The sequence below is a fragment of the Ruegeria atlantica genome (assembly GCF_013032455.1).
GTDB classification, from domain to species: domain Bacteria; phylum Pseudomonadota; class Alphaproteobacteria; order Rhodobacterales; family Rhodobacteraceae; genus Ruegeria; species Ruegeria atlantica_B.
On record NZ_WQCF01000001.1, the window covers coordinates 1 to 226434 of the forward strand.

Below are 226434 nucleotides of genomic sequence, written 5' to 3' on the forward strand. Positions count from 1 at the left end.
CCAAAATCTCGACAACCGTCAAACTAGCCAAAACATCGACTTCTTCAACACTATCTCCGCTAAGCAGCCCTCCGCGCGGGCCGCAGTAAACGGCTCATTCCTTCGTTTCCGGGCGTTTGTGAGGGGAGCAGCGAATCTCAGCTGAGACCGCCTACGACCAATTGACTCGAATCAATTGGTCTTAAAGATGGGGAGTTAAAAAATTAATGTTATAAAACGATATGATATATTGTTTTTGAGCGGCTTGTCACAATTAAACTTGCCAAGAAAGTTTTGGTAAAATTTTGGCAATATGCCACTCAACATCTAGAAGAATCGAAGACCTGAAATGAAAAGTCTTTGTAGTAATTAAAGAATTTTGGCTCCGGCGGTAGGGATCGAACCTACGACCAATTGATTAACAGTCAACTGCTCTACCGCTGAGCTACGCCGGAACTGAGGGGCGTATAACAATCCCGAATTTCGCCGTCCAGTGGGGAATGTGACGATTTCGCAAAAAAGTTTCCGGGACGTTGTGTTACCTCAGGAAACGGGCATCTTTTGACAGTTTACCCTCTGGCGTGATCTGTGATTTTCCCACCAGATCAATGAGATGGGCGAAGACGTTTCTTTCAGCGGCCGGTAAAAGGGCCGCTGGTGTGTCCACGTAAATGCGTTTGGCCAAGTCCCGGGCCGTTCCGGGGCGATCTTCCAGAGCCGACAGAATCTGTGCTTCGCGTGTTTGTCGGTGTTTGATCAACCAATCCAACCGTGCGGCGGGGTCTTTTATCGCCGCCCCGTGGCCCGCGTGAAACACCGACCAGTCGCGTGTGCGCAACCGGTGGCAGGCCGCCATGAAATCCGTCAAATCTCCGTCCGGTGGCGATACGAGTGAACTGGCCCAGCCCATGACGTGATCGCCAGTGAAACAGACGTCTCCCCAGGCCAAAGCAATATGATTGCCAAGATGGCCGGGTGTGTGGACCACCTCAAGCTGCCAGTTGTCTCCTGTGATCTGCGCGCCATCCGGAAGTTCGATATCGGGAACAAAGGTCGTGTCGATACCTTCACCGCCTCCTGCAAGGCCATCCAATGCCAACCGGGTCATGACTGTGCTGCGCCCGGCCTCTGGCCCGCCAAAGGCCAGTATTGGTGCGCCAGTGCGCTCGGCCAGTAGTCGTGCCAGAGGCGAGTGATCAAGGTGGGTGTGCGTGACAACGATATGACTGATCCGTTGGCCGGGCTGCACAGCGTCCAGAATCGCGTGCAGATGAGATTCGCTAAGGGGGCCCGGGTCGATCACAGCCAGCTCACCTGTACCAAGAAGATAGGTGTTAGTTCCCCTGAAGGTCATGGGCGAAGGATTCGGAGCCAGAATGCGCCGCAAACCCAGCTGCAGTTCAATGGCGGTGCCTGCCGGAGGGTTGAAATCGTCAGGAGCCTGCATTCTGTGCTCTTTCTCTTGTCGGTTCAGCCCGTTAGGTTTAGCGCATGTCCACGCCATGGCTCAAACCCTATATGCCGCGCAGCCTTTATGTCCGAGCAGCGCTGATCCTGGTTCTGCCAGTGGTCGTATTGTTGTTGGTGGTGGGTGTCGCATTCCTACAAAAGCATCTTGAGGACGTTACCCAGCAGATGACGCGAGCTGCCTCGCGTGAGGTGATGCTGGTGCTGGATGTAATGGGAGACGCTGAAACTCAGCAACAGGCACTTGCCGCCGTTCGCCCCGATCTACAAGCGCTGGAAATGAATGCTCGCTTTTTGGGTTTCAATGAAGAGCCGTCACTTGGCGGTCGCCGCTGGTACGATTTCATAGCTCCGCAGGTCGAGGCGGATTTGCAAGCTATGCTACCGAATCTTGTGGCTGTTGCGCTGCCAAGTGGGCAAGAAGTGAGGCTTTACATCCAAACAAACCTTGGTGTGTTGGAACTGATCTTTGATCGCCGCCGTTTGTCGCCATCGGCTCCGCATCAGTTGATCGTAACGATGGTTTTTTTTGCCGTCATCATGACGTCGATATCCTTTCTGTATATGCGCAATCAACTGCGCCCGATAACGAGGTTGGCTGAGGCTGCGCAGGCGTTTGGCCGCGGCAGAGTGGTGCCTTATGCGCCCGGCGGGGCCGTTGAAGTGCGCGCGGCTGGCAGCGCGTTTCTGGATATGCGAGCCCGCATCGAACGCCAGATGGAACAACGTACAATGATGCTGTCCGGTGTCAGCCACGACCTGCGTACTCCGCTCACCCGATTGAAGTTGGGCCTTTCTATGCTTCCCGAAGATGAGGCAGCACCGCTGAAGCAAGATGTTGATGAAATGCAGTTGCTGTTGGACGCGTTCCTTGAATTTTCACGAGGCGCGTCGGAAGGAATACCTGAAACCGTCGAACCAACGGCCCTGTTGGAGCAGATTGTGAAAGATGCACGTCGTGCAGGGCTTAAGGCCGAACTTATTTCGGTCGAAGGCGAAGGCACGGTCATGCTGCGCCCTACAGCTATTCGGCGAGCCGTGGAGAACTTGATCGGAAACGCGGTTCGATACGGAAACCGCGCCGATGTCAGTTTGTCCATCTCGCCAAAATCTTTTCGTATCCGGGTTGAAGATGATGGGCCGGGTATTCCACTGGGCCAACGCACCGAAGCGATTAAACCATTTTCCCGTCTTGATCCGGCGCGCAATCAGAATCAGGGCAGCGGTGTTGGGCTGGGTTTGGCCATTGTCTCTGACATTGCACGCGCGCACGGTGGCGTTTTGCGTTTGAGCGAAAGTGAGAGGTTAGGGGGCCTTTGCGCGGATATCATCATTGGTCGCTGATATTCTGCCGATACCACCGAGGTCAGTGCCGCGGTAGTGCAGGTTTGAAAATTGCTCGGTTTAATAGCGCCAAACACCGATTTCGGTTCCGCTATGATCTTCGTGACCAGTCTATTGGACAATTCGGTCGGTGCCTTTTGGGCGGCTTGGGCACTGGTTATTGTTGATAAAAGAGAGCATTTATGAAATCCGCGATCCACCAATCCTATGAGCGCTACATGGTGAAGATTGAGGCAGAACTTGCGGACTGCACAGACGATGAGCACCGCGCCGTGCTAGACGCGATCTGGCAATAGAGCAGGTTCTGTTAGCGCGAATGAGCCAATCATATAGAGAGGCCATCTTCACCGGGCAAACAGCATCCGAGCCAGAATAAACAGGCCAATACCGGCAATCAGCGCAAGTGTAGGGTTTGCTTCGAAAAAGCCCACCAAGGAAGAAAGATCGGTCCCACCGTAACTTGAACCACCATAACTAGCGGCACTGCCGGTAGTGACCCCATACTCAACCAACATAATAACCACCCAGAAAACAGACAGGGGAAGTTAGTATGCCATAATTTGGCCCAAAAGCCAAAAATGACGGTGTTTGCCGGTCTGGCCTGACTGCTTCATACCAAGGGCATGACGACTTGGCCTCACCGAATCCCGTTTGACCTCCACAAAGAACTCGAAGCCCATACGATTGATGGTTGGCAGGGCGCGCTACGTGCCTGGGCGAAGACGCTCGGTCTCAAGCTCAAAATCCAGAGCTGGCGACAGCTTGAGATAACTATCGCTGATCCGCATTCCCGTAGGTACATGGCCAAGCCGAAGGGTCATTGGGCCGCCATCAAAGAATGGCTGGAGCGTCACGAAGTACCGGCACCGGATAAACTGCCGGGATGGCCAGAAGTGGATTCGGTCACCAATTACTGAATTTCGTGGGACACTCGCCTTGTAACCCATTGAAATCATATGGGCCACTTAGGGCAATTCGTGGGACACCCTGCCATTGATTTTAAAAGAAAAAATGCGGATATTGGTAGGCCCGGCAGGACTTGAACCCGCAACCAAAGCGTTATGAGCGCTCTGCTCTAACCAATTGAGCTACAGGCCCGCCATGCAGCTTTGAGTACCACGGTGAACGCCCGCGTCAAGCCTGACCGTTGCAACATGTCTCACAATCGACTAACCCGCGCGGGAACCATTCATAAGGGGCTGGCCATGACGACGGGCAAGAACGGAATCACCTATGCCGATGCAGGCGTTGATATTGATGCGGGGAACGCTCTAGTCGATCGAATCAAACCTGCTGCCAAGCGGACCAACCGCTCGGGCGTAATGAGCGGGCTGGGCGGATTTGGTGCTCTGTTCGATCTAAAAGATGCCGGGTATCAGGATCCGATTCTGGTTGGCGCGACCGATGGCGTGGGCACCAAGCTGCGGATTGCCATTGATACCGGTGTGGTTGACGGTGTTGGCATTGACTTGGTGGCGATGTGCGTCAATGACCTGATCTGTCAGGGGGCTGAGCCGCTGTTCTTCTTGGACTATTTTGCCACTGGCAAACTGGACACAGACACTGCAGCGCGGATCATCGAAGGCATTGCCGAAGGCTGTGTGCAATCCGGCTGTGCCCTGATCGGTGGTGAGACAGCCGAGATGCCGGGCATGTATCCAGATGGGGATTTTGATCTGGCCGGGTTCTCGGTTGGTGCGATGGAGCGGGGCGCGCATCTGCCAGCGGATGTGCAAAAGGGCGATGTACTGCTGGGGCTGGCCTCGAACGGGGTGCATTCCAACGGCTATTCGCTGGTGCGCAAACTGGTTGAGATCTCGGGGCTGGGATGGGATGCGGCATCGCCCTTTGGTGAGGGAACGCTGGGTGAAGCCTTGCTGACACCCACGCGTCTGTACGTAAAGCCAGCGCTGCAGGCGATCCGGGCAGGGGGCGTGCACGCTCTGGCTCATATCACCGGAGGTGGGTTGACCGAAAACCTGCCGCGCGTTCTGCCCGAGGGGCTGGGTGCCCAGATCGACCTGAACACCTGGGAGCTGCCGCCGATCTTCCGCTGGATGGCTGAAACTGGTGGTATCGTCGAAGCCGAGATGCTGAAAACCTTCAACTGCGGCATCGGCATGATCATTGTCTGCGCCGAAGATCGCGCAGACGAATTGACCGCACTACTGGTCGAGGCTGGTGAGACGGTTTCGCGCCTCGGCACCGTCACCGATACGCCTAGTATGGCCTATTCGGGCAAGCTGCTGTGAGTCACAAACGCGTTGCCATCCTGATTTCGGGGGGTGGGTCCAACATGGTGTCGCTGGTCGACAGCATGGTCGGAGACCACCCGGCGCGCCCCTGTCTGGTGCTGTCAAATGACGCCGAGGCGGGCGGGCTGAAAAAGGCGGCTGCGCGTGGCATTCCAACTGCGTCTGTTGATCACCGCCCGTTCAAAGGCGATCGCGCCGCGTTTGAGGTTGAGCTTTTGAAGCCTCTGGAGCAGGCACAGCCCGATATTGTCTGTCTTGCCGGGTTCATGCGGGTTCTGACCGGCGACTTCGTCTCACGGTTTCAGGGGCGGATGCTGAATATCCATCCATCTTTGCTGCCGAAATATAAGGGTCTTAACACCCATGCCCGCGCCATCGAGGCCGGCGATGCCGAGCATGGATGTTCTGTCCACGAGGTGACTGCGGCTCTGGATGACGGCCCAATCCTCGGGCAGGCGCGCGTGAACATCGAGGCCGGTGATACGCCTGAGAGTCTGGCGTCTCGTGTGCTTGTTTGGGAACACAAGCTGTACCCAGCAGTGTTGCGCCGTTACGCCAGAGGAGAGCGGACTCCGGTGAGGCTGCCCTGAACACTTCAGGGTGATTTACACGCCTGTCATATTCGGCCTATTGTCTGCACAACGGCTGGGTACGGCAATAGACTGACGGGCAGCCACCAAGAACAAGAGCAAGAACAGCACCGGCATGAAAACCCTGACAACGACGCAAGAGCTGGCCGAATTTTGCAAGGCCGCGGCTGAATACGACTATGTCACCGTAGATACCGAATTTCTGCGCGAACGGACTTACTATTCAAAACTCTGTCTGGTTCAGTTGGCAGTTCCCTCTGATGGTGACGACAGTGCGGTCCTTGTTGACCCGCTTGCCGAGGGGTTGTCGCTGGAGCCGCTGTATGAGCTGTTCCGAAATGAGAATGTGGTCAAGGTATTCCACGCCGCCCGTCAGGACCTTGAGATTTTCTGGGTCGAGGCAGGCGTATTCCCCAAGCCTCTGTTCGATACACAAGTCGCGGCAATGGTTTGCGGCTTTGGCGAGCAGGTTGGCTACGAAACGCTCGTGCGCAAAATCTGCAAACAGGGGGTCGACAAGACCTCTCGGTTCACTGACTGGTCGCGGCGGCCCTTGTCCGAGGCACAAAAGACCTATGCACTGGCCGACGTGACCCATCTGCGCCAGATTTATGAATACCTTGCGACGCAATTGAAGAAATCGCAGCGCAGCCATTGGGTGGCTGAGGAATTGCGCACTCTTACCCTGCCGACAACTTACGACATTCGTCCCGAAGAGGCGTGGAAGCGCGTTAAAACACGGACAAATTCGTCCAAGTTTCTGGCCGTAGTGCGCGAGCTGGCACAGTTCCGCGAGGCTTATGCGCAGGAAAACAACGTCCCGCGCAGCCGGGTGTTCAAGGATGACGCTCTGATTGAATTGGCTTCGACCAAACCCAAAACCCCGTCTGATTTGGGCGGCTCACGCTTGTTGCTGCGCGAAGCACGCAAAGGTGCGATTGCCGAGGGTATTTTGACTGCGGTCAAAAAAGGGGTGAATTGCCCTGCCGATCAATTGCCAACCGTCGACAATAGCCGCGACAAGCTGAAGGTGAACCCGGCGCTTGCGGATTTGTTGCGTGTTCTTTTGAAATCCAAAACCGAAAGCTCGGGCGTGGCCGCCAAACTGATCGCAACCAGTTCTGAGTTGGATCAGATCGCTGCGGGCGAACGTGGATTACCCGCGATGTCAGGTTGGCGGTTCGAGGTGTTTGGTGAAGATGCTTTGAAGTTGTGCGAGGGCAAGATCGCGCTTGCCGCCAAAGGCCAGAGTGTCAAGGTCGTGTCACTGTAACACTGCTTACCGACGACGGGATTCCAGTGCGTTCTGCTGCCCCACGACGCGGACCAGACGAGTGGATTGCAGGTCATTCTTGTTGATATTAATGGCGTCTGTAACCTTGCGTGATCGCTCGGTTCCCTGATTGGTCGCATTTTCCGGATAATTTACTCGAAAGGTGAATTCCAGAACGCCGTTTTTCTGATTCTCTTCGCTGTCCACGCGCACCAATTTTGCATTGTAAGCACCTTGTCGCGCTGCTGTACCGGTGGCGAAGACAATCGCGCCGTTTGGTGTCGGATCAATCCGCAGCTCATCAATCTTGGCGATCGGGACGCTGGTATCTTCAGGCGCTGATCTGGAAAACAGGCCGCCGCCTTCTTTCTGGGCGGGTACAAGAGCGTTTGCATCATTGCTGTCTGTTTCAGTCGGCGCAGCTGGCTGACTGGATCCAAACCAGTTGGAAGGGTTTACCCGCGAGTCGCTCCAACTGTTGCAGGCAGACAGGGCCAGAGTTGCGACCAGAAGAACAGTAAACGATTTTTTCATGGTGCAGGCGTCCAGAGCAGTAATTCCTGCAATGAGTTATCGCAATTTCCGCTGTTTGAAAAGCCACGCAGGGGGGTGGACAGGCCTAGATCAGAGGCATAGTTCACAATTGTGATTGCAATGAAAGGACCGTCGCAACATGGCAACGCCTGCCTTTGAAGAAATCGTTGAAGATTTCGAGTTTCTGGAGGACTGGGAAGACCGGTATCGTTACGTCATCGACCAGGGCAAGGCGATGGAGGCGCTGGACGACGCGCTGAAAGTACCTGCAACCAAGGTGAACGGTTGTGCCAGTCAGGTCTGGCTGCATCCGATCATCGAAAGCGGAGCGTTCCGGTTTGACGGTGACAGCGATGCATTGATCGTGCGCGGCCTGATCGCGGTGCTACGGTCGCTGTATAATGGCCTGCCGGTCAGCGAGGTGCCCAAGGTCGACGCAGGTGGGGAACTGGCGCGACTGGGGCTGAACGATCACCTGTCGGCGCAGCGGTCAAACGGGCTGCGGGCGATGATTGAACGTATCCGCGAGGTCGCGCAGGAAAACGCCTGACGCCTTTCAGCCTTTCGGCTTGCGGCTTGCCCAGTCAGCCAGCGTGGTTTCCAGATCGCCGTAGCCAGTAAAGCGGCGCTCGAACTCTAAACCCATCTTGTCGGCGCACTCGCGGGCGCGGGCTGTCAGGTCCGGATCGTCGATCTGTGCCTGATAGACCAACTTGGTATAGTTGCCGAAGTACATATCGCGCAGTTCAGGGTGGCGATCCAGGCCCAGCGGCTTCCAGACAAAAGCGTCGAATTGTCGAGCGAGGAAATCGGTGAGGTAAAAAGCAGTGGTTTCATCGTCGCCGCGGGCTGCAAACTCCTGATTTCCTTCGAAGAAGGAATAACAATGGGGGCCCTTTACCATCTCGACCCCCAATTCCGCGCAAGCTTTCTCCAGCAGACCACCGGTGCCGCAATCGGCGTACACAACAAAGATTTGATCATAGTCGTCGCGGTGCTTCGACACAGCGTCCTGAACAGCCTGAGTAATCTTTTCGGGGTGGATATGCAGGATTGCGGGCAGACAGGTCAGCGCCATGTGGTCCCAGCCATTGCGGCGTTTAAGCTCCAGAATCTCTCGGGCAAGCGCACCACAGGCCAATAGCAAAATCTGCCCCTGTCCCTCAGAGTCGTAGCCTTTGGTTGTTAGGCTGGCGTCGTCAGGCATTTTCTCCTGCTGCATTGGGTGCCCCTCGGAAAACATACGACGGTCATTATAACAAAAAGGGCCGCCCGGAAACCGGACGGCCCTTGAACAATCTACATGTCCGATCAACCGGCCAGTTGGTTGTGCTTGCGCGAGACGAAGTCTTTGGCGGTTTCGACTGCGACGGCCGCGTCCCGGCAATAGGCGTCTGCGCCGATGGCTTTGCCGAATTCTTCGTTCAGGGGCGCGCCGCCAACCAGAACGATGTAATCTTCGCGCAGGCCTTGCTCGACAAGGGTGTCGATCACGACTTTCATGTAAGGCATGGTCGTGGTCAGCAGGGCAGACATGCCCAGAATATCAGGCTTTTCGGCTTCCAGTGCTTCCAGGTAGTTCTCGACCGGGTTGTTGATGCCCAGGTCGACAACCTCGAACCCAGCACCTTCCATCATCATCGAGACAAGGTTCTTGCCGATGTCATGGATGTCGCCTTTCACGGTGCCGATCACCATTTTACCCACGCGTGGAGCGCCGGTTTCAGCCAGAAGCGGCTTGAGGATGAACATGCCACCCTTCATTGCGTTTGCGGCCAAAAGAACCTCGGGGACGAAAAGGATGCCGTCGCGGAAGTCGTGACCAACGATGGTCATGCCACCGACGAGTGCCTTGGTCAGAATGTCGTAAGGCGTCCATCCGCGTTCTAGCAGGATGTTCACACCTTCTTCGATTTCTTCTTTCAGGCCGTCATAAAGATCGTCGAACATCTGTTCGACAAGTTCGTCGTCATTCAGTTCGGACAGGACGATGTCTTCTTCATCGGACATGGGGTATTTCCCTGAGCTGTGCGGGCCGTGGGCCCGTGGTGGCATTTTTTCCCGTTTTGGCCAAAACGTCGCAGTTTGACTGTGACGATTGCGACCTCAGTGGTTTCGGGACCGACCTATACGTCAGAATTTCACGTTACTCGACAGAATTTTCTGCAAGATGATCCTGCATGCGGCTCATTTTTGTCCAAGCTCGTTGCTGGACCCAAGTCGCTGGAATCTACGCAGAACTAATTGGCAAGCTTGCTGGGGCATTAGATTAGCGATATAGCTGAAAGAGAACAAAGAAAGAACACGTATGATTACATCGAACATTCGAGGTCGTGGAGCCACCACAAACGCCGCAGGACGGTTCGAACAATTTGATACTGTTCCTTATGATGATGGCTGGGATCTTGAAGAAGACCTCCCTCCGTTGCGAACTGATGTAAGGGATGAATTCGCACGTAGCCTAATCACCTATAACCGCTCACCCGACCTGCCTTTTGACCGCTCGATCAATCCGTATCGCGGGTGCGAACATGGTTGTGTGTACTGTTTTGCCCGCCCGACCCATGCCTATCTGGGCCTTTCCCCGGGTCTGGACTTTGAAACTCGACTGATTGCGCGACCGAACGCGGCCGATACATTGCGCAAGGAATTGTCGGCCAAAGGCTACAAGGTGGCTCCCATTGCCTTGGGCACGAATACGGACCCGTATCAGCCGATTGAGAAGACCCGATTGATTACAAGGGATTGTCTGGCGGTTCTGCAAGAGTTCAATCATCCCATTGGTATCGTTACCAAGGGTACGCTGATCGAGAGGGATCTGGACATACTGGCGCCCATGGCGCGGAAGGGGTTGGTTCGGGTTGGGATTTCCCTGACCACCCTTGATGCCGACCTGTCCAGGCGGATGGAGCCGCGCGCTCCTTCCCCTCAGCGGCGTTTGGCCATCATTCGTCGCCTGACCCAAGCGGGCGTGCCCGTGCGGGTGATGACTTCTCCGGTCGTGCCAGGATTGACGGATCACGAATTAGAACAGCTGCTTGAGGCGGGCAAGGAGGCCGGGGCAGATGCAGCCAGTTGGATTATGCTGCGCTTACCGCGTGAGGTATCGGCGCTGTGGCAGGATTGGCTGCAAGAGCACGCACCGGAACGGACCGAAAAGATTATGTCCAAGCTGCGCGAGATGCACGGGGGTAGGGACTATGACCCGCGCTGGGGTCATCGGATGCGGGGCGAAGGGGAATATGCCGAACTGATTGGCAAGAGGTTCAAGTTAGCCGTCAAACGGCTGGGCCTTGAGACGAAAACATCAAAGCTACGTTGCGACTTGTTTGAGCGGCCAACCCAGGTCGGTGACCAACTGAGCCTTCTGTAAAAAAAGCCCCAGACCTTGGTCCGGGGCTTTCTTGTTAAATCGCAGCGATCAGCGCTTTTCGATGTCGACATAGTCGCGCGTTGTCTCGCCCAAATACAGCTGACGTGGGCGGCCGATCTTGTTCTGAGGATCGGCAATCATCTCTTTCCACTGGCTTACCCAGCCAACGGTGCGCGACAGTGCGAAGATCGGGGTAAACATGGAGGTCGGGAAGCCCATCGCCTCAAGAATGATGCCCGAGTAGAAATCGACGTTCGGGAACAGCTTCTTATCGGCGAAATACGGATCTTCCAGCGCCTGTTTCTCCAGCGCCTTGGCGACCTTCAGCTTCGGATTGTTTTCGATGTCCAACAGGTCCAGAACTTCGTCGGCCGACTGCTTCATCACCTTGGCGCGCGGGTCAAAGTTCTTGTATACGCGGTGGCCAAAGCCCATCAGGCGGAACGGATCGTCCTTGTCCTTGGCGCGTGCGATGTATTCAGGGATACGATCAACCGAGCCGATCTCTTCCAGCATCTCCAGACATGCCTGGTTCGCGCCGCCGTGGGCCGGACCCCAAAGGCAGGCAATCCCGGCGGCGATACATGCAAACGGGTTCGAACCTGAAGACGACGCCAGACGTACGGTCGAGGTCGACGCATTCTGTTCATGATCCGCGTGCAGCGTCAGGATACGGTCCATCGCGCGGCTGAGGATCGGGTTGACCTCATAATCCTCGGCTGGAACGCTAAAGCACATGCGCAGGAAGTTCGACGCGTAATCCAGATCATTGCGAGGATACACGAAGGGCTGGCCTGTGTGATACTTGTAAGCCCAAGCTGCAATGGTCGGCATTTTAGCGATCAGGCGGTGCGAGGCGATCTCGCGTTGGTTCGGGTCCGAGACGTCGGTCGAGTCGTGATAGAAGGCCGACATCGCACCAACAACGCCCACCATGATCGCCATCGGATGCGCGTCACGGCGGAAGCCACGATAGAAATACTGCATCTGCTCATGCAGCATGGTGTGGCGAGTGATGGTGGTTTCGAACGTTTCCAGATCCTTGGCGGCAGGCAGCTCTCCGTACAGCAGCAGATAGCAGACTTCGAGGAAATGAGATTTCTCGGCCAACTGGTCGATCGGATAACCTCGGTGCAACAACTCACCTTTTTCACCGTCGATATAGGTGATGGTGCTGTCGCAGCTGGCCGTAGACGTGAAGCCCGGATCATAGGTGAACACACCAGCGTCGCTGTAAAGTCTACGAATGTCGATCACATCCGGACCTGCGGTTGGCGAGTGAACCGGCAACTCGTAGTTTTCGCCATTTACGGTGAGAGTGGCTGTCTTGTTGTTGTCGGTCATCGTTGTCCCTTCTTCGTTCATGCGCGCACCAAGCGAGTGGTCGGTAACGCTGTCTACGGTCACGCACCAATGTGCTGACCGGTCGTAGCTGAGCAGCGTTACCTGAATATGAAGTCAGGACTAATTTGCTGCGTCGGAAAGCCGCGCCAAGGTTTCATCGCGCCCCAGCACAAGCATCATGTCAAATACCGAAGGAGTCACAGCACGACCTGCCAGCGCCGCCCTCAGCGGGCCAGCGAGCTTGCCGAACTTAACGCCCTGCGCCTCGGCAAAGGTATTGAGGGCTTCCTCCAGCTCTTTCCGCGTCCAGCTAGCATTTTGCACGTGCGGCGTCAATTCTTTCAGTATACCGTCGGATACAGATTGTAGCGCCTTTGTCGCTTTCTCATCCGGCTCTATCGGTCGAGTAGCTAAAATAAAGTGAGCTTTTTCAAGTAATTCAGGGAATGTTCTGGCGCGATCCTTCAGGCAAAACATCGCACGTTCCAAATCACTTGATTGTGTCGAGTTGAGAGCGGGACGCTCTGCCGCAGCCAGATAGGCCTCGATTTCATGCCGCAGCGCAGCATCATCTGCAATTGCAATGTGCTGCCCACACAGATTCTCAAGTTTTTTGAGGTCGAAGCGAGCGGGGCTTTTGCCGATTCCATCCAGATCGAACCATTCCTTAGCCTGCTCATCAGTGAAAAACTCGTCATCGCCGTGGCTCCAACCGAGGCGCGTAAGGTAATTGCGCATTCCCGCAGCCAGGTAGCCCATCGCCTGGTATTCCTGTGCGCCCAGGGCACCGTGGCGTTTGGACAATTTCTTACCGTCCGGACCATGAATCAGCGGGATATGAGCCCAGACCGGAACGTCCCAGCCCATCGCTTCGTAGATCATCATCTGGCGCGCGGCATTGTTCAGGTGGTCGTCGCCTCGGATTACATGGGTCACTCCCATATCGTGGTCGTCCACCACCACGGCCAGCATGTAGACCGGGGTTCCGTCCGAGCGCAGCAGGACCATATCGTCCAGCTGATCGTTGCGGATGGTAACATCTCCCTGCACTTGATCGCGGATCACGGTCGCGCCGTCCTGCGGGGCTTTGATGCGGATAACATACGGCGCATCCGGATGTGACGCAGGGTCGGCGTCACGCCAAGGGCTGCGGAATAGGGTCGATTTACCCTCGGCGCGGGCCTGTTCACGGAATGCAGCGATTTCATCCTGGGTCGAGAAACACTTATACGCTTTCCCCTCAGACAGCAGTTGATGTGCAACCTCTGCGTGGCGCGCCGCACCCTCGAACTGACTGATTACGTCACCGTCATGGTCCAGCCCCAGCCATTCCATGCCCTGCAAGATCGCCGCCGTTGCCTCGGGTGTCGACCGTTCGCGGTCCGTATCCTCAATCCGCAAAAGAAACTTACCACCGCGGCCCCGGGCATAAAGCCAGTTGAACAGTGCTGTACGCGCACCACCGATGTGCAGAAAACCGGTGGGCGATGGGGCGAAACGGGTGACGACCTGATCGGACATTGTGTGGATTAACCTTTTGGTAACCGTGTCTGGCATAGTTTGGCGTCTGTCTAACGAGCCCGAAGGACGGGGGCAACCATGCGTGTTCTGGCACGGGCCGAAGCCGCATTATTGAACCAGACCGGATATTTGTTTCAGTGGTCTCCGGTGTGTCTGGCGGTCGGCATTGGCCTGTATTTCAGCCTCAGGTTTGAACCCGGCTGGCAGGTTTATGCATACGTGATGGGTCTGATTGCAGCGCTCATAGGGATCGGCTGTTTGGGTCGCACCGGGTGGTCTGCGTTGGCAATTGGGGGTGCGCTAATTGCGGCTGGGTTCATTCTGGCAGGTGCGCGGGCTCACTCGGTTGCAGAGCCGGTTTTGTCATGGCGTTACTACGGCCCCATCGAGGGGAGGGTCGTTGCCTTGGATCGCTCTGCGTCGGACGCGTTGCGGGTAACGCTGGATCGGGTGCGAATTGGGGATGTGCCCGAAGATCGCCGCCCGCATCGCGTCCGGCTTTCACTGCATGGTGGTTCGGCGGCGCTAATGGCTGGCCAGAGGATCATGACCACTGGTCATCTGTCTTCGCCGCAAGGCCCGGTCGAGCCTGGCGGTTTTGATTTCCGGCGTCATGCCTGGTTTCAACGTTTAGGCGCGGTCGGCTACACACGCGCCCCAGTGATGACCGTAGCGCCTGCAGAAAGTGCGCAGGAGGGGGTCCGCATCACAGCCTGGCGAATGGAGATTTCAGAACAAGTGCGTTCCATCCTGCCCGGGGAAATCGGCGGATTCGCTGCAGCCGTCACAACTGGCGATCGCAGCGGTATGGGACAAGATACACTGAAGTCTTTACGGGCTTCCAACTTGGCGCACCTGCTGGCCATATCCGGGCTGCACATGGGATTGCTAACCGGGTTCGTGTTTTTGGTATGCCGGCTGGGTTTGTCAGCAATCCCTGCAGTTGCTCTGAGGGTGCCTGTTCGCAAACTGGCTGCAGTCGGTGCACTAATCTCGGCAGTTACCTATTTGATGTTGTCCGGCGGTAACGTCGCAACAGAGCGTGCATTTGTCATGGCGAGTGTCATGCTCGGCGCCATCCTCATCGACCGCCGCGCCATTTCATTACGCGCAGTGGCAGTGGCAGCGTTGATCGTATTGGTGCTGCGCCCCGAAACTCTGCCCAGCCCCGGGTTTCAGATGTCTTTTGCCGCGACGACAGCACTTGTTGCCGTATTTGGTTGGTTGCGTGACTTGGGTCAGTTGCCGGGACCGAAATGGTTGCGGCCAGTGGTCGGGTTACTGCTGTCTTCGGCCATTGCCGGATTGGCAACCGCGCCGATCGGGGCAGCTCACTTCAATACAATGTCCTACTATGGGCTGCTCGCAAACATGCTGTCGGTTCCAGTAATGGGGTTGATCGTCGTACCTGCAGCCTTTGTTGCCGCGCTTTTGGCACCACTTGGGCTGGAAGTAATGGCGCTAAAGGTCATGGGGCTGGGGCTGGAGTGGATTCTGGTCGTTGCGGAGCGGGTGTCTGCGTTGGACGGAGCCCAAGGATTTGTCGCAAGCCCGCCATCTTATGTATTGCCCATGTTTGCACTTGGCGCCTTGTGGTTGGCGCTGTGGCGCGGTCACGCCAGATGGGTGGGGGGGGCAGTGCTTGCCGCCGCTTTTTTGCTGTGGGGGCAGGGACATCGCCCTGATATTCTCGTTGCTGATTCAGGTGGGCTCGTGGGCGTCATGACCAAGGCCGGTCGAGCGCTGAGCAAAGAGAATGGAAGCGGATTTATCGCATCGGTCTGGTTGGAAAATGACGGAGACGGTGTGGATCAGATCAAAGCAGCCAGCCGATGGCCTAACGGTGCGGATTTAGTTCCACGCTATGTTTGGCAAGGAAAAGAGCTGGTCCACATTACCGGAAAGCGCGCGGCACAAGGGTTCGATGAGTGTCGGGAAAATCAGATCGTTGTGTCCGCTGTCGATCTCGACTTGAAAGGAGAGTGCGGTTTGTTCGACCCAAGCCGACTGAAAAAGACCGGCAGCCTTGCCCTGTTAGATGGTCGCACTACGACCAGCCGAGAGATGATTGGCCACCGCTTGTGGTCCCCGGGCCCGGCCAAGGACCATAAGCGCTTGCGGGATCAGTAGCTGCGGATAAGCCCGACCAGCCGTCCTTGAACTTTGACTTTTTCCTCAGGCAGGACGCGGGTTTCATAGGCTGGGTTCGCTGCTTCAAGCGCGATGGCATTTCCCCGGCGGAAGAACCGTTTCAATGTCGCCTCCTGATCCTCGACCAACGCCACGACGATGTCACCGTTATCAGCTGTCTTGGTTTCGCGGATTACAACGACGTCGCCGTCATTGATGCCAGCATCAATCATCGAGTCGCCCCGCACTTCCAATGCGTAGTGATCGCCTCTGCCCGAGACCATGCTGCCAGGTACGGCAACGCGGTGCGATTCATGGCTGATCGCTTCGATCGGGACACCGGCGGCGATGCGACCCATCACCGGTAATTCCAAAGCATCGACGGTGACGGGTTCGAAATTCGCCGGGCGCGCACCTTCTGGTTTGTCACCTTCGATGACGCGTGGCTTAAAGGCGGCTGTCGGCTCACCGCCCAAACTCTCCGGCAGTTTCACAATTTCAATCGCGCGGGCGCGGTGGGCAAGGCGGCGGATAAAACCACGTTCTTCCAGCGCGGTGATCAGTCGGTGGATGCCGGATTTTGATCGCAGATCCAATGCAGCCTTCATTTCGTCAAAGCTGGGCGGAACACCGTCCGCTTGAACGCGTTTGTGGATGAATTCCAACAAATCCAACTGTTTCTTGGTCAGCATTGCTCACACCTCGTCGGTTATGCGTTTTCTTTTGTTCTACGCATGTTCACGTTTTGTGTCAACGAATTTGAATGGCGCCTAGATGGGCAAATACAGCACTTTATCCCCGGCAGGGCGTGCGGGATCATTCGGTTCGCGTACCAAAAGAGCGTTGGCCCTGGCCAGAACACTGAGCAGCGAGCTGTCCTGATCGGCGCAGGCGCGAATGCCATCTTCGCTTAGAACGGCGCGCATGTAATGTTCGCGTGGACCGTTTTTACCAATTGGTTCTGTTAAACGCGCATGTTGGAAAGGCGCCAAAACCTGCTCGATACCCAGCATTCGACGAAGCATCGGCAGCAGGAAGAGATAACCGCAAACCATTGCACTTACAGGATTACCTGGCAATCCGACCATCGCCGAACCGTTTAGGCGTCCAGCCATCAAAGGTTTGCCTGGACGCATACGAATTTTGTAGAAAGACCGCTCCATCCCAAGGTTTTGAGACACATCTGCGACCAGATCGTATTCGCCAACCGAGGCGCCGCCGATGGTAACGACCAGATCAGCGCCTGCGGCCAGCCCAAAAGCTGTCTCAAGGGAGGCAACGGTATCGCGTGCGATCGGAAGGATACGCACCTGTGCACCCTCGTTTTCCAGCAGGGCTTTTAAGCCGAAAGTGTTGGACGCGATGATCTGGTCAGGGCCGGGGATCTCACCTGGCATCACCAGTTCGTCCCCAGTCGAGATCAGCGCAACGACGGGTTTACGAGCGACAGGCACTGTGGGGATGTTCATTGCCGCCATCAGGGCCACGTCTTCGGGGCGCAGTATACGCGGTGCGGTGATTTTGTTGCCTGCCTTAAAGTCAATTCCCGCGGGTCGGATATTTGTTTTGGTGCCGGGTTCGTCACTGATTGTGATCAGGTCTCCGCGCCGCTCCGTATCTTCTTGAATGATAACGAAATCAGCGCCTTCCGGCACGGGCGCGCCGGTAAAAATGCGTACGGCCTGCCCAGGCCCAACAGTCCCATTAAACCGACGCCCGGCCGCCGATTCACCGATGACCTTGAACATGGCGTGCAGCTCGACTTCGGTCGATTTCAACGCGTAACCGTCCATCGAGGACGCTGGAAACGGAGGTTGATCTCGGGTGGCGCTGACATCCTGTGCCAGTACTCGTCCCGCTGCCTTGTGAAGGGAAACGGATTCTGTCTCTAGCGGTGATACTAGATCAAACAACAGCGATCGGGCGTCTTCGACGGTAATCATTTCGCCTCGTAACGACCTGATTTACCGCCATCTTTCAAAAGAACGCGGAGACCACCGATTTCCATGGCCTTGTCGACCGCCTTGGTCATGTCATACACGGTCAACGCCGCTGTCGAGGCGGCTGTCAGTGCCTCCATTTCAACTCCGGTCTGGCCCGAGGTCTTCACAGTTGCTTCGATCTGGACGCCGGGTAAATCGGGATCCAGCTTTAATTCGACTGCAACTTTGGTGACAGGCAGAGGATGACACAGTGGGATCAGGTCGGGTGTCTTCTTGGCCCCCATGATTCCTGCCAATCGTGCTACTCCTAAAACATCCCCCTTCTTAGCACGGCCTTCTGAAATTAAATCAAAGGTTTCCGGCGCCATCTTGATGTGGGCGGCTGCCACGGCTACTCGATCGGTCACGGCCTTGTCCGAGACATCAACCATATGGGCCTGGCCTTGCGCATCAAAATGGGTAAGTGGCATCACATTACTCCGGGGATCAGAGGGTTCGCCAGCAGATGCCGGGTGGCTGCCGTGACATCGTCCTGACGCATCAGGCTTTCGCCAATCAGGAAGCAGCGCGCGCCATAACGGGCGATATCGGCCAGATCTTCAGGCGTGCTCAGGCCACTTTCGCAGACGATGGTCCGGTCGCCAGGCACAAGTTTGGACAAACGACGTGTTGTATCAAGAGTGGTCTCGAACGTCTTGAGGTTACGATTATTTATTCCGATCAAGGGGCTTTTCAATTGGGTCGCGCGTTCCAATTCATCTTCGTCGTGAACTTCGATCAAAACGTCCATGCCCCAGTCAAACGCAGTCTGTTCCAGCTCGGCCGCCTGACCATCCTCGACCGAAGCCATGATGATCAGGATGCAATCCGCACCCAAGGCGCGAGCTTCGACCACTTGATAAGGGTCGTACATGAAATCCTTGCGTAGAGCAGGCAGAGACGTAGCTGCACGGGCCGCTATCAGATACTCTTTGGCCCCCTGAAAACTTGGCGTGTCTGTCAACACGGACAAGCAGGCTGCGCCGCCATCTTCATAGGCTTTGGCCAGAGCAGGTGGTTCAAAATCGGGGCGGATCAAACCTTTGGATGGGCTTGCTTTCTTAACTTCGGCGATCAGGCCATATCCCCGGCGGGTCGCCTTTTGCAGTGCTTCGGCAAAGCCGCGAACCTCGGGTGCAAATCTAGCTTCAGAATCCAGCGTATCTAGGGACTTCTCAGCCTTGTCTGCAGCAACTTCTTCAAGTTTATAGGCTTTGATCTTGTCTAGTACCGTCTCGGTCATGCGGCCTCCTGAGTCATACGGGCCAGCGCCGCGATCTTTTCTTTTGCTTTTCCACTGTCGATGCTCTCGGCAGCTTTGGCGACGCCATCGCGCAGGTCTGTGGCGGCGTCTGCTACCACCAGCGCTGCGGCTGAGTTCAGCAGAACTGCGTCGCGGTAGGCCGAAGGCTCTCCGTCCAGCAGCGCACGGAAGGCGACGGCGTTTTCTTCGGGCGAGCCGCCGAGGATGTCCTCAAACGGGTGCACTGGCAGACCCGCGTCTTCGGGGTGGAGTTCAACGTCTTTGACGACTCCGTCCTCCAGAGCCGCGACCCAGCTTATCCCTGTGATTGTCAGCTCATCTGTGCCATCTGATCCGTGTACCAGCCATGCGCGGTCTGATCCGAGCAGACCCAGCGTTTCGGCCATGGGGCGGATCAATTCGCGGCTGAAGGCACCGGTGAGCTGACGCTTGACGCCAGCAGGGTTGGTGAGTGGCCCGAGGATGTTGAAAATCGTACGGGTTCCAAGCTCTTGTCGGGACGGCATCACGTGGGCGATGGCCGGGTGGTGCATGGGGGCCATCATGAAGCCTATGCCGACTTCTTTCAAAGCATTTTCAACAACGTCCGATCCAACCATAACGTTGATCCCAAGCTGCCCCAAAGCGTCCGCAGCCCCAGACTTTGAGCTGAGATTGCGGTTGCCGTGCTTGGCTACGATGACACCGGCACCCGCGACGACAAACGCCGTAGCGGTCGAGATGTTCAGAGTACCTTTGCCGTCGCCCCCGGTGCCGACAATGTCCATTGCACCTGCGGGCGCGTTGACTACGTTACATTTCGCGCGCATGACAGCCGCGGCTGCGGCGTATTCTTCAACCGTTTCTCCACGGGTGCGCATGGCCATCAATAACCCGCCGATCTGGCTGGGTGTGGCTTCGCCATCAAACAGGATGCCAAAGGCCTGCTCGGCCTCGGCGCGGGTCAGAGACCGGTCGGCGGCGGCTCCGATCAGCGGTTTCAAAGCATCGCTCATGCGGGTTCTTTCATCTCAGACAGGAAATTCTTAAGCAGGGCGTGGCCGTGCTCGGAGGCGATAGATTCCGGGTGGAATTGAACGCCATGTATCGGCAGCTGTTTGTGCTGAAGACCCATGATAGTGCCGTCTTCAAGTTTGGCCGTAACCTCAAGGCAGTCGGGCAGGGTGTTCGGATCGACCACCAGTGAGTGATAGCGCGTGGCCTCAAACGGTGAAGGTAGCCCAGCGAATACGCCCTTACCGGTGTGGTGCATTGTGCCCATCTTGCCGTGCACAATTTCATGACACCGGATTACATCGCCACCAAAGGCCTGTCCTATGGTCTGGTGACCCAGACAAACACCCATCAAAGGTGTCTTAGTTTCAGCCGCAGCTTCGGTCAGGGCCAGGCAAATTCCGGCTTGATCCGGGTCACAGGGGCCGGGGCTAAGAAGGATTCCGGTTGGGTTCATGGCCATGGCTTCCTGAACATCCAGGGCATCATTCCGCCGAATGACCATTTCGGCGCCAAGTTCACCTAAATAATGTACCAAATTGTAGGTAAACGAGTCGTAGTTGTCGATCAGCAGCAGCATTTGGGCACTTGTCTCGGCTAGGGCATTTCGGGCTGGCGATGCAGGCCCGGGCCACGGTATAATGTCGGGACATACATGCTCAGGCTTGCGCGGCAGCGTCAAGGGGACATCCCGTTCTTGGCGCTGCGGTAAGTAAATGCCGCAGTAGACGGCGGAGATGTGATCGAAGCAGGGCCAGAATGAGAGGCGAAAAGGTATGGGCGGATTTGTCAGCGGAATGATCGTGGGAACGATCGTTGTCCTGGTGTTGGGGGCAGTAATGTCTCTGAACGCACCTCTGACGAAAAAACCGGATGTGGTCACCTCGGCCCCGGAACCCGAAGTTGTGCAAGTTCCAAACTTGGCGTCCGAGTCCACCGAAGCCATCGGTGACAGCGATGTGCTTGATTTGCCGCCAGCAGCGCCTGATTCTAGTTCAAAGCAGGCGGATACATTGGCCGAGTTGTCGGATGTCGAGGTTGAGCCAGACGCGCAGCCGCTTGTGCCGGATACTTCAGTAAATTTTGACACACCCGATGCAGCAAGCTCATCTCCAGTAAACGTGCGAACAGAAGCGCCTGTTGCGCCTCAGTCTCCTCCGCTGCTGCAAGTTTCGCCGAACACTGAATCACTGCCGGATGTTTCTGTCGAAGTACCTGCCGTTCAGACCCAACCGGAAAACGCCGAGACCGAACCGAAAGCAGAGCCTGAAACGTCTGAAGTCGTGGCACAGGAACCCGAACAAAATCCGTTTGAGGACAGTCCGATTGCCGTTGAGGGGGATGAAGACACAGCACCACGCAAACTACCTCGTATCGCTTCCGTTCCACGGATTGGTGGAGGCGGCGAGGGCTCCACGTCGCCGACTATTGGACAGCGCGTGGTTCCGTTGACCGATCGCGATGCAGGTGAAGCCACTGTCGATGCGGCCGTTCCAGGAAAACCTATCGAAACCTATGCTGCGGACTTCGAAAACCCCGACTCAAAACCACTGATGTCGATCATTCTCATCGATGATGAGGGTGCCTATGGCGCTGAGGCATTAGGTGAATTTCCGTATCCTCTGACCTTTGCGGTCAGCCCGGAAGATCCCGAGGCCGCTGAAAAGATGGCGCGTCACCGTGAGGCCGGGTTCGAGGTGCTTGCACTGGCCGATCTGCCCAAAGCCGCCAGCGCGCGAGATGCTGAGGTTTCTCTGGCCGTCTGGTTGGATACCTTACCGGAAACCGTGGGCATTCTTGAGGGCGTGGAAACCGGTATTCAGGGCAACCGAAAACTGGCCGATCAGGTAGCCGAGATTGCTGCTGGCACCGGTCGCGGGCTGATCACGCAGGATAACGGATTGAACACCGTACAAAAATTGGCGGCTCGGAATGGGGTGCCGTCCGGCGTGATCTTCCGCGACATTGACGGTGCACGTCAGGATCCAAAGGTCATGCGCCGTTTCCTCGACCAGGCCGCATTCCGCGCGGGTCAGGAAGGTTCTGTTGTCATGCTTGGCAGGCTGCGTCCGGATACAATCTCGGCCCTGTTGCTGTGGGGACTCGAGGATCGGGGAAACCGTGTTGCGATGGCCCCGATTTCTGCGGTGATGATAAAGGAAGTTCAGTAAGACCTGAACAAACAAGCGGCTGCCCCCTATATGGCAGCCGTATTGTTTAGCTGTTGCCTGAGCCCGTAAATCGCGCTGCATCGGCAGCCGCACGCCGGATAGCGTTCGATTTGTGTACGGTCTCCATATACTCGGCTTCGGGATCGCTGTCGTAGACGACGCCGCCACCGGCCTGAATGTGCAGCTTGTGATCTTTCACAATGGCCGTGCGCAAGGCGATACACATATCCATGTCACCACCGGCACTGAAGTAACCGACGCCACCGCCATATACGCCGCGCTTTTCAGGCTCTAATTCGTCGATGATTTCCATCGCGCGCACTTTCGGGGCACCCGAGACGGTGCCGGCGGGCATCCCGGCAAAGAATGCATCAAGCGCGTCCTTATCCTTGGCCAGCTCTCCCACAACGTTCGACACGATATGCATCACGTGGCTATAGCGTTCGATGATAAACTCTTCGGTTGGGCGCACAGTACCGATCTTGGCCACGCGGCCTGTATCGTTGCGGCCCAGGTCCAGCAGCATCAGGTGCTCGGCCAGCTCTTTCTTGTCGGCCAGCAGGTCAACCTCGTTAGCCTTGTCCTCTTCGGGAGTGGCACCACGGGGGCGAGTGCCCGCGATGGGACGGATCGTGACCTCATCGCCGAAGACACGCACCAGAATCTCGGGGCTGGCGCCCACGACCTGAAAGCCGCCGAAGTTGAAATAGAACATGAAGGGCGACGGGTTGGTGCGCCGTAGCGAGCGATAAAGCGCAAAGGGCGGCAACGGGAAATCCTGCGTCCAGCGCTGTGCCGGGACGACCTGAAAGATGTCGCCTGCGCGGATGTATTCCTTGGCCTTCTCAACCGCTTCCATATAACCGGATTTGGTGAAATTCGACACTGGTGGTGCGACCTCGGACGCATCGCCAAGATCGCGGCTTTCTGCAGGCATAGCGCGTTCCAGATCACGTACGGCGTCCATCACGCGCTCAGCCGCTTGTGCATAGGCGGCCTTGGCAGATTGCCCTTCGCTAACCCAAGCCGGGGAAACCACGGTGACTTCGCCCTTCACGCCGTCCAGAACCGCAATAACCGACGGGCGTAGCATAATCGCATCGGGCAGGCCCAGCGGATCAGGGTTCACGTCCGGCAGATATTCGACCAGCCGCACCATGTCATAGCCCAGATAGCCAAACAGTCCCGCTGCTGCCTGTGGCAGGTCGTCGGGCAACTCGATCCGGCTTTCGGCGAGTAAAGCACGCAGGTTGTCCATCGGGTTCCCGTCCTGGGCCGAGAACGCCTCGGCATCGAACCGGGCCTCGCGATTCAGTTCAGACGTTTCACCCCGACAGCGCCAGATCAGGTCTGGTTTCATTCCGATGATGGAATACCGACCGCGCACTTCGCCACCGGTGACGGATTCCAGCATAAACGCGTCTTTCTGTGCCCCAGTCAGCTTGAGCATCAAAGAAACGGGCGTATCCAGATCAGCCGCGAGACGGGTGTAAACGACCTGATTCTCGCCGGCCTCATAGGCGCGGGCAAAGCTGTCAAACTCGGGGGTTAGGGCCATCTTCGGTCTCTTTTAGTAACTTGACTGCACGGCGTTCAACGCACGCTGATCAATGACAGGTCGTGCGCGGGTCTGTGCGTCGCGCACGTAAACGTCGAAAATGTTCTGGGCCAAAGCCTGGTTCAGCTGTGCTTCAAGCGCTGCCTTAGCCTGACGCAACTCATCGGTTTCGGCAGGTGGCAACAGCTCGTCCACTCGGACGATAAAGGCGGAACCGGAACCGGGGATAACACGCAGTTCGCCGGTGTCCATCTCAAACACCTGAGCCATGAAATCTGCGGGAACATCGTCAAGGAACGCCGTGCGGGTCAGTGCGTTTTCAATGCGGAACGGCAGGCTGGTGGCCATGAAGTCACCATCTGTTTCAAGCTGTCCCAGAACTGAATTGGCGTGTTCCTCCAGCGCTTTGTTGGTTTCCTCCAACGTCCATGCCGCAGCAACACGATCTCGCGCACTTTCGAGCGGCTCAGGGCGTTGCGGCAATACTTCGTTCAGACGCAGGGCAAAGATTGAGCCGTCCTCGAGGAAGCCAACCTCGGGGAAGTCGCCTTCGCTTACCGCTTCGGCGGCCGTGCGGAAGCCATCATAAGCCGCGACACCGTCGTCACTCTGACGTGTCCAGTCGATTTGGCCCAATTCCATCTCGGTCTCGCCTGCCAGTTCTTCCAGCGTCGCGCCACCGGCCAGCAGATCGTCGATATCCTCGGCTTGGGCTTCAATCTGACGGCGGGCGCGGTCGGCGGCCAGTTCCTCGCGCAGCGCAGGGGCGGCGTCTTCGAACGGCGTGTTGTTTTCTGCCAATGACCCGTTGATGCGGAACAAGGCGGGGCCGAAGGTCGAAGGCAAAGGCCCAACGACTGTGTCCAGATCAGCTGCAAAAACAGCGTCGGCAGCCTCGCCAAGGTCCTCACGTGTCACATCGCCCAGATCGATATCGCTGAGTTCAAGTTGGCGATCCCGCACCAGTTGTTCAAAAGACGTGCCGCCTGCTTCCAGCTGGGCTTTGGCAGTTTCGGCTGCTTCCTGGTTTGGATATGTCAGGCGTTCTACCAAACGGCGCTCGGGTTGATAGAACTCCGACGCGCGTTGATCGTAAAGGCGACGTACCGATTCCTCATCAACGTCGACACTGTCCAGCAACATGTCGGGTGACAGGATCGCATAAGTCAGTTGTTTGGTACGGGGCAGGGTGAACTGATCTTGGTTGTCCTCATAGTAAGCCTGAACCTGCTCATCCGTTGGCGCAGGCACGGTCTCGGGCAAGGCGTCTGTGTTTACGGTCGCAACCGTAAAGCTGCGGCGCGCACCGACATAGTCAGTCAAGACCTGTGTCAGGGTCGAGGGCATCTCAACCCCGCTGACAACGGCATTTTGTACAATCGTGCGAGAGGATTCTTTGCGCAGGTCAGTTTCGAAATCGGTATCCGTCATGCCGACCTGATCCAACTGGAACTGATAGGCGTCGCGGTCAAAAGTGCCGTCGACACCCTGAAAGGCTGGGATGGCGACGATTTCCTTTTGCAGGTTCGCGTCGCCGATTGAAATTCCCAGCTCACCGACTTCGTTGTCTAGGGCCGCCAGTGCCGTCAGGCGCGCCAGCGCCAATTGGTCCAGACCGAATTCATGCGCTTGCGACATTTGCAGCGGTTGTCCAGTTTGCTGTTCCACGGCACGAATTTCGCGCTGCAACTCACGAACATACTTGTTGACCGAGATATCTTCGTTCCCCACCTGTGCGACGGTGCGCACAGTGCCGGTCAGGCTGGTTGCGCCAAAACCCGCGAGGCCCAAAAACAAAAGGCCCATCAGTATCCAGACAAAGGTTTTCGATAGGTTTTTCACGCCTGCGGCCATGGTGCCCTCTTATTTTTTGGCAAGGATCTGCCCTGTCGGTTGCGGCCCTGAATACGACGCGTGTCGCCGGGGGGCAAGCTTAGAAGGACAGGGTCTGAAGCCGTTCGAATAATTGCTTGATGCCAGCCCTGTCCAGATTGGCAAAAGCTATTCGAACCTGTCGTTTTCCAGAGGGGGCTCCCTCGGGCATGAACATCGTACCGGGCAGCAGCAGAATTCCCGCCTCGGACACCAGTCGGCGGGCCAACTCGTCCGAAGGGATGTCGAACGGATGTTCGAAATAGGCGAAATACGCCCCCAGCCCGAGCAAACGCCATCCCTTGTCGGCCAGCGGTGGCAACAGATCTTCAATCGCTGCGCGGCGGTCGAGAATTTCGGCGCGTTCGCCAGCGACCCACTGTGACAGGTTTTGCATACCCCAAAGAGCCGAGAATTGACCAATCTGGCTGGGACAAATCGCGACCGTGTCCAGAAATTTTTCCACATCGCTCAGCAGATCGGCACCAGTTGCAATCGCGCCGACACGGTGGCCAGTCAGGCGGTAGGCTTTCGAGAAGGAATACAGGTGCACCAGCGTGTTTTCCCAATCCGGTTGCCCAAACAGGTCATGCGGCGGGTCGCTGCGGCTGTCGAAATCCCGATAAGTCTCATCAACCAGCAAACGCAGGCCATTTTCACGAGCCAGTTCATAGAATGCGCGGACCAGTGCAAAAGGGTATTCCACACCGCCGGGATTGTTCGGGGTCACCAAAACGATGGCGCGGGTCTTGTCAGTGATGAGGGCGCGGGCCGCGTCCACATCAGGCAAGAGGTCATCCCCGGTTTGCAAGTCAACGGCTTGAACTCCTGCCATGTCCAGCCACATTTTATGATTGAAATACCAGGGGGTTGGCAGGATGATTTCATCACCCTCATCCGTAATGGCCGAAATCGTGGCGGCAAATGCCTGATTGCAACCTGAGGTGATGGCGACCTGTTCCGTAGTGATCATGGCGCCGTAGTGATGGCCGATCTGTTCCGCCAATTCGGCGCGCAACTCAGGGTTTCCAAGAACCGGTCCATAAAGATGTGCGCGGTCTTCGTTTACCGCGAACTCGGCCATTGCTTGCCGCAGCGCCAAAGGCGGCGGGTCAACTGGTGCAGCTTGACTGACATTAATCAGGGGCTGGTCTTCAGGGAAAACCACGTCCTCCAGCCAGCGCCGCGCCTCCATCACCGGAGGGGCGAAGGTGGCGGCGGTGCGTGTGCGGTTCATACGTGGTCCCAAACTTCAGCAGCGATCAGTCGGTTCCGCGATAGGGCTCGACATATTGCAGGGCCATATCCCATGGGAAGAAAATCCACGTATCCTGGCTGACCTCGGTGATGAACGTATCCACCATTGGGCGACCCTTGGGCTTGGCGTATACAGTGGCGAAATGCGCCTTGGGATACATTGCGCGCACCAACTCCAGCGTTTTGCCGCTGTCGACTAGATCATCCACAATCAGAATGCCCTCACCATCGCCCATCAGAGCAGCATCAGGGGCCTTGAGCACTTCGGCCTCACCCTGTTCCTGATGGTGGTATGAGCGGACGCTGATTGTATCGACGGTACGAATGTCCAACTCGCGGCTGACAATCATTGCCGGAGCCATTCCGCCACGGGTGATTGCGACAACGGCGCGCCAGGCGCCGTCATCTGGTCCTTGACCGTCCAGACGCCACGCCAAGGCGCGCGAGTCGCGATGAATCTGGTCCCAACTGATGTGAAAGCCTTTTTCGTGGGGCAGGCGGTCTTTGGCGCTCATGAGTTAACCCTTTTCCATGTCCGGCGCGTCGACGGCCTTCATGCCGACGATGTGATAGCCCGAATCGACGTGCAGGTTCTCGCCGGTGACACCACTGCTGAGATCGGACAACAGGTACAGTGCGGACTTGCCTACATCGTCGATGGTCACATTGCGGCGCAGTGGCGAGTTATATTCGTTCCACTTCATGATATAGCGGAAGTCGCCAATACCGCTGGCGGCCAGCGTCTTGATCGGGCCGGCAGAGATCGAGTTCACGCGGATACCGTCCTTGCCCAGATCCTCGGCCAGATATTTGACCGATGCTTCCAGCGCGGCTTTGGCCACACCCATCACGTTATAGTGCGGCATTACCTGTTCGGCGCCGTAATAGGTCAGGGTCACGGCGCTGCCGCCGTCGGACATCAGCTTTTCTGCGCGCTTAACGACAGCGGTGAAAGAGAATACCGAAATATCCATGGTCAACTTGAAGTTGGCGCGGCTGGTATCCAGGTAACGCCCCCTCAGTTCGTTCTTGTCAGAGAAGCCGATGGCGTGAACGATAAAGTCCAGCTTTCCCCATTTCTCTTCCAGTTCTGCAAACAAAGCGTCGATTGAGTCTTCGTCTCCAACGTCGCATGGCAGCACGATGTCGCTGCCGAGTTGTGCCGCCAGCGGATCAACGCGCTTTTTCAGCGCTTCACCCTGATAGGAAAAGGCCAATTCGGCCCCAGCTTCGGACAAGGCTTTCGAGATGCCCCATGCGATTGATTTGTCGTTTGCCAGTCCCATGATGAGGCCGCGTTTGCCAGCCATCAACTGATTAGACATGTGTGGTTCTCCGCCTGTCGTCGCAATGTGTTGCGTTGGTTTATGCCATTGGTAGCGCTGCATCAAGGCCGTGCGCTCTTGCCCGCGGCGGGTTCTCGCCCTAGGGTGGATATTAAAAGTTTCCGGGGGATGGAAATGACCGAACGTGACGGCATCTTTGCCGGCGACGATCCGTTTGAAATAGCGGGCCGGTGGCTGGCCGAGGCCAATGACAGCGAGCCGAATGACCCCAATGCAATTGCGTTGGCGACGGTAGACCCGGATGGGCTGCCAAATGTACGTATGGTGCTGTTGAAAGAAATCGAACCCGCCGCGTTCGTGTTCTACACCAATTACGAAAGTGCCAAGGCGACCGAGCTTGAGTCCGCTGGAAAAGCGGCTTTTGTAATGCATTGGAAATCATTGAGGCGACAAATCCGAGTTCGTGGTACAATAACACGGGAAAGCGGGCCGCAGGCGGATGAATATTATGCCTCGCGCTCGTTAAAAAGCCGTCTGGGAGCGTGGGCTTCAAAGCAGTCTCGTCCCTTGAGTAGCCGAACTGCCCTAATGGCAGAGGTTGCGAAGGTTACTGCGAAGCTGGGACCAAACCCTCCGAGGCCGCCATTTTGGGGTGGATACAGGCTGGTGCCGTCCGAGATTGAGTTTTGGGCCGATGGTGCGTTTAGGCTGCACGATAGGTTCCAATGGCGCCGGGATCAGGTGGGCTCGGCGTGGGAAGTTCAGAGGTTGAATCCGTGATGTTCGCGTATCGTGAAATGCAACTAATAGGAAATAAAGAGTTTTTTCAGCTTGAAATTGCGAGCCAATCTCATACACATCGGACCCTTAACGAACTGTTAAAATTTGCGATGGGAAAACCGTGCCAGAAGACCTGAACAATATGTACCGCGTCCGTGGACACGTAAAATGGTTCGACCCCGCCAAGGGGTACGGATTTGTCGTGTCGGACGAGGGGGGTCCGGATATTCTGTTGCATGTGAACGTGTTGCGTAATTTTGGCCAAAGCTCGGTCGCGGATGGTGCCGGGATTGAGATCATGACGCACCGGACTGACCGTGGTGTTCAGGCGGTAGAGATTCTCAGTGTTGATCCGCCTGCGCGCACCGACTCAATGATGCTGGCAGACTTTGCCGAGTTGGACCCGGTGGTCATTGCGGAAGCACCGCTAGAGGCCGCGCGGGTGAAATGGTTCGACAAAGGTAAGGGTTTTGGCTTTGCCAATGTCTTTGGTCGGGACGAGGACGTTTTCCTGCATATTGAGGTTCTGCGTCGATCCGGGCTTGCCGATCTGCAACCGGGTGAAGCGCTGGCTATGCGCGTCATTGACGGCAAGCGTGGTCGCATGGCGGCTCAGGTACTGGCCTGGGAAGCGGCACTGGACGACTGATTCAACATGAAAAGATTCCTCGCGGTTCTTGCTGGTTTAACAATGCTATGGACCGGAGAGGTTTTGGCAGAATGTTACGCTGACCGCGTCAATCTGCGTAACGACAAGACACAAATCACCTTTAATGTAGAGTTGGCGATTAGTCGGGAAGACAGGGCGCGCGGATTGATGTTCCGTGAGTCGATACCGAAACGTTCCGGTATGTTGTTTGTGTTTGATCCGCCGCAGCGGACTGCATTCTGGATGAAAAACACCCTGATTCCTTTGGATATCATTTTTCTGGATCGCACCGGTACAGTGGTGCACGTTCATGAAAACGCGATTCCCGGAGATGAAACACTTATCGAAGGTGGGGATTCGATCTTTGCAGTGCTTGAAATCAAAGCAGGATTGGCTTCGCGGTACCTGATCACGCCAGGAACACAGATGCAGCACGAAATTTTTTCGCAAGGTCCTGCAATTTGGCCCTGTTAGGGCTTTTCAAATCAGATTGTCATCGTTAGGAACAGCGCACGGTCCGGGGCGTGGCGCAGTCTGGTAGCGCACCTGTTTTGGGTACAGGGGGTCGTAGGTTCGAATCCTGCCGCCCCGACCACTTCTTTCTCTTATGTCGATGAACCACCCATCGCTTGGAAAAGCGCGCCAAGCGCTTTGTCCAATGCTTTGCTTTCTACTGGAACTTGGGCTGAAGGGCCGTTTTTGCGTGGCACGTTGAAGAACAGTTCAGCCTCCACGCGATAACCTGATGCGTTCTTGGTCGAGGTCATACGCATCACGCTTTTAGGCAGGTCCTGCGGATATCCGCCGTAGTTGAGAATCAGATAGGCCGTAGTTTCGGGTGGCAGCAGTTCGGTGCATTCGAAAACCTGATTGCCGGTCTTTGTGAACTCTTCTCCCGGTCCGTTGCACTCGATCTCGAACGCGTCGAAGAGTTGTTCAGGATAGCTGTCAAACTGTGCGCTGCGCGTCGAAGGGGGCACATCTTGTGGTGTGCATGCCGTCATCAGGCTAAGCATTAGAGACCAGAAAAAGGCATTTCTCACGGTTGGGGCCCAGTTTTTGTCTATTTTCTGCATGCGGCCCCTTGGGTCTTTGCCCGATCGACTGTGACTTGATTCTCTTTGAGCCTAGCCATCTTACGTTGGGTTTATCAAATGCTGCTAACTCTGCTGAGAAAAACGGTTAATCCTGTTGGCGGTTCAAGGGGCTGATGGGAATGCCTGGTGGATGAACCTGTGGAGGAATCGGAATCTCCGGTGCTGGACGGCCAGAAAACAATCGGGTCAACAAAAAAGATTTCAAAAATGACAGAAAAATGGCGTTGACGATCTATGGGTGAATACGCCAGATTGTATGGGCCGAATGTGGTGCCACTAAATCTGGTAGTAAAAGCAGAATAGGGCATAGGGCGAGGGTCGGAAAGCACATTAATTAAACGTGCAACCGTATTGGCGGTTTTGCGCTGTTAGAGACAGCGCCTGATCGTTTGCGCCTTGAATTTCGGGCACGGCGGATGGGTCGCAAGAGCACCTTTGATGCCAAGGGACAAGTTGATTGAATCTAGGGCTGCGGACATGAAGATTGACAGGAAATTCACCAAATCGGGGCAAGACGCGTACGCAGAGTTGGACTTTGTTTCTGCAACGTCTGAGATTCGGAACCCGGACGGTACCATTGTCTTTCGCCTCGAAGAAATCGAAGTTCCAGCGAAATGGAGCCAAGTTGCAAGCGATGTCATCGCACAAAAGTATTTCCGTAAAGCCGGGGTTCCGTCCGCTCTGAAAAAGGTGAAAGAGAAGGACGTTCCCGAATTTCTGTGGCGTTCGGTCCCGGCAGAAGGCGCTGAATTTGGTGGGGAAACCTCGTCGAAGCAGGTCTTCGACCGGCTGGCTGGTGCATGGGCGTACTGGGGTTGGAAAGGCGGTTATTTCTCGAGCGAGGAAGACGCGCGCGCTTACTTTGACGAGATGCGCTATATGCTGGCCACCCAGCGCGCCGCGCCGAACTCGCCGCAGTGGTTCAACACCGGTCTTCACTGGGCCTACGGAATCGACGGCCCCGCTCAGGGACACCACTATGTCGATTATAAAACCGGCAAGTTGACCAAATCGAAATCCGCATACGAACATCCGCAGCCGCACGCGTGCTTCATCCAGTCTGTCGGCGATGATCTGGTCAACGAAGGCGGCATCATGGACCTGTGGGTGCGTGAAGCGCGCCTGTTCAAATACGGCTCGGGGACCGGGACCAACTTCAGCCATTTGCGTGCAGATGGCGAAGCGCTGTCGGGTGGCGGCAAGTCTTCGGGCCTCATGGGCTTTCTCAAGATCGGCGACCGCGCCGCTGGCGCGATCAAATCAGGCGGGACAACCCGTCGAGCAGCAAAGATGGTAATCGTCGATGCAGATCACCCGGACATCGAGCAATTCATCGAATGGAAGGTGATCGAAGAGCAGAAGGTGGCCTCGATCGTTGCCGGATCGAAGATGCACGAGAAGATGCTGAACGGCATTTTCGAGGCCATCCGCAGCTGGGACGGCGCGCAGGAAGACGCGTATGACCCCAACAAGAATGACAGCCTGAAGAAAGCGGTTCGCGAAGCCAAAAAGGTGGCGATCCCAGAGACTTACATCAAGCGCGTGCTGGACTACGCCAAGCAAGGCCACGACAGCATCGAATTCCCGACCTACGACACGGACTGGGATTCAGAAGCCTATAGCTCGGTCTCTGGGCAGAACTCGAACAACTCGATCCGCGTGACCAATGCGTTCCTGACCGCGGTTGAAAAAGATGCCGATTGGGAGCTGATCAATCGGACCGACGGCAAGGTTGCCAAAACCGTCAAGGCGCGGGATCTGTGGGAAAAAGTAGGCCACGCCGCTTGGGCCTGCGCCGATCCCGGCATCCAGTTCCACGACACGGTCAACGAGTGGCACACATGCCCCGAAGACGGTGAGATCCGTGGCTCGAACCCGTGCTCGGAATACATGTTCCTTGATGACACGGCCTGTAACCTAGCGTCGATGAACCTGCTGACCTTCCTGAAGGATGGTGAGTTTCAGGCCGCGGATTACATGCACGCCTCGCGTCTGTGGACCCTGACGCTGGAAATCTCAGTGACGATGGCGCAGTTCCCGTCGAAGGAAATCGCGCAGCTGTCTTATGACTTCCGTACCCTGGGTCTGGGCTACGCCAATATCGGCGGTCTGCTGATGAACATGGGCTACAGCTACGACTCGGATGAAGGGCGGGCGATCTGTGGTGCGCTGACGGCGATCATGACCGGTGTGGCCTATGCAACCTCGGCTGAGATCGCCGGAGAGCTTGGCTCGTTCAAGGGCTACGAACGGAACGCCGATCACATGCTGCGCGTCATCCGCAACCACCGCCGTGCATCGCAGGGCGTGACCGAAGGTTATGAGAAACTGGCGGTGAAGCCTGTGCCTCTGGACCACGGCAACTGCCCAGACAAGCGTCTGGTCGATCTGGCCATGTCGGCTTGGGATGAGGCGCTGAGCCTCGGTGAGAAAAACGGCTACCGCAACGCACAGGCCACCGTGATCGCGCCAACCGGCACCATCGGACTGGTGATGGATTGCGACACCACCGGGATCGAGCCGGACTTTGCGCTGGTCAAGTTCAAGAAGCTGGCCGGTGGCGGTTACTTTAAGATCATCAACCGCTCGGTGCCGTCGGCGCTGGAAAAGCTGGGATATTCCTCGGCTCAGATCGAGGAGATCGTGGGCTATGCGGTCGGCCACGGCACCATCGGCAACGCACCGGGGATCAATCACACCTCACTGACTGGCCATGGTTTTGGCCCGAACGAACTGGCTAAAGTGGACGCCGCGCTGGAGAGCGCCTTCGACATCCGGTTTGTCTTCAACCAGTGGACACTGGGCGAGGATTTCTGCACCGGCGTTCTGGGCATCCCGGCGACCAAGCTGAACGATCCAACTTTCGATCTGCTGCGCCATCTGGGGTTCACCCGCGCGGATATCGACGCGGCCAACGACCATGTCTGCGGAACCATGACTCTGGAAGGGGCTCCGCACCTTAAAGAGGAACACTACGCGATTTTCGACTGCGCAAATCCGTGCGGTAAAAAAGGCAAGCGTTTCCTTGGGGTTGATAGTCACATCACCATGATGGCGGCGGCACAGAGCTTCATTTCGGGCGCGATCTCAAAAACGATCAATATGCCCAACGACGCGACCATCGAGGACTGCCAGAAAGCATATGAACTCAGCTGGTCGCTGGGGGTGAAGGCCAACGCGCTCTATCGTGACGGCTCGAAACTGTCGCAGCCTCTGGCGGCGGCGCTGGTCGAGGATGATGATGAGGCAGCGGAAGTGCTGGAAAGCGGCTCGGCGCAGGAGAAGGCTGTAGTTCTGGCCGAGAAGGTGATCGAGAAGGTTGTGGTCAAGGAAATGATCCGCAGCCATCGCGAGAAGCTGCCGCATCGCCGCAAGGGTTATACCCAGAAAGCGATTGTTGGCGGCCACAAGGTCTATCTGCGGACCGGTGAGTTCGAAGACGGCAAGCTTGGCGAGATTTTCATCGACATGCACAAGGAAGGCGCTGGCTTCCGGGCGATGATGAACAACTTTGCCATCGCCGTGTCGGTTGGCCTGCAATACGGCGTGCCGCTGGAGGAGTTCGTCGACGCCTTCACCTTTACCAAGTTCGAACCGGCGGGGATGGTACAGGGCAACGACTCGATCAAGAACGCGACGTCGATCCTTGATTACATCTTCCGCGAACTGGCCGTGTCCTATCTGGACCGCACCGATCTGGCCCATGTGAAGCCCGAAGGCGCAACCTTCGATGATCTGGGCAGAGGCGAAGAAGACGGTTTGTCTAATGTCTCGGAAATTAGTGAAAGTGCGGCGTCCAAGTCATTGGAAGTGCTTAAGCAAATCAGTTCCACAGGTTATCTGCGTAAGCGGTTGCCGCAGGATCTGGCCGTGTTCAATGCAGGCCAGGCTGACCTGAACGGCATGGCTGAAACAGCGGCTGCATTTGAGGCTCCGGCAACGGAAACCGCCGTCGCCACAAGCATGGATGCTCGCACTAAGGCCAAAATGCAGGGCTACGAGGGTGATCCTTGTGGCGAATGCGGAAACTACACGCTGGTGCGCAACGGCACCTGCATGAAATGCAACACCTGCGGCGCGACCAGCGGGTGTAGCTAAGGCAAGCGCCCCGGCAACCCGGGGTGTAGGGACCAGGATTTCCCCCCGGACTTCCGGTCCCGACGAATACGGGGCAAGGCAAAGCCTGAGACTTACCTCTGGGCGCCTTGCTTCACTCGGCCGACATGCCCGTGTTGGCCGGGAACAGGGTGGGGCGGAATATTTGCTCCCTCCCACTCTTTCACGGGGCGGGTGCGCTCGTCCCATGCGCAGTCCAGGCCGCAGGCAAAAAAATACCGGGCGGTCAACGAAATGAGCCTGGAAGGCGAAACTGACAGGGGGCTTCGGCCCCCTTCTTCTTTTTGCCCAAAATTGGATCTCTGAGCAGAGGATTGCCTGAACAACCATGTTTCGTCGGGCAAGTGTTGCCGGCAAGGGCAGGATGAATTTTTCCAAGCGGCTCGCCGCGAACGCGACTCTGTCAAACACGCGGAGATTGGCTCGAAAGCGGCTTGAACACGCAATGCGGGTGACAGGGTATGGGTTTACATTCTTTTTGATGCTTGTCCGGACGACCAAACGAACAAATTGAATCAGGAGGCATCAAAATGAAACCGCAAACTCTGGCAACTCTGACCGCCCTTGCAATTGGATTGCCCGCGCTGGCCATCGCACAATCTGCAGCTGACGAAAATGGCGATGGTGTTTTGACCATCGAAGAGGTTCAGGCTGTATTGCCCGAAATGAATACAGACACATTTTCGGCGATGGACACAAATGGTGATGGCGCGTTGGATGAAGCAGAAATCGCTGTTGCTCAGGAAGCCGGGCTTTTGCCTGCGAGTGATGGTTGATCACTAAAGGAACGCGGCCAGATTTTTTCTGGCCGCGTTTACATTGTCTTATGAGGGTAGATGAATGTTAAATTTTTCCCGAATCTCGGCGTCCAAAAGCGGGTCGAACCGGGCCGGAGATGCTGTAGACAAAATCTCCTCCTTCCGTTTGATTGCCTTTTCGATCAGATCGGGTTTGCCTAGTTCCGCCCATTCCTTTGGTGAGGTGCGATCCCCGAAGTTGGGATAGACATAATCCGCCTGCATCCGGCCGAGTGTTGCATCGGTGCCCAGATAGTGACCCGGCCCGCCTATGCAGACCTCGGCAATCTGATCCAGTGCCAAAGTTTCATCAGTGACCTCGATGCCGCGCACGCAGCGTTGCGCCTGGCCGATCAAGTCATCGCTGAGTATCAGGCTTTCGTGGCAAAAACCCAGCAGTGAGGCGTGCATGCCTGCAGCTTCGTACACCATATTCAGCCCCGATAGGCCCGCCATGACGTTTGAGCACATTTGCTCCCAGCCGGCTTGCATGTCGGGCAATTTTGAATCTGACGCACCGGCAGCAGCTCCGCCCGGCAGATCGTAGAAACGGTGCATCTGGGCGCATCCTGCGGTTAACAGGGCCTGCTCGCCAGATCCGATGGACATCGCGCCCGTGCGCAGGTCTAGACCAAAAGGCCAAGTGCCAAAAATAGCCGGCGCACCGGGGCTTACGGCGTTTACATAAACCAAACCGGCAAGGCATTCCGCAGTGGCCTGAGTAATTGCGCCCGCGATTGTTGAGGGCGCGGTGGCCCCAGCCATCCCGGCGGACAACAGCAGAACCGGCATTCCGGCCTTGATGCACTCCTCCATCACTTCGCAGCTTTCGGTTGCGAATTTCATCGGAGGCACGACAAAGCAGTTGGAGTTTGAAACGAATGGCCGCTCTCGATACTTGTTTTCGCCACCTGCGATCATGTGGATCATCTCCATCGCGGGGGCCACATGGCTGGGTTCGGTAAACGATGTTCCGATATGTTTGAACGTGCCTGAGCAGGCGGCGTAGATCGTGTTCAGGTCCATCTCAAGGTTGTCTGGGATATCGCGACAAACCATAGGGCGCTGGACAAAGTGAATATTTTCCAACTGTTCGCAAATGCGGGCGGCATCATGCAGATCCTGAACGGTCGAGTCACGGTATTCCTGCCCATGAACGTCGACCATGCTTACTGCTGCACCGGCTGTACCGTAGTGAACCTTTGTGCCGGACAGTTCGAGGTCGGTTTTACCGTCCCGACTGTAGAGAGTGATTGTCCGATTGGCCTTGGCGATCGTGTCTTCAACCAGCGCGCGGGGGAACCGGATGCGGCCATCATCGCCAAGAATACACCCGGCGGCGACCAGATAGTCGATGCCGCTTTGGGGAGCATCCGCCAGACCAATTGTTTCAAGCGCTGTCAGAGCGGCTTGGTGGATGCGTTCGATCTGTGCTGGGGTCAGAACATTGAGAACACCACCCTCCATGCCGGGGCGGACGGGGCGCAGATGCTCGGGCAGGGCAGTGGCACGGGCAGCACGCCGCGCGGCGCGTCCACCGCTGCGGGATGTGGTGCGGGATTGATCGTTCATGGTTTGGATTCCGGAATTTGAGTGGGGACAGGGTGGCTTGGTTTACGCCCCCAATGGCCGCCCACGCGCAGCACGCCCACGATCCGCGCCGATAGTGCGGCTGACCAGTCGAATTTTCCAAACTTCGTTTTGCATAAAGCTCCTCACCTTATGAGCCGAAGTATTCCGCTGCGCACCGGTATATTCTGTTCTGTTTGCGACTAGGGTGCCCAAAAGCGAAGTGTAAATGGGAATGTCACACTGTTTTATATATCTGCATATTTTTTCCCAGATGAGGTAAAAAATTTGTTATAGTTTATTCACTTATTTTAAATTGGTTCCGGATCTAAATTGAATCTTAAGGATTTTGAGCCAGATTTCTAAGTTAACTTGACTTTAAAGACTGAAGCTGCGGCAATTGGTTTTTAGGAGAGATTAATGAAAGCCCTTAAGGCCCTCAGTTTAATAGCGTTTGTGTCGCTCGCGACGCCGCTGCTGGCTGAGGATTGGTCGGGGGCTTATGCTGGTTTCAGCTTTGGATATGCAGATGCGGATGGGCCAAAAGGCTCGGGCGACGACGACCTTAGTTTTGGTCTTCATGCCGGATTCGATCGTGATTTCGGAAATTTTGTTCTGGGTGGTGAACTGGAATATAATCGCCTGTCTCTGGATCTGGGTGAGGGTGAGGGAAGCCTGGACAGTGTATCAAGCCTGAAAATTCGCGGTGGATATGATTTTGGTGCGGCGTTGGGCTACGTGGTGGTTGGTGCCGCTAGGGCCGACTCCACAGTTGATAACGACACGGCCGCCGTTTACGGAATTGGCGTCGCTTATCCTGTAAATGATCGGTTGATCATCAGCGGTGAAGCGTTGAGGCAGGAATTCGATGATGTCACCCGTTCGAACGGCACTTTGGACACCAGCATCTTTAACCTGCGGACATCGTTCCGCTTTTGAAGCCTGTCAAACCCTGGCAACGGTATTTTGGGCTAACTCTTTCGCCAATTCACATATTTTATTCAGGGCAGATTCGAACCTCTCGTCGTCGATTGTCATGGCCACCCGAATATGACCAGCGGCTGCGGCCCCGAAGCTTTCACCCGGCATCACTGCAATGGATTGAGTATCCAGTAGCGTATTGGCAAATTCTTCGCCGCTAAGGCCGGTGGCGCGGATGTCCAACATAACGTACATCGCGCCTTGCGCCGGAACCAACCCGACAGTGTTCTGATTGCTTAGGATGCTAACTGCGAGGGCACGCCGCCTGCGGAATGGCTCGGAGATTTTATCCTCCAACGAAGTTCCAGCATTCAAAGCAAAGCTTGCGGCGTCCTGAATAAATCCGGGAACCCCATAGGTCGTATGTGTAGCGAGGTTGATCAGATGAGATATCACCTCTTCCGGGCCAACGATCCATCCACAGCGAGAGCCAGTCATGGCATGGGATTTGGACATCGAACCAACAACCAGTGTACGCTCTTTCATATCAGGTAAAATGCGTGGTGAGATATGTTCACCGTCCCAGACCTGCGTATCGTAGACCTCATCCGAAATCAGCCACAGGTCGCGTTTCTGACAGATTTCGGCAACTCCCTCCAATGTCGGGCGCGAGTAGACCGCTCCGGTCGGATTATTAGGCGTGTTGATCAACAAAGACACTGCGCCACCTGCGGCGGCCTCAATCTGTTCTGGCCGCGGTTGGAAGGCATCTTCGGCCGTGGTCTGGATCACCCGAGCAGTTGCGCCACTGGCTCGGATCGTACCGGGATAGGTGGCGTAGTAAGGATCAAGGTACAGGCCCACATTGCCCGGACCGCAAACGGCAACATGGGCGGCAAACAGAGCTGATTGGCCGCCGGGCGTGATCAGCACATTGTTGCGTGTGGTGGGGACACCGGTGCGAGCCTGCAGACGAGCGGCCACCGTATCTCGTAGCAGGTCGGTTCCGGGAACCATGGCATATCCGGTGTGACCCTGCCGCGCCGAAAGGTCCATCGCCTCAAGAATCGACGGATCGGTGCGGATGTCGTGTTCTCCAATGGTCAACTCGGTCACGGCGTAGCCATCGCTGATCATCTGACGGGCACGATAGAACACATCCCAACCATCACTGCCACCTCCGGTCAGATGCGTGATGCAATGCGACAGCTTCATGGTCCACCTCCCGTTGGTCTTGTGCGCAGACAGGGCCAGAGGAGTTGAGTAATGTCAATCAAAGTCGCTTGGATATACCTCAGCACTTGGCTCAGTGCGATCTGCGTGTTACTGGGTGATTATGAACCCGATGACCTGCACCATTATTTGCTGCATTACCTGCTGATAGTTCAAGCGGGCCGGTTTCTTTCGTTTTCATCCCTGAGACAAGTTGCTAAGCCCGCGTCAAAGCGAGAAGTTACGCTGTTCTTAGGAGCCAACCGATGACGACGATCAAACTGCACAACACAAGGACGCGGACGAAAGAGGATTTCGTGCCGATTAACGCCGATAATGTGCGGATGTATGTCTGCGGACCCACTGTTTATGATCGCGCTCATTTGGGTAACGCACGGCCCGTAGTGGTGTTCGATGTGCTTTACCGTTTGCTGCGGCATGTTTATGGCGCTGATCACGTGACCTATGTGCGGAACTTTACCGACGTCGATGACAAGATCAACGCAACCGCTCTGGCGCGTCAGAAGGCCGGTGCCGAGGGGACGTTGGAGCAGTTGGTCCAGGAACGTTCCGACGAGACCATCGGTTGGTACCTGCATGACATGGGCGCCTTGGGGGCGATGGAGCCCAATGAGATGCCACGCGCGACACAGTATATCGACCAGATGATCGCGATGATCGAAGGGCTGATCGAAAAGGGCCATGCCTACGCGGCTGAAGGCCATGTTTTGTTTGCTGTAGACAGCTGGAAAGAGCACTACGGAGCTTTGTCCGGACGTTCGGTGGACGACATGATCGCGGGCGCGCGGGTCGAGGTTGCTCCTTATAAGAAAAACCCGATGGATTTCGTGCTGTGGAAACCCTCGACTGACGAACTGCCGGGGTGGGACAGCCCTTGGGGCCGGGGGCGTCCGGGTTGGCATATTGAGTGCTCGGCCATGGCCTATGAGTTGTTGGGCGAGAGCTTTGACATTCACGGCGGTGGTAACGACCTGATGTTCCCGCATCATGAGAATGAGATCGCGCAAAGCTGCTGCGCCCATCCGGAGGGCGAGTTTGCGCGCGTCTGGTTGCACAATGAAATGCTGCAGGTCGAAGGCAAGAAGATGTCCAAGTCGCTGGGCAATTTCTTTACCGTGCATGATCTGCTGGAACAGGGCGTACCGGGTGAGGTGATCCGCTTTGTCTTCCTGCAGACCCATTATCGCAAGCCGATGGACTGGACCGAGAAGAAAGCGCGCGAGGCCGAGTCGACGCTGCGCAAGTGGCGGGCGCTGACTGCGGGCATCGAGCCTGCCGCCAACGCAGCGCCCGCGGTCATTGCCGCGCTGAGTGACGATCTGAACACAGCGGGCGCTTTGGCTGAACTTTACCGTTTGGCTGGAGATAGCGATGCGGCGGGGTTGCTAGCGAGTGCGCAACTGTTGGGTCTGTTGTCTGACGAGATGGGCGCGTGGGCGGATACAGGTCCGGTGGACCTGTCTGCGCATGCGGATCGGCTGGCGGATGCGCGGGCCGTTGCGATGCAGAGCAAGGATTTCTCGGAAGTGGATCGACTGAAAGCCGCTTATCTGGCAGCCGGTCTGGAAGTTCGCATGAGCAAGGACGGTGTCGAACTGGTTCCGGGCGCCGGGTTTGACGCAGCCAAGCTGGAGGAGGTGTGATGCCCAAGGAACGCCTCTACCTCTACGACACGACCCTACGCGACGGGCAGCAGACGCAAGGGGTCCAGTTCTCGACCACTGAGAAGGTGCAGATTGCGCAGGCTCTGGATGACCTGGGCGTGGATTATATCGAAGGCGGCTGGCCCGGGGCGAACCCGACCGACAGCGCGTTTTTCGAAGTCGCGCCCAAGACCTCCGCACGTCTCACCGCGTTCGGCATGACCAAACGGTCGGGCCGCTCGGCTGAGAATGATGATGTGCTGGCCGCAGTGATGAATGCGGGGACGCAAGCGGTGTGTCTGGTCGGCAAATCGCATGATTACCACGTCACCCATGCGCTGGGGATTACGCTGGAAGAGAATATCGAGAACGTGCGCGCCTCGGTCGCGCATATCGTGGGACAGGGGCGCGAAGCCCTGTTCGATGCCGAACACTTCTTTGATGGCTACAAGGACAACCCCGGTTACGCGGTCGAGGTCTGCCGGGCCGCGCTGGATGCCGGTGCGCGTTGGATTGTGCTGTGTGATACCAATGGCGGCGCGTTGCCGGCTGAGGTAGCAAAGATCGTCTCTGATGTCATCGCCGCAGGCTTGCCGGGGGATCGGCTGGGCATTCACACCCACAACGATACAGAGAATGCGGTGGCCTGTTCTCTGGCCGCCGTCGACGCGGGCGCGCGTCAGGTTCAGGGCACATTAAACGGGCTAGGTGAGCGTTGTGGCAACGCGAACCTGACCGCTTTGATTCCCACCTTGTTGCTGAAAGAGCCTTATGCGTCGTCGCTTGACATCGGCGTCAGTGCAGATGCTTTAGCGGGTTTGACCCGCATAAGCCGAATGTTGGACGATATACTGAACCGGGTGCCGAGTAAGCAGTCCGCCTATGTCGGCGCGTCAGCTTTTGCCCATAAGGCGGGGCTGCACGCCAGCGCCATTCTCAAGGATCCGTCGACCTATGAGCATGTGGACCCAGCCTCGGTCGGGAATGCGCGGATCATTCCGATGTCGAACCAGGCGGGACAGTCGAATCTGCGCAAACGCCTGACCGAGGCTGGGTTGGCCGTGGAAAAAGGCGACCCGGCGCTGGAACGCATTCTGGACCGGATCAAGCAGCGAGAGGCTGAGGGGTATTCCTATGACACTGCCCAAGCCAGTTTCGAATTGCTGGCACGCGATGAACTGGGACAACTGCCCGAGTTTTTCGAGGTAAAGCGGTACAAGGTTACCGTTGAACGGCGCAAGAACAAGTACAACCAGATGATCAGCCTGTCCGAGGCGGTGGTTGTCGTGAAGGTCGATGGTGAAAAGAAACTTTCGGTCAGTGAGTCCATGGACGAAAACGGCAATGATCGGGGGCCGGTGAACGCGCTGGCCAAGGCACTTTCAAAGGATCTGGGGCAATATTCCGAAATTCTGTCCGATATGCGGCTGGTCGACTTTAAAGTCCGCATAACGCAGGGCGGCACCGAGGCGGTTACGCGTGTCATCATCGACAGCGAAGACGGGCAGGGTCGCCGCTGGTCGACCGTGGGCGTCAGCGCGAACATAGTTGATGCCTCGTTTGAGGCGCTGCTGGATGCGATTCAATGGAAACTGGTACGCGATTGCGGGTCGCATGCGGCGGTGGCTGAGTGACCGTGGAGTTCGACGACGACGTCAAAGCGTGCGCGTCACTGGTGCACCGTGCTGATCCGGATCGGTTTATGGCGGTAATGGCAGCGCCGGTGGCGGTGCGACCTTTGCTATTCCCACTCTATGCGTTGAATGTCGAGGTCGCACGCGCTCCTTGGGTCACGCAAGAGCCGATGATAGCCGAAATGCGCCTGCAATGGTGGCGCGACGCGCTGCAAGAGATCGCCGAGGGCCAGGCTGTACGCAGGCATGAGGTCGTGACGCCCCTGTCACAGGTCTTGTCACCACACTTGGCTGCCATGCTTGATGAATATGTGGCCGTAAGGCGCTGGGATATCTACCGAGATCCGTTTGAGGATGAGGCGCACTTCGACTCTTACATCAACCATAGTGCCGGATCTCTTATGGTCGCGGCGGCGCAAGTGCTAGGGACAGCGGACGAGGATGTGTTGCACGATGTCGGTTACGCTGTTGGAGTGGCAAATTGGCTCCGAGCCATTCCGGAGCTAGAGGCACGAGGCCGGATTCCGTTGTTAGATGGAACGCCCGAGGGGGTTCGCGCTTTGGCAGGACAGGCCCTTGACCGGCTCAAGCGTGCACGGTCCAACGCATCAGGGATTTCGGCGAAAGCACGCCCAGCACTCTATGCCGGGTGGCAGGCAGATTGGATTCTGCGGCGGGCTGTTGCCAGACCGGAACGTGTGGCGGCTGGTGATCTAGCACAGGGTGAAATACGGCGCCGCTTTTCCTTGATGAGGACTGTGGCCAGCGCGCGTTGGTAGGAGTCAGACTGTTTCCTGTTCGGATGGTTTCAGAACCAGCCATAGCAGAGCGCCGCCAGCCAATGTCAGCAGAGGAATCATGGCAAGGTTTACGGCCGTCCAGCCTTCGACCGGAGACCCGCCTGAACAGTTCATCAACCCGCCTGATGCTAGCGATGCAAGGGTGACGCCGCCGAACACCAGCAGATCATTGAGGCCTTGCATCCGACCGCGTTCGCTGACGTCATGGGACTCGGCCAGCATTGTGGTGGCGCCGATAAACCCGAAATTCCAGCCAACCCCCAGCAGAATCAGCGCGACGAAAAAATTGCCCAACTCGATACCTTGCAGGGCAACAACGCCCGCGCCAGCAAGAATGGCAAGGCCGAGGGCGACGATTTTCTCGACCCCAAATCGTGTGATGAGTTGGCCGGTGAAAAAGCTGGGCACATACATCGCAAGCACATGGCTGGTAACAACATCCGCAGCGTCATTTGCAGTAAACCCGCAACCCACCACAGCCAAGGGGGTCGATGTCATCACAAGGTTCATCAGCGCGTATGACACCATCGCACAGATGATTGCCACGGCAATGCGCGGGGTTTTGAGCATCTGAAGCCGGGTTCGGCCATTGGGGGCATCTTCTTTGGGGGCCGCAGGGGTCGGGATGTCGAGAAAAAAGAACAGTGCCGAGCCAAAGATATTAACCGCGATCACGGCCAGATAGGTACCGAGAAATGGAATAACATAGGCTGTTGATGTTAACTTGACGATCTGCGGACCAATGATGGCTGCAGCCAGCCCGCCCGCCATAACATATGAAATTGCCTTGGGACGAAATTCGTCGGACGCAGTGTCAGCTGCGGCAAACCGGTAGAAACCGTGCGCGCTCATATAGATGCCGGTTAGCAGACTGCCCAGAAGAAAGACGGGGAACGAGCCCAAGAATAAGCCATACGCACCAACAACACCTCCGCAGGCACCGGCTGTCGCGCCAACCAAGAACCCCGCGCGGCGGCCCCACCGTTGCATGATCGCCGAGATTGGTGTGGCTGCCAGCATCGAGCCTAGAACGATCAGTGAAATGGGCAGGGTGGCCAGACAAGGGTTTGAGGCCAAAGACTGCCCCGCCAAACCGCCCACGATGAAGATCATCGGCATTTGCGCGCCCAGCACAGCCTGAGCCGCCACCAAAACGACAACGTTTCGTTTGGCCTGACTGTTGTCGGGTGGGGTGGCGGCGGCAAGTGTCATGCGCTCATGGGTATCTTTGAAAGACGGGTCATACAAGCGGGTTGCATCTGCGACAAAGCACCCTAACGTGAGCCCATCGCCAACGGCCCGGAGCCTCCATGTCTGTCGGACGCATCATCGAAACACCCGACTGTGTTGCCGAAGGGGCTGCTTGGCTGGCCGAGACCTGTCCGCGCATGGCGTGGGCGATGGAACAAACCGGCCCCTTACCTTTGCGCCGACGCCCGGATGGGTTCGCGCAACTGCTCAGTGCGATTGTCAGTCAACAGGTTAGCGTAGCTTCGGCCAATGCTATCTGGAAACGCCTGCAGGATGCGAAACTGACCGGGCCGCGCAAGATTATGTGGGCCACTGATGATGATCTGAGGGCCGTCGGATTGAGTCGTCAAAAGATACGCTATGCCCGTGCGTTGGCTGAGGCGAGGATTGATTACAAAAGGTTACGCGACGCTTCTAATGCGGATGTTGTTGCCAATTTGACCGAAGTGCCGGGCATTGGAGTATGGACCGCAGAGATCTACGCCATGTTCTCGCTGGGTCGCGCCGATGTGATCGCTCCGGGTGACCTGGCGTTGCAAGAAGCGGCGCGCATCCTCTATGAGCTGCCCAAACGCCCCACCGATAAGGAACTGCGACAGATGGCCGAGGCCTGGTCGCCCTGGAGGTCGGTTGCGGCCCGTGTTTTGTGGGCCTATTACCGGGTGGCAAAAGAACGAGAAGGGATCAGATGACACGGGTTTTGAATGCGCTCCGAAAAGAGCCGGTTTCGGGCGATACACGCTCGGTCGTGGTGTTCGTGCACGGCTATGGGGCCAATGGTGCCGATTTGCTGGGGCTGGCTGATCCTCTGGGTGAGCACCTTCCAGACACGCTGTTCGTTTCCCCAGATGCGCCCGAGCAGATCCCCGGTATGCCCAACGGCTTCCAATGGTTTCCGATCCCTTGGATTGACGGTTCGTCCGAGGAAGAGGCGCGGCGAGGCATGGAGATGGCGGTCGAAGACTTCAACGCTTTCCTCGATGCTTTGATGGTAGACGAAGACGTGCTGCCCGAGCAGGTCGTTCTGTTCGGTTTCTCGCAAGGTACGATGATGAGCCTGCACGTCGCCCCGCGCCGCGAAGACCCGGTTGCCGGCATCGTTGCATTCTCGGGCCGGTTACTTGAGCCCGATTTGTTGCCCGATGAAACAGTCAGCCGGATGCCGGTTTTGCTGGTGCACGGAGATGCCGATGATGTTGTGCCACCGCAATCACTACCTGAGGCAGCGGAAGCCCTACAAGCGGCTGATTTCAAAGAAATCTACGCGCATGTGATGAAGGGTACCGGCCACGGAATCGCTCCGGACGGTCTGAGCGTTGCGCTGGCCTTCATGCGGGACAAGCTGAGTCTGTAGGGTATTTGTGGTCCGCCGGATGCTGCCCGAGGATGTGGTATCGGCGTGCCGCTGCGCAATGGCATCCCGGTCGGCAGGACTTCAAAGAGGTTTGAGCTGCGGGACTGCAACGGTGCGGTGGTCGGTCAGGCCCACAGATGCCCTTCGGCAAACTCGATCGAATTTCCCGCCGGATCGCGGACATAGAGTGAGCGCGCGCCGCCAGGCCAGTCAAACTCGGCATCTACTGGGATATTCCAATCCAGTAGATGTTTGCGCATCACGTCAATCTCGGCGCGTGTCAGAATGAGGCAGACATGACCAGGACCACGCGCGCCATGGGGCGGGACGGGCAAATCCGGATTTCCCGGTGGTTTTTTCGTTTCGTCCGCGTTGAACAGTAGCAGGACCGAGTTTCCAATCCGGTAGAACACGTGCCGGTCGGCTACGCGCTGAATTTTGCTCAGCGCCAGGATTTCTCCGTAGAATTGCTCGGCCGCGTCCAGGTCATCAACATAAAGTGCGGCTTCGAGAATGCCGCTAGGAACTGGTATGTGCGGGGTGACCTTCATACTGTAAGTATATCACAACATGCGGTTTTTGTCACCGGCGTGGGCGTCGGTCCCTTTTACGGCCCGGCGCAGTGCTTACAGCAGGTGCGGGCAGGCTATCCCACTGGCCCGGCGCCAGCCCATCCAAGTTCCAATCCCCGATCCGTGCCCGGATCAGGCGCAAGGTCGGGTGACCCACTGCCGCTGTCATCCGGCGCACCTGACGGTTTCGTCCTTCGCGCAGGGTAAGTTCAATCCAGCAATCCGGCACCGTCTGACGTACCCGGATCGGAGGATTTCGTGGCCACAATCCGGCAGGTTCATCTATCAAGCGCGCTTTGGCGGGGCGGGTCAGGCCGTCCTTTAACTCAACACCGTTGCGCAGGGCTTGCAGTGCTGATGCGTCGGGCAGCCCTTCGACCTGAACCCAATAGGTTTTCGACATCTTGTGCTTGGGATCAGCGATTTGCGCCTGCAGTCGCCCGTTGTCGGTCAGCAGCATCAATCCCTCGCTGTCACGATCCAGCCGACCGGCGGGATAGACACCGGGCAGGTCGATATAATCCGACAGGGTGCTGCGCGGCGAATCCGCATTAGCGCGGTCGGTGAATTGCGGCAGCACGTCGAAAGGTTTGTTGAATCGGATGAACCAGCTCATGCTCAACGCCATAGCCTGAGGGGCATTGCCGACGCAACCTGTGGATAACTGTCATGTCTCTGTTACGGATCTGGCTTACTCAGAACCCGACATATTGTGTATACTCAGGGCTTGTCAGAGTTTTAACACGATATATAGTTAAAGTAAGGCCGGGGCGGGTGTTCCCCGCTCTGATGTCAAAAACGGGCAGAGCAGAGCGAGGAGCGATTCTGAGATGGATGGAGACTTCAGGACCGAATTTGTCAGGGAACCCGGTGCGCTTAAGCATCATCCGGCATTGGTTTTGAACGCCGATTATCGCCCCTTGTCCTATTACCCACTGTCCCTGTGGCCGTGGCAAGAGGCGATTAAGGCGGCCTGGCTGGACAGGGTGGACATTGTGGCGGAATACGACGAGGTCGTCCGAAGCCCGAGTACCGAGATACGAATACCCTCGGTTGTTGTCCTCAAAGATTATGTAAAACCTAGAAAGCGCGTGGCCTTCACGCGCTTTAATTTATTTCTAAGGGACGAATTCCGCTGTCAGTACTGCGGCAGCAAGGGTGATCTTACATTTGACCACGTGGTTCCCCGCGCTGCAGGTGGTGTTACAAGCTGGCAGAACGTGGTGGCGGCCTGTAGCCCGTGCAACCTGCGCAAGGGCTCAAAATCACTGCGGCAGGCTCGGATGACCTTGCGCAAACCGCCGCGCCAACCCGATGCCGAGGCGTTGCGGAACATTGGTCGTAAGTTTCCGCCTAACCACCTGCATGACAGTTGGATCGACTTTCTGTACTGGGATGCAGAGTTGGACGAGCTTTAACGGCCCGCCCGCCACGCGGCGAGCCAGACCAGCATCAGACCGCCCGAAATTACGGCGTTCCATCCGGCCATGGACAAGCCAAACATCTCCCACGGGATTTCATCGCAGCGCACAAGCGGGGCAGACATAATCTGGTCCATCAATTCCTGCGTCGACAGGCCGCCAATATCTCCCGAGGTGCAGCTGGTAGGGCCTTCCCACCATTTCAGTTCAACCCCAGCGTGGAATACACCGATGACTGCCGTTGTCAGCGCGGCTAGCGCACCAAGCAATGGCAATAGGTTCACGCGCGGCAAAACCAGCGCTAAGGCTCCAATCACAACGGCGGCACCGTGCGGATAACGCTGCCAGATGCACATTTTGCAAGGAGCCATTCCACCAAGGTGCTGGAAACCCCACGCGCCAAGTAGCATTGCCGCAGAACCACCAGCAGCAATCAAGACCAGAGTGTTTTTTCGTATCATAGGTATTTCACCACTAGAAAACCGCCAAACAGCAGGATGATGAACAAGGTGAACATCAGGCCCAACCGTTTTTCGATGAAGTCACGGATAGGCTCACCAAACTTCCAAAGCAGGCCAGCCACAAGGAAAAACCGAAGGGCGCGTGCCAGAATAGAAGTGGCGATAAACGTACCCAACGGCATTCCGGTCCAGCCGGACATGATGGTTATGACCTTGTAGGGGAAGGGGGTTACGCCAGCGCCCAGTACGGCCCAGAAGCCGAAGTCGTTGAAGCGGGTGTTGAACTCCTCCATCGCATGCGCCTTGCCCATGGACTCCAGAATCGGCTGCCCAATGCTTTCATAGAAAAACGCACCGATGGCATAACCCAACAGGCCACCAAGCACGGAAGCGACCAGAGCAACTGTTGCAATAAGCCAGGCGCGTGACGGGCGGGCAAGGATCATCGGAATCATCAGGACATCAGGTGGAATCGGGAAGAACGAGCTTTCAACAAAGGCCACAACAGCCAGCGCCCACAGGGCATGCGGGTGTTCAGCCAGACGGATGGTCCAGTCATAGAGCGATCGCAACATTCGGTGCTAAAATCCTGATTTGCCGTAGGGCCAGCCAAACCATGCACCCAGAAGGGCGTCAAGCACTGCTGTGAAAACAAAGTGGATTTGGGTTGGTTTTTGCCTCTGGACCTTCCCGATGATGGGCGCTAATTCAGTGTTCGTGGCCCAAGTGGCGGAATGGTAGACGCAGGGGATTCAAAATCCCCCGCCTTCACGGGCGTGAGAGTTCGAGTCTCTCCTTGGGCACCACCTCAGACAATGACGTGAAAACGTGGCATGGTTACGGGTCACGCCGCAAGCTCAGCCAAATCAGGAAACCGATATAGGCGAATACGCTGAGGTTCAGCATTGTATCGATGAATTGTCCGCTCATGTCCGGTCCTCCCGTGACAGGCTTTTGATAAGGCAAACCACAAGGACAGGTACGATAAAGACGAAGGCCATGGCGGACAGTGCGATGATCGATCTGACCAATGAGATATCGCCGACCAGAATCATCGCCAGGCCCAAAGCGCCCAGTATGACGCCCCAGATTGTTCGGACACGCGGCGAAGGGTTGTCGTCTCCTCCGCTGCCGATCATTGCAAGGGTGAAACCGGCGCTGACGACGCTGGTCACCACGAACAGGAACGCGGCCAGTATGGTTGCGGTTTGCGTGATACCACCCAGTGGGAATTTTTTGAGCAAGGCAAAGGTTGTTGCGTCCAAGTTTTCTGCGTTGACGGCGGACAGAGTACCCTCCTGTCGCAGCACATCGAAAAATCCTAGACCTCCGAAAATTCCGAACCATAGGATCGAGAACAGAGTGGGGGCGACGATGACGCCGAACAGAAACTCTCGGATTGTCCGCCCGCGCGAAATCCGTGCGATGAAAATTCCTACGAAGGGCGACCATGCCAACCACCAAATCATGTAGTTCAGCGTCCAGCCGTGAAACCAGTCGATCAGAAGTTCATCAAAGAACTCGGCAGTTGAAAACCCTGCAGGCAACACACCGAACAGGTAGCGTCCAAAACCTGAAACGATACCGTCCATCAGGAACGAGGTGGGGCCAAGGATCAGAAGATAAACCATCATTCCAACAGCAATCAGCATGGCTATGTTTGACAGCCGCGACATCCCTTCGCCAAGGTCGCGCCGCAAGGGGATGATGTAGGCAATACATAGCAGTGCAAAAACGGGCAGGGTCAGAACACCCGGCGAGTCGACGCCGATCAGCCCGGCCAAACCGGTTTGAATCTGGAATACGCCCATCGCCATGGACCCAGCCAACCCCACGGCAATGGCAACAATGGAAAGCAGGTCGAAAATCCAGCCCAATACTTTGGTCCAGCGCGCTTCGCCCAGGGTATCGGTCAAAGGAGCGCTCAGTAGTAATGTACGCTGGCGACGATAGGCAAAATAAGCGATGACCAGCCCAACGATTGCGTAAATGGCCCAGGCGTGGAAGCCCCAGTTCAAGTAGGTCACAAACAGGGCATGACTGGCAGCCACTGGATCAGAACTGTATTGGCGAAGCACTTCGAAATGGGTCAGGGGTTCTGCTGCGCCGTAAAACAACAATCCAACCCCCATCCCTGCTGCAAACAACATTGCAATCCAGGCCGGGGTTGAAAATTCTGGTTTGGCGCCGTCGGGTCCAAGGCGAATGTCACCGTAACGGGACAGCGCCAGATATAGAGAGACGAACAACAAACCGCTGACTTCGAGCATAATGAACCAGCCACGGCTGTTGAATTGCGTGGCCACTGCCGATGAGGCTAGGCGCCCTAGGCCCTGCGGGTCGGCAATGCCCCAGGCCGCAATTGCGGCGCTGATAGCCAAGGCGATAAGAAGCAAAGGGCTTGGAGAAGCAGGTTTCATCAATGATCACCTATATTGGATCGCAAAATAATTCTTTTGCAGTTCGGCACTTACCTGAGACATTCACATTTTGAGATAACATTAGTTAGCGTCGGGCATAGTTTCAAAAGCTTTGTTTGGATAGCCAGAGGGTCGATTTTGCAGAATTCAGGGGGAAATTTCCCAAATACCCCTCAGATTTGCGGCTCTGGAAGGTTCTGCCATGTCCGGGGGTTGACAAGTAGAGTGTCTGAATGAAACGTCGAATATGTTGGGAGACTTTTAAAATTCAGATGCTTGACCTGTAAAGCGGGTCCGTTTGCCGTACCGGCAATGCCCCTTGGGTGGGGCAGCTGATCGGTTTCCCATCCACAATAAGAGTTGGGAGTTCTCAAAAATGAAAAACAGCAGCAAGCTTAGCCTCGGCGCGGTCGTCACCGCGGCCCTTATGGCTCCGGCAGCGTATGCGGAAGAATTCATCACCATCGGCACAGGCGGTGTGACCGGTGTTTATTATCCGACTGGCGGCGCAATCTGCCGTCTGGTCAATAAAGGCCGTAAAGAGCACGGCGTGCGCTGCTCGGTCGAATCAACCGGCGGTTCTGTCTACAACATCAACACCATCCGCGAAGGTGAGCTGGAATTCGGTGTGGCGCAGTCAGACTGGCAGTACCACGCGTATAACGGCAGCTCGAAATTCGAAGAGGCCGGCCCCTTCGAAGGCCTGCGCGCCGTGTTCTCTGTACACCCTGAGCCGTTCACCGTAGTGGCCCGTGCTGATTCCGGCATCGCGAACTTCGAAGACCTGAAAGGCAAGCGCGTCAACATCGGCAACCCCGGTTCCGGTCAGCGCGGCACCATGGAGGTGCTGTTGGGCGAAATGGGGTGGACCACCGATGATTTCGAACTGGCGACCGAGCTGAAGGCGGCTGAACAGTCGGCTGCGCTGTGCGACAACCAGATCGACGCGATGGTTTACACAGTGGGTCACCCGTCGGGTTCGATTCAAGAAGCGACCACTGCTTGTGACTCGGTTCTGGTAAACGTCAGCGGCGACGCGGTTGACAAGCTGGTGGGCGACAACTCGTTCTATCGCACCGCGACCATCCCAGGTGGTATGTATCGCGGTTCGGACGGTGACACCGCAACCTTTGGCGTGGGCGCAACCTTTGTGACCTCGGCAGATGTATCGGAAGATGCGGTTTATGCGGTTGTCAGCTCGGTCTTCGAAAACTTCGACGACTTCAAAAAGCTGCACCCTGCTTTTGCCAACCTCAAGCCCGAAGAGATGATCGCGGACGGCCTGTCGGCTCCGCTGCATCCGGGTGCCGAAAAGTACTATAAGGAAAAAGGCTGGATTCAATAAACCAGACCTGATGCAGGGTGCCCAGGCGGGCACTCTGCGACCAAAACCCATGCAAAACGGGTGAATCAGAAGGCCGGAAAAGGCCGCGACGGGGAGACGTTTTATGAGTTCCGACACACAATCCAATCGTCCGCTATCCGAAGAAGAGCTGCAGGAGCTTGTGGCCTCGTCCGATGCGGGCGGGCGCAATCCGGTCGGTAATGTCGGGGTTTTTCTGGCCGTTGTGGCGGCGATCTGGTCGATTTTCCAGGTTGTTCTAGCCTCACCGCTGGCCAACTATGTGCTGCCCGGTAGCGTTGTAAACAATTCGCGCCAGTTCCATCTGGCCTTTGCGATGTTTCTGGCCTTCGCTGCCTACCCGGCGCTGAAATCCAGCCCGCGTAATTACATCCCTGTTCAAGACTGGATCATGGGTCTTTTGGGCGCGTTTGTCGCGCTTTACGGGTATTTCTTCTACAACAAGATCGTCGATGCAGGCGGTCTGGCGGACGATATGGACAAGTGGGTCGCCCTTGGCGGCCTGATCCTGCTTTTCGAAGCCGCCCGTCGCGCGCTTGGCCCGGCGATGGCGATTATTGCGACAATCTTTCTGGCTTATGTATTCTTCGGCTCATCCGAGTGGGTGCCCGAGGTTATCCGCTGGAAGGGTGCCAGCCTGAAAAAAGCCATGAGCCATATGTGGATCACGTCCGAGGGCGTGTTCGGCATCGCTTTAGGTGTGTCCACGAAATTCGTCTTCTTGTTCGTTCTGTTCGGTGCTTTGCTGGATAAGGCCGGGGCAGGGAACTATTTTATCAAGATGGCCTTTGGTGCCCTCGGCCACTTGCGCGGCGGTCCTGCCAAGGCGGCGGTTGTAGGATCGGCGGCGACCGGTCTGATCTCGGGCTCGTCCATCGCCAACGTTGTGACAACAGGTACTTTCACAATTCCACTGATGAAGCGAGTAGGATTTTCCAGCGAACAGGCGGGCTCGGTCGAGGTCGCGTCATCCGTGAACGGGCAGATCATGCCGCCGGTGATGGGGGCTGCGGCCTTCCTGATGGTGGAATATGTGGGCATTTCTTATGTTGAGGTGATCACCCACGCCTTTCTGCCTGCTGCGATATCCTATATCGCGCTGGTCTATATCGTGCACCTAGAGGCGGTGAAGCGGAATATGCCCACGTTGGGTGATCGCGACGTGCATCTGGCGCGGACAGTTGTGGGGATGCTGTCTTTCTTCATCGTTTTCGCGGGGCTTTGCTATGGCTCGCAATTCCCGGTTGATGCGGTGTCCAACTGGGCACCGTCGTCAGCGGGGCTTATCCTTAGTCTGATTGTCTGTGCGGTCTATGTGGGCCTTCTGTATCTGGCTGCTCAGGTGCCCGATCTTGAACCGGACGATCCGAATGCCAAAGAGGTCACGCTGCCCGTCATCGCGGACATCTACAAAGCCGGGTTGCATTACCTGCTGCCGATCATCGTTCTGGTGTATTTCTTGATGATCGAACAGAAATCCCCGGGTCTTTCAGCCTTTTGGGCGACTGCGCTTCTGTTCGTGATCCTGTTGACTCAAAAACCGCTCAAGGCTTTGTTCCGTGGGCAGAGTAATCTGCACAACAGCTTCATCGACGGGGTGGCGGATCTGTGGCAAGGCATGATCGACGGTGCGCGCAACATGATCGGGATCGCGCTGGCCACGGCCACGGCGGGCGTTATCGTGGGCACTGTTACGCTGACCGGTGTAGGGCAGGTGATGGCTGATCTGGTCGAGTTCCTGTCCCGCGGTAATCTTATCTTGATGCTGATCATGGTTGGCATCCTGAGCCTGATATTGGGCATGGGTCTGCCAACCACGGCGAACTATATCGTGGTAAGCTCTCTTATGGCCGGTGTGGTGGTCGAGCTGGGTGCTCAGAGCGGTTTGATCGTGCCGCTGATCGCTGTGCACCTGTTCGTGTTCTATTTCGGTATTATGGCGGACGTGACGCCTCCGGTTGGATTGGCAAGTTTTGCAGCGGCCGCGGTATCGGGCGGTGATGCGATCAAGACCGGTTTTACCGCGTTCTTCTATAGCTTGCGTACGGTGGCACTTCCGTTTGTGTTCATCTTCAACACCGATCTGCTGCTGATCGACGTGACATGGATCGAGGGGATAACCGTCGCGATATTCGCCACGATAGCCATTCTCGTCTTTACGGCGGGCACTATGGGGTACTTCCTGACCCACAGTCGCATCTACGAAAGTGTTGCGCTGATCTTCGTAGCCTTTGCGCTGTTCCGACCGGATTTCTTCATGGATCGCGTTGCGCCGCCTTACGCCTCGGTTGAGCCGTCCGCATTTGTGGAAACGGTCGGGCAAACACCGCCGGGATCCGAAGTGCGACTGGTCATCAGCGGCCCGGATTTCGATACGCTTGAGATGACGGACACCACAGTTGTCGTGGCCGTCGGAAATGAAGACGGCGGCGAAGCGCGCGTCGACGCAATGGGCTTAATGCTGTTTGAAGAAGACGGGCTGGTCAAACTTGAAGAACCTCTGTTTGGCACGCCAGTCGCCGATGAGCTTGATATCTTCGACTATTACGGGGATGAGGCCGTGCGTCTGACCTCGGTCAGCCTGCCGACCAGCCAGCCGCCCAAGCAGCTAATTTATATCCCCGCGATGATCCTGCTGGGTCTGATCGCCTTTCTGCAACGCGGCCGTGCCGCCAGACAAGAGGTGCCCGCATGACAAACTCTGTTCTTTGTGCTTTAGATATCAGCAACGGCGATCTGGATGTGAATGTGTTGAAAACGGCGGCCGCTTTGGCGGATCAGGACGACGCACAGTTGGACGTGGTAACCGTACTACCAGATTTCGGTGAAAGTTGGGTGTCCGGCTTTTTCGAGCCGGACTTCCACGAAAAAGCGTTAGAAGAGGCCCAGTCTAAACTGACTGAGCTTTGCAACACGACTTTGGGCGCCGAACGGAACGAAAAAATTCGTCACGTCGTTGCCACTGGTACTGCGTATCAGGAAATTCTGAAAACGGCTGAAAGCGCCAACAGCGATCTTATCGTGATTGGTGCTCATAAGCCGGACCTCAAGGATTACCTGCTTGGCCCGAATGCCGCACGGGTTGTCCGGCATTCCACTGTGTCCGTCTACGTCGTGCGTTAGGATCAGTAGCCCGTCATCTCAAGGTATCCGCGGCCCGTGTGGCTGCCGGATACCTTCACGGGACCTTCCCAATATTCAAACCTTGTGGCCATCCACGCGTCAGGTGTGATGGCTGATACCTCAATATCCAAATTCTTGTCTGGCAGAGACACGCGCCATTGCACAGGCACATCTCGCCCGGCTACTTCCGCCGTGTACAAAGGCGAAAAGCTAGTCGAACCGTCCGGTAGTGGCGTTGCGGTTCCATCCGCGCTGATCCATGTGGCGGCCGTGAAATCTCTGCGTTCTCCGCGCAGGCGAAAGGCCATCAGCTTGTCCCCGCTGTCAAAGCTGAGTGAGAACCAGTCCCATCCGCTTTGATCGGCTGCCAAAGGTTGCGAAGACCACTCGCGGTCCAGCCAGCCTTGACCGGTGACTGCGACGTCGCCATCGGGCAATTGCAACACACCGTCGATCTCGTAGAAAGGTTGGGAATAGTAATAGCTGGCCTGCCCATCAGCGGATTTGACCGAGTATCCGTCGTCTCCGTGAAAAACAAACGGACCTTGTGCGTTTAAAGTTAGGTCATAGGCGAACTCGGCACCGCTGGCGGAGAGAGACAAGGCGCTGAGGTCTGGCCCGCGCATATACCACTCGTCAATCCAGGCCTCAAAAGGTTCAGCTTTCGCACCAGCTTGTCCGATTCCCCCGCGCGACAGGCGCTCGGCAAAGTAGTGCGTTTCCGGTGTGGTTATGGCCGCATGTCCCATCCACAGCTGCGGGCTTTGCCAACCTTCGACCTCGGTTGGTTTCAGGGCTGATCGGAACAGCGTCCACTGGATGCCATAATCACGTTCATCCTCGCCGGTCAGATTGGCGGTCAGATACCACCACTCGATCCGAAAGGCGGGATGCGGCCCGTGATCCCGTGGAAATTCGAACTTATGGCCGGGTTGAGGGATTTCAAACCCTTCAGCAGAACCGCCCAGATTTGCATAGCCTTGTGCGTGCATGGGGGTGGGCAAAAGCATGAGAAGAGTAAAAAGCCAGGATTTAACGTTCATTGGCAAACACCCTTAACAAATCAGCAGGTGGAAGGCGCAATAGCCGTAGCGCCGGCAAGGCTGCGGCAACCAAAGCGGCGAGCAGGGTCAGGAGAAACAGATAGGCCCAGTCCATCGGGAAAAGGAACATCGGTAAACGCCAGCCAAAGGCCTGTACGTTGATCACCGCCAACAAAGCCCAAGCCAGAACCAGCCCCAAAGGCAAGGCCAGAACAGCGGTCAGCGCTGCCAACAAAACGCTACGAAGCATTTCCAGCCGTGCAAGCTGAGCCCGTGTCAGGCCAAGCGCCCAAACCGGCGCGATCTGTGGCAGGCGCTGGGTCCACAACGTCAACAGGCTGGTCAGAATGGCAAAGCCAGCGACCCCCAATGTCAGGACGTTCAGCGCCGAAGTGACCACAAAGGTCTTGTCAAAGATCGTGAGCGACTGTGCTTTCATGGCCGCCTGTTGCACAACAGCCTGACGGGGCAGGCCAAACCGGTCGCGCAATGCCTGGGCCATTTCGGTGGCAGCCGCCGGTGACAGGCGTATGCCAAACCGGCGCGTGTCGGCCCCGGGCGCGATCCGGTCCAATTGCGGCATCGAGACGATCGCCTGACCGGTCGGGTTGCCATAGTCTGAATAGACGCCCGATATAGTCAACGTATCACCTTCTCTTAAGGTTACCTCATCCCCTGGCCACAGGTTTCCGCGACGGGCGAGCTGTTCGTTAACCAATATCGCTTCACCCGCCAACACCCGATCCCAAACGCCTTCCGACGAGGCGATCAGCGGCCAGTGGTCGCGGTATGCTTGATGATCAACAACCCCATAAAGGAACAGCGGCCCGGTTTCGTGCGTCAGTTCAACGCTGCGGATTGGCAAGACCGCATCGACTTGCGGGTCCAGCCACTCTGCGATCTGCTGGCCCTGCTGGTTGTCTGTTGCGGTCACATACAACTCGGACGTCAAGCGTTGATCCAGCCATCCAACAAAGGTCAGACGAAAGCTCGACACCATGGTGCCAACGCCAATATTCGCAGCCAGCGCCAGTAAAAGCGCCATCAGGGCCAGAGACAAGCCCGGCAGTTGCGCTTGCATATCGGCCCAGATCCATTGAGCCAAAGGCCCCTTGGCCCGATGTTGAAATGTCGAAAGGGCAAAGGACAACAAGTAAGGCAAGATCAATGCCGAACCGGTCAGAACGCCGCCGACCATGGCAAATCCGGCGACGAGGCTGTCGATGGTATGGCCAATGGCAAAGCCGCCTACGATCAAGCCAATTCCGATCAGGCCTGTGGTCAGGTGGCTAGAGCCCGACACGCGCCAAGCTTGTAAGCCTGCTCCGGTCAGCAATGGCATACGAGACAAACGATACAGGGCCTGTCCACTGGCCAGCAAAGTGCCGGCCAAGGCCATCGCCAGTCCGGCCAATGCCCATTGTGGCTGTAAATTTATCTGCCCATCGACCGGAGCGCCGTACAGCCCTCGCAAAGTTGCGGCGACATCGGGTAGAAGTGCTCCGGCCAGAAAGAAGCCAAGGATCAGCCCAAGTGTTCCACCGATGAGCGCCAGCAGGGCAAGTTCGGCAGTGATGGTCCAAACCAGACGGCGCATCGAAACGCCCAGCGCGCGCATGGTACGGATCATTGCGCGCCGTTGGGCCATCGCCAGACCGACGGTTCCGTGAACGATGAACAGACCCACCGCAAAGGACAGCAGGCCAAAGGCCGTCAGGTTCAGGTGAAAACTGTCCGTCAACCGTTCAGCGTTTAGTTGGGTTGATGCCTCGATCCGCTGCAGTTCTGGCGTGATCTCAGAGAGCGGAGGCACATCACGCGGTTGGTCCGGTAAAACGATCAGTCGCGAGATTTGTCCGGGCTTGTCCAGAAGGATCTCGGCGACACCGATGTCAGTCAGGATCAGGTCGGGCGGGACTGCGTCCGATTCCAAGATCGGAGGCAGATTGGGGTGCGCGTACAGTAACGCAGCCAAATCAGGTTTGGCCTGCAGGCGCCCGGGGGCTGTCAGCACATCGGCCGGATCAGGGGGCGTGTCGCTTTGCTCCATCTGCGTCATGGCGGGCAGAGCGGGATAGGCGACCATATCGACGCCCATCACCTGCACAGTTCGCCCGGAGATCCGCAAAGGCCCCTCCAGCACTGCTGCGACTTGCCACCCAGCGCGGCGCAGAACAACATAACGGTCAAGCGAGATCGGGCCAGTAGGATCGCGCAGTTCATCAAACAAACCCAACGCTAGCTGATCGCTAGCCCGTTGATAGCTGGCCCGCGCCTCGGTGTTGATGGCCTGCACCGCCGACCACAAACCCGTCGCCAGCGCGATGCCAATCAACAGGGTCGCCAGTTGCAGCCAGTGACGCCGCCAATGCGATACCAACGCCTGTATGACCGTTCGGGTCATGTGATGTGACCACCAGAGAGATGCGCGTGCCGGTCGAGCCGAGCCGCGATGTCATGCGAATGGGTGACAAGCAATAGTGCAGCCCCAGTCTCGGCAACCAGCGAAAGCATCAGATCCAGCACATTGGTGCTGGCGGTTTCATCCAGATTTCCGGTCGGCTCATCCGCAAGCAGCAGTTTGGGCCGAGGGGCCATTGCGCGACCGATGGCAACGCGCTGCTGTTGGCCTCCGGATAAGCTCTCGGGGTAGCGAGATAGCAAATCGGACAGGCCGAGCCGCTCGGCCAGCCGAGCGGTCCAATCGACATCCTCTCGGTCTGCCAGTCGAGCGTGGAATGACAGGTTCTGTCCAACGGTAAGCGATGGGATCAGATTGAACTGCTGAAACACCAAAGACACGCTGCGTCGACGCATAGCTGCCCGGCCGGCGTCATCCAGTGGTGACAGGGCGGTTCCATCCAGCGTGATCTCACCCCCGTCAAAGCTGTCCAGCGCGGCGGTGAGGTTTAACAGTGTGCTTTTGCCGCTGCCGCTTTCCCCGGTCAAGGCCAGAGTCTGCCCGTGATCCAGTGTCAACGACACATCCCGAAGAACCGGGCGTCCACCGGGATAGGATTTCTGGACCTTGTCGATGTTCAGCAACATACAGTTTTCCTTGGACAGTGCCTGCCACAATGTGCAACGCCACCCGCCAGAGTCCAGCACCAACGCGCATTCTTTTCCATTCGTCGCAGCCTTGTCCTTTGCCTGCTAAGCGGCCATTGTTGCGGGACTTCTCCGAACAGGGATATGAATTCTATGACTTTGGCAAACCAGATCATTTGGGGCAGTATTTATCTGGGCATCTGCTTTCTGTTCGAGATTATCCTGCTGACGTGGTGCACACAGCTGGTGCGGGAACTGACCCTGCGACTGGAAAACGCCAAAAGGTTCTTTACGATTGCTGCGCCGATCTGTCTGGCGCTTGGCTTTATCGTGGCCATTCACACGTTCCAAGTCTGGCTATGGGCTATTGTCTGGGTGTTTGGTGATGTTCTGACCGACTGGAATACGGCGCTGTATTTCTCGTTGGTGACCTTCACGACACTGGGTTACGGCGATATCGTTCTGGGCGAGGATCTACGAATTTTCGGGGCCTTCGCCTCGGTCACCGGCTTATTGGCGTTTGGATTGTCTACGGCGTTCATGGTTGCGCTGATGACGCAAGTCTTCAAGGAAGAGCTGATCTCTTAGAGGATCGGTGCAAACAGCCTCGCCAGAGGTGAGCCAAAGCGGATGTAGGGTGGTTGTTCGGACAGGTTTCGAGTCAGCTCATAGCTGCAATCAAAATCTGCGTTCAGCATTTTTTCCAAGGCTTCAGCCGCGCGTGGGTCGAAAAACAGCGCCATCGCTTCGAAATTCAGCCGGAATGAACGGTTGTCCAGATTAGTAGTGCCCACGGCAGCCAGGGTGTCATCGACCACAAACGCTTTTTGATGCATAAAGCCATTGGTATAGCGAAATATCCGTGCGCCGCAGTCCCGGATTTCATCGAAATAGGCATAGGCGGCCAGCCAGGGCAGCCGGTGATCGATCACGTCCGGTACAAGAATACGCACATCGACACCACGTAAGGCCGCGTGCTGTAAGGCGGTCATGACATCGATATCCGGCACGAAATATGGCGATGCGATCCAAATTCGCTTCCTAGCTGCAGTGATTGCCGAGAAGAACATCATCGCGCCGGTTTCGGTATCATCCCCGGGCCCGGTCGCAACCAACAGCGCGTTCATGTCCTGTTCGGATTCCGACCCGGCCCAGCTCAATTGGTCGATCAGATCTTCTTCATGCGCCCAGTGCCAGTCTTCTACAAAGATCAACTGTAATTGCCGGACGATATGCCCGGTCATTTTTAAATGAGTGTCGCGCCAGTGGCCGAAATGGCTGCTCTGACCCAGATATTCGACACCTACATTGTGGCCACCGATAAATCCGGTCTCACCATCAATGATCACAGTCTTGCGGTGATTGCGGTAATTGAGCTGAAAGCGGTGCTGAGGACCGCGCCGGTCGCGTGGGTTGGCAATCACGACGCCAGCGCCGCGCAAGGATTCAAGATATGCCGTCGGGAGGCCGTAACTGCCTACAGCATCGGTCATGAAGCGGACAGAAACACCGCGTTTCGCGGCTTCTATCAGCCTGGATTTCAACTCCTTGCCCAGAGAGTCATCACGGACAATGTAGAATTGGATCAGGATATAGCTTTGTGCGGTGTCTATTGCCTCGAATATTGAGTCGAAAGTTGCCTCGCCGTCGATCAGCAGTTCGGCCCCGTTGCCGCGTGACACAGGCAGATGCGCAAGGGCTTCAAAGGGGCGGGGGTTGATCGACATCTTCTCAAGATCGGGCTTTGAGAAATCCGCGAAACTCTTGATGCCCTCCACGACCCGCTCGCTGTGCTTGCGGGCGATGCGATAACCCCGAAATCGATGGTGCCCGAGAAACAGATACAACGGTACTCCGAACATCGGCACCGAGATCAGAAACACCACCCATCCAACCGCGCCCTGTGGTGTGCGCGCGGTCTGCGCGGCCCGGATCGCAAAGACCAATGCCGTCGCGTAGAGAAAAAAGACGGCCGCGGAAACAAGTAATGTCCACATGGGGTTATCAGTCTCTGAGTGATTTATTCACCCCCAGTGTAGATGCGATCCCAGTCTTGCGCCATATCTACGATGATCCAGCCCAGATCCGGGCCTTTGTCCAACCCGTCGACCAATTTTCCAATGTGGCTTTCGCGGTCATAGGCCCATTCGCGTTCGGCATCGGTGTGGTGGATCAAAACACCAAGACGCGGCCCATGCCCGGCAGTTGTCCATTCGAGCATGGCAAAGTCACCATCCGAGTTTCCCACTGCCAGAATCGGCCGTCTTCCAATTGTACGTTCGATATTGATTGGTTTGCCTTCTTTGTCGTCTATGAAGGCGATGCCGGGTGCCTTGATGATGGCTGGCGCACCATCGGAGGTTTCGTAGGTTGCCGCCGCGTATGTGCCCAAAACCTGCTCAGGCGGGATGCCATAGGCGTCTTCTGCGAAAACGCGCATAAAGTGCAGACCACCGCCTGACACGATATAGGTTTTGAACCCCTCGTCCCTGAGATAACGCAGCAACTCGACCATCGGCTGATAAGTCATCTGATCATAAGGTAGATCAGTAGCCGGATGGCGGGCTGTGTTCAGCCAACCGGCGGCTATTGTTTTGAATTCTTCCACGCTGATGCCGGAATGAGTGGCGTCCAATACCTCGATCAGGGCGTCGTGCCCACCCTCGACCAAGGCATTTAAATCTCCATTTGCAGCGGCCTCTAATGTCGGAGTAGTCAAGATCGACGGGTCGGCCTTGGCCAGTTCCGCGAGGCGCTCCATCGCGAAGGTCAGCTGAAAATACACAGGCTGTTCAGCCCAGAGGGTTCCATCGTTGTCAAAGACGGCGACACGCGCCGCCGGAGTGACGTAATCCACGCTTTCCGGGTCCGTCACCATCTCAACAAACGCAATGATGCGGTCGCGGTTTTCGGTGTCTTTCCAGCTTGGCAATGGATCGGCTACGGCCAGCAACGGGGCTGCCAAAAAGAACAGGGCGATAATGATGCGCAGCATGTCCAAATATCCTGATTTGAAATGGCAGAGGCCGCAGGGAACAGCGGCCTCTGGTCTTATCAGTTAGTGGGCGGAGGGCGTGGACAGTTTCTGCATGACCTGGTCCAGGCTGAAACTGGCCGCCTTCTGGCGTGGTGGAAATTCCTGGAAGGTGGTCAGGAAATTCCCAACATATTGCTGAGCGGGCACCAAGAAATATGCACGATCAAGTATCCAGTCGTAATAGGTATTTGACGTGCGGTAGCCACGTTCGTATGGGTCACGGCGTAAATTCACGATGATTGGTACACGCAGCTCGGTGAAAGGCTCCATCCAGGCGCGGAAGGTCGACCAAGCTTTCTGCTCAAGGAAGATCAGTTTCCAATCATCAAAGCGCAGCGCAGACAGGTCGCCGTCATCGGTGAAATAAAAGATCTCGCGACGTGGGCTTTCTGTAGTTTCACCCGTCAGCAATGGCAGAATGTTGTAGCCATCCAGGTGAACCTTGTAGTCGCGGCCCATCGCAGGCGAGGAATATCCTGCCATCAATTTGTCTTTGATCTCAGGATCACCGGCAACGGCCAGATAGGTCGGCAGCCAATCCATGTGGTGAACGATTTCATTCATGACTGAACCGGCCTCGATCTTGCCCGGCCAGCGCACCATCGAGGGCACCCGCCAGCCACCTTCCCAGTTGGTATTCTTTTCGCCCCAAAACGGGGTCGAGGCGGCGTCGGGCCAGGTGTTGTAATGGGGGCCGTTGTCGGTTGAGTAATGGACAATTGTATTGTCAGCGATGCCCAGTTCATCCAGCAGATCAAGAAGTTCACCTACCTGTATGTCATGTTCGATCATGCCAGCAGTGTATTCATCGGCAGGACCACCGATGATCTCATTGGCCTGTGCGCGCATCTCATCTTTGACATGGGTGCGGAAATGCATCCGGGTGCCGTTCCACCAGACATAGAAGGGTGTACCATTCTGGTTGGCCTCGCGGATAAATTCAATCGCGGCCTCAAGCGTTTCCTGATCCACTGTTTCCATGCGTTTGCGGGTCAGGGGGCCGGTGTCCTCGATCGGGCCGCCCGCGGTTGAATGAATGACTCCGCGTGGGCCGTAGGCGTCGCGGAAGGTACGCCCATCCGGCAGAATAGCATCGCCCGGGTAATCTTCATGCTCAGGCTCTTCTTCGGCGTTCAAGTGATACAGATTTCCGAAAAACTCATCAAACCCGTGGTTTGTCGGAAGATGCTCATCCCGGTCACCAAGATGGTTTTTGCCAAATTGACCGGTGACGTAGCCGTGGTCTTTCAGCAGCCCCGCGATTGTGGGGTCTTCGATCTGCATGCCTTCTTTTGCACCGGGCAGGCCCACTTTGGACAAACCGGTTCGGAATACAGACTGTCCCATGATGTATGAGGACCGCCCCGCAGTGCAGGATTGCTCGCCGTAATAGTCCGTAAAGATCATGCCTTCATTGGCTACTCGGTCGATATTTGGGGTCCTGTAGCCCATAAGGCCCATCGTATAGGCCGAGATGTTGGACTGACCGATATCATCGCCCCAAATGACAAGGATATTGGGTTTTTGATCCTGCGCCCATGCGGGGATTGCAATACAGGCGGCGAAAGTGACCGCCGCAAGTTTAGATATCCATTTTGGTATGCTAGAGTCAGGTGGTAACATAGAAAGCTCCTAAAAATACAGGCCATTAGAGGCCGCTTTCAAAGCAGGAACGGTGAATTTTCACCGTCGTAAACCGCTGATCCCCAAATAGTTATTCGCGTTATACGGGAACCTCAAATAAAAATAACCGAAAGTTCGATGGCGAAGCTCATAACATATATAAAAATATAAATATACAGTGCGGACTGAACTCTTCACCTTTTGCGCAGATCTTTAATCTGGGCCCTGATCGTCCCCCAGTCGACCATCCAGCGACATCAGGATCGCGATGGGGCGAAGGGCTGGGATGTGGCTGAATACGATCAGGATGCAAACGGTCAATGGGACGCTCAGAAAAGCTCCGATAAGGCCCCAGATCGTCGTCCAGAACATCAGGGCAAGAATGACCAAGAAAGTCGACATATTCAGAGATCGGCCCAAAAAAGCAGGGTCCAGGAAGTTGCCAATCAGGAATTGGATGGTCCCGCAGCCAAGGATGATGACGAGGAACGGCCCAATACTTTCAAATTGAACAAGTGCAATCATCGATGGGAAAATCACCGCGATTATCGAGCCGATGGATGGTATGAAATTCAGGGCAAAGGTCAGAACCGCCCAGGTCTCAGCAAACTCCAAACCCAGCACTTTGAAGACCGAGTAACTGATACCCGCGGTTATCAAACTGATCAGCGTCTTTACGCCAACATATCGTTGCAGGCTGAACGAGATGGCATCCAGAATGGCCGCGAATTCAATACCAGCTTTGGGATCACCTGCGGCCAACTGTATTTTTTTGCGAAAGGCCAGCCGCTCGGCCATGAGGAAGGCGACATAGAGGCTGATCAGAAAGAACTGGTTCAGCAAGGACGTAGCACTGCCAAGCAGAACACGCGCAACGTAAGACATGTCGATATTGATCAGGTTGTCACGAATAAATTTGGTTACATCATTACCCACTAAACCAGTGACTCGGTTCACCGTGTCGTCGAACTGGTCTTCGTAGGTGCCGATCGTTCTGGCAAACTGGGTCGCCTGGCTTCCCAAAATATACATGATGACAAAAAGTCCGGCTAAAACGACCGTTACACCTGCGATATTGGCCAACCAAACAGGCGCGCGGGTCAGAGCAATGATCCTGTCACTCAGCGCGATAATCAGGACATTGATTAGCAGAGCCATCGTCAGCGGGATCAGAAACGCGGAGCCAGCATACAGCCCCAGTACGACAAGTGTCGCGACAATCGAAATGTCCCGCACAACTGAAAGCCTAAGCTTTAAGGGTTCTGCGATGGTGTCATTATCCAGTTTCATTGGTTGGCCTGTGTCAGGAACTGCGCGTCGCGCGTATAGTTGATCCTGCACAGCAAGTGCGGATTATGCAATGCGCCCAATTGTTTGCCGGGGTTTATCTGCGTAGCAGAGCGATTTGGCGGTTCAGTGGATAGAGAAGGCGGGTTAGGCTTTTGCCATGTTAGCGCGTGTGATTCCCTATTTTGGCCGACCGGTTCAGGCACTTCTGCTTGCCGTGACGAGATTCAGTTCAAAGAACGGCTTTGTCATGAGCAGCCACGTCGCCATGTCACTGATGATGGCGTTATTTCCATTCGTTCTCTTTACCGTTGCCCTCGCGGGGTCTTTGTCGCAGGACTACGTGACAAACGAGCTGATCGATTTGATTTTTGGCGCATGGCCTCAGGATGTTGCCGAGCCAATCGTGGCTGAACTACGTTCGGTTTTGGCCCAGTCAGGCTCGGGTGTGATTACTCTGGGTGGTTTGCTGGCCGTGTTTTTTGCTTCGAATGGTGTGATGGCGGTACGTGCGGCGATGAACCAAGCGTATCATGATCGCGATAGCTGGCCTTTCTGGAAGACACGTTTGCTGTGTTTGGGATTGGTGATCACCGGAGGCATTGCCATTCTGGGTATCGCAGCGGTCGAAGTTGTCCTGCCTGTTTATACGCAGCTTGTGTCCGAAAAAACGGATGTGAATGTCTCGGACTGGTTGTCAGTAGATCGCCTGCGTTGGACTTTCACTGTCGCCGTTCCCGTCGGTGTCGTGGTCTTGGCGCATCTGGTCCTGCCGACAGGGCGTCACAAGTTAAAACAAATCCTTCCGGGCGTGTTGCTGACGCTGGCGCTGTTGGGCGCAGGAGGGTGGGGGTTTTCTGTCTATATCGCGCAATTCGCTTCTTACAGCGCAACTTACGCAGGTCTCGCAGGAGCGATGGCCGCGTTGATCTTCTTGTACCTGTGCGCAGCTATTCTAATCCTCGGGGCCGAATACAACGGTGCGCTGATGGATTTGCAGGATGAAACCGATGGGCCAGCGGTGTGAGGCTGGCTGCGCTCTTTTTCAGTCTGTTTGTACCTTTAGGCGTATTCGCTGAAACCCCGAATTATGTCGGGTCTGACCAATGCGTTGAGTGTCACGCGGATGAGGCAAAGGAATGGGCCGCCTCCCATCACGCTCTGGCCTGGACCCAAGTTAATGAAGGTCACGTCAAAGCGGATTTCGACGGTGTGCGGTTTGATCATGACGGTATGTCCGTGGAATTCGTACATACCGACGATCTGCCGCAGGCCCGTGTAACCGAGAAGGACGGGGTTGAAACGCTCTATGACGTGCATTCAGTCGTCGGAATCGAGCCATTACAACAATACCTGTTCGAAACTGAGCCCGGCCGATTGCAGAGTTTTGATGTCGTCTGGGACACGGAAAACCAGCGATGGTTTCATCTTTATCCCGATCAAGACCTGCCACCGGATGACGGGTTGCACTGGACAGGTCCTTACAAAAACTGGAACGCCCGTTGTGCGGAATGTCACGCCACCGGGTTTGAAAAGAACTATGATGCGCTGACCCGAAGCTATGACTCGGCTCAGGCCGAGATCGGGGTCGGGTGTGAGGCCTGCCACGGCCCCGGATCTGCGCATATCGACTGGACGCAGGGCCAAAGTCTTTCTGCCGATCAGGGCGAATTTGGATTCACCTTGAATTGGGGCAGGGGCCGGGTTGAGGAGGAAATCCAGCAATGTGCCGGTTGCCATTCCCGACGCGAAGCACATGGCGACGGAAACCCGATCCCGGGAACACCCTATCACGACGCCTACAATATGGCGGTGCTACGCCCCGGTCTTTACCATCCGGATGGCCAGATTTTGGATGAGGTTTATGTTTACGGCTCGTTCTTACAGTCCAAGATGTACGGGCAAGGCGTGGGTTGCATGAATTGCCATAACCCACACAGTGCAGAGTTGAAGGCGGAAGGAAACGGGGTCTGTACCCAATGCCATTCTCTGGCTGGCAATCCTGATTTTCCGACCTTAACAGCGAAGGACTATAATACGCCCACACATCATCATCACCCGGAAGACAGCGAAGGGGCGCAGTGTAAATCCTGTCACATGATCGAACGTGTCTATATGGGCGTAGACGGGCGGCGCGACCACAGTTTCCGCATTCCGCGTCCCGATCTGGGGCTGGGCGAAGATGCCTGCACCGATTGTCATCAGACGAAGGATCAGGCTTGGGCGACAAGTCAGATCGAAGTTTGGTTCCCTGAAACCACTCATCGTGGTCCACATTTCGGAGCAGTGTTTCAAGCGGCGATGACCGGACAGGCCGGGGCGCCGGATGATTTACTGGCAATTGCGATTGACGCGGAAACAGCAGGTATCGTGCGCGCAACAGCGGCCTATCTGCTTCAACCCTATGCAACGGGGGAAATCGCGTTAAGAACAGCACCCCTATTGTTAGATCCAGACCCTCTGGTGCGTGCCAATGCAGCTCCGTTGCAACGTCAGGCAACCTTGACGGATCGGGTTCAAAGGCTGGAACCGCTACTCTCGGACCCAATGCGCAACGTGCGAATTTCAGCGGCCAAGGAGTTCCTGAACGTCCCGAGCCAATCCCTGACTTCGGATCAACAGGCGCGCGTCGCGCAGAGCATGGGCGAATGGCAGGATGCAATCGCCAACCGTCTCGATTTTCCGGAAACTCACCTTATTCTGGGTGGGATGGCTTTGACATTCCGCAACGCTCCGGCCGCTGAACGCGCATTCCGAGAGGTCGTAACTCTGGACCCTCAGCGTGCCGAGGCCTGGCCAATGTTGGTACAGTTGGCGCAGATAAATCGAGGGCCAGAGGCAGCACTAGAGGCGCTGAAGGAAGGGTTGGCAATGTTGCCGGAAGATCCTGGCTTGCTGCAGTTAAAGTCCCAACTGTCACCTTAGATCGGCATTGCGTGGCCCGGTTTGCGCCATGAAACGGGCAAATTCATCGATTAACCAATGGGGTGGGTGAAATCTTCGCCAGCCTCAAAGGTGTTTCATGACTGACAAACCAGTACACACATCGCAGCTACAAAACCCGGTTTCCCTGAATCAGAGGATCGCGGAATTACAGGCCAGAAAACCGCAGTTTGTTAATCCCGACGAAGCGTTGGAGTTGCAGCGCGACGCTGCCGCGTCACTGCGCGAACAATTCCTGGCCGGTGACCGCAGTTGGCTGGACGATTAAGTCAGCCGCGGAACCCGGTCGCGACTACGAATTTCTCGGAACTGTCCGAACGTGATGCGGGTGGTTTGACATTGGCCACCTTTTCAAACTTCTGCTTCAGAAGCTTTTGCAAATCGCCCTCGGCACCCCCGGCCAGAACCTTGGCAACAAATGTGCCACCTTCTTCCAGAACGTCAAAAGCAAAGTAAGCCGCTGTTTCGCACAGCGCCATGATCCGCAGGTGGTCGGTTTGCTTATGCCCGGACGAGGCCGCCGCCATATCCGACATCACCACATCGGCCTTGCCGCCCAGCCATGTTTTGACCTTTTCGTCGGCGTCATCTTCCATGAAGTCCAGCACATGTGCCTCGGCACCTGCGACCGGTTCAACCTCTTGCAGATCGACGCCCAGGACTGTGCCGATCCGTTTGCCTGATCGCTCGCCCAGCGCATTGACGCGTTTGACGGCTACCTGCAGCCAGCCACCCGGCGCGCAGCCCAAATCAACCACGCGGGCACCGGGGACGAGAAAGCGGAACTTGTCGTCCAGTTCGAGTATCTTGTACGCCGCACGCCCACGATAACCTTCGGCCTGCGCGCGCTTGACATAAGGATCGTTCAACTGCCGCTCAAGCCAACGGGTTGAGCTGAGTTTGCGCCCGCGCGCTGTCTTGACCTTAACTTTCAGGTCGCGTTGTCCACGGCCCGAGTTGTTTTTGCCACTTGGTGTCTTCGCCATCAGAACGGTCCGTCTTCCAATACGCCGTCCGCACTCATTTGTGCATAAAGCAAACCTTCGCGCAGCCCACGGTCCGCCACGGAAAGGCGGTCGGTGGGCCAGCAGCGAAGCAATGCCTGCAAAATGGCCGAGCCGGACATGATCAGGGCCTGCCGGTCATCGCCGATACGCGGATCTCGCCGCCGCCCCAGTGGGCCGAGTTCTAAGTATCCTCGTATGACTTTGTCAATCTGATCGCTGGTCATACGCAGACCATCCACCTTCGTTCGGTCATAGCGTTTCAGCCCCAGATGTGAGGCGGCCACCGTAGTGACCGTTCCGCTGGTGCCGACGATCTGAAATCCTTCGCGGGCCTGTTCGTCTTTGTAGGGGGCGAAATCGGCTAGATTCTCTTCGAAGAACCAACTCATCAGAGCAAAGCGAGCTGAGTCGTCCTCAACATCGTTGAATTGGTCCCGCAGCGTCGCCACACCCAGCGGGACACTGATCCAGTCCACCACTTTGGCTGTTGGAAAAGGGCTGTCGGCCGTATGAAACCCGTGATGCAGGCGCATGATCGCCGCCGGACGGTCCCGACGCGGCACCGATGAGATGTCGATCCATACCAACTCAGTCGAACCGCCACCGATATCCACGACTAATAATTGTTCGGTCTTGGTCGACACCAGCGGTGCGCACGAGATGACGGCCAAGCGCGCCTCTTCCTCGGGCTGGATGATCTCAAGCGTCAGTCCGGTTTCGCGCTTAACCTGCCGAATGAAGTCACGCGAGTTCTTGGCGCGTCTGCAAGCCTCGGTCGCGACCAGCCGCATCCGTTTGACCTTATTGCGTTTCAGCTTTTGCTGGCAGATTCGCAGCGCCTGAATGGTGCGTGCCATAGAAGACCGAGACAATCGTCCGGTCCGCTCCAAACCCGCGCCAAGCTGCACGGATTTGGAAAAACTATCCACCACATGGAACCCGCTGCCCTTGGGCTGGGCTATCAACATGCGACAGCTATTTGTCCCCAAATCCAGTGCTGCATAGAGTGCATCCGGATCGGGTCTTGCCGGCGCGGGGCTTTCGACCGCCTTCGGGAACGCGCCCGCACCTTTGGGACGCTTGGGCGCCATCTTTAACGCCCTCCGATATTCGAGTTACCCCGACCATAGGTCGGCCTATTCCATCGTGCAAGACGCTCATTAAAGTGATGAGTATTTTGATATGCGCACATGCGTGCATTTTCGTTACAAGACACGTATCCCATCCTAGGCAAAAGGTCGTTTGAAATACGCCGTGTGTCGAAAATCGACCGACCTTGCCCCATATAGAAGTTTAGAACCGACCCATCTGGTTAGGAGGAATCAACGGCAATGCCTGACGTCACCATCGTTTACTGGCGCGACATTCCCGCTCAGGTCATCGTCGGCAAAGGCCGTCGCGGCGCCAAGCGGCAGTTGGAGGAGCGGTTCGAGCAAGCCATCGACCGTGCTGCCATGAAGGTGAATGCCAAGGACAGTGATGCCTATCTGGCTGAATGGCGCAAGGCTGATCCCTTTGCAGTCGAGGGCGACCCGTCCGAGATTGCCGAGGCCGAGGCCGCGCGCTTGGAAACGGAATACGATCAGGACCGCATCAAAGCGCTGATCGCCAATGACGGTTGGGCATGAGCCCTGATCTATATGGGAGGCCGCAATGGCTTTGCTGAACTTTAAGAAACGTGATGCGGCCGAGAAGGCCCCGGTGAACCCGACCGTCGAAGCCTTTTTGCAAGGCTATTCGATCGAGGTGATGCCACGCACTGCCGAAAAGGTCGAGGATTTCCGGGCGCTGCTGCCTGAAGGCACGCGCGTCTACATCGCCCACATCGAAGGCACCCCGATCGAGGATATGGTCAAAACAGCCAAACGCATCGCAGCGGAAGGCTATCCGGTCATGCCGCACTTCCCAGCACGTATCATCAAGGATGCGGCAACGCTGGAAAACTGGATCTCAATGTACCAGGGCGAAGCCGGTGTCGATCAAGCCCTTCTGCTGGCCGGTGGTGTGGAAAAACCGAATGGAGACTTCCACAGCTCGATGCAGTTGCTGGAAACCAGTCTGTTCGACAAGGCGGGTTTCAAACGCCTGCACGTGGCGGGTCACCCCGAGGGCAACAAGGATATCGACCCGGACGGTTCGACCAAGAATGTGGACGACGCGCTGCGCTGGAAACAGAAATTCTCGGAAACCACCGATGCGGAAATGGCGCTGGCAACCCAGTTTGCATTCGATGCCAAGCCGATCATCGCTTGGGCCGACAGCCTGAAAGAGGCCGGTATCGACCTGCCTATCCACATTGGCATCGCCGGTCCGGCTAAACTGCAAACCCTGATCAAGTTCGCCATTGCGTGCGGCGTTGGCCCCTCGCTGAAGGTTCTGCAGAAACGCGCGATGGATGTGTCCAAGCTGCTGCTGCCCTATGAGCCAAACGATGTGATCACCGAACTGGCCAACCACAAGGCGGCCAACCCGGATTTCAACATCACTAACGTACACTTCTTCCCGCTTGGCGGCATTAAAACCAATGCCAACTGGGCGATCAATAACGGCGGCGCTTCGGCAAAGCCTGCAAACGCTTAAGGAACGGACATGACCCGTACAGTCGTAGAATCAAAAACAAAAACAGCCGTCCTGGGCTTTGACGAACCGTTCTGTGTGATCGGTGAGCGGATCAACCCGACCGGACGTAAGAAACTGGCCGCCGAGCTGGAAGCGGGCGATTTCTCGACTGTCGAGAAAGACGCACTGGCGCAGGTCATGGCTGGCGCAACCGTTCTGGATATCAATGCGGGCGTTGTCTACAACTCGAACCCCAACCCGAACGAGACCGAGCCGCCCTTGATGCGCAAGATCGTTGAACTGGTGCAGGGTTTGGTCGAAGTGCCGCTGTGCATCGACTCGTCAGTTCCGGGTGCGCTTGAAGCCGGTCTTGAGGCGGCTGAAGGTCGTCCGTTGCTGAACTCGGTCACTGGCGAAGAAGAGCGCCTGGAACTGGTTCTGCCGCTGGTCAAGAAGTACAACGTTCCTGTTGTTGCGATCTCAAACGATGACACAGGTATTTCCGAAGATCCCGATGTCCGTTTTGATGTTGCCAAGAAGATCGTTGAGCGCGCTGCCGACTATGGCATTCCCGCGCATGACATTGTTGTTGACCCACTGGTTATGCCGATCGGTGCGATGGCAACCGCTGGACAGCAGGTGTTTGCTCTGGTCCGTCGCCTGCGCGAGGAACTGGGCGTGAACACCACTTGCGGTGCGTCCAACATCTCGTTTGGTCTGCCGAACCGGCACGGCATCAACAACGCTTTCCTGCCGATGGCGATGGGCGCTGGCATGACTTCGGCGATCATGAACCCGGTTGCGCTGCCTGTGACGCAGAAGAAGATCGCCGAGAAGAAAGAGCAAGTGACTGCAGCCGGCATCATTCTGCCCGACGGCATGGATGATGAGGCATTCGTTCAGATGTTCGGTCTGGGTTCAACCAAGCCGCGTGCAGGTAAGGAAATGGAGGCCATCCGTGCCGCCAACCTGCTGACCAACAATGACGCGCATGGTGGTGAGTGGATCAAGTTCAACAAGTCGCCGGATGAGGCTGGTGCTGCAGGTGCTGCCGGTGGTCGTCGAGGAGGTGGCCGTCGCCGCCGCGCTTGATCCGTGAGTAAAAAAACGTAGTGAGGCCGGGCAAGACGCCCGGCCTTTTTCGTTGTTGATACTGATCAATGCCGAAATAGGCGCCGTAGGTCAGACTGTCTGGATCAGATGACGAAGGACCAGCGCGGAATGAAACGGCATCACCCCCCAAAACTAGCGGAAGCAGATCTTAGCAGAAAACTTGGAAAGCAGGCGTATTTCAAAAAACTGGCTGAATTGCAGGCGCAACTGGCATTGATCCAACAAGCGTATCTGTTTCACGGGGTAAAAGGTGTGCTCGTGTTCGAAGGCTGGGATGCGGCAGGCAAGGGTGGCACAATCCGGCGGATCAGCCAGGCACTGGACCCGCGAAGCTTTAAAGTGTGGCCGATCGGAGCGCCGAGGAACTACTATCTAAATCGGCACTACCTGCTTCGCTTTTGGGAAAGATTGCCGCCTCAAGGCGCAATCTCGGCCTTTGACCGCAGCTGGTACGGGCGTGTTCTGGTCGAGCGGATTGAGAAGTTCACCCCAGAAGAGCGCTGGAGGGCAGCATATCGTGAGATCAACGATTTTGAACGTATGCTGGTGGATGACGGTACAAAGATCGTGAAACTGTTTTTCCACATCTCTCAGGAAGAGCAGATGGAGCGTTTCACTGAGCGTCTTCAGAACCCGATGAAGCGGTGGAAGCTGACTTATGAGGACTTTCGCAACCGCGAGCGTTGGTCCGAGGCTGAAGTCGCCGTGGATGAGATGCTGGCGCGGACCTCAACAGATGTCGCGCCATGGCATGTGATTCCGGCTAACAACAAGAAATACGCGAGAATCAATGCTATGCAGGCAATTGTTGATACGTTTTCCGAAGGTATTGACCTGAATCCGCAGCATTTGGATAAGCGTACATTGGATGCAGCTTTCGAAGTTTTGGACGTTGATCAATCTCTAATCGATAGCCTGCGCGCCCGGACCGAGTGATTGTTGTACCCAAACGAAAGGTGCTTGCGAACGATCAAAGTGGGGTGTTATCCAACGCTACGCGGCGGGTATGATGTAATGGTAGCCTGTCAGCTTCCCAAGCTGAACGCGCGGGTTCGATTCCCGCTACCCGCTCCAACGGATCATGAGCATGAAAAAAGAACTTACTCGGCGCGCTAGAGTTTTGGTTAAAGAAGGCGGGCCTGTGGGGGCGCTGGCGCGCCTTTCGGCGGTGGCTAATCCTGACGGGGTGGTTTTTGATATCGGCGTAAACCGCGGGACGATCGCCCGGCACTTGATCCGGGTATTTCCCGATCACCCTTGTTACTTGTTCGAACCACTGCCTGGTCAGGCCGCATATGTGGCCGAAAGGTTCTCGGCATTCGATACAGTCACCGTTGTTGAAGAGGCGCTTAGCGACGAACCGGGCGAGGCTGAGTTCTTCGTGGGCAAGGCGCTTGGCACCTCGTCCTTGCTGTCGTCAAACACGACTACCCTGGAGCAGCACCCCGAAGCCGAAGTGGATACCTCGATCCGCGTCAAGCTGAATACTGTGGATGCGTTTTGCGAGCAAAACGGTATTTCCCAAATTAGCTGCATGAAGATCGACGCGCAGGGGTCAGAGCTGAATATTTTCAAGGGTGCTGAAAAAATGCTTTCAGAGCAGCGCGTTGATATGATCATGTTTGAATGGTTCGCGACGCCGCACTATGAAGATTGCCCGCTTCTGCTGGACCTGTGGAATGCTTTGGATCGGCAAAATTATTCGCTTTATAATATTTTTCCGGGTCGGCATTTCGCTAACGGACAGCGTCGGTTCGGCGATGCGGTCTTTATTTCGGATAAGTTCCGATCAGAAAGATTGCCTCACCTCTGAAAATCTGTTGGTTTCCAGTTTCAGTTCCTTAAATGCCGACGCCCTAGCCAGAGCGTCGGCATTTGCTTTCTTAGACTTTTACCCCCGGCGACGGCGACGGCGACCACCAGCGTTTTCAGTCTCTCCGCCAGTGTTGAACGATGGCGCGGGCAGGGTAACAACCTGAGCCAGTTCCGGAAATGGGTCGGTTTTGTGGGGGATCGCATTGGCGGCGACAAAATGGTCTTGGAACTTAGGCTCGATTGCGGTTTCGACCTTGGTGATTTCACGCACAACACGCTCAATTTCAGATCGTGCCGCGATGTTGCACAGGGCGATACGCGCGCCTGTCCCGGCAGCGTTGCCCGCGCTTGAGACCTTATCCAGCGGCGCGTCCGGGATCATGCCCAGAACCATCGCGTGTTTGGTCGAGATATGTGCGCCGAACGCACCGGCCAGAACTACGCGATCAACCTTGTCAACCTCCATCTCATCCATCAGCAGCCGGGCACCCGCATAGAGCGCGGATTTGGCAAGTTGGATGGCGCGGATGTCGCCCTGCGTAACGGTGATGCGCGGGCCTCCTTCGGCGCTGGCATCGTGGATCAGAAAGGCGTGGGTGCGCCCTTCGGGCATGCAACGGGCTGTGCCGGTCTGTTCGGCCGATCCGATCAGCCCGCTTTCGTCCAGCAGGCCCGCGATGCGCATTTCGGCGACCGCCTCGATAATGCCGGATCCGCAGATACCGGTGATGCCCGTTGTTGCAATGTCCTGATCAAAGCCTTCTTCGTCGGACCACTTTTCGGACCCAATGACCCGAAAACGGGGTTCCTTGGTGGTCGGGTCAATCTCAATCCGTTCGATTGCACCTGGTGCGGCGCGCTGACCGGAACTGATCTGAGCCCCTTCGAAAGCAGGGCCTGTAGGTGAGGAGCATGCGAGAACCCGGCTGGCGTCGCCCAGCAGGATTTCGGCGTTTGTCCCAACGTCGACAATCAGAACAAGGTCTTCGGACTTGCCCGGCTCTTCCGACAAGGCAACTGCGGCACAGTCGGCCCCAACATGGCCCGCGATACAGGGTAGGATGTAGACCTGCGCGCGCGGATTCATCTTGTTAAGGTCCATCTCGCGCGCGGGCAGAGAGATGCTTTCGGATGTGGCCAAGGCAAACGGCGCCTGGCCCAGCTCGACCGGATCCAGACCCAACAAAAGGTGGTGCATGACCGGGTTACAAACAAACACGGTTTCGACGATCAAATCCGCATCAATCCCGGCCTCATCCGTGATCGAAGTCGTCAGGTCATTGATTGCCTCACGCACGGCTTTCGTCATCTCTTGATCGCCGCCGGGATTCATCATCGAGTAGGAAACGCGGCTCATCAGGTCCTCGCCAAAGCGGATTTGCGGGTTCATTAGGCCCGACGAGGCCTTGACCTCACCTGTTTCCAGATCGGTCAGATGTGCCGCAATGGTGGTTGAACCGAGGTCGATGGCCAAGCCATATAGCCCGTTTTCATGCAAGCCGGGCCAAATCTCGACGATGCGTGCAACGGAATCCTTGTGGCCCTTGTGAACGGCTACCGTGACCTCCCATTTACCCTTGCGTAGAACGGGTTGCAGCTTGGACATCAGCGACAGATCGGCAGTGACTGCGTCGATATTCCATTGCTGGCGCAGCGCGCGTTCGAGCCTTTCCAGATCGCCGGTCGGTGAATGCATGTCGGGTTCTTCCACCACCACGAAGTACAGACGCGTTGCCGGATCCATTGTAATGGCCCGCGCTGCGGCAGCCTTGCGGACGACCTGACGGTGCACTTGGCTTTCAGGTGGTACGTCTATGACGATGTCGCCCTGAACCGTGGCCTGACAGCCCAGTCGGCGGCCCGGTTTCAGACCGCGTTTGTCGTCATACCGCTGTTCGACCGCGTTCCATTCGCTCAGCGCGTTTTCAGACACGGTCACGCCGTGCTTGGGAAACTCACCATAACTTGGGGTGATCTGACACTTGGAGCAAATCCCACGCCCACCGCAGACCGAGTCCAGATCAACGCCCAGCTGTCGGGCTGCGGTCAGAACCGGGGTTCCAACGGGAAAATGTCCACGTTTGCCCGAGGGAGTAAAGACAACAAGAGGGTCGGTGGTCATAACTGGCCTGCCTTTTTGTATTCGCGCGTATGTCGGGCAAGATATGGGTTTGCGCGCAAAGGGAAAGGGCATTCCGCGGCACGTTTTGAATAAGGAACGTCGTTTTTTACCGTGGTAGCAGCTTGCGGGGGAAAACTAGTTTAGGTCAGGGGCTTTCCCTTGACTTGAATCCATGTAATAGGGTCACCGCCAAACGGGCTTTTGCATGAGGTTAGCAGATGCAGATTCGTGAGGCACTTACCTTTGACGACGTACTCTTGGTTCCGGGGGCATCGACGGTGCTGCCTGCGACGGCGGACACGACCACGCGCGTGACCCGTCAGATCACCATGAACATTCCGCTGCTTAGCTCGGCGATGGACACGGTGACCGAAGCCCGCATGGCTATTGCAATGGCGCAGGCTGGCGGCATTGGTGTGATCCACAAGAACCTTTCGGTTGAGGAACAGGCCCGAGAGGTGCGTAGGGTCAAACGGTTCGAATCGGGCATTGTTTACAACCCGGTCACACTGCGCGCTGATCAGACGTTGGCAGATGCGCAGGCATTGGTGCAGCGATATAACTTTACCGGTTTTCCGGTCGTGGACGAGGAAGGCCGTGTTGTGGGTATTGTAACCAACCGCGATATGCGCTTTGCCACCTCGGATGATACGCCGATCAAGGCGATGATGACTTCGGGCAATCTGGCGATGCTGCAAGAACCCGCCGACCTGGAAGAAGCTAAAAGCCTGATGAGGGCTCGTCGAATCGAAAAGCTGTTGGTGGTAGACGAGGCGGGCAAGTTGACCGGTTTGTTGACTTTGAAAGACACTGAACAGGCCGTTCTGAATCCCACCGCCTGCAAAGACCGACTGGGCCGTCTGCGTGTTGCGGCGGCAACCTCGGTTGGGGATGCAGGCTTTGAACGGTCCGAGCAACTGGTGGATTCCGGCGTAGACATCATCGTGGTCGATACAGCGCATGGCCACTCACAAGGTGTTCTGGATGCGGTGAAACGGGCCAAAACTCTGTCGAATGAGGTCCAGATCATTGCTGGTAACGTCGCCACAGGTGACGCAACCAAAGCGTTGATCGACGCAGGTGCCGACGCGATCAAGGTCGGCATCGGGCCGGGGTCAATCTGCACCACACGAATGGTTGCCGGTGTTGGGGTGCCTCAGCTGACGGCGATCATGGACTGTGCATCAGCGGCAGGTGATGTACCGGTAATCGCCGATGGTGGGATCAAGTTCTCGGGAGATTTCGCCAAAGCAATCGCTGCGGGCGCGTCCTGTGCCATGGTTGGTTCGATGATTGCCGGGACTGATGAAAGTCCGGGTGAGGTGATCCTGTATCAAGGCCGTTCGTTCAAATCCTATCGTGGTATGGGTAGCTTGGGCGCAATGGCGCGCGGTTCGGCGGATCGGTATTTCCAGAAAGATGCCGCAAACGATAAGCTGGTCCCAGAAGGAATTGAGGGGCAGGTGCCCTACAAAGGTTCGGCCGGTGCGGTTGTGCACCAATTGGTTGGCGGCCTGCGCGCGGCGATGGGTTATACCGGTTGCGCGACGGTTGAGGAAATGCGTAAGAACTGCAACTTCGTCAAAATCACGGGCGCTGGCCTGAAAGAAAGTCACGTGCATGACGTGCAGATCACACGTGAGAGCCCGAACTACCGGATCATGTGACCGACCGGTCAGATTGTCGCGGCGCCCCAATAGATGGGCGCCGTTTTGCGTTTTTTCTAAGCCTCTTAACCAGCATCGGATCTTGATATGATACCCGCCGCGCGCGTTCAGGCATCAATAGAAATCCTTGACGAGATTCTGGCGGGTAAGCCGGTTGAGAAGGCTCTGACAAACTGGGCCCGTCGTCGTCGGTTTGCCGGGTCAAAGGATCGGGCTGCCGTGCGCGATCACGTGTTCGATGCATTGCGGTGTAAACGGTCTTTTGCCGCACTTGGAGGGGCCGAGACCGGGCGCGGTTTAATGATTGGTGCGGTGCGTGCATCTGGGGAGGCATTGGACGGTATATTTACGGGTGCGCGTCACGCACCTGGAGTTTTGGCTGCAGATGAGGCAAGGCGGGATTTTGTGACCGAGGCTGAGCAATATGACATCCCCGAATGGCTTTGGCCACGCTTTCAGTCGTCGCTGGGTGGGCAGGCGGTTGAGGTGGCCGAGGCATTGCGACATCGGGCTCCGGTTCATCTGCGAGTCAACCTGATCAAGATCGACATAGCCGGGGCCATTGCTGCTTTGGACGCCGAAGGAATTAAAGCGGTTGTGCACCCGACCTGCGACACAGCGCTGGAAGTCACGGACGGCGCTCGCAAAATTGCGATGAGCAAAGCCTATACGGAAGGCTTGGTAGAACTTCAGGATGCCGCCAGCCAAGCTGTGGTGGCTGCACTAGACCTAAAGCCGGGCATGCGTGTGTTGGATTATTGCGCGGGGGGTGGGGGGAAATCACTGGCACTTGCCGCACACCAGGGGGTTGATGTGTTTGCCCATGACGTGAATTCAGCCCGAATGCGCGATCTGCCAGCACGAGCTGAACGTGCAGGTGCACGAGTAACGCTTCTATCGACTTCCGAACTTGCTGGGCAGGCCCCTTTTGATGTGGTCCTTGTGGATGCTCCATGTTCCGGCAGTGGTTCATGGAGACGTGCGCCAGCCGGTAAGTGGGCGCTGACTGAAAACCGCTTGCAGGAACTGGGTGAAATCCAGTTCGGGATATTAGACAAGTTGACGTCAATGACTGCATCTGGCGGTGTTTTGGCCTATGCAACCTGCTCCATACTCGACGACGAGAATGGCTGCGTTGTCGACAGGTTCCTTCAAACCAACACCGATTGGTCCGAACGCTTACGCAAAACGTGGCTTGTTTCACACGGCACAGACGGTTTCTTTGCTGCACACTTGACGCAATAGCGCGTCAACGCATAGCAACTTTAAGGCGAATATCTAAATTTTGTTAATCGGGTATTAACCTTGGTTGGGCTGAGTACGACAAAGCCCCTCGACTTGAGTTGTTTATGACTGACACGACAGAAGTATTTTCGGATCCTTCTTTGCAAAAAGCACCATCTGGCCTTCGGCTTTTGTTTCTAATCTTGATTGGAACATTGTTGAGCTTATCGCCGGTTTTGGGATTTCTGCCAGAGGTTTGGCACACCGGGTTTGTAGTGGCCGGGGTTTCGTTTCTAGCAACCGCCTTTTTGGTGTTACTGCGGGGCAAGATTGCTGAATACATTTCACGGCAAGCAATCAAATCAATGGCTGTTTTCTCGGAGCAGGACGTTTGCCCAAGCATTATTGCGAACGCTCAAGGCGATATCTTGGCCGCCAATTCCGAGGCGCGGGCGAAAGTTCATGCTTTCCCCGGTGGACGGCTGGAGCATTGTTTAAGGTCAATGTTCGCCAACCCTCCGGCAGTTCTTTTACGCCTGCAGTCCAAGGCAGAAATTTACGGAAGGGCACGCGAAGACATTGTAACCTTGGCTTCTACAATTCCGGTTTCAGTATTTGATGTAGGTAAAGGATGGTTCTGTTGGCGGTTTCACCTGGATTCACCGGGCCAATGGGATGAAATTGACGTTCCGGTGTTGAGTGAAGGTCGAAATGGAAACCTTCTGCGCGTGAATGGGGCCGCCGCTCGATTAATTGGGCGGGGGCCGGATAGGCTGCATGAAGTGTTTGCAGATGAGATACCTGCGCAGGGTGGTATTTTTCAGGTTCAAACGGTAAGCGGTCCTGTTTCGGCAGCCGTTTGTGAGATCAGTCGGTCTGGAACCGTTAGGGACCTAATGGTTTTTCCGATTGAGGAGAAAAAGCAAGCCAGTAGCGCGGCGTCGTTTGCTGATTTGCCCGTGCCGATAATTTGCCTTTCAGCGGATGGAAGTATTCTTGAAGCAAACCGGCTTGCCATGAAGCTTATCGGTGAGTTCGAACCTGAAAAAACCAATATTGCTCAAATCATGCAGGGGTTGGGCCGCCCGATCCTTGATTGGCTTGCCAGCACGGCTGCGCGCGAACCCGCGATGCGTTCCGAATTCCTACGCCTCGCGCGTCAAGACAAAGAGATATTTGTTCAGGTTACTCTGAACCGTGTTGTGAACAACGGCCAGGTTCGTTTGATCGCAGTATTGAATGATGCGACCGAACTCAAGACTCTTGAGGCCCAGTTTGTTCAGGGTCAGAAGATGCAAGCTGTTGGACAATTGGCTGGTGGTGTTGCCCATGATTTCAACAATTTGCTAACGGCCATTTCCGGCCATTGCGATTTATTGTTGCTCAGGCACGATCAGAATGACCCTGACTATGGGGATTTGGTGCAAATCAACCAGAATGCCAACCGAGCAGCCGCCCTGGTCGGGCAGCTGTTGGCATTTTCGCGAAAACAAACCCTGCAACCCGAGGTTCTGGACCTGCGCGATACGATTTCAGACCTGATCCACCTACTGAATCGTCTGGTTGGTGAGAAAGTCCGCCTTATTCTAAGTCATGATCCCGTATTAAAGCCGGTCCGAGCGGATAAACGACAGCTGGAACAAGTTCTTATGAACCTTGTCGTAAACGCTCGGGATGCAATGCCAGAAGGTGGCGAGGTGCGGATCGAAACCGAAGTGATCGTATTGTCTGAACCCTTCAGGCGTGATCGCGCGGTCGTTAAGCCAGGGGAATATGTCACGGTAAAAGTAAGCGACAGTGGAATTGGAATTCCGGCTGACAAGCTGCAAAAAGTGTTTGAGCCGTTCTACACAACCAAACGGACTGGTGAAGGAACGGGGCTAGGGTTGTCGACTGTTTACGGGATCGTCAAACAAACAGGCGGTTTCATTTTTGTCGACAGCCTTCAAGAGCACGGGACCGAATTCATCGTCTATCTACCGGTTTCGTCCAAGCCCCAGCCTGCGTCGTCGGAGGCGGTGCCTAACGCCACGGTTCTTAGCACACGTCAAGGTGAAGGGGTTGTCCTATTGGTCGAGGACGAGGCCCCGGTACGCGCTTTTGCAACGCGCGCGCTTCGTCTCAAAGGGTATACCGTGCTTGAAGCAGACTCTGCCGAAGAAGCCCTGCGCTTGCTCGAGGACGGTTCTCTGAATGTCGACGCCTTTGTAACGGATGTCGTCATGCCTGGTATGGACGGCCCAACCTGGGTGCGCAAAGCAATGAAGACGCGCCCGGATGTGCGGGTTATATTCATGTCCGGTTATACCGAAGGTGCGTTTGGCGATTCCGGGCCGGAGATAGCAAACTCAACCTTCCTGCCCAAACCATTCTCACTGAATCAACTGACTGAAGCGGTGTTTCAACAACTCAATTAAATAGCCGCTTCATGGCAGATGAATTCGTCTGCGTGTCGCCTGCGGAATTTTTGTTCGGTTTCTGGCGTCAGATGAGTTTCTCGTCGGGGGGAGACATTTTCCTGGGACAGTTCGATTTGCATGTTCAATCGGTCCTGTAGAAAGTTCAGGATCTTGTCCTGATTTTCATACTTGAAGATATGGCTTGCACCAAATCCGTTGCTTCGCGCGCGAAAAAATTGGCTTTGGCTGCCGACGTTAGCGTATTCAGGGCGGGGGTTTTGCATATAGGCTTGTACGAATTCGTCAAAACTCATGTCGCGGGTTGAGTGTGGATGCCCGATACGGTCGTCGCGACCGCGAAACCGATACCAACTTCCCAGCCAGTCGATTGGTTCGCGCACCACAGCCATGATCTCCATCTCGGTATCATACATTTTACGAAAAACGTTTTGAAAAAATCGGTCATAACGCCGAACCGGCGCGTGTTTCAGCTCTGGCGGGCCGGTCACCACAAAATCGGCACGGTCGTGCAGAGCGGAATGATATGCTGTGCTGCCTGTTTTGGGGACAGCCAAGAACGCAAGGCGTTCTTTATAGAAAACAAGCATTTATTTGCCCTTTGCCGATCTTTGTTAGGATCGCAGATTGGCGTAAACGACTCTTTAACACAATTGCCCAAAAGTAAGTTCCGTAAGTTTTAGTTGAAATGTTCTCTTTTTGGTCCCATAAGGAACAAGAGGCGAACAAAGCAGCGATTGCCGCCCGCTCAAGGGTGTGACAAAAGGGAAGCGACAGGACAATGGCGGATCTTCTGACAATGAGCGACAAGAAAAACGCAGACAAACAAAAAGCGCTCGACAGCGCGTTGGCACAGATCGAACGGCAATTCGGCAAAGGCTCGATCATGAAGCTGGGCGAGGACGCCAAGCAGGACATCGACGCAAGCTCGACCGGTTCTCTGGGGTTGGATATCGCGCTGGGAATTGGCGGTCTGCCGATGGGTCGGATCGTTGAGATTTATGGACCGGAAAGTTCGGGTAAAACGACCCTGACCCTGCATTGTATTGCCGAGCAGCAAAAGCGCGGCGGTGTATGTGCGTTTGTGGATGCTGAGCACGCACTGGACCCGCAATATGCGCGCAAGCTGGGCGTTGATCTGGATGAGTTGCTGATCTCGCAGCCCGATACGGGCGAACAGGCCCTTGAGATTACCGATACGTTGGTGCGATCCGGCGCGGTGAACATGGTCGTGGTCGACTCGGTGGCGGCGCTGACGCCGAAATCGGAGTTAGAAGGCGACATGGGCGACAGCAATGTCGGTGTGCAGGCCCGTCTGATGAGCCAGGCGATGCGCAAACTGACAGGCTCGATCAGCCGGTCGAACTGCATGGTGATCTTCATCAACCAAATCCGGATGAAGATCGGCGTGATGTTCGGCAGCCCGGAAACCACGACTGGTGGTAACGCGCTGAAATTCTACAGCTCGGTCCGTCTGGACATCCGCCGTATCGGTGCGATCAAGGACCGTGACGAGGTGGTCGGTAACCAGACTCGCGTTAAGGTCGTCAAGAACAAGGTGGCGCCGCCGTTCAAGCAGGTGGAATTCGACATCATGTACGGCGAAGGCATCTCAAAGATGGGTGAGCTGCTGGATCTGGGCGTCAAGGCCGGTGTGGTCGAGAAATCGGGTTCATGGTTCAGCTATGGTGATGAGCGGATCGGGCAGGGGCGTGAGAATGCCAAGCAATATCTGCGTGACAACAGTCGTGCGGCCCTAGAGATCGAAGATAAAATCCGCGCCGCACATGGGCTGGAATTCGATATGCCACCCGGCGCGGCTGAGGATGACGATATCCTCGAAGCTTAAGGGTGTCATGAAATGACACGAGCAGGGCGGTCTTGAAGGCCGCCTTGTTTCGTTCCTCACTCCAATGTTGTGGACTATCCTAAGGGACAGAGATAAACCCTTTTCGACACATTATGATTGCGCGCTGAGAGAGCCTTATGCCCACGCTGAACGATATCCGCTCAACTTTCCTGAACTACTTTGCCAAACAGGGGCACGAAGTGGTGCCTTCCAGCCCTCTGGTCCCGCGCAATGACCCCACGCTCATGTTTGTGAACTCGGGCATGGTGCAGTTCAAAAACCTGTTCACCGGAGTGGAAACCCGCGATTATCAGCGTGCGACAACAGCACAGAAATGTGTGCGTGCAGGTGGTAAGCACAACGACCTGGACAATGTCGGTTATACCGCGCGGCACCATACATTCTTTGAGATGCTTGGGAATTTCTCGTTCGGTAATTACTTCAAGCATGAGGCGATCCCCTTTGCCTGGGAGTTGATCACCAAAGAATTCGGGATCGACAAGAGCCGTCTGCTGACGACGGTTTATCACACCGACGATGAGGCGTTCGAGATCTGGAAAAAGGTCGGCGTGCCGGAAGAACGGATCATTCGCATCGCCACAAATGACAATTTCTGGCAGATGGGGCCGACTGGCCCGTGCGGCCCGTGCACCGAGATTTTCTATGATCATGGCGATCACATCTGGGGCGGCCCTCCGGGTTCGGCTGAAGAAGACGGTGACCGGTTCATCGAAATCTGGAACATCGTTTTCATGCAGAACGAGCAGTTCGAAGACGGGTCGATGGTCGAACTCGACATGCAGTCGATCGACACCGGTATGGGGCTGGAGCGGATTGGGGCGCTGCTACAGGGCAGCCATGACAACTATGACACTGACCTGTTCAAGACGCTGATCGAAGCGTCGGCGGATGCGACCGGTGTAGACCCTTATGGCGATCAGAACGTTCATCATCGGGTGATCGCGGACCATTTGCGCTCGACCTCATTCCTGATTGCGGATGGGGTAATGCCGTCGAATGACGGGCGCGGCTATGTTCTGCGTCGGATCATGCGTCGCGCGATGCGTCATGCGCATCTTCTGGGTGCCAAGGATCCAGTAATGCACCGTCTGGTGCCGTCGCTGGTGCAATTGATGGGCGCGCAGTATTCCGAACTTGGCCAGGCGCAGGCGTTGATCGAAGAAACGCTTCTGCTGGAAGAAACTCGCTTTAAGCAGACCTTGGATCGCGGGCTGAAACTGTTGGATGATGAGGTCGCTGGCCTGCCAGAAGGCGCGGCGTTGCCCGGTGATGCGGCGTTCAAACTATATGACACCTATGGATTCCCGCTGGACCTGACGCAGGATGCACTGCGTGAAAAGGGCCGGACCGTGGACACCGATGGTTTTGATGAGGCGATGGCTGAACAAAAGGCCAAAGCCCGTGCTGCTTGGGCTGGGTCAGGCGAGGCCGCGGATCAGGCGGTTTGGTTCGATGTGCTCGACACTGCCGGAGCTACCGATTTCCTGGGCTACGACACGGAGAAAGCCGAAGGTCAGGTGGCCGCTTTGGTCGTTGATGGCGCTTTGGTCGACAAGATTGAAAAGGGCGATTCTGGTTGGGTCGTTGTCAATCAGACGCCTTTCTACGGTGAAGCTGGCGGTCAGGTTGGGGACACAGGTGAGATCCGCCGACTTGAGAACATGCAGGATGTTGCGCAGGTTGAAGACACGCGCAAGTTTGCCGAAGGCAAGGTTTATGCGCATCGAGTGACGGTTAACCAGGGTACGTTGTCGAAAGGTGACGCGGTTGAACTTGAAGTCGATCACGCCCGCCGCAGCGGTATCCGGGCAAACCATTCGGCGACGCACCTGTTGCACGAAGCATTGCGCGAAACGCTGGGCGATCACGTTGCGCAGCGTGGGTCGTTGAATGCGTCGGACCGGTTGCGGTTCGATTTCAGCCACTCCAAGGCGCTGAGCCCTGAGGAAATCCAAAAGGTAGAGCGTGAGGTGAATGAGTTCATCCGCCAGAACTCGAGCGTCGAAACGCGTATCATGACGCCCGACGATGCTCGGGAACTGGGTGCTCAGGCGCTGTTTGGGGAAAAATATGGTGACGAAGTGCGTGTCGTCTCGATGGGCAAAGCGCCAACTGGCAAGGGCCACGACGGTGAAACTTGGTCTATCGAACTGTGTGGTGGCACGCATGTTAAGCAAACAGGCGATATCGGTACCTTCGTCGTGTTGGGCGACAGTGCCAGTAGCGCTGGCGTGCGCCGGATTGAGGCTCTGACCGGGGATGAGGCGTTTCGTCATCTGTCAGCCCAAGACCAGCGTTTGGGTCAAATTGCGGCCGAGTTGAAAGCCCAACCTGATGACGTTGTCAGCAGGGTCAAGGCTTTGCTGGACGAACGCAAGGCTTTGCAGAACGAAGTTGCCCAACTTCGCCGTGATCTGGCGATGGCTGGTGGCTCGGGGCAGGGCGGTGCCGAAGCGCGGGATGTAAACGGTGTTCTCTTCCTTGCTCAGGCTTTGACCGGAGTGTCAGGCAAGGATCTTCCTGCGTTGATTGATGAACATAAATCCCGGTTGGGCTCGGGCGCAGTGCTGCTGATTGCTGATGCGGGTGGTAAGGCCGCTGTTGCGGCTGGTGTGACCTCTGATCTCACAGATAAAGTTTCTGCTGTTGATCTGGTTCGGGCCGCCGTATCTGAACTGGGCGGCAAAGGCGGCGGTGGACGCCCTGACATGGCGCAGGGCGGTGGCCGTGATGCTTCAAATTCAGATGCGGCCATCAAGGCTGCGGAAAACGTATTGGGAGGGTAAGATGTCCGCACTCTGGATCGCTCATGTGACGGTGACTGACGCTGAAGCTTATGGGAAATACGCCGAATTGGCGGGCCCTGCGATCGCCAAGCACGGCGGTAAGTTCATTGCCCGTGCTGGTCGGTATGTACAACTTGAAGGTAAGGAGCGACCCCGGAATGTAGTGGCCCGGTTTCCTTCGGTTGAGGCCGCTGTGGAATGTTACAATTCTCCTGAATACCAACAGGCACTGGATCACGCACGTGGTGCCAGCGAGCGTGAGTTGTTGGTCGTTGAGATCACCGAATAACGCTTACAGTTCAATTACTAACGATTGAAATAATAATAAGCGAAATTTAGCCGATATTGAAAACCGGGCAACTTAGCAAGTTGTCCGGTTTTTTGCAGTTTACTTGCTGCCTTTTTTATCAGTGGCTTACGGCTGTTTGATGGGGCTGCATATCGCAGATATGCCCCAAGATTATGGCTTTGCCCTCTCATTTTTTGCCTTAAATGGCCATAATGACTGACGGAATTCTGCCTCTTTTCGTTTCCAATCTCACCTCAGATTGCGCTGAGGGCGTCGGCTACCGATAATTTACGGGATCGTACTACGGTCTGATTTACCCAAAAGCGCACAAGGAAAATTGGATCGAGGAACTGATATGAAACCCACGAGCACGGATTTCAGAGCCGGTTTTGGACGGTTGGCCTCAACTATGGGGCGACTGGTCGTTGTCTCGATGTTGGCGTTGGGTTCATTGAGTGTTGTTTCAGCGGCGAATGCCAGCGAGGGGCGTTTTATCAAAAGTGCCGTCGCGTCGCCGCCGCCATCGGGTGCAAAGCAGTTGTGCCGCCAATACAGCTGGGCCTGTTCAACCAAGGCATCAGTGGCCATGTCATATCAGCAGGAAATGCGAATTATTAAGCGAGTCAATCGGCAGGTGAATGCAACAACTCGCTCGGTCACGGATCGTTCGCAGTATCGGACAGCAGAAAGATGGGCACTGCCGACATCACGCGGTGGCGATTGCGAAGATTTTGCGTTGTTGAAGAAACGGGACCTGATTAGAGCTGGTGTTGATCCGAGCAAATTGCTTATTGCAACGGTCTTGGACACCAAGCGTAATTCGCACGCCGTCCTTGTGTACCGATCTACGGCAGGTGACTTGGTACTGGATAATCTGACCAATCAAATCAAACCTTGGTCGGCGACACGCTATTTATTCCTGCGAATGCAAAATCCAAGTAAACCCAGCAGCTGGGTTGGGGTTTATCGCCGCAGTTAATATGCGGCCATGTCTGCAGGCAGTTTTCGAGTGCCTGATTGCTGACCAAACAAAAGGGCGACAAATTGGTCGCCCTTTTGGCTATTGAGTTCGTCTAACCACAATGGATGCCAATTTCTTGGCGGCAAAATAAGCTTACGCAGTATTAATACCCCGCGCAGCGCCGATAGTGCTGCTTCATTTGTTTTTGCCGCCTTTTCCTTTTCCGCCGCCAGGGTTGTTGGTGCCGTTTTGGTTGTTTGTTTGGCCTCCTGGGTTGGTGCCGTCTGCATGTCCTGAATGGTTGCCGCCGCCGTTGCCGCCGCCATTGCCGCCGCCATTGCCGCCGCCATTGCCGCCGCCGTTGCCGCCGCCGTTGCCGCCGCCGTTGCCGCCGCCGTTGCCGCCGCCATTGCCGCCACCGTTTCCGCCGCCATTGCCGCCACCGTTGCCGCCGCCGTTGCCGCCACCGTTTCCGCCGCCATTGCCGCCGCCATTGCCATCGTTGCCGTTGTCATCCGAGTTTGATGAAGTGACAGTTGCGGTCGGGAAATCCGTCAGTACGGCAGCAAACGCAGGGCAAGATTCCAGTGTGCGGGACAGGATATCTTCGAAATCAGATCGGCGTTGGATATAGCGCAGCATCTGCGTGTCAACGACTGTACATCCGCACAAAGTGTCGGTCGAGACAGATTGGCGCGCGGTTTTTATGTTACATCTCTCTGCCTGGGCCGTGCCTGCGGTAACAAAAGGGAAAGTTGCTGAAATAAAAACAAAAGACAATAAATGGGACTTCACGCGCATAGCGCCACTCCTTCGATACTCGTTACAAACTATGTTGTACTCACTGTTCGCTCTGCTCGACTGCGTACAACATTAGTGCCTTATTTCAACCACAATTACATTCGTTTCTGGTCACATTTTCAAGGGATGTTTAAATTAAGTTAATCTACAAGATTTCGTGATTGGGAAAAAAACTGTGTAAAAACACAAAGAAAGCCCGCCAAGGGGGCGGGCCTTCCAGAAATCTAACCTCAGAAGTTTAGGTCAAATTGGTCATAAGTGTGGCATTGTTGCATGCATATCAACAATGAAGTTCACTCCTTACGCAGATTTCGCCATGCGCTTGCGCTCATGTGGGTCCAAAAAGCGTTTGCGAAGACGGATCGCGTTCGGGGTTACTTCGACAAGTTCGTCGTCATCGATATAGGCAATCGCTTCTTCCAATGAGAATTGAACGTGAGGCGTCAACCGGACCGCATCGTCCGACCCGCTTGCGCGGACGTTGGTCAGCTTCTTACCCTTAAGGGGGTTAACCTCCAGATCGTTGTCACGAGAATGCTCGCCGATCACCATGCCTTGATAAACGTCAGTCTGCGGGCCGACAAACATGCGCCCCCGCTCTTCTAGGTTCCATAGGGCATATGCAACGGCCTGACCGTTTTCCATCGAGATTAAGACGCCCGCACGTCGCCCTGGGATCTGGCCCTTGTGTGCGGCCCAACCGTGGAACACGCGGTTCAGAACACCGGTTCCGCGAGTATCGGTCAAGAATTCTCCGTGGTAGCCGATCAGCCCGCGGGACGGAACGTGTGCAATGATCCGGGTTTTTCCTGCTCCGGCCGGACGCATCTCGACCAGTTCACCTTTGCGCGCACCGGTGACTTTTTCGATTACCGCACCCGAGTATTCGTCATCCACGTCGATGGTGACTTCTTCGACGGGCTCCAAACGCTGGCCGTCTTCCTCGCGGAACAGAACCTGCGGGCGCGAGATGCTGAGTTCAAACCCCTCACGGCGCATGTTTTCGATCAAAACACCCATCTGCAATTCGCCACGGCCTGCAACTTCAAAGGCTTCGCCGCCGGGGGTGTCGGTGATGCGAATAGCGACGTTAGATTCGGCTTCTTTCATCAGGCGATCGCGAATGACACGAGACTGCACTTTCTTCCCGTCACGACCAGCCAGAGGGGAATCGTTAATGCCAAAAGTCACGGTGATGGTGGGCGGGTCGATGGGCTGTGCTGGCAGAGCTTCGTCCACCTGCGGAGAAACCAGCGAATCTGCCACTGTCGCCTTGCTCATACCGGCGATAGTCACGATGTCCCCAGCCTCGGCCACGTCGATTGGCTGTTGTGCCAGCCCGCGGAACGCCAGAATTTTTGAGGCCCGGAAGTTTTCGATCAACTTGCCATCACGGCTCAGGGCCTTGAGGCTGTCGCCAGCTTTCAACGTACCGCTTTCCACGCGACCGGTCAGGATGCGACCGATGAACGGGTCGCTGCCAAGTGTGGTGGCCAGCATGCGGAAGGGTTCGTTCTTTTTCTCGGCCTGTTTCGGCGCAGGGACGTGGTCGACGACCAGGTCAAACAAAGCGGTCAGGTCCTTGCGCGGCCCGTCCAGCTCCATATCGGCCCAGCCCGAGCGGCCCGAGGCATACATGGCTGGAAAGTCCAGCTGGTCATCATCCGCACCGAGATTGGCGAATAGGTCGAAACACTCGTCCAATGCACGATCCGGTTCTGCATCGGGTTTGTCGACCTTGTTCAGAACAACAATTGGGCGCAGGCCCAGCGCCAGTGCCTTGGATGTCACGAACTTGGTTTGGGGCATTGGACCTTCGGCGGCATCCACCAGCAGAACAACACCGTCAACCATGCTGAGAATCCGCTCGACCTCACCGCCGAAATCGGCGTGACCGGGGGTATCGACGATGTTGATGCGCGTGCCATTCCATTCGACCGAGGTTGCTTTGGCCAGGATGGTGATCCCGCGCTCGCGCTCTAGGTCGTTACTATCCATGGCACGCTCGGCCACGGCCTGATTTTCCCGGAACGCGCCGGATTGTTTGAGCAGCTCATCCACCAGGGTCGTTTTGCCGTGGTCAACGTGAGCGATGATTGCGATATTGCGCAGGTCCATGAGAGGTCAGCCTTTGAACGGGAAGTTGCCGCGCGCATAACGCGGTTTGACAAAATAGACCAGCCCTAACCGGCGGTCAGTGCCCGGCAGTCTTGGAAAATAGGTGAATGATCAGGATTCCAGTCAAGATCATTGCCAACCCGATGACGGCAGGCCAGTCCAACCTTTGCCCAAAAACGATATACCCGATGATTGCAATCAGTACGATGCCGAGCCCCGACCAGATTGCATACACAATGCCGACGGACATGTATTTCAGTGTCAGCCCGAGAAAGTAGAAGGAAATGCCATAGCCAATTACGACCAAAACGGACGGCCAAAAGCGACTGAACTGCTGGCTGGCTTGCAAAGAGGTTGTGCCGATGGTCTCGGCAACGACCGCCAGCAATAAGATCAAATAAGCTTTGGGCATAGAACGTTCCCGATACTTGTTTTCTGCGGTTGAGCACGAAACCTGCAAGCCCGGCAAGAAAAATCGGGTTACGCCAGTTAAAGGGCGTCTTTGGATCGATGTTCTGACTTTTGGGGGAGTATGGATAACCTTACTGTTTTTTGGTTGAGGTTACTGTTAAAAACAATTGAATTTTAACGGATTTTGGAAAACGGTTTCAGAATCTACAAAATTATGCGGTTTGGGTTTCGGCAATGATTGAGGTGCCTGGGTGGTTTGCTGACGGGGGGTCCGTCGACAAAACGTAGCCGAGTTTGTTGAACGGGTAGAGAGTTTTCAGGTTTGTGCGCCCGCCGAAACACGGGAAAAAGAGGCCTTTGTGCCTCTTTTTCTTTTACTAGATGTTGGCTGCCGTCGCGAAATAATTATTCAATTGAGGCTGAAGCCAAGCCCACAAACCCGGAGCGCCCCGTTGAACCGGAGTACCGACACGTTGTTCAATCTGCGCATAAGTAACGTTGTAATCTTTCCAAGAGCCGCCGCCCGTTTCCAGATTTCCCACTGGCGCCTGAAAACGGTCAATTGCTTTGGCAAATTGGGCGTCGGGACTTTCGGCGGCTTCAAACTCACGCCATAAATCGTCGAATTCAGCATTCTGGTCGTCAGGAAGAAGGCCGAATAACCTTTTCGCAGCGGCCCTTTCTTCGGCTTCTTGTGCCACGTGATCGACCTGTCCGTGAATAGGGTGGTCGCCGGCGTCGATCTCAACAACATCGTGAAGCAATAGCATTTTCAGAACCCGGTCGATGGATACATCCACAGAAGCGTGCTCGGACAAAATCCACGCGTATAGCATGATGTGCCAGGAATGCTCGGCTGAGTTTTCGAAACGCTCGTCGTTTAAAAGTCGTGAGGCTCGGTAGACAGACTTTAATGCATCACTCTCGGTCAGAAAGGGCAGGCGGTCCGAGAATGGATTTGAAGCAAGAGGGTTACCTTCCAGCAGGCTGTGTGCCGTGTCAAAAGCCAGCGGAAATTCGGTTTTCAGATACGCCGCGCGACCTGTATTCAGATTTTCCCGAACGATCTTGCGGTGTTCTTCCATCGAATTAGGGGCGCATAGAACCTGAAACATAGGCTGACAACGGTCGAGGTACTTGGCAAATTTCGCGTCGGGCGTTTCATCCGATTCAAATTCTTGCCAGAGAGCAAGGCATTCCGATGCCTGATCATCGGGCAAAAGCCCAAACAGTTCGGCTGCGGCTGCTTGCTCGGAACGTTCAACGGCCTGCCAGTCCGTTTGCAGATGGATCGGGTGATCGCCGACAATGATCTCGACCATATCATGAAGCAACAACATTCGGATAACCCGGTTGATGTTTACCTGTTCACTGGCCAAAGGCTGCATCACCAGAGCCCACAAAGCCAATTGCCAGCTGTGTTCGGCAGCGTTTTCGGGGCGAGATTGGTTCAAAAGGAAATTTGCGCGATTGACTGACTTTAGCCTGTCCGCGCATTTCAGGAACTCAATTTGCGCGGACAGTCTTTCAGTCATTGTTTTTCAATCGCCTTAAGTTTTGAACGGTGGTCAGCGAGTTTTTGAATCACAAACTTGCGCGCTTTCCGTTCGGCCAAACGTACCCGAATTTCTGTCAGGAACGCCTCCTCCAAGGTTTGAGAAGACGCGCCCAGCACTTCACCCACCTCGACGAAGAAACGGTCATCGCCAGTTTCATCCATCACTTTCATCGTGTCCTCGGCCAGTTTAGCGGCGAGGGAGGTGATGGTGTCTGACATCAGCGCGTGTTCTCTGTCAGGCGGCGTTTCACATAGTCGCTGACATCCGTGATCAGCGTGTCCATGTGGCGTTCCTGGAAGAAGTGGTCGGCACCTTCAACCTCGTTATGAGTGATGGTGATTCCCTTTTGCTCGTGCAGCTTGTTCACCAACGTGACGGTATCCGCCGGAGGTGCTACACGGTCGGCAGATCCGTTGATGATCAGGCCCGATGACGGGCAGGGCGCCAGGAACGAGAAGTCGTACATGTTTGCGGGCGGAGAGACACTGATGAACCCGGTGATTTCCGGGCGGCGCATCAGAAGCTGCATGCCAATCCAGGCTCCGAACGAGAAGCCTGCAACCCAGCAGTGTTTTGAGTTGTTGTTCATAGATTGCAGGTAATCCAGCGCCGATGCTGCATCGCTCAGCTCACCGACACCCTGGTCGTATTCGCCCTGACTGCGCCCGACGCCACGGAAATTGAACCGTAATACGGTGAAACCCATATTATAAAACGCATAGTGCAGGTTGTAGACCACCTTGTTGTTCATGGTCCCGCCAAATTGAGGATGCGGGTGAAGCACGATGGCGATCGGTGCGTCTTTTTCCTTTTGCGGGTGGTAGCGGCCTTCCAGGCGGCCTTCGGGTCCGGGAAAAATCACCTCGGGCATGTGTGCTTTGGTCCTGTCTTTTTCTTCCGGGTGCCGTGATATACTTGACGATTATCGTCAGGCACCTTAGAACGGTTCTAATTGTAATGCTTTGCGCAAGGCGCTGCCAGTCGGAGATACGCACTGGCAGCGGCGGCGTCAATGTTTTCGCGCGGGTTCAGCCACAAGGGGATGATAATGAAGCTCTCGACCAAAGGTCGTTATGCGATGGTTGCACTGGCAGATATCGCTCTTCAACCTCAGGACACCCTTGTGACATTGGGCGAAATATCCGAGCGCCAGGATATTTCTCTTCCTTATTTGGAACAGTTGTTCGTGAAATTGCGTAGGGCTGAACTTGTATCTTCGGTGCGCGGGCCGGGCGGGGGATATCGATTGGCTCGGCCAGCTTCAGATATTCGTGTGGTCGAGATTCTTTCGGCCGTAGATGAAACTGTCGATGCGTTGAAAAAAGGGGCAGGTGCGTCTGGTGCGTCCTCGGGCAGTCGGGCGCAGTCGTTAACCAACCGTCTTTGGGAAGGGCTTAGCGCCCATGTCTATGTGTTCCTGCATCAGACCCGGTTGTCAGATGTTATCAAAAACGATCTGGCACCGTGCCCTGCAGTACCAAGTTTGTTTGCTGTTGTGGATGAGTAGGTCGATGCAACGTGTTTCTGACAGCGCTCAATGGCTTGGCGTTCACGAAAAGGTGAATCCATGACTCGTGTTTATCTGGACCACAACGCGACAACTCCGTTGCGACCCGAAGCCCGAGAGGCGATGGCCGCGGCAATGGAGGTGTGCGGTAATCCCTCCTCGGTGCATGCAGAGGGGCGCGCAGCCAAAGCTTTGATTGAGCGTGCTCGGGCACAAATCGCTGCTGCTTTTGGGGCGGACGGGGCCGATATCGTGTTCACGTCGGGCTCGACCGAAGGGGCCGCGTTGACGCTTGCAGGGCGTGATCTGCATGGGTCCGCTGTTGAGCATGATGCTGTAAGGTCTTGGATTGCCGAAGATTTAGCGACGGATCTTTCAGGTCGCGTTAAACTTCATGATCCCGCAAAATCGACCTTACAGTTGGCAAACTCGGAAACCGGGATCATTCAATCCTTGCCCGAGGGCCTGGCTGTGACTGATGCGACTCAAGCATTTGGCAAACTGCCGGTGGCATTCAACTGGATGGGTGCGCAGATGGCGTTGATCTCTGCCCATAAGTTGGGTGGTCCCAAAGGTGTGGGCGCTATCGTGATGAAGCGCGGTACAGACTTGCCTGCTCAGATTAAAGGCGGTGGTCAGGAAATGGGTCGTAGGTCCGGCACGGAAAATGTCATTGGAATAGTGGGTTTCGGGGCCGCAGCTGAGGCTGCTGCAAGGGATCTGGCCAATGGTGTTTGGGAGCAGGTCGTAGAATTTAGAAATATTCTAGAAAAGGCTCTTGAGGCTGGTTCAAAATCTACTATTTTTGTCGGGAAAGATCAGGGCCGCCTGCCCAACACATCGTGTTTTGCTACTCCGGGCTGGAAGGGTGAAACACAGGTGATGCAGATGGATCTGGCGGGATTTGCGGTCAGTGCGGGCTCGGCCTGTTCCAGCGGCAAGGTTCGTGCCAGCGCGGTTCTTACCGCAATGGGATTTGATGAGGTTACGGCAGCCAGCGCTATCCGAGTTTCGCTGGGACCTTTAACCACGGAAGAAGACGTGCTGCGTTTTGCTGAAACGTGGCTTGAAAAAGAGAAAAAGCATCGCGCGCGTGCCGCGTGATCTGACGGAGTGAAGGATATGGCCGCTTTGGACCAGACCCAGGTAAAAGAAGGCGTCGATCAGGAAACCGTGGATGCGGTGCGCGAGGTTGGCACCTATAAATACGGCTGGGACACCGATATCGAAATGGAATATGCGCCCAAGGGTGTGAATCCGGATATCGTCCGTCTGATTTCTGAGAAAAACGAAGAGCCGGAGTGGATGACCGAATGGCGGTTGTCGGCCTTTGAACGCTGGACCAAGATGGATGAGCCGTCCTGGGCGATGGTCAACTACCCTGAGATCGACTTTCAGGACCAGTATTACTATGCCCGTCCGAAATCGATGGAGGAAAAGCCGAAATCGCTGGACGAGGTGGACCCCAAGCTTCTGGCCACATACGAAAAGCTGGGCATCCCGCTGAAAGAACAGATGATTCTGGCAGGCGTCGAAGGTGCCGAGGATATGCCCGCAGAAGGCCGCAAGGTCGCGGTGGATGCGGTTTTCGACTCGGTGTCGGTGGGTACGACGTTCAAGGACGAACTGGCGAAACACGGCGTGATCTTCTGCTCGATCTCCGAGGCGATCAAGGATCACCCTGAACTGGTGAAAAAGTACTTGGGCACAGTGGTTCCGGTGTCGGATAACTTCTACGCTACGCTGAACTCGGCAGTGTTCTCGGATGGGTCCTTTGTGTACATCCCGCCGGGCGTACGCTGCCCGATGGAGCTGAGCACCTATTTTCGTATCAATGCGGAAAACACTGGTCAGTTCGAACGCACGCTGATCATCGCCGACAAGGGCTCGTACGTGTCCTATCTGGAAGGCTGCACCGCGCCCCAGCGGGATACGGCGCAACTCCATGCTGCTGTGGTCGAGATCATCGTCGAGGAAGACGCCGAGGTGAAATACTCGACCGTTCAAAACTGGTTCCCCGGGGATGAAGAGGGCAAGGGCGGTATCTACAACTTTGTGACCAAACGCGCCGATTGCCGGGGTGATCGGTCCAAAGTGATGTGGACGCAGGTGGAAACCGGCTCGGCCGTGACCTGGAAATACCCGTCCTGCATCCTACGCGGGGACGAAAGCCAGGGCGAATTCTATTCGATCGCCATCACCAACAACTATCAGCAGGCCGACACTGGCACAAAGATGGTTCATCTCGGCAAGAACACCAAGTCGCGCATCGTGTCCAAGGGCATCAGCGCAGGAAAAGCACAGAACACTTATCGCGGTCTGGTTTCGATGCACCCGAAAGCCAAGAACAGCCGGAACTACACCCAGTGTGATAGCTTGCTGATCGGCGATAAATGCGGGGCGCACACGGTTCCGTATATCGAGGTCAAGAACAACTCCTCACGAGTGGAACACGAGGCCACGACGTCCAAAGTGGACGACGATCAACTGTTCTATTGCCGTCAGCGCGGAATGGATGAGGAAGAAGCCGTGGCGCTGGTTGTTAATGGCTTCTGCAAGGACGTGCTGCAGGCGCTGCCGATGGAGTTTGCCATGGAGGCACAGCAACTGGTGGCAATTTCACTGGAAGGCTCTGTTGGCTGATGGCGCGGACACCCCGGAAAGGCATCCAAAAGGATGATGTGCTGACCTGGCTTGGATATGCACTGCCGGTTTTGGGCGGCCTGCTTGGGGTGGCCTACGTCAACATCTTCTACATGGACTTCATCAACCCGGTCTGGGCAGTCGGCATCGGGGCAATCCTTGGGTGGGTTGCCGCACGTCTGATCCGCAAAGTGCTGGGATAGGAATTTATCGGGGCCGGGGCGCCCCTTGCGATACGCAAAAGGACAAAACATGCTGGAAATCAAGAACCTGCACGTACAACTTGAAGAAGAAGACAAGCAGATCCTGAAAGGTGTGGACCTGACGGTTGAGGCCGGTAAGGTGCACGCGATCATGGGGCCGAACGGATCGGGTAAGTCTACGCTTAGCTATGTTCTGTCGGGCCGCGATGGTTACGAGGTGACCGAAGGCTCGGCCACTCTGGAAGGTGAAGACCTGCTGGAGATGGAGCCGGAAGAACGCGCCGCAGCAGGTGTCTTTCTCGCGTTCCAATACCCGGTCGAAATCCCAGGCGTGGGCAACATGACCTTCCTGCGGACCGCTGTGAACGCGCAACGCAAAGCGCGCGGGGAAGAGGAACTGTCGGCTGCTGACTTCCTGAAACTCGTTCGCGAAAAGGCGAAATCGCTGAAGATCGACGCGGATATGTTGAAGCGTCCGGTCAACGTCGGTTTCTCAGGTGGTGAGAAGAAGCGAAACGAAATCCTGCAGATGGCGATGCTGGAACCCAAAATGTGCATTCTTGACGAGACAGATTCGGGCTTGGATGTGGATGCAATGAAGCTGGTTGCCGAAGGTGTTAATGCGCTGCGGGACGAGGGGCGGGGTTTCCTTGTGATCACCCACTACCAACGCCTGTTGGATCACATCAAACCTGATGTCGTCCACATCATGGCGAATGGTCGAATTGTAAAGACCGGCGGTCCTGAGCTGGCTCTGGAAGTTGAACATAACGGTTACGCCGACATTCTGGCCGAGGTGAACTGATGGCTTTGGCGCAAGCAAAACAGACCGCAACCGAGGAACGGCTGGCAAGCATGTCGTTGCCCGAAATGTGCGGATGCACCCGCGCCGCGCGCGAGGATGCGTTGGTCCGTGTACGCGAAATGGGTCTACCCGGACGGCGCGATGAATACTGGAAATACACGCGCCCCGATACGCTGATCTCGGCAGAAGCTCCGCACGCTGTGGTTTTTGATGCAGGCGAGCCGTTGATCTTCGAGGACATGGACAATTTGAAGATTGTCTTTGTCGATGGTGTCTTTAGCCCTGAAGAATCTGATGATCTGACCCTTGAAGGTGTGACGATCGACCGGATCGAAGACATCTGCCACAAGGACATCCACTGGGCGAAAGAGCTGTACGGCAAGCTGGAAGCGCGTGGTCAGGTTCCGGTGCAACGCCCTCTGGCTGCGCTTAACACGGCTTATGCCAAAGACGGTGTGGCTATCCACGTATCCGGCAAGCCCTCCAAGCCGATCTGCCTGATGTATCGTCACGCCTCAGAAGCGTCGGACGCGATGCTGCACCATATTGTTCGCGTGGAACCCGGTGCCGAAGTGACCGTACTTGAGATTGGCCCGGCCGCCTCGCGTTTTAACAAATGCATGGAGATTGACATTGCCGACAACGGCACGTTGCATCATGTACGTGCGCAAGGCCGCGATCACGAGCGTCGGGCAGTGACCCATATGTTCACTCGTCTGGGTGAAGAATCCACCTATAAGTCGTTCACGCTGACTGCAAATGGCGTTCTGACCCGCAATGAACAGGTTGTCGAACTGACCGGTGACAATGCGGTGGCACATGTGGCTGGTGCGTGCGTTGGCGACGGTGATTTCCATCATGACGATACCGTCTTCATCACTCATGACGCTGTGAATTGCGAAAGCCGTCAGGTATTCAAGAAGGTGCTGCGTAACGGTGCAACTGGTGTGTTTCAGGGCAAGATCCTTGTGAAAGAAGGCGCGCAGAAAACCGACGGGTATCAGATCAGCCAGTCCCTGTTGCTGGACGATGACAGCCAGTTCCTGGCGAAACCGGAACTTGAGATCTATGCCGATGACGTTGCCTGTTCGCACGGCTCGACCTCGGGTGCGATTGACGAAACGGCGTTGTTCTATCTTCGGTCGCGTGGGGTTCCCCACAAGGATGCTACCAACATGCTGACACTGGCCTTTTTGGCCGAAGCGGTGGATGAGATCGAAGATAAGGAATTGGCCGAAGAGATCGTGACCCGTCTGGAAGGCTGGTTGGCGCGGCGCAGCTGATGCCTTTGACATCTGATATCGTGGCCACCTACCGGGGGCCGGGGCGTGTGGTGCGTCGGCTTTTGGACCTAGGTGAACGGGAAGATCGGGCGCTGATCTTCGTCATGGGATTCTGCGTGGTTGCATTTGTCGCGCAGCTTCCCAGCCTTGCGCGTCGGGCGCACCTTGAGGGGCTTGAGCTGAACATGCTTATGGGCGGCGCCTTGTTGGGTACCGTTATCATACTGCCGCTATTCTTTTATTTGCTGGCCTTTGTGTCTTATGGCGCGGCTCGTCTTGCGGGCGGTCGCGGTTCAGCCTACGGCGCACGTCTTGCGCTGTTTTGGGCTTTGCTGTCGTCGACACCTCTGGTGCTGTTGAACGGCCTGGTCGCGGGGTTTATCGGTCCAGGCCCGGCGTTGACCTTTGTTGGGTTAATCTGGCTAGGGGTATTTATCTGGTTCTGGCTGGCTGGCCTTAAACAAACGCAAGGGCGAGCGGAATGAATATAACGATGTTGGGCAACCTCGCGGTTCTGACCCTGATCAATCCAGCAAGCGCCGCGCGTGAGTTGCTGGCCATGCGCCTCGGGCGCGAAGCTTTGTGGCTCGGCTTTTGTTTGGCTGTGGTGTTGAATGGCTTGGTTCAGTTCGGGTTCGAGAATTTACTGCCTGTACCGGAAGGTCTCGAGGTCGCTCCACCAGAACCTATTTTCATCAGCCTGATCCGTTCTGGGGTCTTGATGATGTTCAGTGTCACGGCATTCTTGGTCGTAGGTCGCCTGTTGGGGGGAAGCGCAACGTTCAGCGAGATCATGACGCTGACGATCTGGCTTCAGTTCCTGCAGATAATCGCAATGTTCATTACGCTAGTGCTGGCCATTGCAATTCCGTTTGTGATGGTGCTGTTTTTGTTCGCCACAGCAATAGTAAGCCTTTACGTCACACTCCATTTCCTTAATGAAGCGCATAAATTCGGGACGCTCTGGAAATCGGTCGGGGTCTTGTTGTTGTCTGCCTTGGTTGCTGTACCCATCATCCTCGCATTGACGCCCAGCACCCCGGTATAGGGAAAAGAAGACTATGTTCGACGTAGAAAAAATCCGCGCTGACTTTCCGATCCTATCGCGAGAAGTGAATGGTAAGCCGTTGACCTACTTGGATAATGGCGCATCGGCTCAGAAACCTCAGGTGGTGATCGACGCGGTAACACGGGCTTATGCAGAAGAGTATTCAAACGTTCACCGCGGCCTGCATTATCTTTCCAACCTTGCGACCGAAAAATACGAAGCTGTCCGCGGTACGATTGCCAAATTCCTTGGTGCAGCGGATGAGGGTGAAATCGTTCTTAACTCGGGCACGACCGAAGGTATCAACCTTGTAGCCTACGGATGGGCGATGCCGCGCCTGCAGGCAGGGGACGAGATCGTTCTCAGCGTCATGGAGCACCACGCAAACATTGTGCCGTGGCACTTCTTGCGAGAACGTCAGGGGGTTGTCCTGAAATGGGTGGATGTGGATGCCGATGGTGGCTTGGATCCGCAGGCTGTGATTGATGCGATTGGCTCCAAGACCAAGCTGGTGGCCGTGACCCAGTGTTCGAACGTTCTGGGAACCGTGGTTGACGTCAAGGCGATTACCGAAGGCGCGCATGCCAAAGGTGTCCCGGTGCTGGTCGATGGCAGCCAAGGGGCTGTGCACATGCCAGTGAATGTTCAGGATATCGGCTGCGATTTCTATGCGATTACCGGGCATAAGCTGTATGGTCCGTCCGGTTCGGGCGCGATTTACATCAAGGCGGACCGCATGGCCGAAATGCGCCCGTTCATCGGTGGCGGTGATATGATCAAAGAGGTCACCAAGGATCAGATTATCTATAACGACCCGCCGATGAAGTTCGAAGCCGGTACACCGGGTATTGTGCAGACCATCGGGTTGGGTGTTGCGCTGGATTATATGATGGGTTTGGGGATGGAAAACATCGCCGCCCACGAAGCAGGTTTGCGCGACTATGCGATGCAACGCCTGACTGGCCTGAACTGGCTACAGGTTCAGGGCACGCGTCCGGACAAGGCTGCGATTTTCAGCTTTACACTGGATGGGGCAGGGCACGCGCATGATGTGTCGACGATTTTGGATAAGAAGGGTGTTGCCGTGCGGGCCGGTCATCACTGTGCTGGACCGTTGATGGATTTCTATGGCGTGACGGCAACTTGCCGCGCCAGCTTTGGTCTCTACAACACCAAAGATGAGGTCGATACGCTGGTCGATGCCCTTGAACTGGCGCATGATTTGTTTGCGTGAAACCTGTCCCGTGCGGGTGGATTTCCAGTTGCACCCGGATCGGATCAAGGATAGCTAACGGCCAAGGCACCTGTAGCTCAGCTGGATAGAGCGCTGCCCTCCGAAGGCAGAGGCCAGAGGTTCGAATCCTCTCAGGTGCGCCATAATCACCTTGAGTTTCCAATGATCTGAAAAAAAACGGGTCTTCAAATAGCCTGTTTTTCAGCTTGGGCCGTAATGTGAAGTACAATTGTTTCAACTCAACGCCTTTCAGCAGTTTTCGACTTCATGGTCTGCCTGTTCCCTTTCGTTCATGTACTACCGCTTATCTGACACACTAAGGAAATGGGTCAGTGCTGCTAACGGTTTGTAAATCTGGCAAGCGATGGGTGGTGAATTACGGTGCGAAATAAATGGAAACGGCGCGGGGTGAGTTGCGCAATCTGCTATGGCCTGAATACCTCATGACACAGGTTGCGACGGAAAACTCCGCCTAAGTTGGATCCTGTTGAAATCTGACCAGGCGCAGGGAACAATCCCAGCGGCAATAGAAGGATCGGTAGTATGAAATCAAATCCAACTTTCAGACGCCCGGCATCTTCTATTCCGGCCATAACGGGGCTGGTGGCGGTGGTTTCTATCCCGAGCGTCCATTTCCTTTGGCCGGAAATGTCCGATACATCCTATCGCGATCAGGCCGCACTGTTTGCCTTGACTATCTTTGTGCTGTTGGCGGCATCGGAGATAATTTTCGGGAAATCGTATCGCTCGCTTGGCACTGGCCTAGTGTACCGACCATCCAATTTTCAGGACGCCGGCTATATCTCGGACTTCCCGGTCAAGTTGATCGGTTTAGCTGTCAGCTTTGGACTGCTGGCGGTGCTATATAACACCGCTGACCTGTACCGGGATGACTGGTACACTCCGTTTTTTTCACTGATTTCAGAATTTTGGCCAGTCATGCTGATAGCCGTGTTAATCAACGTGACGGTTGTGCATTTCACAATGCGGCGAAGACGGGACGGTCTTTGGCAGCTTGGCAAACTCGTGCTGACCTTCGGGCAACACTCCCTCAAGGACCAAGATTTAAAAGTTTACCTTTTTAGTCTTGGAATCAAAGGTTTTTTCCTTCCGCTCATGTTTTGTTACCTTGTTGAAGACTGGACGTATTTGGCGTCTATGTCGCTTTGGACGTCGGCAGATTTCTCGGAAGTCTATAACTACCTTTTCCGTTTCTCGTTCTTCTTTGACCTGACAATAGTTATTATCGGCTATGCAACGGCTACAAGATTGCTTAACTCGCATATTCGGTGGACCGAAACGACCGTAAGCGGATGGCTCGTCTGTATTGTTTGCTATGCACCGTTCTGGCAGCTTCTTTCGCGGGACTATTTCAATTATGTCGAGGATGGTTTCGGGTGGGGTGTTTGGCTGTGGGACTACCCGGTGCTTTACGGCATGTGGGGGGGGATGATCCTCGTGCTATTGGCCATCTATACACTGGCCGAGGCTCGTATGGGGTTGAGGTTTTCCAACCTGACCTATCGTGGGCTGGCCTGTGATTTTCCGTACAACGTCAGTAAACACCCCGCTTACCTAACCAAGAACCTTACGTGGTGGCTGATTTCTATTCCCTTCATCGCTGTCGATTTCTGGACGGGGATAATGAACTGTATTGCGCTCTTGGGATTGAATTTTCTTTATTTCGCACGCGCCTGGCACGAAGAACGCTGTCTGTCCCAAGCACCGTCCTATCGCGCGTATAAACGACATATTAATCGTTTTGGATTGCTGGCTCGCATCAGAGGCGTCGTCACGAGGCGTGATCCTATTGCGATCGATCCGGTTCGAAGCAGAGACTAGTTGTTGGGTAAGGTCAAATTGGCGGTCTGTATGCCACGCTTGGAGCAGCGCGCACGGCTAGGTTTGCTCTATGCGGAACGGCCAATTCTCTTGAGAAGGTTTTGACATCTCTAAAGTTATCGCTTTTTTGAGCAACGCTTGGGTTGTTGCATCACCTACCAGTTCGATAGGCGACAGAGTCGGACTGTCCGATTCTAGTTCGTCTAGGTGGCATTACTATTTGTTTAATGGATTGGTTTAGGGCTGCAAAAAAAGAGCGCCCAAAGGCGCTCGTTGTTTCAAGTTTTGCGGACAAATTAACCGCCCCAGCTACGGACCTCGCCGCAATCCATGTGGACGAAGTTCGAACGGGAGTATTTGCCAACACCGCCAGCGCGGCAGGACATGGCCGCTTTGGCCATCTGCGATACGGAACGCGATGACAGGCGAAGATCGGCGGCCTGACCTTTCATGTGAAGCGAATTCTTGGCAACCCGACGCGATCGAGAGCGTAGCATTGCGTTGGTTTGCGGAGAACGATAGCCGGACAGCAGCATATAGGGTTCATTGACGTCCAGCAGGTTATGCGAGGCGGCCATGATGTCGATGGTGCGCAGGTCCATGTCCTTGACCTGATCGGTGCGCCAATCACGCATGAAGTGATTCACTTCTTTCACGGCGTCTTTGATGTATTTCCCGTCTACCCAATAGATCATATCGATCCGTTCACCGGTGCGACCGGAATACATGCGAATACGACGCACATCTCCACCACCGCGAAGAAAGCCTGCTGCATTGGAATAAGTCGGTGCTGCGACGACTGCCGTAGCTGCAAATGCACCCAATAGGGCACGACGGGTCAAACCCGAGGTACTGCTCTTCGTCATTTTTGTTTCGTCCCGTACTGTTCCTGCCTGCGCACGATGTTACGCGCGCGTTCTTAATTTTTTTTCCCATCCCAGATGCGGGATTTATGACACAGACGCAAAAGTCAGCCAAGAAGTCTTTCAAATTCACCTTTTCAAGGGGGAATTTTCGGCAGTTTTTTGCGCAGATGACGCAAATATGTATAATCTATAGGTGCTTGGCGGCGCACTTCCGCCGGGCGATGCAAACAAGCATCAGCCATCAAGAGATGCGCGGTATTGATACATTTGTGAATAGACAATCTTTTTACGGTGCAAGCATAGTTATCGATGCGCACCCCGCTGGTGTAAAATAACGATTGATCAAGGCCATCCTATGTTCTCAGGTTTTCGGACACGTACTGGTATACTCATTACTGCATGTTTTCTGGCATCAGTAGCTATGGCTGACAACGACACCAGACCAGCAACAGCATTTCAGATGGCAGTTGCAGAGTTCGCACCGACCGGGTCCGGGATTGCTGAATTTTATCGCGAGAACGGATTTGCACCTGTCTGGGTCGGTGAAACGCCTTTGCACACGGCGCGACGTACGCGATTGATCCGTGCATTATCGTCGGTTGATATGCACGGTTTGCCTCAGGGCAGATACAGCGTTCAGACCTTGCTAGAGCAGATGCAAGACGCCAGAACGACCCGAGATCTTGGCGCGATCGAAATACAGTTGAGCCGTGCATTTGTCGAATACTCACGGAACTTGCAATCCGGCACCTTGCAACCTTCGGATATCGACGATGGGTTGGTTCGGAAGGTCGAACGCCGTTCCGCCAAAGATCACCTTGAGGGGCTTATATCTGCGGAAAACGGCACCTATTTCGATCAACTTGCGCCGCAAACCACCCAGTACCGAGCGCTTATGAAGCAGAAGCTGGTTCTCGAACGGCTGATTCATCAAGGCGGCTGGGGGGCAACTGTTCCAGAAGAAAAATTGGAGTTTGGAGATACCGGGCCAAATGTCATTAAATTAAGGAACCGCTTGGTCTCGATGGGGTATATGCGGCCAACAGCCAGCCCCGAATTCGATGAAAAGCTTCTGACTGCCGTTCAGGCGTTTCAAGCTGACCACGGTCTGGCACCTGACGGTGTGGCCGGCCAGGGCACGATATCCGAGCTGAATCGCAGTGCTTCAGATCGCCTCAAAGCAGTTTACGTTGCGTTGGAGCGCGAACGCTGGTTGCCGCGCGAACGCGGTGAGCGACATATTCTGGTGAATCAGGCCGACTTCTCTGCCAAGATTGTCGATGACGGGCTGGTGACGTTCGAAACGCGCGCGGTGATCGGTAAAAACACGCATGACCGACGCAGCCCTGAGTTTTCGGACGAGATGGAGCATATGGTCATCAACCCAAGTTGGTATGTCCCGCGCTCAATCATCACCAAGGAATACCTGCCAAAGCTGCAATCCGATCCAAACGCTGTTGGGCATATCCAAATTACTGATCGAAGAGGGCTGCAAGTCGATCGCGGGGCAGTGGATTTTGCCCAATTCAACGCACGAAACTTTCCGTTTGCAATGCGCCAACCGCCCAGCAAAAGTAACGCGCTGGGGTTGGTAAAATTCATGTTTCCCAACCAGTACAACATCTATCTTCACGACACGCCTCAGAAAAGCCTGTTCGCACGTGAGGTTCGGGCATTCTCACATGGATGTATCCGTCTGGCAGATCCGTTTGACTTTGCCTATGCGTTGCTGGCCAAGCAAGAAGAAGACCCCAAGGCGTTTTTCCATCGCATTTTGGCTACGGGCAAGGAAACTACTGTGCAGCTAAAGCAGCACGTACCGGTCCACCTGATCTATCGTACCGCCTATATTGGACCGAAGGGAAAGGTTCAGTACCGCCGCGATGTCTATGAGCGGGACGGAAAAATCTGGGAGGCCCTTCAGAAAGCAGGGGTGGCCCTGCCGGACGTTCAAGGGTAATCAACAGGGCAAGTCCTTAATTCCGGAAGCCCGACATGCACTATACCATTCAGCAAATTGCCGACGCTCTTGGGGCGGAATGCCAGGGTGACACCAGCCTTGTCATCGAACGTGCGGCTGAACCAGCGGACGCCAAAGCTAGTGATTTGGCGATGGCGATGTCTCCGAAATATGCTGAAGCGTTGAGTGGAGGGGCCGCAAAGGCTGCCGTGCTGTGGGAGGGTGCAGATTGGCAAGCGCTGGGTCTTGCAGCTGCAATCTTTGTGCCTAGGCCGCGAATGGCAATGGCTGGGATCACCGCGATGTTGGATCGGGGGCAGGGCGTCGAGCCCGGTATTCATCCCTCGGCCGTGATTGATCCTACAGCAGAAGTTGGCGAGGGCGCAGCGATCGGACCGCTTGCGGTTATTGGCGCGCGTGCGCGTATTGGCAAGGGCGCTGTGATCGGGTCGCATTGTGTGATCGGGATGGACGCATCAATTGGCGACAACGCCACCCTGCGAGAGATGGTTAGCATTGGCGCCAGGGCGCAAATCGGGGATCGCTTTATCGCCCAGCCGGGCGCGCGGATTGGTGGCGACGGGTTCAGCTTTGTCACTCCAGAGGTATCGGGCGTTGAAAACGTCCGCAAGACCATGGGCGATCAGGGCAACGCTCGGGCGCAAAGCTGGCTCCGTATCCATTCACTGGGTGCTGTTGAGATCGGCGATGACGTTGAGGTTGGGGCAAATTGCACCGTTGATAACGGAACGATACGCAACACCTGCATCGGCAACGGCTCCAAGTTGGATAACCTGGTGCATGTTGGCCACAACACTCGGGTGGGCCAGGACTGTCTGCTTTGCGGGCAAACCGGCGTATCTGGATCAGTTGAAATTGGCAACAACGTTGTGTTGGGTGGTCAGACAGGTGTGGTCGACAATATCTTTATCGGCGATGGCGTTATAGCAGGGGGCGGAACCAAAATTCTGTCCAACGTACCCGCAGGCCGCGTGATTATGGGCTATCCGGGTATTAAAATGGAAACGCATACTGACATCTATAAGGCGCAACGCCGTTTGCCACGAATGGCGCGTGACGTAGAGGCTTTGAAAAAGGCGGTTTTCAAACAGCCCTCGAGCGATTAAATCATCCTCAACGGGATAATCAGAGGACCGACATGAGCATCACCGATCGCGTCATCGCAATCATTGCTGAACAGGCCGTGCTGGAGCCTTCGGACGTCACGCCCGAAAGTACGCTTGAGGATCTTGGCATCGACAGTCTGGGCCTGGTGGAAAGCATCTTCGCTATCGAAGAAGAGTTCGACATCTCGGTTCCCTTCAACGCCAACGAGCCTGAAAACAACGATTTTGACATCTCGAACGTGGCGGCAATCATCGCCGGGATCGAGAAACTTGTGTCGGAAAAGGTCTGACGCAAAGATATGAAACGCGTTGTCATTACAGGGGCCGGTACGATCAACTCGTTGGGCCATTCCGTCCCTGATACGCTAGAGGCCATGCGCGAAGGGCGCTGTGGCATCTCTGATCTGGAATTCCGCGATGTTGACCGGCTATCCATCAAAATCGGCGGGCAGGTTCGCGGGTTTGAGGCTGAAGGGCGTTTTAATCGCCAACAAATGAGCCTCTATGATCGGTTCACTCAGTTCACGCTGACGGCTGCGAAAGAAGCGATTGATCAATCGGGAATCGAGTTCCACGGCGAATTGGCTGCCCGTTCCGGTGTAGTGCTTGGCACCGCCGGAGGCGGTGTTTCGACTTGGGATGACAATTACCGTTCGGTTTACGAAGACGGCAAAAACCGCGTTCATCCATTTGTGGTGCCGAAATTGATGAACAATGCGGCGGCCAGTCATGTTTCGATGGAGCACAATCTAAAAGGCCCAAGTTTCACGGTTTCGACAGCCTGCGCTTCTTCCAACCATGCAATGGCTCAAGCCTTTCAGATGGTACGCAGCGGGGCGGCACCGGCGATGGTGACCGGCGGGTCTGAATCCATGCTATGCTTTGGTGGCGTGAAGGCTTGGGAAGGTCTGCGCGTTATGTCCAAGGATGCTTGCCGTCCGTTCAGCGCCAACCGCAACGGCATGGTGCAAGGCGAAGGTGCCGGGATATTCGTGTTCGAAGAATACGAACACGCTAAGTCCCGAGGGGCGGATATCCTTTGCGAGGTTGTAGGTTTCGCCATGTCGTCGGATGCGTCAGACATTGTGATGCCCAGCAAACAAGGCGCGGCACGGGCCATGTCCGGAGCATTAGCGGATGCGCGTTTGAATGCTGATCAGGTCGGTTATATTAACGCGCACGGAACCGGCACAGCTGCAAATGACAAAACAGAATGCGCGGCCGTTGCAGATGTTTTCGGCCCGCACGCGGATGATCTGATGATCTCGTCCACAAAATCCATGCATGGTCACTTGATCGGTGGCACAGGGGCGGTTGAGCTGCTGGCTTGTATCATGGCGCTGCGGGATGGTGTGATCGCGCCGACTATTGGCTATCAAGAACCTGACCCTGAATGCGCTCTGGACGTGGTGCCAAATGAGGCGCGCGAAGCTAAGGTGGACGTGGTGCTAAGCAATGCCTTTGCTTTTGGCGGATTGAACGCCGTACTTGCCCTGAAGCGGGTCTAAGGCTCCGGGGGCTTACAAAAAACGCCGTCGATACTTACAGACGGCGTTTTCTAATTCTTCGATCAGTTCTGATTAATACCGAGACCGTCAAAACCTGCGGTAAAACCTGACAGGGACATATCCATGTTCACGACCTGATCGGGGAATCGGGCAGGGACAAGTGAAAATACCGCCTTGGTGCCGGCCTTCATCGCGTCGATGTCTCCCTGGCTTAGGCCCAGTTGAGCAACGCAGCCCACAGGAATGCAGTGGTGGTAGTTATACAACTTTCGTGGTGCACCATCGATCGACAGAGCAAGTTGTGCCTGTAGCAACGTTTCCAAAGGAACAATAACGTTGGCCCATGCTACGGCCGCTCCGCCTTGCGGCAGTTTGCCGATGGTAACTTCGGCGATGGGCTCGCCTTGCTGTCCATTCAGGATTTGAACCATGGCACAGGGGTCATCACCCTCTTGCGCCTTAAGACATGAAATGTCCCAATCTCCGGTCTTTTCCTTAACGTACTGCTCACCGACACGCGGGCCAGACGTTCCCAGATCCAAGCCGTTTTCTGTGGGCGAGGCCTGAGTTTCATCGCTTTGCGTTTCCTGAGCGCTGACCGCGCCAGACACAAGCATGCCGGTCACTAAGGTCAGGGGAAGAAGTTTCTTAATCATGAATGCCTCGGCTAAGTGGTTGGTCTTTTTGTTGGGTATTATCACCCTTAGATCGTGCTGTCAGGCGCTAAGCAAAATAAATAAAAGGACATACTCAGATTTTCGCCAATTTTGCCGTTCAATATTACGAATTGAAAATAAGAAAGGGAGCCAGCAGAGCGGCTCCCTTCCAAATAATTTTCTCCCCGTCGGACTGGCCGACTTAGTTATGCGCAGACGTTACGAGAGGGGAGCGCACTGGTCAACTACAAACCTGAACTTTTAATGGAAGATCAAGTATCCCGTTAAAAAACCGCGCCCGGAGGCGCGGTCAGTCGACAGGGAGGAAGTTTGCTGCCTTATACGTTTGACCGCGAAGACAGCGATTAGACTATCGCAGTCAAAGGTTAACTTTGTATGCTGGGGGCGGATCGGTGGAAATTAAGGCCTTACATACATGGACAAAAATATCTTTTTGGGCGGCGCGGGCGACGAGTACGTTCAGCCTCAATCACTAGCGCTGAAATATGCGAACCGGCATGGATTGATCGCAGGGGCGACCGGTACGGGTAAAACGGTAACCCTGCAAATTCTTGCCGAGGGGTTTTCTAAGGCGGGAGTTCCGGTCTTTCTGTCTGATGTCAAAGGCGATTTGTCCGGGTTGGCCAAGGCTGGCAGTGCCAGTCACAAGCTGCACCAAGCCTTTCAGGATCGCGCCGAACGTATTGGATTTCTGGACTACACCTATGCCTCTTGCCCGGTGACATTCTGGGATTTGTTCGGTCAACAGGGGCATCCGGTGAGAACCACGGTAACAGAAATGGGCCCTTTGCTGTTGTCTCGCCTGATGGACCTGAGCGAGGCGCAGGAGGGTATTCTGAACATCGCTTTCCGAGTAGCAGATGAAGAATGGATGCCGCTGCTTGATCTCAAGGATTTGCAAGCGCTGTTGGTCTGGATCGGAGAAAACCGGGCAAAATTTTCTCTGCGGTATGGCAATGTTTCAACCGCTTCAATCGGCGCAATTCAAAGGCGTCTTCTGGTTTTGGAGAACCAGGGTGGAACGAATCTGTTTGGTGAGCCCGCATTGGAGTTGGCGGATCTCATGCGTACCGATGAGAACGGGCAGGGGGTTGTGAACATCCTTGCCTCGGACAAGCTGATGGGCTCACCGCGGCTTTATGCAACGTTCTTGTTGTGGCTATTAAGCGAGCTGTTCGAAGAACTGCCCGAGGTCGGCGACCCGGACAAACCCAAGCTGGTTTTTTTCTTCGACGAGGCTCATTTGCTTTTCGAAGATGCTCCCAAGGTTCTGGTCGACAAGGTGGAACAGGTTGCCCGATTGATCCGGTCAAAAGGGGTTGGCGTTTACTTCATCTCGCAAAACCCAGCCGACATTCCCGAAGATATTCTTGGTCAACTCGGCAACAGGCTGCAGCACGCGTTACGCGCGTTTACGGCCCGAGACCGCAAGAACTTGCGCCTCGCGGCAGAAACCTATCGTGAGAACCCTGCGTTTGACACGGAAACTGCAATTCGCGAGGTCGGCGTAGGTGAAGCGGTGACATCTATGCTTCAAAAAAAGGGCGTTCCCGGAATCGTTGAGAGGACGCTGATCCGACCACCGTCGTCTCAACTCGGGCCAATTTCCGACGCTGAGCGTCAGGAGGTATTGGACGCGTCCCCGATGCAGGCCAAATACGGCAAGTTGACGGATCGCAAATCTGCCTTCGAAATCCTACAGGCTCGTGCAGATCAAGCCGCGCAAGCCGCGGCCAAAGCGGAAGAATTGGAAGAAACACAAACTGTGGCCGAACGAGAGTTCGCCACAGCCCGACGATATTCCGGTAGCCGGGTCGGGAGATCCTCGTCACGTATGACCCGGAAAAAGGATACTTTCGCTACTGCGATGAGCGAGGCGGTCATCAAGGAATTGAAAGGCACCACCGGCCGCAGGATTGTTCGTGGCATTCTGGGCGGGCTGTTTCGCGCCAGATAAAGGCAAGGCGTTGCGCGGTCGATATGCCGCCCAACGTCAAACCACTTATTTTAGTCGGCGTTGGCCTTCCTGACGGCAATAACCGTCTGCTTCGGGCACAGACATCTTATCGGCCGGGAAGTTGATGGCGCGGTCCCACGTCACCCGGTCATGGCGATACAACTGACACGTAACTTCACCTTTTGGGGTCTGAACCTTGACTGGCTCAGTCTCCAGATCTTCGGGCGATGGGATACATGCAGTCAGACCGGCGACAAGCGGCAGCATAGCGAGCTTGGCGATGAACGAAGTTTTCATGTAGCGTCTTCTCACTCTTGAGAGGTGACCTTTAGTATCACCATGGGTTGACTAATTTAACGTGAAGGCGACCTGGCGCGGATCAAGGATGTGCCTAACGATTGTGACCTCTATTAAGGTTCGGTTCATAAATCAAGAAACCGCGCCGATTATGCGGCGCGGCTTCAATGAATTCTCTGAAACCGTGTTATTTTTCGGGAATTAACCCCCTTGGACTGAATCTGAGAACAATCAATAGGATCAGGCCCATAGTAAGCAGTCGCATATGAGCGGCACTTTCGATCAGATGTGCCTTAAGTGCGCTGCCATCAGGCAAGCCGGAGGTTATCAGGCTCATCAACCAAAGTCCGATGGGCTCCACCTGTACCCACAGGAACCAGATCAGAAACGCACCCAAAACCGCGCCCAGGTTATTGCCCGATCCGCCGACGATCACCATCACCCAGACAAGAAAGGTAAAACGCAATGGCTGATACGCGCTGGGGGTTAGCTGACCATCCAGAGTAGTCATCATTGCGCCTGCAATTCCGCAGATGGCCGAGCCCAGAACGAAAATCTGCAGGTGACGGCGCGTTACGTCCTTGCCCATTGCCTCGGCTGCAACTTCGTTGTCACGGATCGCGCGCATCATGCGACCCCACGGGCTGTGCAGCGCTTTTTGGGCCATCCACAGCAGCACCAGCAGAACAATCAGGAACAGCAGAGAATAACCCAGTTTGACAGCAAGGGTCGAGGCAATGACGGGGTCGAGCCCCAGCCAGTCTGCGCGTGCAACAAAGCCCGGATCATTCTGTAAGTCGACCTCATAGCCAACGACCGGAGCAGGGCGCGGGATTCCGTAGACGTTCTTGACGCCTCGGGCCAGCCAGTCCTCGTTTTTCAGAATGGCGATGATGATCTCGGCAATGCCCAGCGTAGCAATCGCCAGATAGTCTGAACGCAAGCCCAAGGCAGTTTTCCCGATCAACCACGCAGCGCCTGCAGCCAGCAGCCCCCCTGCTGGCCAAGCCAGCAGAACAGGAAGGTTTAAGCCCCCAAGATTACCCGCAACTGCGGGTTCGATTGCCTCAACAGCGGCAACGCTGGGGTCAAACACCGCACGATAGATAAAGAACCCGGCAATCAGAATGGCAATGATCGAAAGCGTGCGAACACGACCCTTTGGCATCTTTTGTGCCACCATAACTGTGGCGACAACGGTCGCGGCCCCCAGAAGCAGGGCCAGAACGATACCGTACCCTCCGGCCGACCATGCACCCGGTGTCATCGGGGTTGAGACCAACACAACCGCCAGCCCGCCCAACGCCACAAAGCCCATGACCCCAACGTTGAACAGGCCCGCAAAACCCCATTGAAGGTTCACCCCCAGCGCCATGATGGCCGAGATCAGCCCCATATTCAGGATCAAAATCGCGGCGTTCCAGCTTTGCGTGAAACCGGTCAACAGGATCAGCCCACCGACCACTGCAAAGAGAAGCGAGTTTTTGACGGAGTCGGTCATACCGCTTTCCCCTTAAACAGGCCCGTAGGCTTGAACAGAAGCACGATCAGCAGGATGACAAAGCTGACGGCGAATTTGTAATCAGTGGACAGGAACTGAACCAACCCGGACGGCTCCAGGTTTTCTGGTGCCAGATAGGTCAGAACTTTTTTCCAGGCATAGGTGATGGTCACTTCGGAAAAGGCGATAATGAACCCACCGGCGATAGCCCCCAATGGGCTGCCAAGTCCGCCAACAATAGCCGAGGCGAAGATCGGCAGCAGCAATTGGAAATACACGAAAGGCTTGAAGCTCTTGTCGAGGCCGTACAGCACGCCTGCTGTGGTCGCCAACGCAGCCACGATGATCCATGTGATCATCACCACACGTTCGGGGTTGATGCCGGACAACAGCGCCAGATCCTCATTATCAGAATAGGCCCGCATTGATTTGCCAGTGCGGGTCTTGTTGAGGAACCAGAACAGCAATGCCACGGCCAAAACGGCGACGATCACGGTGATACCCTGAGAAGTCTTGATCGCCAGCCCCTCACGCAGCCCCGTCATGGCCTTGAAATCACGAGCGGAGACAATGAATCGTGCCCCGTCTGAGAACCTCTGATCATCCGGCCCGATGATGAAACGCACCAAGCCGTTCATGATGAACATCACGCCCATCGAAACGATCACCAGAATGACCGGCTTGGCCTTTTGTTCTCGGTAGAAACGATAAACCATTCGGTCGGTGATCAGCACCAGAACGATACAGCCGAGAATAGCAAAGGGCAGGGCCAGCAGCGCAGTTGGCAACGGCCCGAAACTGATCCCCGCTGCCTGCAGGCCCCACGTGACCAGCACGGCAATCATCGCGCCAAAGGCCATTGTATCGCCATGGGCAAAGTTCGAAAAACGCAGGATGCCATAGATCAGCGTCACCCCCAACGCGCCCAGCGCCAATTGGCTGCCATAGGCGATTGCGGGTACAAGTACAAAGTTGGAGAGCGCAACAAGCGCGTTCAGGAAGTCCATTTATTTTCTCACTGTCCGGGTGCGGTTTTATGGCATAGCGCAGTTGAGGCGCACAACATCATGCGCCCCATTTTTTGAGATATTTCACCCGAAAAATAAGTGTGCGGACGACCTTAGATTATCGGTTCATCACAACTGCCCCGATCATTGGTTGCGTGTGCACCTTTGATGGTCATGTCATAGCTCAAATCCTGAAAGTCGACTACGAATGTGACCACATCGCGGCCCATAATATGCAGGAACGTCAGAGAATCGATCCCGGGCAGAATCTTTACTTCGCCTCGAATCTCACCGGCGTCGATAAAGCCCGCGTCGCTTGCTCCGGACCGCGCCAAAGTAACGGTTTCACCGCTCTGCTCCGAGGTGCAGGTGACCACGAAATCAGCACCATCTAGCGGACCCGTATCAGTTGCCTGTGCAGCAGCGGGAAGGCCGAGTGCAAGCGATAGAGTGATCAGTTTTTTCATGAGAGTACCTTATTCAGTTTTGCGCGCCTGCTCCTCAGATCGGACGAGGTTTGACGGCCATTTATTGGACGATCACGGTGAGAGAACCCGCCGGGACTGTGAAGCTACTCATGTTTTCTGAGTTCTGAAGTACGTGACCTTTGGGATCACAATCTATTGAAAATGAACAACCTAAAGGTGAAATGTTTTTGTTAAAATGTGATTTTTTTTAACAGCCATTGCGTGCGTACAGCATGCTCCAACACCCCCCAATGAATATCCAAAAGGAAATGGTCCGGTCGCAATCCGACCGAAGGTCATGGCAACTTTGGCCGCAAATCGAGACTGTCAGCCTCCCAAGAAACTCTTACGAACCTCGGGATCGGCCAGCAGTTCCTTGCCCGTTCCGGTATAAGCATTGCGCCCCTGGACCAACACATAACCCTTGTCCGCGATCTCCAGCGCCTGGCGGGCATTCTGTTCGACCATCAGGATCGGAAGCCCGGTGCGGGAAACCTCGATAATCCGATCGAACAGCTCATCCATCACGATGGGCGAGACACCTGCGGTCGGTTCGTCCAGCATCAAAACTTTGGGCTGCGTCATCAACGCGCGGCCCACCGCGACCTGTTGGCGTTGGCCGCCCGACAGCTCTCCGGCCGCCTGATTGCGTTTGTCACGCAGGATGGGAAACAGGTCATAGACCTGCTCCATCGTCTGGCTGATGTCGTCGCGGCGGATGAACGCGCCCATTTCAAGGTTTTCCTCAACCGTCATCGACGTGAAAATATTGTGGGTTTGCGGCACAAAGCCCATGCCCTTGATTACACGGTCCTGCGGCGAAAGATTGGTGATGTCTTCACCATCTAGCCGCACAGCGCCCGAGCGCACGTCCAGCATCCCGAATACGGCTTTCATCGCAGTGGATTTGCCAGCACCATTCGGGCCGACAATGACAGCAATCTCACCTGCATCAACCGCAATGGTGCAGTCATGCAAAATATCCGGCCCCTTGCCATAACCACCGGTCATGGCGTCGCCGATCAGGAAGGGGCCACCGCTGACCTTGCGGGTCTCACCACTAGTAGGGTGCGCAGGAGTCATTGTACCAGCGCCTTGGGCGTTGGTGATCGTAGCGTCCTTGTTGCCGTGGTCATCCTGGTAGGGGTTGTCACTCATGCCCCTGCCTCCAGCTTGTCTTTGTTCTTCAGCCCGGTGCCCAAATACGCCTCGATCACGTGTTCGTTGGCTTTGATCTCGTCCAGAGTACCTTCGGCCAACACCTTGCCTTCAGCCATACAGATGACCGGGTCGCAAATTTTGCCAATGAAATCCATGTCGTGCTCGATGACCACGAAGGTATAGCCGCGTTCCTTGTTCAGGCGCAGGATCGTATCCGCGATGGTCATCAGCAGGGTGCGGTTCACACCCGCGCCCACCTCGTCCAGAAACACGATCTTGGCGTCGACCATCATGGTGCGGCCAAGTTCCAGCAACTTTTTTTGCCCGCCAGAGACCTGACCCGCCTTGTGGTCAGCCAGATGTTCGATGGTTAGAAACTCCAGAACTTCGTCGGCCTTGGCTTTCAACGCGCGTTCTTCATCAGCGATGCGTTTGCGTCCAAACCAAGTGTTCCAAAGTGATTCCCCCGATTGCGCGCCGGGAACCATCATCAGATTCTCGCGACAGGTCATCGATGAGAACTCGTGCGCGATCTGGAACGTGCGCAACAGACCCTTGTGAAACAACTCATGCGGGGGCAGGCCGGTGATATCCTCACCATCCATGATGACCTTGCCACTTGTCGGTGGCAAAACGCCCGCGATCACGTTGAACAGAGTGGTCTTGCCCGCCCCGTTTGGGCCGATCAGGCCGGTGATTGAGCCTTTCTTGATCTCCAGCGAGGCGCCATCCACCGCGTGGAAGCCGCTAAAATGCTTGTGCACGTCCTCAACGACGATCATGGTTTTCCCTTGCCTTATCCCCGAAAACAGAGGTGCAGCCTTTTGTCACCGAAACAGCCCGGACACAAGGCCCGGGCTGTCAGGTTTTGCTTTGCGAAGCTATGAATTAACGGTAGTTGACCGTCTTCATTTCGCCATCAATGACTTCGATTTCGCGGTAAGAGCCAGCGCTCTCACCGGGTCCGATCAGCTCAACGCCGGACGCACCGACATAGTCGATCTCTTGACCTGCGGCGAGCAGTTCCAGACCTTTTGCCAGCTCGCCCGGATAGATCTTTTCACCGGGTTCGTTGGCAACGTCCATGATCTTGCTGCCATAGTCAGCCGGGCTGCTGGAACCTGCGGCCTGCATGGCCAAAAGGAACAACGCTGCGGCATCATAGGATTCGGGTACGAAGATCGACGAGCCATCAAATCCTTCTGCTTCGGCCATTGCATAGAAAGCGTCCGCAGCTTCGCTTTTCGACCCAGGAGCCTGGCCATAAGATCCGTCCAGATCGGGGCCGACGTTTTGGGGCAGCGAGTCGCCAATCATGCCACCCGGCAAGCCGAATGTGTCAAACGCGCCGCTGTCCAACGAGGATTGAATGATGCCCAGACCGCCTTGGTCCAGATAGCCTGCAACAACCAAAATGTCGCCGCCCGCCGAGGCCAAAGCACCAACTTCGGCCGAATAGTCTGCTTTGCCGTCTTCATGCGCGGCCACGATGGTCACTTCACCGCCCTTTGCTTCGAAGGACGACTTGATCGCCTCGGACAGGCCTTTGCCGTAATCGTTGTTGGTGTAAGTCAGAGCGATGGAATTGACCCCACGTTCTGTCAGGATCTCAGCCATGATTTCACCCTCACGCGCGTCCGAGGGCGAGGTACGGAAGAACAGGCCGTTATCTTCCATCACCGACAGGCCCGGCGAGGTTGCCGATGGCGAGATCATGACCATGCCATTCGGCACGGCGACGTTTTGCAGAATCGCACCGGTCACGCCCGAGCAGTCGCCGCCGACAAGGCCGTTGATGCCTTCGGCAACCAGACGTTCGGCGTTTGCCGTAGCCAGCGCGTTGTCGGCGCAGCCAGTGTCGGCGCGAACGGGTGTAACGGTGGACCCGTCAAGCAGCTTACCCGAATCCGAGACTTCTTTCATCGCCAGTTCAGCGCCGGATGCCATTGCAGGCGAAAGTGATTCAATCGGGCCGGTAAAACCGAACATAATGCCCATCTTGACATCTTCGGCCATGGCGGTGCCGGCCAGCAAAGCGGTTGCTGCGGTTGCTGTAAGCAGCTTTTTCATGAGGTTACTCCCTGAAGTGGTCTTCAATCTGGGCACGACCCTAGGCAAGCTTTCGAGAAATGAAAAGTCCTAACGAAAAAGTGTCTTTGCGTGTCGGCGCTCTATCTAGTCTGATAGCTGGATGCAGTGGCTGAGCAGGACCGTTAAAAGGTGGAGGACAAGAGTGTTCCGGGCATTTTTCATGGTAGTTTTTACGTGGTCTGGCACCGCGTGGGCCGGAAATTTAACGACCTCGCAAGGCATTGTCGACGTCACCGAAATGGTGGCAGGGCTTGATACACCTTGGGCCATTGGAGTTCTGCCGGAAGGTGGCTTTTTGGTGACGGAACGCGATGGAACGCTACTGTATGTCCAAAATGGCAGGACTCAACGCGTTTCTGGTGCACCCAATGTTGTGGCCAATGGACAAGGAGGACTGTTGGATGTCACCATTGCCCGAGACTTTCCTCATACACGAGAGATCTTCCTGACTTTTTCGAAACGACAACGGGGCGGCGCAGGGACTGCGCTTGCGGTTGCGCGGTTGTCTGAAACTGGTGACAAACTTACAAATCTCAGAGTGATCTTCGAGGCCAATCCGGGAGGATCAGGAGGCCGCCATATCGGCTCGCGCGTGGTTGAGGCTGTGGATGGAACGCTGTTTCTAACAATCGGGGATCGAGGAGATCGACCCAAGGCGCAGGACAGGTCCAATCACATGGGGTCGGTGATCCGCATTAACCGTGACGGCTCGGTTCCCAGCGACAATCCCTTTGTTCAGGTAGATGGAGTTCGCCCCGAAATCTGGTCCTATGGTCACCGCAATCCTCAGGGGGCCGCATTGGATTCGCGCGGTCGGCTTTGGATCTCAGAGCATGGGGCACGAGGCGGGGATGAGGTCAACCTGGTTCAATCTGGCCGGAACTATGGCTGGCCGATCATTTCCTATGGAACGCATTATTCGGGGCAAAAGATCGGTGAGGGCACCCATAAACCCGGAATGGAACAGCCCAAGTATTATTGGGACCCATCCATCGCGCCTTCGGGGCTACTGGTGTATTCCGGCAAGCTGTGGCCAGAGTGGAAGGGCGACATCTTTGTCGGATCGCTGAAATTCGATTACATCGCACGCCTTGAGGGTTCACCGCTGAGAGAGGTTGAACAAATCAAGGGGCCAGAAACCGAACGGGTTCGAGATATTGTCGAAGCTCCTGATGGGGCGATCTGGTTCATATCAGTCGGGCAGGGGGCGATTTATAGGATGACCCCTGCCAGATAGGCCCAATTCAAACAGACAACCGATCGCCCTGTGCGCCGCGCTCACGATAAGGCGTGGTGTTGTAATGCGCACGATAGCATTTCGAGAAATGCGATGGGCTGGCAAAACCGCAGGCGAGGGCAACGTTGATCACGCTCATATCTGTTTGCATCAACAAGTTGCGCGCTTTGTGCAGGCGTAACTCCATGTAATATCGCTTGGGCGACCGGCTGAGATAACGGCGGAACAGCCGTTCGAGCTGCCGCGTCGACATGCCGACATCTTTGGCGAGGATCGAAGGCGAGATCGGCTCTTCGATGTTCTTTTCCATCATCAGGATGACTTGGCTTAGCTTGGGGTGACGCACGCCAATCCGGGTGGGGGTTGACAGGCGTTGCGTATCCTGATCGGTGCGGATCGAGGAATAGATCATCTGATCTGCCACCGCATTCGCGAGGTCTTCGCCATAGTCATCAGCAATGATCTTCAGCATCAAGTCGATGGATGAAGTCCCACCTGCCGTAGTCATTCGATTGCCGTCGATCTGGAACACGGATTTGGTCAGCTCAACCTCGTCAAACTCTTCAATAAAGCTGTCAGAGTTTTCCCAGTGAATCGTCGCACGCTTGCCGTCCATCAAACCAGCTTTGGAAAGGGTGTAGGCGGCCGTACACAAACCGCCGATACGAAGACCCCGGCGCGCCTCGCGGCGAACCCAGTTCAGGATTTTCTTGGTCGTCGCGGTCTGAACGTCGACACCGCCGCAAATCAGGACCACATCGTCTCGCTGGAGCTCGATCAAGTCCGCATCCAGCGTGAATGTTGTTCCCGCCGAACAGGTGACGGCTTCGCCGCCTTCGCCTATAAGTGTCCAGGAATACAGTTTTTTATCGGCCATGCGATTGGCGATCCGCAAACTGTCCAGTGCGGATGCAAACGAAAGCAATGAGAATTTGTCCAATAGGACAAATACGAAATTGCGAGGGTTGGTCCCCGTGTTTTCCACCGTGACAACTTGGCGTTGCTCTTTCATGGCGAATTGTCCTTGATTCGTTGGCCGCTGTACGATCACAGCGGGTATTGTAGCAGACACCATGCTCAAAGCTTGTTTGCGGCGTCAAGGGGCGCAAATCGTATATGGTCAGTCTTCATTGCATTTTGTATAGAGGCAACCTGAATACTTCAGCGGAGATCAAAGCTATGACTGAATGGCAAAAAACGAACTGGCGCAACAAGCCACGGGTTCAGATGCCAGACTATACCGACGCGGTCGCGCTGGCCAAAGTCGAGGCGCAGCTTTCGCAGTATCCCCCGCTGGTCTTTGCGGGCGAAGCACGGCGTCTCAAGCAACATCTGGGTGCCGCCGGTCGCGGCGAGGCCTTCCTGTTGCAGGGCGGGGATTGTGCTGAAAGTTTTGAACAATTCAGTGCGGATGCGATCCGCGATACGTTCAAGGTGATGCTGCAGATGGCGATGGTTCTGACCTATGGTGCCAAGGTGCCGGTGGTCAAGGTTGGCCGTATGGCGGGACAGTTTGCCAAGCCGCGCAGCGCCCCGACCGAGGTGGTGGATGGCATCGAGCTACCCAGCTACCGTGGTGACATCATCAACGAGCTTGCCTTTACACCTGAAGCGCGCATTCCGAATCCTGGTAAGATGCTGCAGGCCTACACTCAGGCGGCTGCAACCCTGAACTTGCTGCGCGCCTTCTCGACTGGCGGTTTCGCCGATATGAGCATGGTGCATTCCTGGACTTTGGGCTTCACAGATGAACAGGACGTGCAGAAATACTCAGAAATCGCAGATCGCATTCAGGACACCATCGATTTCATGGGTGCGGCCGGAATCACAGCGGACACAACGCATGAATTCTCGACCGTGGAGTTCTACACCAGCCATGAAAGCCTGCTGCTGGAATACGAAGAGGCGCTGACCCGTCTTGATTCGACTTCTGGCAACTGGCTGGCCGGTTCGGGCCACATGATCTGGATCGGCGACCGCACCCGTCAGCCGGACGGTGCGCATGTAGAATTCTGCCGCGGCGTTTTAAACCCGATTGGTCTGAAATGTGGTCCGACGACCACGCCAGAAGACCTCAAGGTTCTGATGTCCAAGTTGAACCCCGAAAACGAAGAAGGGCGTCTGACCCTGATTGCGCGTTTCGGCGCGGGCAAGGCGGGTGAGCATCTGCCGCGTCTGGTCAAGGCCGTCAAGGAAGAGGGCGCCAAGGTAACATGGGTCTGCGACCCGATGCACGGTAACACGATCAAATCGGCGACCGGGTATAAAACCCGTCCGTTTGATTCAGTCCTGCGCGAGGTGCGTGACTTCTTTGGTGTGCATCAGGCCGAAGGCACCATTCCCGGCGGCGTGCATTTCGAGATGACCGGTCTGGACGTCACCGAATGCACCGGTGGTGTACGGGCGGTCACCGAAGAAGACCTTTCGGATCGTTACCACACTGCCTGCGACCCGCGTTTGAATGCATCGCAGTCGCTGGAATTGGCCTTCCTCGTGGCCGAAGAGCTGACCAATCTGCGCCGTGACCGCAACAAGCGGGCTGCCAGCTAAGGTTTAGAAACATAGCACTGGAACAAGGCGGGCTAATATGACCCGCCTTTTTCTTTCTCAGTCGTCGCGGGATGCGACCAGACGTAAATGGGATCCCGGTCGCTTGAATTCTCTTTGATCTTCGGCAAATTCGGCTGAGACCTGAAGGCTTTGTTCCTGCGGGGTCTGAATATCGGACACCGGGCGCACCCGCGTATCCGGAACAGTGAACCGGCGCGGGGTTGCGCCGACCACGCCATCGCTGACCAGCACACCCAGCACTCGGCTGATGTCCCCTAGGTCACTTTTCAAAGGCAATAGGATCATGCGAGCCTGTAACCGTGTCCGGCCCAGCTTGCCCGCGGAAATCATGCCAAGTTCTGCAACGGCAGGGCGCGAGAACACTTGTTCCAAGACGTCAGAGACTTGCGTGCGAGCGCTTGGTTCAAAGAATGCAGTCAAAGGCATACCGCGCACCTCCATGCCTGCCAACTTGCTCAAATGGCTGCCGGCCAAACGGAATCGCGCCAGACCTGGAGCGATACGTTCTAGAATGAAGGTACATTCCAATATATTCTCAAGCCCACGGGGGTCGACTTGCGAACGCATGGGCACGCTGTCGCCTGTGAGCAAAGCGGTCCAATACGCTTCGGCTTGACGAAGGGGCGATAGACTGCGCCCGCTGGCAAAACGATCCATTGTGACGATCTTTCCAATGTTTGACCCGGAACCGTTCCCGAAAAAGGTTTTCATTTTCATCACCCTAGCGCCAGTTGATCGCGATTTATCTAAAATGCCAGATATCGGGTCCATCCTTTACCGAACAGTTCTGACCAAGCTCAAATTGACACGGGTTGAGTCAATTTTGGAGGAATTCTTTAATGAATGGTTAACTTCTGAGTTGCGGTCGCAAACTCAGCAAGCTCTTGCCCTGCGCCTGCCGATGGCTTTAGGTGCAGCAGACGAGCAGACAAGGACAGCCACCATGATCAGATCCATGACCGGTTTCGCCTCGGGCAAAGGGGCGTTCGGACCTCATAGCTGGACGTGGGAATTGCGCAGCGTGAACGGTAAGGGGTTGGACATGCGTCTGCGCGTACCGGATTGGTTGACCGGGCTGGAAGCGGCACTGCGCGGCCAGATGTCCAAGGCGCTGTCGCGTGGAAACGTCACTTTGTCCTTGAGGCTAAACCGCGATGAGACCGCCCCTGATCTGGTTTTGAATGAAGCCGCGATGGCGGCGGCGTTAACTGCACTTGCAAGAACTCAGGATTTGGCTGCCGTACACGGTGTGACGCTGGCGCCGTCGACTGCGTCCGAAATGATCGCCCTTAAGGGAATGTTGGAAGCGGGCAGCGACGTAGATGATCCCGCGCCGCTGGTCGGTGAGTTGACGAATGAGTTTGCCGATCTGTTGGCCGCATTCATTGAGATGCGCGAGTCCGAAGGACAAGCTTTGGCGGAAATACTCGATGGTCAGCTTAAGCAGGTTTCTGCCCTGACTGCGCAAGCCGCGGAACTGGCCGAACAGCGCAAGGAAAAGACCGCTGAAACACTGCGCGAAAACCTCGCGCGGGTGTTGGAAAATGCGCAGGGTGCTGATCCTGACCGTGTGGCACAGGAATTGGCGTTGATCGCGGTGAAATCGGACATTACCGAGGAAATCGATCGCCTGAAGGCTCATGTCGCGGCAGCACGTGATCTGCTTTCGCAAGACGCAGCCGTAGGACGCAAGCTGGATTTTCTGATGCAGGAATTCAACCGCGAGGCCAACACACTGTGCTCCAAAGCGCAAAGCGTAGAACTGACTTCGGTGGGGCTTGAGTTGAAGGCCATAATTGATCAGATGCGCGAGCAAGTGCAAAACGTAGAATGACTATGGGAACAGCAGACATGGCAGATCGCCGCGGCCTACTTATCATCCTTTCTTCGCCTTCCGGTGCAGGGAAATCCACCTTGGCGCGCCGGTTGATGGCCTGGGATGAAGGTCTGGAGTTTTCGATCTCGGCCACAACCCGCGCGCCGCGTCCGGGCGAGGAACATGGGCGGGAATATTATTTTCTGTCCGAGGAAGACTTTAAACAACAGGTTGCCGAAGGGCAGATGCTGGAACACGCACACGTCTTTGGCAATTTCTACGGTTCTCCGGCCGGACCGGTGCGAGAGTCGATCAATGCAGGCCGCGATGTTCTGTTTGACGTTGACTGGCAGGGCGAGGTTCAGATTCGCAACTCGGATCTGGGCAAGCACGCGCTGTCGATCTTCATCCTACCGCCTTCGATCCCAGAACTGCGACGCCGTCTTGAGTCCCGTGGTCAAGACAGCGAGGACGTGATCGCCAGGCGAATGCTGAAAAGCTGGGATGAAATCAGCCATTGGGGCTACTACGACTATGTATTGGTAAATGACGATCTGGATTCAACCGAAGAGAAGCTGAAAACCATCGTCAGTGCCGAACGGATGCGCCGCATTCAGCAGCCAAATCTGCAAAACCACGTTCGAACTCTGCAGAACGAATTCGAGGGGCTGTCATGACCATCTACGCCTTGGGAGAACACGCGCCTGTAATCCACGAAGACACCTGGATCGCGCCCGATGCCAACCTGATCGGCAAGGTCGTGCTAGAGCAGGGGGCCTCGGTTTGGTTCGGCTGCACCATTCGTGCAGATCACGAAGAGATTCGGGTGGGCGAGGGCAGCAACGTGCAGGAAGACTGCATCATGCATATCGACGCCGGGTACCCTCTGACCATCGGTAAAAACTGTACGATCGGGCACAAAGTGATGCTGCATGGATGCACGATTGGCGAGAATACTTTGATCGGCATGGGCGCCATCGTTTTGAATGGCGCAAAGATTGGAAAGAATTGCCTGATTGGAGCAGGTGCCTTGATCACCGAGGGCAAAGAAATCCCTGACAATTCTCTGGTTATGGGCTCGCCGGGTAAGGTCGTGCGTCAAATGGATGAGGCCGGGGCTCAAAAGATTACGCTTAGTGCACTTCATTACCAACAGAATATGCGCCGGTTTCGCGACGAGCTAAAGCCTGTGTCTTAACGCGCCCCGAAAGACCAACAGAATGCCCGAGAATCTGCTATCCGAATTTGTCGCGGCCATTCCAATGCCCGCGTTGATGGTCGATCAGACAGAACGGATCATCGCCGCCAATTCCGACGCAAAAACTCTGTTGGCTCAGAATATCGAAGGTCGCCATTTCGCAACCATCCTGCGGCAACCGCAGGTTATTGAGGCGATTGAGCAATGCTTGCGTACAAAAGGATCAGCGAAAACGCGTCACCTCTCAAACGATGGTGCACAAGACACAACCTTCAAGGTCGAGTGCCGATATATGAACGGTGTCGGAGCTGTGTGCGGTGGCGCGATGCTGGCAACCTTTCAGGACGTCACGCATTTGGAGCAGGCCAGCCAGATGCGGCGGGATTTCGTAGCGAACGTGAGCCATGAGTTGCGCACCCCCCTGACTGCATTGATGGGGTTTATCGAAACGCTACGCGGCCCGGCCCGCGATGACGTCAATGCGCGAGAGCGTTTTCTTCAGATCATGACCGACGAAGCCAATCGTATGAACCGCTTGGTTGGGGATCTTCTGTCGCTGAACCGGGTTGAAAGCGAAGAACGCGTACGCCCGAAAGCACAGGTTGAACTGACCGGGCTTTTACGATCCACGCTGAACTCACTGCGTCCTCTGGCCGAAGATGGGGATGTTGAGTTGTCACTGACGGCGCCCGAAGATCCGGTTTCACTTGCTGGTGACAGCGATCAACTGCGCCAGGTGTTCACCAATTTGATCGAGAATGGGATCAAGTACGGTGGCAGTGGCGGCAGTGTAGAGGTGCGGGTTATGTCCTCGGAACGCGATTCTGCCATGAGGGGGCCGGCCGTGCGGGTTCAGGTTATTGATAGGGGGCCGGGCATCGATTCAGTGCATCTGCCGCGCCTGACCGAGCGCTTTTACCGGGCCGACAGCCACAGATCACGGCAGTTGGGCGGTACCGGCCTGGGCCTTGCGATTGTGAAACATATCATCAATCGCCATCGCGGTCGTTTGCGGGTGGAAAGTGAACTGGGCAAAGGTACGACGTTTACGGTGATTTTGCCGCTTTAAACCCGGCGGATGGCAAGTCGCCTTGAGCAATGTAAATTTTGCATGTCTGCTTTTCGCCGTGTAACCCCAGATTTTCGCCAACTGTCATAAAGCTGTTACAAACCTGTCACAAAAGGCTTACGCACGGCTCTTAGAGGTACGCGCAAGATCATCATGGGGATGATCACAGATTACAATTTTCAAGGAGACTGAAATGTCCTTTGTAAAACTGTCGGCTTCTGCGCTGGCAATCACTGCCATCTCGGCGACTACTGCTGCAGCTCGTGACAACGTTCAGGTTGCCGGTTCGTCGACCGTTCTACCTTATGCCTCGATTGTTGCCGAACTGTTCGGTGAAAACACCGATTTCCCAACACCGGTTGTGGAATCAGGCGGTTCGTCGGCTGGTCTGAAGCGTTTCTGCCAAGGCGTTGGTGAAAACACCATCGACGTTGCAAACGCATCCCGCGCGATCCGTGAAAAAGAAATCAAAGCATGCGCCGAAAACGGCGTGACTGACATCATGGAAGTCCGCATCGGTTATGACGGCATCGTTTTCGCAAGCCAGCAGTCGGGTCCTGCCTTCAACGCATTCGAGCCTTCGGACATTTTCAATGCTCTGGGTGCTAAGGTTCTGAAAGACGGCGCAATCGTCGACAACCCATATAACACTTGGGCGGAATTCAACGCTGATCTGCCTGACGTTGAAATCGCAGGCTTTATCCCGGGCACCAAGCACGGTACCCGTGAAGTATTCGAAGAAAAAGTTCTGCTGATCGGGTGTGAGGCGACCGGCGCCATGGAAGCGATGATCGCTGGCGGCATGAGCGAAGACGATGCAGAAGATGCCTGCCTGAACGTTCGCACGGACGGTAAATCGGTCGATATTGACGGTGACTACACCGAGACACTGGCGCGCATCGACACCAACCCGAACGGTATCGGCGTCTTTGGTCTGGCGTTCTACGAGAACAACACCGACAAGCTGAAAGTTGCGACCATGTCCGGTATTGCTCCGTCGACCGAGACCATCTCGACCGGTGAGTATCCTGTTTCACGCCCGCTTTTCTTCTACATCAAGAAAGCCCACATCGGCGTGATCCCCGGTCTGAAAGAGTACGCTCAGTTCTTTACCCATGATGATATTGCCGGTCCTTCGGGCCCGCTGGCCAACTATGGTCTGGTTGCCGATCCTGAGCTGGCAAATACTCAGGACGCAATTGCCAACGAAGTAACCATGGGTTCGGGCAGCTAAGTCCGGCATGTTTCGAAATGCGAGGGGGCGGCCTTTTGGGGTCGCCCCCATGCTAGTTTGAATTCTCAATCGAGACCGCGAGGGTGTCATGCCAATTCTTTGGCTCTTTCTGATCGTAGCTGCCATATCGGCAGTGGGGTATGTGTTGGGGCGGTCACGTGCGCTGCAAAGCGCTGGTGGCGACATCCGTGGCTTGCATTCGTTGCCAAACTTTTATGGCGCGAATGTTGCTCTGAAAACCGTGGTGCCTGCATTTGGTCTTTTGATCCTTTGGCTGCTGGTGCAGCCGCTTTATATAAACTCGCAGGTGTCGGGCATGATCCCGGATACTGCCATCAAGGATGGGTCGTCACGCAGCCTAGTTATGGCCGAGGTGCGCCGCACCGCTGCCGGGTTGGAAGCAGCCGTGGCGCAGGGGCAGTTGCCTGAGCAGGTCGCACGCAACGCGAATGCTGATATTGCCACAGTCACGCAAGGCCTCAAGGACGCCGGTCAGGTGGTCACCTCAGAGATTACGCAACCCATTCTAAATGCTGCACAAAGCTATATTGGCATGAATGCCACTGGCCACAGCGTGATGTCCATTGCCGTGATTTTGCTGGCGCTGGCGGGGGCCGCGATAAGTTGGTGGCAAACCCACGCAGAGTACCGTGCGCGCAATGTTGTTGAGCAAGGCGTCCGCCTACTTTTGTTTGCGGCCGCATCCATTGCCATTCTCACCACGGTCGGCATTGTTCTTTCGCTTGTTTTCAACACGTGGGAATTCTTCAAGCTCTATCCCGCAACCGATTTCTTTTTTGGCACCACATGGTCGCCCAGTTTCTCTGGTCGCGGTGGGTCTTCCCAACTTGGGATTATCCCATTGCTGTGGGGTACTTTCTATATCTCGATCGTGGCCCTTTTGGTGGCCGTTCCAATTGGATTGTTCGCGGCGATCTATCTAAGTGAATACGCGTCGCCGCGCGTGCGCGCTGTAGCCAAGCCTTTGCTGGAAATCCTCGCCGGTATTCCGACCATCGTATATGGCCTGTTTGCATTGCTAACCGTCGGGCCGCTTTTGTTGGGCGTCTTTGGTGACAGCGGTCTGGGTTGGATGAAAGCGGGTACGGCAGTAATGACCGCGGGCCTTGTCATGGGCATCATGCTCATCCCGTTTGTCTCATCGCTGTCAGACGACATTATCAACGCCGTGCCGCAAGCCATGCGGGACGGGTCCTACGGTTTGGGCGCCACTCAGTCAGAAACTATCCGTCAGGTGGTTCTACCTGCGGCGCTGCCGGGGATCGTTGGTGCGATCCTTCTGGCGGCCTCACGCGCCATCGGTGAAACCATGATTGTGGTACTGGGCGCGGGCGCCGCAGCACGTCTGAGCCTTAACCCGTTCGAAGCCATGACAACCGTCACAGCAAAAATCGTAAGCCAGCTGACGGGTGACGCTGACTTTGCGTCGCCCGAAGCGCTTGTCGCCTTCGCGCTTGGAATGACACTTTTCATCCTCACGCTGGGGCTTAATGTCTTTGCCCTTTACATCGTGCGCAAGTATCGGGAGCAGTACGAATGACCGACGCAAGCATGCAAACCCCGGAAACGGGCCGTCACTCGGTCTCCCTTACTGCGTCGGATGAACGTACGCGCAAGCGGGCCAAGGCCGAAAAACGGTTCCGGATGTATGGAATAATCGCAATCGCAACCGGTCTGTTCTTTTTGTTGGTGCTGTTTGCATCAATCCTGAAAGAAGGAATCCCTGCATTCACTCGAACCGTGGTGAGCGTGGACTTCACGTTGACCGAGCAACAACGTGAGGCAGCCGAAGGTGAATTGTTCAAGACCAAAGCCTACGCAAACCTGTTCATTGCTGCGCTCAAAAATGAACTGGATGAGCGCGATCTGGAGGCAGAAGTAGATAACGCAGCGATCGAGCGCCTTCTGGGTAAGGTTGGCGGAACGATCCGCGAGTTCTACAGCCAGAATCCGGGCAAGCTGGGGGAACCGATCGAGTTTGATCTGGCGGCGTCCAGCCGTGTTGACGGGTACTTCAAGGGCCGCGTATCTCGGGACACTCTTCAAGATAGTCGCTTTCTACAGTTAAGCGATCTTGATCTCGTGGATGCCCTGACAGAGGCGGGCATCATCAAACAGGCCTTTAACTGGCCGTTCATCACAGGTGCGGATTCGGGTGTGGACAACCCCGGCGGCGCTGGTATCGGCGCGTCGGTTGTTGGGTCGTTTTTCATGATGCTGGTGGTTCTGGGCCTGTCGTTGCCGATTGGCGTGGCTGCATCGATCTATCTGGAAGAATTTGCGCCACAGAACAAGTTTACCGATCTGATCGAGGTCAATATATCGAATCTAGCCGCTGTGCCTTCCATCGTATTCGGTATCCTAGGTCTGGCCGTATTCATCCAGTTCATGCATCTGCCGCAATCTGCGCCGCTGGTTGGTGGATTGGTTCTGACGCTGATGACTCTGCCGACGATCATCATCTCGACCCGCGCGTCCCTAAAGGCGGTTCCGCCGTCGATCCGCGATGCTGCGCTGGGGGTAGGGGCCTCGAAGATGCAGGCGGTATTCCACCATGTTCTGCCGCTGGCTGCACCGGGCATCTTGACCGGAACCATCATTGGTCTGGCCCAGGCGCTGGGTGAAACGGCACCACTGCTTCTGATCGGTATGGTCGGATTTGTCGCCCGAGGTTACCCGGACGGATTCATTGCTGGATTTACCGAGCCGAACTCGGCAATGCCAGCACAGATCTATACTTGGGCCGCCCGTGCGGATGTCGGCTTCTATGAAAAAGCATGGGGCGGCATTATTATTCTTCTGATGTTCCTGTTGACCATGAATATCATCGCAATCATCCTGCGTCGCCGCTTTGAACGCCGCTGGTAATGAGGGGCACTACAATGAACGACATGTCGCGAGTGGAGAGACAAGTGGACACCAAGAAAATCAAGTTGGAGTGCCGTGACTGCCAAGTTTACTACGGCGACACTCATGCCATCAAAGATGTGAATGTCGATATCGAGGATAAGACTGTCACCGCCTTCATCGGCCCGTCCGGTTGTGGCAAGTCGACATTCCTGCGCTGTTTAAACCGGATGAATGACACCATCGACATTGCACGTGTTCAAGGGTCGTTCAAACTGGATGGCGAAGACATTTATGACAAGCGGGTTGATCCCGTTCAGCTGCGCGCCAAGGTGGGCATGGTGTTCCAGAAGCCGAACCCTTTCCCCAAGTCGATCTATGATAACGTTGCCTACGGGCCGCGAATCCACGGTCTTGCCAAGAACAAGGCAGAGCTGGATGAGATCGTTGAGAAATCCCTGCGCCGCGGCGCAATCTGGGATGAGGTCAAGGATCGTCTGGATGCGCCCGGCACCGGATTGTCGGGCGGTCAGCAACAGCGCCTGTGCATCGCCCGCGCCGTTGCGACCGAGCCCGAGGTTCTGTTGATGGACGAACCGTGCTCGGCCTTGGACCCGATTGCTACAGCACAGGTAGAGGAGCTGATCGACGAGCTGCGCTCGCGCTATTCGGTGGTGATCGTGACCCACTCGATGCAGCAGGCCGCACGCGTAAGCCAGAAAACCGCCTTCTTCCACCTCGGGAACCTGGTCGAATTTGGAGAGACCGGGCAGATTTTCACCAACCCCGAAGATCCCCGCACGGAAAGTTACATTACTGGCCGGATCGGCTGAGTACAGGTATATAGATATGAGCGAACAACATATTGCATCTGCTTTCGACCGGGACCTTGAGACCATTCAAGCCCATATCATGAAGATGGGCGGGCTGGTTGAAGCCGCCATCACGAACTCGGCCCATTCGCTGGTAACACGCGACGAAGAACTGGCCCAACAAGTGCGCCAGGGCGACAAGGCTATCGACGCGCTGGAAGAGTTGATCGACGAAGAAACCGCCCGACTAATCGCATTACGCGCACCAACCGCCAGCGATTTGCGTCTGGTCCTGTCCGTGCTGAAAGTGTCCGGCAACCTTGAACGGATTGGCGATTACTCCAAGAACATCGCCAAGCGGACAACGGTGCTGGTCAATGCGGGCGAGATCAACGGAAGCGCCGCCGCGCTGCGCCGAATGGCGCGCGAGGTCGAGCGGATGCTGCGCGACGCTTTGGATGCTTACATTCAACGCGACGCAGAACTCGCCACGGATGTCATCAATCGTGATGAGGAAGTGGACCAAATGTATAACGGTCTGTTCCGTGAATTCCTGACCTTTATGGCCGAGGACCCACGCAACATTTCGTCTTGTATGCACCTGCATTTCATCGCCAAGAACATCGAGCGAATGGGCGATCACGTCACTGCGATTGCTGAGCAGGTTGTCTATCTTGTGACCGGAGAGCGCCCGACCGAAGCTAGACCGAAAGCGGATATTACGTCGCATACCCCTCAGGAGATCTGACCAATGTCTGCGGATCAGCCCACCGTTCTGGTCGTTGAAGATGAACCGGCACAGCGCGAGGTACTGGCCTATAACCTCGAAGCGGAAGGGTTCCGCGTGTCCAAGGCCGGCAGCGGTGATGAGGCCATGCTGTTGGTCGATGAAGAACACCCTGACATAATCGTTCTGGATTGGATGATGCCGAACCTTAGCGGTATCGAGGTCTGCCGACGTCTGAAATTGCGCCCGGATACCCGCTCGATCCCGATCATTATGCTGTCAGCTCGCACCGAAGAAGTCGACAAGGTGCGTGGCCTTGAAACCGGCGCCGATGATTATGTGGTCAAGCCGTATTCAGTCGTGGAATTGATGGCGCGGGTCCGCGCTCAGTTGCGGCGGGTGCGCCCGGCGACCGTCGGGTTGAAACTGGAATTTGACGACATCATTCTGGACTCGGAAACGCACAAGGTCAGCAGGGGAAGTAAACCGTTAAAGCTGGGGCCGACCGAGTTTCGTCTTCTTAGTACCTTCATGGAAAAACCAGGCCGCGTCTGGAGCCGTGAGCAGTTGCTTGACCGGGTTTGGGGGCGCGATATCTATGTCGATACGCGCACGGTGGATGTTCATATCGGCCGCTTGCGCAAGGCGCTCACTCAGCACGGCGGTGAAGACCCGGTACGCACAGTGCGGGGTGCAGGTTACGCACTGGGATAGTTTCGGGGCAGGGGTATGAGTTTTGCTCATAGCAAGTTGCAAAACTCTTACTGTCTTTTGTGATTTTACCGGGTTAGTTTGCGTCGAAACAGACTACGCGGAGAAGCACCATGAACGCCCCTGACGCCAAGCCAGCGCTGCGAGCCAAGGATGCGCCCGACATGGGCAATTTTGCGTGGGATGATCCGTTCCGACTGTCCGATCAGCTGACTGAAGATGAACGCATGATCGAGGCCAGCGCCCGCGCGTATTCGCAGGAGAAGTTGCAAACTCGTGTAACGGATGCGTTTCAGAACGAAGAAACCGATCCTGAGATTTTCCGCGAAATGGGCGAAATGGGTTTGCTGGGAACCACGATCCCCGAGGAATACGGCGGGCTTGGGGCAGGGTACGTGTCCTACGGTCTGGTGGCACGTGAAGTAGAGCGCGTAGATTCCGGATATCGTTCGATGATGTCGGTGCAAAGCTCTCTGGTGATGTATCCTATTTATGCCTACGGAACCGAGGAACAACGTCGGAAATATCTACCAAAACTGGCTAGCGGTGAATGGATCGGCTGTTTTGGCCTGACCGAAGCAGATGCGGGCTCGGATCCTGCCGGCATGAAAACCCGCGCCGAGAAGATCGACGGCGGTTACCGGTTAACCGGCAGTAAGATGTGGATTTCGAACGCACCAATTGCGGATGTGTTTGTAGTCTGGGCCAAATCCGACGCACATGACGGAAAGATCCGTGGCTTTGTTTTGGATAAAGGTCTCAAGGGACTGAGCGCTCCGAAAATTCAGAACAAGTTGAGCCTTAGGGCATCGATCACCGGCGAAATCGTTCTGGACGGCGTCGAGGTCGATGAAAGCGCCTTGCTGCCGCATGTTCAGGGCCTGAAAGGCCCGTTTGGTTGTCTAAACCGGGCGCGGTATGGGATTAGCTGGGGCGTAATGGGGGCCGCCGAGTCTTGCTGGCATTCTGCGCGTCAGTATGGTCTGGATCGGAAACAGTTCAATCGGCCTCTGGCGCAGACACAGCTTTATCAACGTAAACTGGCGGATATGCAGACTGAGATTGCCTTGGGGCTTCAGGCAAGCTTGCGTGTAGGTCGGCTGATGGACGACGCTGAAGCCGCGCCTGAAATGATTTCGCTCGTTAAACGAAATAACTGTGGCAAGGCGTTAGACATTGCTCGGATGGCGCGTGACATGCACGGCGGCAATGGTATTTCGCTGGAGTTTCACGTCATTCGTCACATGATCAACCTGGAGACGGTAAACACTTATGAAGGCACGCATGACGTTCATGCCTTGATATTGGGGCGGGCGCAAACCGAATTGCAGGCGTTCTATTAACGCGCACAAATGTTCGTGTAATTGGTATTATGGTAAATAAAGAGTGTTGGCAAAGCTTTAAATGTTGAGCTTTGCCAATATCTTGCGCCGCCATCCTCATTTTTGTGTATATGTCTAATGGCGCGTCTTTCGCATGAGACCTTCTTGAGCTACGGACGCAACCAGAGTACCGTTTTCCGCGTAGATTGATCCTCGGTTAAAGTTGCGTCCATGTCCGCTCCAAGGAGAATCCATCGAGTAAAGGTGCCAGTTTGCAAGATTTACCGGTTCGTGAAACCACAGCGCGTGGTCTAGGCTGGCGCCATTTACCTCTCCGGTAAACCAACTAAGACCATGCGGTCGCATTCCCGACAGCATCAGATACATATCGGATGCGTAAGCCAAAATCAGTTGCTGTGTCACAGCGTCGGCTTCGGAGGCTGCTTTCATTCGAAACCATATCTGGTTGTGGTCATTCGATTTTTCAGGCTTGAAAGGATTCAGGTGATTCACTTCGCGAACTTCGATTGGCCGTTCGCGCAACAGTTCCCCGTGTAGTTTTTCCGGGACCAGTTCTACATATTTCTTTCTTAAATCCTCACGGGCCGGATAAAACTCCGGAGCTTTTGAATGTGGCATGGCGTGTTGGTGATCCCAGCCTTCATCCTGAACATGAAATGATGCGGACATATTGAGGATTTGCTTTCCATGCTGGATTGCAACAACGCGCCGAGTTGTCAGGGAACCTCCATCTCGCGCTCTATCAACTTGATAAATCACAGGAATAGCCGGATCTCCGGCTCGAATGAAGTATGCGTGCAATGAATGGCACATACGGCCTTCAACAGTTCGATACGCCGCAGCCAAAGCCTGAGCGATAACTTGGCCGCCAAAAATACGTGTCGGGGTTTCGCCCCCCGATCCCGTACCACGAAACAGGTCCACTTCAAGCCTTTCGATGTCCAAGAGGTCCAGTAGGATACGTTCTGCTTCAGTCATTGACGGCCTCCAATTGTCTTCTCGGGTTGGGGTAGCAGCACTTAACGCGTCATTCATTCATGGCCCCAAGGACAAGCGCTTTTAGTTCCGCACGTGAAGGATAAGAACTGGATGGGGATAATTGCGTGAAAAAGACCGCGGTTAGATCATTTACTCGGTCGATCCAGAAAAAGGTGGACGCCATACCGCCCCAACTAAAATCTCCCAGTGAGCCTGGAACGCGGGTTCTGCCCGGGTTTATAACGACAGCGCCACCCAAACCGAAACCTGTGCCTTCCATCGGTTGTTCGGCGAAACTATTAGGTCCCATCGAAGCAATATCGCCGGGTAAGTGGTTGCTAAGCATGTAATCTATGGTTTTAGACCCTAATAAACGGTGTCCTTTGCCCTGCCCCCGGTTCCGCAGCATCTCGGCAAAACAAGAGAAGTCATCGATGGTGCTGACCAATCCGCCACCACCCGAAAATGTAGAGGCCTTTTCAAAGGGCGACTTTCCGGCCTGATCAACAAGCCGAAGTGTATCGCCCCCGGTCTTTGCCGCATTCAGGGCCATCGCGTCGCCTGCCAGAGGCGTGTAAAGAGAGGCGAGCCGATCCCCTGCCCCAGACGGCACAGAAAACCCTGTTTCCTGTATCCCGAGGGGCTCGAAAATCTCCTTCGCGAAAAACTCGTCCAGTGTCTTGCCTGAGACGATTTCGATCACACGCCCAAGGACATCTATTGCGACTGAGTATTCCCACCGTGTGCCCGGTTGAAACGCCAGAGGTAATCGCGACAAATCCAAAACTCGATTTTCCAACAGGCCCTGGTCTGGTCTGAAGATCAGGTCTTGTTCGTCCATCGCTGCAGGTAAAATCCCCGGATTGAAAGGATAGCTGAGTCCGCTGGTATGTGTCAGTAACTCATGCAGCGTGGGCGTCGGTGCAGGTTCGGTTTGATCCAAACGCTGTGCGCCGGGAACCAATGCCTGCATATTGGCAAACTCTGGAATGAATTCTGATAGTTGCGCGTCGAGATGAAACAAGCCTCGCTCGACCAGCATCATCAACGCGACGGTGGTGACAGGCTTGGTCATCGAATAGATACGCGCAATCGTGTCACGCTGAAATGGTAAATTGTTTTCTATGCTTCTCTGACCGCAGGAATGGAAATACACCTCGGACCCATGGTGTTTCACCAATAACGAGCTGCCCGCGTATTTTCGTTCATCGACATATCGCTGCATCCAGTCGGAAATGCGGGTCAGGCGCGCAGGATCAAACTTAGCCATCTGTAGTCAGCCCCTTGTAAATCAATCGGATTTTGCGAGTTTGCGCACTGAATTAACAGTGAAATCGACCAGAACACTGCGTAACAACCTGTCTGGCTGTTACAATACAGATGTAACGGATTCGCTTGTCACGAGTTGGTACAGTTTTGAACGTCCAAATTCAGGAGAAGCACCATGACACAACGCATTGAATTTGTGTATGATTTCTGCAGTCCAAATGCATTCCTTGCGTACAAGACTCTGCCGGCACTGACAGACAAACACGGTGTTCGCGTAAGTTATTTTCCTGTGTTGTTGTCCACGATCTTCAAGTCCACAAACAATCAAAGCCCTTTCCACGCTTTTTCGGAAAACCGTCAAAAATCGGCGTATCTAACACACGATCTACACCGATTTGCACGCGCTCGGGGGATCAGTTTCCATATGAGCCCCCACTTTCCGGTCAACACTAAATTCGCCATGCGAGGTGCCCTTTATGCAGCGGAAAAACCGTGGGAAAGCATATATATAGATGCGATCTTTGATGCTATTTGGGTGCATGGCCAAAAAGTCGATGACCTTGGTGTTTTAACCGAGATTCTGCAGGAACACGAACTGCCGGTTCGCAAGATCCGCGACGCGATGACCAATGCTGAGGTCAAGCAAAAACTCAAAGAACAGACCAAAGCCGCCGTGAAGCGCGGTGTATTCGGGGTGCCCAGTATGTTTTCAGGAACCGAAATGTTCTTTGGCAAAAACAGCATGGGGAATCTGGGACTGGAACTGTCGAGAGAGACTTAAGAATCCAATGCAGTCAGCCCATGTTTTGCGAACATCGGCACGTACGAACCTAAAAGAACGGCACGCTCTGGATCGGATGCATTACCGTCCTGCGCGCGTTTGAAAACACCCTGCAAGATTCCGGCCATGCGGAAGAAATTAAACGCCAGATAAAACCCGAAATTTTCGATTTCCGGCAGGCCGCGCCGATGGCAGTATTGGTCGATAAAGGCTTGATCTGATGGCAACCCCAGACTTTCTCGGTTAACGCCTTGCAGACCGCGCCCCTCGGGTCCCGAAGGCATCCTCCACTGCATGATTACGGCGGCGAGATCAGCAAAGGGATGCCCGATCGTCGACAGTTCCCAATCCAACACGCCAATGCAACGCGGGCCCTCTTTTGCGAACATCAGATTATCGATGCGATAATCCCCGTGCACCAGCGTTCTTTGACCATCATCTTCAGGGATGGCTCGTGGTAGTTCAGCAATCAGTTTGTCCATCTCGGCGATTTGATTGGTTTCTGAGGCTCGGTATTGTTTGGTCCAACGTGCAATTTGCCGTTCGAAATAGTTTCCGGTTGGACCGTAGTCCGACAGTCCAACTGCCTCGATATCCACCATGTGCAAGGTGGCCAAAACCCTGTTCATTTCATCAATAACCGCCGTGCGGGTCGCGTTGGTTTCTCCGGCCATTGTAGGTTCAAGAAAGATCCGCCCGTCGAGATGATCCATCACATAAAATTCCGAACCGATGACGCTGTCATCCGAGCAGAACAAATACATCTCAGGCACCGGAACCTTGCTATGGGCCAGCGCGGATTGGACACGAAATTCCCGATCAACAGCATGTGCGGATTTGAGAAGAACGCCAGGTGGCTTTCGACGCAATACGTATGTTTTGTAAGGTGTTTGCAACCGATAGGTCGGGTTGGATTGGCCTATAGCAAACTTGTCAGCCTTCAAGGGGCCGCGATAGTCTGGCAAGTTTTCTCGAAGATACGCGTCCAAAGCGTCCAGATCTAAAAACGAAGTTGTCATGCGGCGAACTCACAGGGCTTCGGCAAAGATGTTTCCGGCTGTCACCACGTTGATACCACCGGAAACCGGAATGACCGCGCCCGTGACATAGCTTCCACCGCGGCCGCACAAAAACAGCATGCACCCTGCAATATCCTCGTCACGACCTACGCGCCCCAGCGGGACTGATTTACCGACCCTTTCCCGTGTTTCTTCATCGGCAGTGGCGAATGCTGTCATGCGGGATACGAAGGGCCCCGGCGCCAATGCGTTAACGGTGATATGATATGGCGAGAATTCCTTGGCCATGATCTTGGTTAAGTGCAACACTGCCGCTTTGGATGCTGAATAGCTGTATGCGCCGTCACCCATTGGAACCTCGCCCATAACTGAGCCGACATTAACTACCCGTGCCGGATCATCGGCTGACCCGGATTTCATCAATATAGGAAGCAGTTTCTGGGTCAGGTCAAATAACCCAGCAACATTGACCGACATGACCTTATCCCACGCATCGTGGGGAAATTGTCCCATCGGGGCACCCCATGACACGCCAGCATTATTCATAAGTATATTAAGCTTGTCTGTGCGGTTATTGACCTCGGACACAAGGGCCATGATGCCTTCGCTGCTCGCAACGTCGCCACCAAAACCCTCTGCACTTCCTAAGGCCTCTAGGGCGTTCAACTCCGCCGCCACAGCTTCACATGCCTCGGCCTTGCGTGACGCGATCAGAACGTGCGCCCCGGCCCGCACCAACGCTTCGGCGGCCATGCGACCGATGCCAGTCGCACCACCTGTTACAAGCGCGGTTTTACCCTGCAATGAAAACAGCGTGTCGGGGGTCATGTTTTGCTCCTCACTCCCTGTGGTCTCTTTGGGTTAGGCCGTAGGTTTCTTGACAACACATGAAGCTGCGCCAAAGCTCCTATATATTGAATAACAAGGATAATGGGACCGATATGCAAGCTTTACTCAGCGTCGCGTCAGGTGGCCCGGAAACTCTGGAGTTGACCACCCTGCCCGACCCCAAACCGGGTAAGGGCGAACTGCTGGTTGGTATCAAGGCGGCAGGCGTCAATTTTCCTGATACTTTGATTATTCAGGACCTCTATCAGATCAAACCTCCTCGTCCCTTTGCGCCGGGTGGTGAAATCGCTGGTGAAGTTCTTGCCATAGGAGACGGCGTAACAGGTTTCGAAATCGGCGATCGTGTTATGGCCCTTACTGGGCACGGAGGATTCGCCACACACGTTACAATCCCCGCTGCGACGGCGATCAAGTTCCCAGCCACAATGCCGTTTGAAGATGCTGCGTGTTTCATCTTTACATACGGCACGTCCTATCACGCGCTGAAGGACCGCGCAGAATTGCAACCCGACGAAACCTTGTTGGTGCTTGGTGCGGCCGGTGGGGTCGGATCAGCTGCGGTTGAGCTGGGTAAAGCCATGGGAGCGCGGGTAATCGCTGCGGTTTCATCGCAAGACAAAGCGGATTTCTGTCAACGCCTGGGTGCAGATGAAACAGTGCTTTATGCGCAAGACATGGACAAACCAAACCAGAAAGCATTCACAGATGAAATCAAGAGGCTCACAGCTCCTCTCGGCGTGAATGTTGTCTACGATGCCGTGGGAGGAGGCTATGCCGAGCCTGCACTGCGCAGCGTTGGTTGGAATGGTCGCTATCTCGTCGTCGGTTTCCCTGCTGGCATTCCTAAAATACCGTTGAACTTGCCGCTGTTGAAAGGGTGCCAGATAGTCGGAGTCTTTTGGGGTGCATCAGTCCTACACAACCCAGAAGGGCACCTGAAAAATATGAATGATTTAATTGCGTTATATGGCAATTCTCAGATCAAACCGCAGATCAATGCCCGTTTTCCCCTTGATCGAGCAGGTGATGCGTTAACCCACTTGGCAAATCGCTCGGCTCTGGGCAAAACCGTTGTGGAAATACCTGCATAGAAAAGCTGAGGGTAGCGGGAATGTTATCGCTCACCCTGTGGGTTCATTGGCCGGTGGACAATGCCACCCATTCGCGTTTATGAACTTGTTATGGGGATAGTGGAATAATGTACAAAGCTCTGATTTTAAACGGCCCAAACCTAAATCTTCTGGGCACACGTCAGCCCGAAGTTTACGGCGGCACCACGTTAGAGATGGTGGAAAACCTTTGTGTCAGCCATGGGTCCTCAATTGGTATGGAAGTCTCGTGCTTACAATCCAACCATGAGGGTGCCCTGATCGATGCCATTCACGCGGCCAAAGGCGTGCAAGACGGTATCGTTCTGAACGCAGGTGCGTACACTCATACTTCTATTGCCCTCATGGACGCGATTGCATCCGTTGAGTTGCCCGTAGTGGAGGTACACCTATCCAACATTCACGCGCGTGAGGCTTTCCGGCACGTCTCTTATATTTCCAAGGTCGCGGTGGGCCAGATTTGCGGGTTCGGCGCCCAAGGGTATGTCTTGGCATTAGACGCTTTGTCGGCGCACCTGAAATCAGAGTCCCCTGCATGACGCTGATCGAATATCTGCATTTTCTCAGCTACACTAAAACTCTGGAAGAGCTTTGGGACGCCCATTGCCGTCAGATGGAAAAGTTTGGTTTTGACCGGCTTATTTACGGGCACACTCAATTCCGTACTGAAACATCCCTCGGAGACCCTGAAGATTTCCTGATTCTGACCAACCACGAGAAGCCTTACTTGGATGGCTTCTTGCGAGATGGTCTTTACTTTCATGCCCCAATGCTGAGATGGGCGCTGTATAACGAAGGCGCGGCCAGCTGGAACATGGCTCAGAGTCTAGTGGCCAACGGAGATCTGACCGCCCAAGAACTTGAAGTCCTTGAGTTCAACAAGGCACATGGCGTTACCTGCGGCTACACTGTCAGTTTCACGTCGGTCTCAATGCGATCGAAGGGTGCGATTTCCTTGTCTGCTGGGAATGCAGCCAATCAGGCAGAAGTTGATGCAATCTGGGCAGAGCATGGTGAAGATATTTTGCTGATGAACAACATGGCGCATCTCAAGATTCTCACCCTGCCCTACAACGCCCCTCATCGTGCGTTGACCAAACGCCAACGAGAGGCTCTGCAATGGGTCGGCGATGGGAAAACCACTCAGGATATAGCTTTGCTGATGGGGTTAACCGCAGCAACGGTAGAAAAGCATCTGCGACTCGCGCGCGAGGCTCTTTCGGTCGAAACCACGGCTCAGGCTGTCCTGAAAGCCTCTTTACAGAACCAGATGTTCACTATGGAGGCATAGCTGCCGAAAATTGACGCCAAGTTGCGTCAATTTACCCTAGGTAAGGAAATCATGACTTTCGAATCCGGGGTAGTAGTTGCAAAGTGAGATAGTTCCGTGAGTGGTGGCTTTAGCCAGGGAACATTTGGTTGGATCTTTGCAATATCAGGGCTCTCCAACCGCTCTGACATCTAGGCGTCTATTTGTACGCGTCTGGTTGCTGGAAAATTGGGGGGCCTCGACCATCCCCATCATGCGGGGCCCCTCATACTCCTTTTGGATGAAATCTGGACGCGTAAGCGTCCTTTTTTGATTCTGCCTTACGATATGCACAAAATAAGCCGGCCACGTATCCCGTGACCGGCCTTTAATGGTATCCCGAACCACGGGGGTTCGGGAATGTTTAATTAGCCTTGAGCGGCCTTAGCAACTTCGGCAGCGAAGTCTTCTTTTTCGACAACGATGCCTTCGCCAACTTCCAGACGGATGAAGCCAGTGATGGTTGCGCCTGCTTCTTTGGCTGCTGCTTCAACGGTCAGGTCAGGGTTCACAACGAACGACTGGTTCAGCAGGGTCGATTCCGCGACGAATTTCTTCATGCGGCCTTCGATCATTTTCTCGATCACCTGCTCCGGCTTGCCGGATTCGCGGGCGATATCCATCTGAACCTGCTTTTCCTTCTCGACAACCGCCGGGTCCATGTCCGCTTCGGACAGGGCCGCCGGGTTCACAGCTGCGATGTGCATCGCAACCTGTTTGCCGATCGCTTCGTCGCCACCGGTCAGAGCAACCAGAACGCCGATTTTGCCCATGCCGTTGGTGGCCGCGTTGTGTACGTAGGACACAACAGTGTCGCCCGACAGCTTGGCCATACGGCGTACCGACATGTTCTCACCAATGGTGGCGATCTTGTCTGTCAGTGTGTCCGCAACGTTCTTGCCGCCCAGATCAGCAGCTAGCAGAGCCTCGACATTATCCACGCCTTCAGCTGCGTAGGCGATCTTGCCAACCATTTCTTGGAACTCTGCGTTTTTGGCAACAAAGTCGGTTTCCGAGTTCACTTCGACAGCAACACCGTTGCCACCGTTTACGTGAACAGCAACCAGACCTTCTGCTGCGGTACGGCCGGATTTCTTGGCGGCTTTGGCCAGGCCCTTGGTGCGCAGCCAGTCAACGGCTTCGTCCATGTTACCGCCAGTTTCGGTCAACGCCTTTTTTGCGTCCATCATGCCTGCGCCGGTTGCGTCGCGCAGTTCTTTAACCATTGCTGCTGTGATTGCCATCTCTTGGCTCTCCTCAATTCAAACGGAATTGGGGCAGGTCTACCCTGCCCCATATGTCAATTACGTGACGGGCAGCTTACGCTTCGGCAGGTGTTTCTGCTTCGGCGGGGGCTTCTTCCGCAACGACTTCTTCAACCGGAGCTTCTTCGAACGCGCCCAGGTCCACGCCTGCAGCACCCATCTGAGCGGTCATACCGTCCAGAGCGGCACGTGCGGCCAGATCGCAGTACAGAGCGATTGCGCGGGCTGCGTCGTCGTTGCCGGGGATGATGTAGTCAACGCCATCGGGCGAGCAGTTGGTATCGACAACAGCCACAACCGGAATGCCCAGCTTGTTGGCTTCGGCGATTGCCAGTGCTTCTTTTTTGACGTCGATGACGAACAGCAGGTCCGGGACGCCGCCCATTTCGCGGATACCGCCCAGCGAAGCCTGCAGCTTGCCTTGGTCACGCTCCATGCCCAGACGCTCTTTCTTGGTCAGGCCTTCTGCGCCCGATTCCATGGCTTCGTCGATCTGGTTCAGACGGTTGATCGACTGGGAAACGGTTTTCCAGTTGGTCAGAGTGCCGCCCAGCCAGCGGTGGTTCATGTAGTACTGAGCCGACTTTTCAGCGGCTTCAGCGATCGGGCCAGCAGCCTGACGCTTGGTACCAACGAACAGAACACGGCCACCTTTTGCAACGGTGTCACGAACGGCCTGCAGAGCCTGATCCAGCATCGGAACGGTCTGGGTCAGGTCCATGATGTGGATGCCATTGCGCGAGCCGTAGATGAACGGGCCCATGCGGGGATTCCAACGCTGTGTCTGGTGACCAAAGTGAACGCCAGCTTCCAGCAGCTGACGCATGGTGAACTCGGGAAGAGCCATGCTATATTCCTTTTCCGGTTTACGCCTGGGCGGGGGTGAAAGAAGCGGATGCTCCAACCGGCGGTCTTGATGAGGATGTCTCCCTCAAAAAGCCCAAACCCCGCCTGCGGGTTTGAATGGCGCGCGTATACGGCAGGTATTGAAACAGTGCAAGGGGCAATCGCCCTTATTTTTCAAGTCTCGCCAAGCTGTGCGCATGACGAACGGCCTCTTCGCAATGCGCGGCCAGCGCCTTGCGGTTTTCAAAGTCGCTGACCTTTGCTGGGGCGTGATAGATCAACTCGACCGCCCCCTGCCGACGCGCGCCCAATGTTTTCAGCAGATGTGGCCCGAATTCCATCTCTCCCCACCAGCCATAAAACCGATCAGGTTGGCCTGTGGGGGCATGGAATACCACCGATACCGGCTGAACATACATAAAGTCACGTAATTCATCCGCGAAGAACGCCGCAAAGAGCGTTGTTTTAAATGGTAAAACTTGCAATCCGTCGGTTGAGGTTCCCTCTGGGAAGAACAGCAATTTGTGCCCAGCCTTCAGGCGGGTTTCAAATACCTTGGTCTGTTCTTTGGCCTTTTTGCGATCCCGCTCGATGAAAACCGTCCCGGTCGCTCGGGCGAGCCAACCGATACCGGGCCATTTGGCAACTTCGGCCTTGGACACGAAATAAATCCGCTTTCGCGCGTTCAGCGCAAAGATGTCCAGCCACGAGGTATGATTTGCAACCACAGCACCCCGTTCCTGCATCAACTCGCCTGAGGTGCGGAAGTCGATCCCTAGAATTCGAAATGCGTTGCGGCAGACGAACTGAGAAATATACGGCGTGACTGGACGCTGAACACCGAACAGTGGGCGCTCGATCAGGCGTACGGCTAGCAAGACGAGCAAGCCGCCAAAAACCAAAATGGCCAAAGGCAACCCCCGCAAGATCACCAGTATACAGCTGATGAGACCCAGTTTAACTGGATCAGGTGCCTGCTGACTATTCCAAGAAGATACGTTCACGGTTTATGTCCCGCCATAGATGCGTTTCTGCCGTTCGTTCATAAGAGCAGTATCAAGGATCAGACAGACGTCGGTGGTGTTAAAGGCGTGGTCGACAAACGCACCCTCACCCACAAAACCGCCAAGGCGCAAATAGGCCTTGATCAGCGCCGGAACCCGAACCATCGCGGCACGGCGATCCAGATCATCAGGGGCTACAAGATCCATGGATTCATATACTTCTGGCTGCGCTCTCACACGCAAATCGGGCGGCGCAAGATGGTTATGGTGCAGCATCGACAAGGGTTGTGCCAACTCCTGAACATCCGTTCCGTGAAAACTGGCGACGCCAAACAGAACTTCGATTTCTCGTTCGCTCACATAGCCTGCTAATCCGTTCCACAGGTGGTACATTGCGGTGCCGCCGCGATAGTCCGGGTGCAGGCAAGACCGACCCAACTCCAACAGCTTGCGGCCGCTTTGCTTTAGAACGGACAGGTCATATTCATCTTCGGAGTAAAACTGCCCCAATTCCGCGGCACGTTCGCCCGGTAACAGCCTGTAAACGCCAATAACTTCGCCCGTGAGGTCGTCTATCGCCAGCATGTGGTCAAAGTATGGGTCAAATTTGTCCCGCTCCAGCCCGGCCTCATGATCCACCATCTCACCGCCGCCGCCCAGTTCGCGAACAAACACGTCATAGCGTAGCCGTTGGGCGGCACGCAGTTCGTCCTCGGTTTTTGCAAGTTTGACGGTAAAGGAAGGGCCTGCATCCGGCATTGGTGTTTCCGTTATTGTTTGCGCGCTGATACCGCAGTTTCCAAGGGGATGGCAACAAGAGCGGATGAACGGTAGTTGTTAACCTTTCCTAAACCAGTTTCACGGATCAAAGACCGGCATCAGGGCGATGCGTGTTCCGTCTATCACCACTTTCCCCTGCTCGGGGAAGTTTACGGTGATCTTGCCCCCGATATTGGACTGCACCTGTCCAACGCCCCAATCGGGGAAATCGGGGTGGCGGACATACATGCCCGGTGCAAGAATGGCATTGAGGTCTGTCATCAGGGGCTCCGGTCCGTCGGCAGATACAGCAGGAGGTACGCATGAGCGACACCACAGTCAACCTGGCCGAGTTGATCGGTTCCCGGATCTGCCATGATCTGATCAGCCCGATTGGTGCAATCACCAATGGCCTAGAACTGCTTGAGATGGTTGGCGCGGTTCAAGGCCCCGAGATGGAGCTGATCTCGGGCAGTGTCGGCAGCGCCGGTGCCCGAATCCGGTTCTTTCGCGTGGCTTTCGGTTCAGCCAGCGATCAACCTCTTGGGCGGGCCGAGGTTACGGAGTTGCTGAAGGATGTCGAGCGTGCAGGCCGTGTTCGTGTCAATTGGCATCTAACTGAGGCGGTTCCACGTAATCAGGTCAAACTCGCGTTTCTTGCCCTGATGTGCTGCGAAAGCGCGATGCCGTTTGGTGGAGAGGTTACGATTGATCACATCGAAGGCAGTTGGACGGTTACTGGAACGGCGGACAAACTGAACGTGGACAATGATCTTTGGAGCAACCTGCCTAGAGGCCGCTTTGCGAACAAAGTGACACCTGCACAGGTGCAATTCGCCTTGTTGCCGGAAACCGCGTCATCCATGGCGCGGCGGGTTGCGGCAGAAACCACCTCAACCCGCGTAGTGATCCGGTTTTAAGACCGGGTCGTCCCATTTCCGCGTACAAGATACTTGAAGCTGGTTAGCTGCGCCGCACCCACTGGGCCGCGCGCGTGCATCTTGCCAGTCGCAATACCGATCTCGGCACCCATTCCGAACTCACCACCATCTGCGAACTGGGTCGAGGCATTGTGCATCAAGATCGCGCTATCGAGGCGTTCAAAGAACCGTGCGGCGTTATCTGCGTTTTCGGTCATGATACAGTCTGTGTGGTTGGAGCCGTATTGACGGATATGCGCAATCGCCGCGTCGATGTCAGCGACAGGTTTGGCGGCAATGATGCTGTCCAGATACTCCTTGCCCCAATCCTCGTCCGTGGCGTCGACGGTACGTTCATTAGACAGGACCCCTTCGGCGTGAACCTCAACGCCTGCAGCCTGAAGCGCGGCGATAACGTCTCGTCCTAGTGTTTCTGCCACGTCCTGATGGATCAAGAGACACTCAGCCGCACCGCAAATTCCGGTGCGCCGGGTCTTGGCATTCAGCACGACATCCAGCGTTTTCTGTGGGTCGGCATATTTGTCGATAAAGATATGCACGATGCCTTCGAGATGCGCAAAAACCGGCACGCGCGCCTCGCGTTGCACCAATCCAACCAGCCCTTTACCGCCACGGGGCACAATAACATCAACATAATCCGTGAGTGTCAGCAGCTCCTGAACGGCGGCACGGTCGCGTGTGGGCACCAGTTGGATGGCGTCCTCGGGAAGGTTCGCGGCCTTTAGCCCCTCGACCAGGCAAGCGTGGATGGCGCCGGAGGAATGAAAGCTTTCAGATCCGCCGCGCAATATCACCGCATTGCCGGATTTCAGGCACAGCGCGCCCGCGTCCGCTGTTACGTTGGGACGGCTTTCATATATCACACCGATCACACCCAGAGGCGTTCGGACGCGCTGAATGTTAAGGCCCGAGGGCATATTCCATTCCGCCAGCACCTCACCCACCGGATCAGCCTGGTCTGCCACGGTGCGCAACCCGTCCACCATGCCCTGAATGCGACCCTCATCCAGCATCAGGCGGTCCATCATTGCTGGGCTCAGACCTTTCTCGCGACCGAATTCCAAGTCTTTCTTGTTTGCTTCGATGATATCGGCCCGGTTCGCCCAAACCGCATCAGCTGCCGCGATCAGAGCGGCATGCTTCCGCTCGGCACTGGCATGAGCCAGATCAGCCGAGGCACCTTTGGCGCGTTGTCCAATATCGGCCATCAGCGCCGGAATACTGTCGAAATCCTTCATCTCATGTGCCTTTCGGTCGGTCTTTTGGTGTTCTAACATCGCGCGATTAAAGCGCCAAATCGTCCCGGTGGATCAAAACAGCCCGACCTGGATAGCCCAAAGTCGCCTCGATTTCCGAGGATTTCCGGCCCTTGATCGCATCCGCTTCTGGCGCGGTATAACGACTGAGACCCTGAGCAAGACGACGGCCACTCGGATCCAGAATAGCAACCGGATCGCCACGGCCGAAATCTCCGGTCACTTCAACAATGCCAGCGGGCAAAAGGCTTTTACCATTGCCTAGGGCCTTGGCCGCACCTGCATCGACGACGATTTCACCACGTGGCTTCATGGCAGAGATCCAGCGTTTTCGCGCCGCATGCGGATCCAGCGTCGCAGTGAACCATGTACTGTTTGCGCCATTGTGAAGCATTTTCAAAGGGTTCAAGGGAGAACCTTCTGTAATAGCCATGTCACAACCCGCCGCAATTGCCATCTTGGCTGCCAGCAATTTGGTCTTCATGCCGCCCTTGGAAAGACCCGACCCCGCATCACCCGCCATTTCTTCAATCTCGGGCGTGATCTCGTCGATCACGTCGTATCGCGTGGCCGAGGCATCCTCGGTTGGGTTGCCGGTATAGAATCCATCCACATCAGATAACAGGATCAGTTGATCTGCGCCCACTGTAACGGCAATCTGTGCGGCGAGACGATCATTGTCGCCATATCGTATCTCATCAGTTGCGATTGTATCGTTTTCGTTGACAATTGGGACAACACCCAAACTTAGCAATGTCTCAAGCGTTGCTCGGGAATTTAAATAACGGCGACGGTCTGCGCTATCCTCGAGAGTTACCAGCACCTGCGCAGTGGTGATCTTATGTGGTGTCAGTGCCTCTTCATAAGCGCGGGCCAGACGGATTTGACCTACCGCAGCCGCGGCCTGAGATTGCTCGAGCGGTAGGTCAACCATTGGCAGGTCCAACACACCGCGCCCTAGGGCGATAGAGCCTGAAGAAACAAGAATAATATCCGTTCCCTGCCCTTTCAGCCAAGCGACATCCTGTGCCAAGGAATGCAGCCAATCCGATCGCAATAACCCTGTCTTCCGGTCCACCAGCAACGCAGATCCGATCTTGACCACCAGACGTTTGGCCGAGGTCAGGGTTGCCACGTCTTAGCCTCCTCAACGGGCTTTTGCCGCAGGCGGTTTTCGTCAATCTGTGCGCGCAACGCACGCAGGACTTCGGTCACGCCAAGATGGGCAACGCCGGACATGGTCATGACAGGGCCGCCGACGGCCTCTTCCAATTCGGCCTTGGCCAAATCGCGTTCCTCGTCATCCAGCGCGTCAACTTTGTTCAGCACCGTGATGCGAGGTTTTTCAGCCAGTTCGCCACCATAAGCTTCAAGCTCATGAATGATAGTCCGGTAGTCGTCAGCAACGGTTTCCGAAGTGCCGTCCACCAGATGCAGCAGGACGGCACAGCGTTCTACATGACCAAGAAAGCGGTCGCCGATGCCCCGCCCCTCATGCGCGCCCTCAATCAGGCCGGGAATGTCTGCTACAACGAATTCCACATTGTCGACGCCTACGACGCCAAGATTGGGGTGAAGCGTGGTGAATGGGTAATCTGCAATTTTCGGCCGCGCGTTGGACGTCGCGGCCAGAAAGGTGGATTTCCCCGCATTTGGCATCCCCAGCAGGCCCACATCTGCAATCAGTTTCAGCCGCAGCCAGATGGTGCGGTCGATCCCAGCTTGCCCCGGATTGGCGCGACGCGGAGCCTGATTTGTGGCCGATTTGAAGTGCAGGTTGCCGAAGCCGCCATTGCCGCCCTTGGCCAGCAGAACCCGCTGGCCGACCTCTGTCAGATCGCAGATGACGGTTTCTTCGTCCTCATCCAGAATTTCGGTACCGACAGGCACACGCAGGACAATATCATCACCGTCCTTGCCCGTGCGCTGCTGGCCCCTGCCCGGCTGACCGTTCTTGGCAAAGAAATGCTGCTGATAGCGGAAATCGATCAGGGTGTTGAGCCCATCGACCACTTCGGCCCAGACAGACCCACCCTTACCGCCGTCCCCGCCATCGGGTCCGCCGTATTCAATGTACTTTTCGCGCCGGAAGCTGACGCAGCCGCCACCTCCGGCCCCGGACCGGATGTAGACCTTTGCAAGATCGAGAAATTTCATGTGTGTCCCCTACTGCAAAGGCCCCATCGGCCACAAGTCAGAGTTTCTTGGTGTATGTCCAGGTGGGCACGTTTGCATCACGAGCCACCGAATAGCTTTCGGCATCGCCAAGGTACTGAAACCCACAATGAGTCAGCACCCGGGCCGAAGCCGGATTGTCCTGAAACACGCTGGCGAACATGTTGGCATTCTTAAGCGGATTGGCATTTACCAGAGTTTCAACGGCCAGCGACGCAACACCCGTGTTCCAGTAAACAGGCGCCACCCAATAGCCGACCTCGGACTGGTTGCGGTCCAACCGCGTTAACGAAATCAGGCCGATCAACTCTGGTCCACCGTCTTTGGTGGCGTCCATCGCCCACACATCCTCATCACGGTCCTCGGCCATTGAACGGGCAACAAATGCCTCGATTGAGCCGGGCGGCAGCGGATGCGGGATAGACGTGGTCATGCGAGCCACGCGTTCATCGCCTGCATAATGTTCAATGAGACCCAGATCCGACCGGCGCAGTGGGCGCAGGTCGAACCGCTCGGTTTCTATGACCGGCTGGTTTATGATCGTCTCAAGTTTCATGAGTTCGTTCCTCCTCCGAACAACACGTAAAATGCGGAAACAACTGAGAATCCAATTAACGTCCACATCAGATATTTTCTGGCCATGCGATGTTCAACCACGTGGGCAATCCGACCTAGAGTCAGGTTCGGCATATTGCTTGCAAGGTTGGTCATCGGGGCCATTGATCAAATTCGTGTTAAAAAGACAAAAGGGACCGGCATTTTCTGCCGGTCCCCCAAGAATTTTAAAACCTTATGGGTTTCGGCTTACTCTGCGGCCTCCGCCACTGGCAGGACCGAAATAAAGGTGCGGTTCTTGAGTCCCTTGTGGAACTTCACGGCGCCATCAACAGTTGCAAAGATGGTGTGATCTTTGCCCATGCCTACGCCTTCGCCCGGCCAGAACTTGGTGCCGCGCTGACGCACGATGATGTTGCCTGCGATAGCGGCCTGGCCACCATACAGTTTCACGCCAAGACGGCGACCAGCTGAGTCGCGACCGTTACGGGAGGAACCGCCAGCTTTTTTATGTGCCATTCTCTCTCTCCTTAGCCTTGAGCCAGCTCTTTGGCTTGCTCAACCCATTCGGGTTTCACTTTGATGGTGTCGATAGCAGCAATCTGCTCGTCCGACAAGGCGGCCAGAGCGGCAAAGCTCTCGATACCGGCTTCTGCCAGCTTTTTGGCAGCGGCTGGACCGACACCGTTCAGCTTGGTCAGATCGTCAGCGGCAGCCGCAGCGGCAGGTGCCTCTGCTTTGGCTTCAGCTTTCTTGGCAGGCTTTTTCGCCGCCGGAGCAGCTTCGCCAGCCGGAGCCGAACCGGTTGCAGCTTTAATGCCCGACTTGTCAGCGCCCGACGACAGGATGTCGGTGATTTTGACCAGAGTCAGTTTCTGACGGTGGCCAACGGTACGTTTCGAGCTGTGCTTACGACGACGCTTGACGAATTTGATGACCTTGTCACCTTTGACCTGTTCGATCACTTCGGCCTGTACGCCTGCGCCTTCAACGAAAGGTGCGCCAACAACCGGTGCGTCACCGCCCAGCATCAGAACATCGTTGAATTGAACTTTTTCACCTGCGTCGGCAGCCAGCTTTTCAACGCGGAGGATATCACCCGCCTGAACCTTGTACTGCTTGCCGCCAGTCTTGAGGACCGCAAACATGCGTCTTTCCTTTGTCTAACCGCGTTCTGTGGTCCCCGAATGGGTGTTTCTGGCCTAGGCCACCTCGAACAGCGCGCCCTTTTCGGGCTGTGTGACGACCCAAGGGCATACGCCCGATAGGTCAATAATAACGAGACCCGGCGCGGAGATTCCGGCCGGGATGCGCGCTTATCCAAAGATTGCAGGAGAAAGTCAACATCAAATACAGGACTAAAGGTCAGACCCCTTCAGAACCTGCGCGACAGCCTGACCCAGCTTGTAATAGATGGAATCGAACATCTGATCAAAGCTCTCAAATAAAGCTGTGTTTACAGCCTTGCCCGTTTCAGTACGCGAAAACGCAATGTTCTCGCGCATCTCGCTGTCGCTCAGTGGTTTATAGGCAAGCAGAAAGAACGAATACAACCATGTCCGCGTTGACTCGGTCGTGTCGTCCTGTTGCTCCAAAAGTTGCGCGAGAAGTTCCGAGTCATCTCCCGTACCCAAACTCATTCCACGAAGAAAATTGAAATCAGCGCTAAGAGCGTTCTGAACATTCTGGTCAATCAGGTTGTTGACCACAATGTATTCTTCAACCAATCGAAAAAACTGTGCGTTTCGATCCCATCCTACGTAGGCGTCATTCGCCATCTCTTCGATCGCCTCATCTGACAATGCCACGCGGGCGGACAGTTCAAGCGAAGTGATGGTCTTTCCTAGATCACTTTCAAAAAACAAAATGGCGCGATCCAACTGGCTGTCTGTAAGGGTTTCCTCGAACACCTGAATGATGTGGCCACGCATGCTCTTCGCATCGTAAATCCGGTCTACCTGATCGAGAAAAACTTGCCCTCCCTGATTTTCCAGAAAGGTCTGCTGCAGGTCCTGCCCCAAATTGTGCCCTTCATTGCGAAGAATGTCGATGACTTCATCGACCTGCAGAGCCTCCATCAAGCGTTCGACCTTTTCTTCGGCCTGGACAGGCATAGCCCACAGAGCGAGGGTCAAGAATGCCGCGGTCAAACGCATCAGATGTCCTGTGCCGGGTGAAGATCAGCCATCCGGACGGCCAGAGTTTCAAACTTCATAGCCATGATTTCGTACTGAACGGCATTCAGCAGTTCATAAACCTCTTGCATCAAAGGCTGTTCCAGCGCTTCGGCATAGGCAACAACATCTGCGTCCGAGAAATCCTGATAGGTATAGGCTGCTCCTGCCAACGCAGACAATTGCAGAGACCGGCGCGCACCAGCCTCATTCCTTTGCATCATCTGGCGCAATTCATCAGGGTCAAGCTGCAAGTCGATCACTCCCGAAGCGCTGGCCGCGAGCAGAAACCGAAACTGGATTTCCTGCAATGCCCGCAAAGAAGTCTCGCTGGAATCTATAGCTGCGTTCATGCGCTTGAGGGCTTCAACACGCATCGATCCCTCTTTGATAAGCGCCGCGACAATTTCCTGACCTTGCTGTTGCTTACTGTCATCATCATTCATGTGTGACGCATTTTCGGCCTCAACCAACCGTTGACCGAGGTCTGAGGCATAGAACTCAACCGCATGGTTCAGCGCCTCGTCAGTGAGCGTTTGCTCAAGAATCGACACGGCGATCTCGTGCATATCCTCTGTGTCAAAGACTTCTTCAGTAAGGCGGGTCCAATCCGCGCCAAATCCGTCCGGGTCGATGCCCAGCATCCGAGGCGCCGAAGCAGACGATAGTGCGATACTCTCCAAAGCCACATCGAATCCTGTGGTCGTTAAAAAGGCTTCTATACGATCGCGCCCGGCAGCTGCGGACGGGCCTGCCAGTGTGGCAAAGGCTAAAATCAGCGTGAAACAGGAAATTGCGATACGGCGTAGATGATAAGTCATACCAAAGAGCCTAGGCGTTTTGTGCTCTCTGGCAATGGAAAATACGGTAATGGTGAAATTCGGGAATTTTCTGCTTGCACCCCCGCGCGTTCCTCACTAAATCCCGCCCTCACAGACCCCCGCGGAGAGGTGCCGGAGTGGTCGAACGGGGCGGTCTCGAAAACCGTTGTGGGTGCAAGCCCACCCAGGGTTCGAATCCCTGTCTCTCCGCCATTCACTGGCTAAATTCCAAAAATTCTAGAGTTCGTTGATCGAATTATCTGTATTGCCGTGTGTTAAGGTTCACAAGAAAGCCTCTACCCTTTCAACCACCCAGACCATAGCTATCAAGCTTGCACAGGCAGCGACGGCAGCTCGTGAGCCGACCCAGATACGGCCCGGTTGATTGCGCAAGAACACAACCAAGGGCCAGACTAATAACACGATTATCAACTGCCCAATCTCTACGCCAACATTAAAGGCCAGCAAGCTATGCCAGACATTGGGTGCGTCCACGCGCAGAATCTGGTGCAACATGAAGGAAAACCCGAACCCGTGGAGCAAGCCTATACCCGTGGTAATTCCAAAGGCCTTTAAGTCTCCGTGTTTCTGCGCGGGTGGTCGAACAGCCATCAGGGCGGCATAGATAATTGACAGCGCAATCGCCAATTCAACCGTGGGAATGAACCAGGCACCGCTGGGGGCCACGCCGAAAAAACCGAGGATCAGTGTCACGGTATGGCCAAGTGTAAATCCCGTGACGCGCGCAAGCAGGCTGTGCAGGTTTATCGCTCCGATAATCATACAGAGAACGAACAATACGTGATCTGGGCCTTCAATGATGTGTCGAATGCCTTCGACGACAAATGTCGAAGCAGCGGACGTCGCTGATCCAGACACCGTAATCGGCTCATGCATCAATCCAGTTGCGCGATAAGTGCGGACTTGATCGCCATTGTAGTCGAGGATCAGGTTCGCCGTATCTTCTTGTCCGGCCAACTGGGGATCGGAGGAGTAAGATAGCTCATAGGATTGGAGCGAACCGGTTGCGTAGCGAATATGCAAGTCCAGCATCACATCCCCTACATAGGTCTCGTCACCTGCGGGATAAACATCTTTGCCAGACAGCGAGCTTTGCGCTTCGGCCAGAGTTGCAAATCCGGGCTCGGAGCCCAAGCGGTGCAGGCGCATGGCGATGACCGAGGCAGATGGCGCCTGCCCGTCTACGGACAAATCCAGACCGCCAACTGCAAGCGCAGCCAGACCGCCCGGATCAGCCTGCAGAGCAACCTGATCGACATAGTGCATCAGCGCACCATCTTCGATCTGATTGTAGGTATAAGGGGCAGGATCTGGCAGCCCGTCGTCACCTGCCGGACCAACCAATTCGGCCACCACATAAGACAGAGGCATCCGCAGGAAGACGTCCAAACCTTCATCCGAATGCAAAACATGATGCACCCGAACATTCTGGTTCAGCTTAAAATGAGCAGCCGCTTTGGCTGCTGTTAAGACGGCGCAAACGAGTAAACCAAGAACGATAACAAGTTTTAAGGCTCGCATATTAGCCCTCTTTCTGTGCGTTCAGTATGGTCAGCCCATCCAAAACCCAACGATCGCCGCGCCGCGATACATCCATCAGCCCGCGAAAGTTCACGTTCTGCCGGTGCAAATGTCCCCAGTGCCCCCCGCTGACACGAGCGGTCCAATTTGCAAGGATCTGGAAGTCATTCTGCCCTTCGCCTCGGGATAGGCTTTCAATTAAAAGATCCACGGTGTCTTCTGCCCGCGCTGACGCCCCAGAGGGCAACGTGACAGAGAGGCCACGGCGCAACTCGGCACTCACGTCGCCTCGGTTCGGTTCGTCGACAAACGGCTCAAGAGCTGAACGAAGGCCATCCTTATCCGGCTCCAACAGGGCCGCATTAAAGTTACTCAGCATCCCTTGTATGACCAGATGGGTAGCAACCCCATCCGGTGAAGGCCGGGCAAATGAATCTTTCAACGCGAATGTCAAAACGGCTGCTGCAGCAAACGCACCGGACATTGCCAACGTCAGGCTCCGCGGCGCAGCACTCCAATACCAAGCGCTCAACACGCCAATCATCGAGAGCACGCCCAACCCAAGGGAAAGTAACACTGCCGGATGGACCCCGGCTGTTTTAACGAACACAGGCTGCGTTCGCGGCTCCTCCCAAGAGGTCAGATGGTTGGTCCAACGTATTGCCGGGTCCGTTTTGTAAATCTGCGAGGGAACCCCACCTGCCGGATCGCTGAGAGTGACAGGAACGACATCAACCCCCTCAGGGAACAACTGCCAAAGCATGTCGACTTGCTTTGCAAGTGCCTTTTGAGGATAGGATGTAACGGCGCCCAACAACATCGTTGTGCGCGTCGCGGGCGATTGGTCGGGCAGCACACGCAACCCCTCTGCACCTACCGCAATACGGGACACTTGAACGCTGTTTGGCGTCACGTCGACCCCATCGATTGTGACAGGGTTTTGACTTTTGAAGAAGCCTTCAGCCTCAGTCTTGATCCGCACGATCTGGTCGGATGTAAGGCTTTCAGCGTTGCCAAGGTCTAGGTCGATCCAGCCTTCCAAATCCTTCAGGCGAAAGATTACCTCGTGGCGCACTTCGCGTGGTTCGATCGACACAAAGGACATAAGTGGAGACTTGTGATGGCGGGTCAAATTTGGGTTTTCGAACGTGGTGAACCAAGGGTCTTCCCAATTGGGCAGCATCGTCTCTGCTTGGGACAAGAACCGGTAATCTGTCACCGGCACTCCACCGTGTGACGCCATCATTCCGATTGACGCCAATGGGATGCCGTCAGAGTTCAGTGGCGGTGTGAAAGTGATCTGTCCGGGCTGACCCTGAAACGGAAATTCCAAATCCACAAAGACGACATCAGCGCTACGCGGACGGGGCGCAACCAAACTGCTGGCTGCCGTCTGGCGCGGTGTTCGAGGGCGCACGTCAATTGTATGAATCACGCGGTCTAACGGGTTGCCATCAACTGAAACTTGAAATGTCTGCCCTGTGCGTTCCGACAAAGACGCGCCCGATCCATCATCTGGTGCAACAAAAAATGGATATGCATTCAGATCAATTTCCAGAATGACGCGGACATGATCCTTTTCGACCGATAATTCGGCGAAACTTGGCGCTGTTTCACCGCCGTATGGTGAAACCAGATCAGCCTTTGCGCTGCCCCAGCCCAGTATCAGGCTGGCCAGAAAGGCAATCTTGCACCAAGGCTTAGAAATGGAATGCAACGGCCGCATAAATACCGTTCTGGTCAATGTCATAAGCAAACTCCCCGCCATCTCGGTCCGTGGAGTAGTCAATTCCGTAAAACTGATAACCGAACCGCAGTGACGTGTTCTCCCAACCTTTCCAGTCGAACCCGGCCAGAGCGACATATTGCAGATCATCCCCGTTCACGCCAAAGCCGCTTAATGTGGCTCGGGTCGCGAAGCTCCACTTATCGTTAAGTTCGACGGCATAGCGCAATGCAATCAAGGGCTCGAACCAATCTTCGGTTCCTCCCAAGGTCATGCCCGGCCCCGGACCAGCAAGATCGATTTCCTGTTTCAGGCGGTTCCATTGAACTCCGATCGCTGCATCCGCGGCATAGCGACGACCTGAGACATTAACGCCTTCGGCGAACCTATAAGCTCCCTGTACGTTGAAAAATGTTTGTCTGACATCCACGTCGACGGTTGCATTGCCGATCGGCAGGTTCCCATCCTCACCGAGCTTCACATAGTAAACCTCGGAAATAATTCCGAAGTCACCGTTCCAGCCTTCGTACCGAACTGACGCCGCTCCCTGAAGTATATCGAGAACCTCGCTTAGGTTTAGATCCAGATCGACACTGGTTCCGTCTACTGTGGAAGTGCCGGTCGTGCTGAGAGGCAGAAAAAGATACGGCGTGATCGAATGCCGCCAAGCATCGGGATCGGTCGGATCGCGTGACAGCGCTTGGGCATTTGCGAATGATGAGGCGATTAATGTCAGACCAATCTGAGACAGCAACCATAGTTTCCACTTAGGGGTAAATCGCATTCAAGGTCTCCGGTCAAAAAATCGAAAAGAATGAACGGCACAAGTTTTCACCCGCGTCGTTCATTGACCCGCAGGTCATTCGTCTCCGGGATAAGGGAATTCTCGCCCCAGCGCTTCTGATGCTTCTTCGTAGATCGGGCGCAGAACATCGTCCACGTCGTCATACCCTGTCTTGGTGAAATCCGAGAATTGCATTGCCTCAAGCGGGATTCCCGAGCGTTTCGCGAATTCTGCCTTATCATCCTGCGATGGTGGTTCAGCGGGCGAAGCCAAAGGCGGCGACCAGGTACGCTCTTCGGTGACGGCCATCCGCACTATGATGTCGTCTTTCGTCACGTTCCAGACCATGAAGTCATCGGCCATGCTCAGAGGGCCATCATAGGTCGAACGGATGCGATCATGAACATTTGACGACGTATCGAAGTCGTTAAAGAAATGATACGCGGCTGCCATTCGTGGCTGGATGTCACTCATGACTTTCCCAAAGGCTTCGGGCGCTGTGTGTACCTGTGTTCCGGCCAAGAGAGCTGTCTCGGGTGTAAATTTCATTTTGCTTACCAAATCGGGAACCGCGATAAAGCATTCATGGATCGCAAGGTCAGCGTTCTTCGCGTATTCCTTGAACCATTTGTTCGGATAAGTGTCCGAACTGAAGACAAATTTCAAACCATTCCACTCCAAAGCATAACTTACCGCACCGTCGATCGAGTGAATTGCCGGGAATGTCCGAATTTGTACGCCGTTCTCGTCGTAGATGACTTCGTTTTCCAGCTTGTAGTCAAATTCATTGATCTCTATCGAGTATCCCCGAAAATCCACTATGCCTGCACGCCCAGCAAGATCCCAGGACAGCATCTTCTGCATGTGGTCGAGCGCATAGGCCGTTCCGAGTTCTTCTGCGGGTCCACTCGGACCCCAAACGCGAAGGGGGATGTTTCGTCCCATGAGTGCTCCACCGATGAAAAGATCATGCAGCGCGCCGAAATGGTCGGTGTGAAGGTGGCCGATAAAAACCTTGTTGAGATAGTTGTAGGGTATCTGCAGCGAGGAAATCCGCTCGGCCGATCCTGATCCTATGTCGAACAGGAATTTGTCACCGTTGCCCAACTCTACGAGGAAGCAGGCCGCAGCTTGCGCAGCTCGTGTTGTCGGCATTCCAGTCCCGCAGGCAATGACCCGCATTTCGTCTTCGGCAAGGTCTTCTGTATTCGGATAATAGGCCTCTCTTGGTCTATCCCGAACTGCTGTTGGGGAAACCTCTTCGGTCTCTTGGGCATAAGCGGCTGATGGGCCCACAAGGTCCACCATAACGTTTGTTACAGATGGCGGCGCAGCGGCCCAGACACCAAACGCCAAACCGAGCATGAAATGCTTTCTGAACTTCCTGAAGTCCGAACTTTGTTTCATTGGGCACCTTCCTGGAAATTAGATGTCTGCAACAGATCAAACCCCTTCAGACCGCCACTTAAGTGAGGGGCTCAAAAAAATATCTTGCGCGCAATTGGGCAGTGAAAAAAGTGAGTCACAGTTTGAAACTTCGTGACTCACATCAAAATAACTGCAAATTTAGGAATATGTTGAGGTGCGCTAATTCCCCGGCAGAAAACGAAAAACGCAACGCGCTTTCGCGTTTGCTTGACGACAGTCACCTTGAGGGGGCAGACCGTCTTCGCGCGTTTCTAAGATATATTGTCGAGGAAGAATTGGCGGGACGCGGTGCAGACATTCGCGGCAAAACAATTGCGCAGGATGTTTATGGCCGCGACACGTCGGAAGGAACTGATCCGGAAAACGTGGTGCGTGTCGACGCAAGGCGGCTTCGGCAGTTTCTGGAATTATATTACGAAACTGTCGGCAAACACGATCCAGTGCGCTTGCATATGGATAGCGGCGGCTATCGGCCCCGGTTCGAAAGCGTTAGACCGACACATAGTCTTCGACATAGCGGATGGCCTGTACGTTTTGGTGTTCCCATAGGAGTTTTCGCAGTCGGATCATTGATAGGTGCAATCATCGGAGCAAACCTGCTTACACCAGAAGTGAAATTTACCCCCAGCCACTCCGATACAGCGTCCACACCAGAGAATCCGAACCTGCTGCAACGGGCAGCAATTTATGAGAAATCACCAGCCGCCCTGCAGGCTTTCAATCTGGCTCAACAAGCGCGCGCGATGATTTTTCCGATCTTTGATCGCCCAAGGCAACTGCTTGTACTCTCGGTATTTGAACGTGTGATCGAATTGGACCCTGACTATTTTGGCGGTTACGCCGGAGCTGCGCAGGCGCTTGCGACGCTGTCGGTCATCACCCCACCATCAGAGGTAAAAGACGACTATACTATTGCCGCCACGAAGTTCGCCAATGAGGCCGTCCGGCTCGCTCCGGATAACGCCTGGAGCCAGTCTGCAAAAAGCTGGGCATATTTCGCAGATCGAGAGTACGAAATGGCACTGATGGTCGGAAAACGTGCCGCTCAGCTCGATCCGAATGATGGCGCCGTTTTGGATTTTCTAGGCGCAGTGGCAGTGTTCTCGGGCGCGTTTGCCGAAGCCATTGAGTTCGCAGATAGGCAATCACTGTTGGAGTCCAGCAATCAAAGGTTCGCCAACCGAAACATCTCAGGCGCGGCCCATTTCCATCTTGGCGACTATGAGACAACCATTCAGCGCTTCGATGAGGCGAAAAACCTAGGCGACCCGCTGAGCGCTGCATCCTTGGCCTACCAAGTCGCCGCCTTTTCCGCGCTGGGCCGTGACCACCAAGCTCAGGCGAAGCTGGCCGAGTTAAAAACCGCGTGGCCGGACGCACCGGTCGCGTCGATGCTGAGGAACATTCACAGCAACAACAAACATGCCGATGCGGTTATTAACGAACTGTTGCGTCAAGGCTGGTCGCCACCGAATACCCAGTCGAAACTCAACCGCTAGGCTGTATAAGGATATACCTAGTACAATTGGGCGTTTTGTTGCCGTCTTGGCAGTTGTTTTGGGCGTAGCATGGCTCAAACTTCAGTATTGAAAAGAACTTCCGGGAATTCCCCTTTCATTCCAGCTAGATATACCCCATCTCAGCGGCACAATTTTTCAAAGGAGAGACACATGACGCGCACTATCCTATTAGCGGTAGTCATCGCCGCAGCCGGAGCAGGCATTTACTATTACGCCACCCAACCCGAACCCACACCAGCCGAGCAACTGAAATCCGCCGCGCAGGATGCCAGTGACGCGGTCAGCGAGGCCGCGAGCTCGATCACCGATCAGGCGAACGAGGCTGCATCGTCCCTCGCAGACCAAGCCTCAGAAGCTGCGGATCAGGCTACCGAAGCTGCCACGGATTTAGCCAATCAAGCCGGTGAGGAAGTTGCGGCGCTGGCAAACCAAGGCCAGGAGCTGCTGAACTCATGGATCGAGGAAGGCGCGCTTAGCCTTGAGAACTTTGACTATGACGCGATGGTCGCATCCGTTCAGGAAAGCGATCTGGCGCAGGACCTGCAAGCCAAGGCCATCCAAATTCTGGACGACATCAAAGCTTCGCCCGAGACGATTACGGCAAAAATCCAGGAACTCCGCGACCTATTGTCGGGACAGTGACATCTGTGGGCTGCCCTACAAGGGTGGCCCTCTCCTTTGGGTGCGGCAGTGGTTCCCGCCACCCCATACTCTCGACCAATTGCCACAATCCATCGCTTTAGTTTTGGCTGTGATCCGATTGGCGGCAGTCCTTCAATCATGACCGAGATGTCGGGTTCTGACGAACGTTTTGATTTGTTCTGGCATAAGGAAAGTTTACGATTGCCCTGCCCCAGGTCATGCTTTCCACTATCCTTAAACACAGCGGCCAGTCGATCCAAACGTCACCACTCGACTACATTGACAGAGGTTGAATAAAGAAAAAGGGCTCGCAGAAGCGAGCCCTTTGAACTTTGTAGTTCGAGTAGCGATTAACGCTTGGCTATTCGTAAGGTTTAATTATCCAATATATATCAATAATTTACGCAGAAACGTAAATTTCTGCTATCGCTCTGCTAACAATCACCACTTGTTCAAGTAGCCTTATTGTTCCGCTTTTTCATCATCTTTTCAATGGCTTCGTCAAGCTCACCAGCTTTCGTTGCATCCTTCAGCGTAGCTAATGCGTCTTGCACATCTTGCAGCGTTTTCACAAATACAGCGTTGCCCTTGCCAAGTGTAAGCGCCCTGCTCCCATACTTACATTGCACATACCAACCACCGTCTTGTTCAAAGAACCACGCACGCACTGCGCGCATCCTTTCAACAAGCACCTTCTCGCCCTGCTCGTTCTTCGCCCAGGTCTTTTTAGCAACCTCGTAGCTTTCACCCTTAGTAGCTGCCGCCACGACCTTCATCTGCTCGTCAATGCCAGCAACCAGCTTTTCCCTGCGCTGCTGCACTGGGTCTTGCTTGATGACGCGAGTGACGGATTTAACGGTAAGTTTGGATAAGATGGTCACTTCATTGCTCCTTGTGTTGTCGCACAAGTCTGCTGTCTTCTGTTTTAATTTACGACCTATTTTCAGAGCACTATGCGGCGCACTAAAAGTCACAATTGCAGCAGACAGCGCGGCTTTGTCGCTTTGCTGCCTCCTACCTCAGCAAGCAAAGCATCTTGCTCCAAAAAAACTTCGCTAAATCATCGGTCCACTGCTCAAACCTTTGTCCCCAAAGAGTAAATACCTTGAAGGTATTATACATGGCAAATTTGAATCACGTACAACAGCAGCTTGAGTTGGCATTCGCTGGATATTTAGAACTTGACGACGGCGAACAAGACGCAGCGGTTGATATGGCTCTTGTGCTGCTGCGGCAAATGCTGCGGCACAAAAGCGGGATACGACAGAAGTTAGCTGAGTTTGGCAACAAGCCAAAATGCGCAAAGGACAAACGACAGCAACAAAACGCTAAAAAAGTGCGAGGCGAGCTCGTGCGCAAGACAAACGCCGCTAGCCCAAAAGCTCCTATCAAGCCAGTACAAGTGACGAAGAAAAATGAACTACGCAGATAACAAGGCATGGCACCAGTTACGGCACTGGATTGAACAACAGGGCTTTACTGTTTTTGGAACACTGAAATTTTTCGATGGTACCGCGACGAACGAAGCGCGTGGCGAGCAAACGGTGCGCAACTGTTTGAACGCGCTTGATAGAGCGTACTACGGCAAAGCGGTTGAAAATGTTGGGATGCGGCACAAGAGGCTTGTTTTTAAGCACTTGGGTACCAGCGGCGCGAACCTTCACTACCATTTTCTAGCCAAGCCAAACAGCAACCCAAAGCTGTATGCAGAACTGGCTAGGCTGCAGTGGGCAAAGATGAACAAGTGGACAATAAGTGCTGAAGAAACACAGATTGACGCTGTGCGCAGTAACAAGGCTGCGTCCGCCTACGTTTTGCATGAATATGGAAAGCTGGGCGCTGACAGCATTTGTTTATCTGCGTCATCGCTCAATCCTCCACCACGCAATCCACTGAGCTATCGCAACTTGGCGCAACTGCGTAGGTTGCTGCGATTGCACGATTTAGGGGCAGTCGACTTTGATTGGAGTGCGGATGAGTGCAACGCACTGGGACAGACATAGCAGACGTATACTGCGCGCGCTGAAACACGGCAAAGCTTGATGATGCGCAAAGGGCGGAAACGCTGGAAGTTACAAACGCTGTTTGTAGCTAATCGTTAGTTTTTGCCAATTCCAAACAACTCAAAACAAACGAAGTTTTCGAACAAAGGTAAAATGACATGAAATTGATGAGCTATACATACATGAAGCTACTTGAGATTGACGAGATTGAAACGGCAGAAGAGCTAAGCAGGACTTGGTGCAGGAAAAACAGGAACTGGTTTGCTTGGCAAAAACACGCAGGACAAGACTTTAGCGTTGATGCTGCAATTAACTGCTTGGCGCAAACGCGCGTAAGACTTGCTGAGCGCAGCGACAGCAAGGGAAAACGCGGACTGGAAGAAGTGGAGCAATTGCTGAGTGACTACTTGCTGCACAAACATAAGATTGCTGAGATTGCAGCTTGCGCAAACGGGTAGCCCGCAATGTTATACTTTCTACAATCTACAACATTTATATTGAACAGTATTTGATCTCAAACACTTAGCGCCAGCGCCTTTTTCGATCGCTTGGCAAAATGTGTGGTTTTACAATGAATTACAATGAAACCACACATTTAGGCTAAGATATGAAACAAGCAAAGCTACTGACACAAGCGGAAAAGAAACGCGTTTATGCAGTCATAGACGCTCATCGCTACAGTGCTCGCAACCGCGCCATTTTCGCATTCAGCTTTTTTGCTGGGTTGCGTGCATGTGAGATTGCAGCACTGAAAGTCGGCGATGCTTTTGATGCCAGCGGCAACCCACGCGACACAGTTTATCTGGCATCGACACAGACCAAAGGAGATGAATCAGGAACAGTTCTTGTCAGCAAAAGACTGCACAAGGCACTTAAAGCATATGCGACTACCTACCCTCGTCACACTAGCAAGCCTGATGCACTGCTGTTCTTCAGTGCTAAGCGCGGCGGGTTTAGCCCGCAGACAATAGTGAACCTATTTGCCAAATTTTATGCGGCAGCAGGCATCAAGGGTGCTAGCTCACACAGCGGGCGCAGGCAGTTTTTGACCGAGCTTGCGGACAAGGGCGTGAACGTGCGCGTTATACAGGCTCTAGCGCGCCACAAAGACATTAGCACCACGCAGCGCTACATAGATTACAACGAGAGCAAGCTGCGGAATGCCATAGAACTAATTTAGCTCTTTCATGTAAACTTGAGCCTCTTGCGCCACATCCGGAACAAGAACCTGACTTGCTTACTCATGCCCAAGTGGTACTGATTACAAAGAGTTTCTAAGGAGTCCAGCCTCTTTGCAATCACCTAAGTTTAAGTTTCTTTCGCCCGACCTAAACGACGTTTTCTACCCAAAGAATTTAAAGGAAGAATGGAAGAAGCGAGTTAGAGCACAACTTCGAAAGCAGCTGATTTTCGATGCCATTGAGTATCGGGATATCAACGACGACATCGACAATCTAGCTTCAAAAATTCGACGCGAAGTGACCGGGGGCAGCTACAGCGTCCGGCAGCCCAAAAGATATCTAGCTGAAAAGTCTCGTGGACTGTGCCGGCAAATGACCCTGATCCATCCACGTGATCTTTTGGTTTTGGAGCGGCTTTCGAGGTCTGTGTACTTTGAACTGAAGAAGAAGGCGCCCAGTTCATCAGCTTTTTTTGAACCTGACGATGGCAGCTTTGTGAAGGGCTTCAAGCAAAGTGATTTTGAGTACGGCTCATTTGCTAGCTGGAAAAAATTTCAAAAGGCAGTTTTAGGGTTCGCCAAAGAAAACAAGTTTATTATCGTTACGGACGTTGCCAACTTCTATGATTTCATAAACTTCCAGCACTTGCGAAACATAGTCGCTTCCCTCGCGGACATTCGGGAAGCAACATTGGACCTTTTGATTTATGTACTAAACCGACTGACTTGGACGCCAGATTTTATGCCCCTCACCCAAGTTGGTATGCCGCAGATTGAAACAACGGCAACGCGTGTTTTGGCAAACGCAATGCTCTATGAAGTGGATCGGGTATGTGAAAGCTCGGCGATTTCAAACTATGCTCGCTTCATGGATGATATGGATATTGGCGTTGAGTCCATCCCTGCTGCTAAACGCGTAATCCGCGACGTAGATCTCACGCTCCAATCGAGGCAACTGAGGTTAAATTCTTCTAAGACCAAAATCTTATCCCAAAAGGACGCATACAGACACTTTTGCGTTGCAGAAAACTTACTACTGGCTCGCTTCGAAACCATCATAGAAAAAGGCAGGCACCTCAACTGGACGCGCCAACTGTTGGTTTCGCTGTACGAGCTCTGGCTATGTCGCACACCATTTAGTGGACCGGGCGAGAAATCGCGTTTCAATGCTGGAAACGGCTCCAAAATTCACAAGTACATTCTAAGCCTTCTGTATCAATGCGGCGGGAAAGTGCCTGAGCAGGACCTTCTCTGGCTAGTCAGGAACGAGCCAGGAATGCGCTCAACTGCACTGCGTTACTTGGGAAGCTCGAATAAAAACAACAGTAATCTTGCCGAAATTTTGAAAATTCTTCGCAGTGGTCGCTTCGTAGACGATGCATCGTTAGTTGATACTGCAGGATACATGCTTCACGCGAAATTTCGAAAAACTGCCCGATGTATATCGTTAGCCAACGAATATTGCCAAATTGCTGCGTCCCAGAGTGACATCGGGCTTCACAGCGCGATATTTGTTGCCAGTAAATTCTTACCTCGCAGTTCAATCCTTGATTTGTTGGCAAAAAACAAAGAACGGATATCGAGTGATTATTGGCTGTCACGCGCGGCAGCCGGTATTTCCCCAGTGTTTATCGGGCAAGGTGCAGACTGGTCGTCATACCACGGAATAATCAATGAAATTGACAGCGAGGATGCGTACGACGTCCTAAATTACATGCTCGAAACATCAAGTGCGTCTACTTACAGTGTGTCTTTGAAGGCGTACCTTGATGCCAAAAACAGGTCTTTTCCACAAGAAATCTATTATCCGAAGGTCTTGGTCTTGCTCGCTGCGGCTCGAAACCCAAAAAGCAGCGCGCTGACCCCCAAAATGCACAAAAGACATCCGGCGTTGAAGAAAGACCCTTTTTTTTCGAACATGGGATTTTAGTTGCTAACGGCACCATGTCTATTCGTGGTGGAACTTCTTGATCAGCCTTTTATTTCCGGTGTCGTCATCCCATAACAAGCCAGAGCATGGACAATATTGCCGCACATCTGTGTCCGCGTCATAGGCGTGCGCCACACGCTACATGGGCTTATACGAGAGCAAGCAGCGCAATGCGATTATTCTCGAAAAAAAAACGCAAAAAATTCAAAAAAGTCTCCTTCCAAATCAATCACTTGTCCAAGCGTAAAAATCAGTAATTTATCATATATATCAATGCTTTATGGGTTATCAATTTTGACAAATCCGGTGTTTTGAGGTATGTTTATTAAGTAAGTTGATTGAACAGCTTGCTCATTCGAAACAATGTTAAAGGAACCAGAATGAACGTAAATTACATCGTTAGCTTCAAACGCCACACACAAGTAATGTTTGACATCGAAATTGATACTGATGGGGTTAGCTACGACGAAATGCTCAATCAGATCCAATTACAAGCATTTATGTGTCTTTGCCAGAACGGACTAGACACTCAAGACGTGTGGAAAATTTCAACTGCTGCGAACTGGACAGACACTTGGTGTAAGGAAAATGGTCCATTGCCAAGTGATTTCAAAGAGAGTTTCAACGGCAAGTTCTACTACGATGAAGACTTCACACTATATGACATGTTCTCTGAGATTTTTGTTAATATGCAGCTCAGAAGTTTGCCGCTAGTTGGCAATGCTTACAGCGTTGAAGAGTATTACAACAAAATCGCCTAACTACCCGCGCTCTTCACAAGCTCCAAAAACGCAGCGTCGCTTATCTCCCCAGCATTGTAGCGGCGCCGAATCTCGCTAAAAAACGCATCATCGTTCAAAGCAGCGCCTTCAGCAGCGCGGCTTTTCTTTTTGTGCCTTGTCTGCGTTATTTGCTGCCTGCGCTGCTTTGAGACAACGTGCGAATAATGCGTCTCTATCTGCTTGACCTTGCAGCCCATATTTATCGCTAAGTCGTAGATGCTCACGTCGCCCTTCTCCAAGCGCTGTGTCGCATACGTGTGCCGTAGGCTATACAAGCTGCGTTTTTCGCCGTCCCTGTTCAACAGCAAGCCATCTTTCCTACCGTCAAAGTCAATGGCTCGCAGGTACTGCTGGAAGCTTTTATTTAGATCACCAATCTGCTGCGACTTGCCATCTGCATCGCGCTTCTGCCCAAACCACACCCAGTCGTTACGCTCTTTAAATGGCGTGACTTCAAACCAGTCTTTGAGCGCTTTGTTGGCGCTTGGCTGGGTTTGCACATAGCGCACTTCATTCTTCTTCGTTGCCTTACTTACGCGGACTTCAGCAATGCGCTCTTCTTCGCCATCTACTTCTTCGTCCAGCTTCACGTCGCTCCACTTCATACCCCGCGATTCACCTACGCGCATACCACTGTGCAGCAGGAACATGATGAAGTAGGAAAGCTGCGCACGTTGCAGTTTGTGCCATGCATTCAAGCCCGTGCTTGCAAAACGCCCAACGCAATCCCGATAACTGCGTAGATTGCGTACCAACACCGCATATTCTTTACCGGTATCAAAGCCAGCACGCCTGTTTGGTGTTTGTCCACGTTCTGCAACTCGTAGCTTAAATACCTGTTGTGTGCGCCCGCGTTCGAATGCGTCGTAGAAGATTTGATTAAGAGCGCTTTGCTCCATCTGCAGCGTTTTGACCGCTGGAATATCCTTTGCATTTGCAGTGCCGCTTGTCTTGCTGCCACGTCGTTTAGGGTTGTAGTTACGCAGTTTCGTACCCTTGTCTGTCAGCCAGTAAGCTTTCCGCCAGTCCCAATACCCATGTGCAAATTGGGGAGTGATGTCATTAAGCAGCATTGACGTGCTGTCAGCGTGCGAGAAGTATTCTTTAAAATAGCGGTTGAAGTAGCGCTTGTGCCAAAGCGCACGTTCTTCTTTCCAAGTGCCGCCACGCAAGTTGCGCTCGTACCAATCGTTCCAATGTTTTTCAAACGTATACTCGTCCAAGCTGTGCCCAAGCCTTGCCGCTTGCTGCAAACGCAGGAACTCAGACTGCGCAAACACAAACGCTTCCTCATACTTTGCCAACTTTGTGCTGCGCGTGATGTAGCCTTTATGCCCAGCAATCTTTAGCCGCATGTACCAGTTTGCGGCGCGATGCGTTTTGGAGTTGGGCACGGCGACAGACAGGTTGCGTTGAAACAACACAAGTGCGCCACCGTAGTGTTCTTGCCTATTTTCGTAATATGCCATTTGGGTCGCGCTTCATTTTTAACGGCAACTGAAATAACCAGTGGACACGTCGTTGCTGATATACGCCTGCCCAGTATTCTCGTTGCTACATAAATGTTGATTAGGAGAGCTAAATGGGTCTTCAACAGACCTAGAATGAAAGGCAAAAATCCACTCGCTGGTATCAATGCCAATAGTTCGTGTCTCGCCCCCCAAAGCCCCAATTATTTTAATGTCGTAGACGTCATTGCTGTATTCACATGAAACCATAGAATAAGCACCATCGCCTTCAAACATCTTGCTAAAAACTCTTTCAGCAACCGCTATTACCCGTGCCGAAAATTCAGGTTGAGAGCAGACATCGTTTGGATTGGCTGAAGGAACGTGAGTTCTCGTTTCCTCGTCAGTTACACTACCTGGATCAAGGAAGCGAATTGACTTGGCGGCTATGCCGCACCCAAGGTCTCTGCCAATTGCACAGGACACTACACCTTGGACCTCGACGAAGTCGTTCAAATACACTCTCTTAAGCCCAGTTGTCTTGGTGAAACCTTTCTTGGTATAAATTCGCAATGGAAAATAGCCAGCAGTTGCTCCTACGCCAACAAAGGAGCTTGCTCCTCGTTCTAAGAGTTTACTAAGCGCAACTCTTCCCTGCCTATTGTGGTACGGTGTGATACAACTGAACGCAGGAATATTGTACTCTGGATCAATGTATTCGGGGAAGCGAAACTCGCTAACCAACCATCCGCCATTTTTAGTCTGAAGCCCCGCCCCCTTGAAAACACATCGCCAGTTTTCTATGGCACGTCCACGTTCTGCTGCTTCGTAACGTGCAGAACTGCCAAATACTTCTCGTACGAATTTATATTCTGCGGCGATCCCGTTTTTCATTGGATCGCTCGCAGAAACATAGGGCAGTTGCGAAAATGCTGTTGCGATCTCTGTTTGTCTCGTCAGATGTTCACGAGTTCCACTCAGATGCTTATTCTCCCCTGCACCAGACGTATGCCAATTGATAAACTGCTGAATTACTTTTTGTTGTTGGTTAGTCACAAGGTTTTTCAGAGGTTCACCGTTCGCTGGCAGTGACATCCAAACTAGTATCAGAATAACTGTGAGTGAACCGTTGCGAATAACCGTATCCATTAGTGCTTTTGTTCCCAAATGCCAAAATTGCTAAAAATATGCTAATTTCGCTAAACCAAGACGTCAATGATATCAGTATAATGCTGATAAACTGCTAACAAAGAAAAACGGTCGCAATTTCTTGCGACCGTTTGTTTTAATTGAGTTTTTAACTCGTTCTGCGTTAGCGCTTGGAGAACTGGAACGAACGACGCGCTTTGCGCTTACCGTATTTCTTACGTTCCACAACGCGGCTGTCGCGGGTCAGGAAGCCAGCAGCTTTCAGCGCGCCACGCAGGTTGGGATCGTACAGTTGCAGCGCTTTCGAGATGCCGTGCTTGACCGCACCGGCCTGACCGGTCAGGCCACCGCCTTTGACAGTTGCTACAACGTCGAATTCGCCTTCAACACCGGCAACCTGGAACGGCTGGCGCAGGATCAGCTGCAGAACGGGACGAGCAAAGTACTTGTCCTGATCCTTGCCGTTCACGGTGACCTTGCCGGAACCCGGCTTGATCCAAACGCGGGCAACAGCGTCTTTACGCTTGCCGGTGGCGTAGGAGCGGCCCAGCTCGTCACGTACGGGTTCACGTACGACGACTTCTTCGGCTACGGTTTCAACGCCTGCGACGGCGCTCAGCTCTTCGAGAGTATTGATCTGATCAGCCATCGGTCATTAGCTCCGGGTGTTTTTCTTGTTCATGGACTTAACGTCCAGAACTTCGGGCGCTTGCGCCTCGTGGGGATGCTCGGCACCAGCGTAAACGCGCAGGTTGGTCATCTGCTGACGCGCCAGACGGTTGCCCGGCAGCATGCGCTTGACCGCCTGGGTCACGACGCGCTCGGGGTGTGCACCCTCGAGGATCTGCTGCTTGGTGCGCGACTTGATGCCGCCCGGGTGACCAGTGTGCCAGTAGAAGTTCTCTTCGCGCTTCTTGCCGGTCATCTGGATTTTGTCAGCGTTGATCACGATGACATTGTCGCCCATGTCCATGTTCGGGGTGAACGACGCTTTGTGCTTGCCACGCAGGCGCATGGCGACGATCGAGGCAAGACGGCCCAGAACAACGCCCTCGGCGTCGATCAGGATCCATTTCTTGTCGATGTCTGCAGGTGTTGCAGAAAAGGTTTTCATGGCAGGATAGTCCTGTTTGATGTGAAAGACCGCCCAACGACAGAGCGGCCCGAATTCGATGGAGCGTATTTAGAGGGGCGCGATGCGCAGGTCAATAACTCTAAACGCTTTTAAATTGTTGTATTTCAGTTAGTTAAAAAATAGGTATTATTTTACCCCACACTCAAACGCTGATTTGCTCGGGCGGATTATCCAAAAGAGAGCGCAACCGCTGCATCGCGTCCTCGAACCGTTCCAGTGAAACATGCCCGTTCATGGCAATGCGCACAGCGTTCGGCGCACGCCCGTCACGCAAGGCGAACTCATCGGCCGAACGCAATTGTATTCCTTCACGCTCAGCCGCTCTACTAAAGGCCGCAGCGCGCCAACCCGACGGCAAGTGTAACCAGACGAAAGGAACGTCGGGCGCCCAGTTTAGATCAAAGCCGCCCAAAGCATTGACTGCAACCCGCACGTACTCACCCATTTTGATACGGACATCTTTCGCGATCTGACGTGTTCTGGGATCGGACAGAAGCAACCGGGTAAGCTCTGCCAGAGGTTGGGCAAGCCCGAAATACCCGTATTCGGCCGAACGCCGCAAATCGACGCTTCTTTCTCGTGGTGCGATCGCGAAACCGACACGCAACGCAGGCGTGAGGGTTTTTGAGATGGAGGACACATGCCAGCCTCGTTCAGGTGCAAGGGCGCGATAGCTGGGCTCGCGCGCGTCGCCCATGCGATAGCAATCGTCCTCGACAATCTGCAAATCAAATCGGCGAGCGACTTCAACGACTTCTTTGCGACGTTTAAGTGGGGTGTGCGCTCCGGTGGGATTCTGAACCTCAGGTGAAACGCAGATAGCTTGCGCTTGAGTTTGGCGCAGCACATGCTCCATCGCGTCTGGATCGATGCCCCATTTGTCCATTTTGACGCCAACGACGTCGGCGCGCATCAACTCACCTGCTCTGCGAAAGCCCGCATAAGACAGGTCTTCGACCAAAACCACGGGCTTGGCACCGCTTAATATCGTCTGAAACACCAGACACAGCCCATTCTGACCGCCATGTGTGAGTACAATATCATCATGCGAAATCGCACCCAAAGGCAGGTCTGACAACCAATCAACCACGGCCTGTCGCATCGGTTGGTACGCATCTCGGGTCGGATAATTTAGAAAGAGCCCGGGATCGGCCTGCGACACCTTCTGCAAGCACTCGCGGATCAACGCCACCTGCCCCACATCCGCCAGACGTGGGCTGAAAAGGCTGACATTCGCGTTGTATTTGTCATCGCGCAGGTGAAGCTGTCTGGCCCAAACATCATCCAGTATTGGGGATTTCGGGGGGGCGACAAATGTACCACGCCCGACCTCGGCTTGTAACAATCCTTCATCCGTTAGAATCGTGTACGCTCGTGCGACGGTACCCGGAGTAATCTGCAGTCGATACGCCAATTCTCGGACCGGAGGCAGCTTGGTACCGACCTCCAGCATCTTGTTTTCAATTGCTTTTCGGATCGTATCGGCAACCAGAGTGTATTTAGGGCCCTTAGACTTTGGCAGCGCCTCTGGCCAAATTGTATCCATTACAATTCTTCCTTTGCTTTTGACACAATTCGGAATGTATCAAGCTTATGTACCGAACATGTTAGCTTTGTGTCAATACAATTTGAAAGGATACCCACTATGACACGCGCAATGCACACACCCGCCCTTTTGCTGCTGAACGACAGCCCTCGGCTGCCGCTGATCGCTGCGCTGGCCGTGCAGTTTGCGGCAAAAGTCACCAAGTGGGAACGCCAACGCCGCAGCCGTATCAATTTGTCAAAACTGGATGACAGGCTTCTGAAAGATGTCGGCCTGACACGATATCAGGCACGTCAGGAATTCACCCGCCCATTTTGGCGGAGCTAATTTCCCCAGTCCCTAGATGGGACCTCTTCCTGGCCGGGCATCGCCCGGCCTTTTTTTATCCGAAAGCTGCGGCTGCAGAGCCTTCCGGTGGAAGGGAATAGGTCATTGTAGCCCGTGCAACGGGCTCGCTTGCCCCCTCGGAAAACATGAGCACATCCCCAACCGCAAGCGTGCGACCAAGTTTCAGCAAGCGACAACGTGCAATCATGTCCCGTCCGCCAATTGGTTTGCGGAGAAAATCCAGCGAGCTGTTCGTGGTTACAGCCAAGGACTGGCGACCTTTGCGCGCCAGGACCATTGCGTAGACACTTACATCCGCCAATCCAAAAATGGACGGGCCGGACACAGTTCCTCCGGGGCGCAGATGCCTGTCTTCAACGACCAATCGCATTACGATCGTTTCGTCAGTCAACTCTTCAACGACAAAGTCCTGATGAACCTGCGGAAAGATCTGTTTCATGTATTCCATCAGCTCTTCCCGGTTCATTGCCAATGACATGCTTTCCCTCCTTGGTTCACCGTCCTAGAGTTGGCCTGACATCGGAACGGAGAGCAAGATGGCAATTCTGGAACGTAACGACACGGGCGCGGTAGCCACACTAAAAATGAATGCGCCTGATCGCCTGAATGCGCTGAGCGATGAAATGTTGAGTGCCCTTCAAACCGAGTTCGATATCTTGCGGAGTGACAGCTCTATCAGGGCAGTAATCCTGCGGGGTGAAGGCAACGCGTTTTGTGCCGGCCATGACCTGAAGCAAATGACGGCGGGTCGACAGGCCGAGGACGGCGGAAAGGCCTATTTCCAGGATCTGTTCGCGAGATGTACGCAAGTGATGCTGTCTATCAGGTCCCTACCCCAACCCGTCATCGCACAGGTACATGGCATTGCGACAGCGGCAGGATGCCAACTTGTCGCAACCTGTGATCTGGCTGTTGCAGCGGAAGGCACCCGTTTCGGCGTGAACGGAGTAAATATCGGCCTGTTCTGCTCAACCCCTATGGTTGCTCTGACCCGGAACATTCCTAGAAAGCACGCGTTCGAGATGCTGACAACAGGGGATTTCATCTCGGCTGAAAATGCCGCGGAACTCGGGCTGGTCAATCGCGTGGTGCCGGAAATGTTGTTGGAACATGAGACTACAGCGCTTGCAGAGCAAGTTGCAGCCAAGCTGGGGTCGGCCGTCAAAATCGGAAAGCAGGCATTTTATGAACAACTAGAAATGCCGATTGAGCAGGCCTACGACTATACCGGCGCGGTGATGGCGCAGAACATGCTGCATCGGGATACGGAAGAAGGAATATCCGCGTTTATCGAAAAGCGACCGCCAAACTGGCGTCAATAAGTCAATTATTGTAAACAGTTCTCGGGATTGTTCTCAATTTAGCGCTTTTCAAAACGGCAACACTGTGGCAAAGCTGGGACAGAGCTAAGGCTCTGCAGACACTTTTGGGTCGCCGTAGGCGGAAGGTCCCTCCTGCTGGTTTCTCTCACCGGCATCGACGTTCCCGCAGCGGCGACCCCAAAATTCCCTGATTTCATAATCCTTACGCACTATGTTGCGTTGTGCGATGCCGTGTCCTATGTGGCAGCGCATGACACAGAAATTGCATATCGTGGGCGGCGGCATGGCCGGGTCCGAGGCTGCCTGGCAGGCGGCGGAAATGGGCGTGGATGTAGTCATCCATGAAATGCGGCCCAAGGTTGGTACCTTTGCGCACCAGACAGGCAATTTGGCCGAGATGGTGTGTTCGAATTCGTTCCGCTCCGATGACGACGAACAGAACGCTGTTGGCTTGTTGCATTGGGAAATGCGCGCGGCGGACGGCTTGATCATGACCACTGCTGATGCCTATCGCCTGCCTGCCGGTGGTGCGCTGGCGGTTGATCGTGATCCGTTCGCCGAAGCCGTCACTGCCAAACTTCGCAACCATCCCCGAGTCGAAATTACCGGAGAAGAGATCACCACCCTGCCCGACGATGGGCATTGGATCGTTGCCACTGGCCCTCTGACGTCATCAGCACTTGGTGAATCTATTCGTGCGGAAACCGGTGCAGAATCTCTGGCCTTTTTCGATGCCATTGCCCCAATCGTTTATGCCGATAGCATCGACATGAGCAAAGCCTGGATGCAATCACGCTATGACAAGGGTGAGACCGAGGAAGAGCGTACCGCCTATCTGAACTGCCCCATGGATCGCGACCAATACGAGGCGTTCATCGACGCCCTGCTGGCCGCCGACAAGACCGAGTTCCACGAGGGCGAAACTGCGGGTTATTTCGACGGTTGTCTACCAATCGAGGTAATGTCGGAACGTGGGCGAGAAACCCTACGCCACGGCCCAATGAAACCCGTCGGCCTGACCAACCCTCACCAGCCGGACGTCAAACCTCATGCCGTAGTGCAATTGCGCCGGGACAATGCGCTTGGCACGCTGTTCAACATCGTGGGCTTTCAAACCAAGATGAAATATGGCGCCCAAACCGATGTGTTTCGAATGATCCCCGGCCTTGAGAATGCCAGCTTTGCTCGGCTGGGCGGCATCCACCGCAATACGTTCATCAACTCGCCTACATTGCTGGACGCACAGATGCGTTTGAAGTCCAAGCCGAATATCCGTTTTGCCGGTCAAATCACCGGCGTTGAAGGTTATGTCGAAAGCGCAGCCATGGGTTTGTTGGCCGGTCGTTTGGCCGCAGCTGAGATTCTTGGGCGCGAATTGCCCGAAGTACCGCAGGACAGTGCCATGGGGGCTCTGATCCACCACATTACTGGTGGTGCCGAGGCTAAAACTTTTCAACCCATGAACGTAAATTTCGGACTGTTCCGCCCCGTTGACGGACTGAAAGGTGGTCGTCGTGGCCGTAAAGATCGCTACAAGGCCTACACGGATCGGGCCAAGGCCGAATGGAAGAAGTGGTTGGAGCACAGTTGACTGGACGCTTTAGGGTGAGGCGGCTTACCATTGGTGTATGAGCGACAAGTTTTTCAAAGACACCTACGCATTGGACACACCACAAGCGACTCATGCGCATTATCAGAAATGGGCCTCGTCATATGATGCCGAGGTTGGCGCGCATGGCTATGCTACCCCCGGACGGGTAGCAGAAGCGTTGTGGTCGAAGCTCCCAGAGCCGCAAACTCCGATCCTGGACTATGGTTGCGGCACTGGTTTGTCCGGAGTGGCGCTGCGTGCCGCTGGATTTGAGGTAATTGACGGCATTGATCCGACCCCGAAAATGCTGGAAGGAGCCGAGGCCAAGGAAGTTTATCGCAAACTCTCTACCTTTGAAATCACCGATCCGAACCCTTTGGAGAAAGGGGCTTACAAAGCAATTACGGCAATTGGCGTCATTGGTACCGGCGCTGCTCCGCCCGAGGTATTCGACATGCTGATGCATGCGCTACCCAAGGGTGGGCTACTCGGTTTTTCATTCAACGATCATACGCTTGCCGATGCTTCCTATACCTCGCGGCTGAATGATTGGCTGGACATGGGGGCGGCGCGGTTGCTATTTCGGGAATACGGCCCACACCTGCCCGGTATGGACCTTAAGTCTGACGTATATATTGTTGAAAAAGCGTGAATTTTAGAACTCGATTCGCTCCATCTCCTACCGGTCCGCTGCATCTGGGGCATGCTTTCTCAGCAATGCTGGCCCATGATCTTGCCGCGTCCAACGGGGGCAAGTTTCTACTGCGGATCGAAGATATCGACCGGTCACGATCACGTGCCCATTGGGAAGATCAGATCTACGACGACCTACATTGGCTGGGTCTTCAATGGCCCGAACCTGTTTTGCGGCAATCAGATCGCTTGGCCGCTTACGATAAGGTACTGGATGATCTGTGGGCACGCGGTCTGCTATACCCCTGCACCTGCAACCGCAAGGATATCGCCGCTGCCGCCAGCGCGCCGCAGGAAGGGGCTCCTTTGCATGGCCCCGATGGCATCATCTATCCCGGAACCTGTCGCAATCGACACGACCGCACGATTGAACGCCCAAAGGGGGTTCCCCTGCGTCTGGATATGACTGCCGCTGGCCGCGCGCTTCTTGAAACTGACCAATCCAATGCAACAGTCGGTACATTTCAAGAGGCAGGCGCAGGACCAGACGGCGAAACTGGCACCATAGAGTTCACCCTGGACGAAATAATCAACACTATCGGGGATGTCGTATTATCCCGGCGCGACATGGGTACATCTTATCATTTGTCGGTGGTTCTGGATGACGCAGCGCAAGACATCACCCATGTCGTACGCGGCCAGGACTTGTTCGAGGCGACCCGAATACATGTTGTTCTGCAGGCCCTATTAGACCTGCCTACGCCGCAGTACATACATCATCGCCTGATCCGAGACGACGCGGGCAAGCGATTGGCCAAACGCGACGACGCTCAGGCAATTTCGAAATACCGTGCCGAAGGTGCAACGCCAGAGGATATCCGGGCGATCGTCGGCCTGTAATTCCTCAATCCATCGGGGACATTAGTTCAACTTCATTGCCTTCGCGAACGGCTGTGTAGAAACAGGTGCGGCGGTTCGTGTGACAGGCTGCACCGGTTTGACGCACCAAAACCAGCAGGCAATCACGATCGCAGTCGAAACGAAAATCAACCAACTCCTGCACATGTCCGGATGTCTCACCTTTGATCCAGAAAGACTGACGGGATCGCGACCAATAGGTAACGCGACCGGATTCCAGCGTTTTTTCAATGGCCTGAACGTTCATCCACGCCATCATCAACACCTCACCCGAACTTTCATCCTGGGCGATGGCGGGTATCAGGCCGGCGTCATTAAACTTCAATGATGACGGGTCAAACGAGGCAGTAGTGGACATAAGAAAAACCTTTTGCATCCCGGTGGATGCTCACTATGTATGGGGAACAGACAACGAGGGAAAGCCATGTCCGGCGAGAACGACCTGATAAAGCTCTATTCCGGCCGCATTCTGGCGCTGGCCGCGGATATTCCGCATCTGGACCGTCTTGAGAACCCTGATGCCACGGCGAAAAAGCGCTCGCCTTTGTGTGGGTCCACGGTAACTGTGGATGTGAAGATGCAGGACGGCAAGGTTTCCGAATTTGGCCAGGACGTCAAAGCCTGTGCGCTGGGTCAGGCATCCGCTTCGGTTGTCGGCAGCGCTATCATTGGTGCCACACGGGCACAGATTGAAACCGCGCGTGATCAGTTGTCTGTAATGCTAAAGAAAGGCGGTCCTGCGCCAGATGCGCCGTTTGACGGGCTTGAAGTACTGATCCCCGCTCGGGACTACAAGAATCGCCACGCATCGATCATGCTGGTGCTTGAGGCGTCCGCCGAAGCGATGGAACAGGCGGAACAGGCGAACTGCGCGTAATATTGGAATTTTCAGGCGATCCGGTTTAATCACACTGCAGGATGTCGGGGGATTGGATTGGAAAAACTGCTGGAACATTTTGTTACTCTCTGGGTCGTCATTGACCCAATTGGTACTATTCCGGTTTTCATCGCCGTAACCGCGACCCTTTCAGCAACGGCACGTCGTAAAACTGCTCTTCTCGCTGCACTCGTTAGCGCCGGAGTGTTGTTGTTCTTCCTGGTGTTCGGTCAATTATTGATCGAAGCACTGGATATCGGCTTGAATTCATTTCAGGTTGCAGGCGGCATCATCCTGTTTCTTTTTGCCCTGACAATGATCTTCGGCGAAAGCAAACAGGTCGTCGAACAGCATGAGGCGGAAGAAGAGTTGGAACGACCTGCCAACCGGCCCAATCCGGCGATATTCCCGCTGGCTGTTCCGTCTTTGGCGTCGCCGGGTGCGATGCTGGCCATTGTCATACTGACCGACAACAACCGCTACAGTGCTGCAGACCAAGGCATCACGGCCTTGGTTATGCTGTCAGTCATTCTGATCTCATTTGTCCTGATGCTGCTTGCAGACCCGATTATCCGGCTGATCCGATACTCAGGTGCAGCCATTATCAGCCGCGTGATGGGCATGATCCTTGCATCTGTGGCGGTTAATTCAGTGCTGTCTGCGATTCTGGAAATCATCAAAACTGGTGAGCTTTAAGAAAAAACCGCCGCACCTTCCGGGCGGAAAGGGCGGCGGTAGGTTATGCGTGTCTCGCGTGGGGTCCGGATAGCCGCACGGGGCCGAGGCAGGCCCCTCAAGGGAATTGGGACAGGCAGGTCACCCTTGACTGAAATGGGGATGACAGTGCGGTATCATCGGCACGAGATCGCAGGCAGAAAGGCTTAGAACGTTCCGGGCAGGTGAAGGGCCACCATAAGCATGACCACCAAAGACACGGCCCCTGCAGCATCCTGCAAAATCGTTGCGTGCGAACGGTTCAGGGCGGTCTTGATCTGGGTCAGCATGGTCTCACCTCCGGTCGAAATTTAATCCTTTGTTGACCTTTTGTTCTCATATTTTACCGAGTCGGTAAAGAACTTTTTAGGAACATTAGTGAACTTATCGGAACAAGCAGGCTAACCCACTGAAATCAAACGGATCGCTTGATCCTGTTTCATGAGCCACAGTAGAACACGGGCAGCTTGGCCCCTGTCCGAGCGCAACTGAGGATCCGTAGATAACAGGGCACGCGCGTCCGTTTGTGCTGTGGCCATCAAACCAGCCTGCCGCTCCAAATCCGCGATCCGGAATTTTGGCAATCCTGATTGCGCTGTCCCGATCAGATCACCAGCACCACGCATCTGTAGATCGGTTTCCGAGATACGAAATCCGTCCTCGGTTTCGCGTAGCACTTCCAAACGTCTGCGACCACCCTCACTCAGCGGTGGTTGATACATCAGCAAACAAGTCGAGTCTGCCTCACCCCGCCCCACTCGGCCCCGCAATTGGTGCAACTGCGCCAGTCCGAAAATCTCGGCCCGTTCGATAACCATGATTGAGGCGTTGGGGACGTTGACACCAACCTCAATGACAGTGGTGGCGACCAAAACTTTGGTTTGCCCTTCTTGAAAGGCCTTCATCGCTTCATCTTTATCAGCGGATGGCATCTGACCATGCACCAACCCAACCGTGCCTTCGCCCAGAATGGCGCGTAAACGTTTGAAACGTTCCTCAGCGGACGTCAGATCCGAAACCTCGGACTCATCGACCAAAGGACAGACCCAATAGCACTGGCGCCCTTCATCAATGGCACGCCGTAGATGCGAGACAACTTCATCCATTCGTTCTGTACTGACAACGGCGGTTTTTATCGGCTTCCGCCCCGGAGGCTTTTCGTCCAGCACTGACACATCCATGTCGCCATACTGCACAAGTGCCAAACTGCGCGGGATCGGAGTGGCAGTCATCACCAAGACGTCCGCGCCCTGCCCTTTTTCAGACAGCTCCATCCGCTGACGTACACCAAAGCGGTGCTGTTCATCGACAATTGCCAGGCGCAACGCTTTGAACTCAACGTCATTTTGGAACACTGCATGGGTGCCGACCAGAATGTGAATGTCACCATCCTTCAACGATTTCAGTTTTGATCGACGTTCAGGGCCTTTATCCCGCCCAGTTAGAATTTCCAGCACGACACCAGCCTCTTCAGCGAGCGGGCGCAAACCTTCCAGATGCTGACGGGCTAAGATTTCGGTAGGTGCCATCATGACCCCCTGCCCGCCAGCCTCAACCGCAACAAGCAACGCCATGAAGGCCACCAGCGTTTTGCCCGCCCCAACATCGCCCTGGAGAAGCCGGTTCATTCGTGCGTCCGAGGCCATATCGTTGCTAATATCGTCAATAGCACGCAACTGCGCACCGGTTGGCCGATATGGCAGGTTGGCCAAAACCTTGGATTGCAGGGCTCCGGTACCAACGCTGACTATGCCTCTGGTCTTCCTCTCTCGTTGCCGGGCCAGCGCCAGAGTCAATTGGTGCGCAAACAGTTCATCATAGGCCAGCCGTTCCCGCGCCGGAGCATGAGCGGCCACATCGTCAGCACCCAACGGTTTATGCGCTGCGGCGATGGCCGTGGTCCACTCTGGCCAACCGTGTTTTGCAGCCAATGCTGGATCAATCCATTCCGCGAGCGCAGGCGCCCGTGTCAATGCACTGCGTGCGGCTTTATAGGCTGTTTTTTGAGTGATCCCCTGATTCAGATGATACACCGGCTCAAAGTCGGGAATGCTATGGGCTTCATCCACCGGCAACATGTGGTCTGGATGAACCATCTGTGCCATTCCATCGAACAGTTCCAACTTGCCCGAGATCACCCGCCGAGAACCTTCCGGTAGAACCCGTTTCAGGTAATCTCCACGAGCGTGGAAGAAAACCAATTGAAAATCTGCCTGATTGTCCTCGACATGCACCCGATAGGCACCACCTTTGTTGCGCGCTGGTCGGTGTGCACCAACCGTGACTTCAACGGTCAGTGTCGCGGGCAGATCGACGCCCTGAATGGTGTCGCGGCGACGCCTGTCAATGACAGCGTACGGAAGGCTGAATAAAACGTCCCGAGGTGACTCCGTGCCAGCTTGCGCCAACACCTGAGCCGTCTTTGGGCCCACACCATCTAACGTTTCCAGACCCGCAAACAGAGGGAAAAGACTTTCCGGACGGCCGCTCATGCAGTTCCGATCAGCTGAAGCCAGCCATCCTCATCCAACGTTTCAATCCCCAATTCGGCGGCCTTTTTTGCTTTGGAGCCTGCCCCTGGTCCGGCAACCAACAAATCCGTCTTTTTACTGACGGACCCCGAGACTTTGGCCCCCAGCGCCTCGGCCCTAGCCTTTGCTTCGGCGCGTGTCATCTTCTCGAGTGTGCCCGTAAAAACAACGGTTTTTCCTGCAACTGGGCTGCCTTCCGTATCCGGGCGTTTCGCATCCTGAACCTCAAGTTGCGCGACCAGTGCATCAATGCTAGCGCGCTCAGCCTCTTGCGCAAACGCCGAGACAAGAGCGCGCGCCATGACCTCTCCAACACCGTCAACGCTTAACAGGTCTTCCCATTCCGGTCCCTCGAAATCAGCCGCCGAGGTAACTGCGCGTTCAAATTCGGACCACGTGCCATAATGATTGGCAACCAAGTTCGAGGCCGCCTCACCCATATGTCGAATGCCCAAAGCAAACAGCAACCTCCCGAAGGGAATGGTCCGCTTTTCGTCGATCGCCGCCCACAAGTTCCCAGCGCTTTGCGCACCCCAACCTTTGCGGTTCGCCAGTTTGCTCAGGTTTGCGCTGTCCCGTTGTTGCAATGTAAAAATATCGACCGGAGTTCTGACAGGCAGGTCAGGGTCGTCGTAGAACATCTCGATCTGTTTTGCGCCCAGACCTTCGATATCGAACGCTTTGCGAGAGACGAAATGTTTTAGCTTTTCTACGGCCTGCGCAGGACAGATCACCCCTCCGGTACAGCGACGCACAGCGTCGCCTTCTTCTCGAACGGCATCGCTGTTGCATTCCGGACAGATGGTGGGGAACTCGAAGGGTGTCGCCCCTTCGGGACGTTTTGAGGTATCTACATCCGCAATTTTGGGTATCACATCACCAGCCCGATAGACTTGCACCCAATCACCAACGCGGATGTCCTTGCCATCGCGGATTGTGCCACCCTTGGCATCGCGGCCAGCGATATAGTCTTCGTTGTGAAGTGTGGCATTTGATACAACCACTCCACCAACCGTCACCGGATGTAGCCGGGCAACAGGGCTAAGCGCGCCTGTTCGTCCGACTTGAATGTCGATGGCCTCTAATCGGGTCCAGGCAAGTTCTGCCGGGAATTTATGCGCAATCGCCCAACGGGGTGTGGTGGAGCGGTAGCCCAGCCGTGTTTGCAAAGAAAGATCGTTAACTTTGTAGACGACACCATCAATATCATAGCCAAGGGTCGATCGCTGAGCCTCGATATCGCGGTAGTGACCCAGGATCTGTTCGGTTGTGTCACACTGTCTTGTCAACGGATTGGTGACGAACCCAAAATCATGCAGCCGCTCAATCGCATCCATCTGTGTATCGGCCAGCGGTTCTGACAGTTCGCCCCAGGCATAAGCAAAAAACCGCAGCGGACGCGCACGCGTGACGGTCGAATCCAATTGTCGCAGTGATCCGGCAGCCGCATTTCGCGGGTTCGCGAAAGTTTTTTCGCCAGCTTCCAACTGACGGGCGTTCAGTTGTTCAAAGTCCGCATGCGACATGTAGACTTCGCCCCGAACTTCCAAAACATTTGGCGCGTTTTCCAATATCTGTGGAATGTCCGAAATTGTCCGGGCATTCGCAGTTACATTCTCACCAACTTCACCATCGCCACGGGTGGCCGCCTGAACCAATTTTCCTTTCTCATAACGCAAGGAGAGAGACAGGCCGTCGATTTTGGGTTCGGCGGAGTACGACAGCGGTTTTGATGCATCCAATCCAAGGTACTTTCGGATCGAGCGGTCAAAGTCATGAACGTCCTCATCATCAAACGCATTGCCAAGCGACATCATACGAACCGCATGAATCACTTTCGAAAAACCATCCGTCGGACGCGCTCCAACCTGCTCGGACGGGCTGTCTTTACGTTTCAAGCTTGGGAAACGCGTTTCGATTTCGGCGTTTCGGCGTTTCAACGCATCATACGCGGCGTCCGAAATCTCTGGGGCGTCTTCCGCGTGATACAGCGTGTTAGCCCGAGACAATTGGTCAGCCAATCGCGCCAGTTCTTTTCGTGCTGCGTCTTCAGTCAGCTCTGATACCGGAATCAATTTGCTCATGGCCTCGCCCTGTCACGTATTCTTGGGTTTCAGTGATAGGGCGAGGCCATGGCTAGGTCCAGATGTGCTGTATTGTGAGTGAGTATGATCGCCCCGGACCACGGGCGACCGAGATCTAATCAGGCCCCAACTGCCATCCGCGTTTCATCAAGGTTGCTACTTTGCGGTTCGCGAAGGACATAACCCCTGCCCCAAACGGTTTCGATGTAGTTTTCGCCGCCGGTGGCATTGCTGAGCTTTTTGCGCAGTTTGCAAATGAACACGTCGATAATCTTCAATTCGGGTTCATCCATTCCGCCATAAAGGTGGTTAAGAAACATTTCCTTGGTCAGGGTTGTCCCCTTGCGCAGGCTTAGCAGTTCCAACATCTGGTACTCCTTTCCGGTCAGATGAACCGCCTTACCTTCAACCTCGACCGTTTTGGCATCCAGGTTCACGGCCACTCGACCGGTATGGATGATGGACTGAGAATGCCCTTTCGAGCGGCGAATGATGGCATGAATGCGCGCGACCAACTCTTCACGATGGAACGGCTTGGTCATGTAGTCATCGGCGCCGAAACCGAAGCCCTTGATTTTGCTTTCGGTATCATCCGCACCAGACAGGATCAGGATGGGCGTTTCCACCCGTGCAATGCGCAACTGACGCAGAACTTCGTGCCCATTCATATCCGGCAAGTTCAGGTCAAGCAGGATCAGATCATAGTCATAAAGCTTTGCCAGATCGATACCTTCCTCGCCAAGATCCGTTGCATAGACATTGAGGTTGGCGTGCGTCAGCATCAGCTCGATGCTTTTCGACGTGGTCGGATCATCCTCGACAAGAAGTATACGCATTTACTGCTCCAATTCGGGTCAATTTACCAATTTCAAATTGAGCCTGCTCAAAAATGGTTAATCTGACGTTACCGTTGAATCGTTTATTCACACTCTCCTTTAGGTTGTCGATATTTTTTTAACGTCGTGACCTTCAAGGCGTCCGTTCCGTGCTCTGCCACTGCAGAAACCCAGGAAGTGAACTCTTCATCGCTTAACCCGTACCTTTTTTTGGCATCAGACAGCGTGATCAGCCCGTAAAGTACGCCCCGCACCACAACTATTTTGCGTGATGCAACCCAGCGTGTCGTATCAACAGGCGGCAAATCAGAGCGCGATAAAACTGTTCCATCTGGAAGGGTTACGGATCTTGGCCCCTCTACTTTGTGCAAAAACATTCTTTGATCCTCTTCGTGCTGCGACAAAGCTGACACCAGCCTACTTAATGCCGGGTGAAACCGCCCCTTGAGAGTGTGTAGAATTTTCCTATATTCTGCCGGTCTTTCTTAACCCGCACTGGAATCGTCATGGCCCTCGATACCGAGACACCGCTGAACTCGCTTGGCTTTGCCAAACCCCCGTCGGAAACGCGGGTGGTTGTGGCCATGTCTGGCGGCGTGGACAGCTCGGTTGTGGCAGCTCATTTGGCGGACGAAGGCTATGATGTTGTGGGCGTAACTCTGCAGCTTTACGATCACGGCGCTGCGCTGGCCAAGAAAGGCGCGTGCTGTGCCGGGATCGATATCCACGACGCGCGTCGCGTGGCCGAAGAGCGCGGATTCCCTCATTACGTTCTGGACTATGAGAACATCTTCAAGGATGCGGTGATCGACGAGTTCGCCGACAGCTACCTTGCGGGCGCAACCCCGGTCCCCTGCATCCGTTGCAACGAACGCGTAAAGTTCAAGGACCTGCTGGAAACGGCAAAAGACCTTGAGGCCGACTGCATGGCGACTGGTCACTATATCCAGCGCAAGGTGGGTGCCAATGGCCCGGAACTGCACAGCGCCGAGGATGCGAACCGCGATCAATCCTATTTTCTGTTCTCGACCACGCCCGAACAGCTGGATTTCCTTCGCTTCCCTCTGGGCCATTTGCCCTCGAAAGACGCAACGCGCGAGATGGCTGCGCAATACGGACTGGCCGTAGCGGACAAGCCCGACAGCCAGGACATTTGCTTCGTGCCCAACGGTAATTACGCTAGCGTGATCGAAAAGCTGCGCCCAGGTTCAGCCGAGCCTGGTGAAATCGTGCATGCCGATGGCCGCGTTCTGGCGCAGCACGAGGGTGTCATCCACTACACTATCGGCCAGCGTCGTGGTCTAGGGATCGGCGGTCTCAGCGAGCCACTCTATGTAGTCAAGCTGGATGTCGACAAGAAACAGGTTGTCGTGGGGCCAAAAGAGATGCTGGCCACTCGCACTATTCCCGTGCGCGAAATTAACTGGCTGGGCGATGCGCCGTTCACCTCACAAAAAGAGTGGCACGTCTCGGTCAAAGTCCGTTCAACCCGCCCCCCGCGCGAGGCGATCATACGGCCCCTGTCCGACACCACGGCCGAGGTTGAATTGCTGACGCCCGAAGAAGGCGTGTCACCCGGACAAGCCTGTGTGTTCTATGCCTCGGAAGGCAGCCGCATCTTTGGCGGTGGCTGGATCTGGCGCGGTTACTAAATCGCGTCAGTCCACGAGTTGCTGAGAATATACAGCCCGGCGCAGATCATCACGTAAGGCACAAGGCGTTCCAAACGGCGGGCCACGTCGCTGCTGATGAATGGTGCTTTAGATCCAAGCAACCCAACGGTAGCCATTGAGAACGCAGCAAGCAGTGCACCGATACCTCCGGCAGTTCGGTATGTGGGGGCCGTGTCTGCAAGTAACGGCGCAAGCACAGCAAACGTGTCCATCGAAAGGCTGATGAACAGCAATGTGACCATCATGATCGAAGCTCCGGTGCCAAGATTGGGATTTGTCTCGGCCTCTGCACCGCGTTTGCGTTTGATCAGCGTTAGAATTCCCAAGCCCAACGGGATAACTCCAAGATAGCCTTCCCAATTCGGCACGACGCCATCGACACCCACCGCCAGAATAAACGCGGTGCCGATTACGATCACTTGCGCCAAAAGGAATCCGGTGACCGAGCGCTTCGTTCCCGAAACCAGCGTCAAGGCCAATAGCGCGGCCAGATTATCCAGATTGGTTAGCACCTGTGCCGTAAAGGTCGACAGGCCAAAAAGCAATAGGTCCAGCATCAGCGTTTCATCCGCGCCAGAACCGCCTTGGCCGCGCGCAAGCCCGGAGCTTCGCCGCCGCGTCCTAGCCGATCCATCGTTGTGGCCATGGCGTCGCGCTGCGCATCCGGCGCATCCGACACCTGCTTCAGCGCAGCCGCAATCTGGTCTGGTTGGCAATCGTCCAACAGACATTCCGGCACTGTCCGGGTATCCGAGACCAGATTGACCAGTGTCACCGTATCCAGATTGACCATCCGCTTGGCGATCAGGGTGGTAAGCCAGTTCAAGTTGTAGGCAATCACCATTGGCGTGGATTGCGCGGCCAGTTCCAGTGAAACCGTGCCCGAAGCGGCCAACGCCAATTCAGCAGCGGCAAATGCGGCCCGCTTCTGTGCCTGCGCCTGATCAGACGGCATATCGCGCGGATCGACGACCACCGGGTTCCCCGGCCAGCCCTGCACATGCCCATTGACGGTATCCACCATATGCGCGACTGCGGGCACCACAACGCGAGCGTCCGACCTGCCGGTCAGATAAAGGCGCAACGCTTCACCAAAGACTGGGGCTAAACGTTCAATCTCACCCCCGCGCGAACCCGGAAGAGCTAGAATGATCGGCGCGTCTCCAAGATTGTAGGCAGCGCGAAACTCTTGGATATCCTTTTCTGATGCCTCCGGTTCGCTGGCCACTGGATGACCGACGAAATCACACTCCATTCCGGCACGTTCCATATAGGGCGGCTCGAACGGCAACAGGGCCAGAACATGGTCAATAACCTTGGCCATCTTGTCCGCCCGCCCCGGTCGCCACGCCCAGACGCTGGGGGCGACATAATGTACGGTACGAATATCGCTGTCAGCTTTCACTAGCTTGGCAACGCGCAGCGAAAAGTCAGGACTGTCGATGGTAATCAGAACATCCGGCTGTGTATCCAGAACCGCCTGCGCGGTCTCGGCAATACGGCGTTTTAGGTGGAAAAACTTCGGCAGAACCTCAACCAACCCCATCACCGACAGTTCAGCCATCGGAAAACGGCTGTCCAATCCCTGCGCCTGCATTAATGGCCCGCCAACCCCATCGAATTGAACATCGGGGATGAGGCTCCGAAGTCCCTCCATTAGCGCGCCTCCCAAGCGGTCGCCCGAGGGTTCACCGGCGACCAGGAAGACCCGCATCAACTGGCCCGCTCACGTACAAAGAGGAACAAGCCGAGGCGATTGCACTCTTCGATGACGCGTTCTTGCTGCAGCACTATGACCCCGCCTTTTTCGATGAAGATACCGGTCAACCCAGCGGCAACCGTGGCAGAAACCGTGTCAGGCCCGATCGTCGGCAAATCAGCGCGCCGGTCCTGATCTGGTTTCGGGGCCTTGAACAAAATCCCTCCGCCCGCATCGGGGCGTTGCGTTAGGGATTGAAGCATCCAATCGGTGCCGAATATTCCTTCTACTGCCAGTGCTTGCCCCTTGGACACCGCGCAAGCCTGCCCAATGTCGGCAGCACCCATTGCCCGAAGGATTCCGGCGGCCCGATCCGCATCCGACAGATCTTCTTTCGACGGGCACGCATCGGTCAGGCAACCAAGCTGCGGCAGCAAGCTCGGTGCAATTTCATGAGCTGCGCGGACTGTCAGGCCAGCGTCTTCAAAGATCCCGATCACCGCACGCAAGGCTCCGTCATCGCCTGACATTAGCGCCTGCTGCAATATCGGAACCAATGGCATCGTCGCCGGGTCGATCCGCGATGGGTCAATGACAGGGCGTCGAACCGCTCCGGCCATACAAATCTCAGTCACGCCGCGTGCCTTCAATTCAGCAATGAAACTTCCGAGTTGCTCGAGCGGGAACTCGATATCGCAGGTTACGGTATCGGGTGTGAACCCTTCCATAGCGCAAATCAGGGGGCGGTCATCGAGACGGTCGACCACTTCGCTTGGTAATGCACCTGTTCCGGCAATCAACGCCAGCATCGGCTTATTTCCTCGGTGTCAAAAAGGAACGATCCGATTGCCCGGTGACAAAATCGACGATCCGCTGCACGTATTCGCTTTCATTGTCCGCGCCAACCCTATGAGCCCGCTCCATAAAGGTGCCATCGCCCGTCGACAATTCGCGGAACGCCGCACGCAAGGCCGAGATATCCTCACGCGAGACACCTTTGCGTTTCAGGCCCACTAGGTTGAGACCATCCAGTTCGCCACGAGGTGCCTGAACCAGCCCATAGGGAATCACATCATTGGGCACCATCGTCAGCGCCCCAATGATCGCGCCACGTCCAACGCGGACCCATTGGTGCAAACCAGAGATACCGCCAACGATCACATCGTCCTCGATGATACAATGACCCGCTGCACCCGCATGGTTTACCATGATCACTCGGTTGCCGATCTGAACGTCGTGAGCAACATGCACACCGGCCATCAGCAGGCAATCGTCGCCGATTCGGGTCAGACCACCACCGCCCTCCGTACCGGTATTTATCGTCACATGCTCACGGATACGATTACGCTTGCCGATCTCTAGCCGAGTGTTTTCCCCGCCGAATTTCAAATCTTGCGGAATCTCTCCGATCACCGAAAAATTGAAGATTACCGTTTCATCATCAATCGAGGTATCCCCTGTCACCACCACATGGGACTTCAACTCGACCCGGTCGCCCAGCTTGACCTGCGCTCCGACGTAGCAGAACGGTCCGATGACACAGCCCTCACCGATCTGCGCGCCGTCTTCAATAATTGCGCTTGGGTGGATGCCGTTCATGTCGTTTTTTCCATGTCCCAGTCAACATAGGCCGAGAACTCCGCTTCGGCGGCAACCTCACCGTCGACAGTGGCACGACCACTGAACTTGAAAATCTTGCCGCCTTTTTTGCCGCGCACGGTTTCAACGTGCATTTCCAGCACATCGCCCGGGACCACTTTGCGGCGGAATTTGCACTTGTCGATGTTCATAAAATAGATCAGCAGCTCGCTGTCGATCACGTCCATTCCAACGCCCAGCATCACACCTGCGGTCTGCGCCATCGCCTCGACGATTGTGACGCCTGGCATGATCGGAGTGCCCGGGAAATGGCCCTGGAAGTGCGGTTCGTTCATGGTCACATTCTTGATGCCGACCGCAGATTGATAGCCTGAGATATCGACAACCTTATCGACCAGCAGAAACGGGTAACGATGCGGCAATATCCGTTGGATCAACTGAATGTCAGCGCTTTTGGTTTCCGTACTCATAATGTCGTCGTCCCGTTCTGGATTTCTGTTTGCGCGTGGTTAGCAACACAGCGCCCCAAGGGCAAGTAAACCTATTCCCTAGGCGCATTTTCAACAGTGCTGCCATCTCCGATTACTGCGTTGATCCGGGCAATGGCTGCATCTGTGATGTCGGTGCGATCGGAACTGAGGAAGACACTGGATCGCTCAATGACGATAGAAGCGCCAGTTTCGCGTAATAGATCAATCAAGACCGGTTGGACCAACTCAAAAAACTTCTGTCGAGCCTCTTCACTCCGGCGGGACAACGCATCCAATTTAGCACGCTGCCCTTCCCGATGTGATTGGACCTTGCTGTCGAAAGCTTCCGCCAAGGGACGGAATTCTTCAGCAGTCATAGTCGCACGTTGATCAGTGAGTATCTGTTCTTCTTGACTAAGTTCAGCAACGATCCGTTCGTTTTCTTCCCCCAACAACGTGCTTTCTAATTCAATCTCGCGAAGGACTCGAGTGCCGAATTCTGAATCTGCAAAGAGACGGTCGCTGGACAACGTTAGAACGCTGCTTTGCGGCACACCCAACTGCTGAGAAAAGGCAGGAACGGCTAGGGACAAGGATAGAAAAATGCACAGGGCCCCCAAAGGGCCCTGAAACCTAATATAAGCACGTCTCAACATTCAGGTTCAGAACTGGGCCTGAATCGTCAGGTCAAAGTTCTGCTCATTGTCGAAGTCTTCTTTCTTCAGTGCCTTCGAGAAGTTGAACCGCAAAGGACCAAACGGCGTCGTCCACAGTACCGAAACGCCAACCACGTGGCGGATTGAGCCGCCCTCGCCTACGATATCGGCCCCTGCCGTGTTCACATTATTCAAGTTATACAAGTTACCAAAATCATAGAACACACCACCGCGTAGACCGAACTCTTCAGGTAGACCCAGCGGAAAGTCTGATTCAAGACTGGCGACCCAGTAATAATTGCCCCCGATGGCGTCGTCCTGACCGTTGGACAGGTCACGCGGGCCAATACCGGCAGGCTCGAACCCACGGAATGTACTGGGTCCCAAGACAAATCGGTCGATCGTGCGGCTGAAATCGTCGCCGGTCCAGTTCAGAGCGCCGGCCTCAAAGGTGGCACGAAGGACAACTTCTTCGTTCCAAACGCGGGTCTGAGCGATAGCACGCGCTGTGGTCTGGAAATATTCATTGTCACCACCCAATCCGGCAGCATCGACACCGAATTCGAACAGCACACCTGCATTCGGATTCAAACCGCCCAGACGGCTGTCATAGATATAGGACAGTCCCAGCGAGCTGGTTGTACGACTACCCTGATCGATTTCCGAAGAAATAACCGCGCCATTGGTTTCGTTATCCTGCTGGGTCATTTCGCTGTCTTCCCAGTTATAACGAACGCGCAGTGCTGACAGCTCTCCGATGGAATAGCTCAGCTGAGGTCGGAAGAACAATGTCTCGGTATCATAGCTAGCAAAGCTGGAGTTGGTCGTAGACAGCCCCAAGCCCACGTCGAATTGCAGTCTCCGTCCCAGAAGATAAGGCTCGGTAAAGTTCAATACGTATTGCTCGGAGTCCTGCGCAGTCGACAGAGTGACGCCTAACGTTTGTCCACGCCCCAGGAAGTTCGATTCGCGCAGTCCAATCGCAATACCAAAGCCATCAGAAGCCGAGAAACTACCGCCAAGGCTCAGCGACCCGGTGGGTTGTTCTTCAACATCCACATCAACGATAACTTGGCTGGGCGAAGAGCCCTCGCGTGGTTCGACGTCAGCTACAGCAAAGAAACCCAAAGCGCGGATACGTTCAGCAGCCTGACGAATTTCGCGTGGATTGAATGGATCACCTTCAACTGTATCAAATTGCCGACGAATAACGCGATCCAGAGTTGTGGTGTTGCCCTCGATGTCGATCCGTTCGACAAAAATCCGCGGTCCTTTTGTAAGCACGAATTGAATATCAAGCGTCAGATCACGAGCGTTCCGAGTCACTCGAGGCTCAACCCGCAGGAAGTCCACGCCTTGTTTAATCCCAAGACGCTCCATGCGGGCGATCGAGTTTTCGACCAGAGACGGCGTGTATGTTACACCCGGTTTAATTTTGAGCGCATCTTGATATGGCGCCGGATCGACACCTGGGATCTCGCTGACCGTGCTAATTTGGCCAAACGAGAATTTCTGCCCTTCAGTGATGTTCATCACTACGAAAAAAGCATCACGTTCACGGGTGAATTCAACATTCGCACTGTTGACGCGAAAGTCTACGTACCCACGGGACAGGTAGAAGTCTCGGATGACCTGTTTGTCAAACTCAATCCGGTCGGCAATGAACGTATCACTACTGATAAATGTCCGTAGAAAGTTTGCCTGCTTGGTTTCAAGAACCCGCCGAAGACGGCGATCGGAATAGGCGCGGTTTCCAACAAAACTGACGCGCTCGACTTCTATTGTTGTACCTTCCGCGACCTCGAAAACCAGATCAACGCGGTTATCGCTGCGGCGAATGATGCGCGGAATGACCGTTGCGGAAACACGCCCTTGCGATGAATATATCTCAGCGATCAAATCGGCGTCCGCCTCCGCAACCTGAGGCGTAAAGACACGCCGCGGTTCGGATGAGATTGCATCAAGCAGCACATCATCCTTTACACGACGGTTTCCTTCGATGCTGATCTGATTGATGGTCGGATATTCCTCGACTTTAATCACCAAAGTATTGCCGCGCGGTGTCAATTCGACTGTTTCAAAAACACCACTGTCAAGCAAACGCTGATAGGCGTCGTTCAACTCTCCACCGCTCACAGACTGGCCCGGTTCTATACCTGTGCGCGCGATGATCGTTGACGTTTCGATGCGACGATTCCCTTCGACTTCAAACGAATTAACAACAAAGTTCTGAGCCCACGCAGCCTGCGGCAAAGGCACAAAACTTACCAATGTCAGAAGGAATATGAACGTTAGAGACCGCCACAAAATCTTGTTTTCCGGCCCGTGACCCCCGCAGGATATGCCCGCGTTTCGCCTGTCAGTCATATTTTTCACTACCCAATATTTTTGGACTTTAAAGCTGAGTAGCGAGAATATGGCAGCTTGTCAAAAGACCAAAACAGAAAGCGGCCCCAAGGGCCGCTTCGTCAGGTGTTAACAATGATTTCAGGAATCACATTGTGATAAGATACGCCCATGCTCCCATCGCGACCCCCGTCGCACCGAAGAACAACAGCATGTCCCAGTTCAAAACGAACAGGCAACCTAGGCCTCGGGCAGATTTACGCAGAACCTTTGTCATCACAACCTCTGGTATCGATTGATATGCGTATTACACTCTAGGCCGGAATTGCGGCATCAATACGGCATCACCATGCGCCCCTTGCCACAATCAGCAGAATAGGTCGTTAGTGACCGAAAAAATCATAAGCCCGAGGATCAGTGATACACCAATGCCCATAAGCACTCTCAGAACCCCATCGCTGGGAGGTTTTCCTGTTATTGCTTCGTAAGCATAAAAAACCAGGTGCCCCCCATCCAGTGCCGGAATTGGGAACAGGTTCAGCAGACCCACTGCGGTCGATAAAACGGCGATAAAAAAGATAAAACTCTGTGCGCCCTGACTGGCCATAGCGCCCGAAGTTTCCGCAATACCGATGGGGCCTGACATATTGCAGGTGCTGATGGCACCGGTGACCATGTGCCAGACACCGGAAAGCGAGCCTTCTATGATTCGAACCGTCTGCCGCACCCCACCGGACAGCGAAGCAAAAAAGCCTGCTGGTTCTGTGGCAGGATCAAGGGCCATTCCGCCAACAATTCCAATTCGCCAATGCGTTACAAACCCTCCGTCGGGGTTTGGCTCATCTGTCCGTCGTGGCGCCAAAGCGAATTCAAGCTCTGCGCCGTCCCGCCAGACATTCAAAAGAAGAACCTTGCCGTCGGATCCTTCCACATGGTCTTTGAGCTGTTCAAAGGCAAATATCGGTTCGCCATTGACCTCGGTGATAACGTCCCCGGCCTGCAAGTCGATATCGTTTGCAGCACTGCGAGGCACAACCTGTTGAATCAATGCCGGGAAAAGCCAGGGCCCCGTAACATCCACCTGCTGCCCGTTGCGGATTACGGTATAATCCAGCTCCGGTTCAACCGGCAACGCATCCGTGAAATCAGTCCATGCGCCTTGCTGATCGAAATCGGGAACTTCGATACCTGCAATGGCGACAATCTCATCCCCATCCTGCAACCCCTGAGAAGCACCGGGCAGCCCGTGTAGTTGGCCAACTGTCAATGGATCACGCGTGACACCTTGAGACATAAAAATAAGGCCAAAAACCAATACCGACATCACGAAATTAAACACCGGCCCCGCAGCAACCGTGGCGGATCGAGCCCATAGTGGTGCCCCATGCATGGTTCGGCGCAACTCTTCCGGGCTTTGCTCGGTGATTTCCTGCATCGCCCCTTCGTCCTTGCCAGACGCGGCATTGGCATCACCCAGAAACTTGACGTAGCCACCAAAGGGCAAGGCAGCGATCTGCCACTTGGTTCCACGCTTGTCGAAGCGGCTCCAAAGCACCGGACCGAAGCCAATCGAAAACACCTCGGCGTGGATGCCGGACCAACGCCCAACAATATAGTGGCCGTACTCGTGAACCGCGACAATGACGGACAAAGCGATCACAAAGGCAACGATGGTATAAATCAGGTTGCCGAATTGAGGGATCAGAGAAAGTACGTCCAAGTTTCTATCCTGTTGTTTTTGTCACGGCCTCATCGGCCCACTTACGTGCCAGATGGTCCGTTTGCAGCACGTTATCAAGGTCAAACTGGGCATCAAGAAGGCTGTCTGTGGCCTCAAATCTGTCCAGAACGGTTTCGACAATATCGGCCATCTCAAGAAAGCCAATCCGACGCGAGATAAAGTGATCAAGCGCACGTTCTTTGGCGGCGTTGAAAACTGCGCCCGACAAACCGCCACGTTCCATCACATTGCGCGCCAGCCGCAAGGCCGGATAGCGTGCTTCGTCCGGCTCGTGAAATCGCAGCTGTCCCAATTTGGCAAGGTTCAAACGCTCGACCGGTAAATCCCGCCGTTCCGGCCAGTTCAGAGCGTAACCGATTGCATGACGCATATCGGGCGCGCCCATATGGGCCATCACCGCTCCATCCTTGAAACCAACCAGTGAATGAACAATGGATTCTGGGTGTACGATCACCTCTATTTGATCCGGAGACACCGCAAAGAATTCTTTTGTTTCTATAATTTCTAACGCCTTGTTGAACATAGAAGCACTGTCGATGGTAATCCGCTGCCCCATGTTCCAGTTTGGGTGGTTTGAGGCTTGCTCGACCGTGGCATTTGCCAAATCACTCAGCGGCCAGTCGCGAAATGCGCCACCGCTGGCAGTGATGATGATCCGCTCGACCGCCTCCATATCTTCGCCCACCAGCGCCTGAAATACAGCGGAATGTTCGCTGTCTACCGGCAACAGGCGGGCGTCATGCGACTGCGCTGTTTCCATTACCAACTTGCCCGCGCAAACCAGCGTTTCCTTGTTCGCCAAAGCCAAAGTTGCGCCCTGCTTCAACGCCTCAAGCCCAGGTGGCAACCCGGCAGCACCGACAATCGCGGACATAACCCAATCTGTCGGTCGCGCAGCGGCCTCGGTCAGCGCAGATTGACCGGCGGCGGCCTCGACACCACTACCGGCCAGTGCGGCGCGCAGGTCATCAAGCCGGTCGTCATGCGCGGTCACCGCTATATCTGCATTCAGGCGGCGGGCATCTTCGGCCAGTTTTTCGATATTCGCACCGCCAGTCAGTGCCACCACATCATAGGCCGTTGTGTCGCGATCAATCAGATCAATGGTGTTCTGCCCAACCGAACCGGTCGCACCGAACACTGAAACTTTGCGCATTACATGCCTCCGGGGGCATAGATCAGCCCCGCGATTAGTACGAACAGAGCCGCCCCCATCATTCCGTCAAACCGGTCCAGAAACCCACCATGCCCAGGAATCAGATTAGAGCTGTCCTTAACCCCGAACTTTCGCTTGACCGCACTCTCCAAGATGTCACCGGCTTGGCTGGCCATGGATGCAAGCACCGAAATCAGAACGAACATGACGCCGAAACCTGCGTGGACAGCGAAAACAGTCCCCACAATACCGGCTGCAGCCCAGCCACCGGCAGTTCCAGACCATGTTTTCTTTGGACTGACCTTGGGCCAGAACTTAGGTCCGCCAAAGGTTTTTCCAACAAAGTATCCGGCCACATCGGTCACAACCACCACCGAGATCAACCAGACCATCCAGCCAAAACCCATGTTTTCACGAATTGAGATAAAGCCCAAACCGGACGCAGCGATCCAAATGGCGAACAGCGCATATGTCGTTTTGGATCGACCAATCTGCCCTGCCCCAACCAAAGCCGGCGCCAGCAGGATCGGCAACTTGAAGAGCGGAGGCAGGTGATAACTGGCCAACACCACAACGGCAGTCAGAATACCTAGTTGAATTGCCACACCGGAACGATCCGGATCAATCATCCGCACCAATTCCCAGGTCATTAAACCACACGCAATCGCAATGAAGGATTCGAACCAAAGCCCGCCCAGCCAAACCTCGACCGAACCAATTAAGACTAGAACCCCCGCCGACAGAACCCGAGCAGTCAGGTCAGACCATCTGCCGTCGCTCATGCCAATACTGCCCCGAACCGGCGATCACGCGACCCATAGCTGCGGCACAACCGCTCCAGCTCGGCCGCTGTGAAGTCAGGCCAAAGCGTGTCGATGAATTCGTATTCGGCATAGGCCGACTGCCAAAGAAGGAAGTTTGAAATGCGCGCCTCACCACTGGTACGGATGACCAGATCAGGATCGGGAAGAACGTGCGTATCCAGATACTTGGGCAGCGTCTCCTCATCCACGTCTTCGGCGCGCAACCGACCTTCGGCCACATCTCGTGCAAGACGTTTGGTAGCACGGGCAACCTCGTCCCGACCGCCATAGTTCAGAGCGACCGTAAGGTGAACCAGATCGTTGTCCTTGGTTTCCTCTTCCAGCGTATCCATAAGGGCCGTGAGCTTGGAATCCAGACGCACGCGGTCACCGATGAAGCGCACCCGTATCCCGTTTTCTTTCAGGGTTCGGGTTTCCTTGGTGATATACCGCCGAAACAGGCTCATCAGCCCTGCCACCTCAGCCTGCGTTCGTTTCCAATTCTCGGTAGAGAACGCAAAAACCGTAAGGTATTTGACCCCAAGCTTCGGGCAGGCCTCAACCACTTCGCGCACCCGCCGCGCACCGGCATGATGACCGAACAGCCTAGGCCGACCGCGCGCCTGCGCCCACCGACCGTTACCGTCCATGATAATTGCAACATGGCGCGGCCCTTGTTCGGGCGCAGTATTAGGGGAGTTTAGCATAATCCGGGTCAGACCTGCATGATCTCAGCCTGCTTGGTTTCAAGCGCGGCATCCACGGATTTGATCATCTCATCCGTCAGGTCCTGAACCTCGGCTTCCCAGAACTTCTGGTCATCCTCAGAGATACCGTCCGCCTTGGCCTTTTTGATCTGATCCATCCCGTCACGACGCACATTCCGGATCGAAACGCGGGCATGTTCGGCGTATTGCCCGGCGACCTTGCCCAATTCGCGGCGACGTTCTTCATTCAATTCCGGGATCGGCAGCATGATGATTGTGCCGTTCAGCTGCGGGTTGATGCCCAAACCGCTTTCGCGAATAGCTTTTTCAACCTTGCCTACCAGACCCTTGTCCCAGACATTGACTGTAACCATACGAGGTTCTGGCACGTTGACCGTTCCCACCTGATTGATCGGGGTCATGGAACCATAAGCATCCACCATAATTGGTTCCAGCATCGAAGCCGAAGCCCGCCCGGTCCGAAGCGAGGCAAATTCGGTTCTGAGGTTAGCCATGGCGCCTTCCATGCGCCGTTTCAGATCGTCGGTATCCAGTTCGAAATCGTCAGACATGCTGCTCACTCCCCGTCTTCAGGTACTGTTTGCATGGCTATTAAGCCATCGCAATTGGGATGTATAGCAATGATGATGCGGAATTGCGCCAATGACTAGAGGTGTTTCCGGCATTTTCGGGATGTTTCCAAGGCAAATAGTTCGGTTGGCACGTATGCCAACCGACCTCACAGCTACTTAAAAAGATCAGGCGTTTACGTCGACGACAACGCGCCCTTTGACTTGCCCTTTCAGAATATCCGCCCCCAAATGTGGCAGGTCACTCAGGTTTGCCGGTTGCACCATCGCCTCAAGCTTGTCCATCGGCAAATCGGTGGCGATACGCTGCCAGGCCCTCACTCGGTTGTCATAGGGTTGCATCACACTGTCGATGCCCAACAAGTTGACCCCACGCAGCAGGAAAGGAATGACCGTAGCAGGCAACCCTGCACCACCGGCAAGCCCAACCGCAGCTACCGAAGCACCGTATTTCATTTGCCCCAGCACGCGTGCCAGCATCTCTCCGCCAACAGCATCAACGCACCCGGCCCATGTCTCGCTTTCTAACGGGCGCTTGGTGGTCTCGTTCAGTTCCTCCCGAGGAACGATTGTGCTGGCGCCCAGAGATTTCAGGTAATCACCAGCTTCTGGCCGCCCTGTCACGGCCGCGACTTCATATCCCAGATTGGCAAGAATAGCGGTGGCTACCGAACCTACACCACCCGCAGCTCCGGTCACCAAAACCGGGCCGTGATCTGTTTTCATCCCATGGTCCTCAAGTGCCATGACCGCAAGCATGGCCGTAAACCCAGCTGTCCCAACCGCCATCGCCTGCCGCGCATCCAAACCATCGGGCAAAGGTACAAGCCAGTCCGCCAAAGCACTAGCTTTTTGCGAATATCCACCCCAGTGCGCTTCACCCACGCGCCAACCGGTCAGAACCACCTTATCCCCCGGTTTATATCGGTCATCCGACGACGTCTCGACCGTCCCAGCATAGTCAATACCCGGCACATGGGGGTAATTCCGCACCAGCCCGCCCCCTTTTGGGGACAGACACAGACCATCTTTGTAGTTCACTGTTGAATATTCGACCGCCACGGTCACTTCGCCATTCGGCAGATCATCCACCGAAAGTTGCTTGAACGAGGGGGTCGCCAGCCCGCTCTCTTCATCCTTTTCCATGACCAAAACATTGAACATCTGATTTCCTTTCGTTTCCTTTATCCCAGGCCCCGTTTTTCACCTGGCTAAAAATATCTCGGGAGAGTCGCAAAGCGACGGGGGCAGAGCCCCTACCGCGCTCAAATCCAAAACCGTTCCTGCACAGTTGCGCGGCGCATACCGTCTGGCGTTTCGACCTCCACGGCAGTACCGGCGTCCCAATGGCTCAGCCGTATCATGCCTATGGACACATTCGATTGAAAATCCGGAGACCAAGCAGCCGACGTCACCTGTCCCACCCTTTTTCCGTCGGCAAACACTGGCCACGGACGGTCGCAAGGCAGCACGGCTTCACCATCAATCGCAATCGGTCGGATTTGTTGGACTGGCCCTTCCTTGGCCACCCGCAACAACGCGTCCCTACCTATACAGCCGATGGCAGTATGCGTGTTGCAGAACTTGCCCAGGCCACATTCATGCGGCGTGTTGTCGTCGGTCATGTCATTGCCATACGACAGCAGTCCGCCTTCAATGCGTTCGATTAGATTTGGACACCCTGCACGCACTTGCTGGTCCTCACCCGCGGTAAACAAAGCATTCCACAGCGGCATTCCGATCTCGGAACCTTCAACATAAATCTCGAAACCTCCCTGCTTGGAATAACCGGATCGCGCCACCGCCAAATCGCGACCTTCGAATTCGAACATATCGAACTTGAAGAACCGAATGTCGCGAACTCGATCACCAAAAACACGCGCCATCAGATCATCAGCCTTTGGTCCCTGAACGGCCAATGGTGACACGTCTGGTTCGTCCACCAGCACATCCAGTCGGTATCCGTTCGCGATACCCTTCACCCATAGCAACAAGTCGCTGTCGGCGATCGATATCCACCAACGATCATCCGAGAGCTTTACCGCCACCGGGTCATTCAACATTCCTCCGGTTTCATCTACGATAGGCACATAGAAGCATTGCCCGGGCAGCATCCCGCGCAGATCGCGCGGTGTCAGCATCTGCATTAACTTGGCCGCATCAGGCCCTCGCAGTTCGACCTGACGCTCGCATGATACATCCCAAACCTGAACATGGTTTTTCAGATGTCGATAGTCGGCCTCAACACTTTCGAAGACCGTAGGCAATAACATACGGTTATACACCGTATATCCTTTGACGCCTGCAGCTTCGACCCCCTCCGAGAACGGAGTGCGGCGAAGACGGCGAGAAAACGAAATTTGCGGCATTCAAACCTCCTGAGGCATAAACACCAGATCACTGACCGGAGCGGCTGAGCCTGTTTCCGTCAGCATTTGGTGCAACTGCCCACGATGATGGGTTTGGTGGTTAAACATGTGGATCAGGCACCGTGCGTAAGGCAATGTAACATCAACTTCTTTCGCGGCTGAGAACCAAGTAAATTCGCCGGTCAGCGGTGCGTCACTCAGTGATCCGGCCCACTTTAATATCCGGTTGTCGATCTGTTCACACAGAGGCCCCCATTCGGCCAGATCAGCACACAGAGAGACACTCTCGGGAATTCCACCGCCCGGACCTTCACCTTTGTCAAAGCGCGAGATCCAAATCCAGCTTCCCCACAGCAAATGATTTGCCGTGCCCATGATCGAACCGAAGAACGCGCCGCGTTCCTTGGTCAGATCCTCCAAGGAAAGCTCTTGCAGAAAGCCAGATAACTGCTCGTTTTGCCACCGGTTATACCGCGCCATCTCTTGCGCATAGGCACCTGTGATCATCACTTGGGTCCATGCCAATCGATTGGGCATATCTCGGCCGACTTGCCGCCGAAATCCCAAACCCGACCATAATCACGCACTTTGGATTTAGTCCCCCGCGCCACAATGATATCCGGCCCCATCCAGTACTTTGAGTTCGACACCATAACCGGATGCTCGGGATCTTTGCCCGCCAACATCTCAATCTCACCCTGAATCTTGCGACCAATAACGATACGGCGCTTATTACCGTCCCGCTCAATCTGAACCGGAGCCCGTTCGGCCCCAATGATCTCACTGACCAACATTGTAAACAGGCCGGTTGTGCCACCTGCCTGCCCGCTGAATATCTGCAGCACTCCGTTGTAGGCCTTACCGCTGGCGCGTTCGTCTACATAGGCGGCGACTTTCCATTGCCCCTCACCCATGCGACCGGGAATATCGACCAACAGACCAACATTCAGGCCCGATAAGTCCTCGCCCTCATAATGGCCTTCGTCGATGATGACACCCATCCACGCGTGACAATGCCCTTCGGTCGGAGGATGCGCACCTAATGACACAACACAGGGGCAGAACACATCGCAAGAGCAGTTGAGGATTAACTCTCCCTTGATGGCCCAATCTGTCGGGCTCATCTCACGGCGCTTGGGGTTGGGCATACGGCTGTCGATGCGCTGGCTGATCGGTAGCCTATCTGCCTCAGGTTTTCTATTTTTTGCCATATACTTATCCTCCAAACGTAAAGGGGTAGATCAGGAGGACCAGACCCCCTGCAATAAGAGCAAACCCCATTGGTCGCGTCACTGTGTGACCAATCTGAGGCAGCTTTTCGAGAACCATAAACAGCGTGGCGAGGCCCATCCAAAGAAGGCTCATAACTCCGCCGACAAAACCAAGTGCCATGAAGCCCCAGCAGCAGCCAACGCAAAACGCCCCGAGCCCTAAGCCCATACGCAAACCGCCAATGAAGCCAGTCTTCCAATGGCCCAGAAAGTAGGTCATCGGGGCGTGACAAACCCCGTGGCAGACTTCCTTAGCGCGGGTGAACTGGAATGCACCGACGGCGATCATCAGGCCACCGGCGAACCACGCGGATTTGGCGATGCCAAGCATGTCAACGACGCCACCGAACAGCAGACCCAATTGAACCCAGGTGATCAACGCGGCAAACCCGACCCAGACAAGGAAATACCCGGCCAAAACACCGATCCACCCTACCCGAGTACCGTTTGCACTGCGGATCAGGTCGTCATAGCTGCGCAGGGTCGGCACCAACGTCGGCAGCATCATGGCAGCCATCATGATTGCCCACATCCCGAACAGCGGACTGAACTCGGCCATTGGCATATACATGTCCATGCGGGGGTCCATGGCAGCCATGGCCTGCCCCATTGGACCTGGGCGGCCGATCCAGTCCAGATCCATACTGCGGCTCATGGAGAACATCATCCACCACGCCCACAGGATCAGGATATAAAACCCCAGCCACATTCCGCTGCGTAAAACTGCGCGACTCACGTGTCCCTCCCGACTCAGTCCTTGCTTTTCAAATGTCAGACTTTTAAATGTCAGACAAATAATTTTTCTCAGGCGACCCCGAAATATGAAAATCGATCCTCAAAAACCTGCCGATTTGTCTGCGCAGATCGCGCAGGCCATTCGAAGCGCCATCATCTCCGGCGAATTGATCGTCGACGAACGTTTACCGTCCGAAGCGGAGTTGTCTGACCAGTTCCAGGTTTCCAGGCCAACAGTACGCGAAGCCCTGAAGCGCCTTGCTGCACAGTCATTGATCCGCACCCAGCGCGGCGCAAGCGGTGGTGCATTCGTCAACCGCATCAGTTTTGAGGACGCCTATGCGCAGCAGGTCACCACGTCGACACTGCTGCTGTCGATGAATGCCGTCAGTTTCGACACAGCCTGCGAGGCTCGCTTTGCACTGGAGCGCGCTTGTGCACCGCTATCTGCGCAGCGCCGAACCGCTGATCAGCTCGCCACCATGCGGGCCGAAATCTTTCGTCAGGCGCAGCCCGGTCTAACAGATGAGGCGTTTTGCGCCTCTGATGTGGCCTTTCACCGAGCTCTGGTCGATGGCGCAGGCAACCCGGTTCTGTCCTATCAACTGGCCGGAGCAGTTGAAGCCATGCAGCCTCTTATGAACATGATCACTTTTACCGCGCGATCCCGCGAAGAGATCATCACCCTGCACAACCAGATCGCCGACGCGCTAGAAGCCCAAGACGCCGACAAAGTAGATACGACACTGGTAGAACTTGAAAATTACACACGGAAACTGGCCTGTGACGTGGCACAACAGCGCCGCAAACCCGCGTAACGAGGGAAGCATGACAACAGCGCTAAACGTTATCTCGGCAATTCTTACCATTGGCTTCGGCCTGTTTGGGTTTCTGGCCCCGGCATTTACCGCCGCCTCGCTGGACCTTGCCCCAACTGACAGCAATATGGGCCTTAGCGAAATGCGCGCCTCGGTTGGTGGTCTGTTCGTTGTAACCGGCGCTGTTGTGTTGTGGCTGAATAACCCAACGGCCTATGTCATGCTGGGCGTTGTGTACGCCGGTGCTGCCCTTGGCCGCTTTGTCTCGGTTTTTCTAGACAACCCGCCGCTAGTAAAAGCGGTAACGTTCGGAGGAATCGAGTTGGCTCTGGCGCTTTGGTTGATATTGGCAAACTTAAACAGAGCCGCATAAGTCTTTGTTTTCCTGTATAACGCTTCACAAAAATCCCGGTTTGCATCCACGCGTCCCCTCACCTATATAGGGTATGTCCTTCGGGACTATGGACATAAACGCGCTCGTAATAAGCGGATCGGACCCGGGGGCGGTACCCGGCGGCTCCACCAACCATCCTTCGTTTGAGGATTCTGGGGCCGAAATAGGATCGACGAACGTCTAAAGGGGTTAGCTTTGTCTCGGCTGTCTGCCACCGTTACCGGCGAAACTAGTACAATTGCAAACGACAATCGTGCTCCGGTTGCAGTTGCTGCGTAAGCAGTAACAAGACCGAAACTTAAGCCCTTGCGCCTAGCCGCGTAAGGCGGGGTTCGCAGGTACCTGGCAACAGAAACCTGCACTTCTACACATTTCCGCTGTTTTCCCTAAACTTGTACACTTTCAGGTTTTTTTCACCCTTTCGTCTCATGCTGACTGCAACAGTAAAAGGAGAGCCGGGATGTCACATGCAGATCTGGTGAGAGGATGGTATTCCGAGGTTTGGGAAAACGGGAACCTGGACGCAATAGACCAATATTTTGCCTCCGACACGATGGCAGAGGGTCTGATCCCCGAAATGCAGGTCGGTGCAGATGATTTCCGTGATCTGGTTATGGCCTTTCGGCATGTTCTGGGGGACATCAAGGTCGAAATACCGAAAATCATCGAAAATGGTGACTGGGTGTCTGCAATCCTGCATGTCAGTACAACGCGGGCAGATAACGGTGCGCCCTTGCAGGCCACTGGCAGTGTTTTCGCCCGGATCAAGGATGGCCGCATGGTCGAGGCCTATAACCAGTTCGATTTTATTTCGCTTTTCGAACAGCTTGGGCAGTTTCCGCAAGACACTTTGCCCGTCTGCATGACTGGTCAGAGGCTGGATTGGTCGTAATCCCAATAACGCACAATCTTGACCCCCTAAGCGCTTGGCCGTAAGCAAAGCGCATGGGGTAAGATTGCGAACGCCCCGTGAGGCGCCAGCCCAAGTTTCGCATGTATCCGCTTAAAACAGGAGACATGCTATGCCTGCGCCCAACTCAATCACTCCAAAACAGCTACTGCGCTTGATTGGAACGCCGCAAGCTCCGGTATTGGTCGATATATGCTTGGAAGCCGACTTTGAGGCTGATCCTTTTCTGATCCCCGGCTCAGTTCGCCATAGTGCCGAGGACATAGACGGCATTGCCCATCGTATCGGAGACCGAGCGGCCATCATCATCTGCCAGAAAGGCAAGAAGCTCAGCCAAGGTGTCGTCTCGTGGCTGCGCAGCACCGGCTGTGCGGCGGAATATCTTGAGGGTGGGATGTATGGATGGCGGGATACGCCGGACGCACCGCGGTTTCCAGCCTCTGCCGTCCCGAGGTGCGGCGATGGCCGGTCCGTCTGGGTCACACGCCACCGGCCAAAGATCGACCGGATCGCCTGCCCCTGGCTGATCCGACGTTTTGTAGACCCTGACGCGCAGTTCTTGTTCGTTTCCCCGTCCGAGGTTGAAGCCACCGCCTCCATCTTTGATGGGGTGCCATTTGATATTCCGGATACGTTTTGGTCCCACAGGCAAGACCGCTGTACATTTGACACCATGCTGGACGAATTTCAGCTACACACACCCGCCCTGGACCGTCTGGCCACGGTCGTTCGCGCCGCTGACACCAACCGCCATGATCTTGCCCCCGAGGCCGCCGGGCTGCTTGCGATCTCTGTTGGCCTGTCGCGGCAGTATCGCGACGACCACCAAAACCTTGAGGCTGGTCTGCACCTGTATGATGCGATGTACCGTTGGGCCCGCGATGGCTTTGATGAACAGCACGATTGGCCAACGGATCGAAAGCCATGACCCCATCGGTTGCCGAGCTTATTCGCGTGTTCGGTCGCATTGGCCTCCTCTCATTTGGAGGGCCAGCGGCACAGATTTCACTGATGCATCAAGAGCTTGTGGAACGGCGCCCGTGGCTGGATGAGCAAACTTATCTGCGGGCCCTATCGCTATGCATGCTTTTGCCGGGGCCTGAGGCGATGCAACTGGCCACATATGCTGGATGGCGCCTACGAGGCGTCTCCGGAGGGCTAATCGCGGGTACCTTGTTTGTCTTGCCCGGAGCCTGTGTCATCGCCGCTCTGGTTGGGCTTTACGCGGCTTTCGGAAACCTTCCAATAGTGCAGGCTGGTTTTTTGGGAGTGAAAGCAACGGTGATTGTCATCGTTCTGCAAGCTCTTAGAAATCTGTCCCGCAAAGCGCTGACAGACACGCATCACCACGCAATTGCCGGTTTGGGTTTCTTGGCAATTTTCGCCTTCAACCTGCCATTCCCATTGATCATTTTGGCCGCCGCCATCTGGGGGTATGTCACGTTCGACGGTGAGGCCAACAACATTAACGCTGAACCGTCCCCCAAAGTAACGAACTATTTCCGCACTGCTGCGGTGTGGCTAACGCTATGGTTGGGCCCGCTTCTGCTTCTCAGCGTTACGGGGCAAAAACTGCTGAGCGACCTAGGTTGGTTCTTTGCGCGCCTGGCCGTTGTTACTTTTGGCGGAGCCTACGCCGTTTTGGCCTACATGACCCAGACCGCAGTGGACAAATACCAATGGGTCAGCACAGATCAGATGATCGACGCGCTGGGGCTGGCGGAAACGACACCGGGCCCCTTGATACTGGTGACCCAGTTCGTTGCCATGTTGACTGGGCAAATCAGCGGTGGTGCGCCGCTGGCTATTGCTGCTGGATTGGTCGCGCTATGGGCAACTTTTGTCCCCTGCTTTCTTTGGATATTCCTAGCTGCGCCTTACCTGGACCAACTGGCCACCCGACCAAAATTATCGGCTGCTTTGCATGGAATCACCGCTGCCGTAGTCGGTGTGATTCTCAACCTGTCTGTCTGGTTCAGCCTGAATGTCCTTTTTCGTGATATTCCAGAGAAATCGTGGGGACCAGTGACCATTCCCCAGCCCGAACCAAACGGCCTGAATCCTGCGGCATTAGCCCTAACACTGCTAGCAGGACTATTGATTTTTAAGTTTAAATTTGGGATGGCGACCACGCTTTTTATGATGGCCGCTGTAGGAACAGGACTACATTTTCTTTAAACAATCCTCGCATTCCCGGTCTTTCGTTTCCGCCGAAATTCCTTATGCTGAGGAAATCACATTTGAGGATGACACATGTCGCAAGACATCGATTATGGAAACCTGATGCACACCGCGATGCGCGGGCTCATCAAAACGGTTTTAACCAGCGTTTCAGAAAATGGCCTGCCCGGCTCACATCATTTCTTTATCACATTTGATACCCGCCAGGACGGTGTCGAACTGGCCGATTGGTTGCGTGAGCGGTACCCCGAAGAAATGACCATTGTCATGCAGCACTGGTTCGAGAATCTAGAGGTTAGCGACACCGGTTTTGCCATTACCCTTAACTTTGGCGATGCGCCCGAGCCGCTGTATATCCCGTACTCTGCCATCAAAACTTTCGTAGATCCGTCGGTCGAGTTCGGGCTGCGCTTTGAAAGCCCCGAGGATGAGGAAGAGTTTGAGCCCGTCGTCGAGGAATCTATCGAAGTCGAAGAAGAGCCGGATCAGCAAGACGCCGAGGTCGTCTCGTTGGACAGTTTCCGAAAATAACGCGTTGAAACCAACGTTAGGCTTAATTCTTTTTTAAGAATGTTTCGACAGAACGCGACTTCGTGCCATTTCGGAACCTTGAAAATGAAAGATCAAGACCGCCCTCTGCAAGTGTACGGTCGTATTGCTGAAGCTCATAGTCGCCGGTCTCATCAATAAACAGCGAGAAAACGGTCAGAGTATCGCCTTCGATCCGCCCCCAAACAAAAGGTTCCCCCTGCATCGGATCCAATGGGACCTCATGGCCAAAGACATTTCGTTTCATGGCCGCGGAAAAGACATCCGGTCGGTTCGACTCTTTGAAATCAACCGAAAACTTTTGCTCTTTGATACGGCCATCAGCCTTGTAGGTCGTGGTCGTCCAACTGACGTTAAAGCCGTGCTTCGACTTTTCGATAGAAACGCTCATGTCTCGCGGCGTTTCGGTTCCGTCATCATCTACAACGTTTGCAGATCCTACATAGTCACCAACAAATGGCGAGATGTCCGCAGCATGGGCCGGAAGGCCGGCCGCCATGGCCCAAAACAACACACCCAATGAATATACGATAGATTTCAGGTGAAAAGTTCGAAACATTGTACCCACCTGAGCCTCCGATGTAGTGATCCATTTATTGTAGCTCAGCCGCACGCGCGCACAATGTGTTTTCCAACAAATTTCCTTGACCCTTCTGCCTATACCTCTGGCAGCCTTAAGTTTATGGTGCGCGCAACTGGCCGATTGCACCCAAACACTGTTGCGGGTAAACGGCATGCAATTGTATACACGACGGAGTGACAGATGTCTCAGACCCGCACCGAATCCGACAGCTTTGGCCCGTTGGAGGTTCCTTCTGACAAGTATTGGGGTGCTCAAACGCAACGCTCGATCATGAACTTCCCCATCGGGTGGGAGAAGCAGCCCGTTGCCATCGTGCGCGCACTGGGCGTGATCAAAAAAGCCTGCGCCATGCAGAACAAAGCAACTGGCAAACTGGACGCCACGATTGCGGACGCGATTATTCAAGCTGCTGGCGAAGTGTTCGAGGGAAAGTTTGACGACAATTTCCCGCTGGTGGTTTGGCAAACCGGATCGGGCACCCAGTCCAATATGAACTCCAACGAGGTCATCGCTAACCGAGCGATTGAAATCCTGGGCGGCGTCATCGGTTCCAAGGATCCGGTTCATCCCAACGATCACTGCAACATGGGTCAGTCTTCGAACGACACTTTCCCAACGGCAATGCACATCGCCACGGCCATGAGCGTTCGTGACGTACTACTGCCTGGTCTTGAAAAATTCGCTGCCGCGCTCGAGCAGAAGTCCGAAGAGTTCAAAGACATCATCAAAATTGGCCGGACACACACTCAGGATGCCACACCTCTGACTCTGGGTCAGGAGTTCTCGGGCTATGCGCATCAGATTCGTCAGGGCATCGCGCGGGTGCAGGCGGCTATGCCGGGAATATACGAGTTGGCGCAAGGTGGCACCGCCGTGGGCACCGGACTGAACACCCAGCATGGCTGGGGCGAGGCAGTTGCCGCAAACATGGCTGAAATCACCGGTCTTCCCTTCGTCACTGCGCCGAACAAGTTCGAGGCTCTGGCCGCTCATGATGCCATGGTCTTCCTTTCAGGTGCATTGGCCACCATTGCGGGCAGCTGTTACAAGATCGCCAACGACATCCGTTTCCTGGGTTCGGGTCCTCGTTCGGGACTTGGCGAACTGATCCTGCCGGAAAATGAGCCCGGATCGTCGATCATGCCGGGCAAGGTCAACCCGACCCAAGCCGAAGCTCTGACTCAGGTTGCAGCCCATGTCATGGGCAACAACGCCGCCATGAACTTTGCCGGGTCACAAGGCCATTTTGAGCTGAACGTTTACAACCCGATGATGTCCTACAACCTGCTTCAATCAATCCAATTGCTGGGCGATGCAACCGACAGCTTCACCGAGCGGATGTTGCTGGGCATCAAGGCAAACGAGGCGCGCATCGACAAACTGATGAAGGAATCGCTGATGTTGGTCACTGCACTGGCGCCCACCATCGGTTATGACAACGCCACCACGGTCGCCAAAACCGCCCACAAGAACGGCACCACCCTCAAGGAAGAGGCCATCGCGCTGGGCTTTGTGGACGAAGAAACGTTTGACGCTGTCGTCCGCCCCGAGCAGATGATCGGCCCAAAAGACTGATGGGCAAGCCGGTCAATCTGAACCGGTACAGAAAAGAAAAAGCGCGGGCTCAGAAGAAGGCCCGCGCTGACCAGAACGCTGTCAAATTCGGACGTAGTAAGGCCGAGAAAAACGAAAATCGGCTCGAACAGGAAAAACAGCGCCGAGAGTTAGACAATCACGAGTTGGATGAATGACTGGTCGTCCCGTCAAACGCTCTTTGACCCTGAAAGGTCATCGCACCTCGGTTTCGCTTGAGGATGAATTCTGGCAGGCTTTTCGAGAAATTGCCAAGGAAAAAAATACTCCAATCAATGCCTTGGCGGCGGATATTGATGTCAATCGTGATCCTGAGATTGGCTTGGCATCGGCTATTCGTGTTTTTATTTTGAACTGGTACCGTTCCTGAGGTCCCCCTTGCCAGTGCCGCATTATTGGGCCTATGCTGCGGTAGAACAAAAAGGGTACATGCATGAATAAGACTGTTCCCGGCCCCGACGGCCAGCCGCGCTGTGCGTGGTGTCAAGCTGCCCCCGAATTCTTTGACTACCATGACAAAGAATGGGGTTATCCGGTTGGCGATGACCAACGTCTGTTTGAAAAACTTTGCTTGGAAAGTTTTCAGTCCGGCCTCAGTTGGCGAACGATTCTGGCCAAGCGAGAGAACTTCCGCAAAGCTTTTAAATATTTTGATTTCAATGCTGTAGCAGCATTTAATGAAGCTGATGTGGAGAGGCTACTGCAGGATTCCGGCATCATTCGTCATCGCGGCAAAATCGAAGCGGTTATCAATAACGCCTGTCGCGCGAAGGAGCTTGTTGAAGCCGAAGGGTCTCTGGCAGCATACGTCTGGCGGTACGAGGCCGAAACCCCGCCCGAACCGCAAACCGCGTCGACCTCAGCCGAGTCCATTGCAATGTCGAAGGATCTGAAAAAACGCGGTTGGAAGTTCGTCGGACCAACAACCGTATTTGCATTTATGCAGGCGATGGGTTTGGTGAATGACCACGCGGTCGGATGCGCAATGCGCGAAAAAGCGGCGCAGTTGCGCCGCGAATTCACCAAACCCCAATAGCGCCTCTTATATCGAGGCGCGGAAGATTTTTTCGATGTTACCACCAAGAGCAGCGTTAAACTCGGCATCCGATTGCTGCTTGGACAGGCCCTCAGTCAGCGCACGCGAGAAAGATGCAATCATCTTGCCGTTCTGGCTTAGCAGATCACATGCCTGCTCGGTCGAATAGCCACCGGACAACGCCACAACACGAACAACACGCGGGTGATCAGCCAGCTCATCGAACAGGTTCGCCTGAGTTGGGATGGTCAGCTTCAACATGATGTCCTGCCCCTCGTCCAGCTGGTCGAGGTTCTTCAGGATTTCGGCTTTCAGGATATTTTCGGCTTCTGCCTTGGTGGCCGAGTTGATGTTCACTTCGGGCTCGACAATCGGAACCATACCGGCGGCCACAACTTCACGGGCTACGTCGAACTGCTGGGCCACCACGGCTGCGATGCCTTCGGCATTGGCCTCATGAATCACCGAACGCTCTTTGGTACCGAATACGCCATCAGCTTTCGCCAAGGTGTCGGCCAGACCGGGGATCGGCTTCATCATCTGAACACCGTTGGCTTGATCTTCCAGGCCCTTGTCGATCTTCAGGAAAGGTACGATCCCTTTTTGGGACCAAAGGTAGTCCGCAACCTTGCGGCCATCGATTTCTTCGCTCAGAGTGCGCTCGAAAAGGATGGCGCCAATCACTTTGTTCTTGGTGAAGTCATCGGCCAGAATGATGCGCGCGCGCATTTTCTGGATTTCGCCAAACATCTCTTCGTCCGAACTGTAGTCAGAGGCTTCTACGCCATAAAGAGCCAGCGCCTTGGGCGTCGACCCGCCGCTTTGATCCAGGGCTGCAATGAAGCCCGCGCCGTTGGACATCTGCTCGCGCTGTTCTGCTTTGGACATAAGATTTTCCCGTTCACCAATGATTCCGCATTTTTCAACCGCATACATCAAGGCGGCGGGTGATGGTAGGTTGTTAGCGCTCAACCACGCGCAACCAAATTCCATCTTTCGATCGCACAGTCAGATGTGCGACTGGCACTGGCGTTTGCCCTTCGACCAATTCAAACCGAAAGTGTCGCAACAGCATCGACAGCAGCAAAGGCCCCTCAATCATCGCAAACCCGGCCCCGGTACACACGCGGGGCCCAGCCGAGAACGGGATATAGGCGTGACGCTGACAGCTTTTTCCATTCTCAGTGCCCCAACGTGTTGGGTCAAAATCATCAGGCCTGTCCCACAGTCTTTCCTGCCGATGCAGGTGCCAAGGGCTAATGACGATTTGCGCGCCCTTTGGAACCTTTCTGCCGCGAAACTGTTCCGCGCAGGCCGCCTCGCGCACCATCATCGGTACCGGAGGATAGAGACGCAACGCCTCGCGGAACACATCCCGGCTGAGTTTAAGTTTGGACATGGTGGTGAAACTTGGGTTCTCCAGAATCTCCGCCTCGGCACATAGCTTGTCCTGCCAGTCGGGAAACAAAGCCATCAAATACAACGTCCAGGCAAGCGCCGACGCGCTTGTTTCATGCCCGGCCAGAAAGAAAATGGCCACTTGGTCCACCATTTCCCGTGTATCGAAACAGCGCTCGGTCACCGGATCAGGAGTGGTCATAATTTTCGTAGCCAGATCATCCGGAGCCTGACCCGCTGCAATCAGCTCAGCACGCTCTGCTGTCAGGCGTTTGATCAATTGCCGGATATCCCGCGCGTTCTTCCGCGTAGTGCGCGCATGCATTCTAGGCATCCAGCGCGGCACAGGAACAAACGCTGCCAGGTTCAACAAGGGCTGTTGCCGCTGATAGGCTCGGAATTTTTCGAACACCTGCGCGGCAACTTCATGCTCGATCGGAACCGAGAACAACGTCCTGAAGATCACGTCCGCTGCGGCATGGCTGGTGAGTTCTTCGCATTCGACCACCGTACCCGCCTGCCCTCGCACCCTTTCGACACACGCCTCTGCTGCCTGCAACATCGCAGGAAAGGTGTCCCTCAACCGGCCGCCTTCAAAGGCCGGGTCGATGATACGGCGTTGCCGTTTCCAGGCCTCACCGTTTGTTAGAAAGACTGAATCCCCAAGTAACGGGCGCAAACCCTCGCTAATGCGCCCAGACTTTGGGAAGTCATCCGGTCGCTGCTTGAGAACCATATCCACAAGCTCGGGCTGGTTGATCATAAAGGATCGGAAGAACGGCGTGCGAAACTCTGCCATCCAGGCCCGGTACAGCCGCTGTGGCTGCGCCGACAGCAGATCCTTGCGGAACAGTTTTAGATAGCGCCACAGCGACACCTTATCTGGACGGGGCGTTGGTTTTGGCGGCTTCATGGATGGACCGATCTGTATTTTGAAACCGGCACGTCGATGCGAGACTTTGATGGCAAGCGCCCATTGAACCTTTGCCCCAAAGTCATCGGCCCTGCCGTAATGCGGAAATAATCGTAGTCACTCGGACGATCAAACGCGCAGAGATATTGGAAATGCAGACGAAAAAACCTCCAGCGCAGTTCTTGCCATCGGTCCGGCGACAGGGTTTGCGTGAACGCCGCAGATAGCACCAAAGGCCAGCGTTTCCGTTCTGTCGCAACACCACTGACACCAACCGGATCACACAGCGCAAATGCGCAACCGTCGCCCGGCGCGGAAACATCAATCCAAGTGAGATCATCTTGGATCGACAAGAATTTCAGATCGGTGCGAAGCCGCTGCGCATCGGGCAGAAATGAGACCATCGGCATCACCTGCCCTAATGTCAGGAAGGACAACTTTGGCTGATCCGAGAGATTGTCTTGGGCGCGTATCAGATCTGCCAATACCATTACGCCAAGATGTGCACCTGAGGAATGACCGATCACCAGTACTTCGTCCGCATCGCTCTCAAGCGCAGTTCGTATACTCTCAGTGAATTCTTTCAGCCTTCCACTCAACTCGACCGGAACGGCACCCTTTTGAACCGCCGAATAGGCGTAGTCATGCATCAGGTAGTAAACGAACAGGCGGTTATCGATTGTCCGAAACCAGCGCAGAACGGCGTATGCAGCCAGAATGGCCGGTATCAGCGCCAAAATCCCGGCAAACGACCAGAGCAACTCAGTCAGAACCCACGCAGCCGCCAGAGCCAAAAGAAGCTGCAATCCCAACATACCCACCGGATAAAGCGCAGCAATTACCGGCCCCTTTCGCAGCCTCATCAAGCGCCATAGGGCACCGGACCCGATGTAAGTCCATGCGGTCCGTACCAGTTGCACGTAGGTCCCGAGAATTGTGTTCGACATGCTTTGGCGCACGATATCGGACCAGACCAGAACGTCGAATTCCGTCTCGACGTCCATGCCATCCTGACGGGATTGAACGCGCCAACCATACGGCCCATCACCCGACTTACTGGAAATGGCGATCTCATAGCCCGAGATATTTGCCTGTGCCCGGCCTTCCTTACGGTACAACTCGCGATAGCGGCGCGGGTGAATCGGATCATAGCCGGGAATATAATATACCCGACGCCTGCGCACCTGCGGCTGTTTTGATTGACTGCTCATGGCCTTACCTTCTGCGGCGCAGGTTAACGCAGCCTGACCGTCAAGGTAAGTCAGATCAACACATCACCCGAAATTGGCCAGTGCCGGGAATGTCTCAAGCAGCCACCAGCTGAATTCGGTGAAAAGGCCGGTGATCAGCATGATACCGACGAACAACAGCAGACCGCCCATGACCTTCTCGATTGTGCCCATATGGGGCTTGATCCGGTTCATCACCTTCATCGACCGGTTCAGGAACATTGCAGCCAGCAGGAACGGAATACCCAGACCAGCCGCATAGACACCAAGTAACAAGGTTCCCCGCGCCACCGAAGCCTCTGATGCGGCCAACGACAGGATCGCGCCCAGTTGCGGACCGATGCAAGGCGTCCATCCAAAAGCAAATGCCAGACCCAGAATATAGGCGCCGAAAACCGAACCGCCAGAATCCCCGGTTTCAATCCGCGCCTCACGGTCCAGAAACGGAATGCGGAACACGTTCAGGAAGTGCAGGCCAAAGACAATAACCACCGCACCGGAAAGTTTTGCAAACAACACCTGATTTTGCAGCACAAACGCCCCAAAGGCCGAGGCTGTGAACCCCAACAACAGGAACACCGTCGACAAACCCAAAACGAAAAACAGCGCGGAAAGCGTAGCCTTGCGCCGCGCCTGCGCCTCGTCCTGCATTTCGTTAATCGTCACGCCGCTCATATACGCCAGATATGGCGGAACGATAGGCAACACGCAGGGCGACAGAAAGCTGATCAAACCACCCAGCATCGCGATGAACATGGCAGGCAGCAGGCCCGCGTCTATGATGTCAATTCCAAACATAGTTCAGCACATATGGTATCACACTGGCCACGTCACGGGGCCAATCGGTCACATCCCCGTGCTTGGACGCTGGACACGGCATCAAAGTGGAAATATCTGGGCTTTATGTCGAACCCCACAGAAACACTCGACGCGCTGGGACTACTCTGCCCTTTGCCCGTCCTGAAAGCCAGAAAACGCCTTAAATCCATGCCCGCGGGGGCAACTTTACGCGTGCTGGCTGACGACCCTGCCGCGATCATTGATGTACCACATTTCTGTGTCGAAAGTGGCCATCAACTTTTATCTCAAGAGGAAGCGGACGGCCATCAAGTCTATCTGATACAAAAAGCGGGCTGAGGCTGAATTACCTGTGGTCAAAAAAAGGCGGGCAAAAAGCCCGCCTTTCGTTTCTACTGTCCCAATGACCACCAACCGCGCCGTTTCGGCTTGGGCGGTTCGCTTGGTTTCTCGGGCTCTTCGGCCACAACTTCCAGAACGGGTTCGGGCGTTTCTACCACTGGCTCCTGTGGTGCCACCTCAACCTCCTCAGCTTCGGCAACTCCTTCGGGCTCGGGTTCAGAAACCTCTTCAGCATCAGTCGTTTTAACTTCTTCTGAAACTGGTTCATCTGAAACCACTTCAAGCTGTTCCTCAGCCGGTTCCGGCGCAGGCTCTGCTGAAACATCCTCGGCAACGGCGCCCTCGGTCGATTCAGCAGCCTCTTCCGCTGGCTGCTCACCTGATGCTGCCTCGGTCTCAGCAGAGTTTTCCTCTGCCGCTTCTACCTGTTCCACGTCCTTCTTGCGACGGCGCGGCGCACGGCGCCGCTTGGGCTTCTCGGGTTTTTCTTCTGCTGCAGGCTCTTCGGTCTCGGCCTCAGACGGGGTATCTTCCGTCGCCTCAACTTCAGCTTCACCCTCTTCGGTATTCGCTTCCGTCGCCTCACCTGAGCCGTTGCTCTTCTTGCGGCGACGGCGGCGACGCTTGCGCTTGGGCTTGGCCTCCTCTTCCGCCTGAACGGTTTCTTCTTCGGTGGCCTCATCCTCGTCAGCGTCCACCAAATCCATTAGAGAGGCATCTACGGATACGACTGGCGCGCTAGCCTCGGGCACGATGCGGCTGGCGGTTTTAAATTTCTCCATCGAGAAATCCGGGCTGACCAGATGCACGTCACCCTCGACCCGAACCGACAGACCATAGCGTGCTTCGATCTGAGCGATATGTTCGCGCTTCTGGTTCATCAGGAAGTTAGCGATGCTGACCGGGCAGCGCACCAAAACCTCGCGCGAACGGCGACGGGTGCCTTCCTCTTCGATCTGACGCAAGATGGTCAGCGCCATGTTATCGTCCGAGCGGATCAGACCTGTGCCATGACAGGACGGGCAAGGCTGCGTCGTCGCCTCGAGCATACCGGGGCGCAGGCGCTGGCGGCTCATCTCCATCAAACCAAACCCGGAAATCCGGCCCATCTGGATGCGCGCTCGGTCGGTCTTCAGCTTGTCCTTCAGACGCTTTTCAACAGCCGCATTGTTTTTGCGCTCGTCCATATCGATAAAGTCGATGACGATCAGACCGGCCAGGTCGCGCAGGCGCAATTGGCGCGCCACTTCCTCGGCGGCCTCAAGGTTGGTCTTGAGGGCGGTTTCCTCGATCGAACCTTCCTTGGTCGCCCGACCCGAGTTCACGTCAATCGCCACCAGCGCCTCAGTCACGCCGATCACGATATAGCCCCCGGATTTCAGTTGCACAGTCGGGTTGAACATGCCGGTCAGGTAGCTTTCCACCTGATAGCGCGCAAACAGAGGCAACGCGTCCTCATACCGCTTCACGTTCTTGGCGTGGGACGGCATGATCATCTTCATGAAGTCCTTGGCGATGCGATAACCGCCATCGCCCTCAACCAAAACCTCGTCGATGTCGCGGTTATAGAGATCGCGGATCGAGCGTTTGATCAGGTCGCCTTCTTCGTAGATTTTCGCTGGCGCAATGGATTTTAGCGTAAGTTCGCGGATTTGTTCCCACATGCGCTGCAGGTATTCATAGTCGCGCTTGATTTCCGACTTGGTACGCTTGGCACCTGCGGTCCGAATAATCAGACCGGCACCAGTCGGCACGTCGATCTCTGCCGCGATTTCCTTTAGCTTTTTCCGGTCGGGCGCGTTGGTGATCTTGCGGCTGATGCCGCCGCCACGCGCGGTGTTGGGCATCAGAACGCAATAGCGACCAGCCAGCGACAGATATGTGGTCAGCGCTGCGCCTTTGTTGCCGCGCTCTTCCTTGACGACCTGCACCAGCAGGACCTGGCGCACCTTGATCACTTCTTGAATCTTATACCGGCGCGGGCGCGGTTTGCGCGGAGGACGGATATCTTCGCTGTCATCCTCATCAGCAACCGACTCGATGCTGTCATCCTTGGCGGATGCGTCTGACCGCTTGGATTCCTCGGACTCGTCGGTATCGTCAGCGTCGTCTTCATTGGCCTCAGTCTCTGATGCCTGTGCTTCTTCGGCCTCCGCCTGAGTTTCTACCGAGACCTCCTCAGTTGCGACCGTATCTTCTGCTGGCTCACCTTCGGACGGTACATCTTCTGGTGCTGCTTCTTCGGCACCAGTTGCTTCCGCCGTTGCGGCGTCATCAGTGGCTGTCTCTTGCTCTACAGCAGCGTCTTCTGCTTCCGCAACGGGAGCATCAGCCTCGGCCGCGCCATCCGCTTCATCGACAGGTTCTTCTACCGGCGTCTCAGCGACATGATCCATCGGCGAGGTGCCCTCCGGAACCGACAGATCGGCCCCTTCTTCGCCCTCATCCAGATCAATGGTTTCCATGCCGGTCGGCTCCGCCGATACCTCGATGGATTCGACAACGTCATCCGACTTTACATCCGCCGCCTTGGTCCGAGACCGCGATCGGCGCTTTTTCGGCTTGGGCTCGTCCGCTTCATCCCGCGCTTTCATCGCCTCGGCATAAGCGCGCTCTTCCTCCATCAACGCCTCACGGTCGGCGACGGGGATTTGGTAATAGTCCGGGTGAATCTCGGAAAACGCCAGGAAACCGTGCCGGTTCCCGCCGTAATCAACAAACGCCGCCTGCAGCGACGGCTCAACCCGTGTTACTTTTGCAAGATAGATGTTGCCAGCAAGCTGGCGTTTGTTTTCGGATTCAAAGTCGAACTCCTCGACCTTGTTTCCGTCGACCACCACGACGCGGGTTTCCTCCGCGTGGGTGGCATCGATAAGCATTTTCTTAGCCATGTGTCCTTGGTGCACCGCGCCAAACGCGTTGTCCTTACCCGTCCGGGGGGACAGGCGCTTTTGGGGTGGTGTCTTGTCAGGGCGATTTCAGACGGCGCGCGGCAGGGTTTGGCGCTGTGGCCCCCTGCCCGTATACTCAGTCGTTGCGCGCGCGTCATCGCGGTTCTTCTCCGACAGGCGCGGAGTGCCGCTGCCTGCCCATTTATTCCTTTCGCCCACTCTTGCGGGCTCAGGCGTTCAACTGCCCCAAACTGGGGCGCAATCGGTCTGCTTTGCCTCGTGGAGGTCATCACCATCTGCGGCAAAGCAGCGAAACTCAAGAATTCGGGGCTTAGGGGCGTGGAACCGCCCGGCCCGTCCTGACACCATAAAGGCAGTCCTGTGGAAAAGACAATGGGCAAACTGCAACGCGATGCCGTCAGGGGCTCGGGTATATCTTCATCTGGCTAAAAATATCCCGGGGGAGTGAATTGACCCAAAGGGTCAAGAGAGGGGGCTGGCCCCCTCGCCTGCGATTACAGGTAGTCCGAACGCTGCAGACTGTACTTCGCCATTTTTTCATTCAACGTGCGTCTCGGCAGGCACAGCTCTTCCATCACCGACGCAATCGAGCCCTTATGACGGCGCATCGTGTTGTCGATCAGCATCCGTTCAAAGGCTTCGACGTATTCTTTCAACGGCTTGCCCTCAGTCGTCATCACGGGCTGCATTTCCTCATGATCTGACATCAGCAAGGACGCAATCGTCCCTGATCCACGCCGCGATTGCAGCACAGCCCGTTCGGCAATGTTGATCAACTGGCGCACATTGCCTGGCCACGGTGCCTGTAATAGCTGCGCCGCCTCCTGTGCCGTGACTTGCGGGGCATCACAGCCATATTCCTCGGCAAACTGCTCGCTGAGTCGGGTGAACAGCGTCAGGATATCCTCTCCGCGCTGACGCAGAGGCGGCATTGTGATCCGCAAGGCGGCCAAACGATAAAACAGGTCCGGGCGCAGCACGTCCTCGCTGGTCTTACCCGCCTCTTGCAGGTTCGAAATCGCAACGATCCGTGTCTCAGCCGGCGTGCCCTGTTCATTCATGACACTCAGCAATCGAGCCTGCAGTGTATCACTCAGCGCTTCGACATCTTCCAGAACCAGAGTGCCCCCCCGGGCCTCTTCGATCGCCGGCAATTGTGAATCCTCTGGCATCATCGGTCCAAACAGACGCTTCGACAGCGCCTCTTCTTCCAATGCCGCACAGGATACCAGAACGAACTTTTTGCCCGCTCGACTGCCCACAGCGTGCAAGGCGTGCGCCACCAGCGTCTTTCCGGTTCCTGTCTCACCATCAATCAGTACGTGACCATCGGCCTGCCCAAGATCCAGAATATCCTCGCGCAGCCGCTCCATCACGGGGCTGGCGCCGATCAGCTTGTTCATGATCTGAGTACCACCGGAAAGCTCACGCCGCAGCGCCCGGTTGTCCAGTGTCAAACGGCGCGCGTTGCTGGCGCGTTTGGCCAATTCAGACATCCGATCCGGATTAAAAGGCTTTTCCAAGAAGTCGAACGCGCCAACACGCATGGCCTCAACCGCCATCGGAACATCCCCGTGACCGGTGATCATGATGACCGGCAAGGTACTATCGGCCCCCATCAATTTCTTTAGCAACTGAATGCCATCCATGCCCGGCATCTTGATGTCCGAGATCACAATACCCGGATATTCCGGACCAAGCACCTTAAGCGCATCCTCTGCGCTAGAGAAGGTTTCAGTGTCATATCCCGAAAGTGCCAGCCATTGACTGATCGACTGGCGCATGTCCTGTTCGTCATCCACAATGGCGATTTTCATGGCTTGTGCCATAGTCATTCCTCGTTATTCAGCGGCCTCAAGGCCGTCGCTTCCCAGTATCGGCAGTTGCATCTCGAACACCGCGCCGCCCTGTTGGCTGTTGCGTGCGGTCAGCCGTCCTCCATGGTCGTTCACGATACCGGATGAGATGGCAAGCCCCAAACCAACTCCATCTCCGGGCTGCTTGGTCGTGTAGAAGGGCTCGAACAGGCTCTCGATGTTTTCGATCCCGTGCCCATTGTCACGAACTGTCAGCACCGCCGTATCGCCCGCCGCCAGAATAATCTCCACATCCGGCTCTGATACAGATTTGGTGGCGTCCAGCGCATTTCGCAAGAGGTTCACCATAACCTGCTCGATCCGCATGCGATCCCCCGACACAATTACAGGTTCCTCAGGCAATATCTGAGTAATTTTAACATGTCGCTGACGCAGTTGTGGCTCCATCATCGACAAGCTCGAAGCCAACGCTTCCCCAAGGTTTACAGGAGAAAACGCATCCGCACCTTTACGTGCATAGGACTTGAGCTGCCGTGTGATGGCACCCATCCGTTCGATCAGTCCATCAATGCGGCCAAAGCTGGCCAGCGCCTCTTCGGGGCGGTTTCTCCGCAATAGCAAACGCGCGCCCGCAAGATAGGTCTTCATTGCAGCCAGCGGTTGATTTAACTCGTGACTGACAGCAGCCGACATCTCACCCAATGCGGCCAGTTTCGAGCTTTGCGCCAGCGTCTGCTCGGCAACTTCCAGTGTTTTTTCAACCCGTTCCCGCTCAGCGATTTCCCGCTGTAGCCGCATGTTCAATGCGCGAAGCTCTGCCGACTCACGCTGGAACAATGTCATTCGAAGCGTCGCACGACGACTGAGCGCATAGAAAGCCAGCGCCAACAGAATCGCAAAACCCATTATCTCAAGCGCGAGCACGCTGTTCACCTTCTCGCGGATCGAGGCGTAGGTCGTGAAAGATGCCATCTTCCACCCGCGGAAAAGAACACGCGTCTCCATCCGCATCACCGCCTCACCCTGCAAATAGGCATCCGGGGGCAATGCAGTCCAGTCAGTCGTTGCCCGGATCGCGCGTTGGATGGCCCCCTGAGGCGGCTGACGCAGCATCGCCTCGGTTTCCTCCAATCCCCGCCATTGCGGCTCGGTCGACAGGATAATGGTGCCGGTGCTGTCGGTCACCATAATTGCATCCGAAATCCCGGCCCAGGCCAGTTCGAATTTATGCAAGTCAACTTCAACCACAATCACGCCGAGTATATCGGCGTTGGCTTCCATACGTCGCGAATAAACAAAACTATAGCCGCCCGATTCCTTGGGGATCACCGTAAAAATAGTCGCGTTCGAGCGGATCGCATCTATGAAATATGGCGAACTTCTATGTGCTTGGCCCAGCCGGTTTCGATCGGTGGACGCAACCGTGCGTCCATCCCCGTCCAGCAACATCAAAGAGGCTGCTCCGATCTCTTCCACAAAGGAAATCAGACGCTGTGTTGATAATGTATAATCGCTGGATTGAAGTGCCGAGATAAGCGTGGGATCGCGCGAAAGAAGCTGCGGCACAATCGCGTTTCGCCGCAGCTCACTGAGCAAGTTGCCAGAATAGAGCGCCAGTCGCACCTCGGCCCGGTTACGTGTCGACTCGGTGAACCTGTCTGTCAGCAACCGGTTGGTGACCCAGACCGTGGCAACGGCCGCCACCAACAGGGCCATGACCGCAAGTCGCAAACGCCACCCCAAAGGAGCGCCGCGAAATGGTTTTGTCAGAATGGACCAGCCAGAGCGAATATTAGAACTCATCCCCGGAAATTACGCGGGGATTGGTTCAACCTCAAGTCACGCAGGTGCGAGAACACCGGACAATGCGCGGAACAATGCCGTCCCGTCTGTTCCGCCGTGCCCAACATCTGCTGCCCGCTCGGGGTGCGGCATCATTCCAAGAACTCTGCGGTTTTCTGACAGAATTCCGGCAATGTCACCGACCGACCCGTTGGGATTCTCGGAATAGGTAAAGGCGATCCTGTCTTGTTCACGCAGCGTGGACAATGTGCCCTCATCAGCGAAATAGTTTCCATCATGATGGGCAATCGGAATATCGATCACGTCGCCAGCGTTATAGCTTTGGGTAAAGGCGCTTTCGCTGGTTTCCACTTTGAGGCCAACGGTTTTGCAAATGTATTTCAAACCCGCGTTTCGCAAAAGCGCACCAGGCAGAATTCCGGTTTCGGTTAAGATTTGAAAACCGTTGCAAATCCCCACGGCATAGCCACCACGGTTTGTATGCTCGACCACGGCCTTGCAGATCGGCGACTGCGCAGCAATCGCGCCACAGCGCAGGTAGTCACCATACGAAAATCCGCCCGGCACACCCACGATGTCGATGCCCTCAGGCAGCGTGGCGTCCTTGTGCCAGACCATATCGACCTGAAATCCCGCCTGTTCAAACGCGACGGCTAAGTCCCGATCACAGTTGGAGCCTGGAAATACGATGACAGCTGCGCGCATGGCGGGCCCTCCGGAATTAGGTTCAGACCAGTTCGATTTCGTAGCGTTCGATGACCGTGTTCGCCAACAGCTTTTCGCACATCTTGGTGACGTCCGCCTCGGTCGCACCCTCGGCCAGCTCCAGATCAATCACCTTGCCCTGGCGCACGCCTTCGACCTGATCGAAGCCCATGGCACCCAATGCGTGCCGCACGGCCTCACCCTGCGGGTCAAGGACCCCATTCTTCAGCATCACATGCACCCGTGCTTTCATTCCTGCAACTCCAGCTGAGGGCCTCGGTTACCGGCCCGTTCCGTTGCGCGGGGGATAACGTGGATACGTGCATTGAACAACCCTGTTTGCGAAGAGTTTGTGGCAATTGCAGCACGCAATTGCCGTCGATCAGTTCAGTTACTCGGGCAGCAACCGCTCCAGACATGCCGAGCGACCTAATCTTACCGCCGAACCACAAAATTTATGAACACGATGCGGCTTACCTTTCCCCGCCCCAAAAAGAAAAAAGCGCTGTCTCAGAGGAACAGCGCTTTTGACTAATTTGATGGTGAGCGAAGCTGTTTAATTGATCAGCGTCGGCTTACTGACGTTGCTCTTGGGTAAGACACCCAAGCGCCGCGCGACCTCGGAATACGCGTCGGTCAGGCTACCCAAATCGCGACGGAACACGTCTTTGTCCAGTTTCTGCCCGGTTTCGATATCCCACAGGCGGCAGCTGTCCGGGCTGATTTCGTCAGCGATGATCAGACGCTGAAAGTCGCCTTCGTAAACACGACCAATCTCGATCTTGAAGTCGACCAGTCGGATACCAACGGCCAGCATCACACCGCTCATGAAATCATTCACCCGCAGCGCCAGGCTCAGGATATCGTCCATATCCTGCTGACTGGCCCAACCGAAGGCGGCGATGTGCTCCTCGGTGACCAGCGGATCACCCAACGCATCGTCCTTATAGCAATATTCGACAATCGGACGCGGCAACTGCGTGCCTTCAGCAATGCCAAGACGCTTTGACATAGAACCGGCGGCATAATTACGAACGATGACCTCCAAAGGCACAATCTCACAGCTACGCACAAGCTGTTCGCGCATGTTCAAGCGACGGATAAAGTGGGTCGGAACGCCGATTTGGGTCAAGCCGTTCATAAAGAACTCGCTCAGACGGTTGTTCAAAACGCCCTTACCGTCGATCACGTCCTTTTTTTCCGCGTTAAACGCAGTGGCGTCATCTTTGAAATACTGCACTATTGTGCCCGGCTCGGGGCCTTCATACAGAATTTTGGCCTTACCTTCGTAGATTTTCTTGCGACGCGCCATCGGGGCCCCTTCCAGTCTGCTGAGAGGGAAAGACTCCCTTCTCGTTGGCGTCCTCATAGTGCAAGCCCCCCTTTCCCGCAAGTTCACTGACCCGAGAGGCTTTGACGCAGCGCAAATACCTTGCGAACCGGCTGTCGTATAGTCATATCATCGGGAAAGAAGTTGTAATCCAAGGGGTCCCCAACCAATGACCACATTTGATGAGCGTGAAGCCGCGTTTGAAAACAAATTCGCGCATGACGAAAAGATGCAGTTCATCGCACGGATGCGCCGCAACCGGTTCATGGCCGTCTGGGCCTCGACGCTGAAAGGCGAAACCGTTGAAAAAGCCCGAGCTTACGGTCAGGAGCTTGTGCATACCGACCTTCAAAATGTCAGCGAAGATGACGTCGTCGAAGCTGTTAAGGGCTATTTGGGCGATCTGGCTGACGAAGCGAAAATTCGTGAAAAGATGGCCGAGCTTTTGGTTGAAGCCAAAGAACAGGTGATGGCTGAAGCCGAAATTTAAGGCATAAGCCGCATATCTCATGATCTTCATGAGAATTATGAGTTTGCTTTGACGCTCCGGTCGTGAGACACGGGGCGTCTCTGTTTTTATCGACCCCAAGGGTCAAATTTTGGAACACCCAATGACAAACGCGCTCAGCAACCTTCTGGAGGCCAAAGACGCCATTCTGGCTGATGGGGCTACGGGAACCAATCTGTTCAACATGGGCCTGCAATCGGGCGACGCGCCGGAACTTTGGAATGTAGACGCTCCTGACAAAATTCGGGCTCTGTATCAAGGCTCGGTGGATGCGGGCAGCGATCTGTTTCTGACCAACACCTTCGGAGGCACATCGGCACGGCTGAAACTGCATGACGCCCAGAACCGCGTGGCCGAGTTGAACCGTATCGGTGCTGAACTGGGTCGGGAAGTTGCAGACAAAGCCGGACGTACAGTTGTCGTGGCCGGGTCAGTCGGCCCGACAGGCGAGATCATGGAACCAGTCGGCGCGCTGTCACATGCTGCCGCGGTTGAAATGTTTCACGAACAGGCTGACGCGCTCAAAGCAGGTGGTGCCGACATTCTGTGGCTGGAAACCATCAGCGCCCCAGAAGAATTTCGCGCTGCGGCCGAAGCGTTTGCCCTGGCTGATATGCCCTGGTGTGGCACCATGAGCTTTGACACCGCCGGACGTACCATGATGGGCGTCACCTCGGCCGATCTGGCGCAACTGGTCGAAACCCTGCCCAACCCGCCGGTTGCCTTTGGGGCCAACTGCGGCACCGGCGCGTCCGACATTTTGCGCACCGTGCTTGGCTTTGCGGCGCAAGGGACAGAGCGCCCGGTGATTTCAAAAGGGAATGCCGGCATTCCGAAATACGTGGATGGTCACATTCACTATGACGGAACGCCAGAATTGATGGGCCAATACGCAACCATGGCTCGGGACGCGGGTGCCACCATCATCGGCGGTTGCTGTGGTACCATGCCGGCCCACCTTCGGGAAATGCGCAAAGCGCTGGACACTGCACCGCGCGGGTCACGCCCAACGTTGGATCAGATCACCGACGCATTGGGCCCGTTTTCGTCGACCTCGGATGGCACGGGCGACGATGCCGCGGCGCCTGAGCGGCGTACACGTCGCCGCCGCCGCGCATAAATCGTTCAGCGCCCCTCGAAATTCGGGGGGCGTTTTTGCATGAAGGCCACGACACCTTCGGCAAAATCTCGGCTACGCCCACACTCACCCTGCAAATGAGCCTCTAGCGCCAATTGCTGTGCCAGCGTCTTCTCATAGGTTCCACGTATCGCTTGTTTAATTGCTCCAAACCCGGCGGTTGGACCTTTGGCTAGATATGCCGCCCGCTCACGCCAGTGGCTGTCAAATTCGTCATCCGGTATGGCCTCCCAAATCAGGCCCCAATTATCAGCCTGTCGGGCAGTAATCTTGTCGGCAAATAAGGCCGCCCCCATTGCCTTGGCAAACCCCATCTGGCGCGGCATGAACCATGTGCCACCTGCATCTGGCAACAAGCCGATCCTGGCAAAAGCCTGTAGAAAGTAAGCGCTTTCAGTCGCGATGACCACATCTGCACATAACGCAAGGCTTGCACCCGCCCCGGCTGCGGCCCCGTTTACCGCTGCGATGGTAGGCACCGGACAGTCGTAGATCGTTTCGAGCATCGGTTCATACTCGTCACGCAGCGTGCGTTCCAGATCAACCTTGCCGGTGCTGGAAGCGTCACCCAGATCCTGACCTGAACAGAAGGCGGTGCCAGCCCCGGTCAAAACAATCGCCCGTGCATGACGTGCCGCGTGTTTCATAGCGTGGGTAACTTCGGCGCGCATCTGCACCGTCATCGCGTTCATCTTGTCGGGCCGGTTCAGGGTGACAACCGCCAAATCGTCCGTGATGTCCAACAGGATCGTTTTGTATTCCATGAACCCCTCCCCAAGTCGAAGATTTACGGAACCCTGACGGAAATGGAGAGGAAGGAAAAGCTGAACCCTGGGTCAGTCTTCGAGAATTTGACGCAGGCGTTCCTTTTCAGCCTCGCTGAGCGTATCTTTTTCGCCCTCGGCCTGTACCCGAGATCGCTTCCGCAAAAAGCTCCACCCCATGCCAGCGGCAATCAGCAGCATGATGGGGCCGGACAGCCACAGCATGAGGTTTGAGCCGGAGGTGGTTGGTTTCAACAGAACATATTCACCATAGCGGTCCACGATGAAGGCAATTGCCTCTTGGTCCGTGTCCCCCGCAACCAGACGCTCTCGCAAGAGCAGGCGCAGGTCGCGGGCCAGTTCCGCATTGCTTTCGTCGATGCTTTCATTGCGGCAGACAAGGCAGCGCAGACCAGTGCTGAGGTCACGGGCGCGCTGTTCCAGCACCGGATCATCCAGAACTTCGTCGGGCTGAACTGCAAACAAAGGCGAAGCGATAAGCGCAAAAATCAGAATTAGGCGTTTCATTCCGCAGGCACTCCTCCCGTCGGCGCCTTACGCGCTCCGGCCGCAACTCGGAACCGGCGGTCCGACAGGCTGAGCAAACCACCCAAAGACATCAGAATACACCCTGCCCAGATCCAGTTGGCAAACGGTTTGATATAGGTACGCATGACCCAACCACCATCTGCCTGCTGATCGCCGATCACGACGTAAAGGTCGCGCAGGAAACGATAATCGATCGCCGCCTCAGTCGTTGGCATACGTGCCACCGGATAGTTGCGTTTTTCGGGGTGCAGAGTCCCAACCAGCCGTCCATCCTGCTCGACCAGCACATCCGCTGTCGTCGAGAAATAGTTCGGCCCGTCCACGTCCCGAACGTCTTTTAACGTGAGGGTAAATTGCCCTACGTCAAACGGCTGACCGGGCTGTGCGACGCGAATATCTTCCACTTCCCATGCTGTCAGACCGGCGATGGCGAACATGGTCACACCCAGACCTGTGTGTGCAATAGCCTTACCCCAATCGGCACCCGGCAGGCGGAATAGGCGTTTGAAATTGCCCTTGCGACCAGTACGGCTCCACAAGTCAATGGCGGCACCGAAGGCGATCCATGCGCCAAGAAACAGGCCAACCGGCCCAAGCGCACTGCGGCCTGTTTGCATTACCCAAACCAAGAGCGCCAGAGCGACGGCCAGAACAAAGGCGTAGCGCAGTTTATAAGCTGTTTTGCCAAGCTTCCCGCGCTTCC

At 55.2% G+C, this 226434-nt stretch carries 223 protein-coding genes, 7 tRNA genes and 1 other RNA gene (1 of these 231 only partly in view); 108 read left to right on the forward strand and 123 right to left on the reverse strand.

The genetic code is table 11. The features are described 5' to 3' along the window. Positions 1-359 precede the first annotated feature (359 nt). Both GOW93_RS00005 and GOW93_RS00010 read right to left on the reverse strand, forming a co-directional pair. Positions 360-434: transfer RNA gene (locus GOW93_RS00005), tRNA-Asn, on the reverse strand. Positions 435-517: 83 nt separating this feature from the next. Further along, a complete protein-coding gene (locus GOW93_RS00010) occupies positions 518-1426 on the reverse strand; it encodes an MBL fold metallo-hydrolase (RefSeq protein WP_170381022.1) in 909 nt (302 codons plus the stop codon). Between the two features lie 44 nt (positions 1427-1470). Between GOW93_RS00010 and GOW93_RS00015 the strand changes: the two genes are divergently transcribed. Then, positions 1471-2790, forward strand: a complete 1320-nt coding sequence (locus GOW93_RS00015; RefSeq protein WP_170381023.1) for an ATP-binding protein — start codon at positions 1471-1473, stop codon at positions 2788-2790. 344 nt (positions 2791-3134) lie between these two features. On the opposite strand, the gene GOW93_RS00020 is transcribed toward GOW93_RS00015, so the two are convergent. After that, entirely contained in the window at positions 3135-3305 is a 171-nt protein-coding gene (locus GOW93_RS00020; RefSeq protein WP_170381024.1) for a hypothetical protein, read from the reverse strand. Positions 3306-3413: 108 nt separating this feature from the next. On the opposite strand from GOW93_RS00020, the gene GOW93_RS00025 reads away from it, so the two are divergent. After that, entirely contained in the window at positions 3414-3707 is a 294-nt protein-coding gene (locus GOW93_RS00025; RefSeq protein WP_170381025.1) for a hypothetical protein, read from the forward strand. Positions 3708-3811: 104 nt separating this feature from the next. Here the strand turns inward: GOW93_RS00025 and GOW93_RS00030 are convergent. Next, a tRNA-Ile gene (locus tag GOW93_RS00030) sits at positions 3812-3888 on the reverse strand. A 107-nt stretch (positions 3889-3995) separates the two neighbouring features. On the opposite strand from GOW93_RS00030, the gene purM reads away from it, so the two are divergent. The 3 genes from purM (at position 3996) to rnd (ending at position 6908) form a co-directional block, all read left to right on the forward strand. Next, positions 3996-5042, forward strand: coding sequence for a phosphoribosylformylglycinamidine cyclo-ligase (purM, locus tag GOW93_RS00035; RefSeq protein WP_170381026.1), 1047 nt, complete (start codon positions 3996-3998; stop codon positions 5040-5042). Then, positions 5039-5635: a phosphoribosylglycinamide formyltransferase gene (gene purN / locus GOW93_RS00040; RefSeq protein ID WP_170381027.1), complete on the forward strand. Its 597-nt coding sequence runs from the start codon at positions 5039-5041 to the stop codon at positions 5633-5635. Before purM ends, purN begins: the two co-directional genes overlap by 4 nt. 115 nt (positions 5636-5750) lie before the next feature. After that, positions 5751-6908: a ribonuclease D gene (gene rnd, locus GOW93_RS00045; RefSeq protein WP_170381028.1), complete on the forward strand. Its 1158-nt coding sequence runs from the start codon at positions 5751-5753 to the stop codon at positions 6906-6908. 6 nt (positions 6909-6914) lie between these two features. Here rnd and GOW93_RS00050 read toward each other — a convergent pair whose 3' ends face one another. Further along, positions 6915-7442, reverse strand: a complete 528-nt coding sequence (locus GOW93_RS00050) for a hypothetical protein (RefSeq protein ID WP_170381029.1) — start codon at positions 7440-7442, stop codon at positions 6915-6917. Between the two features lie 139 nt (positions 7443-7581). Here GOW93_RS00050 and GOW93_RS00055 point away from each other — a divergent pair, with 139 nt between their 5' ends. Next, positions 7582-7992, forward strand: a complete 411-nt coding sequence (locus GOW93_RS00055) for a SufE family protein (protein ID WP_170381030.1) — start codon at positions 7582-7584, stop codon at positions 7990-7992. Between the two features lie 6 nt (positions 7993-7998). Here the strand turns inward: GOW93_RS00055 and GOW93_RS00060 are convergent, their stop codons facing one another. Next, complete coding sequence (locus GOW93_RS00060; protein ID WP_170381031.1) at positions 7999-8664, reverse strand: DUF1638 domain-containing protein; 666 nt, start codon at positions 8662-8664, stop codon at positions 7999-8001. An 89-nt stretch (positions 8665-8753) separates the two neighbouring features. After that, entirely contained in the window at positions 8754-9452 is a 699-nt protein-coding gene (locus GOW93_RS00065) for a corrinoid protein (protein WP_170381032.1), read from the reverse strand. 298 nt (positions 9453-9750) lie between these two features. On the opposite strand from GOW93_RS00065, the gene GOW93_RS00070 reads away from it, so the two are divergent. Then, the gene (locus GOW93_RS00070) at positions 9751-10815 is read left to right on the forward strand and encodes a PA0069 family radical SAM protein (protein ID WP_170381033.1); all 1065 of its coding nucleotides are present in this window, start codon (positions 9751-9753) and stop codon (positions 10813-10815) included. A gap of 48 nt (positions 10816-10863) precedes the next feature. Here GOW93_RS00070 and gltA read toward each other — a convergent pair whose 3' ends face one another. Together gltA and gltX are read right to left on the reverse strand one after the other, a co-directional pair. Next, positions 10864-12159 (reverse strand): citrate synthase, encoded by a 1296-nt coding sequence (gene gltA / locus GOW93_RS00075; RefSeq protein WP_170381758.1) that lies wholly within the window; start codon positions 12157-12159, stop codon positions 10864-10866. A gap of 120 nt (positions 12160-12279) precedes the next feature. Further along, complete coding sequence (gene gltX / locus GOW93_RS00080) at positions 12280-13680, reverse strand: glutamate--tRNA ligase (protein ID WP_170381034.1); 1401 nt, start codon at positions 13678-13680, stop codon at positions 12280-12282. 78 nt (positions 13681-13758) lie between these two features. Here gltX and GOW93_RS00085 point away from each other — a divergent pair, with 78 nt between their 5' ends. Beyond that, positions 13759-15810 carry a ComEC/Rec2 family competence protein gene (locus GOW93_RS00085; protein ID WP_170381035.1) on the forward strand — a complete coding sequence of 684 codons (2052 nt, stop codon included), beginning with the start codon at positions 13759-13761 and terminating at the stop codon, positions 15808-15810. On the opposite strand, the gene lexA is transcribed toward GOW93_RS00085, so the two are convergent. The 6 genes from lexA to GOW93_RS00115 form a co-directional block, all read right to left on the reverse strand. Next, positions 15804-16502, reverse strand: coding sequence for a transcriptional repressor LexA (gene lexA / locus GOW93_RS00090; protein ID WP_170381036.1), 699 nt, complete (start codon positions 16500-16502; stop codon positions 15804-15806). The genes GOW93_RS00085 and lexA overlap by 7 nt on opposite strands. A 78-nt stretch (positions 16503-16580) precedes the next feature. Then, positions 16581-17753: a molybdopterin molybdotransferase MoeA gene (locus GOW93_RS00095; protein WP_170381037.1), complete on the reverse strand. Its 1173-nt coding sequence runs from the start codon at positions 17751-17753 to the stop codon at positions 16581-16583. Continuing rightward, positions 17750-18223, reverse strand: coding sequence for a cyclic pyranopterin monophosphate synthase MoaC (gene moaC, locus GOW93_RS00100; RefSeq protein WP_174818965.1), 474 nt, complete (start codon positions 18221-18223; stop codon positions 17750-17752). The genes GOW93_RS00095 and moaC overlap by 4 nt, the downstream gene beginning before the upstream one ends. Then, on the reverse strand, positions 18223-19035 hold the full coding sequence (gene trpC / locus GOW93_RS00105; RefSeq protein WP_170381039.1) for an indole-3-glycerol phosphate synthase TrpC: 813 nt from the start codon (positions 19033-19035) through the stop codon (positions 18223-18225). The genes moaC and trpC overlap by 1 nt, the downstream gene beginning before the upstream one ends. Continuing rightward, the gene (gene trpD / locus GOW93_RS00110) at positions 19032-20051 is read right to left on the reverse strand and encodes an anthranilate phosphoribosyltransferase (RefSeq protein ID WP_170381040.1); all 1020 of its coding nucleotides are present in this window, start codon (positions 20049-20051) and stop codon (positions 19032-19034) included. Before trpD ends, trpC begins: the two co-directional genes overlap by 4 nt. After that, complete coding sequence (locus GOW93_RS00115; protein WP_170381041.1) at positions 20048-20629, reverse strand: anthranilate synthase component II; 582 nt, start codon at positions 20627-20629, stop codon at positions 20048-20050. The genes trpD and GOW93_RS00115 overlap by 4 nt, the downstream gene beginning before the upstream one ends. 196 nt (positions 20630-20825) lie before the next feature. Here GOW93_RS00115 and GOW93_RS00120 point away from each other — a divergent pair, with 196 nt between their 5' ends. Then, on the forward strand, positions 20826-22220 hold the full coding sequence (locus GOW93_RS00120) for a divergent polysaccharide deacetylase family protein (RefSeq protein WP_170381042.1): 1395 nt from the start codon (positions 20826-20828) through the stop codon (positions 22218-22220). Between the two features lie 46 nt (positions 22221-22266). On the opposite strand, the gene trpE is transcribed toward GOW93_RS00120, so the two are convergent. The 5 genes from trpE to fabI form a co-directional block, all read right to left on the reverse strand. Beyond that, on the reverse strand, positions 22267-23778 hold the full coding sequence (gene trpE / locus GOW93_RS00125; protein ID WP_170381043.1) for an anthranilate synthase component I: 1512 nt from the start codon (positions 23776-23778) through the stop codon (positions 22267-22269). A gap of 12 nt (positions 23779-23790) precedes the next feature. After that, the gene (locus tag GOW93_RS00130) at positions 23791-25632 is read right to left on the reverse strand and encodes a peptidylprolyl isomerase (RefSeq protein WP_170381044.1); all 1842 of its coding nucleotides are present in this window, start codon (positions 25630-25632) and stop codon (positions 23791-23793) included. Positions 25633-25711: 79 nt separating this feature from the next. Continuing rightward, entirely contained in the window at positions 25712-26887 is a 1176-nt protein-coding gene (locus tag GOW93_RS00135; RefSeq protein WP_170381045.1) for an aminotransferase, read from the reverse strand. Positions 26888-26912: 25 nt separating this feature from the next. Further along, positions 26913-27422 (reverse strand): xanthine phosphoribosyltransferase, encoded by a 510-nt coding sequence (gene gpt / locus GOW93_RS00140; RefSeq protein ID WP_170381046.1) that lies wholly within the window; start codon positions 27420-27422, stop codon positions 26913-26915. A 3-nt stretch (positions 27423-27425) separates the two neighbouring features. Next, positions 27426-28232 carry an enoyl-ACP reductase FabI gene (fabI, locus tag GOW93_RS00145; RefSeq protein ID WP_170381047.1) on the reverse strand — a complete coding sequence of 269 codons (807 nt, stop codon included), beginning with the start codon at positions 28230-28232 and terminating at the stop codon, positions 27426-27428. A 135-nt stretch (positions 28233-28367) separates the two neighbouring features. Here fabI and pdxH point away from each other — a divergent pair, with 135 nt between their 5' ends. The 4 genes from pdxH (at position 28368) to GOW93_RS00165 (ending at position 30217) form a co-directional block, all read left to right on the forward strand. Further along, positions 28368-28973 (forward strand): pyridoxamine 5'-phosphate oxidase, encoded by a 606-nt coding sequence (gene pdxH, locus GOW93_RS00150; RefSeq protein ID WP_170381048.1) that lies wholly within the window; start codon positions 28368-28370, stop codon positions 28971-28973. A gap of 142 nt (positions 28974-29115) precedes the next feature. Continuing rightward, on the forward strand, positions 29116-29622 hold the full coding sequence (locus GOW93_RS00155; protein ID WP_174818975.1) for a cold-shock protein: 507 nt from the start codon (positions 29116-29118) through the stop codon (positions 29620-29622). A gap of 6 nt (positions 29623-29628) precedes the next feature. Then, complete coding sequence (locus tag GOW93_RS00160) at positions 29629-30096, forward strand: DUF192 domain-containing protein (RefSeq protein WP_170381050.1); 468 nt, start codon at positions 29629-29631, stop codon at positions 30094-30096. A 44-nt stretch (positions 30097-30140) separates the two neighbouring features. Then, positions 30141-30217 (forward strand) — tRNA-Pro (locus GOW93_RS00165). Positions 30218-30227: 10 nt separating this feature from the next. Here GOW93_RS00165 and GOW93_RS00170 read toward each other — a convergent pair. Beyond that, positions 30228-30698, reverse strand: a complete 471-nt coding sequence (locus tag GOW93_RS00170) for a hypothetical protein (protein ID WP_170381051.1) — start codon at positions 30696-30698, stop codon at positions 30228-30230. Positions 30699-31196: 498 nt separating this feature from the next. On the opposite strand from GOW93_RS00170, the gene GOW93_RS00175 reads away from it, so the two are divergent. Together GOW93_RS00175 and GOW93_RS00180 are read left to right on the forward strand one after the other, a co-directional pair. Next, positions 31197-34817 carry a vitamin B12-dependent ribonucleotide reductase gene (locus tag GOW93_RS00175; RefSeq protein ID WP_170381052.1) on the forward strand — a complete coding sequence of 1207 codons (3621 nt, stop codon included), beginning with the start codon at positions 31197-31199 and terminating at the stop codon, positions 34815-34817. A 548-nt stretch (positions 34818-35365) separates the two neighbouring features. Beyond that, on the forward strand, positions 35366-35611 hold the full coding sequence (locus GOW93_RS00180) for a hypothetical protein (RefSeq protein WP_170381053.1): 246 nt from the start codon (positions 35366-35368) through the stop codon (positions 35609-35611). A 48-nt stretch (positions 35612-35659) separates the two neighbouring features. On the opposite strand, the gene GOW93_RS00185 is transcribed toward GOW93_RS00180, so the two are convergent. After that, positions 35660-37204, reverse strand: a complete 1545-nt coding sequence (locus GOW93_RS00185) for a trimethylamine methyltransferase family protein (RefSeq protein ID WP_170381054.1) — start codon at positions 37202-37204, stop codon at positions 35660-35662. A gap of 417 nt (positions 37205-37621) precedes the next feature. Here GOW93_RS00185 and GOW93_RS00190 point away from each other — a divergent pair, with 417 nt between their 5' ends. Continuing rightward, positions 37622-38140 (forward strand): outer membrane protein, encoded by a 519-nt coding sequence (locus tag GOW93_RS00190; RefSeq protein WP_170381055.1) that lies wholly within the window; start codon positions 37622-37624, stop codon positions 38138-38140. Between the two features lie 6 nt (positions 38141-38146). Here the strand turns inward: GOW93_RS00190 and GOW93_RS00195 are convergent, their stop codons facing one another. Further along, entirely contained in the window at positions 38147-39337 is a 1191-nt protein-coding gene (locus GOW93_RS00195) for a pyridoxal phosphate-dependent aminotransferase (protein WP_170381056.1), read from the reverse strand. A 263-nt stretch (positions 39338-39600) separates the two neighbouring features. Here GOW93_RS00195 and cysS point away from each other — a divergent pair, with 263 nt between their 5' ends. From cysS to GOW93_RS00210, 3 genes are read left to right on the forward strand one after another with little or no spacing between them, the layout of a single operon-like run. After that, positions 39601-40998 (forward strand): cysteine--tRNA ligase, encoded by a 1398-nt coding sequence (cysS, locus tag GOW93_RS00200; RefSeq protein WP_170381057.1) that lies wholly within the window; start codon positions 39601-39603, stop codon positions 40996-40998. Then, positions 40998-42632, forward strand: coding sequence for a citramalate synthase (gene cimA / locus GOW93_RS00205; protein WP_170381058.1), 1635 nt, complete (start codon positions 40998-41000; stop codon positions 42630-42632). The genes cysS and cimA overlap by 1 nt, the downstream gene beginning before the upstream one ends. A 2-nt stretch (positions 42633-42634) precedes the next feature. Then, entirely contained in the window at positions 42635-43411 is a 777-nt protein-coding gene (locus GOW93_RS00210; RefSeq protein ID WP_170381760.1) for a phytoene/squalene synthase family protein, read from the forward strand. A gap of 3 nt (positions 43412-43414) precedes the next feature. Here GOW93_RS00210 and GOW93_RS00215 read toward each other — a convergent pair whose 3' ends face one another. Next, on the reverse strand, positions 43415-44644 hold the full coding sequence (locus GOW93_RS00215) for an MFS transporter (protein ID WP_170381059.1): 1230 nt from the start codon (positions 44642-44644) through the stop codon (positions 43415-43417). Positions 44645-44742: 98 nt separating this feature from the next. Between GOW93_RS00215 and GOW93_RS00220 the strand changes: the two genes are divergently transcribed. Both GOW93_RS00220 and GOW93_RS00225 read left to right on the forward strand, forming a co-directional pair. Then, entirely contained in the window at positions 44743-45375 is a 633-nt protein-coding gene (locus GOW93_RS00220) for a DNA-3-methyladenine glycosylase family protein (protein ID WP_170381060.1), read from the forward strand. Further along, entirely contained in the window at positions 45372-46037 is a 666-nt protein-coding gene (locus tag GOW93_RS00225; protein ID WP_170381061.1) for an alpha/beta hydrolase, read from the forward strand. Before GOW93_RS00220 ends, GOW93_RS00225 begins: the two co-directional genes overlap by 4 nt. A gap of 125 nt (positions 46038-46162) precedes the next feature. Here GOW93_RS00225 and GOW93_RS00230 read toward each other — a convergent pair whose 3' ends face one another. Next, positions 46163-46588, reverse strand: coding sequence for a VOC family protein (locus GOW93_RS00230; protein ID WP_170381062.1), 426 nt, complete (start codon positions 46586-46588; stop codon positions 46163-46165). Positions 46589-46619: 31 nt separating this feature from the next. Then, positions 46620-47225 (reverse strand): rRNA large subunit pseudouridine synthase E, encoded by a 606-nt coding sequence (locus tag GOW93_RS00235; protein ID WP_170381063.1) that lies wholly within the window; start codon positions 47223-47225, stop codon positions 46620-46622. A 214-nt stretch (positions 47226-47439) separates the two neighbouring features. Between GOW93_RS00235 and GOW93_RS00240 the strand changes: the two genes are divergently transcribed. Beyond that, complete coding sequence (locus tag GOW93_RS00240; RefSeq protein WP_170381064.1) at positions 47440-48027, forward strand: HNH endonuclease; 588 nt, start codon at positions 47440-47442, stop codon at positions 48025-48027. On the opposite strand, the gene GOW93_RS00245 is transcribed toward GOW93_RS00240, so the two are convergent. Both GOW93_RS00245 and GOW93_RS00250 read right to left on the reverse strand, forming a co-directional pair. Further along, entirely contained in the window at positions 48024-48491 is a 468-nt protein-coding gene (locus GOW93_RS00245; protein WP_170381065.1) for a disulfide bond formation protein B, read from the reverse strand. The genes GOW93_RS00240 and GOW93_RS00245 overlap by 4 nt on opposite strands. Then, the gene (locus GOW93_RS00250; RefSeq protein ID WP_170381066.1) at positions 48488-49066 is read right to left on the reverse strand and encodes a YqaA family protein; all 579 of its coding nucleotides are present in this window, start codon (positions 49064-49066) and stop codon (positions 48488-48490) included. Before GOW93_RS00250 ends, GOW93_RS00245 begins: the two co-directional genes overlap by 4 nt. A gap of 145 nt (positions 49067-49211) precedes the next feature. Here GOW93_RS00250 and GOW93_RS00255 point away from each other — a divergent pair. Next, positions 49212-49297 (forward strand) — tRNA-Leu (locus GOW93_RS00255). Between the two features lie 120 nt (positions 49298-49417). Here GOW93_RS00255 and GOW93_RS00260 read toward each other — a convergent pair. Next, a complete protein-coding gene (locus tag GOW93_RS00260) occupies positions 49418-50911 on the reverse strand; it encodes a BCCT family transporter (protein ID WP_170381067.1) in 1494 nt (497 codons plus the stop codon). A 376-nt stretch (positions 50912-51287) separates the two neighbouring features. Between GOW93_RS00260 and GOW93_RS00265 the strand changes: the two genes are divergently transcribed. The 3 genes from GOW93_RS00265 to GOW93_RS00275 all read left to right on the forward strand — a co-directional run bounded on the left by GOW93_RS00265 (position 51288) and on the right by GOW93_RS00275 (position 55397). Next, positions 51288-52256: a TAXI family TRAP transporter solute-binding subunit gene (locus tag GOW93_RS00265; protein WP_170381068.1), complete on the forward strand. Its 969-nt coding sequence runs from the start codon at positions 51288-51290 to the stop codon at positions 52254-52256. Positions 52257-52359: 103 nt separating this feature from the next. Further along, a complete protein-coding gene (locus GOW93_RS00270; RefSeq protein ID WP_170381069.1) occupies positions 52360-54969 on the forward strand; it encodes a TRAP transporter permease in 2610 nt (869 codons plus the stop codon). After that, positions 54966-55397: a universal stress protein gene (locus GOW93_RS00275; protein ID WP_170381070.1), complete on the forward strand. Its 432-nt coding sequence runs from the start codon at positions 54966-54968 to the stop codon at positions 55395-55397. The genes GOW93_RS00270 and GOW93_RS00275 overlap by 4 nt, the downstream gene beginning before the upstream one ends. Positions 55398-55399: 2 nt before the next feature. Here the strand turns inward: GOW93_RS00275 and GOW93_RS00280 are convergent, their stop codons facing one another. The 3 genes from GOW93_RS00280 to GOW93_RS00290 are packed head-to-tail and all read right to left on the reverse strand — an operon-like array spanning position 55400 to position 59488. Beyond that, positions 55400-56440 carry a lipocalin-like domain-containing protein gene (locus tag GOW93_RS00280; RefSeq protein WP_170381071.1) on the reverse strand — a complete coding sequence of 347 codons (1041 nt, stop codon included), beginning with the start codon at positions 56438-56440 and terminating at the stop codon, positions 55400-55402. Next, positions 56430-58844 carry an ABC transporter permease gene (locus GOW93_RS00285; RefSeq protein WP_170381072.1) on the reverse strand — a complete coding sequence of 805 codons (2415 nt, stop codon included), beginning with the start codon at positions 58842-58844 and terminating at the stop codon, positions 56430-56432. Before GOW93_RS00285 ends, GOW93_RS00280 begins: the two co-directional genes overlap by 11 nt. After that, the gene (locus tag GOW93_RS00290) at positions 58841-59488 is read right to left on the reverse strand and encodes an ABC transporter ATP-binding protein (RefSeq protein ID WP_170381073.1); all 648 of its coding nucleotides are present in this window, start codon (positions 59486-59488) and stop codon (positions 58841-58843) included. The genes GOW93_RS00285 and GOW93_RS00290 overlap by 4 nt, the downstream gene beginning before the upstream one ends. 153 nt (positions 59489-59641) lie before the next feature. Here GOW93_RS00290 and GOW93_RS00295 point away from each other — a divergent pair, with 153 nt between their 5' ends. Continuing rightward, a complete protein-coding gene (locus GOW93_RS00295; RefSeq protein ID WP_170381074.1) occupies positions 59642-60076 on the forward strand; it encodes an ion channel in 435 nt (144 codons plus the stop codon). On the opposite strand, the gene cls is transcribed toward GOW93_RS00295, so the two are convergent. The 4 genes from cls to GOW93_RS00315 form a co-directional block, all read right to left on the reverse strand. Beyond that, positions 60073-61485 carry a cardiolipin synthase gene (cls, locus tag GOW93_RS00300; protein WP_170381075.1) on the reverse strand — a complete coding sequence of 471 codons (1413 nt, stop codon included), beginning with the start codon at positions 61483-61485 and terminating at the stop codon, positions 60073-60075. The two genes, GOW93_RS00295 and cls, sit on opposite strands and share 4 nt — an antisense overlap. 23 nt (positions 61486-61508) lie before the next feature. After that, positions 61509-62483 (reverse strand): HAD family hydrolase, encoded by a 975-nt coding sequence (locus tag GOW93_RS00305; RefSeq protein WP_170381076.1) that lies wholly within the window; start codon positions 62481-62483, stop codon positions 61509-61511. A gap of 63 nt (positions 62484-62546) precedes the next feature. Then, entirely contained in the window at positions 62547-64148 is a 1602-nt protein-coding gene (locus tag GOW93_RS00310) for an arylsulfatase (RefSeq protein WP_174818966.1), read from the reverse strand. Positions 64149-64361: 213 nt separating this feature from the next. Then, positions 64362-65438 (reverse strand): AI-2E family transporter, encoded by a 1077-nt coding sequence (locus GOW93_RS00315; protein WP_170381077.1) that lies wholly within the window; start codon positions 65436-65438, stop codon positions 64362-64364. A 157-nt stretch (positions 65439-65595) separates the two neighbouring features. Between GOW93_RS00315 and GOW93_RS00320 the strand changes: the two genes are divergently transcribed. The 3 genes from GOW93_RS00320 (at position 65596) to GOW93_RS00330 (ending at position 68646) form a co-directional block, all read left to right on the forward strand. Next, on the forward strand, positions 65596-66462 hold the full coding sequence (locus GOW93_RS00320; RefSeq protein ID WP_170381078.1) for a YihY/virulence factor BrkB family protein: 867 nt from the start codon (positions 65596-65598) through the stop codon (positions 66460-66462). After that, positions 66459-68360, forward strand: a complete 1902-nt coding sequence (locus tag GOW93_RS00325; RefSeq protein ID WP_170381079.1) for a multiheme c-type cytochrome — start codon at positions 66459-66461, stop codon at positions 68358-68360. The genes GOW93_RS00320 and GOW93_RS00325 overlap by 4 nt, the downstream gene beginning before the upstream one ends. A gap of 97 nt (positions 68361-68457) precedes the next feature. Then, positions 68458-68646, forward strand: a complete 189-nt coding sequence (locus GOW93_RS00330; RefSeq protein ID WP_170381080.1) for a hypothetical protein — start codon at positions 68458-68460, stop codon at positions 68644-68646. Position 68647: 1 nt separating this feature from the next. Here GOW93_RS00330 and GOW93_RS00335 read toward each other — a convergent pair whose 3' ends face one another. Then, on the reverse strand, positions 68648-69364 hold the full coding sequence (locus tag GOW93_RS00335) for an RlmE family RNA methyltransferase (RefSeq protein WP_170381081.1): 717 nt from the start codon (positions 69362-69364) through the stop codon (positions 68648-68650). Continuing rightward, positions 69364-70476, reverse strand: coding sequence for a Ppx/GppA phosphatase family protein (locus GOW93_RS00340; protein WP_170381082.1), 1113 nt, complete (start codon positions 70474-70476; stop codon positions 69364-69366). The genes GOW93_RS00335 and GOW93_RS00340 overlap by 1 nt, the downstream gene beginning before the upstream one ends. A gap of 240 nt (positions 70477-70716) precedes the next feature. Between GOW93_RS00340 and GOW93_RS00345 the strand changes: the two genes are divergently transcribed. The 6 genes from GOW93_RS00345 (at position 70717) to GOW93_RS00370 (ending at position 74870) form a co-directional block, all read left to right on the forward strand. Continuing rightward, on the forward strand, positions 70717-71013 hold the full coding sequence (locus GOW93_RS00345; protein ID WP_170381083.1) for a virulence factor: 297 nt from the start codon (positions 70717-70719) through the stop codon (positions 71011-71013). 25 nt (positions 71014-71038) lie between these two features. After that, positions 71039-71965, forward strand: coding sequence for a methylenetetrahydrofolate reductase (locus tag GOW93_RS00350; RefSeq protein ID WP_170381084.1), 927 nt, complete (start codon positions 71039-71041; stop codon positions 71963-71965). 9 nt (positions 71966-71974) lie between these two features. Beyond that, entirely contained in the window at positions 71975-73036 is a 1062-nt protein-coding gene (locus GOW93_RS00355) for a methyltetrahydrofolate cobalamin methyltransferase (RefSeq protein ID WP_170381085.1), read from the forward strand. A gap of 129 nt (positions 73037-73165) precedes the next feature. Next, complete coding sequence (locus GOW93_RS00360) at positions 73166-73993, forward strand: polyphosphate kinase 2 family protein (protein ID WP_170381086.1); 828 nt, start codon at positions 73166-73168, stop codon at positions 73991-73993. A gap of 64 nt (positions 73994-74057) precedes the next feature. Further along, a tRNA-Gly gene (locus GOW93_RS00365) sits at positions 74058-74131 on the forward strand. Between the two features lie 13 nt (positions 74132-74144). Further along, complete coding sequence (locus GOW93_RS00370) at positions 74145-74870, forward strand: FkbM family methyltransferase (RefSeq protein WP_170381087.1); 726 nt, start codon at positions 74145-74147, stop codon at positions 74868-74870. A gap of 78 nt (positions 74871-74948) precedes the next feature. Here GOW93_RS00370 and GOW93_RS00375 read toward each other — a convergent pair whose 3' ends face one another. Further along, positions 74949-76994 (reverse strand): ASKHA domain-containing protein, encoded by a 2046-nt coding sequence (locus tag GOW93_RS00375; protein WP_170381088.1) that lies wholly within the window; start codon positions 76992-76994, stop codon positions 74949-74951. A 218-nt stretch (positions 76995-77212) separates the two neighbouring features. On the opposite strand from GOW93_RS00375, the gene guaB reads away from it, so the two are divergent. The 3 genes from guaB (at position 77213) to GOW93_RS00390 (ending at position 82302) form a co-directional block, all read left to right on the forward strand. After that, positions 77213-78661 (forward strand): IMP dehydrogenase, encoded by a 1449-nt coding sequence (gene guaB, locus GOW93_RS00380; RefSeq protein WP_170381089.1) that lies wholly within the window; start codon positions 77213-77215, stop codon positions 78659-78661. An 87-nt stretch (positions 78662-78748) separates the two neighbouring features. Beyond that, positions 78749-79906: an RsmB/NOP family class I SAM-dependent RNA methyltransferase gene (locus tag GOW93_RS00385; protein ID WP_170381090.1), complete on the forward strand. Its 1158-nt coding sequence runs from the start codon at positions 78749-78751 to the stop codon at positions 79904-79906. A 104-nt stretch (positions 79907-80010) separates the two neighbouring features. Further along, positions 80011-82302, forward strand: coding sequence for an ATP-binding protein (locus tag GOW93_RS00390; protein WP_170381091.1), 2292 nt, complete (start codon positions 80011-80013; stop codon positions 82300-82302). Here GOW93_RS00390 and GOW93_RS00395 read toward each other — a convergent pair. Next, positions 82299-82892, reverse strand: coding sequence for a sulfotransferase family 2 domain-containing protein (locus GOW93_RS00395; protein WP_170381092.1), 594 nt, complete (start codon positions 82890-82892; stop codon positions 82299-82301). The genes GOW93_RS00390 and GOW93_RS00395 overlap by 4 nt on opposite strands. Before the next feature lie 191 nt (positions 82893-83083). Between GOW93_RS00395 and recA the strand changes: the two genes are divergently transcribed. The 4 genes from recA (at position 83084) to GOW93_RS00415 (ending at position 88226) form a co-directional block, all read left to right on the forward strand. Beyond that, the gene (gene recA / locus GOW93_RS00400) at positions 83084-84151 is read left to right on the forward strand and encodes a recombinase RecA (RefSeq protein WP_170324960.1); all 1068 of its coding nucleotides are present in this window, start codon (positions 83084-83086) and stop codon (positions 84149-84151) included. A 137-nt stretch (positions 84152-84288) separates the two neighbouring features. Beyond that, a complete protein-coding gene (gene alaS / locus GOW93_RS00405; protein WP_170381093.1) occupies positions 84289-86958 on the forward strand; it encodes an alanine--tRNA ligase in 2670 nt (889 codons plus the stop codon). A gap of 1 nt (position 86959) precedes the next feature. After that, complete coding sequence (locus tag GOW93_RS00410; RefSeq protein ID WP_170381094.1) at positions 86960-87247, forward strand: DUF1330 domain-containing protein; 288 nt, start codon at positions 86960-86962, stop codon at positions 87245-87247. Between the two features lie 355 nt (positions 87248-87602). Then, positions 87603-88226: a transglutaminase-like cysteine peptidase gene (locus GOW93_RS00415; RefSeq protein ID WP_170381095.1), complete on the forward strand. Its 624-nt coding sequence runs from the start codon at positions 87603-87605 to the stop codon at positions 88224-88226. On the opposite strand, the gene GOW93_RS00420 is transcribed toward GOW93_RS00415, so the two are convergent. The 6 genes from GOW93_RS00420 to GOW93_RS00445 all read right to left on the reverse strand — a co-directional run bounded on the left by GOW93_RS00420 (position 88223) and on the right by GOW93_RS00445 (position 93968). Beyond that, positions 88223-88723 (reverse strand): hypothetical protein, encoded by a 501-nt coding sequence (locus tag GOW93_RS00420; RefSeq protein WP_170381096.1) that lies wholly within the window; start codon positions 88721-88723, stop codon positions 88223-88225. The two genes, GOW93_RS00415 and GOW93_RS00420, sit on opposite strands and share 4 nt — an antisense overlap. A 586-nt stretch (positions 88724-89309) precedes the next feature. Then, entirely contained in the window at positions 89310-91127 is a 1818-nt protein-coding gene (gene typA / locus GOW93_RS00425; RefSeq protein WP_170381097.1) for a translational GTPase TypA, read from the reverse strand. A 76-nt stretch (positions 91128-91203) separates the two neighbouring features. Beyond that, positions 91204-91539, reverse strand: a complete 336-nt coding sequence (locus tag GOW93_RS00430; protein ID WP_170381098.1) for a DMT family transporter — start codon at positions 91537-91539, stop codon at positions 91204-91206. A gap of 376 nt (positions 91540-91915) precedes the next feature. Beyond that, the gene (locus GOW93_RS00435) at positions 91916-93073 is read right to left on the reverse strand and encodes an HD domain-containing protein (RefSeq protein ID WP_170381099.1); all 1158 of its coding nucleotides are present in this window, start codon (positions 93071-93073) and stop codon (positions 91916-91918) included. Next, positions 93070-93315, reverse strand: coding sequence for a hypothetical protein (locus GOW93_RS00440; RefSeq protein WP_170381100.1), 246 nt, complete (start codon positions 93313-93315; stop codon positions 93070-93072). The genes GOW93_RS00435 and GOW93_RS00440 overlap by 4 nt, the downstream gene beginning before the upstream one ends. Beyond that, complete coding sequence (locus GOW93_RS00445) at positions 93315-93968, reverse strand: alpha/beta hydrolase (RefSeq protein ID WP_170381101.1); 654 nt, start codon at positions 93966-93968, stop codon at positions 93315-93317. The genes GOW93_RS00440 and GOW93_RS00445 overlap by 1 nt, the downstream gene beginning before the upstream one ends. Before the next feature lie 177 nt (positions 93969-94145). Here GOW93_RS00445 and GOW93_RS00450 point away from each other — a divergent pair, with 177 nt between their 5' ends. From GOW93_RS00450 to GOW93_RS00500, 11 genes are all read left to right on the forward strand, one after another. Next, complete coding sequence (locus GOW93_RS00450) at positions 94146-94604, forward strand: Rrf2 family transcriptional regulator (protein WP_170381102.1); 459 nt, start codon at positions 94146-94148, stop codon at positions 94602-94604. 60 nt (positions 94605-94664) lie between these two features. Further along, on the forward strand, positions 94665-95708 hold the full coding sequence (locus GOW93_RS00455; protein WP_170381103.1) for a cysteine desulfurase family protein: 1044 nt from the start codon (positions 94665-94667) through the stop codon (positions 95706-95708). A gap of 18 nt (positions 95709-95726) precedes the next feature. Further along, a complete protein-coding gene (gene sufB / locus GOW93_RS00460; protein WP_170381104.1) occupies positions 95727-97247 on the forward strand; it encodes a Fe-S cluster assembly protein SufB in 1521 nt (506 codons plus the stop codon). After that, positions 97247-97450: a hypothetical protein gene (locus GOW93_RS00465; protein ID WP_170381105.1), complete on the forward strand. Its 204-nt coding sequence runs from the start codon at positions 97247-97249 to the stop codon at positions 97448-97450. The genes sufB and GOW93_RS00465 overlap by 1 nt, the downstream gene beginning before the upstream one ends. A gap of 49 nt (positions 97451-97499) precedes the next feature. Next, positions 97500-98255: a Fe-S cluster assembly ATPase SufC gene (gene sufC, locus GOW93_RS00470; protein ID WP_170381106.1), complete on the forward strand. Its 756-nt coding sequence runs from the start codon at positions 97500-97502 to the stop codon at positions 98253-98255. Continuing rightward, a complete protein-coding gene (sufD, locus tag GOW93_RS00475) occupies positions 98255-99538 on the forward strand; it encodes a Fe-S cluster assembly protein SufD (RefSeq protein WP_170381107.1) in 1284 nt (427 codons plus the stop codon). The genes sufC and sufD overlap by 1 nt, the downstream gene beginning before the upstream one ends. Next, entirely contained in the window at positions 99538-100023 is a 486-nt protein-coding gene (locus tag GOW93_RS00480) for a YIP1 family protein (RefSeq protein WP_170381108.1), read from the forward strand. The genes sufD and GOW93_RS00480 overlap by 1 nt, the downstream gene beginning before the upstream one ends. Continuing rightward, positions 100020-100586, forward strand: a complete 567-nt coding sequence (locus GOW93_RS00485; RefSeq protein WP_170381109.1) for a Yip1 family protein — start codon at positions 100020-100022, stop codon at positions 100584-100586. The genes GOW93_RS00480 and GOW93_RS00485 overlap by 4 nt, the downstream gene beginning before the upstream one ends. A 13-nt stretch (positions 100587-100599) precedes the next feature. Next, positions 100600-101820, forward strand: a complete 1221-nt coding sequence (locus GOW93_RS00490; RefSeq protein ID WP_170381110.1) for a cysteine desulfurase — start codon at positions 100600-100602, stop codon at positions 101818-101820. 66 nt (positions 101821-101886) lie between these two features. Next, a tRNA-Arg gene (locus GOW93_RS00495) sits at positions 101887-101963 on the forward strand. 400 nt (positions 101964-102363) lie between these two features. Next, positions 102364-103662: a hypothetical protein gene (locus GOW93_RS00500; protein WP_170381111.1), complete on the forward strand. Its 1299-nt coding sequence runs from the start codon at positions 102364-102366 to the stop codon at positions 103660-103662. Between the two features lie 296 nt (positions 103663-103958). Here GOW93_RS00500 and GOW93_RS00505 read toward each other — a convergent pair whose 3' ends face one another. Then, positions 103959-104528, reverse strand: coding sequence for a YcbK family protein (locus GOW93_RS00505; protein ID WP_170381112.1), 570 nt, complete (start codon positions 104526-104528; stop codon positions 103959-103961). 421 nt (positions 104529-104949) lie between these two features. On the opposite strand from GOW93_RS00505, the gene GOW93_RS00510 reads away from it, so the two are divergent. Genes GOW93_RS00510 through GOW93_RS00525 form a run of 4 tightly spaced genes read left to right on the forward strand, consistent with a single transcriptional unit; the run spans position 104950 to position 109123 of the window. Next, complete coding sequence (locus tag GOW93_RS00510; protein WP_254443426.1) at positions 104950-106488, forward strand: L,D-transpeptidase family protein; 1539 nt, start codon at positions 104950-104952, stop codon at positions 106486-106488. 35 nt (positions 106489-106523) lie between these two features. Beyond that, the gene (gene lpxD / locus GOW93_RS00515; protein ID WP_170381114.1) at positions 106524-107615 is read left to right on the forward strand and encodes a UDP-3-O-(3-hydroxymyristoyl)glucosamine N-acyltransferase; all 1092 of its coding nucleotides are present in this window, start codon (positions 106524-106526) and stop codon (positions 107613-107615) included. A gap of 32 nt (positions 107616-107647) precedes the next feature. Continuing rightward, positions 107648-107905: an acyl carrier protein gene (locus GOW93_RS00520; RefSeq protein ID WP_170381115.1), complete on the forward strand. Its 258-nt coding sequence runs from the start codon at positions 107648-107650 to the stop codon at positions 107903-107905. A 9-nt stretch (positions 107906-107914) separates the two neighbouring features. Further along, a complete protein-coding gene (locus GOW93_RS00525) occupies positions 107915-109123 on the forward strand; it encodes a beta-ketoacyl-[acyl-carrier-protein] synthase family protein (protein ID WP_170381116.1) in 1209 nt (402 codons plus the stop codon). 62 nt (positions 109124-109185) lie between these two features. On the opposite strand, the gene GOW93_RS00530 is transcribed toward GOW93_RS00525, so the two are convergent. Then, a complete protein-coding gene (locus GOW93_RS00530; protein ID WP_170381117.1) occupies positions 109186-109779 on the reverse strand; it encodes an invasion associated locus B family protein in 594 nt (197 codons plus the stop codon). A gap of 436 nt (positions 109780-110215) precedes the next feature. Here GOW93_RS00530 and GOW93_RS00535 point away from each other — a divergent pair, with 436 nt between their 5' ends. Beyond that, positions 110216-111757: a helicase HerA-like domain-containing protein gene (locus GOW93_RS00535; protein WP_170381118.1), complete on the forward strand. Its 1542-nt coding sequence runs from the start codon at positions 110216-110218 to the stop codon at positions 111755-111757. A 45-nt stretch (positions 111758-111802) separates the two neighbouring features. Here GOW93_RS00535 and GOW93_RS00540 read toward each other — a convergent pair whose 3' ends face one another. From GOW93_RS00540 to GOW93_RS00570, 7 genes are all read right to left on the reverse strand, one after another. Beyond that, entirely contained in the window at positions 111803-112054 is a 252-nt protein-coding gene (locus tag GOW93_RS00540; protein WP_170381119.1) for a hypothetical protein, read from the reverse strand. A gap of 187 nt (positions 112055-112241) precedes the next feature. Then, positions 112242-113555: a branched-chain amino acid ABC transporter permease gene (locus tag GOW93_RS00545; protein WP_170381120.1), complete on the reverse strand. Its 1314-nt coding sequence runs from the start codon at positions 113553-113555 to the stop codon at positions 112242-112244. After that, complete coding sequence (locus GOW93_RS00550; protein ID WP_170381121.1) at positions 113552-114562, reverse strand: branched-chain amino acid ABC transporter permease; 1011 nt, start codon at positions 114560-114562, stop codon at positions 113552-113554. The genes GOW93_RS00545 and GOW93_RS00550 overlap by 4 nt, the downstream gene beginning before the upstream one ends. Before the next feature lie 113 nt (positions 114563-114675). Next, positions 114676-115029: a hypothetical protein gene (locus GOW93_RS00555; RefSeq protein ID WP_170381122.1), complete on the reverse strand. Its 354-nt coding sequence runs from the start codon at positions 115027-115029 to the stop codon at positions 114676-114678. Positions 115030-115356: 327 nt separating this feature from the next. Beyond that, positions 115357-116187, reverse strand: coding sequence for an ABC transporter ATP-binding protein (locus tag GOW93_RS00560; RefSeq protein WP_170381123.1), 831 nt, complete (start codon positions 116185-116187; stop codon positions 115357-115359). After that, the gene (locus GOW93_RS00565) at positions 116184-116972 is read right to left on the reverse strand and encodes an ABC transporter ATP-binding protein (protein WP_170381124.1); all 789 of its coding nucleotides are present in this window, start codon (positions 116970-116972) and stop codon (positions 116184-116186) included. The genes GOW93_RS00560 and GOW93_RS00565 overlap by 4 nt, the downstream gene beginning before the upstream one ends. Positions 116973-117078: 106 nt before the next feature. Then, complete coding sequence (locus tag GOW93_RS00570) at positions 117079-118260, reverse strand: ABC transporter substrate-binding protein (RefSeq protein ID WP_170381125.1); 1182 nt, start codon at positions 118258-118260, stop codon at positions 117079-117081. Between the two features lie 181 nt (positions 118261-118441). Between GOW93_RS00570 and GOW93_RS00575 the strand changes: the two genes are divergently transcribed. Beyond that, positions 118442-119518 (forward strand): PQQ-dependent sugar dehydrogenase, encoded by a 1077-nt coding sequence (locus tag GOW93_RS00575; RefSeq protein WP_170381126.1) that lies wholly within the window; start codon positions 118442-118444, stop codon positions 119516-119518. Positions 119519-119525: 7 nt separating this feature from the next. On the opposite strand, the gene GOW93_RS00580 is transcribed toward GOW93_RS00575, so the two are convergent. Then, a complete protein-coding gene (locus tag GOW93_RS00580; protein WP_170381127.1) occupies positions 119526-120530 on the reverse strand; it encodes a GlxA family transcriptional regulator in 1005 nt (334 codons plus the stop codon). A 167-nt stretch (positions 120531-120697) separates the two neighbouring features. Here GOW93_RS00580 and GOW93_RS00585 point away from each other — a divergent pair, with 167 nt between their 5' ends. Further along, positions 120698-122068 (forward strand): class II 3-deoxy-7-phosphoheptulonate synthase, encoded by a 1371-nt coding sequence (locus tag GOW93_RS00585; RefSeq protein WP_170381128.1) that lies wholly within the window; start codon positions 120698-120700, stop codon positions 122066-122068. A 57-nt stretch (positions 122069-122125) separates the two neighbouring features. Here the strand turns inward: GOW93_RS00585 and GOW93_RS00590 are convergent, their stop codons facing one another. Further along, positions 122126-122800: a PAS domain-containing protein gene (locus GOW93_RS00590; protein ID WP_170381129.1), complete on the reverse strand. Its 675-nt coding sequence runs from the start codon at positions 122798-122800 to the stop codon at positions 122126-122128. A 232-nt stretch (positions 122801-123032) separates the two neighbouring features. Between GOW93_RS00590 and GOW93_RS00595 the strand changes: the two genes are divergently transcribed. The 11 genes from GOW93_RS00595 to GOW93_RS00645 all read left to right on the forward strand — a co-directional run bounded on the left by GOW93_RS00595 (position 123033) and on the right by GOW93_RS00645 (position 133867). Then, positions 123033-123923, forward strand: a complete 891-nt coding sequence (locus GOW93_RS00595; RefSeq protein WP_170381130.1) for a YicC/YloC family endoribonuclease — start codon at positions 123033-123035, stop codon at positions 123921-123923. A gap of 17 nt (positions 123924-123940) precedes the next feature. Next, the gene (gene gmk, locus GOW93_RS00600; RefSeq protein ID WP_170381131.1) at positions 123941-124582 is read left to right on the forward strand and encodes a guanylate kinase; all 642 of its coding nucleotides are present in this window, start codon (positions 123941-123943) and stop codon (positions 124580-124582) included. Then, positions 124579-125103: a gamma carbonic anhydrase family protein gene (locus tag GOW93_RS00605; protein WP_170381132.1), complete on the forward strand. Its 525-nt coding sequence runs from the start codon at positions 124579-124581 to the stop codon at positions 125101-125103. The genes gmk and GOW93_RS00605 overlap by 4 nt, the downstream gene beginning before the upstream one ends. A gap of 22 nt (positions 125104-125125) precedes the next feature. Beyond that, a complete protein-coding gene (locus GOW93_RS00610) occupies positions 125126-126172 on the forward strand; it encodes a sensor histidine kinase (protein ID WP_170381133.1) in 1047 nt (348 codons plus the stop codon). Positions 126173-126365: 193 nt separating this feature from the next. Continuing rightward, on the forward strand, positions 126366-127406 hold the full coding sequence (locus GOW93_RS00615; protein ID WP_170381134.1) for a substrate-binding domain-containing protein: 1041 nt from the start codon (positions 126366-126368) through the stop codon (positions 127404-127406). Between the two features lie 88 nt (positions 127407-127494). Further along, on the forward strand, positions 127495-128967 hold the full coding sequence (gene pstC, locus GOW93_RS00620; RefSeq protein ID WP_170381135.1) for a phosphate ABC transporter permease subunit PstC: 1473 nt from the start codon (positions 127495-127497) through the stop codon (positions 128965-128967). Further along, positions 128964-130295: a phosphate ABC transporter permease PstA gene (pstA, locus tag GOW93_RS00625; protein ID WP_170381136.1), complete on the forward strand. Its 1332-nt coding sequence runs from the start codon at positions 128964-128966 to the stop codon at positions 130293-130295. Before pstC ends, pstA begins: the two co-directional genes overlap by 4 nt. Before the next feature lie 14 nt (positions 130296-130309). Beyond that, a complete protein-coding gene (pstB, locus tag GOW93_RS00630) occupies positions 130310-131107 on the forward strand; it encodes a phosphate ABC transporter ATP-binding protein PstB (protein WP_302476989.1) in 798 nt (265 codons plus the stop codon). A gap of 16 nt (positions 131108-131123) precedes the next feature. Then, a complete protein-coding gene (gene phoU, locus GOW93_RS00635; RefSeq protein ID WP_170381138.1) occupies positions 131124-131834 on the forward strand; it encodes a phosphate signaling complex protein PhoU in 711 nt (236 codons plus the stop codon). A gap of 3 nt (positions 131835-131837) precedes the next feature. Further along, positions 131838-132527, forward strand: coding sequence for a phosphate regulon transcriptional regulator PhoB (gene phoB / locus GOW93_RS00640; RefSeq protein ID WP_170381139.1), 690 nt, complete (start codon positions 131838-131840; stop codon positions 132525-132527). 110 nt (positions 132528-132637) lie between these two features. Next, entirely contained in the window at positions 132638-133867 is a 1230-nt protein-coding gene (locus tag GOW93_RS00645) for an acyl-CoA dehydrogenase (RefSeq protein ID WP_170381140.1), read from the forward strand. Positions 133868-133981: 114 nt separating this feature from the next. Here GOW93_RS00645 and GOW93_RS00650 read toward each other — a convergent pair whose 3' ends face one another. After that, positions 133982-134845 carry an acyl-CoA thioesterase gene (locus GOW93_RS00650; RefSeq protein WP_170381141.1) on the reverse strand — a complete coding sequence of 288 codons (864 nt, stop codon included), beginning with the start codon at positions 134843-134845 and terminating at the stop codon, positions 133982-133984. Between the two features lie 49 nt (positions 134846-134894). Next, positions 134895-136115 (reverse strand): serine hydrolase domain-containing protein, encoded by a 1221-nt coding sequence (locus tag GOW93_RS00655; RefSeq protein ID WP_170381142.1) that lies wholly within the window; start codon positions 136113-136115, stop codon positions 134895-134897. A gap of 174 nt (positions 136116-136289) precedes the next feature. On the opposite strand from GOW93_RS00655, the gene GOW93_RS00660 reads away from it, so the two are divergent. Next, the gene (locus GOW93_RS00660; RefSeq protein WP_170381143.1) at positions 136290-136895 is read left to right on the forward strand and encodes a 2-hydroxychromene-2-carboxylate isomerase; all 606 of its coding nucleotides are present in this window, start codon (positions 136290-136292) and stop codon (positions 136893-136895) included. On the opposite strand, the gene GOW93_RS00665 is transcribed toward GOW93_RS00660, so the two are convergent. Both GOW93_RS00665 and GOW93_RS00670 read right to left on the reverse strand, forming a co-directional pair. Further along, on the reverse strand, positions 136892-137914 hold the full coding sequence (locus GOW93_RS00665) for a phosphotransferase family protein (RefSeq protein WP_170381144.1): 1023 nt from the start codon (positions 137912-137914) through the stop codon (positions 136892-136894). The genes GOW93_RS00660 and GOW93_RS00665 overlap by 4 nt on opposite strands. 9 nt (positions 137915-137923) lie before the next feature. Further along, entirely contained in the window at positions 137924-138742 is an 819-nt protein-coding gene (locus GOW93_RS00670; RefSeq protein WP_170381145.1) for an SDR family oxidoreductase, read from the reverse strand. 113 nt (positions 138743-138855) lie between these two features. Here GOW93_RS00670 and GOW93_RS00675 point away from each other — a divergent pair, with 113 nt between their 5' ends. From GOW93_RS00675 to GOW93_RS00685, 3 genes are all read left to right on the forward strand, one after another. Further along, positions 138856-139854: an NADPH:quinone oxidoreductase family protein gene (locus GOW93_RS00675; RefSeq protein ID WP_170381146.1), complete on the forward strand. Its 999-nt coding sequence runs from the start codon at positions 138856-138858 to the stop codon at positions 139852-139854. Between the two features lie 107 nt (positions 139855-139961). Beyond that, positions 139962-140411, forward strand: a complete 450-nt coding sequence (gene aroQ, locus GOW93_RS00680) for a type II 3-dehydroquinate dehydratase (RefSeq protein WP_170381147.1) — start codon at positions 139962-139964, stop codon at positions 140409-140411. After that, positions 140408-141163: a helix-turn-helix transcriptional regulator gene (locus GOW93_RS00685; protein WP_170381148.1), complete on the forward strand. Its 756-nt coding sequence runs from the start codon at positions 140408-140410 to the stop codon at positions 141161-141163. The genes aroQ and GOW93_RS00685 overlap by 4 nt, the downstream gene beginning before the upstream one ends. A gap of 386 nt (positions 141164-141549) precedes the next feature. On the opposite strand, the gene tsf is transcribed toward GOW93_RS00685, so the two are convergent. The 5 genes from tsf to GOW93_RS00710 all read right to left on the reverse strand — a co-directional run bounded on the left by tsf (position 141550) and on the right by GOW93_RS00710 (position 145337). After that, positions 141550-142425, reverse strand: coding sequence for a translation elongation factor Ts (gene tsf, locus GOW93_RS00690; protein WP_170381149.1), 876 nt, complete (start codon positions 142423-142425; stop codon positions 141550-141552). 76 nt (positions 142426-142501) lie between these two features. Then, positions 142502-143293 carry a 30S ribosomal protein S2 gene (gene rpsB / locus GOW93_RS00695; RefSeq protein WP_170381150.1) on the reverse strand — a complete coding sequence of 264 codons (792 nt, stop codon included), beginning with the start codon at positions 143291-143293 and terminating at the stop codon, positions 142502-142504. A 166-nt stretch (positions 143294-143459) separates the two neighbouring features. Next, positions 143460-144296: a lysophospholipid acyltransferase family protein gene (locus GOW93_RS00700; RefSeq protein WP_170381151.1), complete on the reverse strand. Its 837-nt coding sequence runs from the start codon at positions 144294-144296 to the stop codon at positions 143460-143462. A gap of 3 nt (positions 144297-144299) precedes the next feature. After that, the gene (locus GOW93_RS00705; RefSeq protein WP_170381152.1) at positions 144300-145055 is read right to left on the reverse strand and encodes a GNAT family N-acetyltransferase; all 756 of its coding nucleotides are present in this window, start codon (positions 145053-145055) and stop codon (positions 144300-144302) included. A gap of 99 nt (positions 145056-145154) precedes the next feature. Beyond that, positions 145155-145337: a DUF3553 domain-containing protein gene (locus tag GOW93_RS00710; RefSeq protein ID WP_170381153.1), complete on the reverse strand. Its 183-nt coding sequence runs from the start codon at positions 145335-145337 to the stop codon at positions 145155-145157. Between the two features lie 41 nt (positions 145338-145378). Here GOW93_RS00710 and GOW93_RS00715 point away from each other — a divergent pair, with 41 nt between their 5' ends. Further along, a complete protein-coding gene (locus GOW93_RS00715; protein WP_170381154.1) occupies positions 145379-145975 on the forward strand; it encodes a histidine phosphotransferase family protein in 597 nt (198 codons plus the stop codon). Here the strand turns inward: GOW93_RS00715 and GOW93_RS00720 are convergent. From GOW93_RS00720 to GOW93_RS00755, 8 genes are all read right to left on the reverse strand, one after another. Continuing rightward, positions 145972-147234: a glutamate-5-semialdehyde dehydrogenase gene (locus GOW93_RS00720; protein ID WP_170381155.1), complete on the reverse strand. Its 1263-nt coding sequence runs from the start codon at positions 147232-147234 to the stop codon at positions 145972-145974. The two genes, GOW93_RS00715 and GOW93_RS00720, sit on opposite strands and share 4 nt — an antisense overlap. A 46-nt stretch (positions 147235-147280) precedes the next feature. Next, positions 147281-148387 carry a glutamate 5-kinase gene (gene proB, locus GOW93_RS00725; protein ID WP_170381156.1) on the reverse strand — a complete coding sequence of 369 codons (1107 nt, stop codon included), beginning with the start codon at positions 148385-148387 and terminating at the stop codon, positions 147281-147283. Next, the gene (gene obgE, locus GOW93_RS00730; RefSeq protein WP_170381157.1) at positions 148375-149409 is read right to left on the reverse strand and encodes a GTPase ObgE; all 1035 of its coding nucleotides are present in this window, start codon (positions 149407-149409) and stop codon (positions 148375-148377) included. Before obgE ends, proB begins: the two co-directional genes overlap by 13 nt. 37 nt (positions 149410-149446) lie before the next feature. Further along, complete coding sequence (locus GOW93_RS00735) at positions 149447-149983, reverse strand: GNAT family N-acetyltransferase (protein WP_170381158.1); 537 nt, start codon at positions 149981-149983, stop codon at positions 149447-149449. A gap of 248 nt (positions 149984-150231) precedes the next feature. After that, positions 150232-150501: a 50S ribosomal protein L27 gene (rpmA, locus tag GOW93_RS00740; protein ID WP_010440093.1), complete on the reverse strand. Its 270-nt coding sequence runs from the start codon at positions 150499-150501 to the stop codon at positions 150232-150234. Positions 150502-150512: 11 nt separating this feature from the next. Further along, on the reverse strand, positions 150513-151130 hold the full coding sequence (locus GOW93_RS00745; RefSeq protein WP_170381159.1) for a 50S ribosomal protein L21: 618 nt from the start codon (positions 151128-151130) through the stop codon (positions 150513-150515). 210 nt (positions 151131-151340) lie between these two features. Next, a complete protein-coding gene (locus GOW93_RS00750; RefSeq protein WP_170381160.1) occupies positions 151341-152138 on the reverse strand; it encodes a DUF2059 domain-containing protein in 798 nt (265 codons plus the stop codon). Then, entirely contained in the window at positions 152138-152977 is an 840-nt protein-coding gene (locus tag GOW93_RS00755; protein ID WP_170381161.1) for a DUF2059 domain-containing protein, read from the reverse strand. Before GOW93_RS00755 ends, GOW93_RS00750 begins: the two co-directional genes overlap by 1 nt. 123 nt (positions 152978-153100) lie before the next feature. On the opposite strand from GOW93_RS00755, the gene GOW93_RS00760 reads away from it, so the two are divergent. Continuing rightward, a tRNA-Ser gene (locus GOW93_RS00760) sits at positions 153101-153190 on the forward strand. A 69-nt stretch (positions 153191-153259) separates the two neighbouring features. Here the strand turns inward: GOW93_RS00760 and GOW93_RS00765 are convergent. The 4 genes from GOW93_RS00765 to gntH all read right to left on the reverse strand — a co-directional run bounded on the left by GOW93_RS00765 (position 153260) and on the right by gntH (position 158436). Further along, positions 153260-154519, reverse strand: coding sequence for a HupE/UreJ family protein (locus tag GOW93_RS00765; protein ID WP_170381162.1), 1260 nt, complete (start codon positions 154517-154519; stop codon positions 153260-153262). A 1-nt stretch (position 154520) separates the two neighbouring features. Continuing rightward, positions 154521-156269, reverse strand: a complete 1749-nt coding sequence (locus GOW93_RS00770; protein WP_170381163.1) for a hypothetical protein — start codon at positions 156267-156269, stop codon at positions 154521-154523. Further along, complete coding sequence (locus tag GOW93_RS00775) at positions 156220-157029, reverse strand: hypothetical protein (RefSeq protein ID WP_217354773.1); 810 nt, start codon at positions 157027-157029, stop codon at positions 156220-156222. Before GOW93_RS00775 ends, GOW93_RS00770 begins: the two co-directional genes overlap by 50 nt. Before the next feature lie 75 nt (positions 157030-157104). Then, the gene (gene gntH, locus GOW93_RS00780; RefSeq protein WP_170381164.1) at positions 157105-158436 is read right to left on the reverse strand and encodes a guanitoxin biosynthesis MBL fold metallo-hydrolase GntH; all 1332 of its coding nucleotides are present in this window, start codon (positions 158434-158436) and stop codon (positions 157105-157107) included. A gap of 224 nt (positions 158437-158660) precedes the next feature. On the opposite strand from gntH, the gene GOW93_RS00785 reads away from it, so the two are divergent. Continuing rightward, the gene (locus GOW93_RS00785) at positions 158661-159956 is read left to right on the forward strand and encodes a tetratricopeptide repeat protein (RefSeq protein ID WP_170381165.1); all 1296 of its coding nucleotides are present in this window, start codon (positions 158661-158663) and stop codon (positions 159954-159956) included. A gap of 171 nt (positions 159957-160127) precedes the next feature. Continuing rightward, positions 160128-160619 carry a hypothetical protein gene (locus GOW93_RS00790; RefSeq protein WP_170381166.1) on the forward strand — a complete coding sequence of 164 codons (492 nt, stop codon included), beginning with the start codon at positions 160128-160130 and terminating at the stop codon, positions 160617-160619. Between the two features lie 452 nt (positions 160620-161071). Here GOW93_RS00790 and GOW93_RS00795 read toward each other — a convergent pair whose 3' ends face one another. After that, entirely contained in the window at positions 161072-161500 is a 429-nt protein-coding gene (locus GOW93_RS00795) for a hypothetical protein (RefSeq protein ID WP_170381167.1), read from the reverse strand. 239 nt (positions 161501-161739) lie between these two features. On the opposite strand from GOW93_RS00795, the gene GOW93_RS00800 reads away from it, so the two are divergent. The 6 genes from GOW93_RS00800 (at position 161740) to GOW93_RS00825 (ending at position 166493) form a co-directional block, all read left to right on the forward strand. After that, positions 161740-162051, forward strand: coding sequence for a hypothetical protein (locus GOW93_RS00800; protein WP_170381168.1), 312 nt, complete (start codon positions 161740-161742; stop codon positions 162049-162051). Then, positions 162035-162622, forward strand: coding sequence for a hypothetical protein (locus tag GOW93_RS00805; RefSeq protein ID WP_170381169.1), 588 nt, complete (start codon positions 162035-162037; stop codon positions 162620-162622). Before GOW93_RS00800 ends, GOW93_RS00805 begins: the two co-directional genes overlap by 17 nt. 158 nt (positions 162623-162780) lie before the next feature. Further along, on the forward strand, positions 162781-163080 hold the full coding sequence (locus tag GOW93_RS00810; protein WP_170381170.1) for a hypothetical protein: 300 nt from the start codon (positions 162781-162783) through the stop codon (positions 163078-163080). A 149-nt stretch (positions 163081-163229) separates the two neighbouring features. Then, entirely contained in the window at positions 163230-163802 is a 573-nt protein-coding gene (locus tag GOW93_RS00815; RefSeq protein WP_170381171.1) for a tyrosine-type recombinase/integrase, read from the forward strand. Between the two features lie 112 nt (positions 163803-163914). Continuing rightward, on the forward strand, positions 163915-165732 hold the full coding sequence (locus tag GOW93_RS00820; protein ID WP_170381172.1) for an RNA-directed DNA polymerase: 1818 nt from the start codon (positions 163915-163917) through the stop codon (positions 165730-165732). Positions 165733-166112: 380 nt separating this feature from the next. After that, positions 166113-166493: a hypothetical protein gene (locus tag GOW93_RS00825; protein ID WP_170381173.1), complete on the forward strand. Its 381-nt coding sequence runs from the start codon at positions 166113-166115 to the stop codon at positions 166491-166493. Here the strand turns inward: GOW93_RS00825 and GOW93_RS00830 are convergent. The 5 genes from GOW93_RS00830 to GOW93_RS00850 form a co-directional block, all read right to left on the reverse strand. Then, the gene (locus GOW93_RS00830) at positions 166490-167983 is read right to left on the reverse strand and encodes a site-specific integrase (protein ID WP_170381174.1); all 1494 of its coding nucleotides are present in this window, start codon (positions 167981-167983) and stop codon (positions 166490-166492) included. The genes GOW93_RS00825 and GOW93_RS00830 overlap by 4 nt on opposite strands. 18 nt (positions 167984-168001) lie before the next feature. Further along, on the reverse strand, positions 168002-169111 hold the full coding sequence (locus GOW93_RS00835) for a hypothetical protein (RefSeq protein WP_170381175.1): 1110 nt from the start codon (positions 169109-169111) through the stop codon (positions 168002-168004). Between the two features lie 163 nt (positions 169112-169274). Further along, positions 169275-169760: a 30S ribosomal protein S9 gene (gene rpsI, locus GOW93_RS00840; protein ID WP_170381176.1), complete on the reverse strand. Its 486-nt coding sequence runs from the start codon at positions 169758-169760 to the stop codon at positions 169275-169277. Positions 169761-169766: 6 nt separating this feature from the next. Then, on the reverse strand, positions 169767-170225 hold the full coding sequence (rplM, locus tag GOW93_RS00845) for a 50S ribosomal protein L13 (RefSeq protein ID WP_039536983.1): 459 nt from the start codon (positions 170223-170225) through the stop codon (positions 169767-169769). 163 nt (positions 170226-170388) lie between these two features. Beyond that, entirely contained in the window at positions 170389-171792 is a 1404-nt protein-coding gene (locus GOW93_RS00850) for a PLP-dependent aminotransferase family protein (protein WP_170381177.1), read from the reverse strand. A gap of 99 nt (positions 171793-171891) precedes the next feature. Between GOW93_RS00850 and GOW93_RS00855 the strand changes: the two genes are divergently transcribed. Further along, positions 171892-172119, forward strand: a complete 228-nt coding sequence (locus GOW93_RS00855; RefSeq protein ID WP_170381178.1) for a DUF1127 domain-containing protein — start codon at positions 171892-171894, stop codon at positions 172117-172119. A 55-nt stretch (positions 172120-172174) separates the two neighbouring features. Here the strand turns inward: GOW93_RS00855 and GOW93_RS00860 are convergent, their stop codons facing one another. Continuing rightward, positions 172175-172618, reverse strand: a complete 444-nt coding sequence (locus GOW93_RS00860; RefSeq protein ID WP_170381179.1) for a PaaI family thioesterase — start codon at positions 172616-172618, stop codon at positions 172175-172177. Between the two features lie 58 nt (positions 172619-172676). Here GOW93_RS00860 and GOW93_RS00865 point away from each other — a divergent pair, with 58 nt between their 5' ends. The 4 genes from GOW93_RS00865 to gluQRS all read left to right on the forward strand — a co-directional run bounded on the left by GOW93_RS00865 (position 172677) and on the right by gluQRS (position 176586). Continuing rightward, a complete protein-coding gene (locus GOW93_RS00865) occupies positions 172677-173462 on the forward strand; it encodes an enoyl-CoA hydratase (protein ID WP_170381180.1) in 786 nt (261 codons plus the stop codon). A gap of 250 nt (positions 173463-173712) precedes the next feature. Beyond that, positions 173713-175053 carry a methylenetetrahydrofolate--tRNA-(uracil(54)-C(5))-methyltransferase (FADH(2)-oxidizing) TrmFO gene (gene trmFO, locus GOW93_RS00870; protein ID WP_170381181.1) on the forward strand — a complete coding sequence of 447 codons (1341 nt, stop codon included), beginning with the start codon at positions 173713-173715 and terminating at the stop codon, positions 175051-175053. 37 nt (positions 175054-175090) lie between these two features. After that, positions 175091-175705: a class I SAM-dependent DNA methyltransferase gene (locus GOW93_RS00875; protein WP_170381182.1), complete on the forward strand. Its 615-nt coding sequence runs from the start codon at positions 175091-175093 to the stop codon at positions 175703-175705. Then, the gene (gene gluQRS / locus GOW93_RS00880) at positions 175702-176586 is read left to right on the forward strand and encodes a tRNA glutamyl-Q(34) synthetase GluQRS (RefSeq protein ID WP_170381183.1); all 885 of its coding nucleotides are present in this window, start codon (positions 175702-175704) and stop codon (positions 176584-176586) included. The genes GOW93_RS00875 and gluQRS overlap by 4 nt, the downstream gene beginning before the upstream one ends. A 4-nt stretch (positions 176587-176590) precedes the next feature. Here gluQRS and hisI read toward each other — a convergent pair whose 3' ends face one another. Next, complete coding sequence (gene hisI, locus GOW93_RS00885) at positions 176591-176980, reverse strand: phosphoribosyl-AMP cyclohydrolase (RefSeq protein ID WP_170381184.1); 390 nt, start codon at positions 176978-176980, stop codon at positions 176591-176593. Positions 176981-177028: 48 nt separating this feature from the next. Between hisI and GOW93_RS00890 the strand changes: the two genes are divergently transcribed. Further along, positions 177029-177481: an iron-sulfur cluster assembly scaffold protein gene (locus GOW93_RS00890; protein WP_170381185.1), complete on the forward strand. Its 453-nt coding sequence runs from the start codon at positions 177029-177031 to the stop codon at positions 177479-177481. 57 nt (positions 177482-177538) lie between these two features. Next, positions 177539-178177 carry a MarC family protein gene (locus GOW93_RS00895; RefSeq protein ID WP_170381186.1) on the forward strand — a complete coding sequence of 213 codons (639 nt, stop codon included), beginning with the start codon at positions 177539-177541 and terminating at the stop codon, positions 178175-178177. 185 nt (positions 178178-178362) lie between these two features. On the opposite strand, the gene GOW93_RS20815 is transcribed toward GOW93_RS00895, so the two are convergent. The 5 genes from GOW93_RS20815 to sciP form a co-directional block, all read right to left on the reverse strand. Next, positions 178363-178485, reverse strand: coding sequence for a hypothetical protein (locus GOW93_RS20815; protein ID WP_302476988.1), 123 nt, complete (start codon positions 178483-178485; stop codon positions 178363-178365). A 111-nt stretch (positions 178486-178596) separates the two neighbouring features. After that, on the reverse strand, positions 178597-180687 hold the full coding sequence (recG, locus tag GOW93_RS00900) for an ATP-dependent DNA helicase RecG (protein WP_170381187.1): 2091 nt from the start codon (positions 180685-180687) through the stop codon (positions 178597-178599). Then, entirely contained in the window at positions 180684-182810 is a 2127-nt protein-coding gene (gene ligA / locus GOW93_RS00905) for an NAD-dependent DNA ligase LigA (RefSeq protein ID WP_170381188.1), read from the reverse strand. The genes recG and ligA overlap by 4 nt, the downstream gene beginning before the upstream one ends. Before the next feature lie 119 nt (positions 182811-182929). Continuing rightward, positions 182930-183646: a response regulator transcription factor CtrA gene (ctrA, locus tag GOW93_RS00910; protein WP_170381189.1), complete on the reverse strand. Its 717-nt coding sequence runs from the start codon at positions 183644-183646 to the stop codon at positions 182930-182932. Between the two features lie 83 nt (positions 183647-183729). Continuing rightward, the gene (gene sciP / locus GOW93_RS00915; protein WP_170381190.1) at positions 183730-184023 is read right to left on the reverse strand and encodes a CtrA inhibitor SciP; all 294 of its coding nucleotides are present in this window, start codon (positions 184021-184023) and stop codon (positions 183730-183732) included. 129 nt (positions 184024-184152) lie between these two features. Between sciP and mnmA the strand changes: the two genes are divergently transcribed. Then, positions 184153-185298: a tRNA 2-thiouridine(34) synthase MnmA gene (mnmA, locus tag GOW93_RS00920; RefSeq protein WP_170381191.1), complete on the forward strand. Its 1146-nt coding sequence runs from the start codon at positions 184153-184155 to the stop codon at positions 185296-185298. On the opposite strand, the gene GOW93_RS00925 is transcribed toward mnmA, so the two are convergent. The 18 genes from GOW93_RS00925 to GOW93_RS01005 all read right to left on the reverse strand — a co-directional run bounded on the left by GOW93_RS00925 (position 185295) and on the right by GOW93_RS01005 (position 201435). Further along, complete coding sequence (locus tag GOW93_RS00925; RefSeq protein WP_170381192.1) at positions 185295-185876, reverse strand: cadmium resistance transporter; 582 nt, start codon at positions 185874-185876, stop codon at positions 185295-185297. The two genes, mnmA and GOW93_RS00925, sit on opposite strands and share 4 nt — an antisense overlap. Beyond that, positions 185876-187033: a lipid-A-disaccharide synthase gene (gene lpxB, locus GOW93_RS00930; protein WP_170381193.1), complete on the reverse strand. Its 1158-nt coding sequence runs from the start codon at positions 187031-187033 to the stop codon at positions 185876-185878. The genes GOW93_RS00925 and lpxB overlap by 1 nt, the downstream gene beginning before the upstream one ends. Then, positions 187033-187827, reverse strand: coding sequence for an LpxI family protein (locus tag GOW93_RS00935; RefSeq protein WP_170381194.1), 795 nt, complete (start codon positions 187825-187827; stop codon positions 187033-187035). Before GOW93_RS00935 ends, lpxB begins: the two co-directional genes overlap by 1 nt. Before the next feature lie 4 nt (positions 187828-187831). After that, positions 187832-188617 carry an acyl-ACP--UDP-N-acetylglucosamine O-acyltransferase gene (lpxA, locus tag GOW93_RS00940; RefSeq protein ID WP_170381195.1) on the reverse strand — a complete coding sequence of 262 codons (786 nt, stop codon included), beginning with the start codon at positions 188615-188617 and terminating at the stop codon, positions 187832-187834. After that, on the reverse strand, positions 188614-189087 hold the full coding sequence (gene fabZ, locus GOW93_RS00945) for a 3-hydroxyacyl-ACP dehydratase FabZ (protein WP_170381196.1): 474 nt from the start codon (positions 189085-189087) through the stop codon (positions 188614-188616). Before fabZ ends, lpxA begins: the two co-directional genes overlap by 4 nt. A gap of 71 nt (positions 189088-189158) precedes the next feature. Then, positions 189159-189617, reverse strand: coding sequence for an OmpH family outer membrane protein (locus GOW93_RS00950; RefSeq protein WP_254443427.1), 459 nt, complete (start codon positions 189615-189617; stop codon positions 189159-189161). Between the two features lie 132 nt (positions 189618-189749). Beyond that, complete coding sequence (bamA, locus tag GOW93_RS00955) at positions 189750-192110, reverse strand: outer membrane protein assembly factor BamA (protein ID WP_170381198.1); 2361 nt, start codon at positions 192108-192110, stop codon at positions 189750-189752. Between the two features lie 127 nt (positions 192111-192237). Further along, positions 192238-192366: a hypothetical protein gene (locus GOW93_RS20820; RefSeq protein WP_302476987.1), complete on the reverse strand. Its 129-nt coding sequence runs from the start codon at positions 192364-192366 to the stop codon at positions 192238-192240. Positions 192367-192456: 90 nt separating this feature from the next. After that, the gene (gene rseP / locus GOW93_RS00960) at positions 192457-193809 is read right to left on the reverse strand and encodes an RIP metalloprotease RseP (protein WP_170381199.1); all 1353 of its coding nucleotides are present in this window, start codon (positions 193807-193809) and stop codon (positions 192457-192459) included. Positions 193810-193813: 4 nt separating this feature from the next. Continuing rightward, on the reverse strand, positions 193814-194986 hold the full coding sequence (gene dxr, locus GOW93_RS00965) for a 1-deoxy-D-xylulose-5-phosphate reductoisomerase (protein ID WP_170381200.1): 1173 nt from the start codon (positions 194984-194986) through the stop codon (positions 193814-193816). Beyond that, entirely contained in the window at positions 194986-195768 is a 783-nt protein-coding gene (locus GOW93_RS00970) for a phosphatidate cytidylyltransferase (protein WP_170381201.1), read from the reverse strand. The genes dxr and GOW93_RS00970 overlap by 1 nt, the downstream gene beginning before the upstream one ends. Continuing rightward, entirely contained in the window at positions 195765-196496 is a 732-nt protein-coding gene (locus GOW93_RS00975) for an isoprenyl transferase (RefSeq protein WP_170381202.1), read from the reverse strand. Before GOW93_RS00975 ends, GOW93_RS00970 begins: the two co-directional genes overlap by 4 nt. Positions 196497-196504: 8 nt before the next feature. After that, complete coding sequence (gene frr, locus GOW93_RS00980) at positions 196505-197068, reverse strand: ribosome recycling factor (protein WP_170381203.1); 564 nt, start codon at positions 197066-197068, stop codon at positions 196505-196507. 186 nt (positions 197069-197254) lie between these two features. Then, positions 197255-198250 (reverse strand): acryloyl-CoA reductase, encoded by a 996-nt coding sequence (acuI, locus tag GOW93_RS00985; RefSeq protein ID WP_170381204.1) that lies wholly within the window; start codon positions 198248-198250, stop codon positions 197255-197257. A gap of 101 nt (positions 198251-198351) precedes the next feature. Then, positions 198352-199455, reverse strand: a complete 1104-nt coding sequence (locus GOW93_RS00990) for a dimethylsulfoniopropionate demethylase (protein WP_170381205.1) — start codon at positions 199453-199455, stop codon at positions 198352-198354. Continuing rightward, positions 199456-199962, reverse strand: coding sequence for a DinB family protein (locus GOW93_RS00995; RefSeq protein ID WP_170381206.1), 507 nt, complete (start codon positions 199960-199962; stop codon positions 199456-199458). It abuts the gene before it with no gap. Continuing rightward, positions 199962-200666: a DUF1326 domain-containing protein gene (locus GOW93_RS01000; RefSeq protein ID WP_170381207.1), complete on the reverse strand. Its 705-nt coding sequence runs from the start codon at positions 200664-200666 to the stop codon at positions 199962-199964. The genes GOW93_RS00995 and GOW93_RS01000 overlap by 1 nt, the downstream gene beginning before the upstream one ends. A gap of 4 nt (positions 200667-200670) precedes the next feature. Continuing rightward, on the reverse strand, positions 200671-201435 hold the full coding sequence (locus GOW93_RS01005; protein WP_170381763.1) for a DUF2182 domain-containing protein: 765 nt from the start codon (positions 201433-201435) through the stop codon (positions 200671-200673). A gap of 112 nt (positions 201436-201547) precedes the next feature. Here GOW93_RS01005 and GOW93_RS01010 point away from each other — a divergent pair, with 112 nt between their 5' ends. The 7 genes from GOW93_RS01010 (at position 201548) to GOW93_RS01040 (ending at position 206295) form a co-directional block, all read left to right on the forward strand. Further along, positions 201548-202279: a FadR/GntR family transcriptional regulator gene (locus GOW93_RS01010; RefSeq protein ID WP_170381208.1), complete on the forward strand. Its 732-nt coding sequence runs from the start codon at positions 201548-201550 to the stop codon at positions 202277-202279. A gap of 10 nt (positions 202280-202289) precedes the next feature. Further along, a complete protein-coding gene (locus tag GOW93_RS01015; protein ID WP_170381209.1) occupies positions 202290-202652 on the forward strand; it encodes a DUF4345 family protein in 363 nt (120 codons plus the stop codon). Positions 202653-202688: 36 nt separating this feature from the next. After that, positions 202689-203036, forward strand: a transfer-messenger RNA (tmRNA) gene (gene ssrA, locus GOW93_RS01020). A gap of 97 nt (positions 203037-203133) precedes the next feature. Beyond that, positions 203134-203565, forward strand: coding sequence for an ester cyclase (locus GOW93_RS01025; RefSeq protein WP_170381210.1), 432 nt, complete (start codon positions 203134-203136; stop codon positions 203563-203565). Positions 203566-203695: 130 nt separating this feature from the next. Beyond that, positions 203696-204511 carry a chromate resistance protein ChrB domain-containing protein gene (locus GOW93_RS01030; RefSeq protein WP_170381211.1) on the forward strand — a complete coding sequence of 272 codons (816 nt, stop codon included), beginning with the start codon at positions 203696-203698 and terminating at the stop codon, positions 204509-204511. After that, positions 204508-205761 (forward strand): chromate efflux transporter, encoded by a 1254-nt coding sequence (gene chrA / locus GOW93_RS01035; RefSeq protein WP_170381212.1) that lies wholly within the window; start codon positions 204508-204510, stop codon positions 205759-205761. The genes GOW93_RS01030 and chrA overlap by 4 nt, the downstream gene beginning before the upstream one ends. 75 nt (positions 205762-205836) lie before the next feature. After that, positions 205837-206295: an SspB family protein gene (locus tag GOW93_RS01040; RefSeq protein ID WP_170381213.1), complete on the forward strand. Its 459-nt coding sequence runs from the start codon at positions 205837-205839 to the stop codon at positions 206293-206295. Between the two features lie 22 nt (positions 206296-206317). Here GOW93_RS01040 and GOW93_RS01045 read toward each other — a convergent pair whose 3' ends face one another. Further along, positions 206318-207049: a hypothetical protein gene (locus GOW93_RS01045; protein WP_254443428.1), complete on the reverse strand. Its 732-nt coding sequence runs from the start codon at positions 207047-207049 to the stop codon at positions 206318-206320. A gap of 27 nt (positions 207050-207076) precedes the next feature. On the opposite strand from GOW93_RS01045, the gene fumC reads away from it, so the two are divergent. The 4 genes from fumC (at position 207077) to GOW93_RS01065 (ending at position 209525) form a co-directional block, all read left to right on the forward strand. Beyond that, the gene (gene fumC, locus GOW93_RS01050; RefSeq protein ID WP_170381214.1) at positions 207077-208471 is read left to right on the forward strand and encodes a class II fumarate hydratase; all 1395 of its coding nucleotides are present in this window, start codon (positions 207077-207079) and stop codon (positions 208469-208471) included. Next, positions 208471-208647, forward strand: a complete 177-nt coding sequence (locus GOW93_RS01055; protein ID WP_170381215.1) for a DUF4169 family protein — start codon at positions 208471-208473, stop codon at positions 208645-208647. Before fumC ends, GOW93_RS01055 begins: the two co-directional genes overlap by 1 nt. Then, positions 208644-208859 (forward strand): ribbon-helix-helix domain-containing protein, encoded by a 216-nt coding sequence (locus GOW93_RS01060; RefSeq protein WP_170381216.1) that lies wholly within the window; start codon positions 208644-208646, stop codon positions 208857-208859. The genes GOW93_RS01055 and GOW93_RS01060 overlap by 4 nt, the downstream gene beginning before the upstream one ends. Before the next feature lie 63 nt (positions 208860-208922). Further along, positions 208923-209525 (forward strand): DNA-3-methyladenine glycosylase I, encoded by a 603-nt coding sequence (locus tag GOW93_RS01065; protein ID WP_170381217.1) that lies wholly within the window; start codon positions 208923-208925, stop codon positions 209523-209525. Positions 209526-209531: 6 nt separating this feature from the next. On the opposite strand, the gene GOW93_RS01070 is transcribed toward GOW93_RS01065, so the two are convergent. The 4 genes from GOW93_RS01070 to GOW93_RS01085 all read right to left on the reverse strand — a co-directional run bounded on the left by GOW93_RS01070 (position 209532) and on the right by GOW93_RS01085 (position 213863). Further along, a complete protein-coding gene (locus tag GOW93_RS01070) occupies positions 209532-210413 on the reverse strand; it encodes a fructose bisphosphate aldolase (protein WP_170381218.1) in 882 nt (293 codons plus the stop codon). 73 nt (positions 210414-210486) lie between these two features. After that, on the reverse strand, positions 210487-211836 hold the full coding sequence (locus GOW93_RS01075) for a cytochrome P450 (protein ID WP_170381219.1): 1350 nt from the start codon (positions 211834-211836) through the stop codon (positions 210487-210489). Continuing rightward, the gene (locus tag GOW93_RS01080) at positions 211833-213047 is read right to left on the reverse strand and encodes a hypothetical protein (protein ID WP_170381220.1); all 1215 of its coding nucleotides are present in this window, start codon (positions 213045-213047) and stop codon (positions 211833-211835) included. Before GOW93_RS01080 ends, GOW93_RS01075 begins: the two co-directional genes overlap by 4 nt. 63 nt (positions 213048-213110) lie before the next feature. Then, the gene (locus GOW93_RS01085) at positions 213111-213863 is read right to left on the reverse strand and encodes a cytochrome c biogenesis CcdA family protein (RefSeq protein WP_170381221.1); all 753 of its coding nucleotides are present in this window, start codon (positions 213861-213863) and stop codon (positions 213111-213113) included. Positions 213864-213968: 105 nt separating this feature from the next. Here GOW93_RS01085 and GOW93_RS01090 point away from each other — a divergent pair, with 105 nt between their 5' ends. Further along, the gene (locus GOW93_RS01090; protein ID WP_170381767.1) at positions 213969-214202 is read left to right on the forward strand and encodes a sulfurtransferase TusA family protein; all 234 of its coding nucleotides are present in this window, start codon (positions 213969-213971) and stop codon (positions 214200-214202) included. A 53-nt stretch (positions 214203-214255) separates the two neighbouring features. Here GOW93_RS01090 and GOW93_RS01095 read toward each other — a convergent pair whose 3' ends face one another. The 6 genes from GOW93_RS01095 to purC form a co-directional block, all read right to left on the reverse strand. Further along, entirely contained in the window at positions 214256-217096 is a 2841-nt protein-coding gene (locus tag GOW93_RS01095) for an Rne/Rng family ribonuclease (protein ID WP_170381222.1), read from the reverse strand. Between the two features lie 515 nt (positions 217097-217611). Further along, a complete protein-coding gene (locus tag GOW93_RS01100; RefSeq protein ID WP_170381223.1) occupies positions 217612-218946 on the reverse strand; it encodes a sigma-54-dependent transcriptional regulator in 1335 nt (444 codons plus the stop codon). Between the two features lie 12 nt (positions 218947-218958). Further along, positions 218959-220650, reverse strand: coding sequence for a sensor histidine kinase (locus GOW93_RS01105; RefSeq protein ID WP_438826182.1), 1692 nt, complete (start codon positions 220648-220650; stop codon positions 218959-218961). 123 nt (positions 220651-220773) lie between these two features. Beyond that, positions 220774-221442 (reverse strand): phosphoribosylformylglycinamidine synthase subunit PurQ, encoded by a 669-nt coding sequence (gene purQ, locus GOW93_RS01110; protein ID WP_170381225.1) that lies wholly within the window; start codon positions 221440-221442, stop codon positions 220774-220776. Positions 221443-221464: 22 nt separating this feature from the next. Beyond that, positions 221465-221695 (reverse strand): phosphoribosylformylglycinamidine synthase subunit PurS, encoded by a 231-nt coding sequence (gene purS, locus GOW93_RS01115; protein WP_170381226.1) that lies wholly within the window; start codon positions 221693-221695, stop codon positions 221465-221467. A gap of 303 nt (positions 221696-221998) precedes the next feature. Then, a complete protein-coding gene (gene purC, locus GOW93_RS01120; RefSeq protein ID WP_170381227.1) occupies positions 221999-222754 on the reverse strand; it encodes a phosphoribosylaminoimidazolesuccinocarboxamide synthase in 756 nt (251 codons plus the stop codon). Positions 222755-222941: 187 nt separating this feature from the next. On the opposite strand from purC, the gene GOW93_RS01125 reads away from it, so the two are divergent. Both GOW93_RS01125 and bmt read left to right on the forward strand, forming a co-directional pair. Then, positions 222942-223262, forward strand: coding sequence for a DUF1476 domain-containing protein (locus GOW93_RS01125; RefSeq protein WP_170381228.1), 321 nt, complete (start codon positions 222942-222944; stop codon positions 223260-223262). Between the two features lie 121 nt (positions 223263-223383). Next, positions 223384-224400: a betaine--homocysteine S-methyltransferase gene (gene bmt / locus GOW93_RS01130; protein WP_170381229.1), complete on the forward strand. Its 1017-nt coding sequence runs from the start codon at positions 223384-223386 to the stop codon at positions 224398-224400. A gap of 5 nt (positions 224401-224405) precedes the next feature. On the opposite strand, the gene GOW93_RS01135 is transcribed toward bmt, so the two are convergent. From GOW93_RS01135 to GOW93_RS01145, 3 genes are all read right to left on the reverse strand, one after another. Next, positions 224406-225182 (reverse strand): enoyl-CoA hydratase-related protein, encoded by a 777-nt coding sequence (locus GOW93_RS01135; RefSeq protein WP_170381230.1) that lies wholly within the window; start codon positions 225180-225182, stop codon positions 224406-224408. Positions 225183-225254: 72 nt separating this feature from the next. Beyond that, positions 225255-225710, reverse strand: a complete 456-nt coding sequence (locus GOW93_RS01140) for a cytochrome c-type biogenesis protein (protein ID WP_170381231.1) — start codon at positions 225708-225710, stop codon at positions 225255-225257. Then, positions 225707-226434, reverse strand: partial view of a heme lyase CcmF/NrfE family subunit gene (locus GOW93_RS01145; protein WP_170381232.1) — the final stretch only. It continues 1237 nt past the right edge of the window; the window shows 728 of its 1965 coding nt (coding positions 1238-1965); its start codon lies beyond the right edge, outside the window; the stop codon is at positions 225707-225709. Before GOW93_RS01145 ends, GOW93_RS01140 begins: the two co-directional genes overlap by 4 nt.

Excerpts from the sequence above, each read along its gene's own strand:
- GOW93_RS00010 (WP_170381022.1), bottom strand. The coding sequence starts at position 1,426 with ATGCAGGCTCCTGACGATTTCAACCCTCCGGCAGGCACCGCCATTGAA.
- GOW93_RS00015 (WP_170381023.1), top strand. The coding sequence starts at position 1,471 with ATGTCCACGCCATGGCTCAAACCCTATATGCCGCGCAGCCTTTATGTC.
- GOW93_RS00020 (WP_170381024.1), bottom strand. The coding sequence starts at position 3,305 with ATGTTGGTTGAGTATGGGGTCACTACCGGCAGTGCCGCTAGTTATGGT.
- GOW93_RS00025 (WP_170381025.1), top strand. The coding sequence starts at position 3,414 with ATGACGACTTGGCCTCACCGAATCCCGTTTGACCTCCACAAAGAACTC.
- purM (WP_170381026.1), top strand. The coding sequence starts at position 3,996 with ATGACGACGGGCAAGAACGGAATCACCTATGCCGATGCAGGCGTTGAT.
- rnd (WP_170381028.1), top strand. The coding sequence starts at position 5,751 with ATGAAAACCCTGACAACGACGCAAGAGCTGGCCGAATTTTGCAAGGCC.
- GOW93_RS00050 (WP_170381029.1), bottom strand. The coding sequence starts at position 7,442 with ATGAAAAAATCGTTTACTGTTCTTCTGGTCGCAACTCTGGCCCTGTCT.
- GOW93_RS00055 (WP_170381030.1), top strand. The coding sequence starts at position 7,582 with ATGGCAACGCCTGCCTTTGAAGAAATCGTTGAAGATTTCGAGTTTCTG.
- GOW93_RS00060 (WP_170381031.1), bottom strand. The coding sequence starts at position 8,664 with ATGCAGCAGGAGAAAATGCCTGACGACGCCAGCCTAACAACCAAAGGC.
- GOW93_RS00065 (WP_170381032.1), bottom strand. The coding sequence starts at position 9,452 with ATGTCCGATGAAGAAGACATCGTCCTGTCCGAACTGAATGACGACGAA.
- GOW93_RS00070 (WP_170381033.1), top strand. The coding sequence starts at position 9,751 with ATGATTACATCGAACATTCGAGGTCGTGGAGCCACCACAAACGCCGCA.
- gltA (WP_170381758.1), bottom strand. The coding sequence starts at position 12,159 with ATGACCGACAACAACAAGACAGCCACTCTCACCGTAAATGGCGAAAAC.
- gltX (WP_170381034.1), bottom strand. The coding sequence starts at position 13,680 with ATGTCCGATCAGGTCGTCACCCGTTTCGCCCCATCGCCCACCGGTTTT.
- GOW93_RS00085 (WP_170381035.1), top strand. The coding sequence starts at position 13,759 with ATGCGTGTTCTGGCACGGGCCGAAGCCGCATTATTGAACCAGACCGGA.
- lexA (WP_170381036.1), bottom strand. The coding sequence starts at position 16,502 with ATGCTGACCAAGAAACAGTTGGATTTGTTGGAATTCATCCACAAACGC.
- GOW93_RS00095 (WP_170381037.1), bottom strand. The coding sequence starts at position 17,753 with ATGATTACCGTCGAAGACGCCCGATCGCTGTTGTTTGATCTAGTATCA.
- moaC (WP_174818965.1), bottom strand. The coding sequence starts at position 18,223 with ATGCCACTTACCCATTTTGATGCGCAAGGCCAGGCCCATATGGTTGAT.
- trpC (WP_170381039.1), bottom strand. The coding sequence starts at position 19,035 with ATGACCGAGACGGTACTAGACAAGATCAAAGCCTATAAACTTGAAGAA.
- trpD (WP_170381040.1), bottom strand. The coding sequence starts at position 20,051 with ATGAGCGATGCTTTGAAACCGCTGATCGGAGCCGCCGCCGACCGGTCT.
- GOW93_RS00115 (WP_170381041.1), bottom strand. The coding sequence starts at position 20,629 with ATGCTGCTGCTGATCGACAACTACGACTCGTTTACCTACAATTTGGTA.
- GOW93_RS00120 (WP_170381042.1), top strand. The coding sequence starts at position 20,826 with ATGGGCGGATTTGTCAGCGGAATGATCGTGGGAACGATCGTTGTCCTG.
- trpE (WP_170381043.1), bottom strand. The coding sequence starts at position 23,778 with ATGGCCCTAACCCCCGAGTTTGACAGCTTTGCCCGCGCCTATGAGGCC.
- GOW93_RS00130 (WP_170381044.1), bottom strand. The coding sequence starts at position 25,632 with ATGGCCGCAGGCGTGAAAAACCTATCGAAAACCTTTGTCTGGATACTG.
- GOW93_RS00135 (WP_170381045.1), bottom strand. The coding sequence starts at position 26,887 with ATGAACCGCACACGCACCGCCGCCACCTTCGCCCCTCCGGTGATGGAG.
- gpt (WP_170381046.1), bottom strand. The coding sequence starts at position 27,422 with ATGAGCGCCAAAGACCGCCTGCCCCACGAAAAAGGCTTTCACATCAGT.
- fabI (WP_170381047.1), bottom strand. The coding sequence starts at position 28,232 with ATGTCTAATCAGTTGATGGCTGGCAAACGCGGCCTCATCATGGGACTG.
- pdxH (WP_170381048.1), top strand. The coding sequence starts at position 28,368 with ATGACCGAACGTGACGGCATCTTTGCCGGCGACGATCCGTTTGAAATA.
- GOW93_RS00155 (WP_174818975.1), top strand. The coding sequence starts at position 29,116 with ATGTACCGCGTCCGTGGACACGTAAAATGGTTCGACCCCGCCAAGGGG.
- GOW93_RS00160 (WP_170381050.1), top strand. The coding sequence starts at position 29,629 with ATGAAAAGATTCCTCGCGGTTCTTGCTGGTTTAACAATGCTATGGACC.
- GOW93_RS00170 (WP_170381051.1), bottom strand. The coding sequence starts at position 30,698 with ATGCAGAAAATAGACAAAAACTGGGCCCCAACCGTGAGAAATGCCTTT.
- GOW93_RS00175 (WP_170381052.1), top strand. The coding sequence starts at position 31,197 with ATGAAGATTGACAGGAAATTCACCAAATCGGGGCAAGACGCGTACGCA.
- GOW93_RS00180 (WP_170381053.1), top strand. The coding sequence starts at position 35,366 with ATGAAACCGCAAACTCTGGCAACTCTGACCGCCCTTGCAATTGGATTG.
- GOW93_RS00185 (WP_170381054.1), bottom strand. The coding sequence starts at position 37,204 with ATGAACGATCAATCCCGCACCACATCCCGCAGCGGTGGACGCGCCGCG.
- GOW93_RS00190 (WP_170381055.1), top strand. The coding sequence starts at position 37,622 with ATGAAAGCCCTTAAGGCCCTCAGTTTAATAGCGTTTGTGTCGCTCGCG.
- GOW93_RS00195 (WP_170381056.1), bottom strand. The coding sequence starts at position 39,337 with ATGAAGCTGTCGCATTGCATCACGCATCTGACCGGAGGTGGCAGTGAT.
- cysS (WP_170381057.1), top strand. The coding sequence starts at position 39,601 with ATGACGACGATCAAACTGCACAACACAAGGACGCGGACGAAAGAGGAT.
- cimA (WP_170381058.1), top strand. The coding sequence starts at position 40,998 with ATGCCCAAGGAACGCCTCTACCTCTACGACACGACCCTACGCGACGGG.
- GOW93_RS00215 (WP_170381059.1), bottom strand. The coding sequence starts at position 44,644 with ATGACACTTGCCGCCGCCACCCCACCCGACAACAGTCAGGCCAAACGA.
- GOW93_RS00220 (WP_170381060.1), top strand. The coding sequence starts at position 44,743 with ATGTCTGTCGGACGCATCATCGAAACACCCGACTGTGTTGCCGAAGGG.
- GOW93_RS00225 (WP_170381061.1), top strand. The coding sequence starts at position 45,372 with ATGACACGGGTTTTGAATGCGCTCCGAAAAGAGCCGGTTTCGGGCGAT.
- GOW93_RS00230 (WP_170381062.1), bottom strand. The coding sequence starts at position 46,588 with ATGAAGGTCACCCCGCACATACCAGTTCCTAGCGGCATTCTCGAAGCC.
- GOW93_RS00235 (WP_170381063.1), bottom strand. The coding sequence starts at position 47,225 with ATGAGCTGGTTCATCCGATTCAACAAACCTTTCGACGTGCTGCCGCAA.
- GOW93_RS00240 (WP_170381064.1), top strand. The coding sequence starts at position 47,440 with ATGGATGGAGACTTCAGGACCGAATTTGTCAGGGAACCCGGTGCGCTT.
- GOW93_RS00245 (WP_170381065.1), bottom strand. The coding sequence starts at position 48,491 with ATGATACGAAAAAACACTCTGGTCTTGATTGCTGCTGGTGGTTCTGCG.
- GOW93_RS00250 (WP_170381066.1), bottom strand. The coding sequence starts at position 49,066 with ATGTTGCGATCGCTCTATGACTGGACCATCCGTCTGGCTGAACACCCG.
- GOW93_RS00260 (WP_170381067.1), bottom strand. The coding sequence starts at position 50,911 with ATGAAACCTGCTTCTCCAAGCCCTTTGCTTCTTATCGCCTTGGCTATC.
- GOW93_RS00265 (WP_170381068.1), top strand. The coding sequence starts at position 51,288 with ATGAAAAACAGCAGCAAGCTTAGCCTCGGCGCGGTCGTCACCGCGGCC.
- GOW93_RS00270 (WP_170381069.1), top strand. The coding sequence starts at position 52,360 with ATGAGTTCCGACACACAATCCAATCGTCCGCTATCCGAAGAAGAGCTG.
- GOW93_RS00275 (WP_170381070.1), top strand. The coding sequence starts at position 54,966 with ATGACAAACTCTGTTCTTTGTGCTTTAGATATCAGCAACGGCGATCTG.
- GOW93_RS00280 (WP_170381071.1), bottom strand. The coding sequence starts at position 56,440 with ATGAACGTTAAATCCTGGCTTTTTACTCTTCTCATGCTTTTGCCCACC.
- GOW93_RS00285 (WP_170381072.1), bottom strand. The coding sequence starts at position 58,844 with ATGACCCGAACGGTCATACAGGCGTTGGTATCGCATTGGCGGCGTCAC.
- GOW93_RS00290 (WP_170381073.1), bottom strand. The coding sequence starts at position 59,488 with ATGTTGCTGAACATCGACAAGGTCCAGAAATCCTATCCCGGTGGACGC.
- GOW93_RS00295 (WP_170381074.1), top strand. The coding sequence starts at position 59,642 with ATGACTTTGGCAAACCAGATCATTTGGGGCAGTATTTATCTGGGCATC.
- cls (WP_170381075.1), bottom strand. The coding sequence starts at position 61,485 with ATGTGGACATTACTTGTTTCCGCGGCCGTCTTTTTTCTCTACGCGACG.
- GOW93_RS00305 (WP_170381076.1), bottom strand. The coding sequence starts at position 62,483 with ATGCTGCGCATCATTATCGCCCTGTTCTTTTTGGCAGCCCCGTTGCTG.
- GOW93_RS00310 (WP_174818966.1), bottom strand. The coding sequence starts at position 64,148 with ATGTTACCACCTGACTCTAGCATACCAAAATGGATATCTAAACTTGCG.
- GOW93_RS00315 (WP_170381077.1), bottom strand. The coding sequence starts at position 65,438 with ATGAAACTGGATAATGACACCATCGCAGAACCCTTAAAGCTTAGGCTT.
- GOW93_RS00320 (WP_170381078.1), top strand. The coding sequence starts at position 65,596 with ATGTTAGCGCGTGTGATTCCCTATTTTGGCCGACCGGTTCAGGCACTT.
- GOW93_RS00330 (WP_170381080.1), top strand. The coding sequence starts at position 68,458 with ATGACTGACAAACCAGTACACACATCGCAGCTACAAAACCCGGTTTCC.
- GOW93_RS00335 (WP_170381081.1), bottom strand. The coding sequence starts at position 69,364 with ATGGCGAAGACACCAAGTGGCAAAAACAACTCGGGCCGTGGACAACGC.
- GOW93_RS00340 (WP_170381082.1), bottom strand. The coding sequence starts at position 70,476 with ATGGCGCCCAAGCGTCCCAAAGGTGCGGGCGCGTTCCCGAAGGCGGTC.
- GOW93_RS00345 (WP_170381083.1), top strand. The coding sequence starts at position 70,717 with ATGCCTGACGTCACCATCGTTTACTGGCGCGACATTCCCGCTCAGGTC.
- GOW93_RS00350 (WP_170381084.1), top strand. The coding sequence starts at position 71,039 with ATGGCTTTGCTGAACTTTAAGAAACGTGATGCGGCCGAGAAGGCCCCG.
- GOW93_RS00355 (WP_170381085.1), top strand. The coding sequence starts at position 71,975 with ATGACCCGTACAGTCGTAGAATCAAAAACAAAAACAGCCGTCCTGGGC.
- GOW93_RS00360 (WP_170381086.1), top strand. The coding sequence starts at position 73,166 with ATGAAACGGCATCACCCCCCAAAACTAGCGGAAGCAGATCTTAGCAGA.
- GOW93_RS00370 (WP_170381087.1), top strand. The coding sequence starts at position 74,145 with ATGAAAAAAGAACTTACTCGGCGCGCTAGAGTTTTGGTTAAAGAAGGC.
- GOW93_RS00375 (WP_170381088.1), bottom strand. The coding sequence starts at position 76,994 with ATGACCACCGACCCTCTTGTTGTCTTTACTCCCTCGGGCAAACGTGGA.
- guaB (WP_170381089.1), top strand. The coding sequence starts at position 77,213 with ATGCAGATTCGTGAGGCACTTACCTTTGACGACGTACTCTTGGTTCCG.
- GOW93_RS00385 (WP_170381090.1), top strand. The coding sequence starts at position 78,749 with ATGATACCCGCCGCGCGCGTTCAGGCATCAATAGAAATCCTTGACGAG.
- GOW93_RS00390 (WP_170381091.1), top strand. The coding sequence starts at position 80,011 with ATGACTGACACGACAGAAGTATTTTCGGATCCTTCTTTGCAAAAAGCA.
- GOW93_RS00395 (WP_170381092.1), bottom strand. The coding sequence starts at position 82,892 with ATGCTTGTTTTCTATAAAGAACGCCTTGCGTTCTTGGCTGTCCCCAAA.
- recA (WP_170324960.1), top strand. The coding sequence starts at position 83,084 with ATGGCGGATCTTCTGACAATGAGCGACAAGAAAAACGCAGACAAACAA.
- alaS (WP_170381093.1), top strand. The coding sequence starts at position 84,289 with ATGCCCACGCTGAACGATATCCGCTCAACTTTCCTGAACTACTTTGCC.
- GOW93_RS00410 (WP_170381094.1), top strand. The coding sequence starts at position 86,960 with ATGTCCGCACTCTGGATCGCTCATGTGACGGTGACTGACGCTGAAGCT.
- GOW93_RS00415 (WP_170381095.1), top strand. The coding sequence starts at position 87,603 with ATGAAACCCACGAGCACGGATTTCAGAGCCGGTTTTGGACGGTTGGCC.
- GOW93_RS00420 (WP_170381096.1), bottom strand. The coding sequence starts at position 88,723 with ATGACAACGGCAACGATGGCAATGGCGGCGGCAATGGCGGCGGAAACG.
- typA (WP_170381097.1), bottom strand. The coding sequence starts at position 91,127 with ATGGACCTGCGCAATATCGCAATCATCGCTCACGTTGACCACGGCAAA.
- GOW93_RS00430 (WP_170381098.1), bottom strand. The coding sequence starts at position 91,539 with ATGCCCAAAGCTTATTTGATCTTATTGCTGGCGGTCGTTGCCGAGACC.
- GOW93_RS00435 (WP_170381099.1), bottom strand. The coding sequence starts at position 93,073 with ATGACTGAAAGACTGTCCGCGCAAATTGAGTTCCTGAAATGCGCGGAC.
- GOW93_RS00440 (WP_170381100.1), bottom strand. The coding sequence starts at position 93,315 with ATGTCAGACACCATCACCTCCCTCGCCGCTAAACTGGCCGAGGACACG.
- GOW93_RS00445 (WP_170381101.1), bottom strand. The coding sequence starts at position 93,968 with ATGCCCGAGGTGATTTTTCCCGGACCCGAAGGCCGCCTGGAAGGCCGC.
- GOW93_RS00450 (WP_170381102.1), top strand. The coding sequence starts at position 94,146 with ATGAAGCTCTCGACCAAAGGTCGTTATGCGATGGTTGCACTGGCAGAT.
- GOW93_RS00455 (WP_170381103.1), top strand. The coding sequence starts at position 94,665 with ATGACTCGTGTTTATCTGGACCACAACGCGACAACTCCGTTGCGACCC.
- sufB (WP_170381104.1), top strand. The coding sequence starts at position 95,727 with ATGGCCGCTTTGGACCAGACCCAGGTAAAAGAAGGCGTCGATCAGGAA.
- GOW93_RS00465 (WP_170381105.1), top strand. The coding sequence starts at position 97,247 with ATGGCGCGGACACCCCGGAAAGGCATCCAAAAGGATGATGTGCTGACC.
- sufC (WP_170381106.1), top strand. The coding sequence starts at position 97,500 with ATGCTGGAAATCAAGAACCTGCACGTACAACTTGAAGAAGAAGACAAG.
- sufD (WP_170381107.1), top strand. The coding sequence starts at position 98,255 with ATGGCTTTGGCGCAAGCAAAACAGACCGCAACCGAGGAACGGCTGGCA.
- GOW93_RS00480 (WP_170381108.1), top strand. The coding sequence starts at position 99,538 with ATGCCTTTGACATCTGATATCGTGGCCACCTACCGGGGGCCGGGGCGT.
- GOW93_RS00485 (WP_170381109.1), top strand. The coding sequence starts at position 100,020 with ATGAATATAACGATGTTGGGCAACCTCGCGGTTCTGACCCTGATCAAT.
- GOW93_RS00490 (WP_170381110.1), top strand. The coding sequence starts at position 100,600 with ATGTTCGACGTAGAAAAAATCCGCGCTGACTTTCCGATCCTATCGCGA.
- GOW93_RS00500 (WP_170381111.1), top strand. The coding sequence starts at position 102,364 with ATGAAATCAAATCCAACTTTCAGACGCCCGGCATCTTCTATTCCGGCC.
- GOW93_RS00505 (WP_170381112.1), bottom strand. The coding sequence starts at position 104,528 with ATGACGAAGAGCAGTACCTCGGGTTTGACCCGTCGTGCCCTATTGGGT.
- GOW93_RS00510 (WP_254443426.1), top strand. The coding sequence starts at position 104,950 with ATGGCTGACAACGACACCAGACCAGCAACAGCATTTCAGATGGCAGTT.
- lpxD (WP_170381114.1), top strand. The coding sequence starts at position 106,524 with ATGCACTATACCATTCAGCAAATTGCCGACGCTCTTGGGGCGGAATGC.
- GOW93_RS00520 (WP_170381115.1), top strand. The coding sequence starts at position 107,648 with ATGAGCATCACCGATCGCGTCATCGCAATCATTGCTGAACAGGCCGTG.
- GOW93_RS00525 (WP_170381116.1), top strand. The coding sequence starts at position 107,915 with ATGAAACGCGTTGTCATTACAGGGGCCGGTACGATCAACTCGTTGGGC.
- GOW93_RS00530 (WP_170381117.1), bottom strand. The coding sequence starts at position 109,779 with ATGATTAAGAAACTTCTTCCCCTGACCTTAGTGACCGGCATGCTTGTG.
- GOW93_RS00535 (WP_170381118.1), top strand. The coding sequence starts at position 110,216 with ATGGACAAAAATATCTTTTTGGGCGGCGCGGGCGACGAGTACGTTCAG.
- GOW93_RS00540 (WP_170381119.1), bottom strand. The coding sequence starts at position 112,054 with ATGAAAACTTCGTTCATCGCCAAGCTCGCTATGCTGCCGCTTGTCGCC.
- GOW93_RS00545 (WP_170381120.1), bottom strand. The coding sequence starts at position 113,555 with ATGACCGACTCCGTCAAAAACTCGCTTCTCTTTGCAGTGGTCGGTGGG.
- GOW93_RS00550 (WP_170381121.1), bottom strand. The coding sequence starts at position 114,562 with ATGGACTTCCTGAACGCGCTTGTTGCGCTCTCCAACTTTGTACTTGTA.
- GOW93_RS00555 (WP_170381122.1), bottom strand. The coding sequence starts at position 115,029 with ATGAAAAAACTGATCACTCTATCGCTTGCACTCGGCCTTCCCGCTGCT.
- GOW93_RS00560 (WP_170381123.1), bottom strand. The coding sequence starts at position 116,187 with ATGAGTGACAACCCCTACCAGGATGACCACGGCAACAAGGACGCTACG.
- GOW93_RS00565 (WP_170381124.1), bottom strand. The coding sequence starts at position 116,972 with ATGATCGTCGTTGAGGACGTGCACAAGCATTTTAGCGGCTTCCACGCG.
- GOW93_RS00570 (WP_170381125.1), bottom strand. The coding sequence starts at position 118,260 with ATGAAAAAGCTGCTTACAGCAACCGCAGCAACCGCTTTGCTGGCCGGC.
- GOW93_RS00575 (WP_170381126.1), top strand. The coding sequence starts at position 118,442 with ATGGTAGTTTTTACGTGGTCTGGCACCGCGTGGGCCGGAAATTTAACG.
- GOW93_RS00580 (WP_170381127.1), bottom strand. The coding sequence starts at position 120,530 with ATGAAAGAGCAACGCCAAGTTGTCACGGTGGAAAACACGGGGACCAAC.
- GOW93_RS00585 (WP_170381128.1), top strand. The coding sequence starts at position 120,698 with ATGACTGAATGGCAAAAAACGAACTGGCGCAACAAGCCACGGGTTCAG.
- GOW93_RS00590 (WP_170381129.1), bottom strand. The coding sequence starts at position 122,800 with ATGAAAACCTTTTTCGGGAACGGTTCCGGGTCAAACATTGGAAAGATC.
- GOW93_RS00595 (WP_170381130.1), top strand. The coding sequence starts at position 123,033 with ATGATCAGATCCATGACCGGTTTCGCCTCGGGCAAAGGGGCGTTCGGA.
- gmk (WP_170381131.1), top strand. The coding sequence starts at position 123,941 with ATGGCAGATCGCCGCGGCCTACTTATCATCCTTTCTTCGCCTTCCGGT.
- GOW93_RS00605 (WP_170381132.1), top strand. The coding sequence starts at position 124,579 with ATGACCATCTACGCCTTGGGAGAACACGCGCCTGTAATCCACGAAGAC.
- GOW93_RS00610 (WP_170381133.1), top strand. The coding sequence starts at position 125,126 with ATGCCCGAGAATCTGCTATCCGAATTTGTCGCGGCCATTCCAATGCCC.
- GOW93_RS00615 (WP_170381134.1), top strand. The coding sequence starts at position 126,366 with ATGTCCTTTGTAAAACTGTCGGCTTCTGCGCTGGCAATCACTGCCATC.
- pstC (WP_170381135.1), top strand. The coding sequence starts at position 127,495 with ATGCCAATTCTTTGGCTCTTTCTGATCGTAGCTGCCATATCGGCAGTG.
- pstA (WP_170381136.1), top strand. The coding sequence starts at position 128,964 with ATGACCGACGCAAGCATGCAAACCCCGGAAACGGGCCGTCACTCGGTC.
- pstB (WP_302476989.1), top strand. The coding sequence starts at position 130,310 with ATGAACGACATGTCGCGAGTGGAGAGACAAGTGGACACCAAGAAAATC.
- phoU (WP_170381138.1), top strand. The coding sequence starts at position 131,124 with ATGAGCGAACAACATATTGCATCTGCTTTCGACCGGGACCTTGAGACC.
- phoB (WP_170381139.1), top strand. The coding sequence starts at position 131,838 with ATGTCTGCGGATCAGCCCACCGTTCTGGTCGTTGAAGATGAACCGGCA.
- GOW93_RS00645 (WP_170381140.1), top strand. The coding sequence starts at position 132,638 with ATGAACGCCCCTGACGCCAAGCCAGCGCTGCGAGCCAAGGATGCGCCC.
- GOW93_RS00650 (WP_170381141.1), bottom strand. The coding sequence starts at position 134,845 with ATGACTGAAGCAGAACGTATCCTACTGGACCTCTTGGACATCGAAAGG.
- GOW93_RS00655 (WP_170381142.1), bottom strand. The coding sequence starts at position 136,115 with ATGGCTAAGTTTGATCCTGCGCGCCTGACCCGCATTTCCGACTGGATG.
- GOW93_RS00660 (WP_170381143.1), top strand. The coding sequence starts at position 136,290 with ATGACACAACGCATTGAATTTGTGTATGATTTCTGCAGTCCAAATGCA.
- GOW93_RS00665 (WP_170381144.1), bottom strand. The coding sequence starts at position 137,914 with ATGACAACTTCGTTTTTAGATCTGGACGCTTTGGACGCGTATCTTCGA.
- GOW93_RS00670 (WP_170381145.1), bottom strand. The coding sequence starts at position 138,742 with ATGACCCCCGACACGCTGTTTTCATTGCAGGGTAAAACCGCGCTTGTA.
- GOW93_RS00675 (WP_170381146.1), top strand. The coding sequence starts at position 138,856 with ATGCAAGCTTTACTCAGCGTCGCGTCAGGTGGCCCGGAAACTCTGGAG.
- aroQ (WP_170381147.1), top strand. The coding sequence starts at position 139,962 with ATGTACAAAGCTCTGATTTTAAACGGCCCAAACCTAAATCTTCTGGGC.
- GOW93_RS00685 (WP_170381148.1), top strand. The coding sequence starts at position 140,408 with ATGACGCTGATCGAATATCTGCATTTTCTCAGCTACACTAAAACTCTG.
- tsf (WP_170381149.1), bottom strand. The coding sequence starts at position 142,425 with ATGGCAATCACAGCAGCAATGGTTAAAGAACTGCGCGACGCAACCGGC.
- rpsB (WP_170381150.1), bottom strand. The coding sequence starts at position 143,293 with ATGGCTCTTCCCGAGTTCACCATGCGTCAGCTGCTGGAAGCTGGCGTT.
- GOW93_RS00705 (WP_170381152.1), bottom strand. The coding sequence starts at position 145,055 with ATGCCGGATGCAGGCCCTTCCTTTACCGTCAAACTTGCAAAAACCGAG.
- GOW93_RS00710 (WP_170381153.1), bottom strand. The coding sequence starts at position 145,337 with ATGACAGACCTCAATGCCATTCTTGCACCGGGCATGTATGTCCGCCAC.
- GOW93_RS00715 (WP_170381154.1), top strand. The coding sequence starts at position 145,379 with ATGAGCGACACCACAGTCAACCTGGCCGAGTTGATCGGTTCCCGGATC.
- GOW93_RS00720 (WP_170381155.1), bottom strand. The coding sequence starts at position 147,234 with ATGAAGGATTTCGACAGTATTCCGGCGCTGATGGCCGATATTGGACAA.
- obgE (WP_170381157.1), bottom strand. The coding sequence starts at position 149,409 with ATGAAATTTCTCGATCTTGCAAAGGTCTACATCCGGTCCGGGGCCGGA.
- GOW93_RS00735 (WP_170381158.1), bottom strand. The coding sequence starts at position 149,983 with ATGAAACTTGAGACGATCATAAACCAGCCGGTCATAGAAACCGAGCGG.
- rpmA (WP_010440093.1), bottom strand. The coding sequence starts at position 150,501 with ATGGCACATAAAAAAGCTGGCGGTTCCTCCCGTAACGGTCGCGACTCA.
- GOW93_RS00745 (WP_170381159.1), bottom strand. The coding sequence starts at position 151,130 with ATGTTTGCGGTCCTCAAGACTGGCGGCAAGCAGTACAAGGTTCAGGCG.
- GOW93_RS00750 (WP_170381160.1), bottom strand. The coding sequence starts at position 152,138 with ATGCGTTTGACCGCGGCATTCTTGACCCTCGCTCTGTGGGCTATGCCT.
- GOW93_RS00755 (WP_170381161.1), bottom strand. The coding sequence starts at position 152,977 with ATGACTTATCATCTACGCCGTATCGCAATTTCCTGTTTCACGCTGATT.
- GOW93_RS00765 (WP_170381162.1), bottom strand. The coding sequence starts at position 154,519 with ATGCGAGCCTTAAAACTTGTTATCGTTCTTGGTTTACTCGTTTGCGCC.
- GOW93_RS00770 (WP_170381163.1), bottom strand. The coding sequence starts at position 156,269 with ATGACATTGACCAGAACGGTATTTATGCGGCCGTTGCATTCCATTTCT.
- GOW93_RS00775 (WP_217354773.1), bottom strand. The coding sequence starts at position 157,029 with ATGCGATTTACCCCTAAGTGGAAACTATGGTTGCTGTCTCAGATTGGT.
- gntH (WP_170381164.1), bottom strand. The coding sequence starts at position 158,436 with ATGAAACAAAGTTCGGACTTCAGGAAGTTCAGAAAGCATTTCATGCTC.
- GOW93_RS00790 (WP_170381166.1), top strand. The coding sequence starts at position 160,128 with ATGACGCGCACTATCCTATTAGCGGTAGTCATCGCCGCAGCCGGAGCA.
- GOW93_RS00800 (WP_170381168.1), top strand. The coding sequence starts at position 161,740 with ATGGCAAATTTGAATCACGTACAACAGCAGCTTGAGTTGGCATTCGCT.
- GOW93_RS00805 (WP_170381169.1), top strand. The coding sequence starts at position 162,035 with ATGAACTACGCAGATAACAAGGCATGGCACCAGTTACGGCACTGGATT.
- GOW93_RS00810 (WP_170381170.1), top strand. The coding sequence starts at position 162,781 with ATGAAATTGATGAGCTATACATACATGAAGCTACTTGAGATTGACGAG.
- GOW93_RS00815 (WP_170381171.1), top strand. The coding sequence starts at position 163,230 with ATGAAACAAGCAAAGCTACTGACACAAGCGGAAAAGAAACGCGTTTAT.
- GOW93_RS00825 (WP_170381173.1), top strand. The coding sequence starts at position 166,113 with ATGAACGTAAATTACATCGTTAGCTTCAAACGCCACACACAAGTAATG.
- GOW93_RS00830 (WP_170381174.1), bottom strand. The coding sequence starts at position 167,983 with ATGGCATATTACGAAAATAGGCAAGAACACTACGGTGGCGCACTTGTG.
- GOW93_RS00835 (WP_170381175.1), bottom strand. The coding sequence starts at position 169,111 with ATGGATACGGTTATTCGCAACGGTTCACTCACAGTTATTCTGATACTA.
- rpsI (WP_170381176.1), bottom strand. The coding sequence starts at position 169,760 with ATGGCTGATCAGATCAATACTCTCGAAGAGCTGAGCGCCGTCGCAGGC.
- rplM (WP_039536983.1), bottom strand. The coding sequence starts at position 170,225 with ATGAAAACCTTTTCTGCAACACCTGCAGACATCGACAAGAAATGGATC.
- GOW93_RS00850 (WP_170381177.1), bottom strand. The coding sequence starts at position 171,792 with ATGGATACAATTTGGCCAGAGGCGCTGCCAAAGTCTAAGGGCCCTAAA.
- GOW93_RS00855 (WP_170381178.1), top strand. The coding sequence starts at position 171,892 with ATGACACGCGCAATGCACACACCCGCCCTTTTGCTGCTGAACGACAGC.
- GOW93_RS00860 (WP_170381179.1), bottom strand. The coding sequence starts at position 172,618 with ATGTCATTGGCAATGAACCGGGAAGAGCTGATGGAATACATGAAACAG.
- GOW93_RS00865 (WP_170381180.1), top strand. The coding sequence starts at position 172,677 with ATGGCAATTCTGGAACGTAACGACACGGGCGCGGTAGCCACACTAAAA.
- trmFO (WP_170381181.1), top strand. The coding sequence starts at position 173,713 with ATGACACAGAAATTGCATATCGTGGGCGGCGGCATGGCCGGGTCCGAG.
- GOW93_RS00875 (WP_170381182.1), top strand. The coding sequence starts at position 175,091 with ATGAGCGACAAGTTTTTCAAAGACACCTACGCATTGGACACACCACAA.
- hisI (WP_170381184.1), bottom strand. The coding sequence starts at position 176,980 with ATGCAAAAGGTTTTTCTTATGTCCACTACTGCCTCGTTTGACCCGTCA.
- GOW93_RS00890 (WP_170381185.1), top strand. The coding sequence starts at position 177,029 with ATGTCCGGCGAGAACGACCTGATAAAGCTCTATTCCGGCCGCATTCTG.
- GOW93_RS20815 (WP_302476988.1), bottom strand. The coding sequence starts at position 178,485 with ATGCTGACCCAGATCAAGACCGCCCTGAACCGTTCGCACGCAACGATT.
- recG (WP_170381187.1), bottom strand. The coding sequence starts at position 180,687 with ATGAGCGGCCGTCCGGAAAGTCTTTTCCCTCTGTTTGCGGGTCTGGAA.
- ligA (WP_170381188.1), bottom strand. The coding sequence starts at position 182,810 with ATGAGCAAATTGATTCCGGTATCAGAGCTGACTGAAGACGCAGCACGA.
- ctrA (WP_170381189.1), bottom strand. The coding sequence starts at position 183,646 with ATGCGTATACTTCTTGTCGAGGATGATCCGACCACGTCGAAAAGCATC.
- sciP (WP_170381190.1), bottom strand. The coding sequence starts at position 184,023 with ATGTTTTTGCACAAAGTAGAGGGGCCAAGATCCGTAACCCTTCCAGAT.
- mnmA (WP_170381191.1), top strand. The coding sequence starts at position 184,153 with ATGGCCCTCGATACCGAGACACCGCTGAACTCGCTTGGCTTTGCCAAA.
- GOW93_RS00925 (WP_170381192.1), bottom strand. The coding sequence starts at position 185,876 with ATGCTGGACCTATTGCTTTTTGGCCTGTCGACCTTTACGGCACAGGTG.
- lpxB (WP_170381193.1), bottom strand. The coding sequence starts at position 187,033 with ATGCGGGTCTTCCTGGTCGCCGGTGAACCCTCGGGCGACCGCTTGGGA.
- GOW93_RS00935 (WP_170381194.1), bottom strand. The coding sequence starts at position 187,827 with ATGCTGGCGTTGATTGCCGGAACAGGTGCATTACCAAGCGAAGTGGTC.
- lpxA (WP_170381195.1), bottom strand. The coding sequence starts at position 188,617 with ATGAACGGCATCCACCCAAGCGCAATTATTGAAGACGGCGCGCAGATC.
- fabZ (WP_170381196.1), bottom strand. The coding sequence starts at position 189,087 with ATGAGTACGGAAACCAAAAGCGCTGACATTCAGTTGATCCAACGGATA.
- bamA (WP_170381198.1), bottom strand. The coding sequence starts at position 192,110 with ATGACTGACAGGCGAAACGCGGGCATATCCTGCGGGGGTCACGGGCCG.
- GOW93_RS20820 (WP_302476987.1), bottom strand. The coding sequence starts at position 192,366 with ATGACAAAGGTTCTGCGTAAATCTGCCCGAGGCCTAGGTTGCCTGTTC.
- dxr (WP_170381200.1), bottom strand. The coding sequence starts at position 194,986 with ATGCGCAAAGTTTCAGTGTTCGGTGCGACCGGTTCGGTTGGGCAGAAC.
- GOW93_RS00970 (WP_170381201.1), bottom strand. The coding sequence starts at position 195,768 with ATGAGCGACGGCAGATGGTCTGACCTGACTGCTCGGGTTCTGTCGGCG.
- GOW93_RS00975 (WP_170381202.1), bottom strand. The coding sequence starts at position 196,496 with ATGCTAAACTCCCCTAATACTGCGCCCGAACAAGGGCCGCGCCATGTT.
- frr (WP_170381203.1), bottom strand. The coding sequence starts at position 197,068 with ATGTCTGACGATTTCGAACTGGATACCGACGATCTGAAACGGCGCATG.
- acuI (WP_170381204.1), bottom strand. The coding sequence starts at position 198,250 with ATGTTCAATGTTTTGGTCATGGAAAAGGATGAAGAGAGCGGGCTGGCG.
- GOW93_RS00990 (WP_170381205.1), bottom strand. The coding sequence starts at position 199,455 with ATGCCGCAAATTTCGTTTTCTCGCCGTCTTCGCCGCACTCCGTTCTCG.
- GOW93_RS00995 (WP_170381206.1), bottom strand. The coding sequence starts at position 199,962 with ATGATCACAGGTGCCTATGCGCAAGAGATGGCGCGGTATAACCGGTGG.
- GOW93_RS01000 (WP_170381207.1), bottom strand. The coding sequence starts at position 200,666 with ATGGCAAAAAATAGAAAACCTGAGGCAGATAGGCTACCGATCAGCCAG.
- GOW93_RS01005 (WP_170381763.1), bottom strand. The coding sequence starts at position 201,435 with ATGTGGCTGGGGTTTTATATCCTGATCCTGTGGGCGTGGTGGATGATG.
- GOW93_RS01010 (WP_170381208.1), top strand. The coding sequence starts at position 201,548 with ATGAAAATCGATCCTCAAAAACCTGCCGATTTGTCTGCGCAGATCGCG.
- GOW93_RS01015 (WP_170381209.1), top strand. The coding sequence starts at position 202,290 with ATGACAACAGCGCTAAACGTTATCTCGGCAATTCTTACCATTGGCTTC.
- GOW93_RS01025 (WP_170381210.1), top strand. The coding sequence starts at position 203,134 with ATGTCACATGCAGATCTGGTGAGAGGATGGTATTCCGAGGTTTGGGAA.
- GOW93_RS01030 (WP_170381211.1), top strand. The coding sequence starts at position 203,696 with ATGCCTGCGCCCAACTCAATCACTCCAAAACAGCTACTGCGCTTGATT.
- chrA (WP_170381212.1), top strand. The coding sequence starts at position 204,508 with ATGACCCCATCGGTTGCCGAGCTTATTCGCGTGTTCGGTCGCATTGGC.
- GOW93_RS01040 (WP_170381213.1), top strand. The coding sequence starts at position 205,837 with ATGTCGCAAGACATCGATTATGGAAACCTGATGCACACCGCGATGCGC.
- GOW93_RS01045 (WP_254443428.1), bottom strand. The coding sequence starts at position 207,049 with ATGCCGTTTACCCGCAACAGTGTTTGGGTGCAATCGGCCAGTTGCGCG.
- fumC (WP_170381214.1), top strand. The coding sequence starts at position 207,077 with ATGTCTCAGACCCGCACCGAATCCGACAGCTTTGGCCCGTTGGAGGTT.
- GOW93_RS01055 (WP_170381215.1), top strand. The coding sequence starts at position 208,471 with ATGGGCAAGCCGGTCAATCTGAACCGGTACAGAAAAGAAAAAGCGCGG.
- GOW93_RS01060 (WP_170381216.1), top strand. The coding sequence starts at position 208,644 with ATGACTGGTCGTCCCGTCAAACGCTCTTTGACCCTGAAAGGTCATCGC.
- GOW93_RS01065 (WP_170381217.1), top strand. The coding sequence starts at position 208,923 with ATGAATAAGACTGTTCCCGGCCCCGACGGCCAGCCGCGCTGTGCGTGG.
- GOW93_RS01070 (WP_170381218.1), bottom strand. The coding sequence starts at position 210,413 with ATGTCCAAAGCAGAACAGCGCGAGCAGATGTCCAACGGCGCGGGCTTC.
- GOW93_RS01075 (WP_170381219.1), bottom strand. The coding sequence starts at position 211,836 with ATGAAGCCGCCAAAACCAACGCCCCGTCCAGATAAGGTGTCGCTGTGG.
- GOW93_RS01080 (WP_170381220.1), bottom strand. The coding sequence starts at position 213,047 with ATGAGCAGTCAATCAAAACAGCCGCAGGTGCGCAGGCGTCGGGTATAT.
- GOW93_RS01085 (WP_170381221.1), bottom strand. The coding sequence starts at position 213,863 with ATGTTTGGAATTGACATCATAGACGCGGGCCTGCTGCCTGCCATGTTC.
- GOW93_RS01090 (WP_170381767.1), top strand. The coding sequence starts at position 213,969 with ATGTCGAACCCCACAGAAACACTCGACGCGCTGGGACTACTCTGCCCT.
- GOW93_RS01095 (WP_170381222.1), bottom strand. The coding sequence starts at position 217,096 with ATGGCTAAGAAAATGCTTATCGATGCCACCCACGCGGAGGAAACCCGC.
- GOW93_RS01100 (WP_170381223.1), bottom strand. The coding sequence starts at position 218,946 with ATGGCACAAGCCATGAAAATCGCCATTGTGGATGACGAACAGGACATG.
- GOW93_RS01105 (WP_438826182.1), bottom strand. The coding sequence starts at position 220,650 with ATGGCCCTGTTGGTGGCGGCCGTTGCCACGGTCTGGGTCACCAACCGG.
- purQ (WP_170381225.1), bottom strand. The coding sequence starts at position 221,442 with ATGCGCGCAGCTGTCATCGTATTTCCAGGCTCCAACTGTGATCGGGAC.
- purS (WP_170381226.1), bottom strand. The coding sequence starts at position 221,695 with ATGAAAGCACGGGTGCATGTGATGCTGAAGAATGGGGTCCTTGACCCG.
- purC (WP_170381227.1), bottom strand. The coding sequence starts at position 222,754 with ATGGCGCGTCGCAAGAAAATCTACGAAGGTAAGGCCAAAATTCTGTAT.
- GOW93_RS01125 (WP_170381228.1), top strand. The coding sequence starts at position 222,942 with ATGACCACATTTGATGAGCGTGAAGCCGCGTTTGAAAACAAATTCGCG.
- bmt (WP_170381229.1), top strand. The coding sequence starts at position 223,384 with ATGACAAACGCGCTCAGCAACCTTCTGGAGGCCAAAGACGCCATTCTG.
- GOW93_RS01135 (WP_170381230.1), bottom strand. The coding sequence starts at position 225,182 with ATGGAATACAAAACGATCCTGTTGGACATCACGGACGATTTGGCGGTT.
- GOW93_RS01140 (WP_170381231.1), bottom strand. The coding sequence starts at position 225,710 with ATGAAACGCCTAATTCTGATTTTTGCGCTTATCGCTTCGCCTTTGTTT.